A 223,922-nucleotide genomic window follows, 5' to 3' on the forward strand; every position below is an offset into this window, starting at 1 on the left:
TCGCCGGCATCATCCTGACCGTCGGCTTCGCCATCTTCCCGTTCCTGCTGCCGTCCTCGAGCCAGCCCACCTCCAGCCTGACCGTGTGGGATGCCTCGTCCAGCCACCTGACCCTGTGGATCATGCTGCTGGCCACGGCGGTGTTCCTGCCGATCATCCTCGCCTACACCACCTGGGTGTACCGCGTGCTGAAGGGCAAGACCACCTCCGAAGAGATGGGCAACAACCCCAACGCGTATTGATTGCTTGCACGTGTGCCGACCAACGGTCGGCACCTACCCGGAATGAAGGAGACTGATCATGTGGTATTTCGCCTGGATTCTCGGTGCCGGCCTCGCCTCGACGGTGGCCATCCTCAACGGCATGTGGTTCGAAGCCCGCGAGCAGAACCGCATCGAGAACGAAAATCGTCGCTGAGATGTAAAAAGACCTTGCCGCCTTGGCCTTCACACGGTATCTTAGGCGGCTCCTTCGGGGTGTAGCTCAGTCTGGTAGAGCGCTACGTTCGGGACGTAGAGGTCGCAGGTTCGAATCCTGTCTCCCCGACCACTTCGGTGGTCGCATTGAAGCCTGGTGATGTCGCCCAGGCTTTTTTGTTCCCTGAAGTGGCACCGCTTTTGCGGTGTGAAGAAAACAGCGTTCACCCCTTGCCGCCATCGGGATGAATCGCTAGAATAGGCGGCTCCCTTCGGGGTGTAGCTCAGTCTGGTAGAGCGCTACGTTCGGGACGTAGAGGTCGCAGGTTCGAATCCTGTCTCCCCGACCACTTCGGTGGTCACCAAGAAGCCTGGAAGACATCACTGTCCTCCGGGTTTTTTTGTACCAGGCGCCAGGCCTCCCGCATGACGGGACCTTGCCAGGCAGCGCACGTACAATGGCCGCGCTGCCGGCCCGCCAGCAGCCCCTCCCCCACCTGCCGCTTCGGCGTAGACCGATGCCGGCGCTGCATGCCATTGCCCCGGTGTGCGACACCTGCAAGGACCACCGATGAGTTCCTCCACTTCCGATTCGCCGTCGCTGCTGCACGGTCGTGTCCTCGCGTTTGCCGCGATCCTGCTGGCAGCGGTCAACCTGCGCACTGCGGTCACCTCGATCACCCCGCTGCTGGACGTACTCGGCCAGCAGTTCGGCTTCGGCACCACCATGACCGGCGTGCTGGGCATGCTGCCGACCGCCTCGTTCGCGGTGTTCGGCGTGGCCACGCCGACGCTGGCGCGGCGCCTGGGCCTGGAGCGCACCACGCTGCTGGCGATGGTGATGGCGATGGCCGGCCTGCTGCTGCGCTCCAGCGCCGGCAACGTCGGCACGCTGCTGCTCGGTTCGGTGCTGGCACTGGCCGGCATGGGCATCGGCAACGTGGTGGTGCCGCCGCTGGTGAAGCGCTACTTCGCCAACAAGGTCGGCACCATGAGCACGCTCTACATCAGCGTGCTGCAGCTGGGCACCATGCTGCCCGCATTGCTGGCGGTACCGGTGGCCAACACCGCTGGCTGGCGCGTGTCGCTGGGCATGTGGGCACTGCTGGCACTGGCCGCAGCATTGCCGTGGCTGGTTCTGGCCAGGCGCGCACCGAAGCCGCAGGCAGATGCCATCGACCCGACCGCACAGCCGCATGGGAAAGTCTGGCGCACCTCACTGGGCTGGAGCATGACGCTGATGTTCGGCATGACTTCGCTGATGACCTATTCGATGTTCACCTGGCTGCCACGCATCGTGGTCGAGGCCGGCGGCACACCGGCCTTTGGTGGCGTGATGGTGGCGGTGTTCTCGGCGCTCGGGCTGCTGCCGTCGCTGGTCATTCCATCCATGGCAGTTCGCATGCAGAACCCGTTTCCGCTGGTGCTGATCGGCTTCTTCTCGTTCGTGATCGCCTTCACCGGCCTGCTGCTGGCACCGATGAAGGCCCCTCTGCTGTGGGCGTGCCTGCTCGGCGTCGGTCCATCCACCTTCCCGCTGGCGCTGACCCTGATCAACCTGCGCACGCGCACCCCCACCGGCTCGGCGGCACTGTCCGGCTTCATGCAGGGCGTGGGTTACAGCTTCAGCTGCCTCGGGCCGTTCCTGGTCGGCTGGCTGCATACGGTCAGCAACGGCTGGACGATCCCGTTCAGCTTCCTGTTCGGCTGCGCCACCCTGATGCTGTGCGCTTCCTGGGTGGCCTGCAAGCCGCGCAAGCTGGAAGACCTCTGGTAAGCCGCATGGGGCCAGCAACCGGCCCCACCTACCGCTCGTCAGCCCGTTTGCGCATTTTGACGCCGGGCTGACAATTCCGGGCGGATAGTGCCCACGAATGCCCATCCTTGCCGCGTGCCGGCATCGGGCATGGGGGCGGCAGCGCCGCCCAGGCCACCACTCGGTGCGCGGGGGACTCTCGTTTCAGACAAGACATTGCAGGTCGCTGTCCTGGTTCCGCCCATCCCTGCTGGATGGGAGTTCGCGAGGGGAGTGACGCAGGCCACGGCCACCCCAAAATCTGGCATGTGATGTGCGTCACATTTTTCAGGTTGTCTGGTTCGGAAGCCAAGGGGGTCCCCAATGGTTGTCCACCGCCGGCTGGCGCTCTGCGTCGGCCTTGCCTGTACCGCCCTGGCCTGGGCCAGCAGTGCTGCCCCGCCCGACCGCGAGGCGGCCCTGGCCGAGATCGGCCGCTACCGCGACCAGGCCCGCTGGCTGGATGCCCTCGGCGCCATCGAGCGCGCCAGCCAACAGCAGCCCAACGACGATCTGCTGTTCAAGCTGCGCGTACTGACCCTGGGCGACATCGGCAATGCGTGGCGCGCCTGGGAGCTGTATCAGCAGCGCCCGCAGCTGTTCGACGCTGCACAGAAGCAGCGCATCGAAGGCGACTACCTGGCCAAACTGGTGGTCTGGAGCCTGGCCTACAGCAGCAGCGAAGACAGCCGGCTGGAAGAGGCCGAATCAACCCTGGCGCGCATGCAGCGCTACCTGGGCGCCGAAGGCACTCCACCCGCGCAGGCGCCGCTTCGCGTCCGCATGGACCGGCTGATCCTGCTCAACCGGCTGGGCCGCCATGCGCAGGTGCGCGAGGAAGCCCGCGCACTGCAGGCCGAAGGCCATGCCCTGCCCGACTATGTGCTGCCTGCGGTCGGCGATTCGCTGATGGGCACCCTGCATCCGGAAGAAGCCATCCCGGTGCTGCAGGCGGCCGTCGCTGGCGATCCGGCGCGCGACGCCTCGCATTCGGAACTGGCCTACGCCTACCTGGAAAGCGAGCAGCAGGAAAAGGCGATCGACCTGCTGCAGGCATGGCGCGACAAGGAACCAGCGTGGCGCTGGAGCAATGGCAAATCCCCATACGCGAACTGGTCGCGCTACGAAGCTGACCTCAACCTGGCGATGGTACGCGCCTACAGCGGTGACCTGCCCACCGCGCAGCGCGACCTGGAATCAATGGTGGAGATCGCACCGGGCAACGGTGGACTGCAGAGCGCGCTGGGCAGCGTCTACATGATGCGCGGATGGCCACGCATGGCACTGCAGCGCCAGCAGATGGCACATGCGCTGGACCCTCGCGACATCGAGCCGCGGCTGGGCATGGAGGAGGCCTACGTCGCCCTGCAGCGCGATGACCTGGCAAGGCCACTGCACGACGATCTTGTCGCACGCTACCCGACCCAACCCGCCGTCGAACGCATGGACCAGGCCTGGCGGGCGCATCGCGGTTGGCAGCTGAAGGCATGGACCGACATTGGTCGCAGCTCCGGCGGTGGCGGCACCTCGCCGCTGGGCAACAACGACCGTCACTACGGGGTCGAAGTGCAGACACCGGTACTCGACGACCGCTGGCGGTTGTTCGCCTTGGCCGACAGGCGCTCGGTCGACTTCCAGGACCAGCGCATTGACCCGCTGTGGCTGGGCGCGGGCGTACGCTACCGCTTCGGCCAGCTGGATGCGGAAGCGGCGGTACTGCGCGCCAACGACCACATTGGCGATACCGGCCTGCGCATCGGCGTGGGTTGGCAGTTCAACGATTACTGGCATGCCGGGCTGGTGGCCGCACGCAATGACCCGGAAGCCTCGATGCAGGCGCGCGTGGCGGGCATCACCGCTGACAGCGTGAGCGCGCAGGTCGACTACCGGCGCAGCGAGCTGACCCACTGGATGTTCGGCGCCAGCCGCTTCCGCTACGACGACGGCAACCACCGCGAGCTGTTCAGCACCAGCATCGAACAGCGCCTGCTGACCCGCCCGCGCTGGTTGATCGACGGCCTGGCCAGTGCCTACACCAGCCGGGGCAGCCGCGACGACGCGCCCTACTTCAACCCGAAGCGCGACCGCATGGTCGAGATCGGGCTGCGCATCGACCAGCAGCTGTGGCGGCACTACGAGCGCCACTTCCGGCACCGCCTGACGGTCTCGCTGGGTGACTACTGGCAGGACGGCTTCGGCAGCGCTCTGGTCCCTTCGGTGTCCTACATGCACGAATGGCAGCTGGGCCAGGGCCGCGTGTTCGAGTACGGCGTGCGCTGGTCGCGGCCGGTCTACGACGGCCACCGCGAGCGTCATATCGGCTTCGAAGCCGCACTGCGCTGGGGAGAGTGACATGGCCCGCATCCTGCGACTGATCGTGCTCCTGCTGCTGGCCGCCACGCCGCCGGCGTTCGCGCAGCAGGCCCTGCATCTCGATGCCACTGACAACGGCCTGCTGATCCTCAGCTACCACGACATCCGCGACCGGGTCGCGGCCAAGGGCGATGCCGATACCTATGCGGTGAGCACGCAGAACTTCGCCGCACACCTGGACTGGCTCGGCGCGCATGGTTATCACCCGGTCTCGCTGTCGCAGGTGATCGACGCCTCCCAGGGACGCGCCACGCTGCCACCGAAACCCGTACTGCTGACCTTCGATGATGGCCTGCGCAGCGTCTACGACAAGGCGTTCCCGCTGCTGCAGGCGTACCGCTACCCGGCGCTGGTGGCAGTGATCACCGATTACGTGGACATGGCACCCGGGCGCACGATCGACTATGGCTACCGGCCGTTCGGCCACGATGACTTCGTTACCTGGGCGCAGCTGAAGCAGATGCACGACAGCGGCCTGATCGAAGTGGCCAGCCATACCGACGACCTGCACCACGGAGTGCTTGCCAATCCGCAGGGCAATTCGACGCCAGCGGTGGTCACCCGCATCTACCGGCCGGCCACGCGCAGCTACGAGAGCGAGGCGCAGTACGAGCAGCGCCTGCGCGCCGATCTCGGCCGCAGCGTGCAGCGCATCCAGCAGCATCTGGGCGTGCGCCCGCGCGCCATTGTCTGGCCGTACGCGGCCTACAACCAGTTGAGCAACGACATCGCCGAACAGCTGGGCATGCCGGTGTCCTTCGATCTGGAAGGCCGCAGCACGCCAGTGGCCAGCGACCTGCATGGGCTGGCGCGCTTCCTGGTCAGCGACAACCCGACCGTGGAGGGCCTCGCCTACGAGCTGCGGCGCGACGTTGCGCTCGACGGCATCCGCGCGTTGCAGGTCGACCTGGATGATGTGTACGACCCGGACCCGGCGCAGCAGGGGCGCAACCTCGATGCGCTGATCGAGCGGGTCAAGCGCATCTCGCCCACCCACGTCTACCTGCAGGCGTTCGCCGATCCGGACGGCAACAACACCGCCGATGCACTGTACTTCCCCAACCGGCACATGCCGATGCGCGCGGACCTGTTCAGCCGGGTCGCCTGGCAGCTGAAGTCGCGCACGGGGGTGAAGGTTTACGCATGGCTGCCGGTGCTCGGCTTCGAGCTGCCCGACCCCGTGCAGCGCAAGGCACTGGCGATCCACAACGGTGATGCCGACGGCATGTACCGGCTGGACTTCACCAATCCGAAGGCACGCCAGATCATGCTCGACATCTACGAGGATCTGGCCGTCAATTCGTATTTCGAAGGCCTGCTCTTCCATGATGATGGCTACCTGCGCGACACCGAGCTGCCCACCTTGTCGGCCGGTACGGACGGCAGCGCACGCACACAGGCGCTGATCGACTTCACCCTGGCCCTGCGCGACAGTGCGCAGCGTTGGCGGCCGAAGCTGGCCACGGTGCGCAACCTGTACGCGGAGCCGGTGCTGCGTCCGCAGAGCGAGGCCTGGTTCGCGCAGCGCCTGGACCTGTTCAACAAGGCCTACGACCAGACCGCACTGATGGCGATGCCGTGGATGGAAGGCAGCAGGCATCCGGAACGCTGGCTCGACCAGCTGCTGGCCGCGGTGCGCGCGCACGATCCCCAGTTGCAGCACACCCTGTTCGAACTGCAGACCGTCGATTGGCGCAGCGGGCAACCGATTCCCGCCGAGCGGCTGCGCGCGCAGATCCGCCAGCTGCAGGCGCAGGGCGTGCACCACTTCGCCTGGTACCCGGATGACTTCATCGCCGGCCAGCCTTCCACCCATGATGCCCGCGCGGCGATGTCCGCCGGCAACTTCCCGTACCCGGAGAAGTGACATGGACATGCATCCGCTGCTGCAGGTCCTGTTCCAGTTCGCCTTCTACTACCCGATGGTGATGGCGTTCTTCTGGATGTCGGGCGGCCTGTATTACTACTTCCGGCGCGAACGCCATTCGCGCCCACGCAACGACCCGCCGCTGATGGTCGATCCACCGTTCGCGAGCCTGTTGATTCCCTGCCACAACGAGTCCGCGAACCTCGACGACACGCTCGGCGCGGCGCTGGCACAGCGCTATCCGGCCGACTACGAGGTGATCGCCATCGACGATGGCAGCAGTGATGACACCGGCGCCCGGCTCGACGTGCTGGCGGCGAAGCATCAGCGGCTGCGCGTGCTGCACCTTGACCGCAACCTCGGCAAGGCCAACGCGCTGCGCATGGGTGCGCTGGCGGCCCGCTCGGAGTACCTGGTGTGCATCGATGGCGACGCGATGCTGGAGGAGCACGCGCTGCACTGGATGATCTGGCACCTGGTGAGCGGCAACCGGGTCGGCGCGGTGACCGGCAATCCGCGCATCCGCAACCGCTCCACCCTGCTCGGACGCCTGCAGGTGGCCGAGTTCTCGTCGATCATCGGCATGATCAAGCGCGCGCAGCGCGTGTACGGGCGCATCTTCACCATCTCCGGAGTGATCGCAGGCTTTCGCCGCACCGCCCTGCACCAGGTCGGCTGGTGGTCGGACGACATGGTGACCGAAGACATCGACATCAGCTGGCGCCTGCAGCGGGCGCACTGGGACATTCGCTACGAACCCAACGCACTGTGCTTCATCCTGATGCCGGAAACGCTGAAGGGGCTGTGGAGGCAGCGGCTGCGCTGGGCCCAGGGTGGCGTGGAGGTGATGCTGCGCCACGCCCGCTCGCTGCTGCACTGGAAGGAGCGGCGCATGTGGGGCGTACTGCTGGAGTACGTGCTGAGCGTGATCTGGGCTTACACCATGTTGTTCATCGTTGTGCTGTGGGCGCTGGGCAAGTTCATCGAACTGCCGCCGCAGCTGCATATCGCCAGCCTGCTGCCGCAATGGCATGGCGTGATCCTGGCCCTGGTCTGCCTGATGCAGTTCGCCAGCAGCCTGATCATCGACCGTCGTTACGAAACACAGATTGGACGCAACTACTTCTGGGTCATCTGGTACCCGATGGCGTACTGGCTGATCAGTCTTTCCACCACCCTGGTGGCGTTGCCGAAGACCCTGCTGCGCCGTCGCAGCAAGCGCGCCACCTGGACCAGTCCCGATCGGGGGATCCGATGAACGCACAACGCCCGTCCAACCGCTTCGACTCGCGGATGATCCGCAAGCCGCATCGCCAACCACGCTTCCAGCGCACCGCCTGGGGCTTCGTCACCCTCGCGTTCTGGGGGTTCTACTTCTACCTGTGGGCACCGTTGGTGACCCTGCTCTCGTGGCTGATCGGCGGCCAGCTGGCCTGGCAGCAGCTGTACGAACGGCAAAGCCACTTCGACCCCTATGTGCTGGTGGCACTGCCGCTGATGCTGCTGTGTGCCAGCGTGCTGCTGATCGGCTGGGCCGAGTACAACCGCGCGCGCTTCCGCGGCCACGACCGGCGCCTGCCGCGGCCGCTGGCCAGCCTCAACGAAGTGGCCGCCGACCTGGGGGCCAGCACCGGCCTTGCCGAGCGCCTGCTGGGCTGCAAGGCCGCCACGCTGCACATGGACGATCACGCGCGGCCGATCGGTATCCGCCGCGAGGTGGTGTGACGCCCCGGTAGTCGCCGACCCGGGTCGGCGCTTGCTTTGGTAGCTGCCGATCCTGGTCGGCGCTTGGGCCTGGTGGGCGCCGACCTTGGTCGGCACCGGGGTCTACCGCGAAGTGCATCCGCGCATCGCGTGGATCTACGTGCGCGTCTGCCCTTCGCCGCGCACGACAAATCGTTCGACGGTGAGTGCTTCCAGGCCCATTGGACCGTACGCATGCAGGCGCGTGGTGGAAATGCCGATCTCGCTGCCCAGGCCCAGCTGGCCACCGTCGGAGAAGCGCGACGAGGCATTGACCATCACTACCGCCGAGCGCAGCGCAGTGACGAAGCGCTCGGCATGGCCGGCGTCTTCGGTGGCGATCACTTCGGTATGGTCGGAGGTATAGGCACGGATGTGCGCGATGGCCGCCTCGAGGTCATCAACCACGCGCACGGCCAGCACCAGGTCGAGGAACTCGGCAGCGTAGTCGTCTTCGCTGGCGGCGGTGCTGCCTGGCAGCAGCGGCTGCGCGTTCGTGTCGGCGCGCAGCTCCACGCCACGCTCACCGAGCGCCTGCGCCACGCGCGGCAGGAAGGCTTCGGCCACATCACGATGCACCAGCAGGGTTTCCAGCGAGTTGCAGGCCGACGGACGGCTGCATTTGCCGTCCACCAGAAGGTCGATGGCTTTGCCGAGGTCGGCGCTGGCATCCACGAACAGGTGGCAGACACCCTTGTAGTGCTTGATCACCGGCACCCGCGCATGCTCGGCAACGAAGCGGATCAGGCCTTCGCCGCCGCGCGGAATCGCCAGATCGATCAGTTCATGCAGCTGCAGCAGTTCCAGCATTGCTTCGCGGCGCAGGTCGGTCAGCACGGTCACTGCCGCCGCCGGTACGCCATTGGCCTGCAGGGCGCCGGCCAGCGCCTGGGCGATGGCGGTGTTGGAGTGGATCGCTTCGGAACCACCGCGCAGGATCACACCATTGCCGGCCTTCAGGCACAGCGCGGCCGCTTCGGCGGTCACGTTCGGGCGCGCCTCGTAGATCATCGCGATCACGCCCAGCGGCACGCGCACCTTCTGCACGCGGATGCCGTTTGGACGCACATCGTCGCGGGTGATCTGGCCGACGGGATCGGGCAGCGCGGCGACCTCTCGCACGGCTTCGGCCATCGCGAACAGGCGTGCCGGGTCCAGCGCCAGGCGGTCGAGCATGGCACTGCCAATGCCTTTCTCGCGCGCAGCGGCAAGGTCGCGCGCATTACCGGCCAGGATCAGCCCGGCATTCACTTCCAGTGCCTGGGCCATCGCCAGCAGCAGCGTGCGGCGCGTCGCACTGTCGAGGCCGGCAACGGTCTGGGCCGCGTCACGGCAGGCACGCGCCTGCGCTTCGATTTCGCTCATCGGCGAGTCCTTCAATCCGGTCATGGCAGCACCAGGTCGTCGCGATGGACGACGCTACCGCCGTAGTTGTAGCCCAGCACGGCCTCGATGTCGCGCGAATGGCGGCCGGCGATCCGGCGCACATCATCGGCCGCGTACTGGCTGACTCCGCGCGCCACGCAGACGCGGCCCTGTGGCGCGTTCCAGCACACCTGCACCATGTCGCCACGGCGGAACATGCCCTCCGCGCCGGTGATGCCGCCGGGCAGCAGCGAGGCGCCCTTCTCGCGCATCGCCTGCGCCGCGCCGGCATCGATCACGATAGCACCCTCGACCAGCGGCGCGTGCCGCAGCCAGTGCTTGCGGGCCGCCTCACGGCTGCGCGCGGCGTGGATACGGGTACCGAACAGGCGGTCCTGGGCCAGCGCGCGTACCACGTCACCGCTGCGGCCATTGAACAGATAGGTTTCGATGCCGAGACGCCCCGCCTTCGCTGCCGCTTCCAGCTTGGTCCGCATGCCGCCGGTACCGGCGCGCGAGCCGGCGCCGCCGGCCATCGCCAGCACCTCGTCACTCAGTTCCGGGACGTCGTGCAATGGCCGCGCATCGGCCACGGTGCGCGGGTCGGCGCTGTACAGTCCGTCGATGTCGGTGGCAATGAACAGCGCATCGGCATCAACCAGCGCGGCCACGGTGGCGGCCAGGTTGTCGTTGTCGCCGAGCTTGAGTTCGTCCACCGACACGGTGTCGTTCTCGTTGACCACCGGCAACGCGCCCAGCCGCAGCAGTTCGTTGAGCGTGGCGCGTGCGTTGAGGTAGCGGCGGCGGTTGCGCAGGTCGTCATGGGTCAGCAGCACCTGCGCCACCGGGCGCTCGAAGAAGCGCTGCCAGAGCCCGATCAGCTGGGCCTGGCCAAGCGCGGCCAGCGCCTGCCGTGCCGCCATCGCCGCGCCGGGCTCATCGGCCCGCGGCAGGATCGCCCGCCCGGCCGCAACCGCACCGGACGACACGATCACCACCTCACGTCCGGCCAGTACATTGGCAGAAACGAACTGTGCCAGGCCCAGCGCGTGGCGGGGCGACAGGCCGCCGCCATCGGCGGCGAGCAGGCTGCTGCCCACTTTCAGCACCGCACGCCGCCACGGCGGCAGCGCCTGTTCCGGGAACGGCGAAGCGACGTGGCTGGCATGCAGAGTCATCAGTCAGGGCCTCAGCGGGTGTTCCATTCGTGCACGGTCAGGTCGGAGGCATGCATCGTCACCAGCGGATCGGTGGCGACGATGGCCTGCGCCTGCGCCAGGCTGTCCACGTTGCACAGCACATAGGCGCCACCACTGCCGTCGGCGAAACCACCAGTCAGCTGCAGCTTGCCCTGCGCCTGCAACGCATCGAGGAAATCGCGGTGCGGCTGCACCGCTGCATCGTTGAAGTCCGGCCGGCGCATCGCCATCACCAGGTAGACAGTGCCCGCCATCAGGACAGCGCCTGCCAGCGCGCGCGCAGTTCGTCCAGGCGCAGGTCGGCGGCCGAACCCGGCGACACGCGCGCGGCGAGGCTGCCTTCCGGGGTACGCCCCTGCCCTGCACTGTCGGCACCGGCAGCTGCGGCCTTGTAGGCCTCGCGGAACGGCACGCCAGCCACCGCCGCTTCCACCGCAACGTCGGTGGCATACATGCCCGAATCAATCGCCGCGCGCAGCTTGTCGTCACGCCATTCCAGATTGGCCAGCAGCGCCGGCAGCAGTTCCAGCGCGGCCAGGCCACGGCCGAAGCCGTGGAAGATGGCCCCCTTGGACGACTGCAGGTCGCGATGGTAGCCGGACGGCAGCGACAGCAGCTGCTCGATCTCGGTGCGCGCAGCGGCGACGCTGGCGTGGGTGGCACGCATCAGCTCGATCACGTCCGGATTGCGCTTGTTGGGCATGATCGAACTGCCGGTGGTGTACTGCGCCGGCAGCGCGACGAAGCCGAACTCGGCGCTGGTGAACAGTGACAGGTCCCAGGCAATGCGGCGCAGGTCCAGCGTGGCGCCACCGAGCGCTTCCAGTGCAGCCAGCTCGAACTTGCCACGCGACAGCTGCGCATAGATCGGCGAGATCTGCATGCGCGCGAAGCCGAGCGCCGCCGTGGTGTGCTCGCGGTCCAGCGGCAGGTTCACGCCGTAGCCGGCAGCGGTACCCAACGGATTGGCGTCGACCAGCGCATGGGTATCGCGGGCGCGGATGGCGTTGTCGATGAAGGCCTCGGCCCAGCCCGCCCACCACATGCCGGCCGAGGACACTACGGCGCGCTGGATGTGGGTGTAGCCGGGAATCGGCAGGTCCTTCTCGGCCTGTGCGCGGTCCAGCGCAACCTTGGCCGCTTCGGCGCTGAGCTGTGCCACGCGCTGCAGCTTCTCCTTCAGCCAGAGGCGGGTGGCGACCAGGATCTGGTCGTTGCGGCTGCGGCCGGTGTGGATCTTGCGGCCGGCATCGCCGAGGCGTTCGGTCAGGCGCGCTTCGATCGCCGAGTGACCATCCTCGTACTGGGTATCGAGCACGAAGCGGCCTTCGCGGAAGTCCTGCGCCAGGATCTCCAGTTCGCGCAGCAGTTCTGCCAGTTCATCGGCGCTGAGGATGCCGATGTGCTGCAGGCCCTGCGCATGCGCGGCGCTGGCAGCGATGTCATGCAGGAAGAACTCGCGGTCGAGGATCACGTCGTCGCCGGCGAGGAAGGTCTGGATCTGGGCGTCGACGGCGACGCCGGGCTTCTGCCAAAGAAGGTCTGCCATGGGGGCTCCGGAATGCGTATTCAGTGCGGGATCGACGTCAGTTCGTCGATGCCAAGCGCGAGGTTGAGGTTCTGCATGGCCTGGGTGGCCGCGCCCTTCAGCAGGTTGTCCAGGGTCGCCACCACGACGACCCGCTTGCCGCCCGGCGCGAGCGTGAAGCCACCGACCTGGGCACCGTGTCGGCCGGCGATACGGCTGACCCACGGCGCTTCATCCACCACGTCGATCAGGGGTTCGCCGGCATAGGCCTGCTGGAAGCGCTCGACGATCTGTTCGCGGGTCTGCACGCGGTTCAGCCACAGGTTGGCGGTAAGCGTGATGCCCCGGAAATGCGGCGCGACATGTGGCATGAATTCAACAGCCACACCCAGCTGCACCGACACCTCCCGCTCATGCACGTGGTTGGTCAGCGCGTAGGGCATCAGGTTGTCGGCCAGCAGTTCGACGTTGTTCTTGTCCGACGGCGTGGTACCGGCGCCGGAGTAGCCGGAGACACCGAAGCACTGCGGCGGACCGGCCAGCAGGTCCAGCAGCGGATGCACCGCCAGCTGCATCGCCGTGGCATAGCAGCCCGGGTTGCTGATGTGCTTCTGGCCGTTGTAGCGGCCGCGGGTCAGCTCCGGCAGGCCGTAATACCAGCTGTTGTCGAAGCGGTAGTCGGCCGAGAGGTCGACGATGACGGTGTCCGCCTTCGCCGCCTCCAGCGCGGCCACGAACGGCGCGGCCAAGCCGTTGGGCAGGGCCAGGATCACCGCATCCACGCCCTTGGCCGCCACTGCGTCGGCGTCCAGGTTTTCGTACTGCAGCTCGCCCTGGAATTCCGGGTGGTGGTCGGACAGGCGCTGCCCGGCGCGCTCGCGCGAGGAGACGAAAGCCAGTTCCAGCCGCGGATGGGCGGCCACCAGCTTGATCAGCTCGGCGCCGGTATGGCCGCGGGCACCGACGATGCCCAGGGTAAAGGTCGAATCGTTCATGCGTGACTGTCCAGGCGGTACTGCAGGTGGCGCTTCACGCCCTGCCATTCCGCATCGATGATGGAGAAGATGACGGTATCGCGCGGCGTGCCATCGGCATGCCGCTTGTGGTTGCGCAGCACGCCATCCTGCTTGGCGCCCAAGCGCGCGATGGCGGTGCGCGAGGTGACGTTGAACCAGCTGGTTTCCAGTACCACGCTGATGCAGCCCATGGCCTCGAAGGCGTGCTGCAGCAGCAACAGCTTGGCTTCGGTGTTGGCGCCGGTGCGCTGCACGCGCGGCGTGTACCAGGTGTAGCCGAGGCTGAGCCTGGGCACGCTGGCATCCATGTCGTAGAAGCGCGTGCTGCCGATGATGTCACCCGCCGCATCACGGATCACGAACGGCAGCACCTTGCCTTCGCTCTGCGCCTGCACCGCGGCCCGCACATAGGCCTCGGCCTGTTCCGGCGATGGCACCTGGGTGTACCAGAGCTGGTCCAGGCCGCTGCCTTCAAGCGCATCGCGCAGGCCGGGCACGTGCTCCATCTGCAGCGGCTGCAGGGTTACGTGCTGGCCGCGCAGGGTAGGAACCGTGTTCCAGGCATCGAGGTTGCTCATTGCTCAGCCCTGCAGGCTCGGGGTGCGCTGCGCGCAATGATCGACATAGGTCTTGATCCGGTCGATGCCATCGGCACCGAACCAGAATACCTTCCACTGATCCTGCTTGTAGCAGCCATCGGACTCGGCGTAGTAGAAGTGATTGATCGGGTTGCCATGGCGCGAGCGCCAGAACAGCTGCGGCGTTTCTTCCAGCATCACGTTCCAGACCGCACGGCCGAGGCCTTCGCCCTGTGCGTCGTCGAGCACGGCGAACTTGTCCAGGTACACGCCTTCGGCCTCGTCGGTGAGGATGACCGCGGTGCGGTAGTTCTCGCTGACGTAGGCGCGCAGCAGCCTGGTCTTCTGGAAATAGTCCGGCACCAGGGTGCGGCCGAAGCTGGATTCGATCAGGCCCTTCAGGCGCGGCAGGTCCAGTTCGTCCCAAGCGGTGGCGCGCAGCACTTTTTCGCCCTTGCGCACCAGCGTGCCCGAGCCCTTGTGGGTGAACAGTTCCTTGGCCAGGTCGGCCGGGCGGGTGATCGACACCGACGATTCCAGCGGCAGGCGATCGAGCAGATCCTTGATCTGTTCGATCTTCACCTTCATGCCGCCGTGGATCCACGGCTGCGCGATCAGGTGGTCGTACTCGGTGGACAGGTTGATCGAATCGATCACGTTGCCCGCCTCGTCCAGCAGGCCGCCGGTGCCGGTCAGGAAGATGATCTTGTACGGCTGCAGTTCCTGCACCAGCTCGTTGGCGGCGAAGTCGGCGTTGACGTTGAGGATCTGGCCACCGACGGTTTCACCCAGGCTGGTGATGACCGGGATCGAGCCCGCACGCAGGCTGGCCTCGATCGGCGCCAGGTTGACCTTCTTCACCTCGCCGACCAGGCCGTAGGTATCCACGTCCAGGTACTCGGCCTCGAACACGCCACCGGTGATGGAGGTGGCGCGCGCGCCGTTCTGCTGCAGCGCCTCGACCAGGCGCAGGTTGGACTGCTGGAACACCCGGCGCACGATCGCCAGTGCTTCCGGCGAAGTCACGCGCAGGCCGTTCACGGTCTGCTTGTCGATGCCGGCCGCCGACAGCTCGGCATCCAGCTGCGGGCCGGCGCCGTGCAGCACGATCGGGGTCAGCCCGACTTCCTGCAGGAACGACAGCGAAGAGGTCAGCGCGTCGAGATCGTCGCGCAGCACCGCGCCGCCGACCTTGACCACGGCGAAGCGCTTGGCATCCAGCTGCGAAAAGCGCTTGAGGTACTGGCTGATCTCCTTCGCGCTGGCCATGCTGGAAAGCAGGCGCACGATGGTCTGGCGGGTCTGGCGGTGGGGCTGGAGGGCAGGAGACATTTCGGTTTCGTCGGAAAGGGAAGAATCAGGCGCCGGCGGCGATGATGCGGTGCACGGCGTCGGTGTAGCGCTGCAGCTGGTCCAGCGTCACGAACTCATCGGCGGTGTGGGCCTGGGCAATATCGCCCGGGCCAAACACCAGGGTGGTGTAACCGGCGGCGGAGAACAGCGAGGCCTCGGTCCAGAAGTCCACGGCGTTGCCGATCGGCAGCTCGAGCGCGTCGGCCACATCGCGCGCCAGCAGGCGGCGGTTCTCGGCTTCGGCGATGTCGCCGGCCGGCAGGCTGGGGCCACGGAAGGTCTCGGTGAATACCGCCGCTTCCGGCTCGGCGAACCCGGCGAAGGTGGCCAGCAACGCGTCGATGTTCATCGACGGCAGCGGCCGGAAACCGAAGCGCACTTCGGCAGCGGGCGCGATCATGTTGGCCTTGATCCCGCCTTCGACGCGGCCGATGTTGAAGCGCAGGCCCGTCAGCCCACCGAAGCGTGCCGAAGCCAGCGATTCCACATGGTCCAGCGCGCGGTTGCCCCAGCGCATCGCCTGGTGCAGCGCACTGGCAGCCGCATCCTGCTTGCCCGAGGCGTGCCCTGCACGACCGGCGAACTGCATCAGCACCGAGCTGATGCCGCGATGCGCCAGCACCGCTTCGCTCATGGTCGGCTCGGCCACCAGCACCGCTTCATACGGCAGGCCACGGGCCAGGAACGCGGCGATGCAGCGCGGATCGTTGGCTTCTTCATCGCTGGAGAACAGGAAGGCCGCGTCACCGTCGCTGGCATTGGCTGCGGCCACCAGTGCGGCGGCCGCGCCCTTGATGTCACACACGCCCAGACCGACCACGCGGTCGTCCAGGCGGCGCATCACGTGCGGGTCGGCGCTCCAGTGCGGCGAATCGGGCACGGTATCAAGATGTACGTTGAACAGGTACTTCGGCGTCCCGCGCACGGCGTACAGGCTGACCGCACCGGCGCCGTGGTCGATCACCTCGACGTTGAAGCCGGGCAGGTTCGCGCGCAGGTAATCGAAGATGCCACCGGTGGTGATCGCGCGCGGCGGGTTGCGGGTGTCGAAGGACACCAGGACCTGCAGGTGATCGAGCGTCTGTTCAAGCATGAAACAAAGATCCTGTGGAATTCCGCCGGGCATGGCCCGGCGCTACCGTGATGCATCTGGTGGAGAGCCCCCTTCTTGTTGAAGGGGGCGCGCCAACGGCGCAGGGTTGAGGTGGAATGCGCGGGAGACGCGCGCGCAATTCAATCGCTCAGCGATTGACTTGCGCGTAAAGCGTCGAGCTCATACCGAACAGCTTGATGAAGCCTTCAGCCTCCTCCACGCCCCAGTCGGCCGACTGCGCGTAGGTGGCACCCTTGGTGTTGAGCAGGTGCGGCGACTTCACGGCCACCGCATCGACGCGGCCACCACGGGTTTCCAGCACCACTTCACCGTTGACCTTGGCCTGCGAGGACTTCAGGAAGGCTTCGATGTCGGTCTTCAGCGGGTCGTGGTAGAAGCCTTCGTACACCAGCTCCACCCACTTGCGTGCCACGTCCGGCTTGAAGCGGTTCTGCTGCTTGGTCAGCACCGCATCTTCCAGCGCGCGGTGTGCGGCCAGCAGCGAGACCAGGCCCGGGGCCTCGAACACGATGCGGCCCTTCAGGCCGATCACCGTGTCGCCGGTGTACACGCCGCGACCGACGCCGTACGGGGCGAACAGCTTGTTGAGCTGGGCCAGGATCTGGTCGCCCGGCAGCGCCTTGCCGTTCAGTTCAACCGCTTCGCCTTCAATGAACTTCAGGGTGACGGTCAGCGCTTGTTCCGGCCATTCGCTGCGCGGCGAGCACCAGCCACGCGCACCTTCGCCCGGGGCTTCCCAACGGTCGATCTCGCCACCGGACATGGTCACGCCCAGCAGGTTCTCGTTGATGGTGTAGGCCTGCTGCTTGGCGCGCACGCCGAAGCCGCGCTCTTCCAGGTATTTCTGCTCGTAGGCACGGGTCTGGGTGTGTTCCTTCTGGATCTCGCGGATCGGCGCGATGATCTGGTAGTCACCCAGCGCCTTCACGGCCAGGTCGAAGCGGACCTGGTCATTGCCCATGCCGGTGCAGCCGTGGGCGATGATGTTGGTGCCCAGTTCGGCGGCACGCTTCAGCGCGGCATCCACGATCAGGTAGCGGTCCGACACCAGCAGCGGGTACTGGCCCTGGTAGCCTTCGCCGGCCCACACGAACGGCTTGACGAAGCCTTCCCAGATCGCCGGGCCACCGTTCACAGTGACATGGCTGGTCACGCCCAGCTCGGCGGCACGCTTCTCGATGAAATCGCGCTCTTCATCATCCACGCCGCCGGTGTCGGCGAACACGGTGTGCACGTTGTAGCCACGCTCCTGCAGGTAGGGCACGCAGAAGCTGGTATCCAGGCCGCCGGAGAAGGCGAGAACGACGTCTTTATTGCTCATGGGGAGGGTATGTCCTGGTAGCGCCGGGCCGTGCCCGGCGGAAATGATTGAATCGGAAAAAATCAGCGCCCGGCAACCGCGGCCATGATCGCCTTCTGCACGTGCAGGCGGTTCTCGGCTTCGTTGATGGCGATGCACTGCGGCGAATCCATCACCGCATCGGTGGCCTTCACGTTGCGACGCAGCGGCAGGCAGTGGCTGAACACACCGTTGTTGGTCAGCGCCATCTTGCGTTCGTCGACGATGAAGTGCTTGAACTGGTCGCGGATCGGCTTTTCCGGTTCCCAGTTGCCAAAGAACGGCAGCGCTCCCCAGCTCTTGGCGTAAACCACGTCGGCGCCGGCGTAGGCGCTGTCGACATCATGGCTGATCTTCAGCGAACCACCGCTTTCGGCCACGTTCTGCTCGGCCCAGCCCATGTAGCGCTCGTCGAGGATGTAGTCGGCGGTCGGGCAAAGCAGTGTCACGTCCATGCCCATGCGGGTGGCGATGGTCAGCGCCGAGTTGGCCACGGCGGTGTTGAGCGGCTTGGGGTGGTAGGTCCAGGTCAGCACGTACTTCTTGCCACGCAGGTCCTGGGTGCCGAAGTGCTCCTGCAGCGCCATGATGTGCGCCAGCTCCTGGCACGGGTGGGTGATGGTCTCCATGTTGATGACCGGCACCGGCGAATACCTGGCGAAGCTGTTGAGGACGATGTCCTGGCGGTCGTACGCCCAGTCCTGGAACTTCGGGAACGCACGCACGGCGATGATGTCGCAGTAACGGCCCAGCACCTTGGCCACTTCCGCGATGTGTTCCTCGGTATCGCCGTCCATCACCGTGCCGAGGTTGAACTCGATCGGCCACGCATCCTTGCCCGGCTGCAGCACCACCGCATGGGCGCCGAGCTGGAACGCGCCCAGTTCGAAGCTGGTGCGGGTGCGCATGGACGGGTTGAAGAACACCAGCGCGATCGACTTGCCCTTGAGCTGGTCGCCGAGCTTGTTGCGCTTGAACAGCGCGGCCTGGGTCAGCAATGCGTCGAGATCGCTGCGGCTCCAGTCCTGGGTGTTCAGGAAGTGCTTGGGGGACATCTTCTTTCCTTGCGTGGCGGCGCCGGGTTCGACGCGGTGGAAGGGAAAACAGGAAGCAAAGGTGAAACGAAAAGGTTGCAGTTGCAGCTTTCAGAACGCGGAAACGAAAAAACCCAGCCGGCGGGCTGGGTTTTTTTCGGACGAACAGCAAAAAGCTCCGGTTACCCAGCGAGAATGTGGGGTTCCGGTCGACGCGCACGCGAGGTCATGCCCGACGCCTGTCGGGCTGCGCTGCTGTCGTGCTGGAAGTCGGTGAGCTTCATGGCCGAATATCTTTGCATGCGGCCGTGACCGGCGCAAGGGGCCGGGGTCGCAGAATCAGGGATTGCCGGCGGCGCCCTGCTCAGGACCGACCCAGGGGGTGATCGACACCCGGATCTTGAGCCGGTTGCCCGGGTCTTCCGGCAGCCGCGACCGATACTTGGTGCCCTTGTAGACGTAGTCCACGTCGTAGGCGATGGGCCGGCGGAATTCACGCCCCACCGGCACGATGCGGCAGTCACGGGTCAGCATCGGGCCATTGTTGGCAGGCGCCGGGGCCGGCGTTTCGGGGCCGGCCTCTTCGGAGGGCTCCTCGTCGCTGCGCTTGAATATCGAGCGCACCGAGTCCCAGAAACGGCTGATCCGGCCCTTGTCCTCGACCGGCTCCTCGCCGGTCACGTTGACCGGGGCCAGGGTGCGGGTCGACACCGGCTCGCAATGCTCCTCGGTACGGGTCGCGCGCAGGGTCTGGAATACCGGCTCGACGTTCAGTACCTGGGCGTAGTCGAACTTCACGTTCTCCACGATCACCACCCGGTTGCGGGGCTCGGCCTCCTGCGCCAGCACCACGGCGGGCAGCGCCGACAGGCAGGCCAGGGTCAGCAATGCGGTGGATTTCAGTGGCGACGGGAGCAAGGACACGGCGATAGTGTAGGCAGTGGCGAGCGCAAGGGGCTGAACATTACCCGTCCACGCCGCTCCTGCCCACCCCACCCTGGCTCCCTCCGGCGTCCACCGGTGGCAACCAGCGCCCCCAAAGGGAGCGACACGTTCTAAAATCACAGACTTGTCCCCCAGCCACAGCCCCATGACCCTGCGCCTGCACAACAACCTGACTCGCCAGCTCGAACCGTTCACCCCGCTCGACCCGGCCTGTCCGACCCTGTATGTGTGCGGCCCCACGGTCTACAACTACGTGCACATCGGCAACGCCCGTGGCCCGGTGGTGTTCGGGGTGCTGGCCGACCTGCTGCGGCGGCGTTTCGGCGCACTGCGCTACGCCCGCAACATCACCGACGTGGACGACAAGATCAACACCGCCGCGCGCGAGCAGGGGGTGCCGATCAGCACCATCACCGACAGGTTCGCCGCCGCCTACCGTGAAGACATGGCCGCGCTGGGCGTGGTGCCGCCTGACATCGAACCGGAAGTGACCGCGCACATGCCGCAGATCATCACCATGATCGAGCAGTTGATCGCCAGTGGTCATGCCTATGCCGCCGAAGGCCACGTGCTGTTTGCGGTGGCCAGCTTCGATGGCTACGGCAAGCTCTCCCGCCGCGACCCGGAAGAAATGCTGGCTGGCGCCCGCGTCGATGTCGCCCCCTACAAGCGTGATCCGGGCGATTTCGTGCTGTGGAAGCCATCCAGCGACGACCTGCCCGGCTGGGAATCGCCCTGGGGCCGTGGCCGCCCGGGCTGGCACATCGAATGCTCGGCGATGGCCGCCGCCCACCTGGGCGAGACCATCGACATCCATGCCGGCGGCGTCGACCTGCAGTTCCCGCACCATGAAAACGAGATCGCGCAGAGCGAATGCGCGCATGGCGGCAGGATCTTCGCCCGCTACTGGCTGCACAACGGCATGCTCAACTTCGGCGGCGCCAAGATGAGCAAGTCACTGGGCAACATCGAGCGCGTGCATGACCTGGTTCGCCAGCATCCGCCGGAGGCACTGCGCCTGGCCCTGCTGTCGGCCCACTACCGTCAACCACTGGACTGGTCCGATGCGCTGATCGAACAGTCGGTGCGTACGCTGGACCGCCTGTACGGCACCCTGCGCGAACTGGCCTCGGTCGAGGCCAGCGCGGTGATTCCGGCCACGGTCGAAGCGACCCTCGACGACGACCTCAACACCCCGCAGGCGCTGGCCGAAGTGGCCCGCATCGCGGCCGAGGCGCGTCGTGCCACGGACCCGGCCGAACAGTCGCGCCTGAAGGCCGAGCTGCTCGGTGCCGGCCTGGCGCTGGGCCTTCTGCAGGCCGATCCGGCGCAGTGGTTTGGTACCGCTGCGGGCGCTGACGGCGACGATGCCCGTATCCAGGGCCTGATCGACGAGCGCGCTGCGGCCAAGAAGGCGCGCGACTTCGCCCGTTCCGATGCCATCCGCGACCAGTTGGCCGCCGAAGGCATCGTGCTGGAAGACACCCCGCAGGGCGTGCGCTGGTCGCGCAAGCGCGGCTGACCTGCTGCCCTGCCCCGTGGCCGGCCCGCCGGCCACGCCCCCACTGTAGAGACTGTTGTGACCGACTCCCCGTTCCCGCTTGAACCCACCGCCGCCGAGGCCCAGACCGCCATCGCCGAGGAATTCGGCTTCTTCGGCGACTGGTCCGAGCGCTACCAGTACCTGATCGACCTCGGCCGCAAGCTGCCGGCCTTCCCGGAAGAATGGAAGACCGAAGAGCATCGCCTGCTCGGCTGCCAGTCGATGGTCTGGATCGTGCCGGAAGGCAATGCGCAGTCGCTGCGCTTCCATGCCATCAGTGATTCGGCCATCGTCTCCGGCCTGATCTTCCTGGCGCTGCGCGTGTACTCCGGGCGCTCGGCGCGGGAGATCCTGGACACCGAACCGAGCTATATCCAGGACATCGGCCTGGCCCGCCACCTGTCTCCGACCCGCAGCAATGGTGTGGCTGCGATGCTGGCCTTCATCCGCGAGACCGCGCAGACCCAGCTGCAGCGCGATCCGTCGTGAACGAGCCTGCCACAGCCGAGGACACCGCGCTGGGCCTGCTGTCCCGGCCCGGCTTCGCCAAGCTGCTGGCCTACCGCATCTTCGCGATGCTGTCCTACCAGGTGGTGGCAGTCACCGTCGGCTGGCACATCTACGAAGTCACCCGCAATCCGTTCTCGCTGGGCCTGATCGGCCTGGCCGAGGTGCTGCCGTTCTTTTGCGTGGCGCCATTCGCCGGCTACCTGGTCGACCATCTGCCGCGGCGTCGGTTGGGCATGGCGGCCTGTTCCGGGCTGATCGCCACCGCGCTGGTACTGACCAGCGTGGCCAAGGGCTGGCTGCCGTTTGAAGACGTGTGGCCCATCTATGCAGCCATCGCCCTGACCGGCATGGTCCGCGCCTTCCTGTCACCTATCTACAACGCACTGTTCGCCCGCGTGCTGGCCCGCGATCAGTTCGCGCGCGGCGCAGGCCTCGGCGCGGTGGTGTTCCAGGCCGGCATGGTCGCCGGCCCGGCGCTGGGCGGCGTGCTGGTCGGCTTCGGCGGCAAGGGCCTCTCCTACGCGGTGGCTACGGCCTTTGCGCTGGTGGCGATGGCCTGCCTGGCTACATTGAAGGTGGAAGAACCGGTGCACACCGGTCCGGCCGCGCCGATCTTCAAGAGCATCGCCGAAGGCGCGCGCTTCGTGGTCGGCAACCGGATCATGGTCGGGGCGATGGCGCTGGACATGTTCTCGGTGCTGCTGGGCGGCGTGGTGGCGATGCTGCCGGCCTTCCTGCACGAGATCCTGCACCACGGTCCGGAAGGCCTGGGCATCCTGCGCGCGATGCCGGCGCTCGGCTCGGTGTGCGTGGGCCTGTGGCTGGCCCGCCACCCGCTGCACCGCAATGCCGGCCGCGTGTTGCTGTTCGCGGTGGCCGGTTTCGGCCTGTGCGTGATCGGCTTCGGCCTGTCGCAGCACTTCTGGCTGTCAGCGCTGATCCTGCTGTTCTACGGGGCCTTCGATGGCATCTCGGTGGTGATCCGATCGACCATCCTGCAGTTGGCCACGCCGGAAGAGATGCGCGGCCGGGTGTCGTCGATCAACGGCATCTTCATCAGTTCGTCCAACGAGCTGGGCGCGTTCTATGCAGGCACGATGGCGAAGCTGCTCGGCCTGGTGCCGGCCGTGGTGCTGGGTGGGTTTGCGGTGCTGAGCGTGGCCGGGATCACCGCGTGGAAGAACCCGACGCTGCGGAAACTGAATTTGCGTGATCTGCAGTAGCGTCGGCTCGTCGTTTCCGCGACAGCCGCTTTACGTGCGCCGACGCATTGGTAGCGCCGGGCCATGCCCGGCAGCCCTTTTCCGCGACCGCGGCGGGGTGTCACTTTCTTTTCGCGAAAAGAAAGTAACCAAAGAAACGCTCCGCCATCCGCGAGCCGGCGCTGCGCGCCGGTGCCCTGTGCTCCTCGGTGAATCAGGGGACGGCGCGGAGAGCCAGCCGACTAGCAGTCGGCTCTACAGGATAGAGCGGCCTCTTCGCCCTTGATTCCCCTGCGGTGCTCGGCTCGCTACAAGGCGGACTCAACAGCCGCGAGCGCACGCATGACCGCTCTTGTCGGCCTGAGCCGAGCGTGGGCTCGGCTCTACATCGGCCGCGCACGCAGGAAACCGTCGAGAGCCTGCGGGTGGGTCCGGGCAGGACCGTCCGCGGCATGGATGCCGCGGCCGAGCTTACAGGGATGTACTTGCAGCGTGTCCTGCCCGGACCCACCCGCAGGCTCCCTCTGATACGCGGAAGGCGCCGTTCTACTCAGCCAACCACCCCAACAAAAAACCCGGCCGAGGCCGGGTTTTTCGCATGACCACACAACGAGCAGGAATCAGTCGCCCTGCTGCTTCTGCAGGTGCTCCCAACGCTCCTGGGCGTCGATGGTGCGTTCAGCCGTGAGGCGCGCTTCGAGGCGCTCCAGGCCGATTTCTTCACCGGTGTCGACGCAGTAACCGTAGTCGCCCGCTTCCAGGCGCTTCAGGGTGCTGTCGATCTTGCCGATCAGCTTGCGGTAGCGGTCGCGGGTACGCAGTTCCAGCGAGTTCTCGGTCTCGCGGGTCGCGCGCTCGGCTTCATCGCCGATGTCACGCACTTCCTCACGAAGATTCTCGATGGTCTGCTTGGACTCTTCCACCAGGTCCGCGCGCCAGTTCTGCAGACGCTGACGGAAGTACTCCTGCTGCAGCGGGCTCATGTATTCCTCTTCCGAGGACGGCTTGTAGCCAGCCGGCAGGATCGGGCGGCCGGTGGCCTCGTCGGTCTTGTATTCGACCACCTTGTACTTGCTGCGCGGGGCCGGTGCTGCCGAGCGGGCGGCGACGGCCACGGCAACCTTGCCGACAGGGCGCGACACGGTCTTCGGGGCGGAATCGGATTTCACGGCGGTTTTGGCAGGCGATTTCGAAACGGGCACGGGATTCTTGGATTGCGGGGCCTTCGAAGCGGCAGGAGCGGCGGCCGGGGCCGGCTTGGAGGCCGGTTGGGCTGCTGCCACTGCCACGGTCTTGGCCGGGACAGGCTTGGCCGGAGCCGGCTTGGCAGCAGGCTTCGGTGCGGACTTCACTACTGGGGCCGGGGCCGGCTTTACGGCCGGTGCGGCAACATTCTTGGCACCCTTCTTTACAGCGGCAGGCGTGGCGACCGGCTTGGCCGCAGCGACCTTCTTTGCTACGGGCTTGGCGACCGGCTTGGCTGCAGCCTTCTTCACCACCGCCTTCGGCGCCGGCTTGGCGGCGGCCTTCTTGGCCACCGGCTTGGCGGCAGCTTTCTTCACCGGCGCAGCCTTGCTGACGGTCTTCTTCACCGGCGCCTTCTTGCTGGCAGCGGCTGGCTTGGCCTTGGCGGGCGCAGCGGCCTTCTTCGCCACCGGCTTGGTTGCCTTGACCGGCGTTTTCTTTGCGGTGGCCTTCCTGGCCGCCGGTTGCGAGGACGCTGCCTTGGTCGCCGGCTTGCTGGCCGGCTTCTTGGCAACGGGCTTTGCCGCCAACTTCTTCACAACAGGCTTGGCGGTTTTCTTGGCGGCCGTTGCGGCCTTCTTTGCAGTTTTTTTAGCAGCCACGAAACGCTCTTCCTTGGATTCCCCGGGGCCCGGGAAAGCGGGCCTTTATAGCCTACCCGACCCGCAGCAGCAACCTCGGCACCCTGCCCCATTCAGTCCTGGAGCCAAGGCGCCCAATGGGCAGTCCGACGAACACGGACCGCCTTGCGCGGTACGGAACCTGGCCAGCACCCGAAGGTGCTGGTACCGGTCGCAGGCCATCGGCGACATGCGACCAACGGCCCATCCTGCACAAATGCGGCCTTCATGCCAACTGGCATAAGATGACTGGGTGATCTCGCGCCTGCTCATTGCCCTGCTGCGCTTCTACAAGCGCTTCATCAGCCCCCTGCTGGGGCCACGCTGCCGTTTCGTGCCGAGCTGTTCTGAATACGCGATGGAAGCCATCTCGCGGCACGGCCCGCTGCGCGGCAGCTGGCTGGCTGCGCGCCGGCTGGGCCGCTGCCACCCGTTCCACCCCGGCGGCTTCGACCCGGTGCCCGAATCCAACCACGCCCCCTCTTGCCGTTGCACAGGAAAACACTGACATGTCCTCCACGCTCATCACCAACGCCCGGATGGTCAACGAAGGCCGCACCTTCGACGGCGACCTGCGCATCGAGAACGGCCGCATCGCGCAGATCGGCAATGGGCTGGCGCCGCGCGACGGCGAGCAGGTGGTGGACGCGGCCGGGCGCTGGCTGCTTCCCGGCATGATCGATGACCAGGTGCACTTCCGCGAACCGGGCCTGACCCACAAGGGCGACATCGCCAGCGAATCGGCGGCGGCCGTGGCCGGTGGCCTGACCAGCTTCATGGACATGCCCAACACCAACCCGCCGACGCTGGATTCAACCATCCTGGAAGCCAAGTACGAGCTCGCGCGCGGCCGCGCCTGGGCCAACTACGGCTTCTACCATGGCGCCAGCAATGACAACCTCGAAGCGATCCGTGCGCTGGACCCGAAGAAGGCCCCGGGCGTGAAGGTGTTCATGGGCGCCTCTACCGGCAACATGCTGGTGGACAACCCGGAAACGCTGGATGCGATCTTCCGCGAATGCCCGACCCCGATCATCACGCACTGCGAAGACACGCCGATGATCGATGCCAACCTGAAGGCCTTCCAGGAAAAGTACGGCGACGCGCTGACCCCGGACATGCATCCGGATATCCGTTCGCGCGAGGCCTGCATCAAGTCGACCCGCCTGGCGATGTCGCTGGCGCGCAAGCACGGCACCCGCCTGCATGTGCTGCACATCTCCACCGCCGACGAGCTGGCGCTGTTCGAGAAGGGCCCGCTGATCCGCGCCGATGGCAGCCGCAAGCAGATCACCGCCGAAACCTGCGTGCACTTCCTGCACTTCGCGCGCCCGGACTACGCGACCAAGGGCAACCTGATCAAGTGCAACCCGGCGATCAAGGAAGTGTCCGACCGCGAGGCAATCACCGCTGCACTGGCCGATGACGTGCTGGACGTGCTGGCCACCGACCACGCGCCGCACACCTGGGAGGAGAAGCAGAAGCCCTACGCGCAGGCGCCGTCGGGCCTGCCGCTGGTGCAGTACGCGCTGGTGGCCGCGCTGGAGCGGGTGCACGAAGGCAAGCTGACCCGCGAGCAGGTGGTGCAGAAATTCGCACATGCGCCGGCGCAGCTGTTCGACGTGGAAGAACGCGGCTTCCTGCGCGAAGGCTACTTTGCCGACCTGGTGCTGGTGGAGGACGTGCCGTTCACCGTCAAGCGCGAGGACGTGCTGTCCAAGTGCGGCTGGTCGCCGTTTGAAGGCACCACTTTCCGCTCGCGCATCGCCTCCACCTGGGTCAACGGCCAGCTGGTGTGGGACGGCAGCAAGCTGGTGGGCGAACCCGCCGGCCAGCGCATGACCTACGACCGCTGATGCGTTCGGCACTTCTGTTCGGAGCGCTGCTGCTGGCCGCGCCCCTGTTCACCGCACCGTCGGCGCAGGCACAGGACGGCATCGGCAGCCTGATCGACAGCCGCGTGGTGTTCCCGGCCAGTGCGTCACAGGGCGCGCTGGTGATCGGCAAGGTGCCCGCTGGCAGCCGCGTGCAGTACGCCGGCCGCCAGCTGCGGGTGAGCGGCTATGGCAGCGTCGTGTTCGGCATCGGCCGCGACGAGAAGGGTCCGCTGCACGTGCAGGTGCAACGCCCCGATGGTGGCAGCGAGACCGCAACCATCGCGGTGACGCCGCGCGACTGGCCCACCGAGCGGGTCAACGGGGTGCCACCGAAGACGGTGAATCCGCCGGCGGCGATTGCCGAGCGGATCAAGCGCGAACAGGCGCAGGTAACCGCTGCACGTTCGCGCGACGACGACCGTACCGACTTCACCCAGACCTTCATCTGGCCGGTCCAGGGCCGCATCAGCGGCCGCTTCGGCAATGCGAGGGTGTACAACGGCCAGCCCGGTGCCGGTCATTCCGGCATGGACATCGCGGTGCCGACCGGCACGCCGGTAAAGGCACCGGCCGCCGGCATCGTCACCTTCGCCGGCCCCGACCTGTACCTGACCGGTGGCACGCTGCTGCTCGACCACGGTTTCGGGGTCAGCTCCAACTTCCTGCACCTGTCGCGCATCGACGTAAAAGTCGGCGACCGTGTGGAGCAGGGCCAGGTGATCGCTGCCGTCGGCGCCACCGGCCGTGCCACCGGCCCGCACCTGCACTGGGGCATGAACTGGTTCGAGACCCGTATCGACCCGCTGCTGGTGCTGGAGCGCAAATAACGCCCATCGCCCGGTGCAGCGGTGAGCCACTGTTGTAGAGCCGAGCCCACGCTCGGCTGCTGTCGCGCAGAGATGGGCCGAGCATGGGCTCGGCTCTGCAGACAGCATTCAATCAACCGCGCGAGGTAGCGCCGGGCCATGCCCGGCGGAGCGCGGGATCAACCGCGCGCGGCCCACCACACGCGCAGCAGGGTGCGCACCGGAGTGGCTTCGATTGGTTTGCCTGCGGCCTGCGCGGCCACACGGGCACGTGCCAGGCTGGACCACACGCGGCGCGGGCGCGGGCCGGGCACGCGGGTGCCCCACCCCTTCAACAGATGCTGCGCCCAGCGCTGCGCAGCGGTGCTGGCATCACCGTCCAGCAGGCTGCGCGGCACACCGGCCACGCCGGCATCCTGCAAGCGCTGGGCCAGGGTCTGCAGCTGCACCGCGCGACCGGCACCGGTGCGCGGCTTGTCCGCGAACAAGGTTGCCTCCACTGCGGCTACGGCCTCGGCGTAGTTGGCCAGCGCGCGCTCGGCGCCGGCTGCATCGGGCGCGACGGTGCGTGCTTCAACCAGATCCGGCAGCGCTTCGGCCAACTGCGCCCACGGCGCACGCACCGGCTCCAGCAGCCGGCCCAGCGGATGGCGCGAACGATGCCCGGCCCAACTGCGCAGCTCCTCGCCCCACCACGCCAGCTTGGCGTCGGCCGGCAACGGGTCGCCGCTGGTGTTGAGCATGTCGTCGAACTCCTGCAGCAGCGCAAACCACGCCACGGCCAGCTCGCGTTGCGATTCGGCCACGAACGGGGCGGCCACCGACCATTCCGGCCAACGGCTGCGCCACTTGTCGAGGAAACTGTCCAGCGCGGTACTGCTCACTACACCATTCCTTACGGCTGGGCCGGGGCTGCCGGCCGGGTCGGCCAGAGACTGGCCAGTTGCAGAAGTTCAGCGTTCTCGACCAGCACGTCGGCCTGCCAGGCCAGCGGATCGTCGCTGTGCAGGCGGTAGCCCCACAGCGCCGCCACCGACGGCATGGCCGCGGCCCGCGCGGCGATGATGTCGCGCTCGTCGTCACCCACGTACACGCAGTCTTCGGCAGCAACGCCAATGGCCTGCGCAGCGTGCAGCAGTGGAAGCGGGTGCGGCTTGCGCTCGGCCAGGCTGTCACCGCCGACCAGCACCGCGCAGCGCTGCTGCCAACCATGCTGCGGCAGGATCAGGCGCGCCAGGTACTCCGGCTTGTTGGTGACGATGCCCCATACCGTACCGGCCTCATCCAGCGCGGCGAGCATGCCGGCCACGCCGTCGAACAGCACTGCGTGCTGGCCGATCAGCGCTTCGTAGCGCTGCAGGAATTCCGGGATCAGCGCGTCACGTGCGGCGACGTCCAGTTCCGGGAAGGCAGCCGAGACCATCGCCCGCGAGCCCTTCGACACCACCGGGCGCAGTGCGGCCGGATCGATGGGTGCACGACCACGTTCGGCCAGCATCGCGTTGCAGGTAGCGACGAAGTCCGGCGCGCTGTCCAGCAAGGTGCCATCCAGATCGAACAGCACCGCGCGCGGGAAGCGTGCAGCGGTCATGCCGGCTTGACCGCGTAGGCCAGGTAGTTGATGTCGGTGCGGCTGCTCAGGCGGGCATGGTTGCGCCACGGCTCGTAAGCCATGCCACTGACATCCACCAGCTGCACATCAGCCTCGCGCAGCCAGCGCGCCAGCTCGGCCGGCTTGATGAATTCCTGGTAGTGGTGGGTGCCCCTGGGCAGCAGGCGCGCCACGTACTCGGCGCCGACAATCGCCACCGCGAAGGCGGCCGCGGTGCGGTTGATGGTCGACAGGAACAGGTGGCCGCCCGGCTTCAGCAGGCGCTTGCAGGCGTCGATGATCGCGCCCGGGTCTGGCACGTGCTCGAGCATTTCCATGCAGGTGACCACATCGAAACTGCCCGGTTGCTCGGCGGCCAGATCCTCGGCGGCCTGCACGCGGTAGTCGACCTTGGCGCCGCTTTCCAGCGCATGCAGGCGCGCGACCTTCACCAGTTCCGGGGCCAGGTCGATGGCGGTGACGTCGGCGCCGGCCTGCGCCAGTGCTTCGCTCAGCAGCCCGCCACCGCAGCCGATGTCGAGCACGCGCGCGCCACGCAACGGCACGCGGTCGGCGACGTACTTCAGGCGCACCGGGTTCAGCGCATGCAGCGGCTTCTGCGGGCCGTCAGCATCCCACCAGCGGTTGGCCAGCGCGGCGAACTTGTCCAGCTCGGCCTGATCGAAATTGGAGGAAGCGTGGGGGGCAGTCATGAGGGGTCCTTGCGGCGCCAGGGATCAGGCGCGGATATGACGGATACGCTCGCGCCACTGGCGCGCGTTGGCGATGATGCCCGGCAGGTCCATGCCGACCAGCTCGCGCTGCACCAGCTTCGGCTTGCCGGCGATCCAGACGTCGCTGACCTGCTGGCGGCCGGTGGCATACACCAGCTGCGACAGCACGTTGTGCAGCGGCTGGGTTTCCAGCGCCGACAGGTCGACACAGACCAGGTCGGCCTGCTTGCCGACTTCGATCGAACCGATGCGGTCAGCGAAGCCCAGCGCGCGTGCGCCACCCAGCGTGGACGCGCGCAGCGTGGTTGCCGCATCCAGTGCAGTGGCGTCGTCGGCCACGGCCTTGGCCAGGATCGCCGCGGTGCGGTTCTCGCTGAACATGTCCAGGTCGTTGTTGCTGGCGCAGCCGTCGGTGCCGATCGCCAGGTTCACACCGGCGCGCTGCAGGGCGCAGGCCGGGCAGAAGCCGGAGGCCAGCTTCAGGTTCGATTCGGGGCAATGCACGACGCTGACGCCGCGTTCGGCGCACAGGTGGATTTCCGCATCGGTCAGCTGGGTCATGTGCACCGCGATCAGGCGGTCGTTGACCAGGCCAAGGCGATCCAGCCGCGCCAGCGGGCGCTGGCCGTGCAGCTTGATCGAATCGTTGATCTCCTGCGCGGTCTCGTGGGTGTGCAGGTGCACCTGCATGTCGAGCTGGTCGGACAGCATACGCACCCGCTCGAAGTTGGCATCGTTGACCGTGTAAGGCGCATGCGGCGCGAACGCGGTGGCGATCAGCGGATCGGTGCGCCACTGGTCGTGCAGTTCACCGGCCTTGGCGAAGTACTCGTCGTCGGTCTTGGCCCAGGCGGTGGGGAAATCGATGATGACCGCGCCCACCAGCGCGCGGAAACCGTGTTTCTTGTAGACCGCGGCCTGCACGTCGCCGAAGAAGTAGTTCTCGTTGGCGCAGGTGGTGCCGCCGCGCAGCATCTCGGCGATGGCCAGGGTGGTGCCGTCGGCAACGAATTCGGGGCCGATCACCGCCGCTTCCACCGGCCAGATGTGCTGCTGCAGCCAGGTCATCAGCGGCAGGTCGTCGGCGACGCCGCGCAGCAGGGTCATCGGGTTGTGCGTGTGGGCGTTGACCAGGCCCGGCATCAGCGCGGCCTCGGGGCGACTGACTACCTGGGCGGCACGGAAGCGCGCGCGCGCCTCGGCACGCGGCAGGATGGCCACGATCTCGCTGCCACGCACGGCGACGGCATGGTCTTCCAGCACCACCGCATGCGGCTCGATCGGAACGACGTAACCGGCTTCGATGAGCAGGTCGCAGGCTTCGGGGAGGTGCGGGCTATCGCTCATGCGGGCTCACTGGCTATTGGAGAAGGGCCTGGCGGGAGGCGGTAGCGCCGGGCCATGCCCGGCGGCTGTCCGCTGCGGCGCCATGGGCGCCAGCAACGGGTTCCGGGTTATGCCCGGAAAGCCGAGCATGGCTCGGCTCTACAGGTAATCCGGCTGCGCCGGATTACTTGACGCGTGCGGAGTACTCGCCCGAACGGGTGTCGACGCGGATCACTTCGTCCTGGTTGACAAACAGCGGCACGCGGACCACGGCGCCGGTTTCCAGGGTGGCCGGCTTGCCGCCGCCGCCCGAGGTGTCGCCACGGACGCCCGGATCGGTCTCGGTGATCTTCAGCTCGACGAAGTTCGGCGGCTGCACGAAGATCGGCTCACCGTTCCACAGGGTGACCACGCAGGACTCTTCGCCCTTCAGCCACTTCTCGGCGCCGCCCATGCCGGCCTTGGTGGCCTGGACCTGCTCGAAGGATTCCGGATCCATGAAGTGCCAGTACTCGCCATCGCTGTACATGAAGTTCATGTCGGTATCGACGACGTCGGCTGCATCCAGCGAGTCAGTCGACTTCATGGTCACTTCCTGGGTACGGCCGTCCTTGATCAGGCGGTACTTCACGCGGGTGAAGGCCTGGCCCTTGCCCGGCTTGACGTATTCGGTGTCGATGATGACGGCCGGTTGGTTGTTGACCAGGATCTTCATCCCGTTCTTGACGTCGTTCATGCCGTAGCTGGCCATGCGTAAACTCCTGAGTGGCAGAAACGCCGCGGGTGCGGCGAGCCGTTAGAATGGAAAGCCCACCGGATGCCGGTGGGCGACTGTTTTTCTGCCCCCATGATAACCGCAGGCCCCCTCTCCATGCAGCTTTCCGCCTTCCCCCGGCCCCAGTCGCCAGGCGCGCCCGCGCGCTGGCAGCAGCTCTGGCGCCAGGCACTGCGCGACCCACAGGCCCTGCTGGCCCGGCTGCAGCTGGACCCGGCCGCGCTGGGCGTCTCGGAAGCGGCAATGGCCCAGTTCGCGCTGCGCGTACCGGAGGGGTTCGTGGCCCGCATGCGCAAGGGTGATCCGGCCGATCCGCTGCTGCGCCAGGTGCTGCCGATCGACGAGGAAATGCGTCCCGCGCCCGGGTTCAGCTTCGATGCGGTGGGCGATGGCGCGGCCAAGAAGGCCACCGGCGTCATCCAGAAGTACCGTGGCCGCGCCCTGCTGGTCGCCACCGGCAGCTGCGCGATCAACTGCCGCTACTGCTTCCGCCGCCACTTCGACTATGGCGCGGAGAACGCCGCCAAGGGTGGCTGGCAGGAGGCCGTAGCCGCCATCGCCGCCGACCCGGACATCGACGAGGTGATCCTGTCCGGCGGTGACCCACTGTCGCTGGCCACGCACAAGCTGGTCGAACTGACCGATGCCCTGCGCGCCATCCCGCATATCCACCGCCTGCGCATCCACACCCGGCTGCCGATCGTGCTGCCCGAGCGCGTGGACGATGAGCTGGTCTCCTGGCTGGGCAGTCTGCCCTGGCCGCTGGCGATCGTGGTCCACGCCAACCATGCCAATGAATTCGACGCCAGCGTGGACGCGGCGATGGCCCGCCTGCGCGCTACCGGCGCCCAACTGCTGAACCAGGCGGTGTTGCTGCGCGGGGTCAATGACAGCGTGCAGGCCCTGCAGGACCTGAGCGAGCGCAGCTTCGACGCCGGCGTGCTTCCCTACTACCTGCATCAGTTGGACCGGGTCGAGGGCGTGGCCCACTTCGAAGTGGATGACGCCCAGGCCAAGGCGCTGATTGCCGGCCTGACCGCGCGCCTGTCCGGTTATCTGATCCCGAAACTGGTGCGCGAACTGCCCGGCGACCCGAGCAAGCGTCCGCTGTAGCCCCAAAAAAGGGGACGGAGGGGATTAAGTCGCAAATGCATAAGCGACTTAATCCCCTCCGTCCCTTTTTTTTGTGTCGGTCAGAGGCCCGATTCGATCATCCGCACCACTTCGGTGGCGGTCACCGGATGACTCAGCCAGTAGCCCTGGCCAAGATCGCAGCCGCGCTGCACCAGCAGGTCGAACTGCGCCTGCTGCTCGATGCCCTCGGCCACCACGGTGATGCCCAGTGCGTGGGCCATGGCGATGATCGCCGTGGTCAGCGCCAGATCGTCGGGATCGCGCTGCATGTCGGCCACGAAGCTCTTGTCGATCTTCACCCCGTCCACCGGTACCTGGCGAAGATGGCTGAGACCGGAGAAGCCGGTGCCGAAATCGTCCAGCCAGACCTTCACGCCGGTGCGGTGCAGCTTGTCCAGCAGCTGTGCGGCCACCATCTCGTCGCCGATCACGGCGGTTTCGGTCAGCTCCAGATGCAGGCGCGAGGCCGGTAGCCCGGACTCATGCAGGCACTGCGCCACCAGTGCCGGCAGTTCGCCGCCGCGCAACTGCCGTGGCGACACGTTGACCGACACGAACAGGTCGTCCCCGGCCGTCCCGCGCGGCCATTGCGCGGCCTCCATGCAGGCCGCACGCAGCACCTTCGGGCCGATGACTTCGATAAGGCCACTCTGCTCGGCCACCTCGATGAACACCGAAGGCGGGATCGTGCCCAGGGTCGGGTGCTGCCAGCGCAGCAGCACTTCAACGCCGACCATGCGGCGGTCGCGCATGCGGAAGATCGGCTGGTAGGCCAGGCGCAGTTCGCCGCGCTCCCAGGCGCCGCGCAGCTCCTGTTCCATATGCACGCGACGCTCGACTGCATGGTCCATCGCCCGGCTGTAATAGCGATAGCAGTTCTTGCCCGCCATCTTTGCCTGGTACATGGCAATGTCGCCGTTCTTCAGCAGGGTGGTGGCATCGGCCGCATCGTCAGGGAACAGGGTCACGCCGATCGAGGTACCCAGGAACAGTTCCCGGCCCTGCACCACCAGCGGCTTGCCCAGCTCCCGCACCAGCACTTCAGCCAGCAGCCGCGCATTTGCGGCCACATCACCATCGCCCACCAGGATCACGAACTCATCTCCGCCGAAGCGCGCCAACAGGGCTTCATCGCCCCCGGCTTCGGTGACCGCGCGATCGATACGCTGTGCAAACTGCAGCAGTGCTTCATCGCCAGCTTCGTGGCCAAGGGTGTCATTGACTCGCTTGAAGTCGTCGATATCGGCGAACAACAGGCCCAACCGGTGATTGGCGGCACGGGCAGCCATCAACCGATGATCAAGCGCCTCGCGGAATGCCAGCCGGTTGGTCAGCCCGGTCAACGCGTCGGTATAGGCCATGCGCCGCACTTCGCGGTCATGGCGGGCGATCGCATCACGCATGCGGGCAAAACCGCGCACCAGTTCACCCACCTCGTCGTCGCGGGTGTTCTCGGCCAGCGGCGTCTGGTAGTCGCCCGCCTCGATGCGACGGGCAGCGACGGCAAGATCACGGATCGGCGCAACCAGAGTACGCTGCACGTACAGGATCACGACCACGCCGATCACCACCAGTAGGCCCAGCATCAACAGCAGCCAGCCCAGGTGACGGCTGCCGACCTGCTGAAGGCGTTCGCCCAAGGTGGCGTTGGCTGCCTGCTCGCGCTGCTGCACCTCATCCAGCGCCATGCCGACGCGGACGCCGCCAATGCGCTGGTTGCCGACCATGATCGGCATGGTGTTGTCGAGCACCTTCGGCGACTCCTGCACGACCAGCGCCTGCGCAGCCGCGGCCTTGGGTGCAAGAGGATCAGCCATCGGCTGGCCGAAACCGGATACTTCGACCGAGCCGTCGTGAACCAGCCGGCCGCGTTCGTCGAACACCAGCACGTAGCGCACCACGGGCTGGCGCGCAGTACTGCGCACCAGTACGCCAACCTGGTCCAGGTCACGGTAGTACAACGGGTTGGCCAGCGCATCGGACAACTCGCGCGCCATCGCCTCGCCGCGGCTGCGCACGCTGCGGTCGAACAATTCATGGATGACGCCACCGCTGAGGTTGCGCACCTCGCCCTGCATCGCCGCTTGCCGCCCCAACAACACTGCCAGGATCGCGATCACCACGACCATTGCCCCGCCCATCGCGAGCAGGAACCGGGCCTGCATCCCCGAGCCAAGCCACTTCATTCCACTTCCATCCGCACGCGCGTCAATCCTTGTTTCAATTCATCCAGCCGCTGCTGCGCATGCGCATCGACACGGTGGAACCCGGAAGTGCCAAAAAACCGATGCAGCGCTCCCCGTGCCCTCGGGTCGCCGGCCGCCTGCAGCAGCACTTCCTGCAGGCGATCGCGCACGCGTGGATCAAGGTCGGCGCGGACCATCTCCACCGCACGCGGGTAGGGTTCGGTGCGCAGCAGCTCGCGGAAGTCGCGCCGGAACGCTGCTGGCATCCGCCGTTCGTCATTCCAGTCCACGCTGCTCACTGCTCCCACGTCAACCACCCCCTTGTGCACGAACGTCGCGATGTTCAGCTCGCTGCGTGCAAATACGTAGCCCACGCTATCTGGGCCCGGCATGTCCCATGCACCGGCCAGGATCTGCGGCGACAGGCCTTCCTGCAGCAACGTCATCACCGGCACCAGGTAGGCACTGGTGGACGCCGTGTTCTGCAGGGCCAGGCGATGGCCCCGCAGATCCTGCATGCGCTGGATCGGGCTGTCGCGGCGCACGAAGAAAACCGTCTGGTACTCCCGCACACCGTTGCGCTCGGTCAGCAGCAGCGGACGGGCGCCACTGCGCTGGCCCAGCGCCACCGCCGTACCCGAGGTTTCCGTGACCCAGTCGACACGACCGCGCCGCAGATAGCTGGCCATCTGCTGTGGATCGCGTGCCATCAGGATCCTTCCCTCCTTGATGCCAACGTCGTGCATGCGCGCCACCACGTAATCCAGCAAGGGCTGAAGCTGCTCGTAGTGGGCCTTGGGATCATCGCTGATCCGGCCCAGCACCAGCACGTGGTCCGGTGCTGCACGCACCGTCCCGGCCAGCAGGACCATGGCCAGGCTCAGCAGTCCCCCCTGCATTGCCTTTCGCAGACCCGACACAGGCTTCATCCCCCCCTGGGTATCCAGACAGACTACCCGAAAAAATGAGAACGTCGTCAGCTGTTCTTGTTGCCTGCTTGTGCCAGTCGCGCCATGCGCTGGGTGTCGGCGAGGATGCCGCGCAACAGGCGCACTTCCTGCTCGCTTGGCTCGCTACGCAGGAACAGGCGGCGCAGCTTGCGCATCGCCGATTCCGGCGCGCGGCCCTTGTGGAAATCGATCTCGTCCAGCGTGTCGCCGAGCTGGGCGAAGAAGCTCTCCATCTGCTCATGGCTGGCGGCCTGTTCGCGGAAGCCGGGCTCGGCATTGGGGGCCGGCTGCGCGCCCAGCAGCTGCATGCGCGTTTCATAGGCCAGCACCTGTACGGCGGCCGCCAGGTTGAGCGAGCTGAACTCAGGATCGGACGGGATGTGCACCGCCGCATGGCAGAGCTGCAGTTCCTCGTTGGTCAGGCCGGTGCGCTCACGACCGAACACCAGCGCCACCTCGGCGCCCTCGCCCGCCTTGGCCACCGCGCGGGCGGCGGCATCGGCCGGCAGGTACTCCTCCAGCTGCACGCGGCGGGCACGCGCGGTGCAGCCCAGCACCAGGCGGCAATCGGCCACGGCCTCGGCCAGGGTGGCGACCACCGGGGCGTCCCCCAGCACATCTTCGGCCCCGGCCGAGCGGCGGAAGGCCTCCTCGTCCAGAGGCTTTTCGGGAGCGACCAGCACCAGGCGGGCCAGGCCCATGGTCTTCAGGGCACGGGCGGCGGCCCCCATGTTGCCGGGATGCTGGGTACCGACCAGGACGAATCGGAGGCGGGTGGCGGCGGGAAACTGGGACATGAACAGGGAAAAGGTCGAGCTGGACGATGACCAATGGTAAACTGTGCGGCCGGCCACTGCGCCGGACCCGCTCTTTTCCCCCGCCAGTCCATCTCTTCTGCCTTTCCGGGAGCCCACGCCATGCAGAAACCCGCCGTCACCGTCATGGTCAAGGCCGCCCGCCTCGCCGGCAACGTCCTGTTGCGCAACATCAACAAGCTCGAGGCACTGAACGTGGTGCAGAAGGGCCGGATGGACTACGCCAGCGAAGTGGATGCGGACGCGGAAAAGGTCATCGTCAAGGAACTCAAGCGCGCTTACCCGGACTACGGCATCTTCGGTGAAGAAGGTGGCGTGCAGGGCGAGCGTCGCCAGATGTGGGTCATCGACCCGCTGGACGGCACCAGCAACTACCTGCGTGGCGTGCCGCACTACTGCGTGTCGATCGCGCTGGTCGAGAACGGCGAGCCGACCGACGCGGTCATCTTCGACCCGCTGCGCAATGAACTGTTCACCGCCAGCCGTGGTGCCGGCGCCGTGCTGAACGACCGCCGCATCCGCGTGGCCGACCGCAAGGATCTGGAAGGCACGATGATCCACACCGGTTTCGCCCCGCGCGAGCGCAGCCGCGCCAGCGCCCAGCTGAAGGCGGTCGACGCCCTGCTGGTGCACGGCGAGGACATCCGCCGCACCGGTTCGGCCGCATTGGACCTGGCCTACGTGGCCTGCGGCCGCGCCGACGCCTACTTCGAAGCCGGTGTGAAGGCGTGGGACATCGCCGCCGGCCTGCTGCTGGTCCGCGAGGCGGGCGGCAAGGTCTGTGACTTCAAGGGCGCGACCCTGGGCCGCATGGACAACCGTGGCCCGGAGACCCACCAGATCGTAGCCGGCAACCTGAAGGTGGCCGAGTCGCTGCAGAAGGTGCTGGTGAACACCGGCTACGCCGCCGAGTTCGACGCGAAGTTCTGAGGTTTCGCGTAAAGCGGTTCATGGGGACGGCATCTGCGAAGGTGCCGTTTTCGTTTGTGCGCACGGAGAGTCGTTTCCGCGACCGCGGAGGGGTGTCACTTTCTTTGCTCGTGCAAAGAAAGTAACCAAAGAAACACGCCGCCGGGGCGCGAGCCGACGTGCTGCGCACGCCGGTACCCTGCGCTCCTCGGACCGTCGAGGGACGGTGCGGGAACTCGCTGCGCTCAGACACCCGCACCTCTTCGCCCTCGCCGGACCTGCGGTGCTCGGCTCGCTCAAGGCGGACCCAACGTCAAATGCCACAGCTGCACCCAGTAGATCCGCGCCACGTGTGGATGCTGTCGATCTTGATCTTGATCTTCCAGTCCGCCTTGAGCGAGCCGAGCATCGCAGGGGAATCAGGGGCGAAGAGGCGCCGGTGTCTGAGCGCAGCGAGTTCGGCGCCGTCCCCTGATTCACCGAGAAGCGCAGGGTACCGGCGCGTAGCGACGGCTCGCGGCTGGCGGAGCGTTTCTTTGGTTACTTTCTTTGCGCGCAAAGAAAGTGACACCCCTCCGCGGTCGCGGAAATGATCCTAGGCATCGCCTGGCGCCACCAATGCGTGCGCGCGCAAAACAAAAACGCCCGGCGCGGGGCCAGGCGTTCCTGCACTAACAAGGAGCAGAGAGTTACGCCACCGTCGACGCCCGCAGCGCGGCGATGCGCTCTTCCAGCGGCGGGTGGCTCATGAACAGCTTCTTCGCCGTCGAACCGGAAATGCCGAAGGCGGCAATCTGGGTCGGCAGCGTGCTCTGGCCGTGGTTCAACTGCAGGCGCTCCAGCGCGGCGATCATCTTCTGGCGGCCCGCCAGCGAGGCACCGCCTGCATCGGCGCGGAACTCGCGGTGGCGCGAGAACCACATGGCGATCATGGTCGCGAACAGGCCGAACACCATCTCCAGCACGAACACGATGATGTAGTAGGCGAAGCCGCGGCCGCCGCCTTCGCGGTTGCCCGACAGCGCGCTGTCGATGATGCCGCCGACCACGCGGGCCAGCACGATCACGAAGGTGTTCAACACGCCCTGCAGCAGTGCCATGGTGATCATGTCACCGTTGGCGACGTGGGCGATCTCGTGGCCCAGCACCGCTTCGGCCTCGTCTTCACTCATGTTGTGCAGCAGGCCGGTGGACACCGCCACCAGCGCGTTGTTGCGGTTGGCACCGGTGGCGAAGGCATTGATCTCCGGGCCGTCATAGACCGCCACCTCGGGCATGCCGATGCCGGCCGCCTTGGCCTGCCGCTCGACGGTGGCCAGCAGCCAGCGCTCGGTCTGGTTGCGCGGCTCGGTGATCACCACCGCACCGGTGGAGCGCTTGGCCATCCACTTGGACAGCAGCAGCGAGATGAAGGAGCCACCGAAACCGAAGATGCCGGCCATGATCAGCAGACCGCTCATCTTGCTCGGGTCGGTTCCCGCCAGCGACATCACGATGCTGGCGAGGATCAGGACCGCGAAGTTGGTCGCCAGGAACAGGGCAATGCGGGTAAACATGGGAAAATCCGGCTCGGAAGGGGTCGATACCGGTCAATTTGCGGCGTGGTCAGCTTGAATTCAAGCGCCAACCTGACCGACGATTCAGCCAGCATGACCTCCCCCATTCCCTGCGGCCGTTTCGCGCCCTCGCCGACCGGCCTGCTCCATCCCGGATCCCTGCTCGCCGCCTTCGGCAGTTGGCTGCTGGCCCGCCACCATGGCGGCCTGTGGCGGCTGCGCATCGAAGACGTCGATCCGCCGCGCACCGTGCCCGGTGCCGCCACATCACAGCTGCAGGCGCTGGCCGCGTTCGGCCTCGCCCACGACGGCCCGATCCTCTGGCAGAGCACCCGCGGCGAGGCCTACCAGGCCGCGCTGGATGTGTTGCTGGCCAGCGATCTGGCCTTCATCTGCCACTGCAGCCGCAGCGAGTTGGCCGCCAACGGCGGCATCCATCACCGCTGCGTTGCGCGGCAACCGCGACCGGACCCTGCCGTCCGCTTCCGCGTGCCGCCGGGCAGCATCGTGCACTTCGACGATGGCCTGCGCGGCCCGCAGCAGCAGGACGTGCATGCCGAGGTTGGCGACTTCGTGCTGCGCCGTGCAGATGGCTGCTGGGCCTACCAGTTGGCCGTGGTGGTCGATGACGCCGAACAGGGCGTGACCGAAGTGGTGCGCGGCGCCGACCTGCTCGATTCCACCGCGCGGCAGATCCTGCTGCAGCAGGCGCTGGGCCTGGCCGTGCCACGCTACTGGCACCTGCCGCTGCTGCTCGATGCCCCGGGGCACAAACTGTCCAAGTCGCTGGCGTCGCTGCCGGTGGACAGCACGCGGCCGGTGCCGGCATTGCGCGCGCTCTGGCAGCTGCTGGGCCAGGCGCCTGCCGCACTGGACGGCGCCGATGAGCGGGATGCGCTGCTGGAGGCTGCGCAACGGGCGTTCGACCCGGCGCGGCTGCCGCGGACCGACGTCCTGTTGCCGGCCGGCGCACTTTCCGCGCCGATGTTGCAGAATCCCCCTTCACCCACCTGATACCCGGACAGCACTCCATGACATCTCGCGTCGCACTGGTCACCGGCGGAACCGGCGGCATCGGTACCGCCATCTGCCAACGCCTGGCCGACCAGGGTCACCGGGTCGCCACCAACTACCGCGACGAGGCCAAGGCCCGCGTCTGGCAGCAGGCGATGACCGAGCGCGGCTACAACGTGTCGATCTTCCCGGGCGATGTCTCCGATCCAGGCAGCGCCGAAGCGCTGGTGCGCGCCGTCGAGGCCGAGCTGGGCCCGGTCGAGATCCTGGTCAACAACGCCGGCATCACCCGTGACACCACCTTCCACCGCATGCGCGCGGACCAGTGGCACGATGTGATCAACACCAATCTCAACTCGGTGTTCAACGTCACCCGGCCGGTCATCGAAGGCATGCGCCGCCGCGGCTGGGGCCGGGTCATCCAGATCAGCTCGATCAACGGCCTGAAGGGCCAGTACGGCCAGGCCAACTATGCTGCGGCCAAGGCCGGCATGCACGGCTTCACCATCTCGCTGGCCCGCGAGAACGCCGGCTTCGGCATCACGGTCAACACCATTTCGCCCGGCTACGTCGCCACCGACATGGTGATGGCAGTTCCGGAGGACGTGCGCGCCAAGATCATCGCCGACATTCCCACCGGGCGCCTCGGCAAGCCGGAAGAAATCGCCTATGGCGTGTCTTTCCTGGTGGCCGAGGAAGCCTCGTGGATCACCGGCAGCAACCTGGACATCAACGGCGGCCACCACATGGGCTGGTGAGCCGCGCAGGGGGCGCCGCGGCATGCACCGGCGGCCCCTGCCGATGGTCATGCTGCGCAGCACGCAAACCCTTGTTGCGCAACATGATCGCCCCTGAAAGCCAAGCCTGGCGGGGGCTGGGGCGGTTGCAACCGCTGCTGCACTGCGCCATGCTGCGCGTCTACTGTGACGAGTACCGCTTCATGGCTGCGACCCGCATCATCAAGAAGTATCCGAACCGCCGTCTCTACGACACCGAGATCTCCAGCTACATCACCATCGAGGACGTGCGCCAGCTGATCCTGGACGGTGAAGACTTCGAAGTCCGCGACGCCAAGAGCGGCGACGACCTCACGCGATCGGTCCTGCTGCAGATCATCGCCGACCAGGAACAGGACGGCGAACCGATGCTGTCCACGCAGCTGCTGAGCCAGCTGATCCGCTTCTACGGCGATTCCCTGCAGGGCTTCATGGGCAACTACCTGGAGCGCAGCATGCAGGTCTTCCTCGACCAGCAGCAACAGTTCCGCCAGCAGATGGGCAACCTGCTGGGCCAGACCCCGTGGGCGATGATGAACCAGCTGACCGAGCGCAACCTGGAGCTGTGGCAGGAATTCCAGCGCAGCATGGGCAGCGGCTTCGGTGGCCCGCGCCCGGGCGGCACCGGCACGGGCACGGGCACCGGCAACAAGCCGAACGAACCGGGCACCGGCACCGGCACCGGCAGCAAGACCCGCCGCTGAGCCGCTTCACAGGCTGACACGAAAACGGCGCGCCCCTGGCGCGCCGTTTCTGTCTGGATCGCGCCAACGATACGTCAGCGTTTCGCCTTGCACGCCGAGCACACGCGCTCGACCTTGTACCCTTTCGCCTTCAGTTTCTCGACCACGCCATCACTGCCCAGCAGGTGCAGCGTGCCGACCACCACCAGCGTACCGCCCTGCCCGGCCTGCAGGTACGGCTGCAGCTTCGGCACCCAGGCATCGTTGCGCCCGGTGTTGATGCGCTGGTACAGCTGCGGGTACTGCTGGCGCATCTCTGCCGCCATCTTGGTCCACAGCAGGCGATCATCACCGCGGCGCCACGCATCATGCAGCAGCCGCGCCTGCTCATCGGCCTTGCCGGCCTGGTCCAGTGCTTCGGCCAGCATCTGCCGCTGTTCCTGCAGCGTCATTCCGTCAAGCATGCCGATCTGGGTATCAATGTCCTCCAGTCCCGCCGTCTTGCGGCCGGTCTTCTGCGCGCGCTCCATGAAGTGGCGGTCCAGGCCCAGCGCCGGGTCCAGGCCGAGCTTCTGCATCTGCCCGATCGAAATGCTCAGGCCGACGAACCAAGGCTTCATGCCCTGCATCTGCGCCAGCGGCAACTGGTTCTCGGCAGCAAAGGCCTGCAGCTTCTGCCAAGTGGCCGCATCCAGATCACGCTTCAGCTCGCTGCCATCGGTGCGGATCGCCGCCTGCACCATGCGGCTGGCCAGCTGGGGCGACTGCATGTCTTCCGGCGACAGTTCGAACACTACCCGCTGTGAGGCCTCGAACGCCTGTTCGACATCGGGCGACAGCGGGTAGTCCTGCGGCTTCAGCAGGTGGAAGGAACCGAGCAGGTAGAGGCGTGAGTCGCCTGGGCCAGTCACTTTCCACAGCAACGGCACCGGCGGCCTGGCCGCCGCTGCGCCAGCGGTGTCGGCTTGCAGGGTACGTGCTGCAACCAGCGGTGCCAGCGCACAGGCCGCCAACAGAACGGCGGCACGCAACAGTGATCTGATCGGCATCTCAGCCTTCTCCTTCAGGCAGGTGGTAGACCTTCTCGCCCGCTTCCACGCGCAGGTCCAGCCGGTTTTCAGGCGGCGCCAACGGGCAGGTTGCATAGGCGGTGAACGCACACGGTGGGTTGTAGGCATGGTTGAAATCGATGCGCACCGTACCATCGGCGCCTGGCGCATCGGTGTCCAGGTAACGCCCAGCCGGATAGCTGCCGCGACCGCTGGTGCGGTCGGCGAAGATCAGGAACAGCGGCTGCCCGGGTGCACCTATCGCCTCCAGCCGCCAGTTGCGGCCATCACGCTGGAACTCGACCGCGCCCGCGTTCGGCATCTCGGTGGTCAAGCCAGTGATATCGACGATCGGCAGGGTCTTGCCTGGCGGGTGCGCGATGAAGCGCGCCTGCACCTGCCAGTCAGAACCGCCCGGCCAGTACTCCAGGCCGGCGAACCCACGGCGTGCAGGCGCATCGGCGTGCTTGACCCGCAGCGCATCGCGCGGACCGCGACGGATGATGCTGAGCTGGCCTTTGCCACCATCGAAGGCCAGCAGCGTCGGCTGCGGATCCTTGTCGGTGTCGATGCGGATGCGGCCGCGGACCGGTTTGCCCCCATGGCTGACGTCCGTACCGGCTTCGGGAGTGAACCACCATTGGCTGCCTTCGCGGCGCAGCAGGCCCAGCTTGTCCGGCCCCACCGCCAGGCGGATGCCATTGGTCGCGCCACTGCCGACAAAGTGCGATCTGTTCTGCAGCCAGTGCAGGCCGACCAGCGCTGTCCAACCGTCCGGGCGGGTCAGGTCCTGATAGCGTGCCACCCGCCACTGCTGCTGCCCGGCGGCATAGGACGGATCCTCCGCGGCCGAAGCCGGTGCCGGCGGCGGCGCGGGGCTGCAGGCGGCCAACACCATGGCGACCAGCAGGCTGCCCATTCCCCGATAACGCATCGATGCTCCCCTCAACGTCCGCGCAGGAACCAGCGGTCGATCTCCGCCAGCGAAAAACGGGCCCAGGTCGGCCGGCCGTGGTTGCATTGGCCGGACCGCTCGGTGATCTCCATGTCGCGCAGCAGCGCGTTCATTTCCGGCACGGTCAGGCGACGGTTGGCACGCACCGCGCCGTGGCAGGCCATGGTCGACAGCAGCTCGTCGCGCGCGCTGGCCACGCGGCGGCTCTGGCCGTGCTCGCGCAGGTCGGTCAGCACGTCGCGCAGCAGGCCTTCCGGTTCGGCATGCGCCAGCAGTGCCGGTATGCTGCGCACGTGCAGTGAACCGGGGCCGGCACGGGTCACTTCGAAGCCGAGTGCGGCCAGCGTGTCGGCTTCGCTTTCGGCGGTATCGGCCTCGCGCTCGCCCACCGCCAGCGTGATCGGCACCAGCAACGGCTGCGACTGCAGGCCGATGCCATCGTGCGCGTTCTTCAGGCGCTCGTAGCCGATGCGTTCGTGTGCGGCATGCATGTCGACCACGATCAGGCCTTCGGCGTTCTCGGCCAGGATGTAGATGCCGTGCAGCTGCGCGATCGCATAGCCCAGCGGCGGCACTCCGGCATCGGCACTGGTGACCGGCAGTCCGTTCTCGGTCGGCATCGGCGGCAGCGCCGCCCCGGGCTCGGCACCGGCCGGCGTGGCATACAGCGCGGCGTAGGCCGCCGGAGCATCAGCAACCTGCAGCCCAAGGGGCTGCTGCGGGCGCCAGCCGGAAAAGCCACCGCCTGCGCCCGAGCCGGCACCGGGCGCAGGCCCACGCACCAGCCCGAAACCCGATGCGCCCGCGCTCGATGCCATCGATGCAGCAGCGGCGTCCACCGGATGCACCGGACCCGCACCGATCTCCTGCGCCGACATGCCCGCGCGGGTATCAGCCAACGCGTCCTTCAGCGTGCGGTAGACGAAGTCATGCACCAGCCGCGAATCACGAAAGCGCACCTCGTGCTTGGCCGGGTGCACGTTGACATCAACACGGGTCGGGTCCAGTTCGAGGAACAGCACATAGGCCGGCTGCCGACCGTGGTACAGCACATCGCCGTACGCCATCTTCACCGCGTGGGCGACGCTGCGATCGCGCACCGAACGGCCGTTGACGTACAGGTACTGCTGGTCGGCGCTGGCACGCGAGTAATGCGGCTGCGCGATCCAGCCATGCAGGCGCAGGCCGGCGCCACTGTGATCCACGCGCACGGCCTGGTTGGCGAAATCCTCGCCCAGCGTTTCTGCCAATCGCGTATCGGAATACAGATCGCCCGGCTTGTAACGGCGCGAGGCCTTGCCGTTGTGGGACACGCGCAGTTCGACGTCCGGCCGCGCCAGGGCCAGCGAGCGCAGCCATTCTTCGATATGGCCCAGCTCGGTGCGCTCGGCGCGCAGGAACTTGCGCCGCGCCGGTACGTTGTAAAACAGCTCGCGCACTTCCACCGTGGTACCCGGCGCATGCGCGCGCGGCGTCACCTCACCGATCTTCCCGCCTTCGATCTGCAGCGCGGAACCATGCTCGTCATGTGCGCGACGCGAGGCCAGGGTGAAGCGACTGACCGAGGCGATCGACGGCAGCGCTTCGCCACGGAAACCGAGCGTGGCCACCGATTCAAGATCGTCCAGATCGGCGATCTTGCTGGTCGCGTGGCGCGATACCGCCAGCGGCAGCTGCTCCGGCGCGATGCCACTGCCGTTGTCGCGGATGCGGATCAGGCGTACACCGCCCTCTTCAAGATCGATATCTACGCGGCTGGCACCGGCGTCGATCGCGTTCTCGACCAGCTCCTTGACCACCGAAGCGGGACGCTCGACCACTTCGCCAGCGGCGATCTGGTTGATCAGGATCTCCGGCAAGGGCCGGATCGGGCGCGGACCGGGCGCGCTCATGGGAGATGATGGGCAGCAGACTTCATGGGTCGATGATAGCGGAGCGCCCGTGGGTAGAGTCGACTGTCAGTCGACTGCTCTCCGCCCGGGCGCCGAAAAGCCCCGCGCTGCGCACGTAGTCAACCAACAGTCGACTCTACCGCGCTCTACAGGAAGCGGATTACTTGCTGCCGCCGGCCATGGTGGCTGCGGCGTCGATCTCGGCCTGGGCACGGGCCGCGTACAGCGTGCCCGGCGGTGGCTGGCGGCTGAAGAAGGTGTGCACGCCATCGAGCACGGCACCGGCGATCTTGCGCTGGTAGGCCGGGTCGGTCAGGCGACGCTCTTCATCCGGGTTGGAGATGAACGCGGTTTCCACCAGCATCGCCGGCATGTCCGACGTACGCAGCACCGCGAAGTTGGCGCGCTCGATGTTCGGCTTGTGGTTGTTGCCGATCCGCTTAAGGCCGCCCAGCACGTGGCCGGCGGCGTCTTCGGACGCCTTCATGTAGCCGCTCTGCGCCAGGTCCAGCAGCACATTGGCAAGCGTGCCCTCGGTCTGCTGCAGGCGAACGCCACCGACCAGATCGGCCGCGTTTTCCTTGTCTGCCAGCCAACGGGCGCGCTGCGAAGAGGCGCCCTTGGTCGACAGCACGTACACCGACGAACCGGTGGCCGAACGGTTCTCGGCCGCGTCGGCATGGATGGAAATGAAGATGTCGGCCTTGTTCGCACGCGCCTTCTGCGCGCGCATCGGCAGCGGAATGAACACGTCGCTGTCGCGCGTAAGGTAGGCCTTCAGGCCTGGCGTCGCATTGACCTGACGGGCCAGTTCCCGCGCCACCGCCAGGGTGACATCCTTCTCACGCTTGCCGGTCGGGCCGATCGCGCCCGGATCCTGGCCTCCGTGACCGGGATCGATGGCCACCACCAGATGGCGCATGCCGGCCTGCATGCGGATGCGGGAGGCATCACTGGGCATGGCCGGGCGCGGCGGTTCCACCGGCGTCGGTGCCGGCGCAGGCACCGTGGCCGGCGGCGTGGTCACCACCGCTGCGGTGCGCTGCCCAGCGAGGATCGCGGCCGGCGAGGAAGAAGGCGAACTGCTGGCCACGGTACCCGCCGCCGCGACCTGGGCCGGCGCGGTGGATGGCGCCGGGGTAGGCGTGGCCGGCGCGGCGGCGGTGGCACTGGCCTGCTGCCGCACCTGGGCAGTCAGCAGCGCCGTGGCACGCGCGGCATCGGTACGCGCCTGCGCGCTCTCCGCCGGCGTCGGCGTCGGTGCGGGCGTGTTGGCCGGCGCCTGCGGCGGCACCGCCGGCGTCGCTGCCGGACGGCTGGCGGCCACGGCCGGGCCATCGCCCGGCCATTCGATCACCAGCTTGGATTCATTGCCCTCGCGCTGCATCTGTGGGCGGAACGGCGCCACCGATTCAGCAAGGTCGAAAACGACACGAAAGGTACCCGGCACCGGCTGTCCGGTGCGCACCGCGGTGACCACGCCCTGCGCCGCTGGCATTTTCAGGTTGCGTACGGCGCTGGAGTCCGGGAAATCGACCACCAGGCGGTTCGGTCCGGCCAGCGACATCGTCTTGTAACCGCCACTGCCCACCAGCGAGATCTCGGCACGGGTGCCGGTGGCACCGGTATTCAGCAGGACCTGGCGAATTTCACCGGCCCACGCGCTGACGCTCGCCAGACCCAGTCCGACGGCGGCACAGATGGCGATGAGACGGTTCCCCGGGCGCATGGCTCAGGATTCAATCACCGCACTGAACGGAATGCAACACCTTTTTCCTTAATAATCCGTAACCTGCCGGTGTTTGTTCTCGTCAGCCGACAGATATGGCCTGCAAGTCGCCTCCTTGGGGAAGCCGTTTCAGCCATTCATGCCCCGCGTCGCTGGCGCCAGTGAGACGAACGCGACGCCCTTGTCCCTCGATCTCCAGCGCCACCACCAGGTCGGTTGGCGGCAGCGCACCGGCACCGCGTTCCGGCCATTCAACCAGCCATAGTACCGCGCTGCCCTCGTCCAGCCCGAGGAAATCGAGTTCGCCGGCCTGCCCGATCCGGTACAGATCCAGATGCCAGGCCTCGCCACCGCCGGCCAGCGGATAGCGCTCGACCAGGGTGTAGGTCGGGCTGCGGATGGCGCCCTGGACACCCAGCGCGCGCAGCAGTGCGCGGGCCGTGGTGGATTTGCCGGCCCCCAGGTCGCCGCGCAATTCGACCAGCGCCTGCGGCGGCCGCGTGGCCGCCAGCCATTGCCCGAGCAGTTCAGTGACATCGCTGTCGGCAAGGAAGAAATCGATCATCGGGAAAGTTCCGGGTTGGCCAGTCGCCGCAACGGCGACAGCAGATCAGTAGGAAGCAGGCCGCGCGCGCCATCGGCGGCCGCGGCGTCGCCCGCGAGCCCATGCAGCAGCGCACCGGCCGCGGCGGCGTCGAAGGCGGCCAGGCCCTGCGCGCGCAGGCTGGCGATGATGCCGGTGAGCAGATCGCCCATGCCTCCTACGGCCATGCCGGGATTGCCTGCAGCGATCAGCCGTGGCGCCTGCCCGGGCGCCGTCACGATGCTGCCCGCGCCCTTCAACACCACCACGGCGTGGAAGCGTTCGGCCAACGCCTGCGCACAACGGTAGCGATCGGCCTGGATGTCAGCGGTACTGCAGCCGAGCAGGCGCGCGGCCTCGCCCGGATGTGGCGTAAGGATGGCGTCCGGCAGCGCGCGCGGATCCTGCGCCAGCAGATTCAGTGCATCGGCATCGACCACCAGCGGTTTGGCGCTGGCCAGCGCCCGCGCAAACAGCGCGCGCGCCCATTCGTCCTGGCCCAGGCCCGGCCCGATCGCCACCACCCTGGCCTTGTCCAGCAGCGCCGGCAGCACATCGCCGTCTTCCAGTGCATGGGTCATCGCCTCGGGCAGCCGAGCCAGCAGTGGACCGACGTGGTCGCGGCGGGTGCCCAGGCTCAACAGCCCCGCCCCTGCGCGCAAGGCGGCCTCGGCTGCCATGGCGATGGCACCGCCGCTGCCGTGGTTGCCGCCGACGCACAGCACGTGGCCGGATTCGCCCTTGTGACTGTTGGCGCGGCGCGGCGGCAGCAGTGCCGGCAAGCGCGCCTGGGTCCAGTGCTCCACGGCGGGTGACACGCCCTGCCATGCGGCCGCGGGCAGCTGCAGCGGCGCCAGCGCCTTCTGGCCACAGTGATCCAGCGCATCGCCGGTATACAGCCCGCGATGCGGCACGATGAACTGCAGGGTCAAAGCAGCCTTCACCGCCTCGCCCGGTACGGCGCCCCGATCGGCATCGACGCCACTGGGGACGTCCAGCGCCAGAACCGGTGCCGCCTGCGCGTTGAGGGCGACGATCAGCGCCTGCGCCACACCTTCCGGCGCACGGTCGAAGCCCAGACCGAACAGGGCATCGACCCAGATATCGGCCTCGGGCAGCGCGCCGTCGAAATCGGTGATGGTGCCGCCGTCGGACGTGAATTCCGATGCGGCACGCTGCGCCAGCGACGTCGCCGGTGGCTTGCCCGGCAAGGCGATCACCGTCACCGTACGCCCGGCCTGTCGTGCATGGCGGGCCAGCACCAGGCCATCGCCGCCGTTGTTTCCTGCGCCAACCACCACGCCGATCCGCTGCGCTTGTGGCCAATGCTGCAGCAGGCACTGCCAGGCGGCGTGGCCGGCCTGCGCCATCAGGCTCCAGCCGCCCTCGGCAGCCAGTGCCGAGGCCTGCGCATCAAGCGCGCGCGCGGCAGCGGAATCGAACAGAGCGGCAAGGTTGGCCATGCGGGGATTTTATACTGGTGCATATGTCTCCCGCCCCCTCCCCTGTCGATCCGGTCCAGGCCGTACAGCGCATCCGCGAACTGGCGCGTGCGCATGGCTTCCAGCGCTGCGGCATCGCCGGCATCGAGCTGGGCGAGGACGAGGCGCACCTGGCCGACTGGCTGGGCCAGGGCCTGTACGGCACGATGGACTGGATGGCGCGCCACGGCACCCTGCGCGCGCGCCCGGCCGAGCTGCTGCCCGGCACGGTGCGGGTGATCTCGGTAGGCATGGACTACAGCCACAAGGACGACACCGAAGCCTGGGCAACCCTGGCCGACCCGGGCCGCGCCTACGTGGCCCGTTACGCCTTGGGCCGCGACTACCACAAGCTGATGCGCAACCGCCTGCAGAAGCTGGCCACGCAGATCAACGATGAAGTGGCACCGCTGGGCTACCGGGTATTCGTCGATTCGGCGCCGGTGCTGGAGCGCGCACTGGCGCGCAACGCGGGGCTGGGCTGGATCGGCAAGCACACCTGCCTGATCGACCGCAACGGCGGTTCCTGGTTCTTCATCGGCGAGATCTACATCGATATCCCGCTGCCGATCGATGCGCCGGCTACGGCACACTGCGGCACCTGCACGCGCTGCATCGATGTCTGCCCTACCCGCGCGATCACCGGCCCGCAGCGGCTGGACGCGCGGCGCTGTATTTCCTACCTGACCATCGAGCACGACGGTGCCATCCCCGAAGACATGCGGCCGTTGATCGGCAACCGCATCTACGGCTGTGACGACTGCCAGCTGGTCTGCCCCTGGAACAAGTTCGCCAAGCGTACCGACGAAGCCGATTTCCGCGCGCGCAACAACCTCGATACCGCGCGCCTGGACCAGCTGTTCGCCTGGGACGAAGCCGAGTTCCTGCGCCGCACCGAAGGCAGCCCGATCCGGCGCAGCGGCCATGAGCGCTGGCTGCGCAACATCGCCGTGGCGCTGGGCAATGCGCCGTCCTCGGCCGAAGCGCTGGCTGCCCTGCAGACCCGCATCGACGATCCCTCGCCGCTGGTGCGTGAACACGTGCAGTGGGCACTGGGCCAGCACACGGTGCGCTGACGTGCGATCCTGAGCCCCCGTTCCGCCCGCAGCACGCCGTTCCCATGCAGCCACGCAACAACGACATCCTCACCCCCAGCCAGCTCAACACCCTGGCCCGCGACCTGCTGGAAGGCAGCTTCCCGGCGATCTGGGTCGAGGCCGAACTGGGCAGCGTGGCGCGTCCCGCCTCCGGGCATCTGTATTTCACCCTGAAGGACGCACGTGCGCAGCTGCGCGCGGCGATGTTCCGGATGAAGGCGCAATACCTGAAGTTCGTGCCGCGCGAAGGCATGCGCGTGCTGGTGCGCGGCAAGGTGACCCTGTACGACGCCCGTGGCGAGTACCAGATGGTGCTGGACCACATGGAGGAAGCCGGCGAAGGCGCACTGCGCCGCGCCTTCGAGGAGCTGAAGGCACGGCTGGAGGCCGAAGGCCTGTTCGACCCGGCACGCAAGCGGCCGCTGCCGGCGCACGTGCAGCGCCTTGCGGTGATCACCTCCCCCACCGGCGCCGCTGTGCGCGACGTGCTGAGCGTGCTCGGCCGCCGCTTCCCGCTGCTGGAAGTGGACCTGCTGCCGACCCTGGTGCAGGGCAGCAGCGCCGCTGCACAGATCACCCGCCTGCTGCAGGCCGCCGATGCCAGTGGCCGCTACGACGTGATCCTGCTGACCCGTGGCGGCGGTTCACTGGAAGACCTGTGGGCCTTCAACGATGAAGCACTGGCCCGTGCGATCGCCGCCAGCCGCACCCCGGTAGTGTCGGCGGTGGGCCATGAAACCGACTTCAGCCTGAGCGACTTCGCCGCCGACCTGCGTGCGCCGACGCCATCGGTGGCAGCCGAGCTGCTGGTACCGGACCAGCGCGAACTGGCCCTGCGCCTGCGGCGCACCGCGGCACGCATGGCGCAGCTGCAGCGGCACACGATGCAGCAGGCGATGCAACGTGCTGACCGTGCCCTGCTGCGCCTGAACGCGCAGAGCCCGCAGGCGCGACTGGACCTGTTGCGCCGCCGCCAGCTCGATCTGGGCCGGCGCCTGCATGCCGCGTTCAACCAGCAGCAGGAGCGCCGTGCTGCGCGCCTTCGCCATGCAGCGGCGGTCCTGCGCGGGCACCACCCACAGCGCCAGCTCGACACGATGCAACGCCGCCTGGCCGCCCTGCGCGGACGACCGCAGGCAGCGATGCAGCGTCTGCTGGAACGCGATGCGCTGCGCCTGCGCGGGCTGGCGCGTTCGCTGGAAGCGGTCAGCCCGCTGGCGACTGTAGCGCGCGGCTACAGCATCCTGACCCGCAGTGACGATGGCACGCTGGTGCGCCAGGTCGATCAGGTACAGCCCGGCGACGCATTGCAGGCGCGCGTGGGCGACGGCGTGATCGACGTGCAGGTCAAGTAAAGGGGTTCGGCAGGGCTGCGCCCTGCACCTGCAGAGGCAAATGCAACAGCCGAAGCAACAGCGAAAGCGGCTCTGGATTGCTGATAGCTTGGCGGGGTGGTGTGGCTGTGCAGGACACGCCGTAAACCCATCCCTGGGGGCTCGATGGCGCCATCCATGGCGCCAACGGTCCTCACAGCCACACCGCCCCACCCTAGACAGTGTCCCGATGACGGTCGGTAGATCCACGCCATGCGTGGATGAATCTCTTTCAGATATCGAATCAATTCGGGGTCAGATCCGTTTTCCTGCGGAAAACGGATCTGACCCCAAGCGCCATTCCGGCAGATCGCGGACATCTGTCGAAGGCGGGGTGGGTCCGGTTGCGGGGGCGTGAGCCGCATGGATGCGGCGACCGAGCTTACATGGACGTACTTGCAGCGGCCCCCGCAACCGGACCCACCCCGCCATCCCAAGGAATGCACGCTGTTGCTGTTGCTGTTGCTGTTGCTTCGGCAGGTGCAGGGCTGCAAGCCCTGCCGAACAACCCCCTACTTTGCCTGCTCGCAGAACTTCTGCCGGTACTCGAGTGCCTTCGGCATCAACGCCTGCAGGTTCTGGATACGGGTACCCGGGTTCGGGTGAGTCGACGCGAACTCCGGCGGTGACTGGCCACCACTGGCCTGGCCCATGCGCTGCCACAGCGGCACCGCCTCGCGCGGGTCGAAGCACGCCGCTGCGGCCAGCATCAGTCCCACTTCGTCGGCCTGGGTCTCGTGGCTGCGCGCATACGGCAACAGATACCCGTAGCCCATCGCCGACATCATCATCTGTTGCTGCTGCGCATCCATGCCGCTGGCGGCGCCGGCCATCTGCCCGATCTGGGTCAGCTTCTGCTGCGCCATCCGCTGCGCACCGTGGCGCAGCAGCGCATGGGCAATCTCGTGGCCCATCACCACCGCCATCGCGTCGCGCGTGCGCGCCACCGGCACCAGGCCGGTATAGACCGCCATCTTGCCACCAGGCAGGCAGAATGCGTTGGCCTGTTCAGATGGGATCACGTTGACTTCCCACTGGAAATCACGCGCGAAATGCGCCGGCTGAACGCCGTGCTCCTGCGCCAGTGCAGTCTCCACCACATCAACCTTGGCAATCAGGCGCTGGGCGATGTCGCGCACATCGCGGGCGATCGGCGCGTTGGAGTCCATCGGCGGCTCCTCCGAGAGGATCTGCTGGTAGGCCTGCAGGCCCAAGGCGGTCTCCTGGCGGGCGTCCAGGCTGCTGTCAATCATCACCTTCTCGCCGGTGTAGGGGTCCACCGTGCGATTGGAAAACCAGTAGAAGAGCGCATAGGCGGCGGCCAGCAGCAGCACCCACCAGCGGATGTTGCCAAACAGGCCGCGACGCTGCGGGCCTTGGGGCGAGCGGGAAAAGGGATCATTGCGCATCAGGGGTCGTCCAGCAGGCCCCGCCGGCCGGCGGGCACGGCGCAATCTTAGTGCGCGGGCGCCAGCAGCGGGTGAAGCCCGGTGCCGCTCAGATGCCCCGCACCAGGCGGAAACCGATGCGCGCGCTGGTGGTGTCCGAATCCTGCGACTGCCGCCACGCCGCACGGGTCTGCTCCGGCGCGTTGGCCCAGTTGCCCCCGCGGATCACCCGTGCGCGGCAGCCCGGGTTGAACCAGGCCGCGCCATCGGAGGGCGCGCGCCGGTAGCTGGCATGCCAGCAATCGGCCACCCACTCGCTGAGATTGCCCGCCATGTCGTGCAGGCCGAAGGCATTGGCCTGGAAACTGGCCACCGGCGCGGGCCCCCACCAGCCATCGCCATAGCCGATGAAGGCGTTGTGCCAGTGCCGTCCCGATGGCGAGACATCCTTGCTGCCAGTGAAGTTGCCAGCACCGGGCGGCGGCGTGCCGGCGGCGCCCCACGGATAGCGGCCACTGCTGCCGGCGCGCAGCGCGTATTCGAACTCGGCCTCGCTGGGCAACCGGTAGCTGCGCCCGGTCTGCTCGGACAACCACGCCGCATAGTTTTCGGCATCGCGGATACTGACATGCATCACCGGCGAATTGGCCATCGCGAGGCCACCGTCGTAGTCCGAACGCCAGTCCACGCCGCTGCGGCGGATGAAGTTGCCGCTGCGTTCGTCATAGACCACCGAATGGCCGCGACGGGTCGCACGCGGGCGCGCATTGGTCGCCTTCACGTAGCGCTGGAAATCGCTGACCGTCACCTCGGTGATCGCCATCGCGAAGCCTCGATCAAAGCGTACATAATGCGATGGCCGCTCGGCATCGCTGGCGCCCGGCTCGGCATCACCGGCCCCCATCTGGAAGCCGCCGTGCGGGACCACCACCATCTGCGGCCCGCGCCCGCCATCGCGCATGGCATCGCTGAATACCTGCCCCGGGCGGAAGCTGCCGTAGTGCGTGGCCAGGTCAATGCGCTCACGCAGCTGGGCCACCACCGGGTCTCCCGGCAGGGCGATGCGCAGGGCCTCGGCCAGCTTCTCGCGTGCCGGCTTCAGGCCCTGCGGCGTGGACAGGTCGCGCAGGCCGTCATCGCGCAGCTGCAGCAACACCGCCGCACGGATCTGCTCGATGCGCTCGAACGCGTCGGCAATGGTCGGCGATGAGTCGCGCACCTTGCTGGCTTCGGCCAACCAAGTGCCCGCGCTGGCGAAATCGCGCGCGCGTGCAGCATCTTCTGCGCGGCGGATCAGCCCGCTTTCGGCTGCGGCCAGTCCCTGCCGCGCACGGCTGTTGTTCCCATCCAGTGCCAGTGCCTCGCGGAAGTTGCCAATAGCCCCGTCCCCGTCTTCGCCGATCCGGCCCGAGCGCAGGTCCTCTTCACCGGCGCGGTTGTAAGCCACCACCCGCTGGGCAAGCTCCACCCGACCCTGCAGTGCGCGTACCTTCTCGTCCTTGGGCGCCAGGGTCAGCAGCACCAGCGCCTGGCGGCTGGCCTCCGCCAGCGCCTCGCGCTGCTTCAGCGGCCGCACCAGCAACGCACCCGCCTGCTGCTGCAGGCGCTGGCGGGCACGCTGCAGGCCCTGGCGGGCCTGGCGGTCATCCGGGTCCTCTTCCTGTACTGCCAGCCACAGCGGAATGGCGGCATCGGCATCCTCATACAGCCGGCCCTCAGTGAAGGCCTGCCCGGCCGCGCGGCGCAACTGGGCCAGGCTGCGGCCCTGGCGGTCCACCCGCGGCGGCGTCCACTGCTGTACATCCTCGGCGGCATCCTCACCGGCGATGGTCACGCTGCCCTGCCCGGCCTGCGGGCGCTCGTCGCTGTCTGCGTTCGCGGACGGGCGCGCCTCCTCCCCGGCACTCCGGTCCACTGCCGTGGGGGGCGACGGCGTGCAGCCTGCCAGGGCCATGGCCAAGGCGGTGCACAGCGCGGACGACAGCGGAAAACGCAAGCAGGATCTCCTTCGGCAGGGACGCGCACCGACGTTAGGCTATTCTCCCCTGCCTGAGCAAACCCGAGTAGTAGGCCCTGACCCGTGGCAACCTGGATCACCACCCCCGCCGAGCTGGATGCGTACTTCCAGCAGCGTCCGGCCCGCATCGGCCTGGACACCGAATTCATCCGTGAACGCACCTTCTGGCCGCAGTTGGCTCTGGTGCAGATGGCGGTCGGGCAGGACATCCTGCTGATCGATCCGCTGATTCCCGGCATGACCGAGGCGCTGGCGCCCTGGCTGGCCGATGAATCGATCACCAAGGTGATGCACAGCGCCAGCGAAGACCTGGTCGCCTTCAAGTGGGCGTGCGGCGTGCTGCCGCGGCCATTGTTCGATACCCAGATCGGTGCTGCGCTGGCTGGCATCGGCGGCGGCATGGGTTACCAGAAGCTGGTGGCGGAAATCACCGGCGTGGCGCTGGCCAAGGGCGAAACCCGCTCGGACTGGATGCGCCGTCCGCTCTCGGAGTCGCAACTGCAATACGCCGCCGACGACGTCGAGCATCTGTTCGCGCTGCATGACGCCATTGATGCCAAGTTGCAGGCACTGGGCCGCCAGCAGTGGCTGCACGACGACGGCGAGCGCCTGCTGGCCAGCGTCGCCAATGACGAGGACCGCTGGCCGCATCTGGCGATGCGCTCAGCGCAGTTTCTCGATGCTCCCGCGCAGCGCCGCCTGCTGCGCCTGCTGCGCTGGCGTGATGTGCAGGCACGCAGCAGCGACCGCCCGCGCAGCTGGATCCTGGACAACGAACTGGCCGCCACGCTGGCACGCACGCCACCGGCCGATGCCGCCGCGCTGGCCACGCTGTTTGAACAGTTCCCGAAGGCACCGCGCAAGCTCGCAGGCGCGGTGTGGCAGGCGCTGGACACGCCGCTGGCCGATGAGGCCGAGGCACCGCTGGCGTTGCCCGCCAACGACACCAACAAACAGGCACTGAAGAGGCTGCAGGACGCCGTTGCCGAGCGCAGCCGCGAGCTGGGCCTGCCGGATGGCGTGCTGGCCTCGCGCAAGCATCTGGAAAGCTACCTGGAGCGCCGCCAATGGCCGGCCGCTCTGGCGGGCTGGCGCCAGCAGGAACTGGAATCGCAGCTTCAGGCGCTGCTGCCCGCACGTTGATGGCACAAGGCGCCGGACCACGCCGGCGTCGTGCACCTCAAGCCTGCAGGGGCCGTGCTAGGGTTTGGCGGTACTGACAAGGAGACGTCGATGCAGACCCTCAAGATCGCGACCGCCTGCGCACTGCTGCTAACCACGTTGGGCCTGGCATGCTCTGGGCAGGCCGCACCGCTTTCCTATGCACAGGAAAAGGAGAACACAGCCAAGCTGGTGGACATCATTGACGGTGCCACCCGCGACGGTCTGGTTGCTGTGCTGGTGCCGGCCCCGTATGTCGTGCACAACGGCGGGCCAGGTGTCGGCTCCCCGGTCCCCGGCTTTCATCTGGGCAACCGCTCGACCGACCTACCCGGGTTCTCGACGCGGGTGTCCTTCCAGCACAAGGATATTCCCTCCCAGGGCTATGTGCAGCTGTTCAACACCAACGAACTGGAAACCGGCCCGCAGCGGACGGTGTTGATGGACGTGTTCGAGGTGCATCTGATTCCGCCGGGCACCTATCTGCTGAACGGTGCGGAGAACTACCGCCTGAACACCCGCGTGGCCAAGCTGAAGCCGCTGGGGACCACGGACGAAGTATCGAAGGACATCGGCGTCACCCGCCTGGCCGACGTCGATTACCGTTTCTATTCCTGGAAGAAGGTCTGGGTACCACCCGGCGTCCTGACCGATCAGCACTCCCAGCAGGTCTGCATCTCGGTGCATGTGGCCTCCGGCAACTGCGTGGCATGGGGCACCCAGAACTACGAAACCTCGCGCCCGACCGAAGGCTACTGGGATGACAGGATCGTCCCTGAAGACATCCCTGCCGTACGCATCCAGGCGGTCATCGCCAAGGCCCACGCGCCACTGGCCTTCACTGCCCGCGAAGGGCAGATCCTGCTCAGCCCCTTCATTGTTGCCGCCGACGGCGATATCGATTTCAACGCCAACGACTGCGCACCGGTCGACAAGCTGATGGGATGCGCCCTGCGCCGCTTCACGGTGCACTACCAACCCGCGCCGCTGGACGCTGCACGCAAGCACATCGCAATCACCTCGCGCGGCCTCAACGGCAAGCAGCGCAAGGTACTGGAGCGGATGGAGGCGATGCAGCTGCAGGTGCTGGGCCCCAGTGCGCCGTCCGATGCAGCGCTGGGCAAGGGCGTCAGCGCCACGCCTTGAGCACGGATGATGCCTGGCCAGCAACGAAAAACGGCGCTCGATGAGCGCCGTTTCCGGTACACGACGGGGTGAGGCTTACCAGTTCATGTTCAGCGAGACACCCACGGTGCGCGGTTCGTTGTAGACCGCCGCCATGTAGTTCTCGATCACACCCTTGAGGTTCTTCTCGTTGGTGATGTTGCGCGCGAACAGCGCAACTTCGTAGGCACCGTAGTTGCCCGAGTAGCCGATCTTCAGGCCACCTTCGAAGTCACCCTTGGAGTTGAACTCCTTGCTGTCGTACAGCACGAAGCTGGTGTAACCCTGCTTGTTCCAGTCGGTGGACACGAACATGGTGCCAGCGTCGCTGACCGGGAAGTCGTAGCGGGCAGCCAGGTTCACGTTGTACTTCGGTGCGTTCGGCAGCGGGTTGCCGTCGATCTGCGCGAAGGTGTTGGCGCCGACCTTGATGGTCGGGTCATTCACCGTGCACACCACCTGGCCGTTGAGGCCGCAGACCTGTGCGTAGACGCGCTTGTCCTTGATCTCGCTGTGCAGCAGGCTCAGGCCGGCGCTCAAGGTCAGGTTCGGGATCGGGCGCAGCTCCATGTCGGCTTCGAAGCCGTAGGCCTTGGCCTTGTCGGCGTTGAACAGCACGCCGTTGCCGTCCGAATCGTTGCCGTTGAGCTGGATGTCGTTGACGGTGTAGGTGAACGCGGTGGCGTTCAGGCGCAGGCGGTTGTCCCACAGGCTGCTCTTCACGCCCGCTTCCCAGGACAGGATCGTCTCGGAATCGGCGGTGGTGAAGTCGGCATTGAACACTGCCGAACGACCCTGGATGGTCGGGCCACGGAAGCCACGCGCGACCTTGGCGTAGACGCTCACGTCCGGCGTGATCTGATACATCGCGCTCAGATCCCAGCTCGGGGTGGTGTCGGACATCTTGACGTCGGTGCGGCCCTTGTAGGTGACCACGCCGGCAGCGGTGTCGGCGGTCTTCAGCAGGCGGGTGTGCTTCTCGTCCCTGGTCTGGCGCAGGCCGGCGGTGACGGTGAACTTGTCGGTGAAGGCGTAGCTCAGCTGGCCGAAACCGGCCCACGAGGTGTTCTTGTTGCGCAGGCGCACCCAGTTGTTCGGGTTGCGTGCCGCGCCCTGCAGGAACCAGGCGCGCTGGTAGAAGTCGGTGGTGTCGCTGCCGTTGAAGTAGAACGCACCGGCCTGCCACTGCAGCGCGCTGTCGTCATGGCTGGCCAGGCGGAATTCCTGGGTCCACTGGTCCAGGTCGCGGATGCGGCCCATCGACTGGCCGTAGCCGTTCGGCACGCCGTTGACCGGGAAGTTCACCGCAGCACCGCCGTCGGTGTCGCCACGGCTGTAACCGGAGGTGGTCTCGTAGGCGGTGATCGAGGTGAAGTCGATCGCGCCGAAGTCGTAGCGTGCCTTCACCGAGCCGCCGTAGGTCTTGTAGGCCTGCGGGTTGTTGTCGGCCTCGTCGTAGGCGACTTTGTCGCGCGGCACGTCGGTCTTGTTCGAGCCCTTGGTCAGCGCACCGCGCAGGAACAGGGTCGAGGTGCCTTCATAGTCGCGGGCGTGGGCCGAGGCCAGGATCGAGAACTGGTCGCTCGGGGTCAGCAGCAGCTGGGCGCGCACGTTACGGTCGTCGAAGCCGCCCATGGCGTTCTTCTTCGGGCTGACCGTGCCATCGGCGCTCGGGCCCTTGTAGGTGTTGTCGACGTAGTCATCGCGGTGCTGGTACAGCGCCGACACGCGGAACGAGGCGATGTCGTTGATCGGGCCGCCGAAGCCGCCGTCGATCGACACGCTGTTGTAGGTGGCGTAGCTGGCGCTGACGCGGCCGGTGTAGTCCTGGGTCGGCTTCAGGGTGTCGAACTTGACGATGCCGGCGGTGGTGTTGCGGCCGAACAGCGAGCCCTGCGGGCCGCGCAGCACTTCCACCTGGTCCACGTCATAGACCGGGTTGGACTTCAGCACCACGTGCTCCAGCACCACGTCGTCCTGGATGATCGACACCGGCTGCGAGGCTCCCAGGTAGAAGTCGATGTTGCCCAGGCCGCGGATGTAGAAGCGCGGGAAGATGCGGCCGGTGGTGGTTTCCGCATACAGGCTCGGCACGCGGCCGGACAGTGCCAGCAGGGTGTCGTCGCCGCCGGCGGTGAAGTCGCGCATGCGCTCCCCCTGCACCACACCCACCGAGACCGGCACTTCCTGCAGGTTCTGCTCACGGTGTTCGGCGGTCACGGTGATCGTGTCCAGGCCGGTTGGGGTCGGCGCGCTGTCCTGCGCGGCGGCACCGAAGCTGCCCGCCAGGGCCAGGCCAGCACAGGCCAGGGCCAGCGGGTGACGGCGGAAGGAAACAAAGGAAGACGACAGACCCGACAGGCGGCGGGAATCGGAATGGGAGGGCATGGAATGCTCTGAGGAGGCGTCCGTGCGGCCTGCGCGAGCCGGGCGGCAAAAGGGAGGAGAACTGCGCAAGCGGCCATTATCCCCCAAATTGTTACGATTTCGTTGCGTGGTGCCCAAGCCCGTCGAAACAAGCGGTTTCGGCACAGTCACCCGCTGTGCCTCGCGTCTCGACATGAAATTCCTTTGATCGGCTTGGCAAGCGGCAAGCGCTTGGCTAGACTGAAGCCCTGCCGTGGGGCCATAGCTCAGCTGGGAGAGCGCGTCGTTCGCAATGACGAGGTCAGGAGTTCGATCCTCCTTGGCTCCACCACTATTCAGAAGAACCCGTAGATCTTCGTGATCTGCGGGTTTTTCTTTTTAGCGCCCGCAACTCAGGCCGGCTCCTGGTCGCCGTCCTTGCGCTGCGGGCCGCGTGAGTGCGCATCGCGCACCTGTTGGTCGCGCTGCCCGGGCCGCTGCTTGGCCACATCGTCCTGCTTCCTGTCCTGGCGGCTTTCCTGGACGCCCTGCTTCGGGTCCTGATCCCTGCTTTGCTCGTTCATCGAAAACTCCCTCGCCGGCAGCAGGCCAGCGCTGCCACCACGCTAGAGGTTGCCGGGTGAGCCGCAGGTCAGTCCCGCGCCAACATCCTGTGCAGGAAGCGGCTTGCCGCCACCGCCCCGCCCAGCCAGAATCCGGGGCACCACGCTCGCCGGTGTGCCATGCCCTCCTCTGCCCAGCACGCAGCCCACGCGTTGCCGATGCTCCTCAATGCGGCCGACGGCAGCATCCAGCTCGGCAACCTGCCCGCATTGATCGGCCCCACCTTGTTACTGGACGAAGCGCGTGCCGCCTTTGCCCCGCTGGTCCGAGGGGAGCGCGATGTCGGCACCGGCTATCGCTGGCTCAGCCTGCACCAGCTCAGCCTGGGCGGTGCGCCCGCTGGCATCAGCCTGTGCTTCCACGGGCAACAGCTCGACGTGGTGACAATGGGCGTCGATCTACCCGGTGCAACGTTGGAAGACGGCTGGCCGACCCAGGCCGCGATCGATGCCGAAGTCGCCTTCATGCGCCGCACGCTGGGTGCGGCGCTGGGTCGCAAGCTGGCCGGCGGCCACGCCCAGTTCGGCTGGGGCGAAGCCTGGGCCCGTTTCGATCCGAAAGGCTTCATGGCCAGCAGCGGTATCCGCTACGCGCCACGCTCCTGACCCCGCTCAGGTACGTGTGATCGACACCCCACCTTCCACACGCATCGCGGTACCGGTAACGAAACTGCTTTCATCGCTGGCCAGGAACAGCGCCGCATTGGCGATCTCCTCCGGCTCGGCCAAGCGCTTGAGTGCGTGCAGCGAGCGCACGAAGTCACGTGCATCGCCGGTGGGCGCCGCCTGCCGGCCCATCTCGGTATCGGTACCACCGGGCAGCAGCACATTGCTGCGTACGCCGCGCGCACCGTATTCGGCGGCGATCACCTGGCTCAGGCCGATCAGCCCGGCCTTGCTTGACGCATAGGCCGCCATGCCCGGGAATCCCACGGTGTGACCGACGAAAGTGCCAACGAACACCAGCGAGCCGCCGCCGCGCGCCAGCAGTGCCGGCAACTGCGCACGTGCGGCATGGAACGCGGCATCCAGATTGGTGGCCATCACTTCACGCCAAGCGTCCACCGGGAACTCCGCTGCCGGCACGCCCGGCCCGAGCATGCCGGCATTGTTGAGCGCGATGTCCAGGCCGCCGAAGGACTGCTGGGCCAGATCGACCAGCGCTTGTGCCGTGCCCGGGTCAGCCACGTCAGCGGCATGCGCCACGGCTTCGCCACCGGCGGCGCGAATCTGCTCGACCAGCGCCTGCAGCGGCTCCGGCCGCCGTGCGTTGAGCACCAGCTTCGCCCCTTCGGCGGCGAAGCGCAGCGCGCTGGCGCGGCCAATGCCAGCGCTGGCACCGGTGATGAGAGCGATCTTGTTGTTCAGGCGCATGGTCGTGGTGCCGGTTGTGAAGTGGCCGCCACGATGCCGCGCCTTCGGCCTGCCAACACTCCGTTTCCGGGCCTGGCCCGTCGGTGCAGGAAACGGAGTTTCCGCAGAACCGGCGCGTGCCAGAATCCGGCCATGGACAGTACCGCCACCACCGCCCTCGATGCCCGCGTCGAACGGGTCTGCCGCCACCTGCAGACCAGCCTCGACGAACCCTCACTGCAGGAACTGGCCGACATCGCCGGCTGCAGTCCGACCCGGCTGCACCGCCTGTTCAAGCAGGCCACAGGGTTGACCCCCAAGCAGTACGCTGCCGCGCTGCGCGCCGACCGCCTGCGCACCGGGCTTGAACAGCAGGAACGCATCACCGATGCCTTCCATGATGCCGGCTTCGGTTCCAGTGGGCGCTTCTACGAGAACGCACCGAAGTTGCTGGGCATGACGCCCAAGCAATGGCGCGCAGGTGGTCGCGGCGAAGTCATCCACTTCGCGCTTGCCGAAAGTTCACTGGGCAGCGTGCTGGTGGCCAGCAGTGCCACCGGCGTGGTCGCGATACTGCTCGGCGACGATCCGGAGACGCTGCTGCAGTCATTGCAGCAACGCTTCCGCCAGGCCGAACTGATTGGCGCCGACCAGGGCTATGAGCAACTGGTGGCGCAGGTCGTGGGCCTGGTCGAGGATCCTTCGCGGGGCGCCACGCTGCCGCTGGATATCCGCGGCACCGCATTCCAGCAACGGGTGTGGCAGGCGCTGCAACAGATCCCGCGTGGACAAACCGCCTCCTATGCGGATGTCGCTGCGCGTATCGGTGCGCCACGCTCGAGTCGTGCGGTGGCACGTGCATGCGCAAGCAACCCGCTGGCGGTGGCAGTCCCCTGCCACCGCGTGGTGCGCCGCGACGGCGACCTGTCCGGCTATGCCTGGGGCGTGGCACGCAAGCGCGAACTGCTGCGCAGGGAAAAGGCCTCGACTGCCTGAAGTGGGTGCCGACCTTGGTCGGCACACCGCCAAGCCCTCAATCCAGCTTCACCACCAGCTTGCCGAAGTTGCGTCCCTGCAGCAGCCCGAAGAACGCCTCCGGCGCATTCTCCAGCCCTTCCACCACATCCTCGCGGTACTGGATGCGGCCTTCGCGCAGCCACTGCCGCATCTCACGTTCGAAGTCCGGCCACAGATGGTTGAAGTCGTGCACGATGAAGCCACGCACGGTCAGGCGCTGGCGCAGGATCTGGCTGAACAGTGCCGGCAACCGGTCCGGGCCGGGCTGCTCGACGCCCCGCTCGTTGTAGGTGGCGATGGTGCCGCACACCGGAATGCGGGCGAAGTTGTTGAGCAGCGGCAGCACTGCATCCTGCACATGGCCACCGACATTCTCGAAGTACACGTCGATGCCGGCAGGTACCGCCGCGCGCAGCTGCTCGGCAAAATCAGCCGCGCGATGATCCAGCGCCTCGTCCACGCCCAGCGTCTGCAGATAGGCACGCTTGGCCTCGCCACCAGCGATAGCCACTACGCGCGCGCCCTGCAGCTTGGCCAGCTGCGCTACGGTCGCGCCGACCGGCCCCGTTGCGGCAGCCACCACCAACGTCTCGCCCGGCTTCAGACGGGCGATTTCATGCAGGCTGGAATAGGCGGTGAAGCCGGGCATGCCATATACCCCCAGCGCCGTACTCAGCGGCAGTCCGGCCGGGTCCAGGCGGCGCCCCAGTGCCGTGGCCGGCAGCACCGCGTGGGTCTGCCAGCCACCCGGCGCCAGCACCAGCTCACCTGCAGCTACACCCTCGGCGTTGGACTGCAGCACCTCGGCCACGGTCTGCCCTTCCATCACCGCGCCCACCGCCACCGGCGCGGCATAGGACGGTCCCTCATCCATGCGTCCACGCATGTACGGGTCAAGCGACAGATAGCGATTGCGCAGCAGCACCTCGCCGTCGCCCAAGGGCGGCAGCGCGGCATGCTCCAAGCGGAAATTGGCTGCAGTAGGCGCCCCCAGCGGACGCGACGCCAGCACGATGCGGGTGGTGGTCAATGAGTCGGACATGACGACGATCTCTGCTGTTGCCAGCGTCAGGAAGAGAACGCCGACACTACGCCGCAGCGTGCCCCAATGGCGGTCACGAAAACAGCGTTCCATGTCAGGTGTCGGTGCCGTCCACGCGCTGGCCCCGCCACACCGCTTTTGTCGATCACCGTGGCCCGCTGAATTCCGCCGCAGGCGGTGATCACCGCGCCGCCGCGCCCGGATGAATCGGCATCCAGCGCGCCCCCGCCCCGCGACGGCGGATCAAGTACTTGCGCCTGCGCAGACGGCAATGTGAAGGTTTTTTGCCAAAATGCTTGCCGTGGGCGACTGACCTCCGTAATATGCGCGTCCTTGGCAGCGACCTCGCTGCAATGAACTACGTGGCCGAGTAGCTCAGTTGGTAGAGCAGGGGATTGAAAATCCCCGTGTCGGCGGTTCGATTCCGTCCTCGGCCACCACGTTCGACAGCCTGCAGAAATGCAGGTCTTTTTTTCCGGGAATCGCGATTGATTGCGGTTGCCACACAATTTGGCCGAGTAGCTCAGTTGGTAGAGCAGGGGATTGAAAATCCCCGTGTCGGCGGTTCGATTCCGTCTTCGGCCACCATCTTTCGAGACCTGCAGAGATGCAGGTCTTTTTTCTGTCCGTGCTTCGCGCACTGCACAAGTTGCGGATGCGGCGCCTGCGCACACGCCCGGTTGACGAAACATTTACACCGGCATGCGCGGCGGCACCTACGCTCCAGACTCCTGCCTGGAGCCTAACGATGCCTCTGCGCCCTGCCCTGCTCGCCTGCCTGCTGCTGGCCGCCTTCCCGGTGATCGCCACTGAACCTGTGCGCGCGGTCGAGCGCCTGGACATCGATCGCTATGCCGGCCAGTGGCGCGAGATTGCGCATCTTCCGGTTTCGTTCCAGAAGCAATGCGTGGGCGATATCACCGCCAACTACGGGCTGCGCCGCGATGGCCGCATCAGCGTCACCAATGCCTGCCGCAACGGCGACGGAGAACGCGTGGTTGCTGAAGGCGTGGCGCGCCCGGTTGCCGGCCATCCCGGCCAGTTGCAGGTGCGATTCGTTCCGGACTGGCTGAGCTGGGTGCCACTGGTCTGGGCCGACTACTGGGTCCTGGCACTGGACCCGGACTATCAGTGGGCGTTGGTCGGTGAACCGGACCGAAAGTACCTGTGGATCCTCTCGCGCCTGCCGGAAATGGATCGCGCCCAGTTCGAACAGCTGAAAGCCAAGGCCGAGACGATGGGCTACGACCTCGGCCCGCTGCGCCTGATGGCCCCGATTCGCGATACACCCGCCGACTGAACCTCCCCGCATCCGGCGCACCACGCGCGCGCCATCCGGCGCCGCGCACGCCCGGCCGCCATCTTCACGCGCTACCCTCTGCGACGGGTCGCCACAGGCGATCCAAACGACCATACGCCGTAGTATGCTTATCCAACGCACCCCTTCAGAGGAACTGCGCCCATGCTCCACCGTTTCCGTATCGCCTTGATCGTCCTGTGCACCCTCGCCCTTGTTGCCTGCAACAACGGCATCGTCAAGCGTGTTTCGGAACCGGCGGCCAGCCTCCAGCAGCTGACCGTGCGCGCCGACGGCAACTGGACCGTGGCCCTGCGCCTGCAGAACTACAGCTCCATGCCCATGACCTTCGATGACGTCGCGCTGGCGCTGACCGTCGGCGACAGCGACGCCGGCACCCTGCAGGCCAAGCCGGGCATCTCCATTGGCGGCACCTCAGCCGATGTCATCAATGTTGACCTCGTGCCCAGCTCGGCCGCACGCCTGGTGGTGGCCGACGCGCTGGCCAGCAACCGCACCCTGGCTTACGGCCTGAAGGGAACGGTGGCGGCCACGCCGCAGGAAAAGAAGCAGCGCAGCTTCGATATCAGCAGCCGCAGCACCCTCAACCAGGCGCCCGGCCTGCCGGGCGTGCTGCGCTGATTTCCACCTTCCGTCGCGGCGCCTGGCGCCACTCTCCCCTGCCCTGATCAAACCGAGACGTACCGATGAGCAGCTACACCGCCCCGCTTTCCGACCTCCGTTTCGCCCTGCACGACGTGCTCAAGGTCGAACCCCTGTTCGCCCGCCTGGGCTTCACCGACGCCACCGCCGACGTGGTCGATGCCGTGCTGGAGGAAGCCGGCCGCTTCAGCGCCACCGTGCTGGCCCCGCTCAACAGCGTCGGCGACGAGATCGGCTGCGTGCTCGACCAGGCCACCGGTGAAGTGACCACCCCGCCCGGCTTCAAGCAGGCCTACGACCAGTTCGTCGATGGCGGCTGGACCGGCCTGACCGCCTCGCCGGAGCTGGGTGGGCAGGGCCTGCCGCACACCCTGGGCGTGCCGCTCAACGAAATGATCAACGCCGCCAACCTGGCGTGGGGCAACTTCCCGCTGCTCTCGCACGGCGCCATCGAAGCGCTGAAGCAGCACGGCGAAGCCTGGCAGCACGAGGCCTTCCTCAAGCCGCTGATCGAAGGTCGCTGGACCGGCACCATGTGCCTGACCGAACCGCACTGCGGCACCGACTTGGGCCTGCTGAAGACCAAGGCCGAGCCGAATGCCGATGGCAGCTACGCGATCACCGGCACCAAGATCTTCATCACCGCCGGCGAGCACGACCTGACCGGCAACATCGTGCACCTGGTGCTGGCCAAGCTGCCCGACGCCCCTCCGGGCGCCAAGGGCATCTCGCTGTTCGTCACCCCCAAGTTCAAGGTCGACCGCGAAGGTAACGTCGGCGAGCGCAACGCACTGCGCTGCGGCTCGATCGAGCACAAGATGGGCATCAAGGGGTCGGTCACCTGCGTGATGAACTTCGATGGCGCACAGGGCTACCTGGTCGGCCAGCCGCACAAGGGCCTGCAGGCGATGTTCACCATGATGAACACCGCGCGCCTGGGCGTTGGCCTGCAGGGCATCGGCCTGTCCGAGCGCGCCTACCAGAACGCACTGAAGTACAGCCGTGAGCGCCTGCAGTCGCGCGCCCTGAGTGGCGCCAGGTTCCCGGACAAGCCGGCCGACCCGATCCTGGTCCACCCGGATGTGCGACGCATGCTGCTGACGGTGAAGTCGCTGGTCGAAGGCAGCCGCCTGCTGGCGCTGCACGCTGCCACCCTGATCGACATTGCCCACCATGCCGGCGATGCCGCCGAGCGCGAGCGCGCCGACACCCTGGTGAGCTTCCTCACGCCCATCTCGAAGGCCTGCCAGACCGAATGGGGCATCGAGAACACCTACAACGCCCTGCAGTGCTTCGGTGGCCACGGCTACATCCGCGAACACGGCATGGAACAGCTGGCCCGCGATGCGCGCATCACCACGCTGTATGAAGGCACCACCGGCATCCAGGCGCTGGACCTGATCGGCCGCAAGACCGCCTCCAGCCAGGGCGCCGGCCTGAAGCTGATGCTGGCCGAGATCGAAGCCTTCGCCAAGGAACACGAGGGCAACGAAGCGCTGGCCGAGTTCATTGGCCCGCTGCGCGCCAAGGCCGCCGAATGGGGCAAGCTGACGATGGACGTGCTGCAGCGCGCGGCCGGCAATCCGGACGAACTGGGCGCAGCCAGCTACGACTACCTGTTCTATTCGGGTTACGTGGTGCTGGCCTACTGGTGGGCCCGCAGCGTGGCCGCCGCCGATGCCAGCGCGCACGGTGCCGCTTTCGCCCAGGGCAAGCGCGAAACCGCGCGCTTCTACTTCGCCCGCGTGCTGCCGCGCACCCTCAGCCACGCCGCCGCCATCCAGGCCGGCGCCGCCCCGCTGATGGCAATGGACGACGAGCGCTTCGGCGCCTGAGCCGGGCTGCCGCCCGGCACCCGCGGTAGCGCCGGCCGCTGGCCGGCAACCGCAATAGGAACAGCTGGATCCCGGTGGATGGCGGGGCGGTGTGGGCTGGCAGGACACGCCGTAAACCCCGCTCTGCGGTCCGGCCCAGCCGCTGGCGGCTGGGCGTTCGGGCGCTTGCGAAGCAGTGCTTCGCAAGCAAAGCGCCCTCACCCCTGGGGGCTCGATGGCGCCTTGCTCGTGTGCGCTGTCCTGCGCACACGGCAAGACCGGGGTTGGGGCGTCCTGCCCAACCCGCCCGAGGCATGCCTCGGGCCCATGGCGCCAACGGTCCTGCCAACCCACACCGCCCCGCCTCTGACAGTTCCCCGCGATCTGAAATCCACGCCACGCGTGGATGAAAGCCACCGAAATCCCTCTGGGGAAAAGCCCCCCCTTGTTAAGGGGGGCGCGCCGATGGCGCAGGGGATAGGAGGAATGCGTGGGCATCCCAACCCGCCATCGGCGGCCTGGAATGCGGAATGCGCGGACCTGAATCTTGCGATTTGGGTTTCGCCCACAGGGCGATACCCAAATCGCAATGATTCAGGTATAAGCTGTTCTCCCGATGGAGACAGACACTACACGCTTGGGTCTGATCGAAGCCGGAGCTCCGCTTTCTGCTCCGGGCGCCGAAGCATCGCCCAACGCCACGACGCTGCATCGCCCCGGTTCGGTCCGGCTGCTCTCGCTTGATGCCCACGGACGCGTACTGGACTGGATCACCTGGCAGGACGCAGCCTGCCTCTACGCCCGCGAAGCGGTTGCCTGGACGCTGGGCGATCCCTGCCTGCACATCCACGGCGGTACCAACCGCTTCAGCGGCCTGCAGAGCGGCATGGACCTGCACCCGATCATTGCCGCCCGCGGCCACGCCCGCTCCCGCGCGATCGATCCGACACCGAACCTGACCAACCCGGCCCTGTTCGCCCGCGACGCCCATCTGTGCATGTACTGCGGCCAGCAGTTCAACCGCCCCACGCTCACCCGCGACCACGTCGTGCCGCTGTCCAAGGGCGGCCTGGACTGCTGGGAAAACGTGGTCACCGCCTGCTTCCACTGCAATTCGCGCAAGAGCGACCGCACCCCGCAGCAGGCCGGCATGCCCCTGCTGGCAGTCCCCTACCGGCCCAGCTGGATCGAGCACCTGATCCTGTCCAACCGCAACATCCTGGCCGACCAGATGGCCTTCCTGAAGGCGCAATTGCCCAAGCGGTCGAAACTGAGCACCTGAACGCCCGAAAATGCAACCCTCACCGTCTTGTCACGGGCGGCGGCGTTTGCTTGCCCCACCCCCGTTTGAGGGCGAAAATGGGCGTTCAGAAAAAGTGCGAACATGATGATCGACTCTGCCCGCTATCCCCGCCTCGCGCGCATCCAGACTCCGGATGACCTTCGCACGTTCGACGAATCCGAATTGAGGGCGGTCGCCGACGAACTGCGCGCCTACCTCATCGAATCGGTGGGCAAGAGCGGCGGCCACTTCGCCGCCGGCCTGGGCGTGATCGAACTCACCGTGGCCCTGCACTACCTCTACCAGACTCCGGTCGATCAGCTGGTCTGGGACGTGGGTCACCAGACCTACCCGCACAAGATCCTGACTGGCCGCCGCGACGAGATCCATACCGTCAAGCAGAAGGACGGCGTCGCGCCGTTCCCGAAGCGCGAGGAAAGCGAGTACGACACCTTCGGCGTCGGCCACTCCTCGACCTCGATCTCGGCGGCACTGGGCATGGCCATCGCCCGCCAGTCCGAAGGCGACGACCGCAAGATCGTGGCCGTGATCGGTGACGGCGCGATGACCGCCGGCATGGCGTTCGAAGCGCTGATGCATGCCGGCGGCATGGAGCCGGAACCGAACCTGCTGGTGATCCTCAACGACAACAACATGTCGATCTCCGAGGCGGTCGGCGGCCTGACCAAGATGCTCGGCCGTGCTACCGGCAGCCGCACGCTCAATGCGCTGCGCGAAGGCGGCAAGAAGATCCTCGGTGACAAGAAGAACAACCCGGCGCGCTTCGTGAAGCGCTGGGAAGAACACTGGAAGGGCATGTTCGTGCCGTCCACGATGTTCGAGGAAATGGGTTTCCACTACACCGGCCCGATCGACGGCCACGACATGCCCGCCCTGCTGTCCACGCTGAAGACGCTGCGCGCCTCCAAGGGCCCGAAGCTGCTGCACGTGATGACGACAAAGGGCAAGGGCTACGAGCCGGCTGAAGGCGATCAGATCGGCTACCACGCGGTGGGTCCGTTCGATCCGGACAAGGGCCTGGTGGCCAAGGCCGGTGCCAAGAAGCCGACCTACACCGATGTGTTCAGCGACTGGCTGTGCGATGCCGCCGCCGCCGAACCGCGCCTGTACGGCATCACCCCCGCGATGCGCGAAGGCTCCGGCCTGGTGCGTTTCAGCAAGGAATACCCGCAGCGCTACTTCGACGTGGCCATTGCCGAACAGCACGCGGTCACCCTCGCCGCCGGCATGGCGACCCAGGGGGGCAAGCCGGTGGTGGCGATCTACTCGACCTTCCTGCAGCGCGCGTACGACCAGTTGGTGCATGACGTGGCCATCCAGGACCTGGATGTACTGTTCGCGATCGACCGCGCCGGCGTGGTCGGCCCGGACGGCGCGACCCATGCCGGCAACCTCGACCTGAGCTTCCTGCGTTGCGTGCCGAACATGGTGGTGATGGCCCCCTCCAACGAAGCAGAATGCCGGCAGATGCTCAGCACCGGCCTGCAGCACCCCGGCCCGGCAGCCGTGCGTTATCCGCGTGGCACCGGCACCGGCGTGGCTGCCGGCACCGACCTGTCCACCCTGCCGATCGGCAAGGGCGAGCTGCGCCTGCAGGGCAGCCGCATCGCCCTGCTGGCCTTCGGCAGCACGGTGGCCGCCGCCGAGCAGGTCGGCCGCGAACTGGGCCTGAGCGTGGTCAACATGCGTTTCATCAAGCCGCTGGACCGCGAGCTGTTGCTGGCTGTGGCCGCCCAGCACGAGGGCCTGGTGACGATCGAAGACAACGTGGTGGCCGGTGGCGCCGGCTCCGGCGTCGGTGAGCTGCTCAATGCCGAAAGCGTGCTGCGCCCGATCCTGCACCTGGGCCTGCCCGACAGCTACCAGCACCACGCCAGCCGTGAAGACCTGCTGGCCGAAGCCGGTATCGATGCCGCGGGCATCCGCGCGGCGGTACTCAAGCGCTGGCCGCAGCTGGCCGCCGGCACACCGCCGCTCAGCGCGGCCGGCTGAGGCCGATTGCCAATCCGTGGATCCACGCATGGCGTGGATCTACTGCGGAACAGAGGCGCAGACCCACGCCAGATGCAAAGTAGATCGACGCCATGCGTGGATAGCGGGGTCCCAGAACCGGATCTGGCCGGAAGCCCCAACCCTCAGCCGTAGCTGACCGCTTCCACGAAGGCGCCGCTGGCTTCCACCCGCACCGCAGCGCGCTGCCCGGTGTCGACGAAGTGGAGACGTGCAAGGGTCTCGGCGAAATCATAGGCTCTGGCACCGTCGCGGAACTCGATCGGTTCGGGCCGGTCCGGGTGCAGCACGCGCCATTGGCGTTGCTCGCATTGCAGGCGGATCAACATGCAGCTCACTCCTTGAGGCAGCGTATCGACGGTGGCGGGATGGGCGTGCCGGTTACGGCAGACGTCATCGCGACGGATCAGGGGCACGCAGGGGTGCCCTGATTCGCAGAAGATACGACGTTCAAAATGTGAGCTGTATCAGATTATTCTGATTTTCGAGGGGCGCGCTCAATTCACCTGGAACTGCGCCCGGCAGCCGTCGCTGACCCAGATGCCACGGCGGTCCCAGCCCCAGGTCTGGCCTTCGATGCAGGCACTGCGTGAATCCTGGCGGACCAGGCGCACGCCACGGCGGATGCGGGCATCGCAGTATTCCTGGCGGTGACCGTTGGAATGGCAGGTGATCACCTCGCCCCCGCCCCCGCCCCAGCCATTGCCACCATTGCCCCAGCCGTTGCCATGGCCACCACCCCAGCCACCGCCGCGGCGGTAGTCGCCGACGAACTCGGCACGGCAGCCCTGGGTGACCCAGACGCCGTAGCGCGATTGCCCCCAGGTCTCGCCTTCCACGCACGGCGAGCCGGACAACTGGCGGATCATCCGGGCACGGCCTTCCAGGCGGCATTCATTGCTGCGGTTCTTGATCGATTCGCAGCGTACGATGCCGCCGCCGTCGCGACCGCCATAGCGATCGTCGTCATAACCGTAGCCATAGCTCTGCGCCTGCGCGCCGCCTGCGGCGGCCAACATCGGCAGCAGCGTGCAGGCCAGGGCGCGCCAGGTGAGTGCCTTGCCCATCGGAATCTCCACATGAATACGATGGCGCAAGCATCCGGGATTCGCGGCCCGGCGGACAGGGGGTGCCCCCAAGGCGGTTCTTTCCCCATTCAAAGAGCTCAACCGTGGCTGACTGCACCTCGGCCGGGTGGTGTCAACGTCCGAAGTGGAGTGCGTCCACGGAATTGCCAAGCGCCTCGACCCGTACCGTGCTGCACTGGCCGGTGCGGCGGTGGTGCTCCTGGGCCCGCGCTGCGGCGACATCGAAGGCCTCGGCGCCCCGTGCATAACGTGTTGCGTCATGCGCCTGCGGGTCCAGTACGGACCAGTGCCGGGCATTGCATTGAACGGTAATGACCATTGGAGACTCCTGCGGAATGGGTCAAGCCGGCGACGGAGGGCCCTGAGCACCGGTACCCCATCAGGCTAGCGATCGCCTCCGGGATGGCCCATCAGATTTGTACGAAAATGCCGCGCCGCGCTGTCAGGGCGCCCCGCCATCACATCCCTGAGGCCGTTTAGTGAGTCCCCTTTCGTGACCCTTGTCACGGAGTTGGCGGAGCTTCACACTACCGTCACCAACAGGGGCCCCTTCCACATGCGCACCTTCTTCTCGCAGCAGCGTTGGACGCTGCTGAAGTTCTACTTCGTGGCCAGCTACCTCGTGCTGATCGAGGAACTGATCCGCGCCGCCCTGCACTGAGCGCTTGCTGCAGGGCTATTTGCGGCAGACACTGTCGCTTTAGGCACGGAGCCCGCCCGATGAAAGCGCTTCTTCTGATTCCAGCCCTGCTGGTGCTGTCCGCCTGTGCCAACCAGCATCAGGCCGCTGCGCGTGCCGATACGGCGGCCACTTCGCCTGCCACGCCGAAGGTCGGTGGCGACCGCGATGCCCACGGTTGCATCGGTTCGGCCGGCTACCAGTGGTGCGAGCACAGCCAGCGTTGCGAACGTCCGTGGGAACTGGCGCAGGCACAGGGCCTGGCCAACACCGCCGAAGCCATCGATGCCTACTGCGCGAAGCCGGCCAGCCCGGCGCGCAAGTGAGTCGCGCCGCCCATGGCTGAGCTGAGTCCGCTACCCACCCTGGCCCCAGGCCGCTACCGCCACTTCAAGGGCGGCGAGTACGAAGTGCTCGACATCGTCCGCAGCAGTGAGACCCTGCAACCGATGGTGCTGTACCGCGCGCTGTATGGCGAAGGTGGCCTGTGGGTACGCCCGTACGCCATGTTCGTCGAGCAGGTGCCGGGCGAGCACGGACCGCAACCGCGTTTCGCCCGCATCGACGCATGATGGCTCCGCTGCCGGCCTTGGCCGGCAGCGCGCGGCAACGCGGTGGGCCTGCGCTACAGTCGTACCGTCCAGTCGGTTTCTTCCCGCCACGCCGGTATCCGCTCCTGTTCGCGCCGCAAGGCAGCCGACCGCGTGCGCCAATCACTGCTGCGGGCCACCATCGAAGTAGCCTGCCGTAATGGCTTGGCTGCTGGTGGATGAAGCCACCGGCGCGCTGATCGGCGATTTCGAAGCGCGGGCAACCCGATGGAACCAACGCTGCCTGCGCTTGACGTCCTCGAAGCGTGCGATGCTGGCCGAATCCTGGCGACGCCAGCGGTACGCGGCGCGCTGCACGCTGCCAATGGCTGCTGGGCCACGGCCTACCCGCTGGACGCGCAGGAACGTGCCAGCGCATTGACCATGGCCGAACAGGCGCTGAAACTGAGCGCAATGAGCTGGAGCGGTCAATGAATTCCTATCTCTACCTTGCCGCTGCCATCGTGCTGGAAGTGATTGCCACATCACTGCTGAAGGCGTCCGACGGCATGAGCCGGCTGGCGCCGACACTGGGCGCACTGGTCGGCTATGGACTGTGCTTCTACCTGTTGTCGATGACCATGAAGTCGATCCCGACCGGCATCGCCTACGCGATCTGGTCCGGCGTCGGCATCGTGCTGATCTCGCTGATCGGGCTGGTGGTGTTCAAGCAGCGCCTGGATGCACCCGCGCTGATCGGCATCGGCCTGATCTGCACCGGTGTACTCGTGATCAACCTGTTTTCGCGCAGCAGCGCGCACTGAGCACGCTGCTGCGCGATCAACGCTAGCTGACCTTCTTGGCCACGGTCATGCCGAGCAGGAACAGCACCACGGCGATGATGATGCCGGCCCAGAACAGGAACTTGGCGATGCCGACCGAGGCACCGGCGATGCCACCGAAGCCGAGCACGCCTGCGATCACACCGATGATGGCGAAGATGATGGCCCACTTGATCATGTCAAACCTTTCCCTGCGGGGACTGCGTACTGGATGATCAGGCTAGGCCGTCACCGATGCGGCAGTCGTGAACAGGCCGCGTGCGCGGCGTGAATCAGCGCGGACGAAAGCGCAGCAGCGCGACGGCAAACGCCAGGAACACGCTACCGACCAACCGCTCGAACCAGCGTCGCGCAAAGGGTTCGGCCAGCCAGCGGCGCAGGCCATGGCCACCGGCTGCATACATCACGTACCAGAACAGTTCGCAAGCGGCGAAGGTGGCCACCAGCACGCTGTACTGAAACGCCTGGCCACGTGACGGGTCAACGAACTGCGGCAGGAACGCCGCCGCGAACAGCAGCAGCTTGGGATTGCTCAGGCCCACCAGAAGGCCACCACGGAACACGGTCCAGGCACCAAGCGTCGGCATCATCGGCAGTGCGGCATCCACCGTCACCGTAGGCGCGGGACGGCAGCTGTCGCGCCATGCCTTCAGGCCCAGCCAGGCCAGGTAGGCCACGCCCAGATAGCGCAGCACTTCGAACAGCATCGGCGAGGAATGAAGCAATGCGCTCAGGCCAGCAGCGGACGCGGCCAGCACCAGCAGCATCGCCAGCAGGCAGCCGGCCATCGCCGGTACACTGCCGCGGAAGCCGAGTCCGACGCTGCGGCCGAGGATATGCAGCATGTTCGGCCCCGGCGTGCCACACAGAACGAACACCGTGGCGAGGAACCACCACCAGGTATGCAGGGCCATGGCGCACATCCACTTCAGAAGACCGTACGAGCATAGAGTGCGTCTGCAACGCGCGGCACATACAGCACAGCGTGGATGTGGTGGTTACAGAGGCAGGCTCAGGCCGCGTGCTCGTCGCGCCGTACCAGTACCTGGTCGATCAGGCCCCATTCGCATGCCTGCTCGGCACTCATGAAACGATCGCGGTCCAGGGTCTGCTCGACCTCCTCGACACTGCGTCCGCAATGCTGCGCATACAGCCGGGTGATGCGCTGCTTGGTGCGCTGCATTTCCTCGGCGTGGATGAAGATGTCCGAAGCCTGGCCCTGTACCCCGCCCAGCGGCTGGTGCACGTGCAGGCTGGCATTGGCCAACGCCGCGCGGTGACCCGGCTCGCCGGCCATCAGCAGGAACGACCCCATCGACCGCGCGGTGCCCATGCACAGCGTATGCACCGGAGCAGAGATGTATTGCATCGTGTCGTACATCGCCAAGCCGCTGGAAATGACTCCGCCTGGCGAGTTGATGTACAGATGGATCGGCTTCTCCGGGTTTTCCGATTCCAGGAACAGCAGTTGCGCGCAGACCAGCGCCGATACGGTGTCATCGACTTCGCCGTTGAGAAAGATGATGCGCTCGCGCAGCAGCCGCGAGTAGATGTCATAGGAACGCTCGCCGCGCTCGCTGCGTTCCACCACCATCGGTACCAGCTGCATCCTGTCCCGCATGTGCCTGCTCCCTATAGCGTTCGATCCAAGCGCTGGTTCAAGCCGCGCGCATCACCGTGCGATGCTCATCGTTGGAAGCCGGCCGGATCAGAGAACGCCGGTCAGTGAGCCGATGCACGATGGTCAGCACCGTCCCTCCACCCTCATCCGCGCGCAGCCGGAAACACACCAGACTGTGCAGATGTGGGGGCTGCGCATCGCGCAAGCGGAAGCCCAGCTCCCGTCCCTCCTCGCAGAGGCAGGGCTGCGGGTCGGCAAGATCGGCTGCGGGCAACCAGCGCTCACGCAGCGCCGGGTCCAACAGTGCGCGCCAGACCCGTTCCGGTGGCGCTGGCAGCCACTGCTCCATCACCAACGCAGGAGCCGCTTCGTTCAGAACGTCGTCCATCAATCCATCTCCTTCAGCAGATCCCGCAAGGCATCCATACGCGCGGGCCAGTAGGCCCGGTATCGCTGCAGCCAGTTGCCGATGTGGGCCAGTCCGCGCGGATCGACCTCGTAGTAGACGAAGCGGCCTTGGCGCTGTTCGCTCACCAGCCCGGCATCGCGCAGCACCGCCAGGTGCTGGGACATCGCAGACTGGCTGATCGCCATGCCCTCGCGCAGCGCGCTGGCATGCTGCCCGCCCTCGGCCAGCTTTTCGAAGATGTGGCGGCGGGTGGGGTCGGCCAGCGCTTTGAAGAGGGCGTTCTCGATCATGACCAATACATTAGCAATCACTAATGTGTAGTGCAACTCCCGCATCGGCTGTGCTGCAATGACGGCTCCCCGGCATGGAGCTGTGCATGAAGACCCTTGGCCTGATCGGCGGCATGAGCTGGGAAAGCTCGGCGCAGTATTACCGGCTCATCAACGAGGACGTGCGGCAGCGCCTCGGTGGCGCACATTCGGCGCAGCTGCTGCTGTGGTCGGTGGACTTCGCCCCGATCAAGCAGCTGCAGCACGACGGCGACTGGGATGCACTGGGCGACCACATGGTTGAGGCCGCACGGCGCCTGCAGGCCGGTGGTGCCGAACTGCTGCTGGTCTGCACCAACACCATGCACCAACTGGCCGACCGCATCGAGGCGGCCTGCCCACTGCCACTGCTGCATATCGCCGACCCCACCGCCCAGGCCATCGTGCAGGCAGGGGCGCGAAAGGTGGGCCTGCTCGGCACCGCCTTCACCATGGAGCAGGACTTCTACCGCGGCCGGCTGCAGGATCGCTTCGGATTGGAGGTCCTGGTTCCCGAAGCCGATGATCGTCGCAGCGTGCACGACATCATCTACCAGGAACTGATCGCCGGCGTGGTCAGCGAACACTCACGACAGGTCTACGCCGGCGTGATCGAGAGACTGGTCGCGCGCGGCGCCGAGGCCATCATCCTCGGCTGTACCGAGATCATGCTGCTGGTACGGCCGGAGGACAGCACAGTGCCGCTGTTCGATACCACTGCACTGCATGCGCGGGCCGCCGTGGACGCGGCGCTGGCGTGAATCAATGCGCGCCGGAACGCGGAATCAGTCCGCGCCCTGCACTTCCAGCGCGGTGATCAGCCATTCGACCACCGCCTGGGAATCGCACAGGAAGAAGATGGCATCGCCGGAGCGCGCTTCGGTAAGCAGGCGATAGACCGTGATCGCCACCGCCGACTGGTTGGCGATGAACACTTCCGGGCTGCGCGGCCCTTCGCTGTGGCCGGCAACCGCGTGCAGCGCCTTGCGTGCGGCCACGGTCGCAACCGGGTCCGCGCTGCGGGTCAGTTCCGGCCCGCGCAGGCCCCAGGCAGTGAACACGTGCTTGCCCTTGAACGTGGTGTCCAGGACCCGCACCTCGGCGCCGCCTGCGTCGGCCGAGCGATGAATGACGGTACTGCTGATCAACGCAACCCCCTGTGGTCGTCGTGGTCCGCGCATCCTCCCGCACAGGCCGCCCGCACACCAGTGACGGCAGCCACAGGCTGCGCCGACAGGCGTGGAAGACATGTAAGAAGGTGTAAACCGATGCGATCGGATGTGCAGCGATGATACGGGATGTAAGCCTCTGCATGGGCCCGTGCGCACTACTAAATCCTTACTGAGCCACTTCCGGAACGATGCGTTCCGACGGCCCCGTGCTGGGTCATTCTTGCCGCCCGAATCCCCCGCTCGAGGCTCCCCATGACCCTTCGCCCGCTGCTGCCGATCACCGGTGCCGTCCTTGCCCTGCTGCTGGCCGCCACCGCCGTGGCCGCCCAGGACCACGACACTGATCACATTCCAGCGCTGCGCTGCGAATCCCAGTTCAACAAGACCGAGCAATGCCCCATTGAGGGCCCGATGCGCCTGGCCAGGCAACTGTCGGTCACCCGCTGCGTGGAGAACCAGAACTGGGGCCAGAGCCGCCGCACGTTATGGGTGACCGACGGCTGCCGCGCCGAGTTCGTCGCCGACGGATACGGGCGCTGGCCGGGACGTGGCCGTGGCCGTGATCGCGACAACGAGGGTGAACGCCTGGTCTGCGAGTCCTACGAGAACAAGGACAAGGAGTGCCGCATCCGCGTCCGCCACGAGGTGCGGCTGGTCAAGCAGAAATCGGTGACGACCTGCATCGAGGACCGCAACTGGGGATGGGACCGTCGCGGCGTGTGGGTCAGCGACGGCTGCCGTGCCGAGTTCCGGGTGTATTGACTGCCTGCCACGCGCTGGCTGTGGCGCATGCGCGGACACGGCCGACGTGATCGATAGACTGGGCGCAACCAGCCCAGGAGCTTCGATGGTGCCGCCCGATCCTTCCTCGACGACGCTGCATATCCGCGAGGCAATGCCCGCCGACGTTCCCGCGTTGATCGCGCTCGACAGCGTTGCGGCCCACGATCCGCGGCGCGCACGGCAGATCAGCGACTGGCAGGCCAGCGGTGGCATGCACGTGGCCGAACGGTCCGGCCAGCTGGCCGGTTACCTGGTCATCCATCGTCACTTCTTCGGCGAAGCCTTCGCCGAGATGCTCATGGTGGCGCGCGAACAACGCAGACAGGACGCCGGCGCCGCCCTGCTGCGCCATGCCATCGCGCTGCAGGGGCAAGGCAAGCTGTTTACTTCGACGAATGCATCTAACACCAGCATGCAATGCCTGCTCGCCGCCTCGGGTTTCATCGAAAGTGGCATCGTGCATGGATTGGACGAAGGCGATCCGGAACTGATCTACTGCTTTGCCGGCAGCTGATCGAGATACACGGCCACCTTGGCGTCCAGCAGGTCCATCAACAGCGGATCCATGCAGCGATAGTCGTCGGGGATGTCCAGGCAATGCAGGCGCTTGTGTTCCAGCAGTCGCGCGTACGTGGCCTGCAGGCGATGCTGGTGCTTGGCCTCCATCGCGAAGATGACATCGGCCCAGCGGATATCCGCCGGGCCGATGGGGCGTCGTGCGTGCGGGCTGGTACCGGCCGACAGCGCGTTGAAGCCGGGCCGCCGTCGCCACATGGCTTCGGCGGTCGGGCTGCGCAGCTGGTTGCGGCTGCAGACGAACAGCAGGTTGATCATTCCTGTTCCTGCAGTTGGCGGGCGCTGAGGACCGGATAGGTGAAGCCCAGCTGGCGTGCGCGCGCGAGCTTGGCATCGCGCGTATACAGCAGCTTCCAGTTCTTCTCGGGCTTGTAGCTGTAGGCGGTCGTGGCGCGGTCGCCACCATGGTTGCGGGCCTGGCTGCGACGCCAGGCACGGTTTCTTGCAGATTCCATGATGTGTTCTCGTGAGTACCGGGTTCAGCAGCCGCGGTAGTACGAGTGGCGCGCAGCATACACCGCACGCACAAAAAAAACCCACGCATCGCTGCGCGGGCTTCTTGATTCATCACAGTGGTCGGGACGGCCGGATTCGAACCGACGACCCTCTGTCCCCAGGCATCATCACTGGTTGCCCCATCCCGTTGATCTATAAGGGTTTCAGGCCTGCACCGGGCCTCCCAGAAGTGCCGATTGAGGCCCAATTCAATCAATTACTTCCGCGCTGATAGGGTTGCAGCCACCGGGACTAAACATGGCTCCGCATCTGCTGCGGCCCTGCCCTCATCTACGCCCTACGGGCGTCGCTCGGACGGAGCTTGGTCACCGGCGGCGGCTTGGCGGGCTCCAATGACCGCACCCTCCTGCCTCGGACTATTCCGGCGGAGAAAAACCGTGTGCTTGACCCAAAACGAAAAACTTGTACGCGTTCGGGAATCGAACAGCGCCTGGATGTGAGCTGGCCGCCAACTCTAGTGCGTACGAAAGAGATGAGACATTCTTGCCGGGGACCGGCGGATGCCGCAGCGCCATGCCCTTGTCGTCAGTAAAATGAGTGAACTCGTGGACCATCGTGCCAACCTTTGAGGGTTCACCAATGTGATTGGCGGGCAGCATAGATAGGGACCAAAATACAGGGCATGCGTGAATTACGTATGGAGCACCTGACTGCACATAAGCAATGGTGTCTGCCGGCACTTCGTCAGCATTGCACCGGCAGGAGAGGGACACCGGCGGCTTCGGGGGTCACTCCGTCTCCCGAAATTCTCCAGATGATCGCCATCAAAGTGCTATCAACCAGCGCATCATCTTCGTTGACATCTTCACCGGCAACGACGTTGACGTCCGGGCCATGCTCCCCGAAATAGCGCGTATAGTGAACTGAGGGGCTGAACCTCAGCCACAACTCAGTTTCAGATGTTGTATCGACCTCAGTCATCTGCTGGAGCTGGCTCAGCGCATTTCCTGCACCAATCGTTACCCCAGCCAATACACTCTGAAAAATTGCACTTTTTTGGCCGAAGGCGGGGTGCCGGCCGGATCGACACATGCCACAGGTTCAAGAAACTCCCCCGCCCGGGCTTGCTTCATTGTTCTTCCAGTAACGGGTACAACAACCGTGCGGGGTGCGGGATACGCACTTTGCCACTTGCCTGATTGCCGCTTTATGGGCCCAGCTTCCGCATTCCTGCCGTCGGCGGTGCGATAGGAAATCGGGGCTCGCAAGCCAATGGTGTAACCCAGCCCTGGCGACAGACTATAGCCACTTGCAAGATTTATATCTAGGCTGAAACTGCCGCCAGGAGGTATGGACAAAGAACTCGGAGTTTCGGAGAGCGTATCCCTCATTATCCCGAAGAACTGGACTTCGCGCCCATCCTGCTGTTTCACTATGAAGGGATCATCCAACAACATTTTGCGAGCATTGAGCGTCGGCAGAGAAGACTCAGCGACTACCGCAACCTGGTCACCGACATTCGAGAGCTTCAACGCGATTGAAGTTTCTCCCAGGTCGCCCTTCAGCGGAACTATTTCGACTTGTAGCCGAGCGTCGGCCATCGCAACATTGCTGCTACAAAGCGCGATGAACAGCATTGCCACTTTAATGGGTGATTTCATTCCGCCACCCGCCTTCTTCCGTGATTCAAGATGCGTTATTAACATACAGATCAGCATTTTCCAACCCGAACCTCAGCCATCGATCTGTAGGACTTCCCCGAACCGCAGATTAAATTTTCGAACCGCCATAAGAATCACGTTTTTGCAGGCACTGACCTCCAGGATCTTTTGCTACCGCGCCTACGCCACTGTGCCGAGCTCGGCCATCATCGCAAAGGCCATCGCCGGCGAGACCGTTGGACTTCAGTGAAGCGTCGAAGAACTACGCCTTTCGCCTGGCAATCGAGCGCATCAGCGGAGAGCCGCGAGTTCCAGGACGTCCGCGAGTCAATCAGCTTGGATCGGCATGCATCAGGTGTCACTCCAGGAGATCCGCAGGCTTGGCGGTGCTCTTCCACACAACCGTCGAGGTTGGTCGGAAGAACAAGTGCAGCACCTTCTCACACACAGCTCGCCGGCGATGACCGAGGTGTATCTGGAAGGCCACGAAAGGCCGTGGACCGAGATCAACACGGGCATCCTCGCCATTCGATAGGGTGACGATAGGGTGCACAACGAAGAAGGGCCTGCACCGTATGGCGCAAGCCCTTGTTCTATCGCTGCTTTTGGTCGGGACGGCCGGATTCGAACCGACGACCCTCTGCCCCCCAGGCATCGTTACTGTTCGGCCCATCTCGTTGATTGGCAAGGAATCTTCATAACAATGAAGCTCCCCAAAAGTGTCGATTGCGACTCTAGCAATCAATCACTTACGAGCCGATAGGGTGCATATGGCGGCTCTACCCGACGCCATCCGAAAGGCGGCGATGCGATCCCCCCTTCAGCCAATTCCCCTTCCCTGTCCCGCCAATCGAGGATCTTCTCCGGGTGCTCCCCGCCGCGCCCCGTATCTAGCGCCCCACGGCCAGCATCCCCTTCCTCGGCGAGCGTACATGCAGCGGATCGCGACGAGCCTAGGCAGGTGTCACGAACTACTGCCCGTCGGCGTCCTTGCTTCGGGTGGGGCGATTCCGGCCCCACAGATACCCGAAAAGGACCCATTAAAATGAATCGAGCGAACTGGTTCGTAGTCTCTCCCGAGGGCGCCAAAGCCGTGGGGCAACTGCATCACTTTGTGACCGCGGGCACCTCTCTGCCGCCGAAACTGGTGCATCTGGTGTTTTTGCGTGTGTCGCAGCTAAACGGCTGCGCCCACTGCATCGACATTCATACCCGTGATCTGCTTAAGGAAGGCATGCCGTTCGACACAATCGCTCTCCTACCTGTTTGGCACGAGGCCGCCTATCTATTCTCGGAACAAGAGCGCGCCGCACTGGCATGGGCAGAGGAAGTGACGCTCGTGAGCGAAACCCATGCATCTGATGAGGCGTACGAAAAAGTAGCCGCAGTATTCGGCGAGAAAGACCTGGTCGACCTCACGCTCACCATTGCGGCCATGAACGCGATCAACCGGATGGGCGTGAGCTTCAGATTGAAGCCCCGCGCCAAGCCCGCTGCGGAGAAGTAGCGTACGGCACGCCGGAGATCGTCCTGGCTTTGTCCGGGCCGAGGCGCTCGTAGGAACCATCGGTGGCCTACTCACCGCAAGGAACGGGCGGAGCAAGCCCCGCCCACATAGTGCCTTAACCCTGGACTTCCGCCCGGAAGGCAATCTCAATCAGCTGCTCGGGGAAGGCCAACGCCGAGACCCCGATCAGGTTGCTGGCCACCTGCGGCACCGGCTGGCCATACACGGCCGGCCGGACTTTGCTACTGGCCGCGAAAGCGGCCGGAACGTCGATGACGAACAGCGTTTCCTCGACCACGTCCGCGATCGACCCCCCCAGCTCTGCCAGCAGCACCTGCGCGTTCTCGTAGGTGCGCCTCATCTGGGCTTCCATGGTATCGAAGTTGGCGGGCTTGCCGTCGGCCCCCAGCTCCGCCGGCGCAACCAGCTCGCCCTGCGGCGTGTGCGAGAGCTGGCCGGACACGAAGATCGTGTTGTTGACGCGGACGGCCTGTACGTACCCGTAGGCCGATTCCCACGGCACTCCGAAGCTGGCGGTCTTTCGATTGGTAGCGTTCATCATTGCTCTCTCTGGTGAAAGGGCAAGTGTGGCAAGCAGTTTGAGTCGACCGCCTCCCCTGAACGGGGGATCAGATTCGAGCGCGGGACAGCTGCTCTCTACCTGCCTTGACCCACGCCTTCATCGGATCCCTCGCTCTGGGCTTGGTCTCCTTCGGCGGTCGGCGCGGTTCCAGCGCTTCCTTGATCCGCGCCAGTTCCAACCGCCCGGCCTCGGCTAGGCGCCGGGCCTGTTGCTGCTGCTCACGAGTCGGCGGCAGGCCAGGCAGTGGCGGCTCCGGTTGGATCGGGGTGCTGTCGGTCAGCCGGGCGACTGCCTGGCGCAGGGGCAGATCGGGATAGAGCCTGGCCGCACACCAGCGCTCGGCGTACCGCTTCGCCTGCCGGACGTTCGCCGCGCGCACTTCCTTCACCTGCCACATTTTCTGGCCTTCCATCCATAGCCGGACCCCGGGACCGCCATCGGGCGTGACGCTGGCCGTCTCACGGCCGTTGTACCAGAGCGCCCAGCGCTCACCGGTCTGGACCCAGCCAGATGGAATTGGGGCGGAGCGGAAACCGTGGGAGGAATGCATGGCCGGAAGGATACGGCTGGCGGTCGCAGATCCTGCGAACACGGCGGCGACCTGCCTGAATTGTTCGGGGATGGTGCCGGCGCGGCGCTGCTCACGCGCCCCCGGGTTGAGCAACTTGCCGACACAGCTTCCTGCGTAGAGAATTTTGTCCAGCACGAAGTTCTTAACAATTCATGCTGTATGGTTGACGCATCTGGCTCCTCTCTGGCGCGAAATCCTTCGCCCCCGTGTCTAGCCCCTCACAGGCACGACACATGACACCACCGACTGCTTTCCGGATCCTTCGGATCCGCCCTTTGTTGCGCCTAAATGGGACGATCGAGCGAGTCGAGACTCTTCAGGCTAAGTGCGGCGGATGCGGGGACGAATCGCGTATGTCCCGCGGCTGTGGTCTCTCCGATATCCAAGGTGGCGTGCAGCTAACTTGCCCGGCCTGCAATACGACGGGAACCTTGACCGTCGACCAAGCATGGGTCCTCTGGGGTGAGCAGATGAGAAGGGATAGGATCTTGGCGCTCGCTGGGTTGACGCCTGATGATCTAGGTCCCACCTGATCTTGGCCTCGGCCTACACGCCCCGGGCACGGTCGGCAGGGCTACCCTCCGGCCATGTGCGGCCGATTCGTCCAGCTCCCCGTGATCGACTTCGGCCAGCCGGGGCTGGCTGACCTTGCGCCCGGCCTGGCCGAGATCCAGCCCAGCTACAACCTCGCGCCGACACAGCGGGCCTCGGTAATCCTGGACCGGGGCGAAGGCCGGCAGGTCACCCGCCTTGCGTGGGGCCTGCTGCCGTTCTGGGCCAAGGCCAAGGGCCTGCAGGGCTCAACCATCAATGCCCGCATCGAGACGGTGGCCACCAAGCCCGCTTTCCGGTCGGCGTTCAAGAAGCGTCGCTGCGTGATCCCCATGGCCGGGTACTACGAGTGGTCGGTCAGCCACGAGGACGGGAAGAAAGACCCGTGGTTCATCCACGCGACCGGGCCGCTGCTGGCCGCCGGCCTGTGGGAGGACACCAGCCCTCTGCTGCCCGACGGCAATCTGGGCACCTTCACCATCATCACCGGCGACAGCAGCGGCGTCTCGGCCGACATCCACGACCGCATGCCGGTGTGGCTGCAGGCCGGCCAGATCGATGAGTGGATGGCAGCCGGCCCGGACGACGCGATGGCGATGCTGCTGGCCAGCGAGACGCCGGCAATGGAGGCCTACCGCGTCAGCCGCGCGGTGAATACGCCACGGAACAACCGCGAGGATCTGCTGCAGGCGGTTGCCTGACGCGTAGACGCCGGTCTCATTGTGCCTGGCCCGGCCGTGGCACAATCCGACCCGATGCCATGGAGGGGAGTCCATGCGATATAACCCTGCGCTGGACGGCCTGCGAGCCGTCGCTGTAATCCTGGTGCTGGCCTTCCATGCGCGGTTGTTCGGTGGATTCGGCGGCTTCTTCGGCGTGGACGTCTTCTTCGTCCTGTCCGGCTACCTGATCACGCGCATCCTCGCCGAGCAGCACGCCGCGACCGGTTCGTTGCGGGTCGGCGCCTTCTACCTACGTCGCCTCCGCCGGCTCTACCCCGCCCTTCTGCTGCTACTGGCCGTGTATCTGGTCGCCGCGCCATGGGCCTTCCCGAGTCGCGACAACCACCTGCGGGACGCTGTCGTTGCCGGCCTCTATCTCTCGGACTACGGTTTCGCCTTCTGGCGAGTGCCGTGGTACCTACAGCACACCTGGAGCCTGTCAGTCGAGGAACACTTTTACCTTGTGTGGCCGATCGTGCTGCTGGCGGTGTTCCGCCTGCCGAGGCGTTGGTGGGCGGCCACTGTACTGCTCCTGGCGGTAGCCGCCACGCTCTGGCGTTGGCACGTAGTGCTCAACGACGACGCATGGTTCCAGCCTTACTACCGATTCGACACACGCCTCTCGGGGATCCTGCTGGGCGCTGCTGCTGGGTTGGCCAGGCCGACCCTACCGAGGTGGACACCGTATCTCGGGGCGACCTTGCTGATTGCTGCTGTGTCCCAGGCCGTCGTCAAGAACCCGGCTGCGCTGATGGGCTGGATGGCGATGGCTGAGGTTGGCGCCCTGTTCCTGGTACTGGGTGCGCAGAATGTGCCGGGGCTCTCATGGTTCCCGCTGGTCTGGATTGGCCGCCTGTCCTATGGGATCTACCTGTGGCACTACCCGATCATGTATTGGCTACGCGGGCAGGACATTGCCGGCTGGCGCAGCCTGCTGATCGGTACCGCCGGCGCAGTCCTTTGCGCGGCGGTGTCCTACTACACGGTTGAACGCCTAGCCCGGTCAGGCCGGGCTCACAGTGTAGAAGCTCCCCGGGCTGGCCAGGTTGGCGCACTCGGCCGCGATCCAGGCATCCGATAGCGCGCTGGCGCGCAGGTAGACGAATCCCATCCTGCCGGCAAACGGCTCGGCAATGCTCTGATCTTCCGCACCCATATAGAGCGAGGCCTTACCGGCGGGGGCGGTGGTGATCGGCGCCGCATGCGCCTCCCGCACACCGTTCACGAACAGCGAGCGCGAGGTGGTCCCAATGTATCGGGTGTGCACCCTCAGCTTTGTCCCCGCGGCTGGGCTGCTGATGGATTCAAGCCATGCGTTGGGGGTATCCCAAACCCCGAGCTTGCCTGTCGTCCCCCGGTAGCCGAGGGTCACTCGACTCGTGTTCGCCGTGGTCTCCGCGGTGAAGGACAGCAGAGCCTGATTGGTCACGTCGAAGGCCTTGCCGATGATCGTCGCGCCCATTGTGAAGGTGGCTTGATTGGTCAACCCAGTCGCCCGCATCCAGCCAGCGCCGTCTGGGCTGCTGATCGCCTCAAAGCCGCCACCAGCCTCAACCGACAACGGGCGGATGGTGTGCACCGTGGTGCTGGTCCCCTCGTCCCGTAGCACCAGCAGCTCGTCGTCGGTGGCTCCCAGGCCCTCGTAGTTTCCGGCCCGCGTCGTTGCGCCATCCGGAATGTCGGTCCAAACACGAAGAGCGCTCCCCAAGTTCTCGGGGATCCGGAAGGTGTAATCCGCCGTGTCACCGTTGACGAACCACTTTCCACGCCACCGCTGCATGCCCTGGACGCGCATCGCGCCAGGCGAGCCCGAGCTGGAGCCCGCATAGGCCAAAGTCTGTAGGTTGTAACCGTTGATACGGTGCTGGGATGAGTCGCTATATCGGGTGGTCCACAGGGTGTTCCGCTCCGCGTCGACAGCCACTGTTGAGACCTCATCGCCCTGCGCCGACACGTCTACCGAGTCGATCAGCGTCAGATCGCTGGTCCTGAAACGTGCAATTCGCTGGTTGGAGAACACAGACACGCTGGTGTAGTTCTCAGCCGGCACGTACAGGACGCCGTCATACACGTCCGGATCGCCGCAGTGGTTGGTGCCGTTTCCAATGTCCCCGATGGGGTTGCTGTTGCTGGCCACCAAGTTCCAGCTGGCGTCGTACTTGTGGATGGCATTGGTGTCCACAACGTAATAGTGGCTCCCATCCCAGCAGAGACCCTGATGCTCGGTAAGGCCGGTCTTCTCAGCGATCTTTTCGAACAGCTTCACGCGCGCCTGCCGCAATGCGTCCACGCCCACGCCAGTTGCGTCTGATTCCAGGATATGGAACAGGTACACGCGGTGATAGTCCGCCCATACGGCATTTGAACCGTTGGGGGCGCCTGCAGCCACGGCTCCCAAGGCCGGATCGCCGTAGACCAAGTAAAGCTCCGTCGGCAGCGTGGCGCTCAGATCTGCCCGAATGAACAGAGAGCCCGCACGCGCACCAGGGTCGACGCGCACCAGGTGGAACGGAACGTCCAGGCCGGCCGCGGTTTTGATCCGAATGTCACGGCCGTCGCGGTGGGCCAGGCCGTTCCACACTTCGCTCGGCAAGAGGGACAGGTCGACGTAGAGCGGGAAGCCGGCCATAGCTTCGACCTGCGCGGGGATAGTGATCTTCACCCGCTCGGTGGGCGTTTCGTGGCCCGAGGTCACCTCCTGATAGCTCCGACCGGCTCCGCTGTTGTACAGCCAAGCCGCCTCCACGTCAGTCAAGGGGCGGTCGAACACGGCCACATCCTGCAGATAGCCCTGGAACGGCTGGTCCAGCGACTGGACATTGCCGACAGTCAGCCGCTTGGTTGGATCGCCGCCGCCCTGTGGTGGATTGGCGAATGCAGGGCTCGCTACCCTGACGCCGTTGATGTGGCAGATCACCTGGCCGCTCGACGCACTGCGGCTGACGATCATCAACACGGGTTCCGCGGCGGCGATCTCTCCGGAGCAGATCACCGCCTCGTCGATGCCGTCGCCGTACTCCCAGAAGGCTTCAGCCTGGCCCCCGGGCGCTACGTTCACGTTCACGCGGTAGTTGATGGGCATCGAGCCAGCACCGTCGATCGCCGGGGCATCGCCGATGATCGTCCGCCGGTCCGATGCTGTGCCGGCCGCGAGGCGAACCCACGCAGCCACAGCATAGTCGTCGGTCTGCGTGATCCAACCAGGGAAGTAGGAGGAAGATGCGGCCGCATTCCCGGTGAACGCAATCGAAGCTGATCCACCTGCGCGGATCGTGGCGCCCCGGAACACCGCATTGCCCTTGTTCAACAGGGTCAGCGCTGCATTGCCCGTCTGATCGGCCAATGCCGACACCGAGCTTTCCTCGTCCATGTTCCACCAGTGCCGGACAGCGGCGGAGATCCCACTTGCGGGGTTGCCAACTTGGATACACCCGGACCACTGAACCGACCGGCCGGCCGAATCGCTCACCAGCAGAGTAATGCAAAGGCTAGTTTCGTAATTGATGCCGGCCGCAGCCACGGAATGATCCCACTCGAACGAGTCAACAAAGAGAATCTTGTTCTCGCGAAAGCGAATACCGTTACCGGCAATGTTCACGGTTTCAGCATTGCTTGGGGCGTGCCCAGTCACGTTCGAATCGTAGACCCGATTCTTGCTGGCCGACATTACCCGATTACCCTCTACCCTATGGACTACGTCTCCGCTTAGGTCTCGGTACTCCAACAGCACCGACGCCCCAGCATTGCCCTCAGAGGACGCACCCTGACGAACCTTGCATTTCGCATTGGTCACCTGCCCGGGATACACCGAGTAGCGCGCCCGGTTGGAGATGATCGATTCGCCGTTGGTGTTGTTGAAGCCTGCCGCCCAGGAGCCTTCGGGGGGGTTCTCGGTGGCGATAACCCACCCGGCACCACTGTCCCAGCCAACCGGGCCTGACTCGAAGCCGGGGTTGTCGATGGGCGCAGCGCCGGGCTGGTAGGCCGGCCATGCCAGCACGACCTGCCTCGTGGCCTGGTCGACGTACAACCGGTGGCCTTCCGGCAGCTTGGCTCCGTCGATTTGCCGAACAAAGCAGTCGCCGACCCCGTTGAGGATCTGCAGGCGGCCCTCGTAGGCCTGCGAAGGCGTCGCCGACGGGAAGCTACCCAGCACCATCAGCGGCAGCAGAGCCTTGAACTGGTCGAGGTCCGGGCGGTCATAGATGCGTGCGGTCATATCAGCCAGCCCTCTGCCCAACCAGGTACACTCGCAGCCCCTTCGCCGCGGCCGTGCCGACCTGGTCAACATCGATGGTGATTTCGTCGCCCTTGGCCAAGATGTTGCCTCCCGCTTCCAGCACAGGAGGAGTGGCCGCTGTCAGCGTGCTGCGCTCGTTGTTATCGAATGTCAGCTTCGTCGACAGGATACTGGTCCCATTGCGGTTGACGTCGACGGTCAGCACCACGCCAGTGGCCTGGGCTGTTTCCAGCGTAGCGTAGAGGCCACCGTTCGCGATGGGGTCCAACAGCAAGCCGTAGGGCAGGAAGAATGCGTCCTTGCGCGAACCGGCCGCGATGTTAGTACCGATCAGCACCGACCTGTCGACCAGGCTGAAGCACTGCAGGTCCGGCGTTGTAGCCACTCGCAGCATGTCCCCAGCAACGACCCAGGTATCGGCATCGGGCGCGAGGCAGGTTGCAGAGATGATCGACCGCTGCACGCGCGTCTTTGCCTGGAAGTTAGCTGGGACATTCAGTTGGCCTGCCCCTCCGGCAATCGCCAGGGTGACCTGCCCCGTACCCAGCTGCATGACGGAGAAGAACTCGCCGCCTTTCCAGTCCGAGGTGCTTCCGGTGTTCTCCCGGATCGTGATGGTGATCGGCGTCGCCGAATTGGCCACGATCAAAGTGTTATGCATGCTGCCATCGACCGTGGTGTTGCCTGTCACGCTGATGATCTGGGGTGCAACCGTGTAGATCGGCGGTTCACCGATCCAAGGGCGCGCGTAGCCGCGCAGCACGGTGAAGCCGCGCACGCCATCTGCGAGCGGTGTGGCGAAGCGAATTGCAGGAGCTGACCCATCGACCGGTGGGAGAATCTGATAGTCCCCCGGCTTGGCGACTAGATAGTCGCCAGCCCCGACAGTCGCCTCAACCGCAGTGTCGTAGAACAGCGGGTCGAGTACGTCCGACCCAGGGAGCGGGAAATCGGTCACTTCTCCATCCCCCACGAATGCCCAGAACTTTGGGGAGACCCCGACCGAGCCACCGCCGTTCTGTATCTCTTCGATCAGCTCCATCATCGTACGCAGGTTCACTGCGTCCCCTGCGACCTTCGCGTCGGCTACGTTGGTGATGCGATTGCCCTTGGCGTCCCAGACGAACTCACCCGTGTCTGGGTCCTGCACCAGCTGCATGCCGTTGTCGAGCAGCTGTTGAAGCTGCATCACTCGGTAGTCGAAGGCGTCCTCGTGGATCTCCGGCAGGAACGCGCCCTGGTTGGTGATGTCGGCCGGCTGGTCCATCGGGACAGTGCGCAGGATCAGGATGTCCAGATTCAACGCTGGTGCGGTACTGAAGGTGATCGTGGTCGCGTTGGCGCGCAGACCGGCAACCGTGTACTGAGAAGGCGGCACCAAGGCGTACACCGGATGGGTACCGGTGAAAACCTGAATGTGATTTGCGAGGAATGCCCGCGGACCGTTGAAGGCGGTCGCGACGCCGTTCCCCACGTAGGTCTTGCGTCGGTCGTTGGCGGAAATGGTCATGGGTGCATCGGCTCCAGAAAGAAGAAGCCCCGCATCTGCGGGGCTGGGCGTGGTCGATTACTGCTCGTCCTTGGGTCGGCGGTACATGAGGTATGCGGCCGCCTCCGCGGGGTTGTCCGGGGTGTACTGGCCGGTGCCGACGTCGTAGAGGTATTCGCCGGTGGTCAGCATCTGATTGCTGGGGATGCCGGTCAGCGGGCCGGCCGCACGCACGCCGGTCTTGATCAGCTTCTCTGCGTCGGGCTCGTCATCGTCGGCGATCCAGTCCCGGCCCTCCTTCCACGCGGCCTGGCCGAACTTCGCCAGCGCCACACCAGCGTCCACGATCGGGTTGGGTCGCCCCATGCTGGGCTTGCCTTCAATCGCAGCATCGATGCCGCCGGCGACATCGCGCAGCAGGGGGATCGTCTGGAATGGGAACAGCAGAGTCTTGCGTGCAAGCCAAGCGCTCCAGTCGTCCCAGCCCTTTTCGTCGTCGTCGCCGCCATCCGGGCCACGCATCATCAGCAGCTCGAACACCGCGTTGGACAGCACGCCGGCCGACAGCCAGGTGCCCAGCGCCCGGGCCGGGGACTGCACACGCCCAAGGTACAGGCCGCGCAGGCCCGATTCCTGCAGGCGGTTGTTCATGATGATCATCGGGCCGATGAACATGCGTACCCACTTGTAGCGCGGGTCACGCTCGGCAGCACTGAGGTCCTTCGGTGCACCGGCCTGCTGGGTGGTGCGGATCGACTTGTCGGCCAGGCGCACGGCCTCGTCGACGCTGGCGCCCTGAGCCTGGGCCTGCTGATAGCGGCCCAGCCAGATGGCACGCTCGGCCAGCGGCACAGTCCAGCGGTGGACCTCCATCGCCATCTTCATGGCCGCCGCGCGGATTCCGCGCTTTCCCGACAGTTTGCCCAGCACGACCTGGTAGGACGAATCCAGCGAGTTGGCGCGCTCTTCCATAAAGGGCGACAGGGAGTGGATCATCTCCGTCATCTTGCCCGGGCTGCGGTAGTAGGCCGCATAGCCGGTGGCCAAGTATTTCGGGTCGACGCGCGCCGCCGCCTGGATCGGCGCCACCACGGTGTTGGCGAACACCAGCGGCAGGCGGAAGCCGAGGGCGGCCACGGCGGTGTTGGTCAGCACGGCGTCGCCGATCTTCTCGGCCATGCTGGATCCCGGCTCCGAAACCGACGCGCCGCGCACCGAGTTCTTCACGCTGCCGTAGAGCGAGTGGTACGCGCCTTCCGACAGCCGCTGCTGGATCAGGTTCTTCAGTTCCTGGTCCTCCAGCACCCGCAGAGCCTGCTTCACGTAGCCGCGGTGGGACACGTCGGTGATCACGTCGTTGAGGTGGCGGGACAGCACGCGGTGGTAGTCCAGCAGCATCGGTGCTGCGTACTCGGTGCGCTCTTTCGTGTGGCCCTTGCTGGTCATGGCGCGGCTGAAAGTGCCCCCCATGATCCGTTCCTCGGCCGCGCGCGCCTGCTTAACGCCGCCGGCACCCGCCCGGGGGTCGTACACCGCCGGGTAGTAGCCGCCGCGCAGGCTGACCATCGATCCATCGGCGGCGGTGAAGATCAGCGGCATCGGCTCGACCTGCTCGGGTGCAACGCCTGACAGCCGGCGCTGCTGCTCCACGATGTCCGGCCACAGGCTGTTCACCGCATCCCAGATGCCCTGCACCATCTGTGCGTCCGCCGGCGTGAGGTGGCTCAGCATCTCCGCGATGTTCTGCGGGGTGAACTGGATCACTTCGGCGTTATTGCCAATGAAGCCGCCGCGCATCAGCTTGTCGCGGTTGCCGGCGTTGCCCATGTTCAGCGCCACCGCCACGATCGTGTTCTTCGACAGCGACCGGCCCAAGCTCGGCACGTACACCAGGCGGTTTAGGTCCGCCCGCTGCGCCGGCGTCAGCGCCATCATCGTCTGCTCCAGCATGCCGCCGACGCGGTTGCGCAGCTCAATCCGCTGCTGCTGCGCTGCCTCGGCCTGGTTCCACAGGAAGTCGTGCCACGGGCCGGTCTCGCCACCGTCCAGCCACTCGACCACGGTCTCCGGGCGCAGTACCCAGTCCATCAGGCCGGTGTAGGTCGCGCCCACCTTCTGCATCGCGGTCAGGTCCGCATCGGATAGCGGTAGCGGCTTTCCTTCAGCGATCGCACCACGAATGGCGCCGGCCAGCTCGGCCTGTGCGCTCTCCCAGTCACGCTGGTCCTTGTTGCTTAGCAGCTTGTTCTTCAGTTTGGCCAGACGCGCGATGTTGGTCACCGCGTCGTGCAGCTCGCGAAACTCGGTAATCGGCAGGTCGGCGTAGTTCGTTACGCTTTCCGCCTCGACCCGGGCCAGCAGCGCGTCGCTTACGGCGGTCAGATCGTCCTCCGCCTGTCGAGCTTCCACCCACTGCCGCAGGCTTTGGCGGCGCGCAACGGCCCGGCCGGACACGTCGCGGAACTCGTAGGAATCGGCGATGGTGTCCATCGCTTCCAGGTAGTCGGCGCCGGCCTTGCCCAGCCGCTCGCGGGCCTGCGGCGTCATCTGCCGGCGGATGTAGCCGACCTTCGACTCGACCTCCTGCTGCACCGCACGGGCCTCAGCGAACAGCACAGCGTTCAGGGCCTGCTGCCGCTTCGCCTGCAGCGCGTCGGCATACTTGCCCGCGGCCGCCGCCTGCGCCGCCGCGCGCGCAGCCTTACGCTCAGCGACCAGGTACTCATTGGGCCGGATCTGGCGCGCAGTCTTCTCGGCCAGCACGGCCTGCGCCACGGCCTTCAACTCGCGTCGGTTCGGCCGCGGCTCCTTGGCCAGGTCGGCCAGCACGCCCAGCTCGCGCTCCAGCAGCTGGATCTTGCGACTGCCATGCACGGCGTCCAACGCTCGCTGCGGCAGCGTGCCGTCGGTCATGGGCTCGCCGTGCCGGGCCTGCATGCGCGCATCTGCCTCCGCGCTCACACCTGCCAGGGTCTGCCGTACCGTCCACAGTCCCTGCACCAGCTCGTCGGCGGAGCTGAAGCCCAGCAGGGTGGCCGCCTCTTCGGGATGGGTGCCGCCCTTGCGGGCGTAGACCCGGCCCATCTTGTCGAGCAGGCCGTCGCCGTAGGTCGCCGCCAGCACGGCGCGGTCAAGCTTCAGGCCCTGCAGCTGCTCGTGCACCGGCTCGCCCCCCGCCTCCTTCCGCCCTGTCAGCACGCGGTAGGCGCGCACGATCGGCGTGGCCTCGACCTCCGCCTCGACCTCGCCGCGGATGGTGGCCAGCTCGTCCTTCCACCAGCGCTCGCGCGCCCGTGCATCCGCCTCCTGCAGCTGCGCCATCAGGTCGGCCTCAGCTTGCTCACGCGCCGCCGCGACCTGCTGCTGGTAGTCAGCGAACTGGCGCTCGGTCATGCCCAGCGCCTGCGCTTCGGCCAGGTCTCGCGCGATCGGCTCGAACCCCACCCGGGCCTGTGCCGCTTCGATCTCTTCCTGGCTGGCCAGCATGCGGTCGAACACGCCGCGCACTTCGTCGGTCAGCTCCACATCGAGATTCCGCAGGCTGCGGTAAACCCCGAGAATCCACTGCTTGAACTGGCTGAACACCGATTGCAGCTCTGGCGTCGGCGCCCTGCCCTCGCCTAGGTAGGCCTCAAAGCCGCGGGCGAACTGTTCGTGCTGATCGACGCCGATCTGGTCAGCAGCCTCGACGCCGAACCACTTCAGCAGGGCATCCAGATCGGAGCGGATCTGCGGCGAGGCGTCCTCCGCCGTGGCTAGGTCGCGGTAGACCTCCAGGAAGAAGTGCCCGGATTCGTGCAGGAACGTGGATAGGTCGGCGCCCTTAAACAGGCTGATCTGCATGGCACGATCGGGCCCGATCTGAATCTGACCACGCGGTGCGGCGCCGCCTTGGAACAGGATGTCGCCGGCCAGCACCTCGCGCGCAGCGGCGTCCGGCAGCGCCACGCTCCAGGTCTGCCGCTGCCCTTCGATCGGGTCGTCTTGCACGATCTCGCCGCCGGTGCGTTCTGCTTCCGTGCGCGCTTGGTCCAAGGTCAGGAAGTCGCGGGCCTGGCCCTGCTCGTCGGCCAGAAACCACTGGCCCGCGCGCTGAACATAGGCGCTGCCCTCGCGCTCGATGGTCTGCTGCCCACGGCCATCGGTGGCCACCTGCGGCCGGCCGAACAGGCTGCGCAGGGCATCCATCCCACGCTGCATCAGGGTGCGCGGCTGGGACTCTGCGCCCTCTGCCGGCGCCTCGGCCGCATCGATGCCGGCCGCATAGCGCTCGTACAGCGCCACCGGATCCTGCCCGGTGACCTCGCCCAGTCGGCCGAACATGGCTCCCCACAGCTGCGCCTGGCTCTCGGCCTGCGCCGCGGTATACCGCTCGGTGCCAACCAGCTGCGCCATGACCGACTGTTGCACTTGCGCGCGGGCATTCGCTGCCGTGGCATCCGGCGCCGGCGCGTCCAGCGGCACTCCCAGCTCGCGAGCCATGGCGTCGATGTCGAGCGTTTCCAGCTCCGCCGGCGACAACCCGTCTGCGGTCGTGCGAGCGTTGCGCAGGATCTCGTCGCGGTTCGGCAGCCGCGGGACAGCAGCCATCCACTCGGCCATTGGGATCACGACCTGACCGGTCGCCAGCTGCTCGGCCAGTGCCGACTCACCGCCAACCATGTCCTGCAGCACCTGCGGTGCGGACTGGAACAGCGTCTGCGCCTGCTCCGCATCCAAGTACACCCGCGCGTCTTCGCCCGCGACCTGTGCGGTCAGCGCCTTCATGTCCTCTGGCGAGCGTTCGCCCAGCTTCAGCTCGCCGGCAAGCTCGGTGGCAGCGCGCAGCCGGTCGTTGCTCTGGCCCGACTGCATCACCTGGTCCAGGCGCTCGTTGATCCACCGCACCTGCCCGGACGCGCGCGCAGCACGGTAGTTGGCATGCACCTCGACCGCACCGGTGGGAACCTCGGCCAGGCCCTCCATGATGATGTCGCCCCACTTCAGGCGTTCCTCGGTCAGCAGCTGCGCCGTGGCCTCGCCGGCCGCTCCGCCACCCAGCTGGACGCCGGCCTCGGCGCCGGTGCGCAGGATCGCCGAGGACGCGCTGCGTCGGGCGTTGTTGATGAAGTGGCCCGCCACGCCGGCAGTCAGCGCGTCGAACACGCCGATCGCCACGCCGCGCTTGGCCGCCTTGTCGCGCGCGGCGGCCATCTTGTGCGGATCGCGCAGGAACTGGCCGACCGCATAGGCGTCGGTCGGGTCGACCTTCGCGTCCTGCATGGCGTCGGCGATACTGGCGCCGAACTCGGTCAGGCCCGAGCCGGTACCGGCCGAGGCCGCGGTCACCACGCGGCTACCGCCGCCCGTGGCCGCCGTCAGCGCCAGGCCCGGGGCGCCCATGCCGATCGACTGCCCCAGGGTGACCGCAATCGCGCCCAGCGTGTCGGTGCCGCCGCCGGCCAGCTCGCGCACGGCACCGCCGAAGCTGCCGGCCTTGTTCGCACGGTCGAACGCCTGGAACCCACGGTCGGTGCTCGCGCTGGTCACATCCGCGGCCTGCGCGCGGCGCTCCTGGTCTGCACGTAGTGCCGCTTCCTCCGCCGAGCGATCCGTGGTCATGCGGCCGGTCGCTGGATCCATCACAGCCGGGCCATCAGGCAGCAGGGACAGTGCATTGGCCTTGCCGCGCTGCCAGCCGCTGACGATGCCGCCGATGACCTGCTCCAGGATGTTCGGCTCTGCAGTCGCGCGGGCCTCGCCGGTCACCAGCGAGTTGGCATAGGTGGCCAGCTTCGGGGCCTCATCGCTGGCCAGCGCCATGCGGCGCGGATCGCTGAGGAAATCGCCTACGTGGGGCGACGCGCGGCCGGCGTCGTCGATCTCCTGCCGGCGCGCGTCCTGCTCGTAGTCGGCGAGGTTCGCCGCCACGACGCCGAAGGGCTGGCCAAGCTGGTCCGACAGCTGGTTCGCGCGCGCGGCTTCTTCTGGCTTCTGGCGGGTGCCGGTGTAGGCACTGCGCAGGGTCACCTGCCGGTTGCTCTCGATCTCATCCGACAGTTCGTCGAAGCCTTCCAGCACGTTGTCGATCACTTCTTGGCTCCTTGGCTCTTGCGGGCGAGGTACTGCGTAACCCAGGCATCGGTCGGCGGTCGGCCGTACTTGTCGGTGTATGCGCCCCGCACCGCGTCGCGGTCTGCCTGGCTGACCTGCAGGTCAAACTGTGCGGCGCTGCTGTAGAGACCCACCTTCACCTTCGGGTTGTTCTTGAACTTGCCGTCCTTCTCTTGGATCGCGCCGAGACGGCCGGCCTGCAGGTTCTGGGCGAACTGCTTGGCCGTCGCCGACAGCAGCACGTCCGCCTGCTCAGGCGTCGGCTTCTTTCCGGTGGACTGCACGAACGCCGTCTGGGCGTTCTGGTAGGCGATGCGGAACTCACCTCGCAGGGCGTCGCGCGGAGCGTTCTTGCCCTGCGACCCGCTACCCGATACATCCGTGTCCTTGCCGAACCCAAGCATCTGGAACCCGCGTTCCAGGCGCTCGTTGTCGGTCATCCAGTCGGCGCGCTTCGACGGGTCGTTCGCCTTCGTCTGGTCTTCAGCCAATGACTTCAGGGTCTTGCCGCTGAGCTTGTCGGCGTACTGGCCGAGCGGAAGCTTGGCGAACTCGGTGGGCTGCAGCGCTTGCATGCGCTGGATGGTCTCCAGTGTCGCGGGATCGTCCTGGACCACAGCGCCCTCGGCGACGAGCTTCCGGTAACGGTTGATCGACTCGGACAGGCTGGAATCCTTACCAACCAGCGCCAGCTCGGCCGGAGCCAGAACCTGTGACAACGGCACGCTCGCGCCGGCGGCAGCCACCTTGTCGTAGATGGACATGGCCGCGGCCTTCTTCGCCTGCTCGAGCTTGTCCTTGCGCTGCGCGTAGATGTCGCGCAGGTAGCCCTCGGCAGCAGAGCGCTGGTCCGGCGGCATCGTGCGCGGGATCGCAGCAATGGCATCGGCCAGCGTCGAGGGTGCGGCAGTTGCAGCGACAGCGACCGGCGCTCCAGATGTTGCGCCCTGCCCCATGGATGACGCCCACCGCGCAGAGCGCCCCATGACCTGCCGCACGTACAGGGCGGTCTTCGGGTTCTGCGCCGAGCGGCCGCGGTTCACCACGGCATCGGCCCCACCCTCTCCAGCGAAATGAGCGGCAATGGCGAACGCCCGGCCGCCCTTGGCCAGCCGTTCCTTGTACTCACGAGCTGCGCGCCGGGCAGACGCTGCAGCGTCCTTGCGGTCGATGCCGCCAGCGCTGGTGGCGCGGTACTGGAACAGGCCGGTGGCCTGGTCGCCGTCGTCCAGCACTTCAGGGTTGACGGCGTCAGCGCGGAATCCCGATTCCTGTTCGGCCAGCGCATACAGATCCGCGCGACCTGCTGCGTCCAGCCCCTCGGCCTTCGCGGCATCATCGATCGCCTTGGCGATTGCTGCAGAGGGTGTGCCCCTTGCCACTGGCGCCGGCAACGGTTCGACCGCACCTCGGCCATCGGCCAGAGACTGGGCCAGTTCATAGGCCGCGCGGTCCTTCACCACCGGGTATAGCGTGCGCTCGACCTGCGCACGGTCCTCTGGCGTCATCTGGTCCGCATAGCGGTGGTAGTAGTCCTCTGCCGCAAACGGGTCGCGGGTAGCCATCGCCGCAGCCGTCTGCTTGCGCACGGACGATACGATGCCGCGCTCACTGGCCTTGATCGCTTCCGCGCCCATGCCCTGCGTCTGATAGGCGGCGCTGGCGATGCCCACGGCTTCCTGCAGCCGCACGTCGGCCAGCCCGAAGTCGCCGGACATGCCGGCACTGACGGCGTCCTGTCCAATGTTGTCGATCGTCGCCTTGCGCTCGTTGGCCTCATAGGCGCTGTACTCGCGGTCGGCGTAACTGTTGAGACGGCCCTGGACGGAGTCGCGGAACGAGAACGACACCTGATCAAATCGCTGCTGCTGTTCCGGCGACAGCCGGCTGCGGATTGCCGACACTCGCTGGTCGAGGTCGCCCAGCAGCGCGTCGTGCGCCTGCAGCGCGTTCTTACCCTGGTACTTGGCGATGCCGTCGGCGTTGGCTGGGTTGAAGGTGGCGCCCTCCCAGTCCGAAAGCTCGCGGCGTGCCTCCATGACCGCAGTCAGGTCGGCGCGCTGCTTCTGCTGCTGGAACAGGTCGGCCGCCGCCTGGCCAACGGCACCTGCGGTACGGCTGAGCGGCGACAGGTCGACCTGGGCGGTGTTGCGAACCTGCGGACCCAGCTGGGCCTCGACCTGCGGGCCGCTGGTGCGGGGGATCAGGGTCGCCATGTCACAGCCCCCAGCCGCGCGAGATGCGCGCGTTGTTGCGCACGGTGATGCTGTTGGCCTGAGACGACAGGTTCCCACCGCCGCCAGCCACGCCCGCCCGGCTCATGCCACCAATGCCCATACTCGCGGCGCTGGCGAGCGATCCCAGGATCGTGCCGGTCGCCTGAGCGTTGCCGCTCCAGCGGGCCAGCTCGCCCTGGGTGCGCTGGTTCTGGGCCTGTGCGTTGAAGCCCCAGGCCTGCCGCGCAGCGTTCATGCGGATGGTCTGCTGATCGACCTCACCGAACATTGCGGTCTCGCCGAGGATCTCCGCCGGCGTGCCAAGCGTCGGGTCGATGTTGTTGGCAGCGATCGCGGCGCGCTGCTGGCCGAGCGCAATGCGCGTGCGCCAGGACTGCTGCTCCATCTCGCGGGTGGCCAGGGCGTTGCTGGCGTCGGCGTCCTGCTGCGCCAGCATCGCGTTGTTCTCGGCGATCTGCGCGTTGGCCTTGCCCTGCTTCTGCTGCTGATCAGCCTGGTATGCACCAGTTACAACGGTGGCCGCCAGAAGGGCGATTGCGGGATTGCACACGTTATGCGCTCCAGTAGAACGGAAGGAAAGGGGCGCTGTCCGGTCCGACCGGCACCGGCGCGAGGAAGTGGAAGCCCAGCCAATGCAGCCAGCGCTGCGCGGCCTCGTTGCGCTGGTCGACGACGTTGAACAGCATCGAAGGGAATGCCTGCTGCATCCGGTGCAGGGCCGGGCGAGACAGGCGCAGCAGTTCCTTCTGGACCGACAGCGGGTTGAGCCCCGTCGAGCCGACCATCCAGGGCGTACCAATGCCGCCGAGGATCGAGTAAGGGGTGGCGCCGAACATGCACACCGGCACGTCGCGCACCATCGCAGTCCATGCCTCAGCGCTGCCCGCCAGGCCACGCTGCAGGGCCTCCGCCGGCGTGGTGCGGGCGCATGCCCACAGCTCGACTACGTCTGCGGGCCGTGCCGCAGCCGCGATCATTTCAATGTGTCCAGCCTCGGCCGGTACCAGTTCTGCGGTGACCTTCATTCGGACGCCACCACCTGGGGCATCAGAGAAAGGATCTCCATCGGAAGCGGGTCGTCGCTCACGATGTGGAAATGACCGCTGTCCACGCCCCACCGGCAGGACATGTTCTTGCGCAGGACGCCCGTGTACGGGGCCGTGGGCTCGTCGTAGTCCTCAAAATCACGTTGCGCGATAGGGTCCAGCGTGTCCAGCGTGGTGCCGACGTAGACGCCGCGGGTGTTGCGTACCAGTAGCGCGACTTCGAAGGCGAGCTTCTTCATCGGGCGCAGCGGGTCGCCGCCATTGGCGTTGACCTCGAGCGTCTCGATGTGGGCGGTGTAAGGCAGGCCGATGTGCACCACGCCGCCCGGGCGCTGCAGCTGCACCTTGCCGTCGACCACCAGCAGGTCCTTCTGCACGTTGCCATCGACCAGGGCCACCACGGTCTTGCCCTCCAGGTGGCCCATGCCGGCGATCGTCGAGCGCTGATAAGTCCAGTCCTGCACAGCGACGCCGCGCAGCGCCAGCGGCACCGAGCCGATCGATTCCACCGTCGCTACCGTGGGCGACACATACGCCATTACCCGCACGCGGACGTGCTCGTCGCCAATTGCCAGCCGCAGGATGTTCCCCACGTCGCCTGCCCCGCTGAAGATCGCGGCGCCGGTGGTGGCGGTGATCACGGAACCCTCGTTCCACCCATCCGTGCTAGTCAGGGTCATGGGCGAGCCGTTCGGGCGCCGGCCGTCGTAGGTCAGGAGGCTATCGGCGTACTTCCAGTCGAGCGGATCGTCGTACCGGGTCGGGGCCATCTGCTCCACGTACTGGACCCATTCGCCGTTGATGAAGCGACGCACCAGCAGGTAGACCTCGGTTTCGATCTCGCCCGGCAGGCAGCACACGTCCAGCACCTGGCCATCGGTTTCGTGCGGATGCCAGCCGGTGACCTCCTGCTCGGGCATGTACGTGCAGCCGATCAGCACGCCATCGGTGCGCGGCATCCACAGGATCGGCCAAGGCGCGGTGCTGTACTCGATCCCGCGAAAGGTATAGCCCTGCACCAGGTGATCTGCCCAGATGCTGATCTCGTTGCCGCGGAAGCCGTCCTTCTCGAACTGATAGGCCAGATCGCGCACGCGCTGACCCTGTGCCTGCAGGAACACCGCCGACTCGCCCAACACGCGGGCCTGCAGGTCGCCGGTGCCATAGGCCGACTGCGGTTTGATCCCGATGGTGCTGGGCGTCACCACCGAGTCCTGGCCGCCGGTGACCTTCCACTCTCCGCCGGTCGTCAGAACCAGCAGGCTGTCCAGTGGAACCAGGTCGCGGATCGCATTCACTTGGCGCGCGTTGATCGTGAACGACACCGCGTCGCTGTCGACAATCGGCGAGCTGCGCCCGAAGTTGGGATAGTCGCCGATGTTGGACGCCCACACCGTCTGCGGGTCGCCGGGGCTGCCGGCGAACCAGAGGCGGTCGCCGAAGAACTCAACCTCACCGGGATAGCCGTAGCGGTAGGACCAGGCACCCACGGCCCACACGTCGGTGCCGCCATAGGCGCCCGCGGCGTACTGGGTCACCACGATATTGTCGGTGCCAGTCGGCGGCGCCTCGTAGAAGTTGATCAGGTCCGCGCCGGGATCGATCGTCCAGCCCTGTGCCATTACTGCACCTCCTGCGCGACGTTGCCGCCGCGGCCGATGCCACCACCGCTGGTGCCGCCGGTGCCACTGCCACCGGGGTAGTACGGATTCGACTGCACCGGCACGCCATCGATCTTGACCTGATAGTCCAGGTAGCTGCTGCTGGTGGCGCCAGGGATGGAAAACTGTTTCGTGGTGCCATCGCCGTTGAACGCCCACGGACCGGCCACCGGCGGCGGAACGTTGCCCACGATACTGTCGGGGATCCGCTCGATCACCGTGGCGGTGACCTCGAACGGGCTGGCGAACGCGGTGATCTTCATGATCCCGAACCCGCCGTGCACGTATTCCCATTCGACCCCGACGGCGTAGTCGTTGACGTTGTCGAACTTCACGTCCTGCGGGCCGTCGAACGCTCGGCCGCTGTCGTGCACAGGGCGCACGCTGCCGCAGACGTAGTACGGCGTTCCTTCCAGGCCGGTCACAACCGGGACGCTCACGCAGCGGTAGACCTTCTGGTCGCTCCGGCGGAGGGCACCCAGCGGCACGTTCTTCTCCGCCGCCACCCATGGCTTCACCGAGCGCAGTTCCTTTTCCTCGGCATACAGCAGCGAGCCGACCATCTCTGCGGTGAAGGTCGGGACGTTGGTCGTCACCGTCACCACGCCCTGGGTGCCGGACACCGCCAGCAGCGCGGCCTCGTCGTTGTTGAACGGGCGGAATGGACCACGCCGGTACTCGAAGTCCCGCAGTTCGAACTGGTCAACAGCGAGGCGGCGCAGCTCCTTCGGCGGGATCCACGGGTGCACCAGAAACAGCACGTCAGCCGACTGCGTGTGACGCACCTTGTAGATGTCCTCGCCGGTGTATGGCGTGGCCACCTCGACGATCTCCCCTGCCCCGTTGCGCAGCAGCGCGCCGCCTACCCAGAACCGCATGTAGCCGTCGCCCAGCTCGATCGCGTACTTGACCGTTGTCGAGTAGATGAACGGGATGAAGCGGGTGGCACGGTCGTTGTGCTTGGCGCCGCCGCGGAACAGGTAGCCCGGCCGTTTCTCTCCCCCGCCGGTGGGCTTGGTGATGACGTTCAGACACCGCTTCAGGCTGATGGCGTACCGCACCATATCGACGCGCCCCTGGAGCCCGGGCGACAACTCACCACCGGACATGCTCGGTTGCAGCAGACGTGCCATGGTCAGGCCCTCGCCATCTGGGCCATGGACGGCTGGCGCTCGTCCTCGTCGGCCTCGTTGAAGTCATGCGCCGCGGCCTGGCTGAGCGCGAGCTGGTACAGCTGCTTCAGGCCGGATTTGTTGGACAACCCGTTGGCACCGATGATCGTCGGCGCTCCTTCCTCGGCCAGCTTGCAGGCCAGCGCATCGACGAAGTGCGCTGGGTAGCGCTCCGGGTCTTCCACGCGCGCGACGTAGATCAGATAGGCCTCGGCCCGATCGCACAGCAGCGACGTGCCGTCCGTGCCCATCGCCTGCTCGAACTGGATGCCGTGGCACTGGCGGAACTGCGGCTCGCACCAGCGCGACAGGCGGCGGCCGGCGCGCATGCCTTGATCGTCGGTGATGGCCAGCACGGTGATGCAATCCGCCGGACGAGCGTAGCGGATCTCCCAACCCGGCATCGGTGCCTCAGCGGCGACGGCCAGGCGCTGGGCCTTCATCGCCCACGGCCACAGCCGGTCGGCCAGCACCAGGTCGCGCATCGGCTCCCACAGGCGCGAGAACACGCGCGCCTCTTTGGAGCGCTCGGTCAGCGAGGTGATCGTGATGTCCTGGGCCAGCTTGCCCAGGGCCAGGTTGCAGATTTGGACCTGGGACGTCATGGGTCAGCCCTCACCGTTCGGGTACAGCACTTCGCTGGGCTTCGGGCCCTTCGCGGCTGCCAGCCCCATGTCGGTGATCTGCAGCTCCAAACGGCGATGCACCTTGCCATCGCGCGTTTCCTCTCCGAGCGAAACCACGGTCGCGATCGCCTCAATGGCGACCTGTGCACCAGAGGCCGGCAGCTGCTTGATGCCCTGTGCTGCGATCTGGTCTTCGTCCAGGTTGATGCGCAGCCCCCACGGGTAATCAGGCTCGCTGCAACCTGACGGCGCCGTGGCGCAGCAGTCACAGCCGTGGTCGTGGCTGCCATCTTTTTTCATGGATACGAGCTTCATGTGCCGCTCCGGTAGTGGGGGCGCCCGAAGGCGCCCCCTGTGGTTGCCGTCAGGCGTTCGCCGACTTCTCGGCCACGGCCGCGTCGATCGCCTCGATCACGCCCTTGCGGGGCTTCTCGGCGGCAGCTTCCTGCTCGCGGTATGCGACCAACTGCTCGACTTCCAGACCGGCCAGGTCCGCCTTGATCAGGTCAGCGTTGCGGGCCAGGAACGGGTCCGCCGGCGGCGCCGACTTCTCGGCCACGGCCGCGTCGATCCGCTCCATCCAGGAGCCCAGCTGTTCCTTGCTGGCGATCTCGAACTCGTCGTTGACCTCGCGCTGCTCCCCGAAGAAGCCGCGCCGGGTCGCGCGCACGCGCAGGCCGGTCACAGGTTGTTCTCCTGGTGGCCGGCGACGATTCCCGCGGTGACCTTGCCCGTGGTCGGCGCGGTACCCACCAGGGTGTAGTTCAGGCGGACATAGCGCAGGTTGGTACCACGCGGCACGTAGTACAGGCCGCCGAACACAGAGCCAGCGGCCAGATCAGCCAGCAGCTTGGTCTGCGAGCCGACGACGACCGGTGCGGCGAAGTTCTCGGTGGCCGAGACCTGCAGCTCGACCTGCAGGCTGGTGGCGTTGTTGAAAGCCTCGACTACCTGCACACGCAGCGGGATCGGGGTGCCCGGGCCGATGTCGCGCTTGATCGGGGCGCCCTCGCCCTGCACGGTGCCGGTGGGGCCCAGGTCGATGACGTTGGTGGACACTGCGCTCGCCAGCACCGACTGTGCGTTCGAGAACAGGTTCTGCTGATCGAAGATCATGGTGGTTTGCTCCTTGGAGTGCGGTAGGGAGCGGGGCCGGAGCCCGCGCGCCCGATTCAGTGGCGGCGGATCAGACGACCCGGGCTTCGGTGTTCAGCAGCGCATCCGACTCGCGCAGCGGGATGCCGCGATAGGTCAGCACTTCCTCGCCCTCGATCTCCTTGCGGGTGAGGCGCACGAAGTTGTCGGTGGTGCCGCCATTGGTGGCCAGCGCGTCCAGCGCTTCCAGCATGTCGGTGTTGAGGTAAATGGCCGCACGGCCACCCATCACGCGGCGCTGCTTCAGCTTGTAATAGGCCTTGCGCATGAAGTCGTAGAGCTTCACGTTGCCGGCCTTCACGTCGGACACATCGATGTTGGCGATGCGGGACACGTAGCGGTAGTCGCGAACCGACAGGCCAATGTCCCACTGGAACTTTTCGCGGACCACGTCGAGGATCGACCCATCCGCGTTGGTCTTGGTCTGCTTGCCCTTGTCCTCACGATCGATGCCGGCCTTGCTGCCCTTCGGGTACAGGCCATGGACGGTGTTCTCACCCCAGACGATGAACCAGATCGAGGTGTTGTCCGAGCCGGTGCCGCCTGCGTCGACGATCTGGGCGCCCGAACCGCTGGTGGCGATCTTGTTGAAGCGGGGAGCAAAGCCAGTGAACTTCGCCGGCGAGGTAGCCTGGTCACCGTAGAACATCGAGGTGGCCACGCCCTGGTTCAGGCCTTCGAGGAATGCCTGGGCTTCGGACAGGCGCAGGCCGGCCGAGTCGCCGGTCATGCGCACCAGCTTCTCGTCGATCTCGCTCCAGGCTTCGATCATGCCGGTGGCATCGCGCACCTGGGCGGTGGTCGACTTGGTGGGCTGAACGCCCTGGTACAGCATGCGCCAGGTGCCTTCGGGAATGCCGGTGCGCACGGTCGTCAGGTGGGTGGTACCGTCATTGCACTCCTTGACGATCATGTCCTGCAGGATCGGGTTGTCCTGCGCCAGCAGCTCGATCACCGCAGCGATCTGCTTGTCGGCGTCGGTGCGCTTGAACACGTCCGCCAAGGTCAGGTAGGTGTTGCCGATGGTCGACATTGTTTGTCTCTCCAGATACGAAAAAACCGCCTTGCGGCGGCGGGTTGATGGGGTATTGCGTAGCGGCTATCAGCCGCCGTAGAGGATCGACTTCGGGTCGCTGGAAGCGCCCGGACCAGACGTCGTGGTCCCGCCCAGGCCATCCACCTTGCTGTCGCGAAGGAACCCGCCGAAGAAGGCGAACGCCTTGATCATGGTCGGATGGTTGCCCCAGCCCAGCTCGTTGAACGCCTTGGTCAGCTCGGGGTCGTTGATGGCCTTTACCGCGGTGGTGGCCAGGCCGACGGTTTCGTCGTACTTGGCGCCCAACTGCTGCTTGGCATCCACGCCCCACTGCTCGACCTGCTGCAAGCGCTGGGCTTCCATTGCCTGCTGCATCGCCGCCGCATCCTGCCCGGCCATCTGGGTGTACAGGTCAACGGCCTCCTGGGCCTGCTCCTGCGTCCAGCCTTTGGCCTTGAAGAACTGCGTGGCTGCGCCCAGTCGATCGCCTTCCAGGGTGAACCCTTCCGGCAGGTTGAACTGCCCGTACTGCTCCGGTGCCGCGCTGGTCTTACCGTCCTCGGGCTTGCCGGCTTCACCGCCGCCTTCACCCTCGTTCGGCTTTCCATCGTTGCCCGCAGCGTTGCCACCGCTGCCGCCGCCATCGGTCCCCGCCGGCGCACTGCTGCCGGGAACCTGCGGAGTTTCGGTCGTGGTGGTGGTATCGCCGGCGCCAGGATTGGGGTTGCTGGCAGTGTTGGCGTTGTCAGTCGACATCGTTGATTTCCTCGGGTTGCTGCAGCTGCGATTGCAGCCGCTTCATTGCACTGTTGGCCTCGGCGCGCATCTGTGCTTCGCGCTCCGGGCAGCTGTCACGGACGACGCGCAGCCACCACTGGCCGGCCTCCTGACGTCCGATTTTTCGGGACTGCGCCATCGCGTTGGTGTTGAACGCGCTGTCATCCACATCCATGGCCTGAATGAACAGCCACACCAGCCGGCGCCCGGCTGGATCGGCCAGCACTGCCCGCGCGTCCTCGCGCAGCTGGCTGTCCTGCAGGTCCGCGATGCGCTCGGCCACACGGCGCTGCTCTTCCTCCCGTGGGTCCATGCCGGGGCGCTTCATGCGGCACCCTGCATGGCGTCAATCAGCGCCTGGGCCGCCGAGCCTTCCTCGGGCACGGTGTCGCTGGCCGTCTTCAGCGCCTGCGCGGCGTCCTTCATGGGCTGGGCAGACGCTGCCAGCTGCTGCTGGCGCTGCTGCTGCGCGCGGTCTGCGCGGATCCTGGCCACTGCATCGTCGCTGCGGATGATCGAGGCCGGGCCGCCCACGGCGGCGGTGTACTCGTCGACCACCTGGTCGCTGTCCAGCTTGTCCATCACGGACGGGTCACCGGTGGCCTGCGCCACGTTGGCCACGAAGGTCATGGTGCGTTCGATCGACCCGACCGCTGCCGCCTTGGCGGCCTGCGCCAGGATGCTGGTGTATTCGATCTTCAGCGGCACATTGGCCAGCACCTGCGGCGGATCGGGTATGCGGCCCGCGCGCTCCAGCAGGCGGAACACCCGCACCACCACCGGGTCCAGCACCTCGTCGGTGATCGACTCCAGCGTCGGCGCCAGCACTGCCGCCTTCTCTTCCTTGCGGGTGACGATCTCGGTGGCGGTGCGGTCCGTCTTGTCGCCGAGCGCCTCCAGCATCAGGAACAGCTGGTAGAAGAACGCCCGCTGGATCCGCTGCTCGACGACCGAGATTTCCTCGCGGATCTGCGCCAGGCCACGCGAGTCGGGCATGTAGACCGGCGATACCGTGGCGTTCGCCGCGTCCTGCGGCAGGTATACCTGGCCACCTTTACGCAGCCGAGCCCCGCCAGTTCGGCGCAGGCTCTCCGGCATAGCGAGCGTCGGATCGGACATCTGCTCCATCAGGCGCAGCTTCTCGCCTTCCAGATACTGCAGCTGCTTGATGTCGCCCAGGCAGTTGATCGCCGGGCAGGACGAGTAGATGTCCTCCGCGACGGGGTTCCAGCGGGCCACGACGAACGGGGCCTCGTAGTGGCCGCCGATGTCGATCACGCCGTTCTGGCCGTTGGCCGCTCCATCAATCCAAACCACCTCGCGGTAGGGACGGAAGCGCGGAGCCTGCAGCCCCAGCGGGCCGATGCCGGGCCGCTCATCCGGGTTTGGCTCGATCAGGGACTCCACCCAGAACCTCTGGTCACCGTTCTTCGGCAGTGCGTCGCGCACCACCGACGGCAGCGCGTCTGCGCCGTAGCGTTCCTCCAGCTGCCGCGCCGTCTTCGGGTAACGGCGCCACAGCGAGTCGACCCGCCCCTGGTCGTCCAGCCCCACGGCGTAGTTGCCGGCGGTCAGCGCGTAGAAGCGGACCACCTCGCGCGAGTCTTCCAGCACCAGCAGCGGAGCAACGCCGAAGATTCCGTCCTCTGCGTATACCACCGGCATGGCCTTGTAGAAGTTGCTGCTGGCCAAGGTGTCGCGGATCCGCTGGGCGACATCGTCCAGCCACACGCGCACGCCGAACAGCTCGGCAATGGCCGGGTCAGGCGTGGTCACCTTGAACCAGGGCTGCGCCTTGGGCGTCATGTGCGACATCATGCCGGCCGCCATCACACCCAGCGCATCGGTGGCAGTGCTGTTGATCACCTTGGCCCAGTTGCGCTTACGCGGCTTGTCGTCCTGGTCACCGTAGAAGCGGCCGCGGGTCGGGTCGATGTACTCCGACGTTTGGCGCCACAGCGGCGTCCAGTCGTTCTGCGCCTCCTTCAAGGCGGTCTTGCGGCGCCGGCAATGCGCCTGCAGCTTCGCGATGTCCATCAGCCTCCCCCCAGCACGGTATTGCGCGGAGCCGTTCCACCCAGCGCAGTTGTGGTCTGCCCCAGCGATCGATACGCCACCGAGGATGCGCCGCTGCTGGCGTAGGTGCGGCGTTCGTCTTCGGCTTCCTTGCGAGCGCGGCGCACACGGCCGGTCGGATCACCCACGGCGGTTTTGGTGATGCCGAGCGGGTCGGCGTACTTGCCGGTTTTGTCGCCGAACAGGAGGCCACCCGGATCGATCACCTGGCGCGAGGTGCACATGGCGTCAGGCACCCAGCGCCGTCTTGACCGACGCGGTCGGCATCGCCGAGCTGGTGTCACCGGCCAGGATGGTCGACCGGCTGCCGAAGCGCAGGCGCTGCCGCTGGCGCTCGCGGTCACGCTCGTTCACGGCGGCATCGTCGATCGACTCTGGCGCCACTTCAGGCGCTGCGGCCACCGGCTTCACCTTGGGGGCGGAGTTGCACATGGGTTACCTCGTTACAGCGGGTTGTAGGGTTCGCCGGCCTGCTGGTCGGCTTGGTCATATGGCTGGATGGGCGATCCATCGGGGAAGCGCGGCCGGGGCATCACGGGGTATGCGAACGACAGCACCAGGGCGTCGGCCCGGTTGGGGCTCGGCAGGCCGCGGCGCTTCATGTCCTTCTTCGATTCCATCTGCAGCTTGCCGTCGAGGCGCGGCACGGTTTCGGGTGCCTGCAGCTCGTCGCGCAGCTGCGGGTCTTCAGGGATGGCGCCGCCTTCCTTCAGCCAGTCGCGGCAGGCTTTCCACATCTCGGCGCGCTTGTTGAGGCAGCCTTGGTCGCCCGACTCTCCCGAGAACCACACCAGGCGCCAGTCGCGGCCCATGGTTCGGCCTGCGGACACGATGCCGGTGCCGAACCCGCCATCGACGAACACAGCGTCGGCCTGATGCTCGTCCTCCAGCTGGGCGAGGATCGCCGCCACCGCCATGTCGTTGTCGTTCTTGGCCAGCGTGCGCAGCTGCCGATAGGCCAGGCCCTGACGCAGGCCGATCACCAGCTCGTCGTCGCCTTCCCACGCCGGGTCCAGCGTGAGGATCTTCGGCGCCCAGCTGTACTGCTCCGGCCGCAGGTGTCGCCCGTAGGCTGCCGCCACATCCGCCTCGGCGATGAACTGGCGGGCTGACATCGAGGGGAACAGGCCGCGGATACGGACCTTCACCACGTCGCTGTCCTCGCCGTAGTCGCGCACCATGCGCTCGGCCTCGACCAGGTTCACACCCTCAACGGTGCGGCTGTCGATCTGCTCGGTGTCCCAACTGGCCTTGAACCGGCGGAAGCACTCGCGGAACCGGCCGGTGTTGCGGGTGGTGTTGCCGAACGCAGCCCAGATGATCTCGGTGCCCTGGTCGGTCAGCGCACCCTCGGCCACTTCCCACACCTTGTCGGCGATGGCCGAAGCCTCGTCGAACACCAGCAGGATGCGCCGGCCCTCGTTGTGCAGGCCCGCGAATGCCTCGGTGTTGTTCTGCGACCACGGCACCGCGTCGATGCGCCAGGTCTTGTCGTGGCCCGGGGCGTTGCTGATCAGCGCGGTGGCGGTCAGCGTTGCCCAGTCCTTGGTGAGGCTGATTCCGTGCCACTTCGACAGCTCGGCCCAGGTCTTGGTGCGCAGCTGGTTATCGGTGTTGGCCGTGACCACGCCGCGGGTGTCTTCGAACGTGTCGAAGGCCCACTTGATGAGCATCGCCACCAGCGCGGACTTGCCGATGCCGTGGCCAGAGCCGACAGCCTGGCGGATCACCTCGCCAGCATCAGCAGCCCCGGCCTGCAGCTTCCTGCCAACCTTCTCCAGCTGCCGGCGCTGCCAGGCTCGCAGCTTCTTGCCATCCAGCGGGCCGCCTTTGACGCCCCAAGGGAAGTTGAACAGAACATAGCCCAGCGGGTCGTGCTGGAACGAGCCGATCGCCTCGACCAGCTGCTGCTCAGGACTCCCGGCCAGCTGCGCGCTCACGGGCGGCCCTCAGTTGGTCGGCCAGGTTGTCCTGCACGCCGTGGTCCAGGGCAACACGCTCGCCGTACTTCTTGGGCTGCAGCTTGCCGGCGTACCACTTCCGGGCATCGATCATCAGCTTGGAGCGCTCGACCATGTCGCCTGTCTGCCGCTCCAGCACCTTGCCCTTGCCGTCCTTCTTCAGCCGCTCGCCCAGCACCGCGTTGTCGGCGATGTCGAGGATCTCTTCGGCCAGCGTGTCCGCCTGCAGCTCGCGTGCACGCGCGTACTGGTTGCGAAATGCCTCGTTCTCGGCCAGCCAACGAATGACCGTGGAACGACTCGGCATCTTTGCCGTGGAACAGATCGTGCGCAGGCTTTTGCCATCAACCAGCAGGTCGCAGATCGCGTCGGCCAGCTGCTGGCTGTACTTGCTCGGCCGTGCCATTACTGCTCCCTGTCCGCCCGGATCACGGCTTGGCAGGCGCGGACGTGGTCGTCGGCGTCGCGGCCGATTTGAACAAGAGCGCCCGCGACCTCTGCTCGTAGTTGGGCTGCCTGGTCACGTTCGATGGTGCCGGCGACGGCTTGGGACAGGCGAGCGGTATTGCACGTGGCGAGGTCGTCGCGCAGCTGGAGGCTGCCATCACGCACGCCAGCAACAACAGCAGCAGGGACGGCCGCGGCCGCAGTGCGGTCTTCTTCATGCTTCGCTCCAATGGCGGCCAGTGTCTCGGCCTGGGCGTGCTCGGTGGCACGGGTCTGGTTGACCTGGGTGGCGACTGCCTCGGCGCTGGCGGCGCGCTGGTCGGCTTCCCTGGTCTCTGCCAGGTCGCCGCGCCAGACCCACCCCGCACCGAACATGGCTGCGGACCACAGGGTGAAGGCGGCGACTGCGATGGCGATGCGGTTCATTGCGTAGGCTCCGGGGGAATCACCGCGCCAACTCGGCGCATTGCGTCTTCCAGGGACATGACGCGCAGGCGCAGGCGGTGCGATTCCTCCTGCGCTGCCATGCGCAGCCGGATCTCGTCGGCCAGCTGATTGCTGGTGGCCACCTGGGATGCCTCCAACGACTTGACCCGCTCCACCAGACCATTGAGCAGGTCGACGTTGGCGTCGGTCTCGGTGCGCTCCTTGCGCCGGGACAGAATCGAGCCCCAGGTCTCGCGGACCACCCACAGCGCCACCGCGCCGCCAGCCAGCCACCAGGGTGCGGTGTCCTCCGCCATCAGCCTGCCGCCTGCATGGCCGCGGCGTAGCACTTCGGCCAGCGGTCGATGTGAGGCTTCCCAGGTCGCCAGGCGTCCAAGTACTGCTTCCACCCCATCGACACGTTCCCTAGCTCGGGCAAGCGCTGCGGTAGCGTGAACAGCAGCAACCTGGCGAAGCCCGCAGCCAGGATGTCGTCCAGTTCAAGCTGCAAATACACCGAAGCCTGATTGGCGCTGACACCCTGGGCTTTGCACAGTGCGGCAGCAGCCACGCGGGTCGACGGGTGGTTCAGCACCCCGCGAACGCCACCGCCTTCTTCGAACTGCCACAGGCCACGGGCTGGGCCCTTCACCTGCCGGCGGTGGGCCAGGCCTGACTCCTGCCCGGCAATGGCCAGCATCAGCACGCGAGCCTCGGGCGAGTCGTAGCGAGCGGCACCCAACAGGGCGAGCGCCGGCACGACCACGTGCTGCAGGCACTGCGCTGGGGTCATTGGCAGCAGCAGCTGTGACATGGGTGGATCTCCGGCGATAGGTGCCCGTCACCGCAGCCCGGCAGGCTCGGCGAATTGGTCCGGTGAGGGTGGACGGGCGTGGATGGTTGCGGGGGCCGGATTCGAACCGGCGAATCTCCGGGTTATGAGCCCGGCAGCCTGGACCTCTGGCCTACGCCCGCAGAAAGCGCAGTCCCGGAAACGCAGAAGCCCCGACGCAGGGCCGGGGCTTCAGGGACAATTCTTGACAGTTGCAGAATTAGGGCATTTGCTTGTGCAACTTGTCAAGCGGCAGAATCAGGCTCCACCAAAACCGAGTAACGGACTGCGCAATGGCAAATGGAATAATTCTTAAGGACGGCCGCCTGATCAACGTCGACTTCATCGCTTTGGTAACCAGCCCAAATGTTGCAGGGAACATCGCGTCTTTCACGATTGACCTCAGCGGCGTAAAGACAATCGAGGTTCGCGGCACCAAGGACGATGTTCTGAGGCAGTACTTTGAGATTCGCCGAGTGATGGGCATCTCTGATCAGAATACCCAGGGTTAAGCGGCTACAGACAGGCCTGATAGCCAGTCGACTCCGCGTTGCAACTCCCGGCGGTACTGCCAAACTGATAGCGTGCCGCCGTACTTCTCCGCCACCATGCGCGCCTTCACCGCCTGGCTGGCCGAAACCGTGTACTCGGTATGCAGCACCAATGCGCGAAGCGGGTGCTGCCGCATCATTGATGCGAGCGCACGCTCCACCCACATCAATGCCTCTGGGATACCTACATCGACGGCGATCTCGGGATTGTCGTGCGGCTTGTCGGCGTCGTTCGTCGACCGCACCGGGTCCACAGCCCATGCCGGCAGCATGCCCATGCCCTCCACGCCGCTGCGATCAGCCATGAACCTCCGGCGGCTGGAACCGTCTCGCCCCACCAGATCGCGCAGGGCCCTTTCCCGCGTGCCGGGCGCCATGTCGCGGGCCTTCTCCAGCACGTGCGTGCTGCGGTCAGCGTAGGTCAGCGCGAATCGGTTGGCCTGCGCATGGCCCCAAGCTCGCAGCTGCTGCACCAGGTAGTCATCAGTCGCCATCGCGCATCCCCTTCAGCACGTTCTCGTCGAATCGGAACACCGGCAGCAGGCCGTCGGTGTTGCAGCCGCCCTGCCGGTCTGGCCGGCGCTGGCAGTGCGCCGGGCTGCTGCCGCGCTCGCGCATGGTGCAGACGGCGCACACGCCATGCCGGCGCAGGTAGGCGTTGTATCGCTTCCGCGTGCGGGCCTCGGCAGTGGTCATGCGCCGCCCCTGATCAGGCTGTCGCCGTACAGGCCGATCAGCAGTGCATCGGCTCGACCGTTGTCCTTCTTACGTTGCAGCTGCGTCGCCGCGGCCGGGAATCGCTGGATAGCCAGCACGCGGCCGGCGTCCTTGCTCTTCCCCGACAGGTCGAATCGGCGCTTCCATACCGACGGCTGCACCAGCACTAGGTGCAGGCCCAACAGGCGCACGGTCGCCTTCAGTTGCCCGAAGCCCTCGGCCAGGTTGTGCCTGGCCACTGATCCCTCGATGGCCTTGCCCTCGTCGTTGCGCATCGGACGGGCGTGGATGCGTTCCAGAGCTACGGCGATCACCGCACCAGGATGGGCGTCCCGCTGTTGGCGAAGGAATGCGGCAACGGCGCGCGCGTCGACCTCCCCGTCCATCACCGGCATATCGACCATTGGGCCGGGCTCGCCGTCCAGCAGCGTCACAATGGCGCCTGTCAGGCCGGGGTCGATGCCGAACGTCAGGCGGCTTGCCATGGGCGCTTCTCCTTCATGTGCTTCTCGATCAGGGTGTTCTGGAGGTCCAGCAGGTATTCGTCGCTACCGACCTCCTGGCGGAACTTGCGGGGTTGGCGGGCGTACGACGGGCCGAACAATTCCTCGCAGCGGGCGGCGGACATGCCGCCGAACGGCTCGCCGCGGTGGGACCACGGATTCAGACCGATGGTGAAATCGTGGCCACGTCGCTTGGCGCCGTGCTTGCCGCCGACCGTCAGGTGGTGCACTTCGGCCGGTATAGGCCTGTCGCCCAGGTCGATGCCCAGGCCATGGGCTACGATGCAGCCTATTTCGCTGATCGCATCCATCCGCTGCTGCTGGGCCACGGTCGGCTTGCTGGTTGAGCGGCCGCGCTTCATGCTTGCCCCCAACAGACAGGGGAATTTGCATGGACTGCGTATACAACTGCATGGCTGAGACTGGGTCGGTCAACTGGTCGGCTTGGATCCAGACGGCAATAGCCGCCGCTTCTGTATTGGTCGCGGCATGGGTGCCCACCAGAATCTTCAGACACGATCAGCAGAAAGCAGTCATCCGTGAAAGAGCGCGAGCGCGATGTGCCTTCGCGCTCGCGATGGAACCATTCAACACTCAGCTTTTGGAGCTCTTTGAAATAGGCGTGAACCTCACTGGCAACAACCGCGACGACGAGCTTCTTCAGAGAGCCCTGACTGCAACCGAGATTTCCAAGGAAATGCGAGACGCGCTCGCGGTTGGGCACGAATTCCCTTCGCTTTCCGACAGCCTTGTGACCTTTGCCCTTCGCCTCAGTTCCGCCCGGTCGAGCGCCGTTTCCACCTCCAACTCTGCTTTTGCGCAGTGGCATGAAGGCAACGACCCATTCGGACTGGCGAAGACGATAGAAGCAGCAGTCGAAGCGGGCTTGGCCCTTGGCAAGGCCGTCGATGAGGTACTCGGCAGCTGACATTCCCATCACGCCACCCTCCTGTTCTGCCCAGCCATGTTCCAGAACTCGGCGCGCACGTCGTCGAGCATCACGTGGGCGTAGTGGTTGCCGATGTACTCGGTCAGTCCGTCGAACAGCTCCTGGAACCGGGCCTGTTCCATCTCATCGAATGACAGGCTCTCGGCGCGCTTGACCGGGATAGTGCGGATCTCCGGCAGCACACCGGCCAGCACTTTGCGGGCGCCTGCACCCAGCAGCGCCTCGGAGGCGTCCAGCACCGCGGCGATGACTGGCGTGGCGTCCATCTCCACGGTCTCGCAGCACACGCCGGCGTCCAGCTGCAGGCGCTTCACCGCGTCGTGCGCGTCCAGCTGCTCCCAGCCTTCCACGTTGTCGACCATCAGGTGCCCGATCTTGTGGATCAGGCGGTGCTGCCATTCCTCACGCGGCTGCTTCAGCTCGCCGCGGATCTCCCGGCCCACTCGGAACTTGCGATCGCGCAGCAAGCGCTGGTCGACGGCATTGGCCGGCACCAGGGCGCCCACCAGCTCGCCGGTGTTCGGGTCGATCAGCTTGGCCACCACCAGGTAGATCGGCCGGCGCGCACGCTTGGCGCGGATCTTCTTCGCTGCAGCGGTCTGGGTCATGCGACTTCCCCCAGCTCGTCGGCAGCGCTGCGGTTGACGTAGGACGTCGATCCGCCGTGCCACGTCACCGGAACCACGCCGATGTTCCCGTGCCGGTTCTTCACCACGTTGATTTCTGCCGCAGTACGCTCGGCCTGCGGGTTGGACAGGTCGCGCCACAGCATCATGATCTGGTCGGCTTCCTTCTCGATTTCTGAGCTGTCGGCCAGATGCTTCATCTGCGGCCGCTCGCCGTCGGCCTCGCGGTTCACCTGCGCCAGTGCCACCACCGGTATGCGCAGGTCGCGGGCCAGGTTCTTCAGGCTGCGGGTGATGCTGCCCACCTGCTGGTGCTTCGGTGCGCGCGACATCGATGCGATCTCGATGCGCTGCAGGTAATCGACGTACAGCGCGCGGATGCCCAGCTGGTGCTTCCACCGGCGGGCCTCGCGCACCACCTCGGTGATGTCTGGCGATGGCCGATCGTGGATGCGCACCGGAAGCGCGCCGTACTGCTCGGCGGCGTGCAGCAGCGAGCCGACGTCGTCGTGACGGAACTTGCCAGCACGCAGGCGGCCGACGTTTACGCCGGAGCCAGCCGCCAACCAGCGCAGGCCAACCTGGTCGGCGGGTTGCTCGCCAGAGATCAGGCCCACCGCCCCACCCTTCGCGCCGGCGGCAGTGGCGCCGAGCAGGAAGCCGGTCTTTCCCATCGCCGGACGGGCGCCAACGATGATCAGGTCGCTGTCGTGGAAGCCGCCCAACGCCTCGTCCAGGTCGAAGATCCCGCTGGAGACGCCGATCAGCTTCCCGCCATTGCGCTGCGCTTCCATGGCCTGAGCCACGGCCGCATCGAGTGCCGACTGCGACGTGTGCTCGTAGCTGCGGTCGGCGGTGTGAAGGGTCATCAGCCGCTGGATCGCGGCGTCCACCGCGTCCTCCTGCCGAGCCTGCGCGCCTTCCTGCAGCTCCCGCGCGATCGCCAAGGCCTCACGGTCCCGCCACGCGGACAGCAGGATCGACGCTTGATAGGCGGGCTGGCTGCTGGGGTAAAGATCGCGGTCGACGCCGATCAGCATCGCCAGTTCGCTCAGTCGCGGGCTGCCCATGCGGTCGGCCACGTCCGAGATCGTCACCGCGTCCACCGGCTTCCCGCCTGCGTCCATGCTGCGGATCAGCTCCCACAGCTGGCCGTGCGCCTCGTTGCCGAAGTGAGCTGGCTGCAGCGGCATGTCGGCGATGCTGGACGGCCGGCACATCGCCGTGTGCAGCACCTGGCGCTCGACCTGATGGATCGCCGCGCGGTGGTTGGCTTCGAGGGTCGTCATGCGCTGAGCCTCGGCAGTGCGCCCTTCTGCGGCGCTGGCGCTGTACCCGGCCGGGTCGGCGCCTGGTTCTGCGCGCGGCTCAGCCAGGAATTCACGAACCGCATGGCACCGCTGCGGGTTTTCCGATTCTTCGGATTGGAGATCGTCCAGGCCTTAATCGCCCGCAGGGTCTGCATCACGTCAATGGCCGGGTACAGCTCGGCGAACTCCCGAACTTGGGCCTCGGTGATTTCGAAGTCCCTGCCGTCGTTCAGCAGGAAGCTGACGGCCACTGGTGAAGCTGGCTCCGGTGGAAGCAGGTCAGCAGCCGGAGCCGGCTCGGCCGGCGCGGCGCAAGTGGTTTGGTTTGGGTTCTCTCTGGGTTGGGTTGGGTTGGGTTCTGTTTGGGTAACCGTTGGGGGAACCGTTTCGGAAACGGTTTCTGCAACCGTTTGGAGAACGGTTCGGTAGTCGTTACCCAAGTGCTTGACGTACTTCAGGATTGCGCCAGCCACACGGGCCTTTGCCTCCCCTTTCGGAAGCGCCTCGAACTCCGCCATACGCGCCGCCGCCACGTTCCCGTTGGCGACCTTGTTCCAGCGCAGGAATCCGGGCAGAAAAACAACCCCTTCGAAACGGTATGCGAAACCGTTTCGAGACAGTTCGGCAAACCCTTCCGAAACCCTTTCCAGAGACCACCCAAGGTCGGCCATCACGTAGCCGTCGGGGCAGCGGTAGCAGCCCAGCCCATTCGAGTGGGGGCCGGTCATCAGGTAGGCGGCCAGCAGCTTGCCGGCATCGGTCCACTCCTGGGCATCCTGGCTCTGCCAGAACGCGCACTGGATCTGCCCATACTCACGCATGGCCTGCCCCCTTCAGCAGCTGCAGGCAGCCAGCGATGAACCACAGCGAGCGAACGGCCAGCATCGCCTTCTCGGTAGCGTTCATGGCCACTTCGCTCCCAGGCTCTTGGCCAGCGGCTCCATCAGCGCGGCCAGCTTCGAGAACTGAGCCAGCGCCTCAGCGTGCTGCGCTTCGGGGGAGATCAGGTAGCGCTCGATCAGGTAGTGGATCGGCGTGACATCCTTGGTCTCGGCGATGTATCGCTCCAGGTCGTCGATCGACAGGCCACGCGGCTTGCCACCGCTGTCGCAGCCGGCCAGCTTCTCGCTCAGCTTCGAAGGGGCCATGTCGAGCCGACCGGCAATCGCCGTCACACCCGCGCCGGCGTACACCTGGGCCGCGATGTGCTCACGCAACGACCTGTTGCGCGCGATGCCGTCATCGTAGGTAATTGTTAGGCTTTTCATGCAGTTATCCCGTAGGTGGGAATGCTGGGGTCAACGTGTTCCCCTGCGTTCCCCTGACTGGTTCTGAAAATGGCCGCATCCCCAAATCGGAGTGCAGCCCTGTGGCGAAAACGAATCAGCTGGCCGGAGCCAACGTCCTGACGCTCATGCGGATGGGTGGGAAGTGGTTCGTGTTGAAGCGGGTCGGCGAGCGGGTCGACGTGAGGCCGGTTGGCAAGGTGGTGCGGCCGCAGCGGCGCCGGAAGGTGCCCGGGGTAGTGATCCCCTTCCCTGTCGCGGCGCAGTAAGTGGTCATGTCAGGCAGCCGCCTCGCTCTGCGGTGCTTCATTGGCAGCAGTGGCCGGGGGAGCGCCGAAGACGTCCGGCCGCAGCTCGCCGCGCTGGACGCGCCCGCGCGTGGCCCTATGGATCTCGTTCGCCAGCTTGGCGCTGGGCTGCTTGTTCCCGAGCGCGATCTGATACAACGTGCCCGCGCTGCAGCCTGCCTTTTTGGCCACCGATTCCAGAACCGGGCACTTAAGCGTCCCGGTTCCACCCTTGGATACCGCGTAGTTGGTCAGGTTCATGCTCGGCACATTACCGTTTTGGTTATGGACGGTCAACACCGTTTCGGTCATTTCGCCACAGGGCTGTACTTGTGACCATTACCCCTATGGACGCCAGCACAGCCAGAACCGAAAACATGCGCCGCTTGGTCGCCGAGGCCGGTGGTCCGGCGGACTGGGCGAGGAAATACGGCGGCAGCCGCTGGCAGCAGCCACAGGTCAGCCAGTGGATTTCGGAGACTTCGCCAAAGGGCATCGGCGGGCGGCTTGCCCGCGACCTGGAACTGGCAATGGGCATGAGCCGCGGCGAGCTCGACAGCCCGCCTTCCCGGCAGTCTCAGCCAGTGGGAATCGACATCGGTACCCTTCGCTCAGCTCACCGGCTGCTGCAGCTGGTGGCTGAGATCAGGGGGGAACCACCTGTCCCAGAAATCAACGTCACTGCCTTGGCCGTTGCATATGAGACGGTCCGCGCAGAGGCCGCGTCTCTGGACGACAGCAACGTCCTCGACTTCATGCGGGCCTTTGTGGCCCGGTTGGACAAGGCAAAGGGAGATGGCGATGGCACTGAGCGAAGAGCGGTTGAAGGAACTGGCTAGCCGTATGGCAAAGGCGATGGGTACCGAAACACCCACGCCACGGCCGCATCTGCGCCTTGTGACGCTTTCCACGCCCGCCAGACAACTGGACGACCTGACCAGGGAATCCCATTGCCGCATGATTCGCCACCTGCGGCGCCGCTGGGGCTACTCGATGCAGCTGATCATCGACCAAGCTACGTTTGGCTTGGCCGGAATCGAGCAACTCGACGACGAGCAGCTGATCCAGCTTCATCGCGATCTCGAGCGCGCCCAGGACTGCATCCACGATGGTGTTACGTTCGAAGATGCAGGACTTCTTCGTTCCCACTTCTGACCCGGAACCGCCCATGAAGCTGGTGCTGATCACCCTTTCCACTGCACTAGTCCTGTCGCTCGGCTTGAACGCGTACGCCCTCTATCGCATTGGCGAAGTGGAGGCCAGCGTGCCGACCAAGGTGGAGGATCTGGATGATTGGTACCCCAGCCACATGGAGCAGTTGGAAATGGCGAAGGAGAAGATCGACGCACTCGAGGAACAAGTGGACGATCTCGAAACCAAGGTCCGCAACCTGCCGAACTACTGACCCACGGCGTTCCCGCCCTATCAAAGCCCCGCTCTGGCGGGGCTTTTTCGTTCCCGGGGCCCGCCCCGGAAATTAATTACCGTTTTGGTATTGACGTGACGTAACCGTTTCGGTAATGCTATCCCCGTCGGCCCACCCGGGCCATATGACGGGGTTCACCATGGCAGTCCGCACCGCAAACGACTTGGCCCGCGCTGCCCAGCGCAGCCATGACGGCCGCGCACCGGCCGAACCGAACGACGAGGCCTTCCAGTTCGCCTGCGACCACGTGGCGGCGGAGCTGGAACGCGAGGGCGACGTCGCCCCGCTGGTCGAGAAGCTGAGCCAGGCTCGGCACGTGATGACCCACATCCTGACGCAGGAGGTTCCGGTCCACCTGTTGCCCCACTTCCGCGAGCTGGCCGACCTGGTCCGCGACATGTCCTGCCGCGTGGACGCCTCGATGAGGGATTTCGATGCCGGGCACCTGGAGGACGCCGCATGAGCGCCCCTGTCGATGTGCAGCGCCTGCGGAATGACCTCGCCTGGTGCCTGCTGATGGAGCGCGGTGCCAGTCGCCGGGCTCGGCACTTCGAGCGCCGGGCGAACAATCCGCGCAATCCGAACCGCGCAGCTTCTGCACGCGTCGCCGCTGGCTACCAAGGGGACGCGGCGAAAGACCGTCGCCGCATCGCCGAGCTGCGTGCCGAGCTGGCGAGCGTCAAAGGCGGTGCCGCATGACCGCCGCCGAACGCGAGCATCGCCACCACGTGGTGGCCACTGTCGTCGCCAATACCCTGGCGTTCTGCCTGGGCGTGCTGGCCACCGTACTGCTGCAGGCGGTGCTGTCGTGACCGCCGGTCTGCTGGACGCGCTGGAACACGCAATCGCGATGGCTACCGAGCGCGCTGAGATGCGCGAGTTCGAAGTTCTGCGCGATGCCCATGACTTGGCAACCGAGCTTCTTGCTGCGGCCCACGCCTCGCTGATTGCCCGCGACTTGGCCGACCAGCTTGCCGCCGACGACCGCCTGCGCGCCGCCCTGGCCGCGTGCGAATCGGAGGACGCATGCGCCTCCTGATCTTCTTCGGCTGCAGCAACTGGCGCCACTTCGCCGCCTGCCTCGCCTGCTACGCCATCACCGCCGCGCTCGCGGCCGCCATGTGCTGGCCGCTGGCCTGGTCCTGACTTCCCGCCGGCGCGGCCGGCTCCTACGAGAGGCACCACCGATGTTCCAACTCGATCAACACGATGCGGTGTTCTCGCATCTGAACCTGCGGAAGGAAAAGCACGGCGACGAAGACGCGGCCGCTGCTGACCTGAAGTTCTCGCTGAACGCTCCGAACACGATCCTCAACACCATCGACCCGGCCATCCTGCCGGCGTTCTGGAAGAAGGCCGACAAGGGCCAGCAGCAGAACCTGCCGATGGAAGGCAGCACGGACCTGGTGGCGCTGAATCTGCCGCTGCTGGGCGAGCAGGACATCACCGGGAAGTTCGAAGGCTACGAGCTGTCGATCGGCTCCCTGATGGACCACATCGAACCGGTGTTCTTCGCCGACGCCAAGGTGAAAAAGATCACCTGGAAGCCGCTCGAAGGCGGCAGCGTGGCTATGGGGTTCACCGTCTCGGTGCTGCTGGACGAGGACGAAGACGCCGAGCTGATCTCTGCTTGGCGCCGCGGTCAGGTGCGCCTGACCCTCACGCCGCCGAGCGCCGCCCCGCAGCAGGCCGACCTGGCCGCGTAACGAATTCCCCCGCCCTCGCGGGCCCCGCGCCGGCCGGGATTCCACGACGCCGGCATCCATTCCTCAGAACCCACGCCAACGGGAGTTCTAACCATGGCACTGCGCATCATCCGCTCCACCGACCCGATCACGGTCACCCGTCTTAACGTCTGCATCTACGCCGCACCCGGCCTGGGCAAGACGTCCATTTCGTTCACCGCCGACAAGCCGCTGCTGCTGGACTTCGACCGCGGCGCGCACCGTTCGGCCAACCGTAAGGACACCGTGCAGGTGGAGCGCTGGGAAGACGTGGCGCACATCACCGCCGACGATCTGACCGACTTCAACACGGTGGTGGTCGACACCGCCGGCCGCGCGCTCGACACGCTGACGCCGGACATCATCCGCCGCAATCCGAAGATGGGCCGGGGCGGCTCGCTGACGCTGCAGGGCTTCGGCCAGTTGAAGGCAGAGTTCGTGGCATGGCTGAAGCACCTCAACAGCCTGGGCAAGGACGTGGTGCTGATCGCCCACATGGACGAGCAGCGCAACGGCGACGAGATCATTGAGCGTCTGGACGTCCAGGGGGGCAGCAAGGGCGAGATCTACAAGGCGGCGGATGCCATGGGCCGGCTGTCGATCCGCGACGGCAAGCGCATGCTCAACTTCAGCCCGACCGATGCGTCGTTCGGCAAGAACCCGGGCCAGCTGGAGCCGCTGGAAGTGCCGCACCCGGAGCGTGACCCGCAGTTCCTGGCTCGCGTGATCCAGCAGATCAAGGACCGGCTCAACGCTATGACCGAGGAGCAGCGCGAGGCTCAGGCCGTGCTGGAGAAGTGGCGCGACCGCACGACCGCTGCCGAGGACGTCGCCGCGATCAACTCGTTGTTGCCCGAGGCGAAGGGCGGATCGCAGGCCATGAAGGTGCTGCTGAACGACCGTGCCGCCGCGCTCGGCCTGACCTTCGACAGCAAGGCCGGCCAGTACGCCGCGCCGAAGGCAGCCTGACCGTGCTGGCCCGCGTGTCCAACATCGAGGCGTTCCGGAAGTGGCGTGACGCCGACGACCAGCCGGTGGCAGACCTGGTGCGCTACATCACCGTAGATCAGCCCACCAAGGCGATGCTGGCCGGTACCGCGTTCCACGATGCTCTGGAACACGCGGGGCCGGGCGACTACGACGTGCTGCAGGCGATGGACCACACGTTCCACCTGCCGGACTGCGAGCTGGTACTGCCGACGATCCGCGAGGTTCGCGCCTATGGCGAGTATGGCGGCCTGACCGTGACCGGCAAGGTGGATTGCCTCGACGGCAAGCGCGTGGACGACCACAAGACCACCAGCCGGTTCGATGCCGAGCGGTATCTGGCCGGCTACCAGTGGCGGTACTACTTGGACCTGTTCGGCGCCGACGTCTTCCGCTGGAACGTGTTCGAACTGAAGGAGGTGGGCGAACTGGAGTACCGCGTCTCGGCACCGCAGCTGCTGGAGGTCACCCGCTACCCCGGCCTCCACGACGACTGCATGCAGCTGGCGCTCGACTACCTGGCATTCGCCGAGGAACACCTCCCTGCCAACTATCGCGATGAGGTGGCCGCATGAAGGGCCTGAACTACGTCTACCCGCACCGGGGAACGATCCGTGGTGGCAAGGCCAAGGCGGCGCTCTTCGCCCGAGTGGTCGAGGGCAAGAGCTACACCATGCGCCAGATCGCCGAGCAGCTGGGCGTTTCGCTCACCACCGCCGACAGCCGGGTGAAGCGCGGCCCCTACCCGCTCACCTGGGAGAACCTGATGAAGGCTCGCCTGCCATGAAGGCCTGCACGAAGTGCGCGGCCCGGCTGCCGCTGCGGTTCTTCCCCCTTGATCAACGGCAAGCACACCGCCGCGTGCGCGCCCTGCCGGAACACCGAGCGCCGCCTGCATGACCCGCTGCGCCCCCTGCGCCGCGATCCGCTCCAGGTGCGCCTGAACAACCTCACCAACCTGTGGCACGGGCCAGTGCGCCGCGTGCCGCTTCGGAGCCACGCATGACCACGGAACGTCTGACGGCCGCGATGGCCGAGAACATCACCCGCTCGAAGGATCCGGCCTTCGCTGTCGACACCATCCTGAAAGGGATAAGGGCCGCTGCAGTGAACGGGAAGCGCGAGTACATCACCCGCGAGTACGGCTTCGGCGACGGCTCCTGCTACACCGCCGAAGACAACTACCCGGCGCTGTGCAAGGCGATCCTCAAAGAACTGCGCGACCTTGGGTACAAGGCCGATATTGGCTCCAGCTGTGGCCAGTTCGTGGACGTGTGGCTGTTCGTGCGCTGGGGTGACCAGCCATGACCCACCACCGCTACGACCGCCGGCTGCCGAAGCGCACCGAGGGCTTCGCCTGGGGCCGGTCCATCGACAAGGTGCTGGGCGGCCACGTCCTCACCTACCGCCTGTTCCGCCGTGACCTGGCCGGAAAGCTGCACATCGAGACGCGGACGTTCCAGCTCAACGACCACCGCCGGCACATCGCGCTGCAGCTGCTGATCGCACGCCGCCAGCTGCGCGAACGCGTCGACGCCATCGGCTATGCCCTGATCGAGGTCGAGGCAGCACCGGCGACCCTGGTCACCGTGCGCCCCGGTGGGCGTGTGCAGCTGCCGCGGGTGGCAGCCCATGGCTGACCAGCTGCACACCACAGGTTCTACGAGCGCGCCTTCAGCGCTTGGAAGCGAGGCCCGCCACGTGTCGCTCAACCGCAGCCATTCCGAGCTGCATAGCGTCGCCCTTGCTCCTGATCACGCCCTCGGATCGCAACTCAACAGCGATGCCGTCGACTTCGGCTGTGTACGAGAAAACGTCGCCTGCGCTGCTCGTGATGGTCAGCACGAAATGGTAGCCATCGTGGAAACCGCGCAGGGTTCGATGAAAGCCACGAGTAGTCATGGGCGGGGCGCGGTAGGGGACGTCGTGCACTGTACAGCTGAATGCGGCAAGTCGTCAGCATCGAGTGTGGCGGCTGACCAGCTGCTCACCGCTGCAATGGTCCACGTGTTCGCCCTGGCCGGGTTTGCGGCCGGCATCGCCACCCTGTGGGCGATCAGCCGCGCATGCCGCGCCGCGCGCAATGGGCTGCGCTGGTGCTGGCGGAGGTGCGCTCATGGCTGAGGCAATCGACCACCGCGAGGTCGGCCGGCAGTTGGCCAGCATGTCCGGGGTAGACCTCGACTCGGCTCGGCCGGCGACCGTGCGCACCTGGGAGGCACGGGGCCTGGCCCTGCAGGCGCTGGCGCACGGCGACATGGCCGAGGCGCAGAAAGTCATGAATCACGCGAAGGGAGGCACCCCATGAAGGCTATCGATCTGTTCGCCGGCGGTGGCGGATTTACTGAAGGCGCCGAGCAGGCTGGCTGCGAAGTGGTGTGGGCCGCGAACCACTGGCCCGCAGCCGTCGAGACGCATGCGGCGAACCACCCGCGCGCCCAGCACGTCTGCCAGGATCTGCAGCAGGCCGACTGGACGCAGCTCCCCGACTTCGATCTGCTGCTGGCTTCGCCTGCATGCCAGGGCCACACACCGGCCCGCGGCAAGGAACGCCCGCACCATGACGCCACGCGCTCGACCGCATGGGCCGTTGTGTCGGCGCTGGAATGCAAGTCGCCCGAGGCCGCCCTGGTCGAGAACGTTCCGGCCTTCCTGAAGTGGAAGCTTTTCCCGGCATGGTGCGCCGCGGTCACTGCGCTGGGCTACGCAGTCAGCCCGCACCTGTTGGATGCCGCCGACTTCGGCGTCCCGCAGCACCGCGTCCGCATTTTCATCGTGCTCACCAAGAGCAAGCATCCGCTGGAGCTGACGCTGCCGAAGATGCCGCATGTTCCTGCGAGCAGCTTCATCGACTTCGACGCCGGCACTTGGACGCCCGTTGAACGGCCTGGCCGCGCCGCGGCAACCATCGCCCGGGTGCGCGCAGGCCGCGCGGCATTCGGCGATCGCTTCGTGGCGCCCTACTTCGGCACCGGCTCCGGCCTGACTGGTCGATCGCTGGACCGCCCTATCGGCACGATCACCACCCGTGACCGCTGGAGCATCATCGACGGCGACCGCATGCGCATGGTGTCGGTCGAGGAATCCAAGATCGCCATGGGCTTCCCGAAGCACTACCTGCTGCCCACGAACAAGAAGGACGGCATGCAGATGATGGGCAACGCGGTGTGCCCGCCAAAGGCCTGTGAAGTCATTCAGGCACTGAGGGCCGCCGCATGAACACCGCCACCGAGCAGCTGCGCGCTGCGCTGGCCACGAACTGAAGGAGACCAGCATGCAACTGATGACCCCCGAGCGGTGGCTGGACCGCTACTTCGAGGAAGGCAGCCGCCCGTCCATGCAGGTACTGCAGCGGCTGATGCGCGAGGGCAAGCTGCCCGGCCGCAAGGTCGGCGGCGCCTGGTACATCGACGAACACGAGTGGCTGGCCGGCGGCGACGACCTGATCGCGCGCGTCCTGGCCGGTGCGGCGTAACCTGCCATGATGGGACGTGTCCGCAAGCCCGGCCGCCGTGACTGGCCGCAGAACCTGTATGCCCACCGGGACGGTTTCAAGTACCGGCACCCGATCACGCGCAAAGAGCATTCGATGGGCAAGGACAAGGCCAAGGCCTTCGCCGCGGCCAAGAAGCTCAACGCCATGCTGATGCCCAGCAACGACTTGGTATCGAAGGTGCTGACGCCCGGCGAGACGGTTGCCGATGCGATCGTTGTGTTCCGCCGCGATGACGTGCCCGGCAGGAAGTGGGCGCCGAAGACGGCCGAGGTCTACGAAAGCGTGATCCGCCGCATCGAGGCCGGGCTGGGCTCGAAGCCGGTAGCCGAGGTGACGGTGAAGGTGTGCGCCACCTTCATCCGCGAGGTGACCGAATCCGACCGTGCGCGGCAGCAGTTCCGGCTGGTGCTGGGCTGGATCCTGGCCTGCGCCGTGGAGGAAGGCTGGATCGATACCAACCCCGCGCTGGCGACTCGCCGGTTCCAGCACGAGCGGAAGCGCGTGCGCCTGACCTTGGACGTGTACCGGGCCATATGGGACCAGGCCGCGCCGTGGCTGCGCAACGCGATGGACCTGTCGTTGGTGACGCTGCTGCGCCGCGAGGACGTGGTGACGGTGAAGTTCGCCGACGTGCGCGACGGCCACCTGTGGGTGGTGCCTTCGAAAACCGAGGGCTCGACGAACGTTCGGCTACAGATCGCCGTGGCCGGGCCCCTGGTCGACCTGCTGGCCCGGTGCCGCGATGACGTGGTTTCGCCGTTCGTCATCCACCGGCTGCCGGAGAAAGCCAGGCCCAGCGACAAGCGCGCAAAGGACCGAGCGCACCACACGCAGGTTTTGCCCGAGCAGCTGTCGCGTGCGTTCGCAAAGGCGCGCGATGCTGCCGGCGTTGGCGGCGAAGCGCCGCCAACTTTCCATGAGATCCGCAGCCTGGGTGGCGCGCTGCTGCGCGATGCGGGCTGGACCACGGAACAGATTCAAGCGCTGATGGGGCACGGCAACGCGTCGATGACCGAGCATTACCTGGGTGGCCACGAAGCGCCGTGGCAGTCGGTTACCACGGGTATCGCGCTGCCGCGATAGTGGTGGAATAGTGGACACGTAGTGACCACAACGAAAAAGGGCCTGCACCGTATGGCGCAAGCCCTTGTTCTATCGCTGCTTTTGGTCGGGACGGCCGGATTCGAACCGACGACCCTCTGCCCCCCAGGCAGATGCGCTACCAGGCTGCGCTACGCCCCGACTGATGCTGCGATGTGCCCGCCAGTGCGGCGGGCCGTGAAGTATAGCGGATTACGATGGAAATGGGATCAGCGGCGCAACAACTGCAGCACTTCTTCCAGTTCCATGCGCACCTGCTTGATGATCTGGTTGCTCAGCGCCGATTCCTCGCGGGCATCGGGGCCGTCCAGACGCAGGCGTGCACCACCGATGGTGTAGCCCTGTTCGTACAGCAGGCTGCGGATCTGCCGGACCATCAGCACGTCGTGGCGCTGGTAGTAGCGGCGGTTGCCTCGGCGCTTGGCCGGCTCAAGGCTGGGAAACTCGGTTTCCCAGTAGCGCAGGACGTGCGGCTTGACGTCGCACAGCTCGCTGACTTCACCGATGGTGAAGTAGCGCTTGGCCGGAATCGGCGGTAGTTCGCGGTTACTGCCCGGATCCAGCATAAGCTTCCACCCTCTCCTTGAGCTTCTGGCCCGGACGGAAGGTGACCACCGTACGGGCGGAAATCGGAATTTCCTCGCCGGTCTTGGGGTTGCGACCCGGGCGCTGGTTCTTGCGCCGCAGATCGAAATTACCGAAGCCCGACAGCTTCACCTGACGTCCCTGTTCCAATGCTTCACGCAGCACATCGAAAAACGCGTCGACGAATTCCTTGGCTTCCCGCTTGTTCAGACCGACTTCGTCGAACAGCTTTTCCGCCATCTCCGCCTTGGTCAATGCCATTGCCTGCTACCCCCGAGTGCTGCCCGCTCAGCCGCGGATCCGGGCGTGGTGTTCACGCTCGATGGCAGTGACCGCCTCGGCCACCACCGCTTCCACGTCGCGGTCCGTCAGAGTGCGCGACTTGTCCTGCAAAATCAAGCCCATAGCGAGACTCTTGAATCCCGGCTCGACGCCCTGGCCGACATAGCGGTCGAACAGGTTCAGGTCGCGCAGCAACGGGCCGGCGGCCTGGCGGACGGTCGCCGCCAGATCGGCCCAGGCCACCTGTTCAGGCACCAGGAATGCCAGGTCGCGGCGCACCGCCGGGAAGCGCGACAGTTCGCCGGCACGCGGCAGGCGGCGGGCGGTCAGCGGTTCCAGGTCCAGTTCGAAGGCGTAGACGTCGGCTTCGATGTCCATCGCCCTGGCCAGGCGCGGGTGAACCTGGCCGATCCAGCCGATCGCCACGCCATCGCGCAACACCTCGGCCGAACGCGCCGGGTGGCCGTAGGCGCGGATGGACGGACGGAACTCCAGCTGCGCGCCACTGGCGGCCGCCAGCGATTCGAGGTCACCCTTCAGGTCATGGAAATCGACCTTGCGGGTCGGCAGGCCCCACTGCACCGCCTGCGCATCACCGCAGACCGCAGCGGCCACGCGCGGGGTTTCCAGCGGTGCCGGCTGGCTTTCGCCAAGCGACGCATCTCCGGCCTGCTGGGCGAACACCCGACCCAGTTCGAACAGGCGCACGCGGCCGAGCTGGCGAGCGGCATTGCGGCCCAGGGTGGCAACCAGGCCCGGCAGCAGCGACGGGCGCATCACCGCCAGTTCGGCCGACAGCGGGTTGGCCAGCGGCACCAGGGCGTCGCGCAGCTGCCACTGGGCCAGCAGTGCGTCGTCGACGAAGGCGAAATTGACGGTTTCCTGCAGGTCGCGAGCGATCAGCTGGCGGCGCACGCTCAGCGCGTCCAGCTGGGTCTCGCTCGGCATCGCCACGCGCGAGGCACCGCCCGGCAGCGTGGTCGGGATCTGCTCGTAACCGTGGATGCGGGCCAGTTCTTCGATCAGGTCCTCTTCGATGGCGATATCGAAGCGGCGGCTCGGCGCGGTGACCTGCCAGCCGTCGGCGGTGGCGGCCACGTCCATGCCCAGCGCACGCAGGATGCGCTCGACTTCGGCATCGTCAATGGTGATGCCAAGCACGCGGGTGATGCGCGTGCGGCGCAGCACGATCGTGGCCGGCTGCGGCAGATCGGCCTCGCGCACAGCTTCGGTGACCGGCGCCGGGGTACCGCCGGCCAGGTCCAGCACCAGGCGGGTGGCGTACTCGATCGCGGTACGCGGCAGTGCCGGATCGACACCGCGCTCGAAGCGGTGGCCGGCATCGGTGTGCAGGCCCAGCTTGCGGCCACGGCCCATGATCGCGGCCGGCGCGAAGTGCGCGGCCTCCAGGAACACGGCGGTGGTCGCGTCGGTGACACGGGTGTCGAAGCCGCCCATCAGGCCGGCCAGGCCGACCGCACGATCGGCATCGGTGACCAGCAGGAAGCTGTCGTCCAGCGCGGCATCGCGGCCGTCCAGCAGCTTCAGCGTCTCGCCCGCGCGCGAACGGCGCACGGCAATGCTGCCCTGCAGGGTGGCCAGGTCGTAGGCATGCATTGGCTGGCCCAGTTCCAGCATCACGTACTGGGTGATGTCGACCAGCAGCGAGACCGGGCGCACGCCACTGCGGCGCAGGCGCTCGGCCATCCACAGTGGGGTCTTGGCGGCAGCGTTGACGCCCTCGATCACACGGCCCAGATAACGCGGCGCTTCGGCGCCAGCGTCGAGCTGGATGGCCAGCTCACGGCTGCCGGCAGCCGGAATGGCGTCGGCGGCGAAATCCAGCACTTCACTGCGGGTAGCGGCGGCGACGTCGTAGGCGATGCCGCGCAGGCTGAAGCAATCGGCGCGGTTCGGGGTCAGCTTGATTTCGATACTGGCGTCCGGCAGGCCCAGGTACTCGACCAGGGCCTGGCCGACCGGGGCGTCATCGGGCAGTTCCAGCAGTCCGGAGGCATCGTTGTCCAGGCCCAGCTCCTTGGCCGAGCACAGCATGCCGTTGGACTCGACGCCACGCAGCTTGGCCGGCTTGATCTTCAGCTCGCCGATCTGCGCACCGACCATCGCCAGTGGCGCGACCAGGCCCGCGCGGGCGTTCGGCGCACCGCAGACGATCTGCAGCAGCTCGCCCTGCCCGGCATCGACCTTGCACACCTGCAGGCGATCGGCTTCCGGGTGGCGCGCGGCCTCGACGATGCGTGCCACGACCACGTGGTCGAGGCCTTCGCCCAGCGCGGATACTTCTTCCACTTCCAGGCCGATGGCGGTCAGCACCGCGCTCAGCTCATCGCGCGAGGCGGAGGTCGGGACGTGGCTGCGCAGCCAGTTTTCGGAGAATTTCATGGTGTCACCCTGGTGGGAGGCGTGCCTCCCGTTGCGGTTTTTGTGGTCGCCCAGCGCATGCGCAAGGAGGCGTCCATCCAGAAAGGCAGCCGAGCATGGCCCGGCTCTACATGGTTGCGGCTTACGCGAACTGCTTCAGGAACCGCACATCGTTCTCGAAGAACGCGCGCAGGTCGTTGACGCCGTAGCGCAGCATCGCGAAACGCTCCACGCCCATGCCGAAGGCAAAGCCGGTGTAACGCTCCGGATCGATGCCGACATTGCGCAGCACGTTCGGATGCACCATGCCGCAGCCGAGCACTTCCAGCCAGCGGGTGCTGCCATCGGGCTGCTGCCAGGCGATGTCCACTTCCGCACCCGGTTCGACGAACGGGAAGTAGCTGGGACGGAAGCGCATCTCGAAATCGCGTTCGAAGAACGCGCGCACGAATTCCGCCAGCGTGCCCTTCAGGTCGGCGAAGGTCGAGTGCTCGTCCACCAGCAGGCCTTCGACCTGATGGAACATCGGCGAATGGGTCTGGTCGCTGTCGCTGCGGTACACCTTGCCGGCAGCGATCATGCGCAGCGGCGGCGCGTGGTCGCCCATGTAGCGCACCTGCACACCGGAGGTATGCGTGCGCAGCAGGCGGCCGTCGCCGAAGTAGAAGGTGTCGTGCATGGCGCGCGCCGGGTGGTGCGGCGGGAAATTCAGCGCCTCGAAATTGTGCCAGTCATCCTCGATCTCCGGCCCTTCCGACAGCTCGTAGCCCAGCCGGCCGAAAATACCGGTGATGCGTTCCAGGGTACGGGTGATCGGATGCAGGCCAGCACGGTCGCCATTGCGGCCCGGCAGGGTGATGTCGATGGCTTCGGCAGCCAGCCGCGCGTCCAGTGCGGCGTCTTCCAGCAGCGCCTTGCGCTCGGCCAGCGCACGGGTCAGTGTGTCGCGGGCCTGGTTGATCGCTTCACCGGCGGCCTTGCGCTCCTCGGCCGGCAGGGTACCGAGCTGCTTGAGCTGCGAGGTGATGCTGCCGCTCTTGCCAAGCAGGGCCACGCGCAGCTGTTCCAGCACGTCAGGGCTCTGTGCGGCGGCCACATCGGCCAGCGCCTGGGTGGTGAGGGATTGGATGTCGCTCATGGGGGGCCGGAACTCCAGTCGATCTGCCATCGCGATGCGCGAAGGGCCGACCCCTGTCGCCACCGCCGTCCCCGCGCTGCCGCTGTGGCCGCACCGGGACCCAAAAAAGAATGGGGAAGGACTTGCGCCCTTCCCCATGCATTGCCTTGACCTGACACCGTTCCGAGTGAACGGTTACGGCATCGGGAAGGACTTATGCCGCCAGCGCGCCCTTGGCCTTTTCGGCCAGCGCGGCAAAACCGGCTGCGTCGTGCACGGCGATGTCAGCCAGGACCTTGCGATCCAGGGTGATGCCGGCCTTCAGCAGGCCGTTCATGAAGCGGCTGTAGCTCAGGCCGTTGATGCGGGCAGCCGCATTGATGCGGGTGATCCACAGCGAACGGAAGTTGCGCTTCTTCTGCTTACGGCCGATGTAGGCGTACTGCTGTGCCTTGATGACCGCCTGCTTGGCAACGCGGAAGACCTTGCGACGGGCGTTGTAGTAGCCCTTGGCGAGATCCAGAATCTTCTTGTGGCGGCGACGCGCCTGTACGCCACGCTTAACTCGTGCCATTTTTCAGTTCCTCAGAGGTAAGGGAGCATGCGGTCCAGACGGCCTGCGTCTTCTGCACGGACATGGCCCGTCTGACGCAGATTACGCTTACGCTTGGTCGCTTTCTTCGTGAGGATGTGGCTACGGTTGGCGTGGCCGCACTTGTACTTGCCCGAGGCGGTCTTGCGGAAACGCTTGGCCGCTGCCCGGTTGGTCTTGATCTTGGGCATTGCAATGTCCTTGATGGGATTTGACCCTGGTTTCTGACTGATCTGGCGGCGGCCTGGGCCGCTCTTTCCGTCCTGCCATGATCGGCGTACGACCCGTCCTGGGTGGGTCGAGCCGGGCATGATACAGGCAAAACGGCCCTGCCACCAGCCCCTGCCCGCCTTTCATCCGCAACCCGCCGGCCCGCCACAAAAGCAAAGGGACGCCAGCGGCGCCCCCTTACCCTGAACCATTCAGCCAGGCGCCCCGAAAGGCAGCCCGTCAGGCCTCAGGTCTTCTTCTTCGGCGCGATCATCATGACCATCTGACGCCCTTCCAGGCGCGGACGGGATTCAATGACGATGTCCTCGCCCAGATCGGCCTCGATCCGGTTGGCCATTTCGCGGCCCAGCTCCTGGTGGCTCATTTCACGGCCACGGAAGCGGATGTTGACCTTGATCTTGTCACCATCTTCGAGGAACCCGCGCATCTTGCGCAGCTTGATCTGGTAGTCGCCCTCGTCCGTGACCGGACGGAACTTCACTTCCTTGATCTCGACCTGCTTGGTCTTCTTCTTGGCCTCGCTGGCCTTCTTCTGCGCTTCGAACTTGAACTTGCCGAAGTCCATGATCTTGCAGACCGGCGGATCGGCCTGCGGCTGGATTTCGACCAGGTCCAGACCTTCATCTTCGGCCATGGACAGCGCTTCGTCGCGCGACAACACGCCGATCATTTCTCCGTCACTGCCGATCACGCGGACGCGCGGCACACGGATTTCCTGATTCTTGCGGTTCTGTTTGTTGTCAGGGGTGCTGATATTACGTTCTCCCAAGGGTATCGAACCGGCCCGGGTGCCTGTGCCCCCGGACCGGACCTTTGCTTACGCGCCCTCGGCGTGGAGCCGCTCGATGAAGGCCTGCAGGCTCATGCTGCCCAGGTCTTCGCCAGAACGCGTACGCACCGCCACAGCCCCATTTTCCTTCTCGCGGTCACCGATGACCAGCAGGTAGGGCACGCGCTGCAACGTATGCTCGCGGATTTTATAGCCGATCTTCTCGTTACGCAAATCCGAGCTGACGCGGAAGCCTTGCTCCGCAAGGGTTTTGGTCACGCCCGAGACATAGTCGGCCTGGGCGTCGGTGATGTTGGCCACCACCACCTGGGTCGGCGCCAGCCAAGCCGGGAACTGGCCGGCATGGTGCTCGATCAGGATGCCCAGGAAACGCTCCATCGAGCCGACGATGGCCCGGTGCAGCATCACCGGGTGCTTCTTCTGGCTGTTCTCGTCCACGTACTCGGCGCCCAGGCGGCCGGGCATCATGAAGTCGACCTGCATCGTGCCCAGCTGCCAGGTACGGCCGATGGCATCCTTCAGGTGGTACTCGATCTTCGGGCCGTAGAAGGCGCCCTCGCCCGGCAGCTCCTGCCATTCCACGCCACAGGCGGTCAGTGCCGAGCGCAGCGCGCCTTCGGCCTTGTCCCAGGTGGCGTCGTCACCCAGGCGCGATTCCGGGCGCAGCGCGATCTTGATCTGGATCTCGTCGAAGCCGAAGTGCTGGTAGACCGCCAGCGCCTGCTGGTGGAAGGCAGTCACTTCCGACTCGATCTGGTTTTCCGTGCAGAACACGTGGCCGTCGTCCTGGGTGAAGCCACGCACGCGCAGGATGCCGTGCAGCGCGCCGGACGGCTCGTTGCGGTGGCACGACCCGAACTCGCCGTAGCGGATCGGCAGGTCGCGGTAGCTGTGCAGGCCCTGGTTGAACACCTGGATGTGGCCCGGGCAGTTCATCGGCTTGACCGCGTAAGTGCGTTTCTCCGATTCGGTGAAGAACATGTTGTCCTGGTAGTTGTCCCAGTGGCCGGACTTCTTCCACAGGCTCACGTCCAGAATCTGCGGGCAACGCACTTCGCCATAGCCGCTGTTGCGGTAGACCTTGCGCATGTACTGCTCCACCACCTGCCACAGCGCCCAGCCCTTCGGGTGCCAGAACACCAGGCCCGGGGCTTCTTCCTGCAGGTGGAACAGGTCCTGCTGCTTGCCGATGCGGCGGTGGTCGCGCATTTCGGCTTCTTCGATGCGCTTGATGTACGCCTCCAGCTGCTTCTTGTCGGCCCAGGCGGTGCCGTAGATGCGCTGCAGCTGCTCGTTCTGCGCGTCACCGCGCCAGTAGGCGCCGGAGATGCGGGTCAGCTTGAAGGCCTTCAGGAAGCGCGTGTTCGGCACGTGCGGGCCGCGGCACATGTCCACGTATTCCTGGTGGTAGTACATGCCCATCGCCTGGATGTCGTCGGCCATGTCCTCGATCAGGCGCAGCTTGTAGTCCTCGCCACGGGCCTTGAAGATCTCGACCACTTCGGCGCGCGGCGTCATCTTCTTGATGACGTCGTAGTCCTGGGCGATCAGTTCACCCATGCGCTTCTCGATCGCGGCCATGTCGTCCGGGGTGAACGGGCGCTCGGAATAGATGTCGTAGTAGAAGCCTTCGGCGATCACCGGACCGATCACCATCTTCACATCCGGGTACAGCTGCTTGACGGCGTGGCCGACCAGGTGGGCGCAGGAGTGGCGGATGATCTCCACGCCCTCCTCGTCCTTGGCGGTGATGATGCGCAGGCTGGCGTCGTGGTCGATGACGTCGCTGGCATCGACCAGCACGCCATCCACGGCACCGGCGATGGTGGCCTTGGCCAGGCCGGCGCCGATCGACTGGGCAACCTCCATGACGCTCACAGGGTTTTCGAATTCGCGGCGGCTGCCGTCGGGAAGGGTAATGTTGATCATCGCAGTGGCTTCGTGCGGGGCCCGCCGGGCGGGCTGGAAAGCGTTCCCGGGCCGTTGCCCGGGCAATAAAAAAGCGCCGCGAGGGCGCCTGGAACGCAGGGCCTTCGGGGGCAGGTCAACAGTGGGCGGTGGTAGTGCTCATGTCGCACGCTCGGCCGGCGCTGGGCGCGGGCCACCTTGTTCCAGTCAGGGGTTCTGCGATGATCTTAAACCAGCGCACCGGAAAGCCCAAGGGCCACCGTACGGCCCGCTGAATGAGCCGCGCTGGCGGCGTGAAAACGCAATGATTACCATGTGCGCGCAGCCCGCCCCGTGCCAGCCTGCCCGCTTTCCCCCAGGACCTCGTGATGCGCCACCCGCTTCGACCGGCTGCCGCCGGCCCCGCCCGTGCCCCGCGTTCGCCGACCCGCCGCCGCGCAGGCTGCCCGCGATGATCACCGTCGGCCTCTCCACGCTGGGTTTCTGCAGCCTGGGCATGCTGGCGGCGATGTTCTCGGCACTGGCCTTCTATGCGGCCTCGCCCCACTGCCGCTGGCCGCGCCTGCGCCGCGCCGGCCGCCTGGGCCGCCAGATCGGCCTGGTCGCCGCTGCCGCCGCGCTGTGGCTGTGGATGGCCGAGCTCGGCTTTGCCGCCGGCCTGGTGGCGATGTTGTGCACCTGGATGCTCGCGGCGATGCTGCTGCCGGCGCTGGCCGCCTGGCACCGACCGGGCACGGAGTTGCCCTGATGTGGGCGCGCGCCTTCGCCGGCATCATCGTCGGCTTCCTGCTTGCAGCCGCCGTTACCGGCCTGCTGGCCTGGCTTCCGCCGGGCCCTTGGCAGCGAGCGCTGGTACCTACCCTGATCGCCTTCATCCCGCTGTGGATGCTGGCCGCCCTGTGGGCGTTCAGCTTCCGCAGCGCGCTGCGCGCCTGGCTGGTGCTGGGCGGCAGCGCCGCCACCGGCTTCGTCGTGCTCGGGCTGCTGCGCCTGACCGGCGCGGTGCAATGAGATCCACGCCATGAAGTTCAGTTCGCAGACCCTGCGCACGTTCACCACCCTGCACACCTGGGTCGGCCTGGCGGCCGGCTTCGGCCTGTTCGTGGCTTTCTACGCAGGCTCGCTGACCCTGTTCCACCATGACCTGCCGCAGTGGCAGACACCGGGCGCCGCCACGGCACTCCCGGCCAGCCTGGATGACGCCCAGTACCTGCTGGAGGACGTGCTGGCGGCGCATCCGGAAGCGCGCCGCCACGTCGGCATGACCTTCCCCGGCACCGAACACCCGCAGCCTCTGGCCTACTGGCAGGCCGATGACGGCAGCTGGCGCTATGCCTGGCCCGGCCAGATCGCCGGCAGCCCCACACCACCGCAGACCGGACTGGCCGAACTGGTCAACGAGCTCCATTACAGCCTCGGCCTGCCCGTGGCCGGGATCTACGTGATGGGCATTGTCAGCCTGCTGTACGGGATGGCACTGCTCAGCGGCCTGGTGATCCATCTGCCGAAGCTGCTCGGCGACCTGTTCGCGCTGCGTCCGGGGCGCAACCTGAAGCAGCTGTGGCAGGACGCGCACAACGTGGTCGGTGTGCTCAGCCTGCCCTTCCACCTGATGTTCGCGGTCACCGGCGCCCTGCTCTGCCTGGTGTTCGTGCAGATGGCCCTGCTCAACCCGCTGATCTACGACGGCAAAGCGCTGCAGGCAGTACCGACTGCGATGGACACCGCGCCGGTGCGAAATGCCAGTGGCATCCCGGCACCGCCGGGCAGCCTGCGCGTGCTGCATGCGCGCGCACTTGAAGTGGCCCGCGCACAGGGCGTGGCCAACTTCGAACCGGCCTATCTGAAGCTGGCCAATGGCGGCGATGCCAACGCGACGATCGAGATCACCGGCGAGGCCAGTGGCACCCTCGGCCCGCTTGGTGCCGTGGCATTGGACGTCGCCACCGGCAATCTGCTCGCGTCGCAGCTGCCGGGCCAGCGCGACGCCAACCACGCCACGCTCAGCGCCGCCTACGCGTTGCACTTCGGCGAATTCGGCAATGGCGTGGTGGTCTGGCTGTACTTCCTGCTCGGACTCGGCGGTGCGTTCCTGTTCTACTCCGGCAACCTGCTGTGGATCGAGTCGCGGCGCAAGCGTCGCCAGCCGCAACAGCCACGTGCCGGTGTGAACATGGCGCGGGCCACGGTCGGCGTGTGCATCGGCCTGTGCGTGGCGATCTCGATCGCGTTCGGCACCGCACTGGTGCTGGAGCGGCTGGCACCGTCGGCGGTCGACCACGGCATCCGCTGGGCCTGCTTCGGCAGTTGGGCGGCCTGCGCGCTATGGGCCGCGCTGCGCCGCCCGGCGCAGGCGGCACGCGAACTGCTGTGGGCGGCGGCGGTCAGTACCGCGCTGGTGCCGGTGCTGCACGGCGCACTCAATGGTGACTGGCTGTGGCGCGCCGCCGCAGGGGGGCACTGGCCGCTGTTCTGGGTCGATGCCATCGCGCTGGCGATGGCCTTCGGCTTCGCGCGTCTGGCCGTGGCCAGCCAACGCCGCGCCCGCAACGGCGATCCCAACAGCGTCTGGGCCGATTGAGCCTTCGCCGGGCATGGCCCGGTGCTACTGGAAGTCGGCTTGGCATGGGCAACGACGTACACCGCAGTGTGTGTATCAGATCGGTGACGTTGCGGCATGGGCCCAGCACGACGCGCCACCCGACACTCAATCGCCGATGCGCGCCTTCTGCCAGGGGCCCAGCATGGCATTGAGCAGGCTGGCCTGTTCGTCATCGCCGGTCAGTTCCCACATGAACACCCCGGCCAGGCCCTGCTCACGGGCGAACTGCGCACGCAGCCCGATCGAGCGCGGGTCTTCATAGCTGATGAAGATCTTCTGCGCGGCGTTGTACAGCCACGGGCTCTGCGCCTGCGGCTGCCAGTGTTTCGTCCAACCCGGCTGGTCGAGATAGCGCGCCTTGATCACCCGCCAGTCGCCCGCATCGGCCGGTGCGCTGTAGGGCTGGTACAGCCCATCCGGGGCGTCGCCGGTGACCTTGAAGCCGCGCCCGTAGAACGGTACGCCCAGCACAAGCTTCCCGGCCGGCACGCCGTGCTCGCGGTAGAACTGCACCGCGCCGGCCACGTTGTTCCAGCGCCGCAGCTCCGGCGCCAGCGGATCGGCCGGCACTTCATGCAGAGGCGCATTGAAGGTCGACACCGAGGAGAAGCCGGTGCCCATGTCGTAGCTCATCAGGTTGATGAAATCGAACACCTTGGCCAGCGCCGGCAGGTCGTAGCTCGCCGCCGGATCGTAGGGGCCATCGGTCTGCAGGCGACCGGCGGCCAGCGCGGCGGTCAGCAGCATCGGCTGTCCCATCTTGCGACCGCGCGCATCGAGTGCCACGCGGAACGCCTGCGCGAGCCGGGTCAGGTTGGCGCGGTCCTGCGGGCGGTGCGCCAGCTCCTTCGGGCCACCACTGACCGGGAACTCCCAGTCGATATCCACGCCATCAAAGCTGCCGGCGTGACGATCAAAGAACAGCGCCATGCACGAATCGACCAACCGCTTGCGGCTGGCCTCGCTCAGCGAAGCATCGGAGAACCCACCCGCACCCCAGCCACCGATCGAAATCAGCGTGCGCAGGTGCGGATGCGCCTTCTTGAGTTCGGCCAGTGCGGCGAAATTCTTCGGCGCTTCCGCACCGATCGTGCAGCGCCCGTCCTCGATGGTGGAGAACGCATAGAACAGATGTGTCAGGCGCTCGGCTGGAATGCTCGAGACCGGATAGCGTTCGGCCGAGCCGCCCGGGTAGTAGGCGCCGAAGATCGGCGGCTGCGCGGGCGCCGCGTGCGCGGCGATGGGCAAGACACCGGCAATCAGCACGGCAAGGACGGCCACGGTCTGGCGGAACATGGAGATCTCCCGGTTCGAAGGCGCCGCCACGTTAGCAAACCGATGGGGCTGCGGTACGGGTATCGCGGCATGTCGTCCCATGGACAGGCGCGATCCGTACAACCGAGACAGAACGATGGCCGCGTGGCGGCGATCATGCACTGCAGCAGGACATGCAGCGACCTGGATGAGCTTCTTTTCGCAACATCGAGGCAAAGAAAAAGCGGGCCGAAGCCCGCTTTTTCATTTGCGAAAGCGTGAGGACCAACGGTCCTCACCCACCGCACGATCAGCAGTACCGATTATTCGGCGCTGGCGCCTTCGCCTTCTTCGACTGCCTTCATCGACAGGCGGATACGGCCCTGCTTGTCGACTTCCAGCACCTTGACCTTGACCACATCGCCTTCCTTCAGCTTGTCGCCGACCTTCTCGACGCGCTCGCTGGAGATCTGCGAGACGTGGACCAGGCCATCCTTGCCCGGCAGGATGGTGACGAACGCACCGAAGTCCATGATCTTGGCGACCTTGCCTTCGTAGATGCGGCCCGGCTCGACGTCCGAGGTGATCTGCTCGATGCGGGCCTTGGCAGCCTGAGCAGCGATGGCGTTGACCGACGCGATGACGATGGTGCCGTCGTCCTGGATGTCGATCTGGGTGCCGGTTTCCTTGGTGATGGCCTGGATGGTCGAGCCGCCCTTGCCGATCACTTCGCGGATCTTGTCCGGGTGGATCTTGATGGTCAGCAGGCGCGGCGCGTAGTCCGACAGCTCTTCACGCGGAGCGGTCAGGCCGTGGGCCATCTCGCCCAGGATGTGCAGGCGGCCAGCCTTGGCCTGCTGCAGGGCCTGCTTCATGATTTCTTCGGTGATGCCTTCGATCTTGATGTCCATCTGCAGGGCGGAGATGCCCTCAGCGGTACCGGCCACCTTGAAGTCCATGTCGCCCAGGTGATCTTCGTCACCCAGGATGTCGGACAGAACCACGAAACGATCGCCTTCCTTGACCAGACCCATGGCGATACCGGCCACCGGGGCCTTCACCGGCACGCCGGCGTCCATCAGGGCCAGCGACGAGCCGCAGACCGAGGCCATCGACGAGGAACCGTTCGACTCGGTGATTTCCGAAACGACGCGGATGGTGTACGGGAAGGCTTCCAGCGACGGCATGACAGCCAGCACGCCGCGCTTGGCCAGACGACCGTGGCCGATTTCGCGGCGCTTCGGGCCCATCATGCGGCCGCACTCGCCCACCGAGAACGGAGGGAAGTTGTAGTGGAACAGGAAGTTTTCCTTGTACTCACCGGCAACGGCGTCGATGACCTGGCCATCACGGGCGGTGCCCAGGGTGATGGTCACGATGGCCTGGGTTTCGCCGCGGGTGAACAGCGAGGAACCGTGGGTACGCGGCAGCACGCCGGTCTTCACGGTGATCGGGCGGACGGTGTCCAGCGCACGGCCGTCGATGCGGACCTTGGTGTCCAGCACCGAGTCACGCATGGTGCGGTATTCCAGCTCGCCGAATTCCTTCGACAGCTCGGCCGGGTTCCAGCCTTCGGCGGCCACGCGGCCCGCCAGGGCTTCGAATACGTCCTTCTTGATCGCCGAGATGGCGTCGCGGCGCTGCAGCTTGTCACGCACCTGGAAGGCTTCGCCCAGGCGCGGGCCGATGGCTTCCTTCAGGGCGGAGATCAGCGCGTCGTTCTTGGCCGGGGCTTCCCAGGTCGACGGCTTGGTGCCGGCTTCGACGGTCAGCTCGTTGATCGCGTTGATGACCTTCTGCATTTCGCGGTGACCGAAGGTCACGGCGCCCAGCATCACTTCTTCGGACAGCAGCGCGGCTTCGGATTCGACCATCAGCACGGCGTTGGAGGTACCGGCGACGACCAGTTCCAGCTGCGAGTCAGCCAGTTCGCTGACGGTCGGGTTCAGGATGTACTCGCCGTTCTTGTAACCGACCTTGGCAGCGCCGATCGGACCCATGAACGGGGTACCGGCCAGGGCCAGGGCAGCCGAGGCACCGATCAGGGCCGGGATGTCACCGTCCACGTCCGGGTTCAGCGACATCACGGTGGCGATGATCTGCACTTCGTTCTTGTAGTCTTCCGGGAACAGCGGGCGGATCGGACGGTCGATCAGGCGCGAGATCAGCGTTTCCTTCTCGGTCGCACGGCCTTCACGCTTGAAGAAACCACCCGGGATACGGCCGCCGGCGTAGAACTTTTCCTGATAATCGACGGTCAGCGGGAAGAAGTCCTGGCCTTCGCGCGCGCTCTTGGCGGCGACGGCGGTGACCAGCAGTACGGTGTCGTCCATCTTGACGATGACGGCACCGCTGGCCTGGCGGGCGACTTCGCCGGTCTCAAGCGTGACGGTGTGCTTGCCGTACTGGAAGGTTTTGGTGATTTTTGCCACGGAGGGTGTCCTTGGGGATGCTGTCTGCGAATTTGGACCGTCGGCGACCCTTGCCGCCAGCGGGTGACCGGATCGTTCCGGCCTGAATCGGGGATTGCGGTACTACAAAACAAAACCGCGGCGCATCGCTGCGCCGCGGGGAATTCGTTGCTTAGCGACGCAGGCCAAGCTTCTCGATCAGGGCCTTGTAACGCTCGACGTCCTTCTTCTTCAGGTAGTCGAGCAGGCTGCGACGGCGGTTGACCATCTGCAGCAGGCCGCGGCGGCTGTGGTGGTCCTTCTTGTGGGTCTTGAAGTGGCCGGTCAGCAGTTCGATGCGGGCGGTCAGCAGGGCCACCTGGACTTCCGGGGAGCCGGTGTCAGCGGCGCTGCGCTTGTTGTCTTCAATGACCTTCTGGGTGTCGATCGACATTTCTTTTTTCTCTGTGATGCGTGGCCGGCAGGAACGCGCTTCGCGCACCGCCAGGCTCGCCGTGGACTACGAGGATGAAACCTGCACGAGGCAGGCTGCCGGAAAACGGCCGCGAAATTGTAACGGCCAGGGGCTTCCGGGACAAGGACCGGGGCTGAACCGCCCTGGCCCCGGTCAGAGGTTGAAACGACGCTGCGGAGCCAGCAGGCCACTGCCATCGACCTGGCCCAGCCCCTGGACAGCATCGCCCGGACCGAACACCGCCACCAGGCCGTGGGGCCAGGACGGGTCGCGCTGGCGCTGGCCGACGCAGAAGCGATGGGTCTGGTCGGCATCGAGATCGACCCGCGGGTATTCAGCCAGGCCGGCCGCCAGCGGCAGCAGCAGCGCATCCATGGCCGCCTCGTCGCCGGCCTCGGCCATCGCCCGCAGCTGGTCCAGGGTGACCATCGCCGGTTCGCGGAACGGCTCCACCCAGAGCCGGCGCAGCGCACTGATGTGTGCGCCACATCCCAGCGCCTCGCCCAGGTCGCGGGCCAGGCTGCGGATGTAGGTGCCCGAACCGCAGGTCACGCGCAGCCGCAAGCGCTCAGGCTGCTGCTCCAGCACGTCGATGGCGTGCACCTGCACCTCGCGTTCCGGCGCCTCGATGACGTCACCACGGCGGGCCTTCACATACAGCGGCTCACCACCCTGCTTCAGTGCCGAATAGACCGGGGCACGCTGGCGGATGTTGCCGGTCAGCGGCGCCAACGCGGCCTGCAGGGCCTCGGCACCGATCGCCGGTACCGGGCGCTGCAGCAGCACCTGGCCCTCGGAATCGTCGGTATCGGTCGTCTGGCCGAGCACGATCTCGGCATCGTAGGCCTTGGCCGACCCCAGCAGCAGCCCAGCGATCTTGGTCGCCTCGCCGAAGCACAGCGGCAGCAGACCGGTGGCCAGCGGGTCGAGGCTGCCGGTGTGGCCGCCCTTCTCGGCACGGAACAGGCGACGGGCCACCTGCAGGGCGGCGTTGGAGCTCATGCCGGTCGACTTGTCGAGCAGCAGGATGCCATCCAGGCGGCGGAACTGAATTCGGGTCATGACAGATACGGGTAGCGCCGGGCCATGCCCGGCGAGCGCGAAGCGCGGCCAGCGTCCGGCCTCGCACGGTCAGAATGAAAAGACGCCGGGCATGGGCCCGGCGCTGGCTTATTCTTCGTCGCTCTCGCGACGCTTCTCCGCGGCCAGCGTATCGGGCAGGTCGCGCAGGAGGTTGTCGATATGCTCGCCACGATCGACCGAGTCGTCGTAGTGGAAATGCAGCTCCGGCACATGGCGCAGCTTCATCGCCCGGGCCAGGTCCATGCGCAGGCGGTAGCCCAGTTCCTTCAGGCCGGCCACCGCTTCCGCCGAACGCTCCGGCATCAGCGCGGTGACGAAGACCTTGGCATGAGCCATGTCGCGGGTGATTTCCACGTCGGACACGCTCACCGAGGGCAACCCGTGCTCGCGCACGGCGTTGTGCACCAAGGTGCCGAGTTCGCGGCGCAGCTGGGCAGAGACACGGTCGGTTCGATGGAAAGTCTTGGGCACGAGGAGCTCTTGGTTCAGTTGTCGCCCGACCAACGGTCGGGCGCTACCTTAGATTCGATTGTCGCCCGGCCAACGGTCGGGCGCCATCTTTGATTCGATTGTCGCCCGGCCAACGGTCGGGCGCTACATCTACCATGGTACCCGACCGTTGGTCGGGTTCTACATCACGGTAGGGCCCGACCGTTGGTCGGGCCGCCTTGCAGCATTACAGGGTGCGCGGCACTTCGATACGCTCGAAGCACTCGATCTGGTCACCCGGCTTGACGTCGTTGTAGGCCTTCACCGCGATACCGCATTCGGTACCGTTGCGGACTTCCTCGACGTTCTCCTTGAAGCGACGCAGCGATTCCAGCTCGCCCTCGAAGATCACCACGCTGTCGCGCAGCACGCGGATCGGCTTGTTGCGCTTGACCACGCCCTCGATGACCATCGAGCCGGCAACAGCGCCCAGCTTGGAGCTGCGGAAGACGTCGCGGACCTCGGCGATACCGATGATCTCTTCGCGGATCTCCACGCCCAGCAGGCCGGAGGCCACCTGCTTCACCTGATCGATCACGTCATAGATGATCGAGAAGTACCGCAGGTCCACGCCGTTGGATTCGATGATGCGACGGGCCGAAGCATCCGCACGCACGTTGAAGCCGATGACGGTGGCCTTCGAAGCGGCCGCCGAGTTGGCGTCCGACTCGGTGATGCCGCCCACGCCGGAGTGGATCACGTTGATGCGGATGTCGTCGTTGGACAGCGCGACCAGTGCCTGGCTCAGGGCCTGCACCGAACCCTGCACGTCGGCCTTGATGACCAGGTTGAGGACCTGCTGGCCCTCGCCCTTGCCCAGGGTCGCCATGATGTCTTCCATGCGGCTGCCCGCGGTGGCGACCAGGCGCGATTCACGGCGCTTGGTCTCACGCTGCTGGGCAACGTCCTTGGCCAGGCGCTCGTCCTCGACGACCACGAAGTCGTCACCGGCTTCCGGCACGCCGGACAGGCCCAGGACCTGCACCGGGATGGACGGGCCGGCGAACTCCGGCTGCTTGCCGGTTTCGTCGAACAGCGCACGCACGCGGCCGTACTGGATGCCGCACACCAGGTAGTCGCCCTTCTTCAGGCGACCCTGCTGCACCAGCACGGTGGCGACCGGGCCACGGCCCTTGTCCAGCGACGATTCGATCACCACGCCCGAGGCCCGGCCTTCGTCGACCGCCTTCAGTTCCAGCAGTTCGGCCTGGATCGAGATGGCGTCCAGCAGGTCGTCGATGCCCAGGCCGGTCTTGGCCGAGATCTCCACCATCTGGGTGTCACCACCGAAGTCCTCGGCCACGACCTGCTCGGACAGCAGTTCGTTCTTGACCCGCATCGGGTCGGCGTCGGACTTGTCGATCTTGTTGATCGCCACGATCAGCGGCACACCCGCCGAACGGGCGTGCTGGATCGCTTCCTTGGTCTGCGGCATGACGCCGTCATCGGCAGCAACGACCAGCACCACGATGTCGGTCAGCTTGGCGCCGCGCGCACGCATCGAGGTGAACGCCGCGTGGCCCGGGGTATCCAGGAAGCTGATCACGCCCTTGGGCGTATCCACGTGGTAGGCACCGATGTGCTGGGTGATGCCGCCGGCTTCGCCGGTGGCAACCTTGGTGCGGCGGATGTAATCCAGCAGCGAGGTCTTGCCGTGGTCGACGTGGCCCATGATGGTGACCACCGGCGGACGCTGGGTGGCTTCGCCCTGGTTTTCACCGGCCGAGGCCAGCAGCGCGTCTTCGGCGTCGTTGTCGTTGGCACGGATCGCCTTGTGGCCGAGTTCTTCGGTCACCAGCGCGGCGGTGTCATGGTCGATGGACTGGGTGATGGTGGCCATCACGCCCATCTTGAACAGCGCCTTCACCACCTCGCCACCCTTCAGCGCAAGCTTCTGCGCCAGGTCGGCCACGGTAATGGTGTCGCCGATCGCCACTTCACGCACCACCGGTGCGGTCGGACGTTCGAACGCGTGCGGGCCGGCGTTGTTGCCACCACGCGACATGTCGCGACGGCCACCGGCCTGGTTGCGGCCGCCCGGACGACCACGGGTGTTGCTGTTGTTGCTGTTGCCACGACGCGCACGATCGGCCGCAGACAGGTGCATCTGGCCGGCGAAACGATCACCCGGGCCACGCTCGTTGCGCGGCGCGCTGCGGTTGTTGCGGTCGTCGTTGCGCGGCGGCGGCGCAATGCGCGGCGCAGCCGGGGCTGTCGCCGGGGCGCGCGGCGGGCGCGGCGCGGTTTCGTCGATCGGAGCACGCTTGGGCTTGCTGGCAGCCAGCGTCTCGGCCGCCTTGGCGGCAGCCGCAGCTTCCTCGGCGGCCTTCTTCTCGGCCTCGGCGCGTTCCTTGGCGGCGGCCTCTTCCTCGCGGGCACGGACGATGGCTTCGTCGCGCAGACGATCCTTTTCGGCCAGCGCCTGCTGTTCGGCGAGGTTGCGCGCACGCGACTCTTCCAGCTTGCGCAGGATGTCGGCGCGCTCTTCGTCCGGCGTCATGGCGCGAGCACCATCCTTGACGTAGGTACGCTTCTGGCGCACCTCGACATTCACGGTCGTCTTGCTGCGACCGGAACTGACCGTCACTTCCTGCTGTTTCCGGCGGTTGAGCGTGATCTTCTTTGCAGACTGATCCGTCTCTTCCGGGGCCTGCTCGGGCTTGCCGTGCGAACGACGAAGGAAGCCCAGGAGCTTCACCTTCTCGGTACTGGTCACGACCTGGTCGGGACCGCTGAACTTCATGCCGGCACCGGCCAGCTGTTCCAGCAGTTTTTCGACCGGCGTGTTGACCAGTTCGGCAAGCTTGCGGATGGTGGTTTGCTGCGACATTCGGATCCTATGATCTTGTGGGCGCCCCCCCGCATCTGGAGGTGGCGCGGATTCTACGCCCTGAGCGGCTCAGGGCCCTGTTCATTGCCGGCTCATTCGCCGCGTTCCAGTCGGGCGATCTCCTCGGCACGCGCGGCCAGGATCAGCGCCGCAGCGCGCTCCTGGTCCAGCCCTTCAATGCCGAAGTCCATGACCTCGTCGGCGGCCAGGTCGGACAGGTCCTCGCTGGTACGCACGCCGTGGCCGGCCAGCGCATACGCGGTGGCTTCGTCCATGCCCTTCAGGGACAGCAGGTCCTGCGCCGGCTGGCCGTCTTCAAGGCCTTCCTCGACTGCCAGGGCCTCATTGAGCAGCGCATCGCGGGCACGAGCGCGCAGCTCTTCGACGATGTCTTCGTCGAAACCTTCCACGGCCAGCAGTTCGCCGACCGGGACATATGCGATTTCCTCGACGGTGCCGAAGCCTTCGCTGACCAGGATGCCGGCGATCTCTTCGTCCACTTCCAGCTTGTCCATGAACAGCTGGCGTGCGGCGGCCTGCTCGGCCTCCGACTTGGCGGTGACCTGGTCCTGGGTCATCACGTTGAGCTGCCAGCCGGTCAGGCGGCTGGCCAGGCGCACGTTCTGGCCGCCCTTGCCGATCGCCTGGGCGAGACGGTCTTCGGCAACGGCCAGGTCCATCGAGTGCTTGTCTTCATCGACGATGATCGACTGGACTTCGGCCGGCGCCATCGCATTGATGACGAAGTTGGCCGGATTGTCGTTCCACAGCACGATGTCCACGCGCTCGCCGTTGAGCTCGTTGGACACGGCCTGCACGCGCGAACCGCGCATGCCGATGCAGGCACCGATCGGATCGGTGCGCTGGTCGTGGGCCAGCACGGCGATCTTGGCGCGATCGCCCGGATCGCGCGCACAGGCCTTGATTTCCACCAGGCCCTGGCCGACCTCCGGCACTTCCAGCTTGAACAGCTCGATCATGAATTCCGGGGCGGCGCGGCTGATGAACAGCTGCGGACCACGCGGTTCCGAACGGACCTCGGCCAGGTAGCCGCGCACGCGGTCACCGGCGCGCAGCACGTCGCGCGGGATGCCCTTGTCCTTCGGAATGAAGCCTTCGGCGTTGCCGCCGAGGTCGACATAGATGTTGCCACGCTCGGCGCGCTTGACCACGCCGGTGATCAACTCACCGACACGATCCTTCCACGCGTCCACGACCTGCTGGCGCTCGGCTTCGCGCACGCGCTGGACGATGACCTGCTTGGCGGCCTGGGCAGCAATGCGGCCGAAGTCCGGGTTCTCGATCTGTTCTTCGATGTAGTCGCCGACCTCGACGCCTTCGGCTTCGTCGACGGCATCCATCAGGCGGATCTGGCGGTCGGGCGACTCCATGACCACATCATCGGCCACCACTTCCCAGCGGCGGAAGGTTTCGTAGCTGCCATCCTTGTGGTCGATGACCACGCGGGTCAGCACTTCCTCGTCGGGATAGCGCTTCTTCGCTGCCGAGGCCAGAGCGGCCTCGATGGCATCGAAGATCACTTCACGCGGCACGCCCTTCTCGTTGGCGACTGCGTCGACTACCAGCAACAGTTCCTTGCTCATTGGCTCACTCCGCGCGCGGCTTCTTTGCCGCCGGCTCGTTGGAAGAAGAATTCGTGTTCGGCTTCGGACGCTTCGGTGCCGGACCGGTCGGCTTGCTCGGGGCCAGCCCCAGCGCCACCCAGTCGGGCATGATCCGTGCCTTGTCGATGTTGTCGGCCGACACCACCACTTCGGCCTTGTCGACGATGAAGGTGATGGTGCCCGCAGCCTCGTCGGTCGCCTCGATACGCCCCTGCAGGCGACGACGGTTGTCCTGCGGCAGCTTCAGCGTGACCTTGGCCGATTCACCCTGGTGGCGAGCGAACTGCTCCAGGTTGAACAACGGGCGATCCACGCCCGGCGAGGACACTTCCAGCGTGTAATTGCCGCTGATCGGGTCTTCGACGTCCAGCTGCGCCGACACTTCGCGGCTGACCCGCTCACAGTCGTCGACATTGATGATGCGCTCGGGCTGTTCAGCCAGTGGCACGTCGATGTAAAGGCGCAGGGTCGCACCGCCGGGGGCCGGCAGATACTCAACGCCCAGCAGCTCCAGGCCCAGCGACACAACGGTCGGGGCGAGCAGATTCGCGATGTCGGTTGCCTTGTCGCTCACAGCCTGCCTTGATCTCTTGGTTGGGTGCCGGCCTTGGCCAGCGTGAAAACATGACGCCCCGGAAACGACAAAGGGCCCGCTGGGCCCCTTTTCCGGAAAGACTCCGGTGACTGGATTCCGGTTGCAACCTGCATTGCCTGCCGGTCGCGGCCCTCCTTCCGGATCCGGACTCCCGCTGGGAGGCCGCCTTCAGGGGTACTGCTAGGCCGCTGATGATAGCGGCTGCACCGCGCTGGTGCAAGGTGCGGGCCTGGGGGCAGCCCCTTTTCCGCACCGGCAGTTCGGGCATGGCTCGACTCTACAGAAACGGGCCACAGCCCAAAGAAAAACGCCTTCGAAGGAGGACTTCGAAGGCGATCTCTTTACTTGGTAGCGGGGGCAGGATTTGAACCTGCGACCTTCGGGTTATGAGCCCGACGAGCTGCCAGACTGCTCCACCCCGCATCAGGAGCGGAATTATGAGCGATTGCTTCGAAACATGCAAGCTTTCCCTCATCCATCAAATCGGTTGGCGCCGATCCGACGTTGGTAGCGGGGGCAGGATTTGAACCTGCGACCTTCGGGTTATGAGCCCGACGAGCTGCCAGACTGCTCCACCCCGCACCGGAAGTGTTTGAACTGTTGCCGCGCTCTTTCGAGGACGGCTACCGCAACGATGTTCTGGCTGAACCGCTGCAGTGACAACTCAGGCTGCGCATATTACACGAATCGCGCAGCTTTGTGTCAATTTTTATGCAAGATGCGCAAATGCCTGCTGGCACCAGACCATGATCGGGTTCCAGGCAAGGCCCAGCGCCAGCAGTGCCAGCGCGTTCACGCCCAGCACCAGGCCCAGCACGCGGTCGTTGCTGCGCGGCATGGCCTCGCCCACCGGCTCATCGAAGTACATGACCTTGATGACGCGCAGGTAGTAGAAGCAGCCCACCACGGCGCACAGCACGCCAAGGATGGCCAGCCACAGCAGGCCGCCGTTGACGGCCGCGCCCAGCACCGCCAGCTTGGTCCAGAACCCCAGGAACGGCGGGATGCCGGCCAGCGACGCCATGATGCACAGCACCAGGCCGGCCATCCACGGATTGCGGGCGTTGAGCCCCTTGAAGTCCTCGATGTTCTCGGCTTCGAAACCGGCGCGCGACAGGGCGATGATCGCACCGAAGGCAGCGGTCGACATGATGGCGTAGGCCAGTGCGTAGAACAGCGCGGCGGCATAGCCCTGCGCGCCGCCACCGGCGATGCCCATCAGCAGGAAGCCGATGTGCGAGACGGTGGAGAACGCCAGCATTCGCTTGAGGTTGCTCTGCGCGATGGCCATCAGGTTGCCGATGACCAGCGAGACTGCGGCCAGGCCGGCAATGAGCAGCTGCAGCTCGGTCGACAGCGGCCCCACGCCCATTTCCAGCAGGCGGTAGGCCATGCCGAAGGCCGCCAGCTTCGGCGCCGAGCTGATGAACAGCGCGATCGGTGCCGGGGCACCCTGGTAGACGTCCGGCAGCCACATGTGGAACGGCGCGGCGCCCAGCTTGAAGGCGACGCCGGCGATCATGAACACCGCACCGGTGATCAGCAGCACGCGCTCTTCCGAGTGCGGGATGGCATCGCGGATGACGTCCAGGTGCAGGCTGCCGGTGGCGCCGTAGATCAGCGACATGCCGTACAGCAGCAGGCCCGAGGCCAGCGAGCCCAGCACGATGTACTTCATCGCCGCTTCCGAGGCCAGGCCGTTTTCACGGTTGCTGGCGACCAGGGCGTAGGAGCACAGCGCCAGCAGCTCCAGGCCCAGGTAGACCATCAGCAGGCTGCCGGCCGAGACCAGGATCATCATGCCGGCGGTACCGAACAGGATCAGCACCGGGATCTCGCCCTGGAACAGGTTGCGGTCACGCAGGTAGCGCCAGCCGTAGATCAGGGTCAGGCCGCTGAGCAGCACGATCCCGGTCTTCATCACGTCCGCGGCGGTATCGCGCACGAACATGCCATGGAAGACCTCCCCCTGCCCGCCCACGCCGGTGGCCAGCATGAACAGCACCACGGCCAGCGCAGCGAGCGCGAACAGGTGGGTGACGATCTTGTTCCGGTTGCTGACGAACAGGTCGAGGATCATCAGGGCGAAGGCGCTGCCGATCAGCACCAGCTCGGGAGCGAGCGGTGGCAGGTCAGCGGCGGTCAATGGCAGCAGCGGCGAGGTGGTCATCATCAAATCCTGGAATTACAGCAGCTTGCTGGATGCGATCTGCATCGCCAGCTTCGCGATCGAGGGCTCCATCAGGTCGGTCAGCGGCTTGGGGTAGATTCCCAGGGCCAGCACGCCGATGGCGAACACGCCCAGCACCAGCCATTCGCGGCCGTTGATGTCCTTCAGTTCGGCCACATGGCTGTTGGCCACTTCGCCGAAGAAGATGCGCTTGTACAGCCACAGGGTGTAGGCGGCGCCGATGATCAGGGTGGTGGCCGCGCCCAGGGCGATCCACGGATTACGCTGGAAGGCCGAGAGGATGACCATGAACTCGCCGACGAAACCGCTGGTACCCGGCAGGCCAGCATTGGCCATGAAGAACAGCATGGCGAAGGTGGCGAACCACGGCATCACGTTGACCACGCCGCCGTAATCGGCGATGCGGCGGCTGTGCATGCGGTCGTACAGCACGCCGACGCAGGAGAACATGGCGCCGGACACGAAGCCGTGCGAGATCATCTGCACCATGGCGCCCTGCAGGCCCAGGCGGGCGGCATCGGCGTTGCCGGCTTCACGCACCAGCCACAGGGCGATGAAGGTGCCGAGGGTGACAAAGCCCATGTGCGCGATCGACGAGTAGGCGATCAGCTTCTTCATGTCGTCCTGCACCAGGGCGACCAGGCCGACATAGATCACTGCGATCAGCGACAACGCGATCACCAGCCAGGCCCATTCCTGCGACGCGTCCGGAACGATCGGCAGGTTGAAGCGCAGGAAGCCGTAGCCACCGATCTTCAGGGCGATCGCGGCCAGGATCACCGAACCGGCGGTCGGCGCTTCCACGTGGGCGTCCGGCAGCCAGGTGTGGACCGGGAACATCGGCACCTTGACCGCGAAGGCGATCAGGAAGGCGAAGAAGATCCAGGTCTGTTCCTTGGCCGACAGCGGCAGTGCGTACAGGTCGGCCAGCTGGAAGCTTCCGCCCTTCATGTACAGGTAGATCAGCGCCACCAGCATCAGCACCGAGCCGAGGAAGGTGTACAGGAAGAACTTCAGCGCGGCGTAGATGCGGCGCGGGCCGCCCCAGACACCGATGATCAGGAACATCGGAATCAGCATCGCTTCGAAGAACACGTAGAACAGCATCGCGTCCGTCGCAGCAAAGATGCCCACGGTGACGCCTTCCAGGATAAGGAAGGCCGCCACGTACTGGTTCACGCGCTTGTCGATGGCGCTCCAGGCGCCGATCAGGGCAAGCACGCTGACCAGGGTGGTCAGCAGGATCAGCGCCACGGCAATGCCGTCCACGCCCAGGTTGTAGCCGATCTTGTACGCCGGGATCCAGGCGTGGGTCTCGACGAACTGCAGACCGTCGACTCCCGCGTTGTAGCCGCTCAGCAGCGAGAGGCTCGCCACGAACGTCAGCACCGCTACGCCCAGCGACGCCCAGCGGGCGGTCTGCGCATCACGGATCGCAAGAATCAGGGCACCACCGATGATCGGCAGCCAGATGAGGACACTGAGTAGAGGCCAGTTCGACACGTCTTCTTATTCCGTACAGGTCATCAACGCAGGTAATGCATCAGCACGCCCAGCAGGGCAATCAGGCCGATGATCATCGCGAAGGCGTAGTGATAGAGGAAACCGGATTGGGTACGACGCAGCACGCCGGCTGCGACGTCCACAACACGTGCCGAGAGATTGACCACGCCGTCGACGATGTTGCTGTCGATCCAGCGCGAGACCTTGCCCAGCTTGACGCTGCCACCGGCAAAGCCATCGATCCACAGCTTGTCGAAGCCGTACTTGTTTTCCAGCACCGAAACCAGCGGAGCGAAGGTCTTGCGGGCCTTGCCCGACAGGTCCGGCTTCCACAGGTAGAACAGTGCGGCCAGCAGGAAGCCCGCAACGGTCAGCACGAACGCCGGCGCCATCATGCCGTGCAGCGCGAACGCGACCGGGCCATGGAACTCCTCGCCCAGGAAGCCGATGGTGTTCTTGGCCGGATCGTAGAAGTCCACGATGCCGGTGAAGAACGTATGCGCCTGTCCCTTGATGGCGTCGTGCGCGTGGTGGCCGGCCCAGTCGGTGCCATACAGCATCGGACCGATGCTGAAGAAGCCGATGGCGATCGAAGGGATGGCCAGCAGGATCAGCGGCAGGGTCACCACCCACGGGGTTTCGTGCGGCTCATGAGGACCGTGGCCATGGCCGTGGTCGTCGTGATGCGCATCGCCGTGGTGGGCGTCGGCGGCATGGTGCTCGTCATGGCCATGGCCATGCGCGTGGTCATCATGCGTGTCGCGGAATCGTTCCTTGCCATGGAAGGTCAGGAACAGCAGGCGGAAGCTGTAGAAGCTGGTGACGATCACGCCGCCCAGTACGGCCCAGTAGCCGTAGGTGGCCACCCAGTTGTTGGACAGGTGCGCGTGCAGCTCGGCCGCCTCGATGATGGTGTCCTTCGAGTAGAAGCCGGAGAAGAACGGCGTACCCACCAGCGCCAGGGTACCGATCCACATGGTGATGAAGGTGATCGGCATGTACTTGCGCAGGCCGCCCATCTTGCGCATGTCCTGCTCGTGGTGCATCGCGATGATGACCGAGCCGGCGCCCAGGAACAGCAGGGCCTTGAAGAAGGCGTGGGTCATCAGGTGGAACACGGCGGCCGAATAGGCCGACACGCCCAGTGCAACCGTCATGTAGCCCAGCTGGGACAGCGTGGAATACGCGACGACGCGCTTGATGTCGTTCTGCACGATGCCGATCAGGCCGGTGAAGAACGCGGTGGTGGCACCGATGAACAGCACGAAGTTCAGCGCGGTCTGCGACAGCTCGAACAGCGGTGACATGCGGGTGACCATGAAGATACCGGCTGTCACCATCGTCGCGGCGTGGATCAGTGCCGAGATCGGGGTCGGGCCTTCCATCGAGTCCGGCAGCCACACATGCAGCGGGACCTGGGCCGACTTGCCCATGGCACCAATGAACAGGCAGATGCAGATGACGGTGGCGATCGACCAGATCACCGGCTCGTTCAGCAGCTGCATGCCCAGGATGGTGCCGTCCCAGATCTGCAGCTGGGCGCGCGGGTCAGCCAGCATGCCGGCCTGCGAGAACACCTGCGAGTAGTCCAGGGTGCCGAACACCCACAGCACGCCGGCGATGCCCAGCAGGAAGCCGAAGTCACCGACGCGGTTGACCAGGAACGCCTTCATGTTGGCGAAGATCGCGGTCGGGCGCTTGAACCAGAAGCCGATCAGCAGGTACGACACCAGGCCCACCGCTTCCCAGCCGAAGAACAGCTGCAGGAAATTGTTGCTCATCACCAGGGTGAGCATCGAGAAGGTGAACAGCGAGATGTAGCTGAAGAACCGCTGGTAGCCCGGGTCGTCCTGCATGTAGCCGATCGTGTAGATGTGGACCAGCAGCGACACGAAGGTCACCACTACCATCATCATCGCGGTCAGCTTGTCGACCATGAAGCCGACGTGCGCCGAATACTGGCCGACTTCAAAGAACGTGTAGATGTTCTGGTTGAACGGCTGCGCGCCACCCCACATCAACTGGTAGAACGTGTACATCGACAGGCCGCAGGCCACCGCGACGCCGAGGATGGTGATGGTCTGCGCGCCGAAGCGCTTGACCTGGCGACCGAACAGGCCGGCGATGATGCTGCCGAACAGCGGTGCGAGCACCACTGCGATCAACAGACTCTTGGAGAGAGTGATTTCCATCTGTGGATCAGCCCTTCAACGAATCGACTTCGCCGACATTGATCGTGCGGCGGGTACGGAACAGGGTCACCAGGATCGCCAGGCCGATGGCGGCTTCCGCGGCGGCGACGGTCAGGATGAAGAACACGAACAGCTGGCCGGACGGATCGCCCAGCTGGCGCGAGAAGCCGACGAAGTTGATGTTCACCGACAGCAGCATCAGTTCGATCGACATCAGCAGGACGATGACGTTCTTCCGGTTGAGGAAGATGCCGGCCAGGCTGATGGCGAACAGCACCGCGCCAAGCGCAAGGATGTGGCCAAGGGTAATCACGGCTGGGTCTCCTCGCCGGTGGCCGGCTTGCTGTTGCTGTGCACGACCGGGGCCTCGGCACCCATCTTGACCATGCGCAGACGCTGGCCGGCCTTGACCATGGTCTGCTCACCCGGGTTCTGGCTCTTGACGCCGGTGCGGCGACGCAGGGTCAGCATCACGGCAGCAACCACGGCCACGGTCAGGATGACGGCGGCGAACTCGAACGGAAGCAGGTACTCGGTGAACAACGTGCGCGCCAGCCAGGTGATGTTGGACGTGTCGGCGGCGACCGCAGCGGCGTTGTCGGCCGGGAACGGCGTGGCCGAACGCGCCTTGACGCCGATCAGGATCAGCATCTGCACCAGCATCGCGACGGCGACGATGAGGCCGACCGGCAGGTAGCGCACCCAGCCCTCACGCAGCTTGGTGGGGTCGATGTCCAGCATCATCACCACGAACAGGAACAGCACCATCACCGCGCCGACGTAGACCAGCACCAGCGCCACACCGAGGAACTCGGCGCCCACCAGCAGCCACACGCAGGCAATGGAGAAGAAGGTCAGCACCAGGCAGAGCACGGCGTGAACCGGGTTGCGCACGCTGATCACCGCACCGGCCGAAACCGTTGCCGCGATGGCGAACACCCAGAAAGCGATATTTACCCAATCCATCTCTCGACCTCAGCGGTAAGCGGCATCGGCGGCACGACGCTCGGCGATCTCGTTTTCGAGACGGTCGCCCAGGGCCAGCAGCTGCGGCTTGGTAACGATGTTTTCGCCACGATTCTCGAAGTGGTACTCGAGGATGTGGGTTTCGACGATCGAGTCCACCGGGCAGCTTTCCTCGCAGAAGCCGCAGAAGATGCACTTGAACAGGTCGATGTCGTAGCGCGTGGTGCGGCGGGTTCCGTCCTCGCGCTTGGCCGAGTCGATGGTGATGGCCAGCGCCGGGCACACCGCTTCGCACAGCTTGCAGGCAATGCAGCGCTCTTCGCCGTTGGGGTAACGGCGCAGCGCGTGCAGGCCACGGAAGCGCGGCGACTGCGGGAACTTCTCCATCGGGTACATCATCGTGTACTTCGGCTTGAAGCTGTACTTCAGCGTCAGCCAGAGGCCCGCCAGCAGTTCGAGCAGCAGCAGGCTCTTGAAGTAATGGGTAATCCTGTTCATCACTTTAGACGCCCTTTTGAATCACGCCGAAGAACACCATGACGGCGGTAACCGCGATCCACAGAATGGCCAGCGGGATGAAGACCTTCCAGCCCAGGCGCATGATCTGGTCGTAGCGGAAGCGCGGGAAGCTGGCACGGAACCAGATGTAGGCACTGGCGAAGAAGAACACCTTGACGAACAGCCACGGCGCGCCGCCCTTCCAGACCCAGTCGACCAGCGGCGAGACATCGCCGAAGTTGACCCAGCCCTGGACCGGGCTCAGCCAGCCGCCGAGGAAGAAGATCGAGATCAGGAAGCTGATCAGGATCATGTTCGCGTATTCGGCCAGGAAGAACAGGGCGAACGCGCCGCCGGAGTACTCGACCATGTGGCCGGCGACGATTTCCGATTCGCCTTCCACCACGTCGAACGGCGCGCGGTTGGTTTCAGCCACGCCCGACACCCAGTAGATGACGAACAGCGGGAACAAAGGCAGCAGGAACCAGTCGAAGAAGCCGGAACTGCCGGCCTGCGCCATCACGATGTTGCTCAGGTTCAGGCTGCCCGAGGCGATCATCACGCCGACCAGGGCAAAGCCCATGGCGATTTCGTAGCTGATCATCTGTGCCGAGGCGCGCATCGCACCCAGGAACGCGTACTTCGAGTTGGACGCCCAGCCGGCCAGGATGATGCCGTAGATGCCCAGCGAGGTCATCGCCAGCAGGTACAGCAGGCCGGCGTTGGCGTTGGACAGCACGATCTGCGAATCGAAGGGGACCACCGACCAGGCCGCGAAGGCCGGGGCCAGGGTGATCAGCGGGGCCAGCAGGTAGATCGCCTTGTTGGCGCTGCTCGGCTGGACCACTTCCTTGAACAGCAGCTTGAAGACGTCGGCGAAGGCCTGGAAGATGCCCATGCCCACATACATCGGGCCGTGGCGGACGTGCATCCAGCCGATCAGCTTGCGTTCCCAGACCACGTAGAAGGCCACCGAGATGATCACCGGAACGGCGATCACCAGGATCTTCAGGATGATCCAGATCAGCGCGCCGATGTCACCGAGGCCCAGCAGCCACTGGTGCAGCGGGTCGACCGCGTTCAACAGCAATTCGTTCATGCAGCCACCACCGATACGCGAGCGGCACCCAGCGGCGCGGTCGCGCCGTGGCCCGATTCAATCCAGACCGAACCCGCTGCGACGCGGGCGTCGACCACCACCGGCAGGGTGGCCTTGCCGGCATCGGTGCCGACCTTGGCCATCTGCCCTTCCTGCAGCTGCAGGCGAGCGGCATCTTCAGCGTTCAGCACGATGCGCGGGGCGTTGTTGAGCGGATGCGACTGCAGCGCCGGCGCGCGACGGACCACCGCATCGGTGCGGTAGATCGCGGCGGTCGAAGCCACTTCCAGTCCCTCACCGGCAACCGCCGGCTGTGCCGAAGCGGCAATACTGACCGACACGGGGGCCAGGCTGGCACGCAGTCCGGCCAGGTCGGTGAAGTCGAAACCGGCCAGCGCCATGTCGCCGCCCAGGGCGCGCAGCACGCGCCAGCCTTCACGGGCCTCGCCCGGCAGCTTGCCGCCGGCACGGGCCGACTGCTCGCGACCATCGAGGTTGGTCAGGGTGGCATCGATTTCCGGCAGCGCACCGATCGGCAGGATCACGTCTGCAACGTCGCGGGTCGAGGCGCAGGCGAAGTGGCTGAACGCCACCACCTGGGCACCCACCAGCGCCTTGCGCGCGGCCGGTGCATCGGCGAAGTCCAGGCCCGGCTCCAGCCCGTACACCACGTAGGCCTGGCGCGGCTGCGCCAGCATCGCGGCGACGTCCTTGCCGGCCGGCAGCACGCCGGCGCGGGTCAGGCCCACGGCGTTGGCGCCCTGCGGGATGCGGCACAGCTTGGCACCGGTCGCTGCGGCGAAGTCACGCGCCGCGGCGCGGATCGCGGCAGCCTGCGGGTGATTCTCGGCGATGCCACCGACGATCAGCACGGTGTTGTTGCCGCCCTGCACTGCCGAACGCAGCTCGCTGCTGGCCAGCGCATCGACGAACTTGGACGGTGCGACGATCTGCTTGCCGGCAATGCTGAAGGCAAAGTCGAAGTCCACCGGATTGATGACGTGGATCTTCGCGCCCTTGGTGGTCTGCGCCTTGCGCAGGCGGGCGTGCAGCAGCGGCAGTTCGTGGCGGATGTTGCTGCCCAGGACGACGATGCGGTCGGCGCCTTCGATCTCGGCCAGCGGCAGGCCGAACACTTCGGCGGTTGCGGCGTCGGAGAAATCGCGGTTGTTGATGCGGTGGTCGATGTTGCCCGAGCCCAGGCCCTTGGCCAGGCGGGCCAGCAGCGCACCCTCCTCGTTCGAGGTCGACGGATGCACCAGCACGCCCAGGTTGTCGCCCTGGTTCGCCTTGAGGATCTCGGCGGCTGCGGCCAGGCCTTCGGCCCAGCTCACTTCCTTCCACTCGCCATTGACCTTGCGCAGCGGCTTGACCGCGCGGTCTTCGCTGTACAGGCCCTGGTGCGAGTAGCGGTCGCGGTCGGACAGCCAGCACTCGTTCACCGCTTCGTTGTCGCGCGGCACGGTGCGCAGCACTTCGCCGCGACGCACGTGCAGGAACAGGTTCGAACCCATCGCGTCGTGGTAGCCCAGCGACTCGCGCGCGGTCAGCTCCCACGGGCGGGCGCGGAACTGGAACACCTTGTTGGTCAGCGCGCCGACCGGGCAGACGTCGACGACGTTGCCCGACAGCTCGGTGGTCAGCGGCTTGCCGTCGAAGGTGCCGATCTGCAGGTTCTCACCGCGGTACATGCCACCCAGTTCGTAGGTACCGGCAACGTCGGCGGTGAAGCGGACGCAGCGGGTGCACTGGATGCAACGGGTCATCTCGGTGGCCACCAGCGGCCCCATGTCCTCGTCCGGCACCACGCGCTTGCGCTCGTTGAAACGGCTGACCGAACGGCCATAGCCCAGCGATACGTCCTGCAGTTCGCACTCGCCGCCCTGATCGCAGATCGGGCAGTCCAGCGGATGGTTGATGAGCAGGAACTCCATCACCGAGCGCTGGAACTTCAGTGCCTTCTCACTGCGGGTGGCGACCTTCATGCCGTCCATCACCGGGGTAGCGCAGGCCGGCGCCGGCTTCGGCGACTTCTCCACGTCCACCAGGCACATGCGGCAGTTGGCGGCGATCGGCAGCTTCTCGTGGTAGCAGAAGCGCGGAATCGGAATGCCGGCCTTGTCGGCTGCCTGGATGATCATCGAACCCTTGGGCACGACCAGCGACTTGCCATCGATCTCGATGGTCACGTGGTCTGGTGGCACGTTCGGGTTTACGGGTTGCGCGCTCATGCGGCGGCTGCCTCCACCTTCTTGCCGTCAACCATCGAATGACCGTTGACGATGTAGTACTCGAATTCGTCCCAGAACTGGCGCAGGAAGCCCTGGATGGGCCATGCAGCCGCTTCACCGAACGCACAGATGGTGTGGCCTTCGATCTGGCCGGCCACCGCCTTCAGCTGGTGCAGGTCTTCCATCGTGGCCCTGCCGGCGACGATGCGCTCCAGCACGCGGTGCATCCAGCCGGTACCTTCACGGCACGGCGTGCACTGGCCGCACGATTCCTTGTGGAAGAACTGGCTGATGCGGCAGGCGAACTTGACGCAGCAGACGCTGTCGTCGAGCACCACGATGGCCCCCGAACCCAGGCCGGAGCCCAGCGCACGGATGGTGTCGTAGTCCATCGGCAGGCCCTTCAGCTCGGCCGCGGTCAGCACCGGCATCGACACGCCGCCCGGAATCGCGCCCTTGAGCTTGCGGCCCGGACGCAGGCCACCGGCCATTTCCAGCAGGTCGTCGAAGGTGGTGCCCAGCGGTACTTCAAAGTTGCCGCCGTTCTGCACGCAGCCGGACACCGAGAAGCACTTCGGGCCGCCGTTGGCGGTCAGGCTCAGGCCCTTGAACCACTCCGGGCCGTTGCGGATGATCGCCGGCACCGAACCGTAGGTTTCGGTGTTGTTGATCGTCGACGGCTTGCCGTAGAGGCCGAAGTTTGCCGGGAACGGCGGCTTGTAGCGCGGCTGGCCCTTCTTGCCTTCCAGCGATTCCATCAGCGCGGTTTCTTCACCGCAGATGTAGGCGCCGGCGCCCAGCGCACCGTAGATGTCGATGTCCACGCCGCTGCCGAGGATGTTCTTGCCCAGCCAGCCGTTCGCATAGGCGTCGGCCAGGGCCTGCTCGAAGTGCTCGAACGGCTCGTGGTGGAACTCACCGCGCAGGTAGTTGTAGCCCACGGTCGAACCGGTGGCGTAGCAGGCGATCGCCATGCCCTCCACCACCGAGTGCGGGTTGTAGCGCAGGATGTCGCGGTCCTTGCAGGTGCCCGGCTCGGATTCGTCCGAGTTGCAGAGGATGTACTTCTGCATGTTGCCCTTGGGCATGAAGGACCACTTCAGGCCGGTCGGGAAGCCTGCGCCACCGCGGCCGCGCAGGCCCGAGGCCTTGACCATCTCGATGACCTGCTCCGGCGGGATCTTCTCTTCGAGGATCTTGCGCAGGGCGGCGTAACCACCGGTCTTCAGGTAGCTTTCGTACGACCACGGGGTGTCGTAATGCAGGGTGGTGTAGACCACCTGGTGCGGCAGCGGCGCGGGGCCGACCGGACCCTTGGATTCGTGGTGATGTGCCATGCCCTTACTCCAGCCCGTCCAGCAGCTCGTCGACCTTTTCCAGGGTCAGACGCTCATGGTAGTGACCGTTGATGACCATCATCGGTGCGCCGCCGCAGCCTGCCAGGCACTCTTCCTCGCGCTTGAGGTAGACGCGGCCATCCGGGGTCGATTCACCGTGCTTGATGCCCAGCTTCTTCTCGCAGTGGCGCACGATGTCTTCGGCGCCATTGAGCCAGCAGCTGATGTTGGTGCAGATGGCCACGTTGTTGCGGCCCACCTTCTCGGTCTCGAACATCGAGTAGAAGCTGGCGACCTCGTAGGCCCAGACCGGCGGCAGGTCCAGGTACTTGGCCACGGCGGCGATCAGCTCGTCGGTCAGCCAGCCCTGGTTCTGCTCCTGGGCCGCATGCAGGCCCTGCAGCACGGCAGAGCGCTTGCGATCCGGCGGGAACTTGGACAGCCAGTGATCGATGTGAGCGCGGGTCTTGTCGCTCAGCACCACCATCGGGTCGACGTCGCGCGCCGCCTCGAAATTACCTGTCGCCTTCATCGGCCGACCTCAGCGAAATGCATAACGTGAAATTCCAGAAACTGCGGCGCCGGCTTGCGCCGGCTGCCTGCAGCGGGCGTTGGCGTAGCGGACGGCATTACCGGTCAACCTCGCCGAACACCAGGTCGTAGGTACCGATCATCGCCACCACGTCGGCCAGCATGTGGCCGCGCACGACCGAATCGATCGAGGACAGGTGGGCGAAGCCCGGCGCGCGCAGGTGCACGCGGAACGGCTTGTTGGCGCCATCGGAGACCAGGTAGCAGCCAAACTCGCCCTTCGGGGCCTCCACCGCCGAGTAGGTCTCGCCGGCCGGTACGCAGTAGCCTTCGCTGAACAGCTTGAAGTGGTGGATCAGCGCTTCCATGTCGTCCTTCATGTCCTCGCGCCTGGGCGGAGCGACCTTGAAGTTCTTCACCATCACCGGGCCCGGGTTGGCCTTCAGCCACGCCACGCACTGCTTGATGATGCGGTTGGATTCGCGCATTTCGGCAACGCGGACCAGGTAGCGGTCGTAGCAGTCACCTTCCTTGCCCAGCGGGATGTCGAAATCGACGGCATCGTACTTGGCGTACGGACGCTTCTTGCGCAGGTCCCAGGCAATGCCCGAGCCGCGCAGCATCACGCCGGTCATGCCCCACTGATGGGCCAGCTCGGGAGTGACCACGCCGATGCCGACGGTACGCTGCTTCCAGATACGGTTGTCGGTCAGCAGGGTTTCGTATTCGTCGATGCGCTTGGGGAACTCGACGGTGAAGTTCTCCAGGAAGTCCAGCAGCGAGCCTTCGCGCGAAGCATTGAGCTGCTTCAGCGCCTTGCCCTTGTGCCAGCGCGATTCCTTGTACTTCGGCATGTGGTCCGGCAGGTCGCGGTAGACACCGCCCGGACGGTAGTACGCCGCGTGCATGCGCGCGCCGGAAACCGCTTCGTAGCAGTCCATCAGCTCTTCGCGTTCGCGGAAGGCGTACAGCATCACCGCCATCGCGCCCAGGTCGAGCGCGTTGGAGCCCAGCCACATCAGGTGGTTGAGGATGCGGGTGATTTCATCGTACATGGTGCGGATGTACTGGGCACGCTCCGGCGCCTCGATGCCCATCAGGGTCTCGATCGCGCGCACGTAGGCGTGCTCGTTGCACATCATCGACACGTAATCCAGGCGATCCATGTAGCCGATCGACTGGTTGAACGGCTTGGACTCGGCCAGCTTTTCGGTACCACGGTGCAGCAGACCCACGTGCGGGTCGGCGCGCATGATGGTTTCACCGTCCATTTCCAGGATCAGGCGCAGCACACCGTGAGCGGCCGGATGCTGCGGGCCGAAGTTCATGGTGTAGTTGCGGATTTCCTGCCGGCTTTCGGCGGCGTTGCTGGCGAACGCTTCGCCAGCCTGGTGTACGTGGCTCACTTCACTGCCTCCTGCGCGCGCTCACCTTCTGCGGTCTGCAGACGGGCGTCGTCGCGGATCACGCGCGGCACGCCGACACGCGGCTCCACCGAGGTGACCGGTTCGTAGATCACGCGCTTCTTTTCTTCGTCGTAGCGGACTTCGACATTGCCGATCAGCGGGAAATCCTTGCGGAACGGATGGCCGACGAAACCGTAGTCGGTCAGGATCCGGCGCAGGTCCGGGTGGCCTTCGAAGATCACGCCGTACAGATCGAACGCTTCGCGCTCGAACCAGTTCAGGCCCGGCCAGATGCCGGTCAGCGAGGACACCACCGGCAGCGCTTCGTCAGGGGCGAAGCAGCGCAGGTGCATCATCAGGTTGTGCTGGTACGAACGCAGCTGGGCGACCACGGCGAAGCGCTGGGTCGGCATGTGCTGCGGGCGGGCACCGTCGGCACCGTTTTCCTCGGTGGGGAACTCGCCCCACGCGAAGCGGCCCTGGGCCTTGCCTTCGACGCCACGGCTGAAGCCCTGCGAGGACACATCGGCGGTGTCCCACTCGTCGGAGCCGTAGCCAAGGTAGTCGACGCCGCACAGATCCACGGCCTGCTCGAAACCAAACTCGTCACGCAGCGCCAGGGCGGTGGCGTGCCACTCGGCGGCAGGCACTTCCAGCGTCACTTCGCCGCGGGGTTCGACCACGATGACCTTCGCACCAGCGAAACGTGCGGACAGTCGGTCGATGAAGGATGCTTGCTCTGCCATGGGGGCTTGGCGCGCTCTTGTCAGGTGAAGGGGTCAGCGGGCGATGGTCTGTGTACGCCAGATCTTCTTCTGCAGCTGCAGGATCCCGTACACCAGCGCCTCGGCGGTCGGCGGGCAGCCCGGGACGTAGACGTCCACCGGCACCACGCGATCACAGCCGCGCACCACAGAATAGGAGTAGTGGTAGTAGCCGCCACCGTTGGCGCAGCTACCCATCGAGATGACCCACTTCGGGTCCGGCATCTGGTCGTAGACCTTGCGCAGCGCCGGGGCCATCTTGTTGACCAGGGTGCCGGCCACGATCATCACGTCGGACTGACGCGGCGACGGGCGGAACACCACGCCGTAGCGGTCGAGGTCCAGGCGCGCGGCACCGGCGTGCATCATCTCGACGGCGCAGCAGGCCAGGCCGAAGGTCATCGGCCACATCGAGCCGGTGCGCGCCCAGTTCAGCAGTGCATCGACGCTGGTAGTGACGAAGCCCTTCTCCAGCAGCGGGTTGTCGCCTTCCGGCCGCAGGATGTCATCAACCCGGCCTTCCGGCGTGGGGTTGTTCATGAGGCCATCGAGAGTCTGAATCACTCCCATTCCAGCGCTCCCTTCTTCCAGACGTAAATGAAACCGAGGAACAGCATGCCGACGAACAGGCCCATGGTGATGAGCGAGCGGGCGCCCAGTTCCATGAAGACCTGGGTCCACGGCACGATGAAGATGATTTCCAGGTCGAAGACGATGAACTGGATCGCGATCAGGTAGTAGCGCACATCGAACTTCATGCGCGCGTCTTCGAAGGCCTCGAAGCCGCACTCGTACGGCGAGAGCTTTTCCAGATCGGGGCGGCGGGGACCGAGGAATCGACCAACCAGCATCAGCGTAACGCCGATACCGGTGGCAACGATCAGAAACAGCAGAGACGGCAAATATTCGGCCAGCACAGCGATTCTCTCTTGCCTCTGCCGCCGCGCCTGCAGGCGCTTTGGCATGGGGGAGTGGACGGGAATCTGCCTGGCGCCTTGCGCGCCAGACGAACCCGCTTTACTTACAAATGGTGCCCAAGAGGGGACTCGAACCCCTACGACTTGCGTCGCTACCACCTCAAGGTAGTGCGTCTACCAATTCCGCCACCTGGGCAAACGATCACATCAGACTATCTTCCCGATGCGCCGCGTATTGTAACCGGCTTCAGTGTTTCTGGGAGCCTTCCGAAGGCTTTTCTTCACCAGAAACCGAAGATTCCGCCTGAGCCGGCACATTCGCCGCCGGAACCGGGGCGGCCGGGACCGCATCGGCCTTCGGAACGGCCGGCAGTTCGCCCGCCGGAGCCGCCGGCGCGCTGGCCGCCGGGGCGGACATCAGGCCCAGATCCTGGTCGGCCGCCGGGCGGCTGCCGTGACCGGCATACCAGGCCATGAAGAGACTGATGCCGAAGAACACCACGGCCAGCCACTTGGTCGACTTGGACAGGAAGTTCGAGGCGCCGCGCGCACCGAACACCGTGCCCGAGGCACCAGCACCAAAGCCCGAACCTGCCGCCGCACCCGAGCCACGCTGCATCAGGATCAGCGCGATCATGGCCACAGCGACCAGCACGTAGACGACATTGAGGATCAACATCAGCATTGGAAACCGCCCTCGGACAATACTTCTAGGATTAGTTCGCGGCCGCCGCCCGTGCGATGGCCAGGAAGTCCGCGGCCACCAGGGAGGCGCCGCCGACCAGCCCACCATCGACATCCGGCTGCGCGAACAGTTCCCCGGCATTGTCGGGCTTCACGCTACCGCCGTAAACAATGGGCAGTGAATCAGCGATTCTAGCATCGATGCGCGCGACTTCGCCACGGATGAACGCGTGCACCTGCTGTGCCTGTTCCTTGCTGGCGGTACGGCCGGTACCGATGGCCCAGACCGGCTCGTAGGCGACCACAGCATTGGCGAAACCTGCCGCGCCGACCAGCTCCAGCACCGGCGCCAGCTGGCTGGCGATGACCGCTTCGGTCTGCCCGGCCTCGCGCTGTTCCAGGGTCTCGCCCACGCACAGCACCGGCACCAGGCCGGCGTGCTGGGCGGCGGCGAACTTGCGCGCGACCAGCTCGCTGCTCTCATGGTGGTACTGGCGGCGCTCGGAATGGCCGACCAAGCCGTAGCGGGCCCCAACCTCGACCAGCATGGCCGCGCAGACCTCGCCGGTGTAGGCGCCCTTCTCGTTGCTGCTCACGTCCTGCGCGCCGAAGGCCAGGCCGGTCTCGCCGAAGTCCTCGACCAGCTCCCCCAGGTAGGGCAGCGGCGGCAGGATCACCACGTCCACCCCCTCCAGCGGAAGCCCGGCGGCCACCTGCCCCAGCAGTTCATTGGCGAATTGACGGCTGCCATGCAGCTTCCAGTTTCCGGCGACGATCTTGCGGCGCATGAGCGGGTGGCTCCTGTGTGAAGTCAGCCGAGCATGATACCCGCTGCGGCAAAAATCCGTTTCCTTGTAAGCGGTTACATGGATTTTCAGCCAACGGCGCAGCCCCTCGTGGCGGAGGGGGGGGGCGGGGTTTGGTTGGTCGCGGAGAGCCCGGCTAGATCTGGGGCTTGGCCGGGCGGGTGGGACTGCGCAGGGGGCGCTGCAAGTACGTCCATGTAAGCTCGATCGCCGCATCCATGCTGCTCACGCCCCTGCGCAGCCCCACCCGCCCGGCCTTTGACACATTCCGGCGGTTCCGCCCGCCACGGAAAGAAAAAAAGAAGAGCAAGAGCAAAGGCAAAAGCTGCATCCCGGGTTGATGCTGGCTGGACCAACCCCCTACCCCACTTCGAACAGAGATATCTCATCCACGCATGGCGTGGATCTACCGCGTCGACCAAGGTCGACACCCACCGGGAATCGCGATTTACCCACCGTCACCGGGAAGCTGTCGGGAACGGGGCGGTGTGGGTTGGCAGGACCGTTGGCGCCATGGGCCCGAGGCATGCCTCGGGCGGGTTGGGCAGGACGCCCAACCCCGGTCTTGCCGTGTGCGCAGGACAGCGCACACGAGCAAGGCGCCATCGAGCCCCCAGGGGTGAGGTCGCTTTGCTTGCGAAGCACTGCTTCGCAAGCGCCCGAACGCACAGCCGCCAGCGGCTGGGCCGGTCTGGGGGTTCACGGCGTGTCCTGCCAACCCACGCCGCCCCGCCCAACACGCAGAAACCCAGAGCCGCTTTGGCTTTGGGTTTGCCGGCCAGCGGCCGGCACTACCGCGGGTGCAGGGTGCAACCCTGCAAAGAAAAAGGCCGCCTTTCGGCGGCCTCACTTCTCTTTACTTCAGCTTGATCTCGCGCAGGCGCTCCTCGAGGAAGCCGTGGGCGGTGATCGGCTCCGGGTACCGGCTCGGGTTCTCCGGGGTGATGCACGAGGGCAGCACGTCGATCAGGAAGTCCGGGTTCGGGTGCAGGAAGAACGGCACCGAGTAGCGCGGCTGGCGCGCCAGCTCGCCCGGGGGATTGACCACGCGGTGGATGGTCGACGGATACACGTGGTTGGTCAGGCGCTGCAGCATGTCGCCGATGTTGACCACAATGGTGTCCGCGTCTGACGTGAACGGCACCCACTCGCCATCATGCGACTGCACTTCCAGGCCTGCGGCACTGGCACCGACCAGCAGGGTGATGAAGTTGATGTCGCCATGGGCACCAGCACGCACGTTAGGGATGTCGTCGGTGGTGATCGGCGGGTAATGGATCGGGCGCAGGATCGAGTTGCCGAAGTTGGTCTTGTCGGCGAAGAAGTCTGCAGGCAGGCCGATATGCAGGGCCAGCGCCGACAGGACGCGCGACCCCAGGTTGTCCAGTGCCTGGTACAGGCCGTAGCCGCGCTCACGGAAGCCCTCGACCTCGGTCGGCCACAGGTTCGGCGCCATCACATCGCGGTACTTGGAGTCGTCGGCGATCTCGCGGCCGATGTGCCAGAACTCCTTCAGGTCGAAGTGCTTGGAGCCCTTGGCGGTCTCCACCCCAAACGGGGTGTAGCCGCGGGCGCCGCCGCTGCCGGCCACGTGGTACTTGCGCTTGACCTCTTCGGGCAGGGCGAAGAAGGCCTTGAAGGCATCGTAGGCCGCATCGATGTCGGCCTGCGGAATGCCGTGGTTGCGGATGCCCGCGAATCCCCATTGGCGGTAGGCCGCGCCCAGCTCGGCCACGAAGGCCTCGCGGTCGCTGTCGAAACGGGTGATGTCGAGGGTGGGGATCTGGCTCACAGCGGTTCCTGGCTTGTCATTGGGTCTGGGGGGCCAGCGCATTCATGGCCCACCTGAACATTGTGACAGATCGCCCGGGGGACGCCACCCGATACGAAGAAACAAACAGATACAATGCGCGACCCGCGCGCGGCCCCACGATTCCGTCACCCCGGGGATCCCGCCGCCTGCATCACCCGCCGCCCCAGTCCCTCATGCGCCCTGCTGCTCCCTCTGCCGACACCGCCCTGCCCTCCGGCCCCGCACGCCACTGGCGCCGCCTGGCCTGGTGGTCGCTGTTCGTGGCCGGCAACGCGCTGCTGGCCATGGCGATCACGCTCGGCAACGTACCGCTGGCCGACAACCCGGGGGGCAGCGTGGGCCTGGCCTATCTGGCCGTTGCCCTGCCCGGTCACCTGCTGGCATTCGGCGCCCTCGCCGGCCTGCTGCCGCTGCTGATGGGCCTTTGGCCGCGCAGCGCACGCCCCCTGAGCCTCAGCGCCGTGCTGCTGCAGGGCCTGTGGCTGTGCCTGTTGCTGGTTGATGCAAAGGTTTTCACTCTGTATCGGTTTCACCTCAATGCCATGGTGGTGAACATGGTGTTCGGCGGTGCGCTGCAGGACCAGGTCGCGTTGTCGTGGAAGACCTGGCTGCAGGCCGGACTGCTGGTGGCCGCCATCTTCACGGCTGAAGGACTGTTGGCCTGGGCATGCTGGAAGCTGCTGCCCGCCCGGCCGCGCCGCCGCCGGGTCCTGCAGGGGTGGGCCATCGTTGCGCTGCTGATGGCCGGCGGCCAAGCCGCCACGGCCTATTACGATGCCCGCGGCGACCGTGCCGTCATCGCGCAGTGGAACTACCTGCCCTGGGCACAGCCGATCACCGCCAAGAGCTTCATGCGCAGGCTCGGGGTCATAAGCGAACAGCAGGCGGGCCTGCCCGACCCGCGCCATGCGCAGCTGCTGTATCCGCTCCAGCCCCTGCGTTGCCAGAACCCACACCGCCCCAATGTGCTGATGGTGGTGCTGGAATCGCTGCGCCAGGACGTGCTGACGCCGCAGCTGATGCCCAACACGTCGGCGCTGGCGCAGGACGCGCGCGTGTTCGATCGCCATTTCAGCACCGGCAATGCCACCCGCTACGGCCTGTTCGGCCTGCTCTACGGCCTGCCCGGCGGCTACTGGCAGAGCATGCTGGACGAACAGCGCGGCTCGCAGCTGTTCCAGGTGCTGGGCCAGCAGGGCTACGACCTGCACCTGTACGGCAGCGCGCCGTTGTACAGCCCGGAATTCGATCGCACGGCATTTGCCGATGTGCGCGACCAGCTGCACCAGGGCCCTTCCGCCATGACCCCCGACAAGCGCGACGCAGCCATCGTCGCCGCGCTGCGGAATGACATCCGCAGCAGCCAGGCGGCGCAGCACCCATGGTTCGGCTTCGTGTTCCTCGACTCCACCCACGCCGGCTACCACCTGCCCGCCAGCTACCCACCGGTAGCCACGCCGATGGCCAAGGAGATCGACTTCCTGTCCTTCGGCCCGGACCACGACCCGACGCCGGAACTCAACCGCTACCGCACTGCCGTGCACTATGCCGACAGCCTGATCGGTTCGCTGCTGGACGACCTGCGCGCGCAGGGCCTGGCCGAGGACACCATCGTGCTGGTCACCGGTGACCATGCCGAAGAGTTCAACGACCTCAAGCTGAACTACTGGGGCCACAACGGCAACTTCTCCGATTACCAGCTGCAGGTCCCGTTCGTGCTGCATTGGCCAGGCAGGGCCGCTGGCCGCGACGTCCGCACCAGCTCGCACGAAGACTGGGTACCGACGCTGATGCGCCATGCGCTGGGCTGCGAGAACGCATTGACGGACTTCAGTACCGGCCAGGACCTGCTGGCCACGCCCGCCGCCAGCGAACGTGCACTGGTGGTGGAGAGCTGGTCGCAACGCGCTGTACGCCATGGCGATGCCATCTACGTATTCGACAAGTTCGGCAACGCCACCGCGCTCGACCGGCACTACCGCCCGCTGCCGCAGCAGGCTCCGGACGCCGCAGCCATCCGCTCTGCATGGGAAGCGCTGACGCGCTTCCGCAACCGCTGATCTTCAAGGACCGATCCTGCATGAACCGTCCTCTGCGCATCCTGCATACCGAAGCCGCCAAGGGAATGGGCGGGCAGGAGATCTACATCTTCCGGCACATGCAGGTGATGCGCGCGCGTGGCCATGAGGTGTCATTGCTGTGCCAGCCCGATGCACGCCTGGCCACACTGGCACGCGAGGACGGATTCACCGTGCATCCGCTGCGCATGGGCGGCCTGGCACGCCTGCTGCGCGGCATGTGGTCGGTATCGCGGCTGGTGCGCCGCGAACGCTTCGACGTGGTCAATACCACCAGCCGCCGCGATGCGCTGATCGCCGCCGCCGGTGCACGCCTGGGCGGCACGCCGCTGGTGGTGCGCTCGCGCCATCTGATGAGCCCGGTCAACTCGTTGCTGACCTATACCGGGCTTCCACACCGGGTGCTGACCGTCAGCAGCTTCGTCAAGCAACTGCTGGTCGACCGCGGCATTCCAGCCGAGCGCATTGGTGTCGTGCCGCCGATCGCGGTGCCTCCGCGCTGGAGTGATATCCGCAAGGCCGATCCTTGGCAGTGCCTGCAGGACGTACGTGCGGAGGTGCGTGCCGAGCTTGGCTTCGGCGAGCAGGACATCGTGGTCGGCTGCGTGGCCGTGCTGCGTGAGCCCAAAGGCCATGCCGACCTGCTGCAGGCGATGGTGCCGCTGTGCAAAGCCAACCCGGACCTGCACCTGGTGATTGTCGGTGATGGCCAGGCCGTGACGGAACGACTGCAGGCGATGTGCGCCGAGCACGGGCTGCAGCGCCAGGTCCACCTGCTCGGCTACCGCGATGGAGCCTGCAGGCTGATGGCCGGCTTCGACATCTTCGCACTGGCTTCGCACAAGGAAGCGGCCGGCACCGTATTCCTGGAAGCGGCCTACGTGGGCGTACCGATCGTCGCCACGCGGGTGGGCGGCGTGCCGGAGATGGTGATCGATGGCAGCAATGCGATCCTCACCCGTTTGGGTGACAATGCCGCCCTGACAGGTGCATTGCGCCTGCTGGTGGACGACCCGGAACGGCGACGGCAGATGGGGCGCGCTGGCTGGGAGTGGATGCACGGCGCACATCGCTTCACGCCGGACGGCCACGGTGAAGCGACCGAACACTACTACCACCAGTGGCTGAAGGAGCTGGGACATGGCTGATGCACGAACCGTTCCGGTGCTGATGCACCACCACGTCAGCCCTTCGCCGGGCATGATCACCGTGTCGCCGGAGAACTTCGAAAGCCAGATTGCGTGGCTGGCAGCCAATGGCTGGACCTCACTGACGCTGGAGCAGTACGCCGGCTTCCTGGCCGGCAAGCCGGTGCCGCGCAAGTCGATCGTCATCACCTTCGACGATGGCTATCTCGACAACTGGGTGTATGCGCACCCGATCCTGCAGAAGTACGGCATGCACGCGGTGGTGTTCGTGGTCACCGGCTGGATGGGCGAAGGCCCGGAACGTCCGCACGCCGGCATTGCCGGCGCGGCACTGCCGTCGACGCCGGACCATCGTGGCTGCGAAGCGGCGATCTACGAGCAGGACCGCAGCGACGATGTGATGATGCGCTGGAGCGAAGCACGCGCAGCCATTGCCGCCGGCACCTTCGAAGTGCATTGCCATACCCACACCCACACCCGCTGGCTGCGCCGCGACGATCTGGACCGTGCGCAGCGCCGTGCGGGCCTCAGCCGGGATCTGGCGATCTCGCGCGACGTCCTGCAGGACAAGCTCGGCGAGGTGTCCGATACGCTGTGCTGGCCCTACGGCGATTTCGACCAGGACCACATCGAGGTGGCACGCGAGCAGGGCTTCCGCTACCTGCACACCACCCACCCGTTCGGCCGCAACGTGGTCGGCGGTGATCCGGAGCGGATCTACCGCTTCGCGATCCGCAACCGCCCGGCCAGCTGGCTGCGCAAGCGCATCGCGCAGAGCTACAACCCGCTGATCGCGCCACTGTTCAATGGCTTCAAAGCGCGCCAGAAGAAGATGGTGCCGGGGCCATAAGCACCACGCCCCTGCCGGTTGAATGAAAAACGCCCCGGCTTTGCGGGGCGTTTTTCGTTGGTGCGAATGTGCACGCGCTTCAGGCAGCGGCTTCACGCACCGCTGCGGACAGGCGGTCCAGCGTGTCCTGCATCAGCGTGGCGTCATCGGCCTCGACCGTGACCCGCACCACCGGCTCGGTACCGGACGGGCGCAGGAACGCGCGGCCACGGCCGGCGACAGCCTGCTGCGCCACAGCCAGCGCGGACTGCACGCTTTCAGACTGCACCGCAGTCTTGGCCGGGACATTGCCCAGACGCACGTTCACGGTCTTCTGCGGTACCCGCACAAGGCCCTTCAGCGCCTGGCGCAGGGTCTGCCCACTGTTGCGCAGCGCGACCAGCACCTGCAGGGCGCTGACGATGCCGTCCCCCGTGGTGGCGCGGTCCAGGCACAGCAGGTGGCCGGAGGCTTCACCGCCGAGCACACCACCGCCTTCGATCAGCGCCTGGTGCACGTAGCGATCGCCGACATTGCTGCGAACGAATGGAATCTGCAGGTCGGCGAGGGCCTTCTCGATGCCATAGTTGCTCATCAGCGTGCCGACCACCGGGCCGCGCAGGCGGCCTTCGGCCTTCCAGGCACGGGCCAGGATGTACAGCAGGTCATCGCCATCGACCGGGTTGCCCTGGTCGTCGGCCATCAGCACGCGGTCGCCATCACCATCGAAGGCGATACCGAGATCGGCGCCGGTCTCGCGGACCTTGGCCGCAAGGTTGTCGATATGGGTGGAGCCCACGCCGGCGTTGATGTTGATGCCATTGGGCTCGGCGCCGATGCCGATCACCTCGGCACCCAGTTCGCGGAACAGCAGCGGCGCGATCTGGTAGGTGGCACCATGCGCGCAATCCAGCACCAGGCGCAGGCCACGCAGATCGAATGTGCGCGGCACGCTGGCCTTGCAGAATTCGATGTAGCGGCCGACCGCTTCGCGTGCACGGAATGCCTTGCCCAGCTTTTCCGATTCGGCGGTGGTGAACGGAACGTCCAGCGCCGCCTCCAGGGCCAGCTCGGTCGCATCGTCGAGCTTCTCGCCCTGGGCCGAGAAGAACTTGATGCCGTTGTCGTAATGCGGGTTGTGCGAGGCGCTGATGACGATGCCGGCGTCCACGCCCAGCGTGCGGGTCAGGAACGCCACCGCCGGGGTCGGCATCGGACCCAGCAGCTGCACGTCGGCACCGGCGGCGACCAGGCCGGCCTCCAGCGCCGCCTCGAACATGTAGCCGGAAATGCGGGTGTCCTTGCCGATCACCACGATCGGCCGGCGTCCGTCCTGGCCACGCTGGGCGAGCAGGACACGGCCCAGCGCATTGCCCAGGCGCAGCACGAAGTCGGCCGAGATCACGCCCTGCCCGACCCGGCCACGGATGCCGTCCGTGCCGAAGTACTTGCGGGCACCCATCAGGCTACCTGCGGCGCGGGCTGCCGACCCAGCATGGCGAGCAGATCGGACAGGCGGTCGCGCAGTTCGCGGCGATCGCAGATCTGGTCGATGGCACCGTGCTCCAGCAGGAACTCCGAACGCTGGAAACCTTCCGGCAGCTTCTCGCGCACGGTCTGCTCGATCACGCGCGGGCCGGCGAAGCCGATCAGTGCCTGCGGTTCGGCGATGTTGATGTCGCCCAGCATCGCGAACGACGCCGAAACGCCGCCGGTGGTCGGATGGGTCAGCACCGAGATGTACGGCAGCCCGGCTTCACGCAGCTTGCCCAGCGCAGCGGAGGTCTTGGCCATCTGCATCAGCGAGAACAGGCCTTCCTGCATGCGCGCGCCGCCACTCTGCGAGAAGCACACGTAAGGCGCACCGATCTCGACCGCGGTTTCTGCAGCCAGCGCGAAACGCTCGCCCACCACCGAGCCCATCGAGCCCCCCATGAAGGCGAAGTCGAACGACGAGGCGACCAGCGCACGGCCCTTGAGCAGGCCGCGCATGGCGATCAGCGCGTCGTATTCGCCGGTGTTCTTCTGCGCGATCTTGATGCGCTCGCTGTACTTCTTCTGATCCTTGAACTTGAGCAGGTCGGTCGGTCCCAGGCGCGCACCGATCTCGGTGGTGCTGTCGGCGTCGAACAGGGCCGCCAGGCGCGCACGCGCGCGGATCGCCATGTGGTGGCCGCACTTCGGGCAGACCTCCAGGTTCTCTTCCAGTTCCGGACGGTACAACGCGCTGCCGCAGTTGCTGCACTTTTCCCACAGGCCCTCGGGGACACTGCGCTTCTTGCTGGGGGTGTTGTCGGTGCGGATGCCGGACGGCATCAACTTGCTGAGCCAACTCATGCGGGAGGACACTTCCGTTCAGGGCGGCCCATGGGCCGCAAAGGCGGACAGTCTAGCTCCGCTTTCCCCGGCCGTGCACCCCCTTGCCAGCTACGGGGCAGCCGGAAAAACCATGCTGGGACGTACGTTTAGGTGCTGCGCGGTGCCGGCCGCTGGCCGGCGGCCCTGCACGCGGGTGGGTACGGACGATGCCGGCCAGCGGCCAGCATTACCGCTACGCGTCCAGCGCCTGCCGCAGCGGGGCGAGGAACGCCCGCGCACGCTGGGCCGCGTCTTCAGCCGAGCCCGCTTCGGCCAGCGCCGCCACCAGCGCACTTCCGACCACCACGCCATCCGCCTGGCGGGCCATGGCTGCGGCACTGCCGGCGTCCTTGATGCCGAAGCCCGCCACCACCGGCACCGAGGCGCGCGCGCGCAACGCCTGCAGGCGGGCGCTGGCGGCGTCGCTGTCCAGGCGCTCGGAGGCGCCGGTCACGCCGGCAAAGCTGACGTAATAAAGGTAACCACGGGCCAGGGCCAGCAGCTTGTCGGCACGCGCCTGGCTGGTGGTCGGCGACGCCAGCAGGACCAGCGCCAGGCCCGCTGCATCGAAGGCCTGCTGCGCTTCAACGGCTTCTTCCGGCGGAAGGTCGACCAGCAGCACCCCGTCCACGCCAGCCTGCACGGCCGCCCCGGCGAAGGCAGCGTAGCCGTGGATCTCCACCGGGTTCAGGTAGCCCATCAGCACCACCGGGGTGTGCGCATCACGCTCCCGGAACTGCGCCACCGCCTGCAGCACATAGCGGCTGCCGGCTCCCCGCGCCAGCGCGCGTTCGGAACTACGCTGGATGGTCGGGCCATCGGCCATCGGATCGGAGAACGGCACGCCCAGTTCAATCACGTCGGCACCAGCATCGACCAGCGCGTGCATGACCGGCACGGTGGCTTCCAGCGAGGGATCACCTGCGGTGATGAAGGGAATCAGCGCCTTGCGCTGCTGTTCGCGCAGGCGCTGGAAGCAGGCATCGAGTCGGGATACGGACATGTCAGGTACATCCTTCGATCAGGTCAACGGCGCCGCTGGCGCCCCAGTACATTCGGGAGATGGTGCCGTCGACGATCTCCACACGGATCGCCAGGTCGGAACCGGGGTCCTGCCAGAGCAGGCTCTCGCCGGCCTCCGCATCATCACCATAGGGTTGCGTGGAAACGCCCTTGGGCAACTGCTGGAAGGCCTGCGCGCGTGGCATGCCCAGATGAAGGCCGAACGGCCCCGGCTGCAGCACCACCTGGCCGGAATCGTCGATGGGGGCCAGGTCGAAGCGCACCACGTCGCCGTCCTGCACCATCATCGCCACGCCCTCGGGCAGCGTGCCGCGCTCGTAGTACTCGCAACGCCCAGCGGTCGACTCGCCCAGCCCGGCCGAGTGCCACTGCGCCTCGCCCTGCAGTTCGCTGAAGGGCTGGCCGATCAGCACCTCACCGGCATGGTCCAGGGCCACCGACACCACCGCCCGGGCCGCCTGGTCCTCGCCGCCATCGCCTGCCGTGAACATCGCCGGGCCCTCGATCGGGCGATGTGCGGCCTCATCGTCGTTGCTGGCCGGTTCGCGTGCCGGGGCGATCGCCGCGGGGGCGGCCGGGGCCGGGGCAAGCACCGGTGGATCGGGCGGCGTGCAGCCGCCCATGCCGATCACCAGCACCAGCGCCCCGCCGTGGCGCAGCACGTGATTCACAGCACAAGCCCTTCGCGCGCGGCGATGGTGTGCACGTCCTTGTCGCCGCGGCCGGACAGGTTGCACAGCACGATCTGGTCACGCGGACGCTCACGCGCCAGCTTGATTGCCTGTGCCAGCGCATGGCTGGATTCCAGCGCGGGCAGGATGCCCTCGGTATGCGCCAGCAGATGGAAGGCCTGCAGCGCTTCCTCGTCGGTGATGCCGAGGTAGCGCGCGCGGCCGGTATCGGCCAGGAACGCGTGCTCCGGGCCGACGCCCGGATAGTCCAGGCCGGCCGACACCGAATGGGTCTCGATGATCTGGCCGTCATCGTCGCACAGCACGTACGTGCGGTTGCCGTGCAGCACGCCGGGGCGGCCTGCCGCGATGGAGGCGGCATGGCGACCGGTACTGATGCCATCACCGGCGGCTTCGGCGCCGACGATCTCGACCTGGCGATCGTTGAGGAAGGCGTGGAACAGGCCGATGGCGTTGCTGCCGCCGCCGACGCAGGCGGTGATCGCATCGGGCAGGCGGCCGTACTCGGCCAGCATCTGCTCACGCGCTTCGCGGCCGACGATGGCATTGAAGTCGCGCACCATGCGCGGGTACGGGTCCGGTCCAGCCACGGTGCCGATGATGTAGAAGGTGTCCTGCACGTTGGTCACCCAGTCGCGCATCGCTTCGTTGAGCGCGTCCTTCAGGGTGGCCGAGCCGGAGGTGACCGGCACCACCGTCGCACCGAGCAGCTTCATGCGGTAGACGTTGATCTTCTGCCGCTCGATGTCGGTGGCGCCCATGTAGACCACGCATTCCAGGCCCAGACGCGCCGCAACGGTGGCACTGGCCACGCCATGCTGGCCGGCACCGGTCTCAGCGATGATGCGCTTCTTGCCCATGCGTGCGGCCAGCAGTGCCTGGCCGATGGTGTTGTTGATCTTGTGCGCACCGGTGTGGTTCAGGTCCTCGCGCTTGAGCAGGATCTGCGCGCCGCCGACGTGATCGCTCAGGCGCTGGGCGTGATAGATCGGGCTCGGCCGGCCCACGTAGTGCGCCAGGTCGCGGTCATAGGCCGCCTGGAACGCGGGGTCCTGGCGGGCCTGGTCATAGGCCTGGGCCAGTTCCTGCAGCGGGCCGACCAGGGTTTCGGCGACGAAGCTGCCGCCGTAGCGGCCGAAGTGGCCCTGGGCATCCGGGAAGGCGTGGTAGTCGGCAATGGGGGAGGCAGACATGGATACGACCGGTGGTTCAGACAGGTGGATACTCTAGCGCACGGGTCATGACCGGAAAATGGATATTATCTGGCACATATCGTCAGGAAATCTCACGTGAGCCGCTCCCTGCTGCCTCCCCTCAATGCGCTGCGCGCGTTCGAAGCCACTGCCCGCCTTGGCGGCGTCGGGCGCGCCGCACAGGACCTGCACGTCACCCACGGCGCGGTCAGCCGGCAACTGAAGCTGCTGGAGGATCATCTGGGCCTGGCGCTGTTCCAGCGTGCCGGTCGCGGCCTGCGCCTGACCGCTGCGGGCACGCGCCTGCAGGCAGCGTGCAGCGAGGCCTTCGCCGGGATCGAAGGCTGCGTGCGCGAGCTGCGGCGGCCCGCGACCTCCCCAGCACTGGTACTGGGCTGCAGCGGCAGCGTTCTGGCGCGCTGGATGATTCCGCGCCTGCCCGTGCTGCAGGCCGCCCTGCCCGGCGTGCGCCTGCAGTGGTCGGCGCTGGACGGCAGTTTCACCGAAGCGCAGGCGGCGCTGGACGCCGTGCTGTTGCTGGCGCAGGGACCGTGGCCACGGGGCTGGCAGGTCCGCGAGCTGGCACCGGAACGGGTCGGTGTGGTGGTGGCCCCGTCACATCCGGCGGCGCAGCGCCTGCGGCAGGCACCGCCCTCGGCACTGCTGCAGGAAACCGTGCTGCACACCACGTCACGTCCACAGGCTTGGCCCGCCTGGGCGCAGGCACACCGCCTAGACCCGTCAAAGCTGCAGCTGGGCACCGCTTTCGAACATCTCTATTACCTGCTGGAAGCAGCCGTGGCCGGGCTGGGCCCGGCAATCGCGCCCGAGCCGCTGGTGGCCGAAGATCTGGCAGCAGGCCGGCTGGTCGCACCGTGGGGGTTTGCGGCCACCGGCGGCTTCTGGGTGCTGGCGCGGCCGGATGGCCCGGCCGATGCACGGGTAGACGCCCTGGCCGACTGGGCAGCAGCGCAACTGCGATGAGACGAGGCCCCGGGCGGCATCCACCTCCCGGAGCCGGCAATGCAGGCCTCAGCGACCGCCCATCGCGACCCGCTGCTGCTCCTCATGCACCTGCTGCTGGTGCGACGGATCTGCCAGCAGCTTGGCACTGGTCTGCTCCAGCGGCGGCAGCGCCTGGGCCAGATCGACAGCGGTGCGGAAGCCCGGCGTCGTGCCCATCACGAACGGCTTGCCATCCTGCACCGTGATGCTCTGCAGCTTGTGGGCCGCGTCGATACCGTCCTGCTTTGCATGCAGGGTGATATTGGCCGCAGCCTCTTCGGAAAACACGCTGGGAAGCTTGCTGCGGACCGCGTTGTGCAGTGCGTGGTCCGGATGCGATGCATCGTTGAGCGACGGCCCTTTGGGCACAGCCGCTGCGGGTTCATGACCCTGCACACGCCCCGCCGCCAGGGCGGCAGCGGTGTGGCGACCGACGATGCCGTCGGCGGACAGTCCCTGGTTGAGGGTCTGCTGCAAGGCTCACCGTCGACGATGACATCCCGGCGCCCCTCAGGTGACGCGGATCACTCCAGGACGGTGCAATCGGCGCGCCGCACTTCCTCGACGAAGGTGCGCATCTTGTAACCGTCCTTGATGCCCGGCTCCAGTTCGATACCGCTGGAGACGTCCACGCCCCACGGCAGCGTCGCCAGCACGGCGTCGTAGACGTTTTCCGGGTTCAGGCCACCGGCCAGCAGGAACGGCCGATGCAATCCGGTCGGGACGCGGCCCCAGTCGAACGCCACGCCGGTGCCGCCACCGCCACCCGGCGCGTGGCTGTCGAACAGGAAGCCGGCAGCGCTGGGATAACGCAGTTGCAGGGTGCGGGCATTGACCTCTTCGCGCCCCCCCATGGCGATCGCCTTCAGGTACGGCATGTTGAAGCTGCGGCAGAAGCTCTCGTCCTCCTCGCCATGGAACTGCAGCAGCGTCGGTCGTACCGTGCGCAGCACCTCGCGCACTTCTTCCTTGCTGTTGTTGCGGAACAGCGCAACCACGTCGACCATAGGCGCGATTGCCTGGCGCATCGCGCGCGCCTCGGCAGGCGCGACCCGGCGGCTGCTCTCGCGGGCAAAGATGAAACCCACCGCGTCCACGCCCAGCTCACCGGCCAGGCGGACATCGCCGGCGCGGGTCATTCCACAGAACTTGATGCGTGTACGGTAGTAGGAACGGCTCATAGCGTGACCTCGGCGGGCAGATGCCAGTTGTCGGGGTACAGGGGCCCAAGGAACACCAGGCCCTGCGGCGGTGCGGTGGGACCAGCTACGGTGCGGTCGCGCCCAGCCAGCAGTTCGGCGATCCATTCCACCGGTTTTTCGCCGCTGCCCACCAGGATCAACGATCCGACGATATTGCGGACCATGTGATGAAGAAATGCATTGCCACGCACTGCGACTTCGATCACTTCGCCCTGGCGGCTGACCTGCAATGACTGCAGCTCACGCCGGGCATGCAGCGCCTGGCACTGCACCGAACGGAACGCGCTGAAATCGTTCTCGCCGAGCAGGGCCTGGCCGGCGGCGTGCATCAGGGTCTCGTCCAGCGCGCGGCGCTCCCAGCTCAGGGTCTGCCGGTCCAGCGCGGGCCGCACCTCGCGGTTGAGCAGCCGATAGCGGTAGCGGCGCGCACGTGCCGAGAAGCGCGCATGAAAATCATCGGCCACCGGCACGCACCAGCGCACCGCGATCGAACGCGGCAGGCGGGTGGTGGTGCCGAGCATCCAGGCGCGCGGGTCACGCACCACGTCAGTGTCGAAATGCACGACCTGGCACTGGCCGTGCACACCGGCATCGGTGCGGCCGGCGCAGACCACCTGCAGCGGCGCATCCGCCACCGATGACAGGGCCTGCTCGAGGCTGGCCTGCACGCTGGGACCACCCTCGCCCAGGTTCTGCCAGCCCCTGAAATCGCTGCCGTCGTACTCGACGCCAAGCGCATAACGCATGTGCTACCTCGATGTTGCGGGTGGGGCGGCGCTCAGGCCGGATCGCGTTCGGACCAGACCGCCAGTTCGTTGCCACCGGGCTCGACGAACTGGAAGCGGCTGCCACCGGGGAAGGAAAACACCGGGCGTACGATCTGGCCGCCGGCGTCGCGCACGGCGGCCTCGACCGGAGCCAGATCGTCGGCATACAGCACCAGCAGCGGTGCACCGCTGTCGTCGGCCCGCTGCGGCTGGCCACGGAAGAAGCCGCCCTGCAGGCGGCCATCGTCGAAAGCCGTGTAGTCGCTGCCGTAGTCGACGAATGACCAGCCGAACGCCGTTTCGAAAAAGGCACGGCTGGCGGCCGGGTCGCTGGAGGCGAATTCAACGTAGTCGATACGGCGCTCGCGGCTCATGGCAGGGTCCTTGTCGGCGGGTTCGGTCACGGCAGGCGGGCAAGCAGTTCGCGGGCCTGCGCCTGGCTGTGCAGGTCACCGCCCTCGGCCACTTCCAGCAACAAGGTGCGCGCCGTCTGCGCGTCACCCAGATCGAGGTAGGCAATGGCCAGTTCCAGGCGCTCCTGGCCGGCACGTGGCGACCAGCCCGCGTCATCGGCAGGCGCGGGTGCGCTCGACGCGGTGTCGTCGGAATGAGCAGCCTCGGTGCTGCCACGGTCGATGCCGTCGATGGCTTCGGGACCTGCGGCATGCGCCGGAGACGGGTTCTCATGCGCGTCGGCCGGCAGATCGAACACCCCGCGGAACTGCGGCTGCCGTTCGGCATGCAGTGCGTAGTCTGGCACCACCACTTCGGCCGGCACCTGCGGTACAACGCTATCGTCCTGCACCGGCTCGGCCGGGACCACCTCGTCGCCGGTGGTTGCGGGATCGTCCCAGCGCGGCAGATCGGTCACCGCTTCAGGCAATGCCACCGCGTCCTGGTCGCGCAGCGTGTCGGCCTCCTGGTCGGCCCGCACCGCGTGCTCAGCGGTGGGTTCGGCGACCACCACGTCGTGCACTTCGGTTCCGGTCGCCCACGCAGGCATCGCCGGTTCCTGGCGGCCGTTGCCGGCATCAGGCGACGACCACGAGGACTGCTCGGCCAGCGCATCCAGCGCGGCACCTGCCGGCACCGCTGCGGCCAGGCCGGCGGCATCGTCTTCCTCACGCAGCGGCGGCAACGGCGACGGCTTGCGACGACGCAGCAGCCAGGCCGCCCCCGCCACCAGCAGCAGTACCGGCAGCCCCAGCCAGTACCACGGTGTCGCCGCATCACGAGCACCCGGCGCCTGCGCCAGGCGCTGCTGCGCAGCGGCCAGGTCGTTGTCCTTCATCGCGATCAGCGACTGCTGCTGTTCCCTGAGTTTCTCCAGGTCGGCCACGCGCTGCTTCAGCTCGCCGATCTCGGCATCACGGGTGGCGATGTCCTCACGCGCCTGACGCAGTTGTTCGTTGCCCAGCATGTCGCCCTCGCTGCCGGCAGCTGTGCCGGTGGTTGTGCCCGCGTGCGCGGCGTCTGACGCCAGCGCCGGAGCGATCTCAAGCCGTGGCCCGTTGGCCGCAGCCGGGGAAGAAGCGTTCGTGGCTGCCGCCCTGGCAACCGGTGCGAGCATGCCCGCCGGTTGCGGCACGGTACGCGCCTGACGCCATTGCGCGGCGTGCTCGCGCACCAGCGTCGCCGCTTCGGCGGCGTCGACCGCCGCAAGCGCATCGCTGCCCGGCATGCGCAGCACCGCGCCCTGCTTGAGCAGGTTGACGTTGCCACGGATGAAGGCTTCGGGATTGGCACGCAGCAGGGCGATCATCGCGCGGTCGCGACTGACCTGGTTGCCACGCGCCACCACCCTGGCGATCTGCGACAGGGTCTGACCGCGTTGTACGGTGACGCTGCCATCGGCCGCCGGTGCAGCGACCGGCGCGGAGGCCGCACGCGGGCGTGCTGCTGCAGCCGCCACCGTAGATGGCGGCGCAGCGGGCGCCTCTGCGGCTGGCACCGTTGCCAAAGCCGGTGCAGGTTCGCGCACGATCGTATTGGAGAGCGTGCCTGCCGGCGCGACGATTTCCGGCTCGGCCACGGCCAGCGCACTGGGCGGCGCATCGACCAGCGCCGAGTACTCGCGCACCAGGCGGCCCTGGCCCCAGTCGGCTTCGATCAGGAAGCTCAGCGACGGCGTCTCCACCGGTGCCTGCGAGGTCACCCGCACCACCGCTCTGCCCTGCGTGTCGCGGGTCAGCTCGAACTGCAGTTCGCTGACCAGTCCGGTCGGCCGCTGCAGGCCGACACGCTCGAAAGTGACCGGCGAGGCCAAGGCCACCCGCAGGTTTTCCAGCTCGGACGGATCGGCCGAAACGACCGGGATTTCTGCCAGCAGGGGCTGGCCCGGCCTGGACAGGACGCGGATGTCGCCCAACCCCAGGGCGAGCGCCGAACTGCTGGCCAAGGCGAGCAGCGCTGCGGACAGATAGGTGAGCGGGCGCTTTGCGCCCCTGGCCCGTTTATTCATGGGCGACACTATAAAGCGTGCGGACCAAGGTCCGCACCCACCGGAAAGACCCTTGAGGCAATGCCGGCCAGCGGCCGGCACTACCCGGTGAGGCGACCGCGCCGATCAACGCTGCTCGGCGGCAACCAGCTCGGCCAGCTGTACGGCATTCAGGGCTGCGCCCTTGCGCACGTTGTCCGACACGATCCACAGGTTCAGGCCACGCGGGTGCGAGAGGTCCTCGCGGATGCGGCCGACGTACACCGCGTCGGTGCCTGAGGCGTGGGTGACCGGGGTCGGGTAACCACCGGCCTCGTGGCGATCCACCACTTCGATGCCCGGCGACTGCTCCAGCAGCGCGCGCGCTTCGGCGACCGTGACCTTGTCTCGGGTCTCGATCGCCACCGACTCGGAGTGGCCGTAGAACACCGGCACGCGCACCGCGGTCGGGTTCACCAGGATGCTGTCATCGCCGAGGATCTTGCGGGTCTCCCAGATCAGCTTCATTTCTTCCTTGGTGAAGCCGTTGTCCTGGAAGTCATCGATGTGCGGGATCAGGTTGAAGGCGATCTGCACCGGGAAACGCTGCGGATCGATCTCCTGGAAGCTGAGCAGCTGGCCGGTCTGCTTGCCCAGTTCCTCCATCGCCGAGCGGCCGCCGCCGGACACCGACTGGTAGGTGGAGACGTTGATGCGCTCGATGCCGTACTTGCGGTGCAGCGGTGCCAGCGCCACCAGCATCTGCATGGTCGAGCAGTTCGGGTTGGCGATGATGCCGCGCGGACGGTTGGCGACCTGTTCCGGGTTGACCTCGGACACCACCAGCGGCACGTCATCGTCGTAACGGAAGGCCGAGGAGTTGTCGATCACCACCGCGCCTGCTGCGGCGAACTTCGGTGCGTACTCCTTGGACACGCTGCCACCGGCCGAGAACAGGGCGATCTCGACGCCGGTGGGATCGAAGGTGGCCAGGTCCTGGACCTTGACCTTCTGGCCGTTGAACTCGATCTCGCCGCCGGCCGAACGCTCGGAGGCGAGAACGCTCAGGGTGCCGACCGGGAAATCACGCTCGGCCAGGATCGACAACATGGTCTCGCCGACGGCGCCGGTGGCACCGACGACGGCGACGTGGAAACTGCGCTGTGCATTGCTCATGGGGGAACTCTCACGAAAACGGGAATGGGGAAAAACACGCACGACAGCTGGGTTCGGGGAACCTCCTCAAGCGGGGCGCGCGGAGGTTCCCTATCGTTTCCCGGTTTTTTTGCCCAGCGTCACGCGCGCGGCCATCGCCGCATCAGCGTTGATCGCGCTCGGCATGCGCGACGGGCCGCCGTCCAGGCCGAGCCCAGCAACCAGGTTATCCACGGCCAGCTGTACCATCGCCGTGCGCGTGGCCAGCGAGGCGCTGCCGATATGCGGAGTGAGCACGACGTTGCGCAGCGCCAGCAGTTCCGGGCGCACCGTTGGCTCGCCCTCGTACACATCCAGGCCCGCCGCAGCCAGGCGACCGTTGGCCAGCGCGTCGGCCAGCGCGATCTCATCGACCAGGCCACCGCGGGCGATATTCACCAGCGTCGCCGACGGCTTCATCTTCGCCAGTGCGGCGGCATCGATCAGATGATGCGAGGCCGGCGTGTACGGCAGCACCAGCAGCAGGTGGTCGGACTGTGCCAGCAGCGTATCCAGATCCACATAGGTCGCGCCCAATTCCGCCTCGGTCGCCGCCGGCAGCTGCGAACGGTTGTGGTACAGCACCTTCATGCCGAAACCGTGCGCGCCGCGACGGGCGATGCCCTGGCCGATGCGGCCCATGCCAAGGATGCCCAACGTGCTGCCGTGGATATCGGCACCGAGCATGGTCTGGAACGACCACTGCTGCCACTGCCCTTCGCGCAGCCAGCGCTCGGACTCGGTAATGCGGCGCGCGGTGGCCATCAGCAGGGCGAAACCGAGATCGGCGGTGGTTTCGGTCAGGACGTCCGGCGTGTTGCTGGCCAGGATGCCGGCCGCGCTGAGCGCGTCCACATCCAGGTTGTTGAAGCCCACCCCGACATTGGCGATCACCTGCAGCTGCGGGGCGCCGGCCACCTGGGTCGCGCCGATGCGCTCGTTGAGCGTGATGATCGCGCCGTCGGCGCTGGCCAGTTGTTCGGCGATCTGGTCCGGCGCCCAGGCGGTGACGGTGTCGGTGCTGCGCAGCTGCACGCGATCGCGCAGCGGCGCGATGGCCGCGTCGATCAGCGGCTGGCTCACCCACACGATCGGCCGCGTGTCAGCCATCGATCTGCCCGGGAATGCGCGGGGTGACCGTGCCGACATCGCCGCACTGCGCGCGGTGGCGCAGCGCCTGGTCCATCAGCACCATCGCTACCATCGCCTCGGCGATCGGGGTGGCGCGGATGCCGACGCAGGGGTCGTGGCGGCCGGTGGTGACCACCTCGACCACGTTGCCGGACGTATCCAGCGACGGGCCCGGCAGGCGCAGGCTGGAGGTCGGCTTCAACGCGATCGAGGCGACCACCGGCTGGCCGGTGGAAATGCCACCGAGGATGCCACCCGCGTGATTGCTGGCGAAGCCCTGCGGGGTCAGCAGGTCGCGGTGTTCGGTGCCCTTCTGCGCGGCGCTGGCGAAACCGTCGCCGATCTCCACGCCCTTCACCGCGTTGATGCTCATCAGCGCGGCAGCCAGTTCACCGTCGAGTTTGCCGTAGATCGGCTCACCCCAGCCCGGCGGCACGTTGTCGGCGACCACGTCCACGCGCGCACCGACCGAATCTCCGGACTTGCGCAGCGCGTCCATGTACGCCTCCAGTTCGGGCACCTGTGCAGCGTGCGGCCAGAAGAACGGGTTGTCTTCCACCGCCGACCAGTCGAAACCGGCCGGGGTGATGTCGCCCAGCTGCGACAGGTAGCCGCGCACGGTCACGCCGAAGCGCTCGGCCAGCCACTTCTTGGCGACCACCCCGGCGGCTACGCGCATGGTGGTTTCGCGCGCCGAGGAACGGCCGCCACCGCGCGGGTCACGGATGCCGTACTTGTGCCAGTAGCTGTAGTCGGCATGGCCCGGCCGGAACTGCTGGCCGATGTTGGCGTAGTCCTTGCTGCGCTGGTCGGTGTTGCGGATCAGCAGCGCGATCGGGGTGCCGGTGGTCAGGCCCTCGTACACGCCAGAGAGGATCTCGACCTCGTCGGCCTCGCGCCGCGCGGAAGTGTGCCGGCTCTTGCCGGTGGCACGGCGCTGCAGGTCGTGGGCGAATTCGGCCGCGTCCAGCGCCAGCCCCGGAGGGCAGCCATCGATCACGCAGCCGATGGCCGGCCCGTGCGACTCGCCGAACGTGGTGACGGTGAACAGCTTGCCGAACGAATTGGAGCTCACGGGCGCTGCGCCGCCAGTTCGGTGATGCGTGCGCTGTGGGCGATCAGCTCGCGGCATTCGACCGCGAAGATACCCATCTGGCCGACCTTGAACTCGATCCAGGAAAAATCGACTTCCGGCAGCAGCTTGATCAGGTGCTGCTCGGATTCGCCCACTTCGCAGATCAGCAGGCCGTCCTCGCTCAGGTGCAGCGGCGCGTCACGCAGGATCTTCAGCACCAGGTCCAGGCCGTCGTCGCCGGCACGCAGGCCCATCTCCGGCTCGTAGGAGTATTCCTGCGGCAGGGCGTCGGTCTCGTCGTTGGTGACGTACGGGGGGTTGGTGACGATCAGGTCGTAGTGGCGGCCGGTCAGGCCGTTGAACAGGTCCGACTTGATCAGGGTGACGTTGTGCGCCTGCAGGCGTTCCTTGTTTTCCTCGGCCAGCGACAGTGCTTCGTCACTGAGGTCGACGCCATCCACTTCCCAGTTCGGGTAGTAGTGGCCCATGGCGATGGCGATGCAGCCCGAACCGGTGCACAGGTCCAGCGCACGGCTGACATCGCGGCCGGCCAGCCACGGCTCGAAGCCGCATTCGATCAGTTCGGCGATCGGCGAACGCGGCACCAGCGCGCGCTTGTCGCTCTTGAAGCTCAGGCCGGCGAACCAGGCCTCACCGGTCAGGTAGGCGGCCGGGATGCGTTCATCGATGCGACGCTGGAACAGTTCCAGCACGCGCAGCTTTTCGGCCTGCAGCAGGCGCGCCTGGCCATAGGCCGGGCCCAGATCGTGCGGCAGGTGCAGGCTGTGCAGCACCAGCTGGGTGGCCTCGTCCAGCGCATTGTCGTAGCTGTGACCGAAGGTCAGCCCGGCTTCGTTGAAACGGCTGGTGCCGTAGCGGATCAGATCGATGATCGTGTGGAGTTCGGCGGCCGTTTCAGCGGTCATGGCGGTACTGCGGGCAAAGTGGGCCCCGATTATAGGGGCTGGCGCCCGCGGCAGCATCCGTTGCGGCGGAAACGATCCGGCCTCACCCGGTATGATGGAGCCCACTTCGCGCGGGGGCACCCATGTTCAATCGCAATGCCGGCATCATCCTGCTGATCGCCCTGGCGGCGGGCCTGGGCCTGCTGGCCGCCCAGCAGGTGTTTGCGCCGAAGCCGCCGGCCAATGCCCCGGCCACCGAAGCGATCACGCTGTACCCGCAGCCGCGCGAACTGCCCGACTTCAACCTGGCCCAGTCCGACGGCACCCGCCTGATACCGGGCGAGCTGAAGGGCCACTGGACGCTGGTGTTCCTGGGCTTCACCTTCTGCCCGGACGTCTGCCCGACCACCCTGGCCGAGCTGGCTGGCGCGCAGAACCAGTGGGAGGCCCTGCCCGACAGCCTGCGCCCGCGCGTGCTGTTCATCTCGGTCGACCCGGATCGTGACAGCGCCACCCGGCTCGGCGAATACGCGCACGGCTTCCACAAGGACACCCTGGCCGCCACCGCCGATATCCCGTCGCTGGAGCGCTTCGCCACCTCGCTCGGTTTCGTGTTCCAGAAGGTGCCGGGCAAGCACTTCGACGAGAACCCCGAGGATTACACCGTCGAGCATTCGGCCAGCCTGGCCGTGCTCGACCCGCAGGGCCGCCTTGCCGGCCTGGTACGCCCCCCGTTCAACGCGCCGGCGATCGCCCGCGACCTGCAGAAGCTGACCGAGAAAACCGCCCCATGAGCCTCACCACCGCCCTGACGTACGCCCTGCCCCACCGCCTGCTGTCTTCGATGGCGCGTTCGCTGGCGTACTCGGACGATCCGCGCGTGTCGCGCTGGCTGATCGACACGGTCACCCGCAAGTTCAACGTGAACCTGGACGAAGCGGCCAACCCGGACCCGCGCAGCTATGCGACCTTCAACCAGTTCTTCACCCGCGCGCTGAAGCCGGGCGCGCGCGTGGCCGACGCCGATCCGCGCAGCCTGGTGATGCCGGCCGACGGCCGCATCAGCCAGCTCGGCAGGATCGAGGCCGGCCGCATCTTCCAGGCCAAGGGCCAATCGTTCACCGCCGCCGAACTGCTGGGCAGTGACGAGGACGCCAAACCGTACAACGACGGCCTGTACGCGACCGTGTACCTGTCGCCGCGCGACTACCACCGCGTGCACATGCCGTGGACCGGCACCCTGCGCGAGACCGTGCACGTGCCGGGCCGCCTGTTCAGCGTCGGCCCGGCCGCAGTGAACGGCGTGCCGCGCCTGTTCGCCCGCAACGAGCGCCTGGTCTGCCACTTCGACACCAGCTTCGGCCCGATGGTCAGCGTGATGGTGGGTGCGTTGCTGGTATCGGGCGTCGAAACCGTGTGGAGCGGCGAGGAAATTCCGCATTATGGCGACCGCATCACGCGCAAGGACTACCGCGGCCAGGGCATCAGGCTGGAGCGCTTCGCCGAGATGGCGCGCTTCAACTACGGTTCGACCGTGATCGTGCTGCTGCCGCCGGGCGTGGCTGAGTTCGCCCCGCAGCTGGCCGCTGAAAGCCCGGTGCAGCTGGGCCAGGCGCTGGCGAAGCTGCGCTGAGGTACATGTAGAGCCGAGCCCATGCTCGGCTACTGGCTGCAACCGGCCATGCATTTCTGTGGGCAAAGGAAGCCGAGCATGGGCTCGGCTCTACAGCCAGAAGCGCGTTACTGCAGGACCGGGGCCGGACCGACGTCCATGCCGTCGTAGTCTTCCACGCCATTCTCTGCGGCCAGCGCTGCGAATTCCTGGTTGCGGCGGTCCAGCGAGGCTTCGTCGTGGATCTCCACGCGCTCTACATGCAGCACGTGGAACGGCGCGTCGCCCTCTTCCGGCTCCTGCTCGAACAATTCCACGAAGGTATAGCCCTCCGCCTGCAGGTGCTCTGCCAGCGCCTGCAGCGGCTCAGCGGTGGAGTGCACGAAGAAGTACCCCCACAGCAACGGGCCCTTGATGTCCCAGTCGGTGTTTTCGCGGAGGTTGGCGAACAGGTTGCGGGTGTCTTCGAGGTCCATTGCAGATTCCAGCGGTCGTGGGAATTACTTGTCGCAGCCCTGCAGCTTCAGCGTCTGGCCCTGGCGCAGGCTGTAGGCCGGGGCCTTCAGGCCGTTGGCGCGGGCCAGGGTCGGCACATCGCACTGGAACTTCGCGGCAATGGCGCCCAGGGTTTCACCCCGGCCCACCTTGTGGCTGCGCGGCGGCTTTGGCCGTGCGGCCGGGCGCGGCGCGGCCACCGGAGCGACCGGGGTGGTCGGCACGCTGGTGGAGGCTGCGGCGTCGGCCACCGGCACCACGCCGCCCACGGCCACGCTGCCGGTGTAGCCGGCGGCGGCCGGGCGCTTGATCGCCGCGTTCAGGTCGGCGGTGATCAGGGTACGGGCCAGGTCGGCACGCGGGCCGCTGACGCAGTTGCGCTGGTACAGGCCGGCGATGCGGGTGGTAGCGTTGATCAGCGTGCCGGCCGGAATCCAGCCGTCGGCTTCATAGCGCGGGTTGAGGTTGCGCAGCGCGCGCATGTAGCCATCGCGGGTGCCGTGGCTGCCCAGGCAGATGGTCAGTTCGTAGATGGTGGTGGACTTGGCCAGGCGCAGCGTGGCCGGCTGCGCGCTGATCTTCGGGAATTCCACGCCGTACTGCTGCGGGTGCAGGAAGATCCAGGCCGCCGCGATCACCATCGGCACATAGTCCTTGGTCTCGCCGGGGAACTGGTTGTAGACACTGTCGGTCCAGAAGCTCTGGCCCGCACTCTGCTTGAACACGCGCGCGGCACGGCCTTCACCACCGTTGTAGGCGGCCACCGACATTTCCACGTTGTTGTTCAGTTCGCGCAGGCGCTCGTTGAGATAGCTGGCGCTGGCCTCGGCGGCGCTGCGCGCGTCAAAGCGGGTGTCGAAGCCGGTGCCATCCGGGCCAAGGCCGAAGCGGCGGCCGGTAGCCGGCATGAACTGCATCAGGCCGGCGGCGCCGGCGCGCGAGGAGGCATGCACGCGGCCGTTGGACTCCTTGGCCATGATGCCGAACAGCAGCGCCTCGGGCAGGCCGCGCTTTTCCCACTCCGGCCACATCACCGCACGCAGGTTCTGGTAGTTCTCGTAGCTGGTCAGCAGCGCCGGGCGCATGTCGGTCAGCCAGCGGCGGATGCCCGCCTGCACGGCCGGGTTGTATTCGACCATGCTGTCGAAGGCGTGCCGCTTGTCGTTGAGCAGCGCAGCGGCGCGGGCCGCCTCCGGCACGTCGGCGGTAAGCGGGCCGATATGGTCGGGGTCGGCTTCCAGCCGGTCACCGCCCTCGTCGGCCACCTCATCGCTGCCCGCCGCATCGGCGTCGTGCTTGAGCAGGCGCTTGTAGCTGGCCAGCAGCGTGCCCATCTGGCAGCCCTTCTGCTTCACGCAGTCGTTGAGAACGTCTTCCATGTCCTCCAGCGCGGCGTCGGCCTCGTTGCTGCCCTTGGGGTCGGCATTGGCGACCAGCAGCAGCGCATCGCTGTAGCGCTTCTCGGCGACGGTCATGCGCTGCTGCAGCGCATCCACCTTCGCCTTGTCCCGGGCCGAGACCCGCTGCGCATGGGCGTCGGGCGCCAGGGAAACCAGGCCGGCCAGGGCCAGCAGCGGCCAACCGCGGGAAATCAGGACAGAAACGGGCATTGATGGCACTGTGTGCGAAACAGGCAGGCAGAGTAGCGGCGCCGCCAAGGTCGGGGCAAGCCGACCTTCGGACTGCCACTGCCGGCGGTTAACATTGGGCTATTCACCACAAGGGCTGGACCATGGATCCGATTCTGCTCGGCAAAGGCATCACCGACGATGTGGCCGTCACCCTGCTGCCGAAACTCGGCAACCGCCACGGCCTGGTGGCCGGCGCCACCGGCACCGGCAAGACCGTGACCCTGATGACCCTGGCCGAAGGCTTTTCGCGACTGGGCGTACCCGTATTCCTCGCCGACGTGAAGGGCGACGTGTCCGGCCTGGCCGTGCCGGGCACCGGCGCGGAGAACCTGCTCAAGCGCGCCGCCGAGATCGGCGTGGCCGACTACGCACCGGCCGCCAGCCCGACCATTTTCTGGGACCTGTACGGCAAGCTCGGGCATCCGGTGCGCACCACGGTCAGCGAGATGGGCCCGACCCTGCTGGCGCGCATCCTCGAGTTGAACGACACCCAGTCCGGCGTGCTCGACATCGTGTTCAAGCTGGCCGACGATCGTGGCCTGCTGCTGCTGGACATGGACGACCTGCGCGCCCTGCTTGGCCTGGTGGCCGAGGAGCGCAAGGACATTTCCACCGAATACGGCCTGGTCAGCGCGCAGTCGATCGCCGCGATCCAGCGGTCGGTGCTGCGCCTGGCGCAGGATGGCGGCGAGAACTTCTTCGGTGAGCCGGCCCTGGAACTGGCCGACATCATGCGGGTCAATCACGACGGCCGCGGCATGATCGGCATCCTCGCCGCCGACCAGCTTGTGCTCAAGCCCAAGCTCTATTCCACCTTCCTGCTGTGGCTGCTGTCGGAGCTGTTCGAACAACTGCCGGAGGTGGGCGACCTGGACAAGCCGAAGCTGGTCTTCATCTTCGACGAGGCCCACCTGCTGTTCGACGACGCACCGCCGTCGCTGGTGCAGCGCATTGAGCAGGTGGTGCGCCTGATCCGCTCCAAGGGCGTGGGCGTGTACTTCTGCTCGCAGTTCCCCGACGACGTGCCGGGCAACATCCTCGGCCAGCTCGGCAACCGCGTGCAGCACGCGCTGCGGGCGTTCACCCCGCGCGACCAGAAAGCGGTGAAGACCGCGGCCGAGACGTTCGTGCCGAACCCGAAGCTGGACGTGGCCAAGGTACTGAGCCAGCTCGGCACCGGTGAGGCCTTGGTTTCCACGCTGCAGGACAAGGGCGTGCCGATGCCGGTGCAGCAGACGATGATCGCGCCGCCACGCTGCCGGATGGGGCCGATCACCGAAGCCGAGCGCGCCCAGGTGCGTGCCGGCAGCCCGGTCGGCAGTCGCTACGACACCGCGATCAACCGCGAATCGGCTGCCGAACTGCTGGCCCAGCGCGCACAGAAGAGCGTCGAGCAGGCGCAGGCGCCAGCCGCGCGCAGCCGCGAACAGGACGATGCGCAGGAAGGCGGTTTCGGCCAGGCGATCAAGGATGCGATTTTCGGCACCAAGCGCCGCCAGGGCATGATCGAGACCATGGCCAAGCAGACCACGCGCACGGTCGGCACCAAGCTGGGCAACCAGATCGTGCGCGGCCTGCTGGGCGGCATCTTCGGCGGCAAGCGCTGATCTGATCCGCCGCTGCTGGGGTCAGAGCCCTTCCCGCGGGAGCGGAGTCTGACCCCACCCTCCGTTCGTCCTCCGGAAAAGAAGTCGTATTGCATGTCGCGCTGGCGTCCCCCTGCAGAAAAGAGCACCGCCCTGATCACCGCCTCCGGCCACGCTCGGCTGAAGGCCGAACTGGATGACCTGTGGCGGGTACGGCGGCCCGAAGTGGTGAAAGCACTGGCCGCAGCCGCCGCAGAAGGCGACCGTTCGGAAAATGCCGAGTACACCTACCGCAAGAAGCAGCTGGGCGAGATCGACCGCCGCGTGCGCTACCTGACCAAGCGGCTGGAATCACTGCGCGTGGTCGACACTACGCCAACCGATCCGCTGGCGGTGTTCTTCGGCGCGTGGGTGGAGCTGGAGAACGTGGACAGTGGCGACACCAGCCGCTACCGCATTGTCGGCCCGGACGAGACTGACGCAGGCCTGGGCTGGATCAGCATCGACTCGCCGCTGGCGCGTGCGCTGCTGAAGAAGCGGCTGGATGACGAGTTTTCGGTGGAGCTGCCCGGCGGGCGGTTCACCTTTGCGGTGATCGGCGTGGAATACGAGACGGTGTAGAGTCGCCTGTCAGTCGACTACCGCGCGAAGCGCGGCACAAACCTCCACAGCGGGACGGCAAACGCACCGCGATCTTCATCGCGGTTGATGACTCGCCAAAGCCATCTGTCAGGCGCTCACGGCCTCGGAACGAAGAGCAGTCGACTGACAGTCGACTCTACATGGCCCCGTGCAATGGCGGCGGGTACGCGCGGCCGGCACGCAGCGGGCGGAAGTAGTCGGCATTGCGATAGAAGGCGGCATCCTGTCCCTCGTGCCACCCCGGGATTCCAGCCAACGGCAGCGGACGCAGCTGCAAGGGATCGGTCACCGCCCTGCCCTCGGCGATGGCCACGGCCACCGCGTCAACGCAGGCCGCATCGGCATCGCTGTACACCACCACGCACTTGCCCACCAGCAATCGCCCTGGCAGCAGTGCCTGTTCCATCAGCGCATGCCCGAATACCGCGGTGATGGCGATGTCATCGCTCTGCCAGTTCACCGGGTCAAACAACGCGGGCCAGTCGTGTGCATCCCAGGCAGCCCGCAGTGAGTCATCGCGCACGCGCACGATCACACCGGTTTCGTCGAACTGGGTCAACGCGGCCTGCGCGCGGTTGCGCTGGCCAGGCGGCATGGCCTCGATATGCCCGCACTGCTGCACATTGAGCGCACGCTTCAGCTGTGGGCATGAGGCCCAGACCAGCGCATTGAACAGGTCGTGCCAGTTGTCTGCGCGGGTGGCGATGCGCCCCTGCGCGATGCGGACTTCGTAGTGCAGGCCATCGGCCAGCAGCGCGGCGTCCTGTTCAACCAGGCGCTTCCCGGGCAATGCCAGGCGCGCATCAAGTGCAGCGATGGACGGCCAGCGAGGGCCGAGCAGCAGATCCCGGAAATCCTGCAATCCGGCAAACAACGGATGCGCGAACACCTGCGGATCGACCGCCGCACGCGGCGGCGGCACGAAGCGCCGGACACCGCTGCCGTCACCGGCGGCGGCCGTTGCGATCACAGTACCTTGAGGTCGAACGCCGGGCGGGCATTGGCCGGCAGCGCATCGCCGTACAGGTCGTGCTCGTCGCTCTCGGTGATTTCCACGTCGACGAACTCGCCCACCCGCAGCGGCACCTGATCGGCGTTCTGGATATGCACCAGGCCGTCGATCTCCGGCGCATCGGCCCTGGAGCGGGCCACGGCGATATCGCCTTCGATGGCATCGACCAGGCACTGCTGCACGGTCCCGATCTTGGCTTCCAGGCGCGCGGCGGAAATCTGCGCCTGCTTCTCCATGAAACGGGCCAGGCGTTCCTGCTTTACTTCTTCCGGCACAGCGTCGGGCAGGTCATTGGCGGTGGCGCCCTCTACCGGCGAATAGGCGAACGCGCCCACGCGATCCAGCTGCGCTTCGTCAAGGAACGACAGCAGTTCCTCGAACTCGGCTTCGGTTTCCCCCGGGAAGCCGACGATGAAGGTCGAACGCACAGTGATGTCCGGCGCGATACGGCGCCAGTTCTGCACGCGCTCCAGGGTCTTTTCGACTGCGCCGGGGCGCTTCATCAGGCGCAGGATGCGCGGGCTGGCATGCTGGAACGGGATGTCCAGGTACGGCAGGATGCGGTTCTCGGCCATCAGCGGCACCACTTCGTCCACGTGCGGATACGGGTAGACGTAGTGCATGCGCACCCACGCATCCAGCTCCGACAGGCCTTCGCACAGCGCCTTCAAACGGGTCTGGTAGGCCTTGTCGCGCCACATCTTTTCGGCGTACTTCACGTCCACGCCGTAGGCCGAGGTGTCCTGCGAAACCACCAGCAGCTCGCGCACGCCGCCACGCACCAGGCGCTCGGCTTCACGCAGCACCTCGTCGACCGGGCGCGAAACCAGCTTGCCGCGCATCGACGGAATGATGCAGAAGCTGCATTTGTGGTTGCAGCCCTCGGAAATCTTCAGGTACGCGTAGTGCCGCGGGGTCAGCTTGATACCGTAGTCGGGCACCAGGTCCACGAACGGATCGTGCTTGGGCGGCAGTGCTTCATGCACCGCTTCCATCACGCTCTGGTAGTCCTGCGGGCCGGACACCGCCAGCACGTTCGGGTAGGCCTCGCGGATCTGCTCCGGGCGCTTGCCCAGGCAGCCGGTGACGATGACCTTGCCGTTCTGGTTCATCGCCTCGCCGATCGCGTCCAGCGACTCGGTCACCGCCGAATCGATGAAGCCACAGGTGTTGACCACCACCACGTCGGCCGAATCGTAGGACGGGACGATGTCGTAGCCTTCCGAGCGGAGCTGGGTGAGGATGCGCTCGGAATCGACAAGGGCCTTCGGGCAGCCAAGGCTGACGAAGCCGACTTTGGGGTTCAGCTGGGACATGGAATCGCGGGACTCTGGGGGCCTGGGCCCCTGCCGGCATGGCAGGGGGTCCTGGGGGCCGGGGCCTGAAAGGGCGCCAGTATACCGGGGTTGGCGGCGGCGCTCTGAACGGCCAGCCGCCCCAGTGAGGATACCGGGCTGGCCTGATGGCTCGCCGCTGTCGTCCCGCGCCCTGAGACGCGCCCCGAGGAAGGGGCCGTCGTTCGGCCCCTTGTACCTCAGGAGCTGGACAATCGCTTGGCCATCGCCACAGCAAGCTCCAGCCTGCCTGTCGGAGCCTCGCGCCCGCCCGCGTCCAAGGCAGATGGGATGCCCACTACCGGGATCTCCCATGCGCAGATCTGATCGCATACGAGTTGCTTGTGCTGACAGATCGGGTGATCAGCACCGTTGTTTGCTACACACTCGGCCCAGCCCCTGGAGCACGCGGTGCACCTCGGATAAGGGTCCGCAGCCTTGGCAGGCCCCATCACCGCAAGCAATGAAATGCCCATTACTGCCATCACGATCATGCTCTTCATCAATCACTCCGTTAATTTGACGAAAAAACGCACGTGCGGCGCCAACTACGATCAAGCGCAGTGGTGCCCCGCCATCTAACCACCCTAGGCCATGGTTTCCAACCCTGCCCGCAGATGGCTGGAGACGCCAGGCAGCTGGAGATCACCGATCCGGCCCAACTGCCGACATGACGTGCACTGACGCGCACCGGATAATCGGGTTTCAGTTTCCAAAGCGAGTCAGCCGCGATGAACGAATGGATCACCCTGGATACGCACCACGGCGCGGTACGGGCCTGGCAGGCACTCCCCGAGGGCACCGCGCGAGGCGGGCTGGTGGTGGTGCAGGAGATTTTTGGCGCCAACCCGCACATCCGCGGCGTGGCCGAGCGCTTCGCCGCCGAGGGCTATGCGGTGCTGGCTCCTTCGTTCTTCGACCTGGTCGATGGACCCGATGCCGACCCGGATGCCCTGCCCTACGACGCCGACGGCGTGAAGCAGGGCCTGGAAAGGGTCAGCGCGCTGGGCATGGAGAAGGCGCTGGAAGTGGTCCGCGCGGCGGCCACCCGGCTGGCCCCCTACGGCAAGGTCGGCACCGTCGGCTACTGCTGGGGCGGCACGGTGGCGATGCTGTCGGCGCTGCGGCTCGGGCTGCCGTCGGTCAGCTACTACGGCGCACGCAACGTCCAGTTCCTCGATGAGACACCCAAGGCGCCGGTGATCTTCCACTTCGGCACCCAGGACAGGAGCATCCCGCCGGAGGCCGTCCAGGCCCACCGCGACAAGCTGCCGCAGATGGCCACTTTCGTCTATCCGGCCGACCACGCCTTCAACCGCGAGGTCGGACATGCGTATGATCCAGACAGCGCCGCCCTGGCGCTGCAACGCACCCTGGACTTCTTCTCGGAGCATCTTGGATGAGCGAATTCGAACTCGATTCACGCCTGGCCACCGATAGCGTGCTGGTGGCGGAAGGACCGTTGTCGCAAGTGCGGCTGATGAACGACGAACGATTCCCCTGGCTGGTGCTGGTACCACGCCTGGCCGGGGTGACCGAGTGGATCGAGCTGGACGGCGAGCAGCAGGACAAGCTGCGCACCGAGCTCAACCGCGCCTGCAAGGCCCTGAAGGGCCACGACGGCGTGGAGAAGATCAATATCGGCGCGCTGGGCAACATCGTGCGCCAGCTGCACTTCCATGTGATCGGCCGCCATGACGGCGATCCGGCCTGGCCCGGCCCGGTCTGGGGTAGCGGCCCGGCGCACCGCTACGAGCCTGCGGCGCTGGACCAGCATGTCGCCTACTGGAAGGAACGGCTAGGATATCCAGCCCGTTCCTGAGCCTTGCCCGACCCGATGCGATTCAACCTCGTTGCCGCCATCCTGCTGATCCTGATCGGCCTGTTCATGCTCGCCAGCAACCTCGGCTGGACGCACCTGAACCTGTCCAAGCTGCTGCTGACCTGGTGGCCGGTGGCACTGGTGGGCGTGGGCATTGCGATGCTGTTCGGTCGCGGCAAATGACGTAGCGCCGGGTCGTGCCCGGCGAACGCACCGCGTGGACCATGCGAAAACGCCGGGCACGGCCCGGCGCTTTCGTCATGCAATGACGCGGGCGATCAGGTCCGCGGCAGGGTCACGCCGGTCTGGCCCTGGTACTTGCCGCCACGATCGCGGTACGACGTCTCGCAGATGTCATCGGCCGCGGCCTGGAAGAACAGCATCTGCGCCACGCCTTCGTTGGCATAGATGCGGGCCGGCAGCGGCGTGGTGTTGCTGAATTCCAGGGTGACGTGGCCTTCCCACTCCGGTTCCAACGGGGTCACGTTGACGATGATGCCGCAGCGCGCGTAGGTGCTCTTGCCCAGGCACACCACCAGGGTGTCGCGCGGGATGCGGAAGTACTCCACGGTACGCGCCAGGGCGAAGCTGTTCGGCGGGATGATGCACTCATCGGCCGTGATGTCGACGAAGCTGCCCGAATCGAAATGCTTGGGATCGACAATCGTCGAGTTGATGTTGGTGAACACCTTGAACTCGCGCGAGCAACGGACGTCGTACCCGTAGCTGGAGGTGCCGTAGCTGACGATGCGCTCGCCATTGGCCTGCTTGACCTGCCCGGCCTCGAACGGCTCGATCATGCCGTGCTGCTCGGACATGCGGCGGATCCAACGGTCACTCTTGATGCTCATGCTTTGTCCTGGGTACGAGGGGGCGCGTGGATTCTAGCAGGGGGCCGGGCGTCGCCGGCGGCCCTGCCCTGGCACCTACAGCAGCGAAGAGAGAATCGGAATGGAGGCACGCGGGCGCTTGCCCACTTCCTCGATCAGGCGCTGGGCGGCATGGCGGTAGGCCTGGGCTGGCACCGAATCGGGCTGCGCCACGGTGATCGGAGTGCCAGCATCCCCCTGCTCGCGGATGCCGATCTGCAGCGGCAGCGAACCCAGCAACGGCACACCATACTGCGCGGCCATGCGCTCGCCGCCGCCCTCGCCGAACAGGTGCTCGACATGCCCGCAGCTGCTGCAGGTATGTACCGCCATATTCTCGACGATGCCCAGCACCGGCACCTCCACCTTCTCGAACATCTTCAGCGCCTTCTTCGCATCCAGCGTGGCGATGTCCTGCGGCGTGGTAACGATCACCGCACCGGCCAGCGGAATCTTCTGGGTCAGGGTCAGCTGGATGTCACCGGTGCCCGGCGGCAGGTCGATCAGCAGGAAATCCAGGTCATCCCACAGCGTGTCATTGAACAGCTGGGTCATCGCCGAGGTGGCCATCGGCCCACGCCAGATCATCGGCGTATCCTCTTCGATCAGGTAGCCGATCGACATGGTGTCCACGCCGAACGCGCGCAGCGGCTCGATGCTCTTGTTGTCAGGGCTTTCCGGACGACCGGACAGGCCCAGCATGGCCGGTACGCTCGGCCCATAGATGTCCGCGTCAAGCACGCCCACGCGTGCGCCAAGCTGCTGCAGCGCCACGGCCAGATTGACTGCGGTGGTCGACTTGCCGACGCCGCCCTTGCCCGAACCAACCGCGATCACGTTGCGGATGCGGGCATGCGGCGTGAGTCCCTTCTGGACCTGGCTTGCATGGGGACGGCGGGGAGAACTGTTCACAACGAGCACCGGCGGGTCAGGGGGAATAACCCAACATCATACAAGCTGGACACAAGCTGACTGAAATTCAGGATTGCTACAGATTCGTGCACAGGTTGTTAAGTTCATGTTACGTTCGCTAAGCACTGGTTTTGGGCTGCGTCGCTGTTTCATTGCACGCACGATGGCGCATGCGCAGTGCCGTATTTGTATTTGCTCTTTGAACGGAACTACATGAAAGACCTTCGCAATTCCGCACGTCGCAACACCCTCGCCGTCGCCTTGATTTCCGCCCTGGTCGCCGCCTCGCCGGCAATGGCCCAGGACAAGGCCACCAACCTGGACAAGATCACCGTCACCGGTTCGCTGATCCCGCAGACCCAGGTTGAGACCCAGACCCCGGTCATGACCATCAGCGCTGAAGCCATCCAGTCGCGCGGCTTCAACAGCGTCGCCGAAGTGCTGCAGCAGTCTTCGCTGACCACCGGCGGCATCCAGGGTGGCCAGACCTCCGCCTCGTTCACCCAGGGCGCTGAAGCCGCTGGCATGTTCGGCCTGAATCCGGGGTACACCAAGTACCTGATCAACGGCCGCCCGATGATGTCCTACCCGGCGCTGTACAACGGCGGCGACGCGTTCAACAACATCAGCGGCATTCCGATCGACATCGTCGAGCGCATCGAAGTCCTGCCGGGCGGCCAGTCCTCCCTGTACGGTTCGGACGCGATCGCCGGCGTGGTCAACATCATCCTGAAGGACCACATGGAAGGCGGCAGCCTGTCCGTGCGTGGCGGCACCTCCACCGAAGGCGGTGGCAGCAGCTTCCGCATCAGTGGCGCGCACGGCTTCTCGGCGCTGGACGACCGCTTCAATGCGCTGGTCAACGTGCAGATCGAAAGCAGCAACCCGATCTGGGGCTACCAGCGTGACCTGACCAAGCAGAACAACACCCACGGCTATACCGCACAGCTGCCGTCGAACGACTTCGCCGTCATCGACGCCAAGACCAATGCGCTGTACATGATGGACCCGGGCAACTGCGCCAATGTCGCCGGCCAGTTTGGCGGCACCACCGTGCTGGCCAACCGCCCGACCGGCCAGTCCTGCGGCTCGGTGTTCGGCGCCGGTTACAAGACCCTGAAGAACGGCAAGGACAGCGGCCAGTTCTATTCGTCGATGACCTTCGACGTGAACGACAACTTCCAGCTGTTCGCCGACGTGCTGTACAGCAAGGAAAAGACCGAGTACACCTCGGGCTCGAACTACCTGTGGTGGGGCACCAAGAGCACCATGGGCGGCTTCTACGACCAGGCGTCAGGCAAGCTGGTCAACCTGCAGCGCGCCTTTGCTCCGGAAGACATCGGCGGCGAAGGCTACAAGAGCATCCTGAACAACGACAAGAGCCGTGCCTACCAGGTCACCCTGGGCGGCAAGGGCGCAGTGGGCAACTGGGACTACAGCCTGAGCTTCACCCGCGGCGAATATCGCCTGGATGAAAGCAAGTTCCAGCGCTTCGGCAATGCCATCAACAGCTACTTCGCCGACAAGGTGCTCGGCCCGCAGCTGGGCACCAAGGATGGCTTCGGCATCTACAGCACCAACTGGGGCGCGTTCTACTCGCCGATCTCGCCGGAAGATTTCGCTGGCTTCACCGGTTACACCACCAACCACAGCCGCACCTGGCAGAACCTGGCTCGCGCGCAGGTCACCAACGGTTCGCTGTTCTCGCTGCCGGGTGGCGATGCGGGCCTGGCCGTGGTCGTCGAAGGCGGCAGCGAAGGCTGGGACTACAGCCCCGACCAGCGCCTGCTGGACGGCGACGTGTGGGGCTCGTCGGCTGTTGCCGGCAACGGCCATCGCAGCAACTATGCGGTGACCAGCGAACTGCGCATGCCGCTGCTGGAGTCGCTGACGGTGACCGCTTCCGGTCGCTATGACGCCTTCAAGATCGCCGACAACACCGTCGACAAGGCCACCTACAGCGTGGGCGTGGAGTTCCGTCCGATCGAAAGCCTGCTGTTCCGCGGCAAGTACGGCACCGCCTTCCGCGCGCCGACCCTGCCCGACGCCTTCCAGGGTCGCAGCGGCTACTATGCTGCCAACTCGACCGACTACTACCGTTGCGGCGAGCTGGGCTACACCCCGGGCAACACCGACGCCTGCCGCTACGCCGACAGCGTCTCGGTCTATTCCGAGCGTGCCGGCAACCCGGACCTGGAGCCGATCACCGCCGACGTCTGGAACGCGGGTATCGTCTGGGCACCGATGGCAAACCTGTCGATCTCGGCCGACTACTACAACTGGAAGATCGAGAACGAAGTCGATACGGCCAGCACCGACCAGCTGCTGCTGGCCGAGTACTACTGCCGCAACGGCCTGCCGAATGGCTCCTCGGCCACCTGCCAGAACGTGGCCGACTGGGTCGTGCGCGATTCGGCCGGCAACCTGAGCTCGCTGTACACCCCGAAGATGAACGTGGCCCGGCAGAACCTGCAGGCCGTGACCGTCGGCTTCAAGTACCTGCAGGACATCGGCCGCTTCGGTTCGCTGCAGTTCTCGGGCAACTACACCAACATGCTGAAGCGTGAAGTGCAGGCGCAGCCGGGTGAGGACTTCCAGGACCTGCTGGGCAACCCGAAGTCGATGTGGAACTACGACAGCTACGCCAAGGTCCGTTCCGACGCGTCGGTGGCCTGGTCGCTGGACAAGTGGACCACCACGCTGTACGCGAACTACATCGGCCACACCCCGAACTACCTGGCAGGCCTGAACGGCTACGAGTACACCCACGCCGCATCGGGCTACAAGGCAGGCAAGTGGGGTTCGTACACCACCTACAACCTGAGCGTGAACTACCGTGCGCAGGATGACCTGACCCTGTCGCTGATGGTCAACAACGTGTTCAACAAGATGCCCGAACAGCAGGCCCACAGCTACCAGGGCACCTCCGGCACGCCGTTCAACAACTACCTGTACAACGTCTACGGTCGCACCGTGTACGTGCAGGCCAAGTACGACTTCGGCAAGTAATCCCGTCGTTTTCCGGGTTTGATTCCGGACCAGGCCCCGCTTCGGCGGGGCCTTTTTTTTGGATCGATATTCAGCGCGGAACAGCGACTTCCGCCGCCAGCCAGCATTTATTTACTCATCATTCATTCAGCCAGATTCGGCAAAGTCCACTGATTAATGCAACCAATTGTTTTGTAAAAGAAAAATATTATTCAAGGCCAGCCCCAGCTCAACACATTACAAAGTCGCGCAAATCAGGTTAAGCGTGTGTTACGTTCGAAAAACGCCGCCATTCTGGTTTTGAAGGCTGCTGAACCATCCATGAGTTCCCAGGAAAGGGAAAACGCGTTTCTCACGACCACACGGAGTACCGCATGTCTCGTAATGGCTTCCCGCGTCACCCGCTCACCCGCGCCGTCCTCAGCGGCCTGATCCTGGCCGGCAGCAGCGCGATCGCGCTCGCCCAGGAAAACACGCCCACCGATCTCGGACGCGTAACCGTCACCGGCTCACTGATCCCGCAGACACAGATCGAGAACCACACGCCGGTCCTGACTGTTACCGCCGAGGACATCCAGACCCGCGGCTTCACCAGCGTGGCCGAAGTACTGCAGCAGAATTCGCTGACCACTGGCGGGCTGCAGGGCGGCCAGACCTCAGCTTCGTTCACCCAGGGCGCCGAAGCCTCAGGCATGTTCGGCCTCAGCCCGAGCTACACCAAGTACCTGATCAACGGGCGGCCGATGCTGTCCTACCCCGCTCTCTACAACGGCAGCGACACCTTCAACAATCTCAGCGGCATCCCGATCGACATCGTCGAGCGCATCGAGATTCTGCCGGGCGGCCAATCGTCGCTGTACGGCTCGGACGCGATCGCCGGCGTGGTCAACATCATCCTCAAGGACCACATGGACGGCGGCGTACTGAACGTGCGTGGCGGCGCCTACACCGAGGGTGGCGGCAACGATTTCCGAGTCAGTGGCGCGCATGGCTTCAACGCCTTCGATGACCGTTTCCATGCGCTGGTCAACGTGCAGTACGAGAAGAGCAGTCCGATCTGGGGTTACCAGCGCGACCTGACCAAGCAGAACAACACCCGTGGCTACACGCCACAGGTTCCGACCAACGACTTCCTGGTCTACCTGCCGGACCAGCAGAACGCCTACGTGATGATGGATCCAAGCCGCTGTGCCAACGTGGCCAGCCAGTTCGGCGGCACCACCGTACTGGGCACGCGCGCGGTCGGTGAATCTTGCGGCTCGCCCTTCAGCGCTGGCTACAAGACGCTGAAGAACGGCAAGGAAAGCAGCCAGATCTATTCGTCGATGTCCTTTGATGTCAACGACAACTTCCAGCTGTTCGCCGATGCGCTGTACAGCCTGGAGGAGGTCCAGTACAACGCCGGTTCGGGCTACGCGTTCTGGGGCAGTGATGTCGGCTTCGGTGCGTTCGTCGACCAGGCCAGCGGCGAATACATGAACCTGCAGCGCGCGTTCGCGCCGGAGGACATCGGTCCCGCCGGCTACCGTGACACCATGAGCACTGATCGCAACAAGGCCTACCAGGTCACGTTGGGAGGGCGTGGCAACTTCGGCAACTGGGATTACAGCGCCAGCTTCAGCCGAGGTGAGTACAAGCTGACCGAGCGCAGCTTTGCGCGCTGGGCGAACGAGATCGACAGCTACTTCGAAGACCGCGTGCTGGGCCCGGTACTGGGCATCACCGACGACGGCTACAACATCTACAGCCCCAATTGGAGCGCGTTCTATTCGCCGCTGCCGGCCGGTGATTTCCAGACCTTCACCGGCTTCACCTACAACAAGAGCCGCACCTGGCAGAACCTGGGCCGCGCGCAGATCACCAACGGTTCGCTGTTCAAGCTGCCTGGTGGTGATGCCGGACTGGCCGTGGTGGCCGAAGCCGGCAGCGAAGGCTGGTCGTACACCCCTGACCAGCGCCTGCTGGACGGTAGCGTGTGGGGCACAACCTCGGTGGCCGGTGCCGGCCATCGCAGCAACTACGCGGTGACCAGCGAGCTGCGCATGCCGCTGCTGGAGTCGCTGACCGTGACCGCCTCCGGACGTTACGACGCGTTCAGGATCGCCGAAAAGACCGTCGACAAATCGACCTACAGCATCGGTATCGAGTTCCGCCCGATCGAAAGCCTGCTGTTCCGTGGCAAGTACGGCACCGCCTTCCGCGCGCCCAGCCTGTCCGACGCGTTCCAGGGGCGCAGTGGGTACTACGCCAATGGTTCGATCGACTACTTCCGCTGTGGACAGCTCGGCTTCAACCCCAGCGACACGGTGGGTTGTCCCTATGCCAATGAATCGGTGTTCGGCGAGCAGTCAGGCAACCCGGAGCTGGAAGCGATCACCGCCGACGTCTGGAATGCCGGCATCGTGTGGGCGCCGATCAACAACCTGTCGGTGTCGGTGGACTACTACAACTGGAAGATCAAGAACGAGGTCAATACGCTCAGCTCCGACCAGTTGCTGCTGGCCGAGTACTACTGCCGTAATGGCCAGACCAACAACACCTCGGCCAGTTGCCAGAACGTAAACGACTGGATCACCCGCGATGGCGCCGGCAAGCTGGAACAGATCTACACGCCCAAGATGAACATCGCCAGCCAGAACCTGCAGGCGGTAACGGCCAGCTTCAAGTACGTGCAGGACATCGGCCGCTTCGGCGCGCTGCAGTTCTCCAGCAACTACACCAACATGATCAAGCGCGAGCTGCAGCCGCAACCGGGCGATGAGTATCTGGACCTGCTGCGCGACCCGTACGCGATGTGGAACTACGACCAGTACGCCAAGGTGCGTGCCGACGGTGCGGTGGGCTGGGCGAAGGACAAGTGGACTACCACGTTGTACTTCAACTACATCGGCAAGACGCCAAACCGCATGGCGTACCTGGGCAAGGGCTACGACTACGTGCATCCGTCCGGCTACCAGGCCGGCAAGTGGGGCTCATACACCACCTACAACCTGAGCGTGAACTATCAGGCGATGGATAACCTGACGCTGTCGATGATGGTCAACAACGTGTTCAACAAGATGCCCGACGGTCAGGCACACAGTTACGCCGGCAACGTCGGCGCTCCCTATAACAGCAGCATCTACAACCCTTACGGCCGCGCCGTCTACGTGCAGGCCAGGTACGAGTTCGGCGGGAAGTAAGCAGCACACCTCTGTTGGACCAACGGCCCCGCTTCGGCGGGGCCTTTTTTTAACAAATGTTGCACGAATCCACATCCACACCATTTGTTAATATTTCATTAGCATGCCGGTCGTTACGTAAGCTATTGATTTATATATTGAATGTAAAAGTGAACAACACCGTTCCGCAGCGCAACATTTTGAAACATTCCCAAACAAGCAGCCTTAGCTTTTGATTTAAAAGAACTTTTTCAGAGAAAGCCAGCCTGTTGTTGTGACTGGACTATTTTGTCTACGTGAACGCCGTGTTACGGTCCAGCTGAATGGATTGCAACTGAACAAATCATGAAAGCTGTCAGGGAGGACGTCAGCCAGCCGACAACGCTCATACGGGGATCCATCATGTCTTGCCATCGCTCCACGCCGCTGCGCCACCCACTGACCCTCGCCCTGCTTGGCACCCTGCTCGCCTCCGGTACCGCGCTGGCGCAAAGCGGCAACGCACCGACCCAGCTTGACCGCGTCACCGTCACCGGCTCGCTGATTCCACAGACCGAAATCGAGAACCACACGCCGGTCCTGACCGTCACCGCCGAGGACATCCAGACCCGCGGCTTCACCAGTGTGGCCGACGTACTGCAGCAGTCCTCACTGTCCACGGGCGGCCTCCAGGGCGGCCAGACCTCGGCCTCGTTCACCCAGGGCGCCGAAGCGGCCGGCATGTTCGGCCTCAGCCCGGGCTACACCAAGTACCTCATCAATGGCCGCCCGATGCTTTCGTATCCAGCGCTGTACAACGGCGGCGATACGTTCAACAACATCAGCGGCATTCCCATCGACATCGTGGAGCGCATCGAGATCCTGCCGGGTGGCCAGTCCTCCCTGTATGGCTCGGATGCGATTGCCGGCGTGGTCAACATCATCCTCAAGGAACGCATGGACGGCGGCGTTCTCAACGTCCGTGGCGGCGCCTACAGCGAAGGCGGTGGCAACAGTTTCCGCCTGAGCGGCGCACACGGGTTCAATGGCGTCGATGACCGCTTCCACGCGCTGGTCAACGTGCAGTACGAAAAGACCAGCCCGATCTGGGGTTACCAGCGCGACCTGACCAAGGTCAACAATCCAGACGGCTACAGCCCGCAGTACGTTTCCAACGATTTCCTGGTGCTGCTGCCGGCCGCCAACAACCGCTACGCCATGATGGACCCGAACCTCTGCGCCAACGTGGCGGGCCAGTTCGACGGTACCACCGTGCTGGGCACCCGCCCGACCGGCCAGGCATGCGGCTCGGTGTACGGCACCGGCTACAAGACCATCAAGAACGGCAAGGAAAGCGCACAGATCTATAGCTCTGCCACCTTTGACCTCAATGACAACCTGCAGCTGTTTGGCGATGCGCTGTACAGCCTGGAAGAGGTCAAGTATGCGACCGGCTCCAACTACACCTGGTGGGGCACCTCGTCCGGCTGGGGTCGCTTCTACGACCAGGCCAGCGGCCAGTACATGAACCTGCAGCGCGTGTTCGCCCCGGAAGACATCGGCGGCGCCGGCTACCGCGACATCATGAACACCGACCGCAACAAGGCCTACCAGGTGACACTGGGCGGCCGCGGCACGGCCGGCAACTGGGACTACAGCGTCAGCTTCACCCGTGGCGAGTACAAGCTGACCGAGCGCAACTTCGTGCGCTGGAACGATCCGATCAACGACTACTTCGAGCAGCGTGTGCTGGGCCCGGTGCTGGGTACTACCAGCACGGGCTACAACATCTACAGCCCGAACTGGGAAGCGTTCTATGCGCCACTGCCGGCAGGTGATTTCCAGACGTTCACCGGCTACAGCTACAGCCAGAGCCGTACCTGGCAGAATTTGGCCCGGGCCCAGGTCACCAACGGGTCGCTGTTCAAGCTGCCCGGTGGCGACGCCGGCCTGGCGGTGGTGGTCGAGGGTGGCAGCGAAGGTTGGGACTACACTCCCGATCCGGGCCTGATGGATGGCAGCGTCTGGGGCACCACGGCGGTCTCCGGCGCTGGCCACCGCAGCAATTACGCCGTGACAGGCGAACTGCGCCTGCCGCTGCATGACATGCTGACCGTGACCGGATCCGGCCGCTACGACGCCTTCAAGATCGGCAGCAACACCGTCGACAAGTCCACCTACAGCATCGGCATCGAGTTCCGCCCGATCGAGAGCCTGCTGTTCCGTGGCAAGTACGGGACGGCCTTCCGCGCGCCGACCCTGTCCGATGCCTTCCAGGGCCGCAGTGGCTACTATGCCAACGGCTCCACCGACTACTACCGTTGCGGCCAGTTGGGGTATGCCCCGAGCAACACCGCTGGCTGCCCGTATGACAGCGTATCGGTGTTCGGTACGCGTTCGGGCAACCCGGACCTGGAGCCTATCACCGCCGACGTGTGGAACGCGGGCGTGGTGTGGGCTCCGATCAATAACCTCTCGCTGTCGGTTGACTACTACAACTGGAAAATCAAGAACGAGGTCGACACCCTCAGTTCGGACCAGTTGCTGCTGGCCGAGTACTACTGCCGTAACGACCAGGCCAACAACACCTCTGCAAGCTGCCAGAACGTCAACGACTGGATCACCCGTGATGCATCCGGCGTGCTGGACGAGATCTACACCCCGAAGATGAATGTTGCGCGCCAGAACCTGGAAGCTTTGACCGCCAGCTTCAAGTACGTGCACGACATGGGTCGCTTCGGTTCGTTGCAGTTCTCGGGCAACTACACCGACATGCTCAAGCGCGAGCTGCAGCCGCAGCCGGGCGATGAGTTCCTGGACCTGCTGCGTGACCCCTACGCGATGTGGGTGTACGACTCTTACGCAAAGGTGCGCGCGGACGGCTCGATCGGCTGGGCCAAGGACAAGTGGACCACTACCCTGTATGCCAACTACATCGGCAAGACGCCGAACTACATGGCATACCTGGGCAATGGCTACGACTATGTGCACAGCTCCGGCTACAAGGCGGGCAAGTGGGGCTCCTACACCACCTACAACCTGAGCGTGAACTATCGCGCGCTGGACAACCTGACCCTGTCGCTGATGGTCAACAACGTCTTCAACAGGATGCCGGACAACCAGCGCTTCAGCTTCGCCGGCACCAGTGGCCAGCCGTACAACAATTACCTGTACAACGCCTACGGGCGAGCCATCTACGTGCAGGCCAAGTACGAGTTCGGTGGCCGCTGATCCGCTGACGCCACTTGTGCTGCAGAAGGCCCCGCTCCAGCGGGGCCTTCTGCTTTGGAACGCAACCAGGGCCGGCCAGAGTTGTAGATTTCACGCCAAGTTGACGAACCGGGCGCCCTCGTTCATCTTCAGGTCATCTTCCAGTCAAACTGCCAAGGATGCCCTGTACATGAAAGCCACACGCCTCTTCGCCCATGTGGGCGCTGCTGCTACGCTGCTGGGCCTGGCCGTGGGCCAGGCGCTGGCTACACCGCTGCCGGTCGACGACTTCGCCAAGATTCCCGCCATCCAATCGGTCACCATGAGCCCCGATGGCAAACAGCTGGTTGCGATCATCGCTGCCCCGGGAAGCAACAACGGTGACACCGCGCTCGCCAACTGGAACCTGGACAATCTCGGCGCAGGCCCGGTGGCCATCACGCCCTCCGGCGACCGCATGAAGTTCATCGCCGCCAGCGCATTGAAGGCCGGCCGCAGCCTTGTCATCGGCCGCCAGGAACTTACCGCGCAGCTGGCCGGTTGTGGAGAAGGCAACTCGGTGGGAAACACCAAGACTTTCCTATCGAAGGCTTACCTGACCGACACTTCCCAGACCAAGTTCGACGAAGCATTCGCCGACAATTCACGCAAGCTTGGCATCAGCGAACAGACACAACGCTGCCTGGAACTGGCGGGAACTGCATCACTGGTTCACTCGCTCCCAATGGACCCTGACAAGGTCATCATTTCACAGATCAATCAGTCAACGTTCTCGGCAGGCTACTACCTGTTCAATCTCAAGACCGGACAGACCGAGCTGCTCTTCCGTGGCGACGCGCGCTCGACGCCCGGGTTGTTCCATCCCCGCAGCGGCGAACTCCTGACAAGGACCCAGATCGAACCGGCCGGGTCGAGCGAGTACGAACAGCAGATCCTGATCAAGGACAAGGCAAGCGGAAAGTTCGAGAAGCACGATGCGCTGACAACCAAGCTCAGCGAACGCTACACGATGGACGTGGCCGGCATCGATGACCAGACCGGCAAGCTCTACATCCTCACCGACAGATTTTCCGAGCAGGTGCAGGCCCGCCTGTACGACCCAGCAACCCGGACCTTCGACAAGGAGCCGCTGGCCGCCCACCCGCAGTATCCGATCAGCGGCCTCATCCTCGGCAGCAAACCCAGCAACTTCAATCAGGTTCTGGGCTTCTATGTGGATGGGCCGCGGCGCGAAGCGATCTATGTCGACCCGCAGATGAAGGCCCTCTTCGACGGCCTCAAACAGGCCTATCCGGGGAAGTACGTCGCCATCACCGGCTACAACGACGATCTCTCCCGCGTGCTCTTTACCACCAACAGTGCCGACACGCCGACGACCTATCACATACTCAGCGACCGCAAACAGGTGACCACCCTGGGCAGTGAGCGACCCTGGATCGATGGCAGGCAGATCGGCCAGCAACGCTGGGTCACCTATACCGCCCGCGACGGACGAAAGATTCCCGCCATCCTTGATCTGCCCGCGGGCTGGAAGGAAGGGGGAGAACCACTTCCAGCGCTCGTGCACCCGCACGGTGGCCCATGGGCTCGTGACTATGCCGGCTGGGATGCATCTGGCTGGGTGCCTTACTTCACCTCGCGTGGCTACGCTGTCATCCGCCCCCAGTATCGAGGCTCAACCGGCTTTGGACGCGACCACTGGCTCGCGGGTGACAGGCAGTGGGGGCTGACCATGCAGGACGACAATGACGATGCGGCTGCGTGGCTGGTGCAGCAGGGCATCGCCGCAAAGGACCGCCTGGCCATCTTCGGGTACTCCTATGGCGGCTTCGCAGCCGCTGCAGCCACGGTCCGCAGCCCCTCGCCTTTCCAGTGTGCCATTGCCGGAGCGCCCGTCACCGATCTCGGCAGAGTCGGCATGTCATGGAGCGAGAACCGCCTGCAGCGCATCCTGCAGGGGCAGACCGTCAAGGGAATGGACCCGATACAGAACACGGCCAAGGCGACCATCCCGGTACTGCTTTACGTCGGAGATCGTGACGTACGCACTCCGGCGTTCCACGCCCGATCGTTCTACAACGCAGTTCAAGGCAAGGTTCCGGCGAAGTTCGAGTTGATCGCCGACATGCCGCACAGCATGCCGTGGTACCCGAGCCACTACCGGGCCACGCTGCCGCTGATGGCCGACTTCCTGGCCAAGGACTGCGGCCCAGGCGGCCTGTAGGCCGCCCAGGGAGGCACCCTGCCGTCGTCCACGCAGCTGGGGAGCTCTGCAGCTCCCCACCGGTACATGAATACGCCATTAGCAAAAGCGCGTTACATACGGGGAATGTTCATGTTGCATTTACTTTACGCCGTACATACACTCCGTTAACCGAAGCATAACAAGTGGGGATCCGACACAATGCGCAAGACCAACCGCCTTATTACGCCCAGCCGCCTGCCGCTCGCCCTGGCAGTGATTGCCTGCCTGCAGGCAGCCCCGGTGCTGGCCCAGGAATCCACCCGCGAGGAAGCAGCGGCGTCAAGTGCTTCGACGTCTGACAAGAAGGCCACTGATCTTGACAAGGTTACGGTCACCGGCTCCCTGATCCGTCGCGCGGACTATGAAACCACCTCGCCGGTGTTCACCATCGACACCGAGCGCAATGCCGCCCAGGGCCAGACCAGCGTCAGTGAATTCCTGCAGAAGTCGGCGATCGGCGCCGCCGAAACGCAGATCACCAATCAGTTCGGCGGCTTCACCACCAATGGTGGTACCGGCGTACAGACGTTCTCGCTACGCGGCCTGGGTGCCAATCGCACGCTTATCCTGCTTGATGGCCAGCGTCCGGGCCCGGCCGGTACCCGCGGCGCGGTCGGCGCGTTCGACCTGAACGTGCTGCCCACCGCCGTCCTGCAGCGTGCCGAGATCGTGAAGGACGGTTCGTCCTCCATCTATGGCTCCGATGCCGTCGCCGGCGTGGTCAATCTGATCACCAAGAAGAACTTCGACCGTCCCGAGCTGACCGTCAGCGGTCGCGTTCCGACCGAAGGCGGCGGTGAAGTATTCTCGGCGTCGCTGGCCAACGGCTGGAACTTCGACAATGGCAGCATCGTCGCCGCCGTGGAATGGTACCGCCAGAACGAACTGACCCGCGGTGACCGCGATTTCTTCAAGTGCGCCGAAGATATCGTCTGGGACGACAAGGGCAACCGCATCGACCGCGTCGACCGCTCCATCCTGGCCGGCACCAACCTGGCCAACTGCCAGAACATGCTGCACAACGTCATCGACGTCGGTTCCGTCCGTTACGTGCCGAGCACCGATGGCAGCACGGTTGGCCCGTTCCCGGGCTATCGTCCGCGCGCCAACCAGACCTATGCCAACGGCAACCCCGTGGCGACGTATCAGGAGCCGTACAACTTCCAGGCTTACGGCCAAGCCCAGATCATCAACCGCCAAGAGCGCAAGACGGTCTACTTTGCCACTGACTTCGGCTTTGATTCGTTCAACTGGAAGACCCAGTTCCTCTACAACAACCGCACCACGGACAACTTCTCGTGGCGCCAGTTCTTCCCGACAGTGCTGATCCCCGGCACCACCACCCGCGCTCAGCCGGTGCTGCCGTTCAAGTCTGCTTCCGAGACCGAAGTTGATTACTACTACTTCGCCAACAAGTTCGATGGCGGCTTCGGCAGCAGCACCTGGGGCTGGGAAGTCAATGCCAACTACAGCCACTCCAGTGGCAAGTACAGCAACCTTGGCATCCGCAACTCGATCAGCGGCGACATCGGCCGTCCGGGTACCGGCACTGCAGCTGCGAACTACTTCGACCCGGGCTATCTGAATGGCTCGAAGGTCGACGAGCTGGTCTCGATCCTCGGCGTCTGGGCCAAGGGCAAGACCACCTACGATCAGACCACGGTCAACGCCGTGTTCAGCGGTGAGCTGTTCGATCTTCCGGCCGGTGCCGTGGCTTCCGCAGTCGGTGTGGAGTACCGCAACTACAAGATCGACGACCAGCCGGGTGCCGATTTTGCCGACATCTGGGGTTCGACCACCGCCGGTCGCACCAAGGGCGACGAGAAGGTGAAGGAAGCGTTCGTCGAACTGGATGTGCCGGTCTTCAAGGGAGTTCCGGGCATCGAGTCGCTGTCGCTGAACGGCTCGGCCCGCGTCTTCAAGTACGACACGGTGTCCGGTTCGGACAAGGTGTGGAAGTTCGGTGTCAACTGGCAGATCATCCCGTCGCTGCGCCTGCGCGGCACCATCGGTACCTCCTACCGTGCACCGGGCCTGTATGAGCTGTACCTTGGCAATCAGACCGGCTTCCAGGCGCAGACCGCGATCGATCCCTGCATCCGCTGGGCTGAAGGCAACAACAGCAACGCTGCTGCCAACTGCGCCGCTGCCGGTATCCCGGGCGACTACACCGCCGCAGGCAACAGCAGCGCCACCGTCTTCACTCGTGGCGGCGCTGGCGGCGACCTGAAGCCGGAGACCTCGCGTGCACGCAGCATCGGCCTGGTGTTCACCCCGGAATTTGCTGACCTGAGCGTTGCGATCGACTACTTCGACTACGAAGTCAGCGACCAGATCACCGCGCTGAGTGCAGCGTCCATCCTGGAAGGCTGCTACGAGTCGACCACCTATCCGAACCGCTACTGCGACCTGATGCGTCGTAATCCGAATTCGGGTACCAACGCGAACATGATCACCGAGGTGTATGCGCAGTACCTGAACATCAACCGCCAGCGCACCCGCGGCTGGGATCTGACCCTGAACTGGGAACACGAGTTCAGCTTCGGCAAGTTCTCGCTGGACTCGCAGGTCACCTACACGGTTGAAGACACCGCCGAGCTGTTCGACAGCGCAGCGGCCAGCGGCCTGTCCTCGTCGGACCAGCTGGGTGATTTCGGTCGCCCGGACCTGGTCGGCAACCTGGGCCTGAGCCTGGAGCGTGGCGACTGGACCTACAACTGGATGACCCAGTACATCGCGTCGACCAAGGACCCGGACCTGCTGGAGACGTTCACCTATCAGGGCCGTCCGAATTCCTACCGCGACATCACCGCTGGCAGCCGCTGGTATCACACCGCCTCGGTGAGCTACGAGCAGGCCGATTGGCAGATTCTGGTGGGCGTCTCCAACGTGTTCGATGCCAAGCCGCCGCTGATCTCCAGCAGCGTCTACTCTTCGCGCTACGGCAACACCCACCCGTTCGCCACCCAGTACGACTACTACGGTCGCACCCCGTTCGTGCGCCTGAAGTACAAGTTCTGATCCACCGCTGACCGCAACACCCGACAGACCCGGCTTTTGCCGGGTCTGTCTTTTCCGGGCCACCAAGCGGCCCCCTTGCACCCGGCCATGACCTTCGACACCCTTGCAGGTCTGGCCGGCGGCGTATCGTTCGGCCCACGGCCGTCCCACGGCCTTTCCCTGACTCACTCGGCCTGGAGGCCATCAAAGTGACCCGTACTCCCAAGATCGTGCTGCTGACCCTGGCCGTTTCGGCCGCGCTGGTCGGCTGCGGCAAGACTGAAACCCCGGCCAAGGACGCCACCGCCTCCACGCCGGCCGCGGCCGAAGCCACCAACTACACGCTGGACGAAAGCAAGCTGCCGGCCTACAACGCTTTCCAGCCCAGCGATCTGGATACCACCAAGGACGCCTGCGGCGCCTTCGGCGACTATGTGAACAGCAAGTGGCTGGCCGCCAATGAAATTCCGGGCGACCGCACCAGCTGGGGTGCGTTCACCATCCTCGACGAGCGCTCGGTGGCCGTGCAGCACCAGCTGGCCGAACAGGTGGCGCAGGTCAAGAATCCGAACCACATCGAGAAAATCGTCGGCGACCTGTGGGCCACCGGCATGGACGAGGCCAAGATCAATGCCCAGGGCATCGAGCCGCTGAAGGCCGACCTGGCCGCCATCGACGGCCTGCAGGACAAGGCGGCCATCGCCGATTACCTGCGCACCAGCGCGGCCAGGGGCGACAACGTCCTGTTCGGCTTCGGTGCCGAAGCCGACTTCAAGAACTCGGCCGTGAACATGGCCTACGCCAGCCAGGGCGGCCTGGGCCTGCCGGACAGCACCTATTACACCGACGCCAAGAATGCCGACAAGCTGAAGGCCTACCAGGCGCACGTCGCCAAGGTGCTGGAGCTGTCCGGTGTCGCCGCTGCCGACGCCGCCAAGCAGGCCGAGGACGTGGTCAAGTTCGAGACCCGCCTGGCCAAGGCCTCCAAGTCGCGCGTGGAGCTGTCGCGCAACGTCGAGCTGTACTACAACCCGGTCACCCTGGCCGATGCCGACAAGCTGACCCCGAACTTCAGCTGGACCGAGTTCTTCAAATCGCAGGGCGTGGCCGCGCCGGAGAAGTTCTCGCTGGCCATGCCGGCCTTCCATGAGGAAGTAAGCAAGGCGCTGGGCGATACCGACCCGTCGGTGTGGCGCGCCTACCTGCGCTTCCACACCGTGGACAGCGCCTCGCCGTACCTGGCTGATGCCTTCGTGCAGGAAAACTACGAGTTCTACGGCAAGACCCTCAACGGCCAGAAGGAACAGAAGCCGCGCTGGAAGCGCGTGCTGGGCACCATCGAAAACGATGCGGGTGAAGCCTTCGGCCAGCTGTACGTGAAGGTTGCCTTCTCGCCGGAAGCCAAGGCGAAGATGGAAGAACTGGTGAAGAACCTGGCCGCCGCGCTGAAGGAGCGCATCCAGGGCTTGAGCTGGATGAGCGAGGAGACCAAGGCCAAGGCCATCGCCAAGTGGGAAACCTTCACCCCGAAGATCGGCTACCCGGACAAGTGGCGTGACTGGTCGGGCCTGCAGACCCAGCGCGACAGCTTCCTGGGCAACGTGCGCGCGGCCAACGAGTTCAACTACAAGTTCAACCTGTCCAAGATCGGCAAGCCGGTGGACAAGACCGAGTGGGGCATGACCCCGCAGACGGTCAATGCCTACTACAACCCGCTGCAGAACGAGATCGTGTTCCCGGCCGCCATCCTGCAGCCGCCGTTCTTCGACCCGAAGGCCGACGACGCATTGAACTACGGCGGCATCGGCGCGGTGATCGGCCACGAAATGACCCATGGTTACGACGACCAGGGCGCGCGCTTCGGGCCGACCGGCAACATGGAAGACTGGTGGACCGCCGCTGACAAGAAGAACTTCGAAGGCCTGACCGGCAAGCTGGTCAAGCAGTTCGACCAGTACAAGGTCGACGGCCAGGCGGTGAACGGCCACCTGACCCTGGGTGAGAACATCGCCGACCTGGGCGGCCTTGCTACCGCCTACGATGCCCTGCAGAAGGCCAGCGCCGGCAAGGAAGACCCGAAGGTGGACGGCTTCACCCGCGACCAGCGCTTCTTCTTCAACTGGGCCACCGTGTGGCGCACCAAGTACACCCCGGAGAACGCCAAGGTCCGCCTGGCGACCGACCCGCACGCCCCGGCACAGTTCCGCGCCATGGGTGCACCGTCGAACCTGCCGACCTTCGCGGCCGCGTTCCAGTGCAAGGCCGGTTCGCCGATGGCCCGCACCGGCGAGCAGCAGGTGGTGATCTGGTAAGTCCTGGCTGACGCTGTTGCAGACCTGCAAAGGCCCGGGAATTCCCGGGCCTTTGTTTTTCCGGGGTGTCTTTCATCCACGCATGGCGTGGATCTACTGATCCCGGCGCTCCCCGGTAGCTGCCGACCTTGGTCGGCGAATGCACCGCGACGCGTGCATCCCGCGCCCATGCCTGGCTTGCTATAGTGCGCGCGCCCTCAATCCATCACGGATTCGTTCCACATGCCCAACTTCCGTCCGCTTGCCATCGCCCTGGGCATCTGCCTGGCGACCCTGGTCCCGACTCACGATGCGTTCGCCGCCAAGAAGAAGGCCGCACGCGCTCCGGCCGTCAGCGCCCAGTGCAGCGACTTCTACGACGCCACCAATGCAGGCTGGCTGAAGGCCAACCCGGTGCCGCAGACCGGCGCCGTCACCGCGCTGGGACAGCTGGTTGACCGCAGCCGCCAGCAGCAGCGTGAACTGCTCGACGCCGCGATGAAGTCGCCGCAGGGCAATGTGCAGAAGCTGCTGGGCGACTTCTGGGCCAGTGGCCTGGACGAAGCCGCCGTGGAAGCAGACGGCTCCAATCCGATTGCGCCGCTGCTGACCCGCATCAACGCCATCAAGAAGGCCAAGGATGTGCCGGCCTCGATCGCCGCGCTGCACCAGGTCGGCATCCCGGTGGCCTTCAACTTCGGCCCGGACGTCGACCTGAAGGCGCTGGATCGTCACATCGGCTACTTCATGCAGGGCGGCATGGGCCTGCCGGATCCGGCGTTCTATACCCGCACCGACGCCGACACCGTGGCGCTGATGGGCCGCTACCGCAACTACGTCAAGCAGATCCTGGCGCTGACCGGTACCCCGGCCGCCAAGCTGGATGCCGAGTCGCAGGCGGTGATCGCGCTGGAAACCGAACTGGCACGCAATGCGCAGTCGCTGGCCGGCATCAACAACCCGTTCAACAACTACGCGCCCATCTCCACCAAGGAGCTCAACAGCCGCTACCGCAACCTGCAGCTGGATGCCTTCCTGAAGGCACAGGGCGTGGACGATGACCTGGTCTCGCTGGCCGACCCGGGCCTGTTCAAGCAGCTCGATGGCATGGTCACCAAGCTCAAGCCGGAGCAGTGGAAGGCGTACCTGCGCTGGCGCGTGGGCGACTCGATGGCGCCGTACCTGTCCAAGGCCTACCGCGACGCCGAGTTCGAATTCCGTGGCCGTGTGCTGCGTGGCCAGACCCTGCCGCCGCAGCGCTGGGAATCCGTGCTGGATGCAATCAATGTGGCCGCCGGCCCGATGGTCGGTCGCGAGTACGCCGCCCGCTACCTGTCGGCCGAAGATCGTCGCCAGGCCGCATGGATCGTCGACAAGGTGCGCGAAGTACAGATCGAGGCGGTAAAGAACAGCAGCTGGATGAGTGCCGAAGCCAAGACCGAAGCGCAGGCCAAGCTGGCTGCGCTGAAGATCGAGATCGGCACTCCACTGCGCGACCTGGACTACAGCGTGCAGCCGATGGGCCGCGGCTCGTTCGGTGGCAATATGCTGATCGCGTCGACCTGGCGCCATCGCGAGGAAATGAAGCGCATCGGCAAGGGCAACGCCGACCGTCGCTGGGACGTGCTGCCGCAGCAGCCGTCGCTGGCCTATGACCTGGCGCAGAACCGCCTGATCGTCACCGCCGCGATCCTGCAGGGCCCGGTGTTCAACGCCAAGGCCGACGCCGCCGACAAGTTCGGCAGCTTCGGTGGTCTGGTCGGCCATGAACTGACCCGTGCGATCGATGCCAAGGGCGCGCTGGTCGATGCCAAGGGTGAGCTGCGCAGCTGGTGGACTCCGGCCGACAAGACCGCCTGGACCCTGCTCGGCAATCGCGTGGCAGCGCAGTACAGCGCCTACGACTTCCCGGGCGTGAAGGGTGCCAAGGTCAACGGCACGCTCACCCAGGAAGAGAACCTGGCCGACATCGCCGGCCTGGAACTGGCCTGGGCCGCATACACCGCGCAGGAGCCGAAGGCCAAGCCGGCACAGCAGCAGGGCTTCTTCCGCGCCTGGTCGACGTTGTGGGCGCAGCAGCTGTCGCCGAACGAGGCCGCGCGCCGCCTGACCGCCGACATCCGCGCGCCGGGCCTGTGGCGCAGCAACGGCACGCTGGCGAACCTGCCGGCGTTCGGTGCTACCTTCAGTTGCAAGGCCGGGCAGCCGATGCAGCGCAGCGAAGCCGACCAGATCAAGGTCTGGCGCTGAGGTCTGATGGTTTGTTATTGATGAAAGGGCGCCTCCGGCGCCCTTTCTTTTGCGGAAACGGAGGGAAAAAGGCCCTGACGGATCAGGGCCAAACCAACCCTTGCGGCGAGAGAGAACCGCTGTTCGCGCAGGTCAGAAGTCGTATGAGGCGCTCAGGCGCACTGTCCGCGGTGGTGTGAAGTAGCTGCCCATACCGTAGATGTTGGAGACCGTGTCGGGTCCGGTCTGGTACTTGGCAGTGGACTGCAGCTGGCGCCGCTGGTTGAGCACGTTGAAGATGTTCAGTCCCAGGCCAAGCCGGTTGTCAGCAAACCCGGGGCGATACATCACGCCCATGTCCAGCTGCGCCGTCCACGGCTGCCGGCCCGCGTCGCCGGGACGCGAAGGCTTGCCATTGCAGTAGTGGTAGGCCGAGCCGTAGCCATTGAGTGGATCGGTCTGATCACTGCCGTAGTAGCCCAGACAGCTTTTCGGCATGCCCGACATCACCCGAACCGTGGCAGAGGCTGTCCATTCGTCATCGATCTGGTAGGCACCGAACGCCTTGAACTGGTGCCGGCGATCATTGGCGAGGTAGCCGCCGGCGTACTCCATCAACGCCGCCGCATCCCAGTCTTGGGTCTTGGACACATCGCTCTGGCCGATATCCGATCTCACCTGCCCTTCGGTGTTGCCGAAGCTACGCGACCAGGTGTAGTCCAGGCGGCCGGACCAGCCGTCGGACATCGGACGTTCGATGAACAGATCCAGTGCCACGTACTGGCGCTTCGCCTTCTTGCCGTCGTAGCCCCAGTCTGTCGAACTCATGCTGACCGGCGTGTAGCCGGAGCCATCACGGTGCCGTAGCTGGAAAGTGTTGGTGGCACCCGGATTGAAGATCACGCAACCGGGCAGATCGAAAGTGTCGGCATCCAGACCCATGCCTGCAAGTCTGTCGACGAAGCGGTCTGAATCGCAGGTATCGTCAATGGCCGACTGCAGCTTGCGGTAGGTGACCTTGGCACCGCTGTTCCAACGGCTGCCCAGGGTTTTCTCGAAGCCCAGGATCAGCTCGTCCTGGTACTGCGACTTCAGGTCGGTCGGCGCGACGGCCAGCGGATCGGGCGCCTGCCCGTACTCGCCGTTGGCCGACACCGGACCCGGCCCCAGTGGTGTGAGGCCGGTCGGGTTGCCGTTGGCGTCGATGCCGGTATAGGCGAAGTATTCGCGCGTGTAGGTCGATGCGGAGGCGCCGCGGATAGCCACGCTGTTGGGCAGCGCCAGGTAGTAGCGGCCCAGGTTGGCAAACAGCTTCAACGAAGCATCGCCGAATACATCCCAGCTGGCGCCCAGGCGTGGCGCCCACTGGTCGCCGCTCTCCACGTAGGCGCGGCCGTCGCTGTTGAAGTTGGTGAAGCGGTCGTTGCGAAGGCCAAGCGTCAGCAGCCAATCGGGTGTCAGCTGCCAGCGGTCTTCCAGGTAGTAGGCCCGCTGCTTCACCGACATGCTGGTGGTAGTGGAGAAAATGTACTTCTGCACGAAATAGCCCTCGCCCCCCGGCGGGGCGATGCCGAAGCCCGGGCTGGGCGATGCGCCCGGATTGCCACGCGAATAGATCCAGGCATGACCGGGGCCTGTCATGGACTGCCCTTCGTTGTTGGCCCGGTAGGTCATGTTGTCAACGCCGGCAGTCAACTCGTGGTTGCCGATGCGGTATTGCAGGTCCATGCGCAGCCCGTGGGTCGTGCTGCCCGCATCAGGTGCCTTGCTGTAGAGATCGGGCTGATCGTTGCGGATCGGCGTGCCACCGTTCAACGAGGGATCCTGGTTGCCGGCACCACTGATATAGGGGTTGCCCGAGTCCAGCGGATTGAATTCAAGGTTGCTGGTACGCGCGCGCCCCCACACGGCACTGAAAGTCAATGCATCGTTGAGGTAACCGGTGTACTTGAAGATATCGACGTCGGTACTGGACTTGACCAGGTTGGGGAACGTACCGGTGCGATCCCCCTCGGACAGTGTCTTGTAGTCGAACTCCCGGTAGTAGCCAGCGGTACGATCTGTGTCCTGGAAGCGGGTGTACTCCAGCGTATTGCCGTCGTTGATGTTCCAATCGATCTTGCCGTAGAACTTCGGCGTGTCAACGCGGTAGTGGTTGCGCACCTGCTGCGCGGCGGCTTCGTTGGCGGTTGCAACGCCTTCGCGACGGTTCGATTCGGCAGCAAGGTGGATGAACAGCCTGTCTTCGATCAACGGGCCACTGGCATAGCCGCTGTAGGTCGTCGTGGTTGCCTTGTCACCGCGCCGGTAGCGGTACAACGTGCCCGGCTTGGACGGATTCTCGAAGGCATATCCTTCAGGAAGGGTCATGTCCGGGTAGTTCACCGATGCCGGAGACTCGGCCAGCCCGGCCGGCGACCAGGTGACCTGCGCACCGAACCGCCACGCGTTGGTGCCACGCTTGCCTACCTGATTGATGACACCACCGGTGGAACGGCCATACGCCGCGCCGTAGCCGCCGGTGAAAGTTTCCTGCTGGTCGATGGAGCCGTACGGCAGGCTGATGCCGCCCAGATAGTTGAGCGGGTTGGTGACGTTGAAGCCGTTGAGGTAGTACGCATTCTCGGTGACGCTGGCGCCGCCAAACGACAGCACCGAGCGCGAGCCATTGCTGAAGGAGCCACTACCAGCGACCACGCCCGGCGCCAGCAGCGCGATGGATTCAGCGCTTCGCCCCAGCGGCAACACATCCAGCTGCTCGGAGGTGATGACCGACTTAGAGACGGTGTGGGTCACATCGATCTTCGGCATGTGGGCGACCGTGACATTGACCGCATCAAGCGTGGTCGCCGGGCCTTGTGCGGCGAAGCTCACTTCGGTACCGCTGCCCACGCGCAGCTGCACATCATCGCGCTGTTCGATGATGCGCCCGTCGCGCTGCAGGCTGATGCTGTAGCGCCCCACCGGCAACGCACCGAAGCTGTAGCGCCCCTGGGCGTCGATGACTGCCCTGCGCTTGAGGCCACTGTCGCTCTGCGCAACGACGGTCGCGCCTTCGGAGCCGCTAGCATTGCCGTACAGCGTGCCGGTCGTGCTCTGCGCGGCAACGCTGCCAACGATGGAAAACAATATTGCCGAAAGTGCGCTGCGCTTTAGCACGCGATGTATGGATGCAACTGCCATGAATTCCTCTCCGTTGATGGAACTACCGGGGAGTTATAGGCACGGGTCTGCCGCGCAAGGCAGTGCTGCAACCGGCGATGAATCGGGTGGAATACGCCACGATGCAAGCCTCGACGCGGCCCATGGTTCAATCCATGCACTTGAAAAGCCTGGATATTCAGTGGACCAAGCAACGACAGGTACGGATGCACGACGCACGCCACGACAGACAACATACGTCACGCCAGAGTGCTGACGCACAACATGCAGCGTCCAAAGCGACAGCATGTCGTTCCGATTCCGACACACCCACTGCAGACATGCTCGCCTGCGTCACCCGTCACGCAGGCTGCAGCGTGCCCCGGTAAGGCACGATGCACCTGACCAGCGGCGCGCCGATTTTCTACATCGAACACGAACTGCCCGTCCACGTCGTACTCGAAGCTGATGTCGCCAGGCAGCAGTGCGCGTGGCAGCGCGATGCCCAGCAGCGGCCAGCATCGTGGCATCAACTGCAGGCGCCCCCACCCGCCACCAGCGCAAGGCCGACCGAGACCGCGCCGAAACGCTCGACCAGCGGCGCGTCACCACGACCACGGCCCTTGGTCTGCAGGGTCGGGCCGCTCGGCCTGCAGCGCCGGCGCCAGAGTACGCCAGGCCACCAACAGCTCCAGCTCCGGCAGGTCCGTCAGCAGGTGGATCAGCCGCCCACCAAGCACCCCAATCCATCCAGGATCAGGGGCTGCACGCTTCGTCCTTCGTGCTGCCGTTGACGGGAACTGCTTTCCCCTGCGCTGCAGCACGATGCCGCATTAACACCAGGCGTGCTATCGCTGCGCCTTCGTCCGCTGCGGAGCCCGACCATGGCACACAAGAACACGATCTGTATCTGGTACGACAACGGCGCGCTCGAGGCCGCCACCTTCTATGCCAACACCTTTCCCGACAGCGCGGTGACCGCTGTCCACCACGCCCCGGGCGACTACCCGGACGGCAAGGAGGGCAACATACTGACCGTTGAATTCACGGTCTGCGGTATTCCCTGCGTCGGCCTCAACGGCGGCACCGCGTTCAAGCACAGCGAAGCATTTTCTTTCCAGATCCAGACCGAGGACCAAGCCGAGACCGACCGCCTGTGGAACGCGATCGTCGGCAACGGTGGACAGGAGAGCCAGTGCGGTTGGTGCAAGGACCGATGGGGCGTTTCCTGGCAGATCAGCCCACGCATGCTGATCGAAGCGGTGACCAGCCAGGACAAGGCACTGGCCAAGCGCGCCTTCAACGCGATGATGCCGATGAAGAAGATCGACATCGCCACCATCGAAGCGGCAATCAAAAAAGGGGACGGAGGGGATTAAGTCGTTATTCCCCATTGTCTGTGACCCAATGCGAATTGCGACTTAATTCCCTCCGTCCCCTTTTCCCGAGGTGCTGATGTCCTGGGATGCGATCATCATCGGTGGTGGCCACAACGGCCTGGTCTGCGCGGCCTATCTGGCGAAGACCGGGAAGAAAGTGCTGGTCCTTGAACGGCGCGGTGTGCTCGGCGGCGCTGCGGTCACCGAGGAGTTCCATCCCGGCTTCCGCAACTCTGTGGCGTCGTACACGGTATCGCTGTTGCAACCGAAGGTGATCGACGACCTGCAACTGCATGCGCATGGGCTGCGCATTGTCGCGCGCCCGGTCAACAACTTCCTGCCATTGCCCGACGACCGCTACCTGTTGTCGGCACCTGGCCGCGCCCAGGCCGAAGTCGCGAAATTCTCCGAACGCGATGCGCAGGCGCTGCCAGCGTATGAAGCACGCCTGGGGATCTTCGCCGACGTACTGCGCGCATGGGCCCTGCGCGCGCCGCCGGACCTGGGTGTAGCAGGCGGTTGGCGTGCGCTGCCCGCGCTCTGGCAGATGGGCCGCCTCGGCCGCGAACTGGCAACGCTGGATGCTTCGCTACGCCAGGAACTGCTGGACCTGTTCACGCTGTCGGCGGCCGAGTACCTGGACCGCTGGTTCGAGAGCGAGCCGATCAAGGCCCTGTTCGGCTTTGATGGCATTGTCGGCAACTATGCAAGCCCGTATACACCGGGCAGCGCCTACGTACTGCTGCACCATGTGTTCGGCCAGTGCAATGGCGTGAAAGGTGCGTGGGGCCATGCGATCGGCGGGATGGGCGCAATCAGCCAGGCCATCGCCGCCGCTGCACGCGCGGCTGGCGCGGAACTGCACGTGGACGCCGGCGTGCGACGCGTACTGGTTGAACACGGCAGTGCCGTGGGAGTGGAACTGGCCAACGGTGAAATCCTGCGTGCACGCGCGGTGATCGCCAACGTCAACCCGAAGCTGTTGTACGAGCAGATGCTGGCCCCGGCACAGGTACCAGACGCGACCCGCGAACGCATGGCGAACTGGCGCTGCGGTTCCGGCACGTTCCGGATGAACGTGGCGCTGTCGCGGCTGCCGGACTTCCGCGCCCTGCCCGGGCCCGGCGATCACCTCAGCGCCGGCATCATCATGGCGCCCAGCCTGGAGTACATGGACCGCGCCTGGCTTGATGCGCGACGCGACGGCTGGTCGCGCGAACCGATTGTGGAGATGCTGATTCCCAGCACGCTGGACGCTTCGCTGGCGCCGCCCGGCCGGCATGTGGCCAGTCTGTTCTGCCAGCACGTGGCACCGGTGCTGTCCGATGGACGTCACTGGGATGATCACCGTGACACGGTGGCCGATCTGATGATCGCGACCGTCGACCGGTATGCACCGGGCTTCGCCGACAGCGTGCTTGGCCGACAGGTGCTGTCACCGCTGGACCTGGAACGCACCTTTGGCCTGGTCGGCGGTGACATCTTCCACGGCGCACTGAGCGCCAACCAGCTGTTCTCGGCACGGCCGATGGTCGGCCAGGCCGGCTATCGCGGCGCCCTGCCCGGGCTGTACCTGTGCGGTTCGGGCACACACCCCGGCGGTGGCGTCACCGGTGCGCCGGGGCA

The 223,922-nt window shown here is 66.1% G+C and carries 216 protein-coding genes, 11 tRNA genes and 1 pseudogene (1 of these 228 cut by a window edge); 85 read left to right on the forward strand and 143 right to left on the reverse strand.

What is annotated here, in order from left to right; genetic code table 11:
- The 9 genes from cydB to pgaD form a co-directional block, all read left to right on the forward strand.
- Positions 1-242, forward strand: the 3' end of a protein-coding gene (cydB, locus tag ACTXG9_RS04165) for a cytochrome d ubiquinol oxidase subunit II (RefSeq protein WP_058982786.1). 910 nt of this gene lie to the left of the window's left edge; 242 of the gene's 1,152 nt are visible here — the last part of the coding sequence; the start codon falls outside the window, past its left edge; its stop codon occupies positions 240-242.
- A gap of 58 nt (positions 243-300) precedes the next feature.
- Positions 301-417: a cytochrome bd-I oxidase subunit CydX gene (gene cydX / locus ACTXG9_RS04170; protein ID WP_021204639.1), complete on the forward strand. Its 117-nt coding sequence runs from the start codon at positions 301-303 to the stop codon at positions 415-417.
- A gap of 55 nt (positions 418-472) precedes the next feature.
- Positions 473-549: transfer RNA gene (locus ACTXG9_RS04175), tRNA-Pro, on the forward strand.
- A 140-nt stretch (positions 550-689) separates the two neighbouring features.
- Positions 690-766 (forward strand) — tRNA-Pro (locus tag ACTXG9_RS04180).
- Between the two features lie 221 nt (positions 767-987).
- Entirely contained in the window at positions 988-2,193 is a 1,206-nt protein-coding gene (locus ACTXG9_RS04185) for a CynX/NimT family MFS transporter (RefSeq protein ID WP_111102841.1), read from the forward strand.
- Positions 2,194-2,535: 342 nt separating this feature from the next.
- On the forward strand, positions 2,536-4,563 hold the full coding sequence (gene pgaA / locus ACTXG9_RS04190) for a poly-beta-1,6 N-acetyl-D-glucosamine export porin PgaA (protein WP_111102839.1): 2,028 nt from the start codon (positions 2,536-2,538) through the stop codon (positions 4,561-4,563).
- 1 nt (position 4,564) lies between these two features.
- The gene (pgaB, locus tag ACTXG9_RS04195) at positions 4,565-6,451 is read left to right on the forward strand and encodes a poly-beta-1,6-N-acetyl-D-glucosamine N-deacetylase PgaB (RefSeq protein ID WP_111102837.1); all 1,887 of its coding nucleotides are present in this window, start codon (positions 4,565-4,567) and stop codon (positions 6,449-6,451) included.
- Position 6,452: 1 nt separating this feature from the next.
- On the forward strand, positions 6,453-7,709 hold the full coding sequence (pgaC, locus tag ACTXG9_RS04200; RefSeq protein ID WP_111102835.1) for a poly-beta-1,6-N-acetyl-D-glucosamine synthase: 1,257 nt from the start codon (positions 6,453-6,455) through the stop codon (positions 7,707-7,709).
- Positions 7,706-8,176 carry a poly-beta-1,6-N-acetyl-D-glucosamine biosynthesis protein PgaD gene (gene pgaD / locus ACTXG9_RS04205; protein ID WP_111102834.1) on the forward strand — a complete coding sequence of 157 codons (471 nt, stop codon included), beginning with the start codon at positions 7,706-7,708 and terminating at the stop codon, positions 8,174-8,176. Before pgaC ends, pgaD begins: the two co-directional genes overlap by 4 nt.
- A 135-nt stretch (positions 8,177-8,311) precedes the next feature.
- On the opposite strand, the gene ACTXG9_RS04210 is transcribed toward pgaD, so the two are convergent.
- The 11 genes from ACTXG9_RS04210 to ACTXG9_RS04260 form a co-directional block, all read right to left on the reverse strand.
- Complete coding sequence (locus ACTXG9_RS04210; protein WP_111102832.1) at positions 8,312-9,583, reverse strand: glutamate-5-semialdehyde dehydrogenase; 1,272 nt, start codon at positions 9,581-9,583, stop codon at positions 8,312-8,314.
- A complete protein-coding gene (proB, locus tag ACTXG9_RS04215) occupies positions 9,580-10,737 on the reverse strand; it encodes a glutamate 5-kinase (protein ID WP_019660494.1) in 1,158 nt (385 codons plus the stop codon). Before proB ends, ACTXG9_RS04210 begins: the two co-directional genes overlap by 4 nt.
- A gap of 11 nt (positions 10,738-10,748) precedes the next feature.
- Positions 10,749-11,012 (reverse strand): YciI family protein, encoded by a 264-nt coding sequence (locus ACTXG9_RS04220; protein ID WP_019660495.1) that lies wholly within the window; start codon positions 11,010-11,012, stop codon positions 10,749-10,751.
- Positions 11,012-12,307 carry an argininosuccinate lyase gene (argH, locus tag ACTXG9_RS04225; RefSeq protein ID WP_111102830.1) on the reverse strand — a complete coding sequence of 432 codons (1,296 nt, stop codon included), beginning with the start codon at positions 12,305-12,307 and terminating at the stop codon, positions 11,012-11,014. Before argH ends, ACTXG9_RS04220 begins: the two co-directional genes overlap by 1 nt.
- A 20-nt stretch (positions 12,308-12,327) precedes the next feature.
- Positions 12,328-13,281 carry an N-acetyl-gamma-glutamyl-phosphate reductase gene (gene argC, locus ACTXG9_RS04230; RefSeq protein WP_111102828.1) on the reverse strand — a complete coding sequence of 318 codons (954 nt, stop codon included), beginning with the start codon at positions 13,279-13,281 and terminating at the stop codon, positions 12,328-12,330.
- The gene (locus ACTXG9_RS04235) at positions 13,278-13,880 is read right to left on the reverse strand and encodes a GNAT family N-acetyltransferase (protein ID WP_111102826.1); all 603 of its coding nucleotides are present in this window, start codon (positions 13,878-13,880) and stop codon (positions 13,278-13,280) included. Before ACTXG9_RS04235 ends, argC begins: the two co-directional genes overlap by 4 nt.
- Before the next feature lie 3 nt (positions 13,881-13,883).
- Entirely contained in the window at positions 13,884-15,212 is a 1,329-nt protein-coding gene (locus ACTXG9_RS04240) for an acetylglutamate kinase (RefSeq protein ID WP_111102824.1), read from the reverse strand.
- A 25-nt stretch (positions 15,213-15,237) separates the two neighbouring features.
- Positions 15,238-16,326: an acetylornithine deacetylase gene (locus ACTXG9_RS04245; RefSeq protein ID WP_111097865.1), complete on the reverse strand. Its 1,089-nt coding sequence runs from the start codon at positions 16,324-16,326 to the stop codon at positions 15,238-15,240.
- Positions 16,327-16,474: 148 nt separating this feature from the next.
- Positions 16,475-17,668: an argininosuccinate synthase gene (locus ACTXG9_RS04250; RefSeq protein WP_019660501.1), complete on the reverse strand. Its 1,194-nt coding sequence runs from the start codon at positions 17,666-17,668 to the stop codon at positions 16,475-16,477.
- A 62-nt stretch (positions 17,669-17,730) separates the two neighbouring features.
- Complete coding sequence (locus ACTXG9_RS04255; RefSeq protein ID WP_019660502.1) at positions 17,731-18,741, reverse strand: N-acetylornithine carbamoyltransferase; 1,011 nt, start codon at positions 18,739-18,741, stop codon at positions 17,731-17,733.
- 318 nt (positions 18,742-19,059) lie between these two features.
- Positions 19,060-19,623, reverse strand: coding sequence for a hypothetical protein (locus ACTXG9_RS04260; RefSeq protein ID WP_026347073.1), 564 nt, complete (start codon positions 19,621-19,623; stop codon positions 19,060-19,062).
- A gap of 187 nt (positions 19,624-19,810) precedes the next feature.
- On the opposite strand from ACTXG9_RS04260, the gene cysS reads away from it, so the two are divergent.
- The 3 genes from cysS to ACTXG9_RS04275 are packed head-to-tail and all read left to right on the forward strand — an operon-like array spanning position 19,811 to position 22,941.
- A complete protein-coding gene (cysS, locus tag ACTXG9_RS04265; protein WP_021204184.1) occupies positions 19,811-21,187 on the forward strand; it encodes a cysteine--tRNA ligase in 1,377 nt (458 codons plus the stop codon).
- Between the two features lie 57 nt (positions 21,188-21,244).
- Positions 21,245-21,697 (forward strand): SufE family protein, encoded by a 453-nt coding sequence (locus ACTXG9_RS04270; RefSeq protein WP_021204183.1) that lies wholly within the window; start codon positions 21,245-21,247, stop codon positions 21,695-21,697.
- On the forward strand, positions 21,694-22,941 hold the full coding sequence (locus tag ACTXG9_RS04275) for an MFS transporter (RefSeq protein WP_021204182.1): 1,248 nt from the start codon (positions 21,694-21,696) through the stop codon (positions 22,939-22,941). Before ACTXG9_RS04270 ends, ACTXG9_RS04275 begins: the two co-directional genes overlap by 4 nt.
- Positions 22,942-23,540: 599 nt before the next feature.
- Here the strand turns inward: ACTXG9_RS04275 and dksA are convergent.
- A complete protein-coding gene (dksA, locus tag ACTXG9_RS04280; RefSeq protein ID WP_111097866.1) occupies positions 23,541-24,767 on the reverse strand; it encodes an RNA polymerase-binding protein DksA in 1,227 nt (408 codons plus the stop codon).
- A 271-nt stretch (positions 24,768-25,038) separates the two neighbouring features.
- On the opposite strand from dksA, the gene yidD reads away from it, so the two are divergent.
- Genes yidD through ACTXG9_RS04295 form a run of 3 tightly spaced genes read left to right on the forward strand, consistent with a single transcriptional unit; the run spans position 25,039 to position 27,489 of the window.
- A complete protein-coding gene (gene yidD, locus ACTXG9_RS04285) occupies positions 25,039-25,293 on the forward strand; it encodes a membrane protein insertion efficiency factor YidD (RefSeq protein WP_010486626.1) in 255 nt (84 codons plus the stop codon).
- Between the two features lies 1 nt (position 25,294).
- Positions 25,295-26,641 (forward strand): dihydroorotase, encoded by a 1,347-nt coding sequence (locus ACTXG9_RS04290; RefSeq protein ID WP_111097867.1) that lies wholly within the window; start codon positions 25,295-25,297, stop codon positions 26,639-26,641.
- Positions 26,641-27,489: a M23 family metallopeptidase gene (locus ACTXG9_RS04295; protein WP_164144710.1), complete on the forward strand. Its 849-nt coding sequence runs from the start codon at positions 26,641-26,643 to the stop codon at positions 27,487-27,489. The genes ACTXG9_RS04290 and ACTXG9_RS04295 overlap by 1 nt, the downstream gene beginning before the upstream one ends.
- Positions 27,490-27,647: 158 nt before the next feature.
- Here ACTXG9_RS04295 and ACTXG9_RS04300 read toward each other — a convergent pair whose 3' ends face one another.
- The 5 genes from ACTXG9_RS04300 to efp all read right to left on the reverse strand — a co-directional run bounded on the left by ACTXG9_RS04300 (position 27,648) and on the right by efp (position 31,870).
- Positions 27,648-28,352, reverse strand: a complete 705-nt coding sequence (locus ACTXG9_RS04300; RefSeq protein WP_019660510.1) for a squalene/phytoene synthase family protein — start codon at positions 28,350-28,352, stop codon at positions 27,648-27,650.
- Positions 28,353-28,363: 11 nt separating this feature from the next.
- On the reverse strand, positions 28,364-29,059 hold the full coding sequence (locus ACTXG9_RS04305) for a phosphoglycolate phosphatase (protein ID WP_058979670.1): 696 nt from the start codon (positions 29,057-29,059) through the stop codon (positions 28,364-28,366).
- On the reverse strand, positions 29,056-29,772 hold the full coding sequence (gene ubiG / locus ACTXG9_RS04310; RefSeq protein WP_111097868.1) for a bifunctional 2-polyprenyl-6-hydroxyphenol methylase/3-demethylubiquinol 3-O-methyltransferase UbiG: 717 nt from the start codon (positions 29,770-29,772) through the stop codon (positions 29,056-29,058). Before ubiG ends, ACTXG9_RS04305 begins: the two co-directional genes overlap by 4 nt.
- Positions 29,773-29,796: 24 nt before the next feature.
- Positions 29,797-31,140 carry a TRZ/ATZ family hydrolase gene (locus ACTXG9_RS04315; protein WP_111102820.1) on the reverse strand — a complete coding sequence of 448 codons (1,344 nt, stop codon included), beginning with the start codon at positions 31,138-31,140 and terminating at the stop codon, positions 29,797-29,799.
- Positions 31,141-31,303: 163 nt separating this feature from the next.
- A complete protein-coding gene (gene efp / locus ACTXG9_RS04320) occupies positions 31,304-31,870 on the reverse strand; it encodes an elongation factor P (protein WP_005410381.1) in 567 nt (188 codons plus the stop codon).
- Between the two features lie 96 nt (positions 31,871-31,966).
- Between efp and epmB the strand changes: the two genes are divergently transcribed.
- Positions 31,967-33,007, forward strand: coding sequence for an EF-P beta-lysylation protein EpmB (epmB, locus tag ACTXG9_RS04325; protein WP_111097878.1), 1,041 nt, complete (start codon positions 31,967-31,969; stop codon positions 33,005-33,007).
- An 80-nt stretch (positions 33,008-33,087) separates the two neighbouring features.
- Here the strand turns inward: epmB and ACTXG9_RS04330 are convergent, their stop codons facing one another.
- The 3 genes from ACTXG9_RS04330 to ACTXG9_RS04340 all read right to left on the reverse strand — a co-directional run bounded on the left by ACTXG9_RS04330 (position 33,088) and on the right by ACTXG9_RS04340 (position 36,961).
- Positions 33,088-35,214: a putative bifunctional diguanylate cyclase/phosphodiesterase gene (locus tag ACTXG9_RS04330; RefSeq protein ID WP_111097869.1), complete on the reverse strand. Its 2,127-nt coding sequence runs from the start codon at positions 35,212-35,214 to the stop codon at positions 33,088-33,090.
- Entirely contained in the window at positions 35,211-36,113 is a 903-nt protein-coding gene (locus ACTXG9_RS04335; RefSeq protein WP_032953776.1) for a phosphate/phosphite/phosphonate ABC transporter substrate-binding protein, read from the reverse strand. Before ACTXG9_RS04335 ends, ACTXG9_RS04330 begins: the two co-directional genes overlap by 4 nt.
- Before the next feature lie 77 nt (positions 36,114-36,190).
- Entirely contained in the window at positions 36,191-36,961 is a 771-nt protein-coding gene (locus ACTXG9_RS04340; RefSeq protein ID WP_031270736.1) for an RNA methyltransferase, read from the reverse strand.
- Between the two features lie 120 nt (positions 36,962-37,081).
- Here ACTXG9_RS04340 and ACTXG9_RS04345 point away from each other — a divergent pair, with 120 nt between their 5' ends.
- On the forward strand, positions 37,082-37,909 hold the full coding sequence (locus ACTXG9_RS04345) for an inositol monophosphatase family protein (protein ID WP_005417749.1): 828 nt from the start codon (positions 37,082-37,084) through the stop codon (positions 37,907-37,909).
- A 668-nt stretch (positions 37,910-38,577) separates the two neighbouring features.
- Here the strand turns inward: ACTXG9_RS04345 and htpX are convergent.
- Positions 38,578-39,444 carry a protease HtpX gene (htpX, locus tag ACTXG9_RS04350; protein ID WP_251103395.1) on the reverse strand — a complete coding sequence of 289 codons (867 nt, stop codon included), beginning with the start codon at positions 39,442-39,444 and terminating at the stop codon, positions 38,578-38,580.
- A gap of 93 nt (positions 39,445-39,537) precedes the next feature.
- Between htpX and gluQRS the strand changes: the two genes are divergently transcribed.
- From gluQRS to phaR, 3 genes are all read left to right on the forward strand, one after another.
- Entirely contained in the window at positions 39,538-40,458 is a 921-nt protein-coding gene (gene gluQRS / locus ACTXG9_RS04355; RefSeq protein ID WP_111102816.1) for a tRNA glutamyl-Q(34) synthetase GluQRS, read from the forward strand.
- A gap of 17 nt (positions 40,459-40,475) precedes the next feature.
- The gene (gene phbB / locus ACTXG9_RS04360) at positions 40,476-41,216 is read left to right on the forward strand and encodes an acetoacetyl-CoA reductase (RefSeq protein WP_346483697.1); all 741 of its coding nucleotides are present in this window, start codon (positions 40,476-40,478) and stop codon (positions 41,214-41,216) included.
- 182 nt (positions 41,217-41,398) lie between these two features.
- Positions 41,399-41,938, forward strand: a complete 540-nt coding sequence (phaR, locus tag ACTXG9_RS04365) for a polyhydroxyalkanoate synthesis repressor PhaR (protein ID WP_346483715.1) — start codon at positions 41,399-41,401, stop codon at positions 41,936-41,938.
- A gap of 74 nt (positions 41,939-42,012) precedes the next feature.
- Here phaR and ACTXG9_RS04370 read toward each other — a convergent pair whose 3' ends face one another.
- The 6 genes from ACTXG9_RS04370 to ACTXG9_RS04395 all read right to left on the reverse strand — a co-directional run bounded on the left by ACTXG9_RS04370 (position 42,013) and on the right by ACTXG9_RS04395 (position 49,588).
- A complete protein-coding gene (locus ACTXG9_RS04370; RefSeq protein WP_021204168.1) occupies positions 42,013-42,966 on the reverse strand; it encodes a TraB/GumN family protein in 954 nt (317 codons plus the stop codon).
- 1 nt (position 42,967) lies between these two features.
- Complete coding sequence (locus tag ACTXG9_RS04375) at positions 42,968-43,900, reverse strand: DUF1684 domain-containing protein (protein ID WP_111102810.1); 933 nt, start codon at positions 43,898-43,900, stop codon at positions 42,968-42,970.
- 11 nt (positions 43,901-43,911) lie between these two features.
- Entirely contained in the window at positions 43,912-45,813 is a 1,902-nt protein-coding gene (gene mutL, locus ACTXG9_RS04380; protein ID WP_111102806.1) for a DNA mismatch repair endonuclease MutL, read from the reverse strand.
- Positions 45,814-45,973: 160 nt separating this feature from the next.
- Positions 45,974-47,542: an N-acetylmuramoyl-L-alanine amidase gene (locus ACTXG9_RS04385; protein WP_021204165.1), complete on the reverse strand. Its 1,569-nt coding sequence runs from the start codon at positions 47,540-47,542 to the stop codon at positions 45,974-45,976.
- 82 nt (positions 47,543-47,624) lie between these two features.
- Positions 47,625-48,107, reverse strand: a complete 483-nt coding sequence (tsaE, locus tag ACTXG9_RS04390) for a tRNA (adenosine(37)-N6)-threonylcarbamoyltransferase complex ATPase subunit type 1 TsaE (protein WP_111102803.1) — start codon at positions 48,105-48,107, stop codon at positions 47,625-47,627.
- Positions 48,104-49,588 carry an NAD(P)H-hydrate dehydratase gene (locus ACTXG9_RS04395; RefSeq protein WP_111102799.1) on the reverse strand — a complete coding sequence of 495 codons (1,485 nt, stop codon included), beginning with the start codon at positions 49,586-49,588 and terminating at the stop codon, positions 48,104-48,106. The genes tsaE and ACTXG9_RS04395 overlap by 4 nt, the downstream gene beginning before the upstream one ends.
- A 23-nt stretch (positions 49,589-49,611) precedes the next feature.
- Between ACTXG9_RS04395 and queG the strand changes: the two genes are divergently transcribed.
- Entirely contained in the window at positions 49,612-50,682 is a 1,071-nt protein-coding gene (gene queG, locus ACTXG9_RS04400) for a tRNA epoxyqueuosine(34) reductase QueG (protein WP_111097874.1), read from the forward strand.
- Positions 50,683-50,726: 44 nt separating this feature from the next.
- The gene (gene xseA, locus ACTXG9_RS04405) at positions 50,727-52,058 is read left to right on the forward strand and encodes an exodeoxyribonuclease VII large subunit (protein WP_111097875.1); all 1,332 of its coding nucleotides are present in this window, start codon (positions 50,727-50,729) and stop codon (positions 52,056-52,058) included.
- A gap of 530 nt (positions 52,059-52,588) precedes the next feature.
- On the opposite strand, the gene ACTXG9_RS04410 is transcribed toward xseA, so the two are convergent.
- Together ACTXG9_RS04410 and ACTXG9_RS04415 are read right to left on the reverse strand one after the other, a co-directional pair.
- Entirely contained in the window at positions 52,589-53,485 is an 897-nt protein-coding gene (locus ACTXG9_RS04410) for a M48 family metallopeptidase (RefSeq protein WP_111102436.1), read from the reverse strand.
- Positions 53,486-53,573: 88 nt separating this feature from the next.
- The gene (locus ACTXG9_RS04415) at positions 53,574-55,460 is read right to left on the reverse strand and encodes a formylglycine-generating enzyme family protein (RefSeq protein ID WP_111102437.1); all 1,887 of its coding nucleotides are present in this window, start codon (positions 55,458-55,460) and stop codon (positions 53,574-53,576) included.
- 84 nt (positions 55,461-55,544) lie between these two features.
- Here ACTXG9_RS04415 and rnd point away from each other — a divergent pair, with 84 nt between their 5' ends.
- Both rnd and ACTXG9_RS04425 read left to right on the forward strand, forming a co-directional pair.
- Positions 55,545-56,624, forward strand: coding sequence for a ribonuclease D (gene rnd / locus ACTXG9_RS04420; protein WP_206621273.1), 1,080 nt, complete (start codon positions 55,545-55,547; stop codon positions 56,622-56,624).
- 90 nt (positions 56,625-56,714) lie between these two features.
- On the forward strand, positions 56,715-57,788 hold the full coding sequence (locus ACTXG9_RS04425; RefSeq protein WP_021202165.1) for a hypothetical protein: 1,074 nt from the start codon (positions 56,715-56,717) through the stop codon (positions 57,786-57,788).
- Between the two features lie 75 nt (positions 57,789-57,863).
- On the opposite strand, the gene ACTXG9_RS04430 is transcribed toward ACTXG9_RS04425, so the two are convergent.
- Positions 57,864-60,194 (reverse strand): TonB-dependent receptor, encoded by a 2,331-nt coding sequence (locus tag ACTXG9_RS04430; RefSeq protein WP_197575170.1) that lies wholly within the window; start codon positions 60,192-60,194, stop codon positions 57,864-57,866.
- Between the two features lie 234 nt (positions 60,195-60,428).
- On the opposite strand from ACTXG9_RS04430, the gene ACTXG9_RS04435 reads away from it, so the two are divergent.
- Positions 60,429-60,504, forward strand: a tRNA-Ala gene (locus ACTXG9_RS04435).
- Between the two features lie 61 nt (positions 60,505-60,565).
- On the opposite strand, the gene ACTXG9_RS04440 is transcribed toward ACTXG9_RS04435, so the two are convergent.
- Entirely contained in the window at positions 60,566-60,736 is a 171-nt protein-coding gene (locus ACTXG9_RS04440) for a hypothetical protein (RefSeq protein WP_021202167.1), read from the reverse strand.
- Between the two features lie 159 nt (positions 60,737-60,895).
- Between ACTXG9_RS04440 and ACTXG9_RS04445 the strand changes: the two genes are divergently transcribed.
- The gene (locus tag ACTXG9_RS04445) at positions 60,896-61,381 is read left to right on the forward strand and encodes a hypothetical protein (RefSeq protein ID WP_111098300.1); all 486 of its coding nucleotides are present in this window, start codon (positions 60,896-60,898) and stop codon (positions 61,379-61,381) included.
- Positions 61,382-61,387: 6 nt separating this feature from the next.
- Here ACTXG9_RS04445 and ACTXG9_RS04450 read toward each other — a convergent pair whose 3' ends face one another.
- Complete coding sequence (locus tag ACTXG9_RS04450; RefSeq protein WP_111098301.1) at positions 61,388-62,149, reverse strand: SDR family oxidoreductase; 762 nt, start codon at positions 62,147-62,149, stop codon at positions 61,388-61,390.
- A gap of 132 nt (positions 62,150-62,281) precedes the next feature.
- Between ACTXG9_RS04450 and ACTXG9_RS04455 the strand changes: the two genes are divergently transcribed.
- Positions 62,282-63,124 (forward strand): bifunctional transcriptional activator/DNA repair enzyme AdaA, encoded by an 843-nt coding sequence (locus ACTXG9_RS04455; RefSeq protein ID WP_031269378.1) that lies wholly within the window; start codon positions 62,282-62,284, stop codon positions 63,122-63,124.
- A 37-nt stretch (positions 63,125-63,161) separates the two neighbouring features.
- Here ACTXG9_RS04455 and ACTXG9_RS04460 read toward each other — a convergent pair whose 3' ends face one another.
- Positions 63,162-64,187: an NADP-dependent oxidoreductase gene (locus ACTXG9_RS04460; RefSeq protein WP_111102440.1), complete on the reverse strand. Its 1,026-nt coding sequence runs from the start codon at positions 64,185-64,187 to the stop codon at positions 63,162-63,164.
- A 364-nt stretch (positions 64,188-64,551) separates the two neighbouring features.
- Between ACTXG9_RS04460 and ACTXG9_RS04465 the strand changes: the two genes are divergently transcribed.
- From ACTXG9_RS04465 to dxs, 7 genes are all read left to right on the forward strand, one after another.
- A tRNA-Phe gene (locus ACTXG9_RS04465) sits at positions 64,552-64,627 on the forward strand.
- A gap of 72 nt (positions 64,628-64,699) precedes the next feature.
- A tRNA-Phe gene (locus ACTXG9_RS04470) sits at positions 64,700-64,775 on the forward strand.
- A gap of 160 nt (positions 64,776-64,935) precedes the next feature.
- The gene (locus ACTXG9_RS04475) at positions 64,936-65,487 is read left to right on the forward strand and encodes a lipocalin family protein (protein ID WP_206621270.1); all 552 of its coding nucleotides are present in this window, start codon (positions 64,936-64,938) and stop codon (positions 65,485-65,487) included.
- 162 nt (positions 65,488-65,649) lie between these two features.
- The gene (locus ACTXG9_RS04480) at positions 65,650-66,126 is read left to right on the forward strand and encodes an NDR1/HIN1-like protein (RefSeq protein ID WP_010486516.1); all 477 of its coding nucleotides are present in this window, start codon (positions 65,650-65,652) and stop codon (positions 66,124-66,126) included.
- A 65-nt stretch (positions 66,127-66,191) separates the two neighbouring features.
- A complete protein-coding gene (locus ACTXG9_RS04485; protein WP_111098304.1) occupies positions 66,192-67,982 on the forward strand; it encodes an acyl-CoA dehydrogenase C-terminal domain-containing protein in 1,791 nt (596 codons plus the stop codon).
- A gap of 595 nt (positions 67,983-68,577) precedes the next feature.
- Positions 68,578-69,243 (forward strand): HNH endonuclease, encoded by a 666-nt coding sequence (locus tag ACTXG9_RS04490; RefSeq protein ID WP_019660544.1) that lies wholly within the window; start codon positions 68,578-68,580, stop codon positions 69,241-69,243.
- 105 nt (positions 69,244-69,348) lie between these two features.
- Entirely contained in the window at positions 69,349-71,256 is a 1,908-nt protein-coding gene (gene dxs / locus ACTXG9_RS04495) for a 1-deoxy-D-xylulose-5-phosphate synthase (protein WP_206621285.1), read from the forward strand.
- 143 nt (positions 71,257-71,399) lie between these two features.
- On the opposite strand, the gene ACTXG9_RS04500 is transcribed toward dxs, so the two are convergent.
- From ACTXG9_RS04500 to ACTXG9_RS04510, 3 genes are all read right to left on the reverse strand, one after another.
- Positions 71,400-71,603, reverse strand: coding sequence for a hypothetical protein (locus tag ACTXG9_RS04500; RefSeq protein ID WP_005417823.1), 204 nt, complete (start codon positions 71,601-71,603; stop codon positions 71,400-71,402).
- A gap of 168 nt (positions 71,604-71,771) precedes the next feature.
- Entirely contained in the window at positions 71,772-72,341 is a 570-nt protein-coding gene (locus ACTXG9_RS04505) for a DUF3011 domain-containing protein (protein ID WP_206621269.1), read from the reverse strand.
- A gap of 133 nt (positions 72,342-72,474) precedes the next feature.
- Positions 72,475-72,681 carry a hypothetical protein gene (locus tag ACTXG9_RS04510; protein ID WP_021202175.1) on the reverse strand — a complete coding sequence of 69 codons (207 nt, stop codon included), beginning with the start codon at positions 72,679-72,681 and terminating at the stop codon, positions 72,475-72,477.
- A gap of 401 nt (positions 72,682-73,082) precedes the next feature.
- On the opposite strand from ACTXG9_RS04510, the gene ACTXG9_RS04515 reads away from it, so the two are divergent.
- Positions 73,083-73,367 carry a hypothetical protein gene (locus ACTXG9_RS04515; protein WP_005410420.1) on the forward strand — a complete coding sequence of 95 codons (285 nt, stop codon included), beginning with the start codon at positions 73,083-73,085 and terminating at the stop codon, positions 73,365-73,367.
- A gap of 12 nt (positions 73,368-73,379) precedes the next feature.
- On the forward strand, positions 73,380-73,613 hold the full coding sequence (locus ACTXG9_RS04520; RefSeq protein ID WP_019660549.1) for a DUF1653 domain-containing protein: 234 nt from the start codon (positions 73,380-73,382) through the stop codon (positions 73,611-73,613).
- 141 nt (positions 73,614-73,754) lie between these two features.
- On the opposite strand, the gene ACTXG9_RS04525 is transcribed toward ACTXG9_RS04520, so the two are convergent.
- Complete coding sequence (locus ACTXG9_RS04525; protein ID WP_206621268.1) at positions 73,755-73,949, reverse strand: hypothetical protein; 195 nt, start codon at positions 73,947-73,949, stop codon at positions 73,755-73,757.
- Between the two features lie 113 nt (positions 73,950-74,062).
- On the opposite strand from ACTXG9_RS04525, the gene ACTXG9_RS04530 reads away from it, so the two are divergent.
- Complete coding sequence (locus ACTXG9_RS04530) at positions 74,063-74,395, forward strand: SMR family transporter (RefSeq protein WP_206621267.1); 333 nt, start codon at positions 74,063-74,065, stop codon at positions 74,393-74,395.
- Positions 74,396-74,417: 22 nt separating this feature from the next.
- On the opposite strand, the gene ACTXG9_RS04535 is transcribed toward ACTXG9_RS04530, so the two are convergent.
- The 5 genes from ACTXG9_RS04535 to ACTXG9_RS04555 all read right to left on the reverse strand — a co-directional run bounded on the left by ACTXG9_RS04535 (position 74,418) and on the right by ACTXG9_RS04555 (position 76,778).
- Positions 74,418-74,591: a DUF1328 domain-containing protein gene (locus ACTXG9_RS04535; protein ID WP_021202178.1), complete on the reverse strand. Its 174-nt coding sequence runs from the start codon at positions 74,589-74,591 to the stop codon at positions 74,418-74,420.
- Positions 74,592-74,685: 94 nt separating this feature from the next.
- Positions 74,686-75,327: a LysE family translocator gene (locus ACTXG9_RS04540; RefSeq protein ID WP_019660553.1), complete on the reverse strand. Its 642-nt coding sequence runs from the start codon at positions 75,325-75,327 to the stop codon at positions 74,686-74,688.
- 98 nt (positions 75,328-75,425) lie between these two features.
- Complete coding sequence (locus ACTXG9_RS04545) at positions 75,426-76,034, reverse strand: ATP-dependent Clp protease proteolytic subunit (protein ID WP_021202179.1); 609 nt, start codon at positions 76,032-76,034, stop codon at positions 75,426-75,428.
- Between the two features lie 37 nt (positions 76,035-76,071).
- The gene (locus tag ACTXG9_RS04550) at positions 76,072-76,422 is read right to left on the reverse strand and encodes an SRPBCC family protein (RefSeq protein ID WP_021202180.1); all 351 of its coding nucleotides are present in this window, start codon (positions 76,420-76,422) and stop codon (positions 76,072-76,074) included.
- Entirely contained in the window at positions 76,422-76,778 is a 357-nt protein-coding gene (locus tag ACTXG9_RS04555; RefSeq protein WP_425605097.1) for an ArsR/SmtB family transcription factor, read from the reverse strand. Before ACTXG9_RS04555 ends, ACTXG9_RS04550 begins: the two co-directional genes overlap by 1 nt.
- 41 nt (positions 76,779-76,819) lie before the next feature.
- Between ACTXG9_RS04555 and ACTXG9_RS04560 the strand changes: the two genes are divergently transcribed.
- Positions 76,820-77,512, forward strand: a complete 693-nt coding sequence (locus tag ACTXG9_RS04560) for an aspartate/glutamate racemase family protein (RefSeq protein WP_026347077.1) — start codon at positions 76,820-76,822, stop codon at positions 77,510-77,512.
- A gap of 24 nt (positions 77,513-77,536) precedes the next feature.
- Here the strand turns inward: ACTXG9_RS04560 and ACTXG9_RS04565 are convergent, their stop codons facing one another.
- Positions 77,537-77,932 (reverse strand): hypothetical protein, encoded by a 396-nt coding sequence (locus tag ACTXG9_RS04565; RefSeq protein ID WP_019660558.1) that lies wholly within the window; start codon positions 77,930-77,932, stop codon positions 77,537-77,539.
- Between the two features lie 243 nt (positions 77,933-78,175).
- On the opposite strand from ACTXG9_RS04565, the gene ACTXG9_RS04570 reads away from it, so the two are divergent.
- Positions 78,176-78,685, forward strand: a complete 510-nt coding sequence (locus tag ACTXG9_RS04570; protein WP_111102445.1) for a DUF3011 domain-containing protein — start codon at positions 78,176-78,178, stop codon at positions 78,683-78,685.
- 85 nt (positions 78,686-78,770) lie between these two features.
- Positions 78,771-79,220: a GNAT family N-acetyltransferase gene (locus ACTXG9_RS04575; protein WP_197575176.1), complete on the forward strand. Its 450-nt coding sequence runs from the start codon at positions 78,771-78,773 to the stop codon at positions 79,218-79,220.
- On the opposite strand, the gene ACTXG9_RS04580 is transcribed toward ACTXG9_RS04575, so the two are convergent.
- The 6 genes from ACTXG9_RS04580 to ACTXG9_RS04605 all read right to left on the reverse strand — a co-directional run bounded on the left by ACTXG9_RS04580 (position 79,199) and on the right by ACTXG9_RS04605 (position 81,399).
- A complete protein-coding gene (locus tag ACTXG9_RS04580; protein WP_021202184.1) occupies positions 79,199-79,540 on the reverse strand; it encodes a low molecular weight protein tyrosine phosphatase family protein in 342 nt (113 codons plus the stop codon). The genes ACTXG9_RS04575 and ACTXG9_RS04580 overlap by 22 nt on opposite strands.
- Entirely contained in the window at positions 79,537-79,737 is a 201-nt protein-coding gene (locus ACTXG9_RS04585; protein WP_021202185.1) for a hypothetical protein, read from the reverse strand. The genes ACTXG9_RS04580 and ACTXG9_RS04585 overlap by 4 nt, the downstream gene beginning before the upstream one ends.
- A gap of 118 nt (positions 79,738-79,855) precedes the next feature.
- A tRNA-OTHER gene (locus ACTXG9_RS04590) sits at positions 79,856-79,925 on the reverse strand.
- Positions 79,926-80,154: 229 nt separating this feature from the next.
- Positions 80,155-80,511 (reverse strand): M35 family metallo-endopeptidase, encoded by a 357-nt coding sequence (locus ACTXG9_RS04595; RefSeq protein WP_111097974.1) that lies wholly within the window; start codon positions 80,509-80,511, stop codon positions 80,155-80,157.
- Positions 80,483-80,719: a hypothetical protein gene (locus ACTXG9_RS04600; protein WP_031269379.1), complete on the reverse strand. Its 237-nt coding sequence runs from the start codon at positions 80,717-80,719 to the stop codon at positions 80,483-80,485. The genes ACTXG9_RS04595 and ACTXG9_RS04600 overlap by 29 nt, the downstream gene beginning before the upstream one ends.
- A gap of 38 nt (positions 80,720-80,757) precedes the next feature.
- A complete protein-coding gene (locus tag ACTXG9_RS04605; RefSeq protein WP_134729880.1) occupies positions 80,758-81,399 on the reverse strand; it encodes a hypothetical protein in 642 nt (213 codons plus the stop codon).
- A gap of 1,045 nt (positions 81,400-82,444) precedes the next feature.
- Here ACTXG9_RS04605 and ACTXG9_RS04610 point away from each other — a divergent pair.
- A complete protein-coding gene (locus tag ACTXG9_RS04610) occupies positions 82,445-82,906 on the forward strand; it encodes a carboxymuconolactone decarboxylase family protein (protein WP_019660562.1) in 462 nt (153 codons plus the stop codon).
- A 115-nt stretch (positions 82,907-83,021) separates the two neighbouring features.
- Here ACTXG9_RS04610 and ACTXG9_RS04615 read toward each other — a convergent pair whose 3' ends face one another.
- Together ACTXG9_RS04615 and ACTXG9_RS04620 are read right to left on the reverse strand one after the other, a co-directional pair.
- Positions 83,022-83,468: a RidA family protein gene (locus tag ACTXG9_RS04615; RefSeq protein WP_032954355.1), complete on the reverse strand. Its 447-nt coding sequence runs from the start codon at positions 83,466-83,468 to the stop codon at positions 83,022-83,024.
- A 67-nt stretch (positions 83,469-83,535) separates the two neighbouring features.
- On the reverse strand, positions 83,536-84,039 hold the full coding sequence (locus ACTXG9_RS04620; protein ID WP_456115566.1) for a hypothetical protein: 504 nt from the start codon (positions 84,037-84,039) through the stop codon (positions 83,536-83,538).
- 608 nt (positions 84,040-84,647) lie between these two features.
- Here ACTXG9_RS04620 and ACTXG9_RS04625 point away from each other — a divergent pair.
- Positions 84,648-85,313, forward strand: coding sequence for an SOS response-associated peptidase (locus ACTXG9_RS04625; protein WP_456115565.1), 666 nt, complete (start codon positions 84,648-84,650; stop codon positions 85,311-85,313).
- A gap of 73 nt (positions 85,314-85,386) precedes the next feature.
- On the forward strand, positions 85,387-86,415 hold the full coding sequence (locus tag ACTXG9_RS04630; protein ID WP_456115564.1) for an acyltransferase family protein: 1,029 nt from the start codon (positions 85,387-85,389) through the stop codon (positions 86,413-86,415).
- Here the strand turns inward: ACTXG9_RS04630 and ACTXG9_RS04635 are convergent.
- From ACTXG9_RS04635 to ACTXG9_RS04770, 28 genes are all read right to left on the reverse strand, one after another.
- Positions 86,338-89,553, reverse strand: coding sequence for a LamG-like jellyroll fold domain-containing protein (locus ACTXG9_RS04635; RefSeq protein ID WP_456115563.1), 3,216 nt, complete (start codon positions 89,551-89,553; stop codon positions 86,338-86,340). The two genes, ACTXG9_RS04630 and ACTXG9_RS04635, sit on opposite strands and share 78 nt — an antisense overlap.
- A 1-nt stretch (position 89,554) precedes the next feature.
- Positions 89,555-91,084, reverse strand: a complete 1,530-nt coding sequence (locus ACTXG9_RS04640; RefSeq protein WP_456115562.1) for a hypothetical protein — start codon at positions 91,082-91,084, stop codon at positions 89,555-89,557.
- 57 nt (positions 91,085-91,141) lie between these two features.
- Positions 91,142-97,135, reverse strand: coding sequence for a hypothetical protein (locus tag ACTXG9_RS04645; protein ID WP_456115561.1), 5,994 nt, complete (start codon positions 97,133-97,135; stop codon positions 91,142-91,144).
- Positions 97,132-99,372 carry a hypothetical protein gene (locus ACTXG9_RS04650; protein WP_456115560.1) on the reverse strand — a complete coding sequence of 747 codons (2,241 nt, stop codon included), beginning with the start codon at positions 99,370-99,372 and terminating at the stop codon, positions 97,132-97,134. The genes ACTXG9_RS04645 and ACTXG9_RS04650 overlap by 4 nt, the downstream gene beginning before the upstream one ends.
- Before the next feature lies 1 nt (position 99,373).
- Positions 99,374-99,943, reverse strand: coding sequence for a hypothetical protein (locus ACTXG9_RS04655; protein WP_305099207.1), 570 nt, complete (start codon positions 99,941-99,943; stop codon positions 99,374-99,376).
- Between the two features lies 1 nt (position 99,944).
- Positions 99,945-100,418: a hypothetical protein gene (locus tag ACTXG9_RS04660; RefSeq protein WP_456115559.1), complete on the reverse strand. Its 474-nt coding sequence runs from the start codon at positions 100,416-100,418 to the stop codon at positions 99,945-99,947.
- Positions 100,415-102,061 (reverse strand): hypothetical protein, encoded by a 1,647-nt coding sequence (locus ACTXG9_RS04665; RefSeq protein WP_456115558.1) that lies wholly within the window; start codon positions 102,059-102,061, stop codon positions 100,415-100,417. Before ACTXG9_RS04665 ends, ACTXG9_RS04660 begins: the two co-directional genes overlap by 4 nt.
- Positions 102,061-103,233, reverse strand: a complete 1,173-nt coding sequence (locus tag ACTXG9_RS04670; protein WP_456115557.1) for a hypothetical protein — start codon at positions 103,231-103,233, stop codon at positions 102,061-102,063. Before ACTXG9_RS04670 ends, ACTXG9_RS04665 begins: the two co-directional genes overlap by 1 nt.
- A gap of 2 nt (positions 103,234-103,235) precedes the next feature.
- Positions 103,236-103,877, reverse strand: a complete 642-nt coding sequence (locus ACTXG9_RS04675) for a hypothetical protein (RefSeq protein WP_456115556.1) — start codon at positions 103,875-103,877, stop codon at positions 103,236-103,238.
- Positions 103,878-103,880: 3 nt separating this feature from the next.
- Positions 103,881-104,213, reverse strand: coding sequence for a capsid staple protein (gp10, locus tag ACTXG9_RS04680; protein ID WP_164085984.1), 333 nt, complete (start codon positions 104,211-104,213; stop codon positions 103,881-103,883).
- A 49-nt stretch (positions 104,214-104,262) separates the two neighbouring features.
- A complete protein-coding gene (locus ACTXG9_RS04685; protein WP_456115555.1) occupies positions 104,263-104,583 on the reverse strand; it encodes a hypothetical protein in 321 nt (106 codons plus the stop codon).
- A complete protein-coding gene (locus ACTXG9_RS04690; protein ID WP_206621249.1) occupies positions 104,580-105,014 on the reverse strand; it encodes a Bbp16 family capsid cement protein in 435 nt (144 codons plus the stop codon). The genes ACTXG9_RS04685 and ACTXG9_RS04690 overlap by 4 nt, the downstream gene beginning before the upstream one ends.
- 70 nt (positions 105,015-105,084) lie before the next feature.
- Entirely contained in the window at positions 105,085-106,086 is a 1,002-nt protein-coding gene (locus ACTXG9_RS04695; RefSeq protein ID WP_054172936.1) for a major capsid protein, read from the reverse strand.
- A 69-nt stretch (positions 106,087-106,155) separates the two neighbouring features.
- The gene (locus ACTXG9_RS04700) at positions 106,156-106,845 is read right to left on the reverse strand and encodes a hypothetical protein (RefSeq protein WP_456115554.1); all 690 of its coding nucleotides are present in this window, start codon (positions 106,843-106,845) and stop codon (positions 106,156-106,158) included.
- On the reverse strand, positions 106,835-107,194 hold the full coding sequence (locus tag ACTXG9_RS04705; RefSeq protein ID WP_138464159.1) for a hypothetical protein: 360 nt from the start codon (positions 107,192-107,194) through the stop codon (positions 106,835-106,837). The genes ACTXG9_RS04700 and ACTXG9_RS04705 overlap by 11 nt, the downstream gene beginning before the upstream one ends.
- Positions 107,191-108,903, reverse strand: a complete 1,713-nt coding sequence (locus ACTXG9_RS04710; RefSeq protein ID WP_456115553.1) for a portal protein — start codon at positions 108,901-108,903, stop codon at positions 107,191-107,193. Before ACTXG9_RS04710 ends, ACTXG9_RS04705 begins: the two co-directional genes overlap by 4 nt.
- Positions 108,903-109,166, reverse strand: coding sequence for a hypothetical protein (locus tag ACTXG9_RS04715; protein WP_456115552.1), 264 nt, complete (start codon positions 109,164-109,166; stop codon positions 108,903-108,905). Before ACTXG9_RS04715 ends, ACTXG9_RS04710 begins: the two co-directional genes overlap by 1 nt.
- Positions 109,167-109,170: 4 nt before the next feature.
- Complete coding sequence (locus ACTXG9_RS04720; protein WP_049446572.1) at positions 109,171-109,374, reverse strand: hypothetical protein; 204 nt, start codon at positions 109,372-109,374, stop codon at positions 109,171-109,173.
- Positions 109,375-109,385: 11 nt separating this feature from the next.
- Positions 109,386-110,882: a hypothetical protein gene (locus ACTXG9_RS04725; RefSeq protein WP_456115551.1), complete on the reverse strand. Its 1,497-nt coding sequence runs from the start codon at positions 110,880-110,882 to the stop codon at positions 109,386-109,388.
- Positions 110,854-111,309: a terminase small subunit-like protein gene (locus tag ACTXG9_RS04730; RefSeq protein ID WP_456115550.1), complete on the reverse strand. Its 456-nt coding sequence runs from the start codon at positions 111,307-111,309 to the stop codon at positions 110,854-110,856. Before ACTXG9_RS04730 ends, ACTXG9_RS04725 begins: the two co-directional genes overlap by 29 nt.
- Entirely contained in the window at positions 111,309-111,776 is a 468-nt protein-coding gene (locus ACTXG9_RS04735; RefSeq protein ID WP_456115549.1) for a lysis system i-spanin subunit Rz, read from the reverse strand. Before ACTXG9_RS04735 ends, ACTXG9_RS04730 begins: the two co-directional genes overlap by 1 nt.
- Complete coding sequence (locus ACTXG9_RS04740; protein WP_322535215.1) at positions 111,773-112,093, reverse strand: hypothetical protein; 321 nt, start codon at positions 112,091-112,093, stop codon at positions 111,773-111,775. The genes ACTXG9_RS04735 and ACTXG9_RS04740 overlap by 4 nt, the downstream gene beginning before the upstream one ends.
- A complete protein-coding gene (locus ACTXG9_RS04745) occupies positions 112,093-112,590 on the reverse strand; it encodes a hypothetical protein (protein ID WP_456115548.1) in 498 nt (165 codons plus the stop codon). Before ACTXG9_RS04745 ends, ACTXG9_RS04740 begins: the two co-directional genes overlap by 1 nt.
- 83 nt (positions 112,591-112,673) lie before the next feature.
- Positions 112,674-112,752, reverse strand: a tRNA-Met gene (locus ACTXG9_RS04750).
- Positions 112,753-113,116: 364 nt separating this feature from the next.
- Positions 113,117-113,653, reverse strand: coding sequence for a hypothetical protein (locus ACTXG9_RS04755; RefSeq protein WP_456115547.1), 537 nt, complete (start codon positions 113,651-113,653; stop codon positions 113,117-113,119).
- Positions 113,643-113,855, reverse strand: coding sequence for a hypothetical protein (locus ACTXG9_RS04760; protein WP_456115546.1), 213 nt, complete (start codon positions 113,853-113,855; stop codon positions 113,643-113,645). Before ACTXG9_RS04760 ends, ACTXG9_RS04755 begins: the two co-directional genes overlap by 11 nt.
- Entirely contained in the window at positions 113,852-114,361 is a 510-nt protein-coding gene (locus tag ACTXG9_RS04765) for a hypothetical protein (RefSeq protein ID WP_456115545.1), read from the reverse strand. Before ACTXG9_RS04765 ends, ACTXG9_RS04760 begins: the two co-directional genes overlap by 4 nt.
- A complete protein-coding gene (locus ACTXG9_RS04770; RefSeq protein WP_456115544.1) occupies positions 114,346-114,708 on the reverse strand; it encodes a Ref family recombination enhancement nuclease in 363 nt (120 codons plus the stop codon). The genes ACTXG9_RS04765 and ACTXG9_RS04770 overlap by 16 nt, the downstream gene beginning before the upstream one ends.
- A 62-nt stretch (positions 114,709-114,770) precedes the next feature.
- On the opposite strand from ACTXG9_RS04770, the gene ACTXG9_RS04775 reads away from it, so the two are divergent.
- The gene (locus ACTXG9_RS04775) at positions 114,771-115,307 is read left to right on the forward strand and encodes a hypothetical protein (RefSeq protein ID WP_457654775.1); all 537 of its coding nucleotides are present in this window, start codon (positions 114,771-114,773) and stop codon (positions 115,305-115,307) included.
- 8 nt (positions 115,308-115,315) lie between these two features.
- Here the strand turns inward: ACTXG9_RS04775 and ACTXG9_RS04780 are convergent, their stop codons facing one another.
- The 5 genes from ACTXG9_RS04780 to ACTXG9_RS04800 all read right to left on the reverse strand — a co-directional run bounded on the left by ACTXG9_RS04780 (position 115,316) and on the right by ACTXG9_RS04800 (position 119,098).
- Positions 115,316-115,936 (reverse strand): hypothetical protein, encoded by a 621-nt coding sequence (locus ACTXG9_RS04780; protein WP_456115542.1) that lies wholly within the window; start codon positions 115,934-115,936, stop codon positions 115,316-115,318.
- Positions 115,933-117,243, reverse strand: coding sequence for a replicative DNA helicase (locus ACTXG9_RS04785; RefSeq protein WP_456115541.1), 1,311 nt, complete (start codon positions 117,241-117,243; stop codon positions 115,933-115,935). Before ACTXG9_RS04785 ends, ACTXG9_RS04780 begins: the two co-directional genes overlap by 4 nt.
- On the reverse strand, positions 117,240-118,085 hold the full coding sequence (locus ACTXG9_RS04790) for a hypothetical protein (protein ID WP_456115540.1): 846 nt from the start codon (positions 118,083-118,085) through the stop codon (positions 117,240-117,242). Before ACTXG9_RS04790 ends, ACTXG9_RS04785 begins: the two co-directional genes overlap by 4 nt.
- Positions 118,086-118,166: 81 nt before the next feature.
- Complete coding sequence (locus tag ACTXG9_RS04795; protein WP_054172918.1) at positions 118,167-118,532, reverse strand: hypothetical protein; 366 nt, start codon at positions 118,530-118,532, stop codon at positions 118,167-118,169.
- A 296-nt stretch (positions 118,533-118,828) separates the two neighbouring features.
- Positions 118,829-119,098, reverse strand: coding sequence for a YdaS family helix-turn-helix protein (locus ACTXG9_RS04800; RefSeq protein WP_456115539.1), 270 nt, complete (start codon positions 119,096-119,098; stop codon positions 118,829-118,831).
- Positions 119,099-119,214: 116 nt separating this feature from the next.
- Between ACTXG9_RS04800 and ACTXG9_RS04805 the strand changes: the two genes are divergently transcribed.
- The 18 genes from ACTXG9_RS04805 (at position 119,215) to ACTXG9_RS04890 (ending at position 127,553) form a co-directional block, all read left to right on the forward strand.
- Complete coding sequence (locus ACTXG9_RS04805) at positions 119,215-119,676, forward strand: hypothetical protein (protein WP_456115538.1); 462 nt, start codon at positions 119,215-119,217, stop codon at positions 119,674-119,676.
- A complete protein-coding gene (locus ACTXG9_RS04810; protein WP_456115537.1) occupies positions 119,639-119,992 on the forward strand; it encodes a hypothetical protein in 354 nt (117 codons plus the stop codon). The genes ACTXG9_RS04805 and ACTXG9_RS04810 overlap by 38 nt, the downstream gene beginning before the upstream one ends.
- A gap of 13 nt (positions 119,993-120,005) precedes the next feature.
- A complete protein-coding gene (locus tag ACTXG9_RS04815; RefSeq protein WP_456115536.1) occupies positions 120,006-120,242 on the forward strand; it encodes a hypothetical protein in 237 nt (78 codons plus the stop codon).
- A gap of 160 nt (positions 120,243-120,402) precedes the next feature.
- The gene (locus tag ACTXG9_RS04820) at positions 120,403-120,726 is read left to right on the forward strand and encodes a hypothetical protein (protein WP_456115535.1); all 324 of its coding nucleotides are present in this window, start codon (positions 120,403-120,405) and stop codon (positions 120,724-120,726) included.
- Positions 120,723-120,962, forward strand: a complete 240-nt coding sequence (locus ACTXG9_RS04825; protein WP_206621228.1) for a hypothetical protein — start codon at positions 120,723-120,725, stop codon at positions 120,960-120,962. The genes ACTXG9_RS04820 and ACTXG9_RS04825 overlap by 4 nt, the downstream gene beginning before the upstream one ends.
- A gap of 109 nt (positions 120,963-121,071) precedes the next feature.
- On the forward strand, positions 121,072-121,302 hold the full coding sequence (locus tag ACTXG9_RS04830; RefSeq protein ID WP_456115534.1) for a hypothetical protein: 231 nt from the start codon (positions 121,072-121,074) through the stop codon (positions 121,300-121,302).
- A gap of 148 nt (positions 121,303-121,450) precedes the next feature.
- On the forward strand, positions 121,451-121,969 hold the full coding sequence (locus ACTXG9_RS04835) for a hypothetical protein (RefSeq protein WP_252744903.1): 519 nt from the start codon (positions 121,451-121,453) through the stop codon (positions 121,967-121,969).
- A gap of 93 nt (positions 121,970-122,062) precedes the next feature.
- The gene (locus ACTXG9_RS04840) at positions 122,063-122,956 is read left to right on the forward strand and encodes an ATP-binding protein (RefSeq protein WP_456115533.1); all 894 of its coding nucleotides are present in this window, start codon (positions 122,063-122,065) and stop codon (positions 122,954-122,956) included.
- 2 nt (positions 122,957-122,958) lie between these two features.
- A complete protein-coding gene (locus tag ACTXG9_RS04845; RefSeq protein WP_456115532.1) occupies positions 122,959-123,549 on the forward strand; it encodes a hypothetical protein in 591 nt (196 codons plus the stop codon).
- Positions 123,546-123,761, forward strand: a complete 216-nt coding sequence (locus ACTXG9_RS04850; RefSeq protein ID WP_456115531.1) for a sigma-70 region 4 domain-containing protein — start codon at positions 123,546-123,548, stop codon at positions 123,759-123,761. Before ACTXG9_RS04845 ends, ACTXG9_RS04850 begins: the two co-directional genes overlap by 4 nt.
- Before the next feature lie 48 nt (positions 123,762-123,809).
- Entirely contained in the window at positions 123,810-123,980 is a 171-nt protein-coding gene (locus ACTXG9_RS04855; protein ID WP_456115530.1) for a hypothetical protein, read from the forward strand.
- Entirely contained in the window at positions 123,977-124,282 is a 306-nt protein-coding gene (locus tag ACTXG9_RS04860) for a hypothetical protein (protein ID WP_456115529.1), read from the forward strand. The genes ACTXG9_RS04855 and ACTXG9_RS04860 overlap by 4 nt, the downstream gene beginning before the upstream one ends.
- A complete protein-coding gene (locus ACTXG9_RS04865) occupies positions 124,279-124,614 on the forward strand; it encodes a hypothetical protein (RefSeq protein WP_456115528.1) in 336 nt (111 codons plus the stop codon). Before ACTXG9_RS04860 ends, ACTXG9_RS04865 begins: the two co-directional genes overlap by 4 nt.
- Positions 124,607-125,098 carry a hypothetical protein gene (locus ACTXG9_RS04870; protein WP_456115527.1) on the forward strand — a complete coding sequence of 164 codons (492 nt, stop codon included), beginning with the start codon at positions 124,607-124,609 and terminating at the stop codon, positions 125,096-125,098. The genes ACTXG9_RS04865 and ACTXG9_RS04870 overlap by 8 nt, the downstream gene beginning before the upstream one ends.
- On the forward strand, positions 125,091-125,282 hold the full coding sequence (locus tag ACTXG9_RS04875) for a hypothetical protein (RefSeq protein WP_456115526.1): 192 nt from the start codon (positions 125,091-125,093) through the stop codon (positions 125,280-125,282). The genes ACTXG9_RS04870 and ACTXG9_RS04875 overlap by 8 nt, the downstream gene beginning before the upstream one ends.
- A complete protein-coding gene (locus tag ACTXG9_RS04880; RefSeq protein WP_317614164.1) occupies positions 125,279-126,193 on the forward strand; it encodes a DNA cytosine methyltransferase in 915 nt (304 codons plus the stop codon). The genes ACTXG9_RS04875 and ACTXG9_RS04880 overlap by 4 nt, the downstream gene beginning before the upstream one ends.
- A 55-nt stretch (positions 126,194-126,248) precedes the next feature.
- Positions 126,249-126,449, forward strand: a complete 201-nt coding sequence (locus ACTXG9_RS04885; RefSeq protein ID WP_111172936.1) for a MerR family transcriptional regulator — start codon at positions 126,249-126,251, stop codon at positions 126,447-126,449.
- A 9-nt stretch (positions 126,450-126,458) separates the two neighbouring features.
- Positions 126,459-127,553, forward strand: coding sequence for a tyrosine-type recombinase/integrase (locus tag ACTXG9_RS04890; protein ID WP_457654777.1), 1,095 nt, complete (start codon positions 126,459-126,461; stop codon positions 127,551-127,553).
- A gap of 82 nt (positions 127,554-127,635) precedes the next feature.
- On the opposite strand, the gene ACTXG9_RS04895 is transcribed toward ACTXG9_RS04890, so the two are convergent.
- The 9 genes from ACTXG9_RS04895 to thrS all read right to left on the reverse strand — a co-directional run bounded on the left by ACTXG9_RS04895 (position 127,636) and on the right by thrS (position 135,479).
- A tRNA-Pro gene (locus ACTXG9_RS04895) sits at positions 127,636-127,712 on the reverse strand.
- A gap of 68 nt (positions 127,713-127,780) precedes the next feature.
- Positions 127,781-128,137, reverse strand: a complete 357-nt coding sequence (locus tag ACTXG9_RS04900) for a MerR family transcriptional regulator (protein ID WP_005410431.1) — start codon at positions 128,135-128,137, stop codon at positions 127,781-127,783.
- Complete coding sequence (locus ACTXG9_RS04905; protein WP_005410432.1) at positions 128,118-128,417, reverse strand: integration host factor subunit alpha; 300 nt, start codon at positions 128,415-128,417, stop codon at positions 128,118-128,120. The genes ACTXG9_RS04900 and ACTXG9_RS04905 overlap by 20 nt, the downstream gene beginning before the upstream one ends.
- A gap of 27 nt (positions 128,418-128,444) precedes the next feature.
- Positions 128,445-130,841: a phenylalanine--tRNA ligase subunit beta gene (gene pheT / locus ACTXG9_RS04910; protein WP_456115524.1), complete on the reverse strand. Its 2,397-nt coding sequence runs from the start codon at positions 130,839-130,841 to the stop codon at positions 128,445-128,447.
- A gap of 121 nt (positions 130,842-130,962) precedes the next feature.
- Positions 130,963-131,958: a phenylalanine--tRNA ligase subunit alpha gene (gene pheS, locus ACTXG9_RS04915; protein WP_021202188.1), complete on the reverse strand. Its 996-nt coding sequence runs from the start codon at positions 131,956-131,958 to the stop codon at positions 130,963-130,965.
- Positions 131,959-132,151: 193 nt separating this feature from the next.
- A complete protein-coding gene (gene rplT / locus ACTXG9_RS04920; RefSeq protein WP_005410435.1) occupies positions 132,152-132,511 on the reverse strand; it encodes a 50S ribosomal protein L20 in 360 nt (119 codons plus the stop codon).
- A gap of 11 nt (positions 132,512-132,522) precedes the next feature.
- Positions 132,523-132,720: a 50S ribosomal protein L35 gene (gene rpmI, locus ACTXG9_RS04925; RefSeq protein ID WP_005410436.1), complete on the reverse strand. Its 198-nt coding sequence runs from the start codon at positions 132,718-132,720 to the stop codon at positions 132,523-132,525.
- 266 nt (positions 132,721-132,986) lie between these two features.
- A complete protein-coding gene (gene infC, locus ACTXG9_RS04930) occupies positions 132,987-133,529 on the reverse strand; it encodes a translation initiation factor IF-3 (RefSeq protein ID WP_019660568.1) in 543 nt (180 codons plus the stop codon).
- Positions 133,530-133,577: 48 nt separating this feature from the next.
- On the reverse strand, positions 133,578-135,479 hold the full coding sequence (gene thrS / locus ACTXG9_RS04935; RefSeq protein ID WP_058979607.1) for a threonine--tRNA ligase: 1,902 nt from the start codon (positions 135,477-135,479) through the stop codon (positions 133,578-133,580).
- A gap of 430 nt (positions 135,480-135,909) precedes the next feature.
- Between thrS and ACTXG9_RS04940 the strand changes: the two genes are divergently transcribed.
- The 3 genes from ACTXG9_RS04940 to ACTXG9_RS04950 are packed head-to-tail and all read left to right on the forward strand — an operon-like array spanning position 135,910 to position 138,039.
- Positions 135,910-136,206, forward strand: a complete 297-nt coding sequence (locus ACTXG9_RS04940) for a hypothetical protein (protein WP_021202190.1) — start codon at positions 135,910-135,912, stop codon at positions 136,204-136,206.
- Complete coding sequence (locus ACTXG9_RS04945) at positions 136,206-136,469, forward strand: hypothetical protein (protein WP_111097927.1); 264 nt, start codon at positions 136,206-136,208, stop codon at positions 136,467-136,469. Before ACTXG9_RS04940 ends, ACTXG9_RS04945 begins: the two co-directional genes overlap by 1 nt.
- 10 nt (positions 136,470-136,479) lie before the next feature.
- Positions 136,480-138,039 (forward strand): PepSY-associated TM helix domain-containing protein, encoded by a 1,560-nt coding sequence (locus tag ACTXG9_RS04950; protein ID WP_111097926.1) that lies wholly within the window; start codon positions 136,480-136,482, stop codon positions 138,037-138,039.
- A gap of 126 nt (positions 138,040-138,165) precedes the next feature.
- Here ACTXG9_RS04950 and ACTXG9_RS04955 read toward each other — a convergent pair whose 3' ends face one another.
- From ACTXG9_RS04955 to ACTXG9_RS05090, 28 genes are all read right to left on the reverse strand, one after another.
- Positions 138,166-139,356, reverse strand: a complete 1,191-nt coding sequence (locus ACTXG9_RS04955) for a glycoside hydrolase family 18 protein (protein WP_111097925.1) — start codon at positions 139,354-139,356, stop codon at positions 138,166-138,168.
- Between the two features lie 281 nt (positions 139,357-139,637).
- Entirely contained in the window at positions 139,638-141,746 is a 2,109-nt protein-coding gene (pnp, locus tag ACTXG9_RS04960) for a polyribonucleotide nucleotidyltransferase (RefSeq protein ID WP_005417884.1), read from the reverse strand.
- Positions 141,747-141,897: 151 nt separating this feature from the next.
- Entirely contained in the window at positions 141,898-142,158 is a 261-nt protein-coding gene (rpsO, locus tag ACTXG9_RS04965) for a 30S ribosomal protein S15 (RefSeq protein ID WP_005417886.1), read from the reverse strand.
- 174 nt (positions 142,159-142,332) lie between these two features.
- A complete protein-coding gene (gene truB, locus ACTXG9_RS04970; protein WP_019660574.1) occupies positions 142,333-143,241 on the reverse strand; it encodes a tRNA pseudouridine(55) synthase TruB in 909 nt (302 codons plus the stop codon).
- A 108-nt stretch (positions 143,242-143,349) separates the two neighbouring features.
- Positions 143,350-143,733 carry a 30S ribosome-binding factor RbfA gene (rbfA, locus tag ACTXG9_RS04975; protein ID WP_019660575.1) on the reverse strand — a complete coding sequence of 128 codons (384 nt, stop codon included), beginning with the start codon at positions 143,731-143,733 and terminating at the stop codon, positions 143,350-143,352.
- A gap of 205 nt (positions 143,734-143,938) precedes the next feature.
- The gene (gene infB, locus ACTXG9_RS04980) at positions 143,939-146,581 is read right to left on the reverse strand and encodes a translation initiation factor IF-2 (RefSeq protein ID WP_111097923.1); all 2,643 of its coding nucleotides are present in this window, start codon (positions 146,579-146,581) and stop codon (positions 143,939-143,941) included.
- Positions 146,582-146,673: 92 nt separating this feature from the next.
- Positions 146,674-148,185, reverse strand: a complete 1,512-nt coding sequence (gene nusA, locus ACTXG9_RS04985) for a transcription termination factor NusA (RefSeq protein WP_019660577.1) — start codon at positions 148,183-148,185, stop codon at positions 146,674-146,676.
- 4 nt (positions 148,186-148,189) lie between these two features.
- Positions 148,190-148,780: a ribosome maturation factor RimP gene (gene rimP / locus ACTXG9_RS04990; protein ID WP_019660578.1), complete on the reverse strand. Its 591-nt coding sequence runs from the start codon at positions 148,778-148,780 to the stop codon at positions 148,190-148,192.
- A gap of 367 nt (positions 148,781-149,147) precedes the next feature.
- A tRNA-Met gene (locus tag ACTXG9_RS04995) sits at positions 149,148-149,224 on the reverse strand.
- Positions 149,225-149,306: 82 nt separating this feature from the next.
- A tRNA-Met gene (locus ACTXG9_RS05000) sits at positions 149,307-149,383 on the reverse strand.
- 127 nt (positions 149,384-149,510) lie between these two features.
- Positions 149,511-150,971 carry an NADH-quinone oxidoreductase subunit NuoN gene (gene nuoN, locus ACTXG9_RS05005; protein ID WP_019660579.1) on the reverse strand — a complete coding sequence of 487 codons (1,461 nt, stop codon included), beginning with the start codon at positions 150,969-150,971 and terminating at the stop codon, positions 149,511-149,513.
- 15 nt (positions 150,972-150,986) lie between these two features.
- Positions 150,987-152,495 carry an NADH-quinone oxidoreductase subunit M gene (locus ACTXG9_RS05010; protein WP_019660580.1) on the reverse strand — a complete coding sequence of 503 codons (1,509 nt, stop codon included), beginning with the start codon at positions 152,493-152,495 and terminating at the stop codon, positions 150,987-150,989.
- Between the two features lie 23 nt (positions 152,496-152,518).
- Complete coding sequence (nuoL, locus tag ACTXG9_RS05015) at positions 152,519-154,687, reverse strand: NADH-quinone oxidoreductase subunit L (protein ID WP_019660581.1); 2,169 nt, start codon at positions 154,685-154,687, stop codon at positions 152,519-152,521.
- A 7-nt stretch (positions 154,688-154,694) separates the two neighbouring features.
- Positions 154,695-155,000 (reverse strand): NADH-quinone oxidoreductase subunit NuoK, encoded by a 306-nt coding sequence (gene nuoK / locus ACTXG9_RS05020; RefSeq protein WP_005417921.1) that lies wholly within the window; start codon positions 154,998-155,000, stop codon positions 154,695-154,697.
- Positions 154,997-155,653, reverse strand: coding sequence for an NADH-quinone oxidoreductase subunit J (locus ACTXG9_RS05025; protein WP_019660582.1), 657 nt, complete (start codon positions 155,651-155,653; stop codon positions 154,997-154,999). Before ACTXG9_RS05025 ends, nuoK begins: the two co-directional genes overlap by 4 nt.
- A 9-nt stretch (positions 155,654-155,662) precedes the next feature.
- Entirely contained in the window at positions 155,663-156,151 is a 489-nt protein-coding gene (gene nuoI / locus ACTXG9_RS05030; protein ID WP_005410456.1) for an NADH-quinone oxidoreductase subunit NuoI, read from the reverse strand.
- Between the two features lie 4 nt (positions 156,152-156,155).
- Positions 156,156-157,250: an NADH-quinone oxidoreductase subunit NuoH gene (nuoH, locus tag ACTXG9_RS05035; RefSeq protein ID WP_058982298.1), complete on the reverse strand. Its 1,095-nt coding sequence runs from the start codon at positions 157,248-157,250 to the stop codon at positions 156,156-156,158.
- Positions 157,247-159,481 carry an NADH-quinone oxidoreductase subunit NuoG gene (nuoG, locus tag ACTXG9_RS05040; RefSeq protein ID WP_021202064.1) on the reverse strand — a complete coding sequence of 745 codons (2,235 nt, stop codon included), beginning with the start codon at positions 159,479-159,481 and terminating at the stop codon, positions 157,247-157,249. Before nuoG ends, nuoH begins: the two co-directional genes overlap by 4 nt.
- On the reverse strand, positions 159,478-160,818 hold the full coding sequence (gene nuoF, locus ACTXG9_RS05045; protein WP_456115523.1) for an NADH-quinone oxidoreductase subunit NuoF: 1,341 nt from the start codon (positions 160,816-160,818) through the stop codon (positions 159,478-159,480). The genes nuoG and nuoF overlap by 4 nt, the downstream gene beginning before the upstream one ends.
- A 4-nt stretch (positions 160,819-160,822) precedes the next feature.
- A complete protein-coding gene (gene nuoE, locus ACTXG9_RS05050) occupies positions 160,823-161,350 on the reverse strand; it encodes an NADH-quinone oxidoreductase subunit NuoE (protein ID WP_014647867.1) in 528 nt (175 codons plus the stop codon).
- A gap of 97 nt (positions 161,351-161,447) precedes the next feature.
- A complete protein-coding gene (locus tag ACTXG9_RS05055; RefSeq protein ID WP_005417935.1) occupies positions 161,448-162,755 on the reverse strand; it encodes an NADH-quinone oxidoreductase subunit D in 1,308 nt (435 codons plus the stop codon).
- Entirely contained in the window at positions 162,752-163,501 is a 750-nt protein-coding gene (locus tag ACTXG9_RS05060; RefSeq protein ID WP_005410462.1) for an NADH-quinone oxidoreductase subunit C, read from the reverse strand. Before ACTXG9_RS05060 ends, ACTXG9_RS05055 begins: the two co-directional genes overlap by 4 nt.
- Before the next feature lie 33 nt (positions 163,502-163,534).
- Positions 163,535-164,089, reverse strand: coding sequence for a NuoB/complex I 20 kDa subunit family protein (locus ACTXG9_RS05065; RefSeq protein ID WP_005410463.1), 555 nt, complete (start codon positions 164,087-164,089; stop codon positions 163,535-163,537).
- Positions 164,080-164,436 (reverse strand): NADH-quinone oxidoreductase subunit A, encoded by a 357-nt coding sequence (locus tag ACTXG9_RS05070; protein ID WP_010486426.1) that lies wholly within the window; start codon positions 164,434-164,436, stop codon positions 164,080-164,082. Before ACTXG9_RS05070 ends, ACTXG9_RS05065 begins: the two co-directional genes overlap by 10 nt.
- A 111-nt stretch (positions 164,437-164,547) precedes the next feature.
- Positions 164,548-164,632: transfer RNA gene (locus tag ACTXG9_RS05075), tRNA-Leu, on the reverse strand.
- A 51-nt stretch (positions 164,633-164,683) separates the two neighbouring features.
- Entirely contained in the window at positions 164,684-165,121 is a 438-nt protein-coding gene (secG, locus tag ACTXG9_RS05080) for a preprotein translocase subunit SecG (protein ID WP_019660586.1), read from the reverse strand.
- 31 nt (positions 165,122-165,152) lie between these two features.
- Positions 165,153-165,908, reverse strand: a complete 756-nt coding sequence (gene tpiA / locus ACTXG9_RS05085; RefSeq protein WP_021203422.1) for a triose-phosphate isomerase — start codon at positions 165,906-165,908, stop codon at positions 165,153-165,155.
- A gap of 874 nt (positions 165,909-166,782) precedes the next feature.
- On the reverse strand, positions 166,783-167,760 hold the full coding sequence (locus ACTXG9_RS05090) for an isopenicillin N synthase family dioxygenase (protein WP_050563262.1): 978 nt from the start codon (positions 167,758-167,760) through the stop codon (positions 166,783-166,785).
- Positions 167,761-167,912: 152 nt separating this feature from the next.
- Between ACTXG9_RS05090 and ACTXG9_RS05095 the strand changes: the two genes are divergently transcribed.
- The 3 genes from ACTXG9_RS05095 to ACTXG9_RS05105 are packed head-to-tail and all read left to right on the forward strand — an operon-like array spanning position 167,913 to position 171,815.
- Positions 167,913-169,799 carry a DUF3413 domain-containing protein gene (locus tag ACTXG9_RS05095; protein WP_111102197.1) on the forward strand — a complete coding sequence of 629 codons (1,887 nt, stop codon included), beginning with the start codon at positions 167,913-167,915 and terminating at the stop codon, positions 169,797-169,799.
- 20 nt (positions 169,800-169,819) lie between these two features.
- A complete protein-coding gene (locus tag ACTXG9_RS05100; protein ID WP_227854024.1) occupies positions 169,820-170,965 on the forward strand; it encodes a glycosyltransferase family 4 protein in 1,146 nt (381 codons plus the stop codon).
- Entirely contained in the window at positions 170,958-171,815 is an 858-nt protein-coding gene (locus tag ACTXG9_RS05105) for a polysaccharide deacetylase family protein (RefSeq protein WP_021203418.1), read from the forward strand. The genes ACTXG9_RS05100 and ACTXG9_RS05105 overlap by 8 nt, the downstream gene beginning before the upstream one ends.
- A gap of 79 nt (positions 171,816-171,894) precedes the next feature.
- Here ACTXG9_RS05105 and glmM read toward each other — a convergent pair whose 3' ends face one another.
- From glmM to trpB, 5 genes are all read right to left on the reverse strand, one after another.
- Positions 171,895-173,256 carry a phosphoglucosamine mutase gene (glmM, locus tag ACTXG9_RS05110; protein WP_111102200.1) on the reverse strand — a complete coding sequence of 454 codons (1,362 nt, stop codon included), beginning with the start codon at positions 173,254-173,256 and terminating at the stop codon, positions 171,895-171,897.
- Positions 173,256-174,131: an acetyl-CoA carboxylase, carboxyltransferase subunit beta gene (gene accD / locus ACTXG9_RS05115; protein WP_019660593.1), complete on the reverse strand. Its 876-nt coding sequence runs from the start codon at positions 174,129-174,131 to the stop codon at positions 173,256-173,258. Before accD ends, glmM begins: the two co-directional genes overlap by 1 nt.
- A 214-nt stretch (positions 174,132-174,345) precedes the next feature.
- The gene (gene trpA / locus ACTXG9_RS05120; RefSeq protein ID WP_019660594.1) at positions 174,346-175,155 is read right to left on the reverse strand and encodes a tryptophan synthase subunit alpha; all 810 of its coding nucleotides are present in this window, start codon (positions 175,153-175,155) and stop codon (positions 174,346-174,348) included.
- A gap of 1 nt (position 175,156) precedes the next feature.
- Complete coding sequence (locus tag ACTXG9_RS05125; protein ID WP_021203416.1) at positions 175,157-175,846, reverse strand: hypothetical protein; 690 nt, start codon at positions 175,844-175,846, stop codon at positions 175,157-175,159.
- Positions 175,843-177,060 carry a tryptophan synthase subunit beta gene (gene trpB / locus ACTXG9_RS05130; protein WP_014647880.1) on the reverse strand — a complete coding sequence of 406 codons (1,218 nt, stop codon included), beginning with the start codon at positions 177,058-177,060 and terminating at the stop codon, positions 175,843-175,845. Before trpB ends, ACTXG9_RS05125 begins: the two co-directional genes overlap by 4 nt.
- Positions 177,061-177,156: 96 nt before the next feature.
- Between trpB and ACTXG9_RS05135 the strand changes: the two genes are divergently transcribed.
- Complete coding sequence (locus ACTXG9_RS05135; RefSeq protein ID WP_111098600.1) at positions 177,157-178,044, forward strand: LysR family transcriptional regulator; 888 nt, start codon at positions 177,157-177,159, stop codon at positions 178,042-178,044.
- A gap of 48 nt (positions 178,045-178,092) precedes the next feature.
- On the opposite strand, the pseudogene ACTXG9_RS05140 reads toward ACTXG9_RS05135, so the two are convergent.
- From ACTXG9_RS05140 to prmB, 9 genes and pseudogenes are all read right to left on the reverse strand, one after another.
- Positions 178,093-178,521 (reverse strand): annotated as a pseudogene (locus ACTXG9_RS05140) (peptidoglycan-binding protein); the annotation flags it as partial.
- Between the two features lie 68 nt (positions 178,522-178,589).
- Positions 178,590-179,246 carry a phosphoribosylanthranilate isomerase gene (locus ACTXG9_RS05145; protein ID WP_019660598.1) on the reverse strand — a complete coding sequence of 219 codons (657 nt, stop codon included), beginning with the start codon at positions 179,244-179,246 and terminating at the stop codon, positions 178,590-178,592.
- Entirely contained in the window at positions 179,243-180,013 is a 771-nt protein-coding gene (truA, locus tag ACTXG9_RS05150; RefSeq protein WP_019660599.1) for a tRNA pseudouridine(38-40) synthase TruA, read from the reverse strand. The genes ACTXG9_RS05145 and truA overlap by 4 nt, the downstream gene beginning before the upstream one ends.
- A 32-nt stretch (positions 180,014-180,045) precedes the next feature.
- Complete coding sequence (locus ACTXG9_RS05155) at positions 180,046-180,408, reverse strand: VOC family protein (protein WP_021203413.1); 363 nt, start codon at positions 180,406-180,408, stop codon at positions 180,046-180,048.
- 26 nt (positions 180,409-180,434) lie between these two features.
- The gene (locus ACTXG9_RS05160; RefSeq protein ID WP_031270228.1) at positions 180,435-182,495 is read right to left on the reverse strand and encodes a FimV/HubP family polar landmark protein; all 2,061 of its coding nucleotides are present in this window, start codon (positions 182,493-182,495) and stop codon (positions 180,435-180,437) included.
- Positions 182,496-182,600: 105 nt separating this feature from the next.
- Entirely contained in the window at positions 182,601-183,629 is a 1,029-nt protein-coding gene (locus ACTXG9_RS05165; RefSeq protein ID WP_019660602.1) for an aspartate-semialdehyde dehydrogenase, read from the reverse strand.
- Positions 183,630-183,719: 90 nt separating this feature from the next.
- Positions 183,720-184,757, reverse strand: coding sequence for a 2-hydroxyacid dehydrogenase (locus tag ACTXG9_RS05170; protein ID WP_111098599.1), 1,038 nt, complete (start codon positions 184,755-184,757; stop codon positions 183,720-183,722).
- The gene (gene aroC / locus ACTXG9_RS05175; RefSeq protein ID WP_019660604.1) at positions 184,750-185,853 is read right to left on the reverse strand and encodes a chorismate synthase; all 1,104 of its coding nucleotides are present in this window, start codon (positions 185,851-185,853) and stop codon (positions 184,750-184,752) included. The genes ACTXG9_RS05170 and aroC overlap by 8 nt, the downstream gene beginning before the upstream one ends.
- Positions 185,850-186,779: a 50S ribosomal protein L3 N(5)-glutamine methyltransferase gene (prmB, locus tag ACTXG9_RS05180; protein ID WP_021203410.1), complete on the reverse strand. Its 930-nt coding sequence runs from the start codon at positions 186,777-186,779 to the stop codon at positions 185,850-185,852. The genes aroC and prmB overlap by 4 nt, the downstream gene beginning before the upstream one ends.
- Positions 186,780-186,901: 122 nt before the next feature.
- Here prmB and ACTXG9_RS05185 point away from each other — a divergent pair, with 122 nt between their 5' ends.
- Together ACTXG9_RS05185 and asd are read left to right on the forward strand one after the other, a co-directional pair.
- Positions 186,902-187,552, forward strand: coding sequence for an SCO family protein (locus ACTXG9_RS05185; RefSeq protein ID WP_021203409.1), 651 nt, complete (start codon positions 186,902-186,904; stop codon positions 187,550-187,552).
- Positions 187,549-188,391, forward strand: coding sequence for an archaetidylserine decarboxylase (gene asd, locus ACTXG9_RS05190; RefSeq protein WP_021203408.1), 843 nt, complete (start codon positions 187,549-187,551; stop codon positions 188,389-188,391). The genes ACTXG9_RS05185 and asd overlap by 4 nt, the downstream gene beginning before the upstream one ends.
- Before the next feature lie 107 nt (positions 188,392-188,498).
- Here asd and ACTXG9_RS05195 read toward each other — a convergent pair whose 3' ends face one another.
- Positions 188,499-188,846, reverse strand: a complete 348-nt coding sequence (locus ACTXG9_RS05195; protein WP_021203407.1) for a ribonuclease E inhibitor RraB — start codon at positions 188,844-188,846, stop codon at positions 188,499-188,501.
- 24 nt (positions 188,847-188,870) lie between these two features.
- Entirely contained in the window at positions 188,871-190,475 is a 1,605-nt protein-coding gene (locus ACTXG9_RS05200) for a transglycosylase SLT domain-containing protein (protein WP_021203406.1), read from the reverse strand.
- A 122-nt stretch (positions 190,476-190,597) separates the two neighbouring features.
- On the opposite strand from ACTXG9_RS05200, the gene ACTXG9_RS05205 reads away from it, so the two are divergent.
- Together ACTXG9_RS05205 and greB are read left to right on the forward strand one after the other, a co-directional pair.
- Positions 190,598-192,103 carry a helicase HerA-like domain-containing protein gene (locus ACTXG9_RS05205; protein WP_019660610.1) on the forward strand — a complete coding sequence of 502 codons (1,506 nt, stop codon included), beginning with the start codon at positions 190,598-190,600 and terminating at the stop codon, positions 192,101-192,103.
- A gap of 93 nt (positions 192,104-192,196) precedes the next feature.
- Positions 192,197-192,703: a transcription elongation factor GreB gene (gene greB / locus ACTXG9_RS05210; RefSeq protein ID WP_019660611.1), complete on the forward strand. Its 507-nt coding sequence runs from the start codon at positions 192,197-192,199 to the stop codon at positions 192,701-192,703.
- 157 nt (positions 192,704-192,860) lie between these two features.
- Here greB and ACTXG9_RS05215 read toward each other — a convergent pair whose 3' ends face one another.
- The 3 genes from ACTXG9_RS05215 to ACTXG9_RS05225 all read right to left on the reverse strand — a co-directional run bounded on the left by ACTXG9_RS05215 (position 192,861) and on the right by ACTXG9_RS05225 (position 195,573).
- Positions 192,861-193,691, reverse strand: a complete 831-nt coding sequence (locus ACTXG9_RS05215) for a DUF3025 domain-containing protein (protein WP_111102213.1) — start codon at positions 193,689-193,691, stop codon at positions 192,861-192,863.
- Entirely contained in the window at positions 193,691-195,052 is a 1,362-nt protein-coding gene (gene rimO, locus ACTXG9_RS05220; protein WP_021203404.1) for a 30S ribosomal protein S12 methylthiotransferase RimO, read from the reverse strand. Before rimO ends, ACTXG9_RS05215 begins: the two co-directional genes overlap by 1 nt.
- 218 nt (positions 195,053-195,270) lie before the next feature.
- Positions 195,271-195,573 carry a hypothetical protein gene (locus tag ACTXG9_RS05225; RefSeq protein WP_021203403.1) on the reverse strand — a complete coding sequence of 101 codons (303 nt, stop codon included), beginning with the start codon at positions 195,571-195,573 and terminating at the stop codon, positions 195,271-195,273.
- Positions 195,574-195,801: 228 nt separating this feature from the next.
- Between ACTXG9_RS05225 and ACTXG9_RS05230 the strand changes: the two genes are divergently transcribed.
- The 3 genes from ACTXG9_RS05230 to ACTXG9_RS05240 are packed head-to-tail and all read left to right on the forward strand — an operon-like array spanning position 195,802 to position 197,075.
- The gene (locus ACTXG9_RS05230; RefSeq protein WP_021203402.1) at positions 195,802-196,473 is read left to right on the forward strand and encodes a dienelactone hydrolase family protein; all 672 of its coding nucleotides are present in this window, start codon (positions 195,802-195,804) and stop codon (positions 196,471-196,473) included.
- Positions 196,470-196,892 (forward strand): HIT domain-containing protein, encoded by a 423-nt coding sequence (locus tag ACTXG9_RS05235; RefSeq protein WP_019660615.1) that lies wholly within the window; start codon positions 196,470-196,472, stop codon positions 196,890-196,892. The genes ACTXG9_RS05230 and ACTXG9_RS05235 overlap by 4 nt, the downstream gene beginning before the upstream one ends.
- A 15-nt stretch (positions 196,893-196,907) precedes the next feature.
- Positions 196,908-197,075: a LiaI-LiaF-like domain-containing protein gene (locus ACTXG9_RS05240; RefSeq protein WP_005410498.1), complete on the forward strand. Its 168-nt coding sequence runs from the start codon at positions 196,908-196,910 to the stop codon at positions 197,073-197,075.
- Between the two features lie 95 nt (positions 197,076-197,170).
- Here ACTXG9_RS05240 and dcd read toward each other — a convergent pair whose 3' ends face one another.
- Positions 197,171-197,743: a dCTP deaminase gene (gene dcd / locus ACTXG9_RS05245; protein ID WP_005410499.1), complete on the reverse strand. Its 573-nt coding sequence runs from the start codon at positions 197,741-197,743 to the stop codon at positions 197,171-197,173.
- 75 nt (positions 197,744-197,818) lie between these two features.
- On the reverse strand, positions 197,819-198,673 hold the full coding sequence (gene apbC, locus ACTXG9_RS05250) for an iron-sulfur cluster carrier protein ApbC (protein ID WP_031270225.1): 855 nt from the start codon (positions 198,671-198,673) through the stop codon (positions 197,819-197,821).
- A 213-nt stretch (positions 198,674-198,886) separates the two neighbouring features.
- On the opposite strand from apbC, the gene ACTXG9_RS05255 reads away from it, so the two are divergent.
- The 7 genes from ACTXG9_RS05255 to ACTXG9_RS05285 all read left to right on the forward strand — a co-directional run bounded on the left by ACTXG9_RS05255 (position 198,887) and on the right by ACTXG9_RS05285 (position 217,797).
- The gene (locus tag ACTXG9_RS05255; RefSeq protein WP_111102207.1) at positions 198,887-201,682 is read left to right on the forward strand and encodes a TonB-dependent receptor domain-containing protein; all 2,796 of its coding nucleotides are present in this window, start codon (positions 198,887-198,889) and stop codon (positions 201,680-201,682) included.
- Positions 201,683-202,035: 353 nt separating this feature from the next.
- Positions 202,036-204,843, forward strand: coding sequence for a TonB-dependent receptor domain-containing protein (locus ACTXG9_RS05260; RefSeq protein WP_111102208.1), 2,808 nt, complete (start codon positions 202,036-202,038; stop codon positions 204,841-204,843).
- 381 nt (positions 204,844-205,224) lie between these two features.
- Complete coding sequence (locus ACTXG9_RS05265; RefSeq protein ID WP_058981090.1) at positions 205,225-208,032, forward strand: TonB-dependent receptor domain-containing protein; 2,808 nt, start codon at positions 205,225-205,227, stop codon at positions 208,030-208,032.
- Between the two features lie 169 nt (positions 208,033-208,201).
- Complete coding sequence (locus tag ACTXG9_RS05270) at positions 208,202-210,235, forward strand: alpha/beta hydrolase family protein (RefSeq protein ID WP_134734790.1); 2,034 nt, start codon at positions 208,202-208,204, stop codon at positions 210,233-210,235.
- 180 nt (positions 210,236-210,415) lie between these two features.
- The gene (locus ACTXG9_RS05275) at positions 210,416-213,277 is read left to right on the forward strand and encodes a TonB-dependent receptor domain-containing protein (RefSeq protein WP_019660622.1); all 2,862 of its coding nucleotides are present in this window, start codon (positions 210,416-210,418) and stop codon (positions 213,275-213,277) included.
- Between the two features lie 188 nt (positions 213,278-213,465).
- Positions 213,466-215,568, forward strand: coding sequence for a M13 family metallopeptidase (locus ACTXG9_RS05280; protein WP_019660623.1), 2,103 nt, complete (start codon positions 213,466-213,468; stop codon positions 215,566-215,568).
- A 222-nt stretch (positions 215,569-215,790) separates the two neighbouring features.
- Positions 215,791-217,797 carry a M13 family metallopeptidase gene (locus tag ACTXG9_RS05285; RefSeq protein ID WP_111102211.1) on the forward strand — a complete coding sequence of 669 codons (2,007 nt, stop codon included), beginning with the start codon at positions 215,791-215,793 and terminating at the stop codon, positions 217,795-217,797.
- 132 nt (positions 217,798-217,929) lie between these two features.
- Here ACTXG9_RS05285 and ACTXG9_RS05290 read toward each other — a convergent pair whose 3' ends face one another.
- Positions 217,930-220,959, reverse strand: coding sequence for a TonB-dependent receptor (locus ACTXG9_RS05290; protein ID WP_111098591.1), 3,030 nt, complete (start codon positions 220,957-220,959; stop codon positions 217,930-217,932).
- An 842-nt stretch (positions 220,960-221,801) separates the two neighbouring features.
- Between ACTXG9_RS05290 and ACTXG9_RS05295 the strand changes: the two genes are divergently transcribed.
- Together ACTXG9_RS05295 and ACTXG9_RS05300 are read left to right on the forward strand one after the other, a co-directional pair.
- A complete protein-coding gene (locus tag ACTXG9_RS05295) occupies positions 221,802-222,296 on the forward strand; it encodes a VOC family protein (RefSeq protein ID WP_111098590.1) in 495 nt (164 codons plus the stop codon).
- A 76-nt stretch (positions 222,297-222,372) separates the two neighbouring features.
- The coding region (locus ACTXG9_RS05300) for a phytoene desaturase family protein (protein ID WP_457654776.1) at positions 222,373-223,922 on the forward strand (1,550 nt) is incomplete at its 3' end.

The organism is Stenotrophomonas maltophilia group sp. LNF247, from assembly GCF_054083135.1.

Bases quoted from the DNA above. Each gene is read 5' to 3' on its own strand.
- cydX (WP_021204639.1), top strand. From the start codon at position 301: ATGTGGTATTTCGCCTGGATTCTCGGTGCCGGCCTCGCCTCGACGGTG.
- ACTXG9_RS04185 (WP_111102841.1), top strand. From the start codon at position 988: ATGAGTTCCTCCACTTCCGATTCGCCGTCGCTGCTGCACGGTCGTGTC.
- pgaA (WP_111102839.1), top strand. From the start codon at position 2,536: ATGGTTGTCCACCGCCGGCTGGCGCTCTGCGTCGGCCTTGCCTGTACC.
- pgaB (WP_111102837.1), top strand. From the start codon at position 4,565: ATGGCCCGCATCCTGCGACTGATCGTGCTCCTGCTGCTGGCCGCCACG.
- pgaC (WP_111102835.1), top strand. From the start codon at position 6,453: ATGGACATGCATCCGCTGCTGCAGGTCCTGTTCCAGTTCGCCTTCTAC.
- pgaD (WP_111102834.1), top strand. From the start codon at position 7,706: ATGAACGCACAACGCCCGTCCAACCGCTTCGACTCGCGGATGATCCGC.
- ACTXG9_RS04210 (WP_111102832.1), bottom strand. From the start codon at position 9,583: ATGACCGGATTGAAGGACTCGCCGATGAGCGAAATCGAAGCGCAGGCG.
- proB (WP_019660494.1), bottom strand. From the start codon at position 10,737: ATGACTCTGCATGCCAGCCACGTCGCTTCGCCGTTCCCGGAACAGGCG.
- ACTXG9_RS04220 (WP_019660495.1), bottom strand. From the start codon at position 11,012: ATGGCGGGCACTGTCTACCTGGTGATGGCGATGCGCCGGCCGGACTTC.
- argH (WP_111102830.1), bottom strand. From the start codon at position 12,307: ATGGCAGACCTTCTTTGGCAGAAGCCCGGCGTCGCCGTCGACGCCCAG.
- argC (WP_111102828.1), bottom strand. From the start codon at position 13,281: ATGAACGATTCGACCTTTACCCTGGGCATCGTCGGTGCCCGCGGCCAT.
- ACTXG9_RS04235 (WP_111102826.1), bottom strand. From the start codon at position 13,880: ATGAGCAACCTCGATGCCTGGAACACGGTTCCTACCCTGCGCGGCCAG.
- ACTXG9_RS04240 (WP_111102824.1), bottom strand. From the start codon at position 15,212: ATGTCTCCTGCCCTCCAGCCCCACCGCCAGACCCGCCAGACCATCGTG.
- ACTXG9_RS04245 (WP_111097865.1), bottom strand. From the start codon at position 16,326: ATGCTTGAACAGACGCTCGATCACCTGCAGGTCCTGGTGTCCTTCGAC.
- ACTXG9_RS04250 (WP_019660501.1), bottom strand. From the start codon at position 17,668: ATGAGCAATAAAGACGTCGTTCTCGCCTTCTCCGGCGGCCTGGATACC.
- ACTXG9_RS04255 (WP_019660502.1), bottom strand. From the start codon at position 18,741: ATGTCCCCCAAGCACTTCCTGAACACCCAGGACTGGAGCCGCAGCGAT.
- cysS (WP_021204184.1), top strand. From the start codon at position 19,811: ATGACCCTGCGCCTGCACAACAACCTGACTCGCCAGCTCGAACCGTTC.
- ACTXG9_RS04290 (WP_111097867.1), top strand. From the start codon at position 25,295: ATGTCCTCCACGCTCATCACCAACGCCCGGATGGTCAACGAAGGCCGC.
- ACTXG9_RS04295 (WP_164144710.1), top strand. From the start codon at position 26,641: ATGCGTTCGGCACTTCTGTTCGGAGCGCTGCTGCTGGCCGCGCCCCTG.
- ACTXG9_RS04305 (WP_058979670.1), bottom strand. From the start codon at position 29,059: ATGACCGCTGCACGCTTCCCGCGCGCGGTGCTGTTCGATCTGGATGGC.
- ubiG (WP_111097868.1), bottom strand. From the start codon at position 29,772: ATGACTGCCCCCCACGCTTCCTCCAATTTCGATCAGGCCGAGCTGGAC.
- ACTXG9_RS04315 (WP_111102820.1), bottom strand. From the start codon at position 31,140: ATGAGCGATAGCCCGCACCTCCCCGAAGCCTGCGACCTGCTCATCGAA.
- efp (WP_005410381.1), bottom strand. From the start codon at position 31,870: ATGGCCAGCTACGGCATGAACGACGTCAAGAACGGGATGAAGATCCTG.
- epmB (WP_111097878.1), top strand. From the start codon at position 31,967: ATGATAACCGCAGGCCCCCTCTCCATGCAGCTTTCCGCCTTCCCCCGG.
- ACTXG9_RS04330 (WP_111097869.1), bottom strand. From the start codon at position 35,214: ATGAAGTGGCTTGGCTCGGGGATGCAGGCCCGGTTCCTGCTCGCGATG.
- ACTXG9_RS04335 (WP_032953776.1), bottom strand. From the start codon at position 36,113: ATGCAGGGGGGACTGCTGAGCCTGGCCATGGTCCTGCTGGCCGGGACG.
- ACTXG9_RS04340 (WP_031270736.1), bottom strand. From the start codon at position 36,961: ATGTCCCAGTTTCCCGCCGCCACCCGCCTCCGATTCGTCCTGGTCGGT.
- ACTXG9_RS04345 (WP_005417749.1), top strand. From the start codon at position 37,082: ATGCAGAAACCCGCCGTCACCGTCATGGTCAAGGCCGCCCGCCTCGCC.
- htpX (WP_251103395.1), bottom strand. From the start codon at position 39,444: ATGTTTACCCGCATTGCCCTGTTCCTGGCGACCAACTTCGCGGTCCTG.
- gluQRS (WP_111102816.1), top strand. From the start codon at position 39,538: ATGACCTCCCCCATTCCCTGCGGCCGTTTCGCGCCCTCGCCGACCGGC.
- phbB (WP_346483697.1), top strand. From the start codon at position 40,476: ATGACATCTCGCGTCGCACTGGTCACCGGCGGAACCGGCGGCATCGGT.
- phaR (WP_346483715.1), top strand. From the start codon at position 41,399: ATGGCTGCGACCCGCATCATCAAGAAGTATCCGAACCGCCGTCTCTAC.
- ACTXG9_RS04370 (WP_021204168.1), bottom strand. From the start codon at position 42,966: ATGCCGATCAGATCACTGTTGCGTGCCGCCGTTCTGTTGGCGGCCTGT.
- ACTXG9_RS04375 (WP_111102810.1), bottom strand. From the start codon at position 43,900: ATGCGTTATCGGGGAATGGGCAGCCTGCTGGTCGCCATGGTGTTGGCC.
- mutL (WP_111102806.1), bottom strand. From the start codon at position 45,813: ATGAGCGCGCCCGGTCCGCGCCCGATCCGGCCCTTGCCGGAGATCCTG.
- ACTXG9_RS04385 (WP_021204165.1), bottom strand. From the start codon at position 47,542: ATGCGCCCGGGGAACCGTCTCATCGCCATCTGTGCCGCCGTCGGACTG.
- tsaE (WP_111102803.1), bottom strand. From the start codon at position 48,107: ATGATCGATTTCTTCCTTGCCGACAGCGATGTCACTGAACTGCTCGGG.
- ACTXG9_RS04395 (WP_111102799.1), bottom strand. From the start codon at position 49,588: ATGGCCAACCTTGCCGCTCTGTTCGATTCCGCTGCCGCGCGCGCGCTT.
- queG (WP_111097874.1), top strand. From the start codon at position 49,612: ATGTCTCCCGCCCCCTCCCCTGTCGATCCGGTCCAGGCCGTACAGCGC.
- xseA (WP_111097875.1), top strand. From the start codon at position 50,727: ATGCAGCCACGCAACAACGACATCCTCACCCCCAGCCAGCTCAACACC.
- ACTXG9_RS04410 (WP_111102436.1), bottom strand. From the start codon at position 53,485: ATGCGCAATGATCCCTTTTCCCGCTCGCCCCAAGGCCCGCAGCGTCGC.
- ACTXG9_RS04425 (WP_021202165.1), top strand. From the start codon at position 56,715: ATGCAGACCCTCAAGATCGCGACCGCCTGCGCACTGCTGCTAACCACG.
- ACTXG9_RS04430 (WP_197575170.1), bottom strand. From the start codon at position 60,194: ATGCCCTCCCATTCCGATTCCCGCCGCCTGTCGGGTCTGTCGTCTTCC.
- ACTXG9_RS04440 (WP_021202167.1), bottom strand. From the start codon at position 60,736: ATGAACGAGCAAAGCAGGGATCAGGACCCGAAGCAGGGCGTCCAGGAA.
- ACTXG9_RS04445 (WP_111098300.1), top strand. From the start codon at position 60,896: ATGCCCTCCTCTGCCCAGCACGCAGCCCACGCGTTGCCGATGCTCCTC.
- ACTXG9_RS04450 (WP_111098301.1), bottom strand. From the start codon at position 62,149: ATGCGCCTGAACAACAAGATCGCTCTCATCACCGGTGCCAGCGCTGGC.
- ACTXG9_RS04455 (WP_031269378.1), top strand. From the start codon at position 62,282: ATGGACAGTACCGCCACCACCGCCCTCGATGCCCGCGTCGAACGGGTC.
- ACTXG9_RS04460 (WP_111102440.1), bottom strand. From the start codon at position 64,187: ATGTCCGACTCATTGACCACCACCCGCATCGTGCTGGCGTCGCGTCCG.
- ACTXG9_RS04475 (WP_206621270.1), top strand. From the start codon at position 64,936: ATGCCTCTGCGCCCTGCCCTGCTCGCCTGCCTGCTGCTGGCCGCCTTC.
- ACTXG9_RS04480 (WP_010486516.1), top strand. From the start codon at position 65,650: ATGCTCCACCGTTTCCGTATCGCCTTGATCGTCCTGTGCACCCTCGCC.
- ACTXG9_RS04485 (WP_111098304.1), top strand. From the start codon at position 66,192: ATGAGCAGCTACACCGCCCCGCTTTCCGACCTCCGTTTCGCCCTGCAC.
- ACTXG9_RS04490 (WP_019660544.1), top strand. From the start codon at position 68,578: ATGGAGACAGACACTACACGCTTGGGTCTGATCGAAGCCGGAGCTCCG.
- dxs (WP_206621285.1), top strand. From the start codon at position 69,349: ATGATCGACTCTGCCCGCTATCCCCGCCTCGCGCGCATCCAGACTCCG.
- ACTXG9_RS04500 (WP_005417823.1), bottom strand. From the start codon at position 71,603: ATGTTGATCCGCCTGCAATGCGAGCAACGCCAATGGCGCGTGCTGCAC.
- ACTXG9_RS04505 (WP_206621269.1), bottom strand. From the start codon at position 72,341: ATGGGCAAGGCACTCACCTGGCGCGCCCTGGCCTGCACGCTGCTGCCG.
- ACTXG9_RS04510 (WP_021202175.1), bottom strand. From the start codon at position 72,681: ATGGTCATTACCGTTCAATGCAATGCCCGGCACTGGTCCGTACTGGAC.
- ACTXG9_RS04515 (WP_005410420.1), top strand. From the start codon at position 73,083: ATGAAAGCGCTTCTTCTGATTCCAGCCCTGCTGGTGCTGTCCGCCTGT.
- ACTXG9_RS04520 (WP_019660549.1), top strand. From the start codon at position 73,380: ATGGCTGAGCTGAGTCCGCTACCCACCCTGGCCCCAGGCCGCTACCGC.
- ACTXG9_RS04530 (WP_206621267.1), top strand. From the start codon at position 74,063: ATGAATTCCTATCTCTACCTTGCCGCTGCCATCGTGCTGGAAGTGATT.
- ACTXG9_RS04535 (WP_021202178.1), bottom strand. From the start codon at position 74,591: ATGATCAAGTGGGCCATCATCTTCGCCATCATCGGTGTGATCGCAGGC.
- ACTXG9_RS04540 (WP_019660553.1), bottom strand. From the start codon at position 75,327: ATGGCCCTGCATACCTGGTGGTGGTTCCTCGCCACGGTGTTCGTTCTG.
- ACTXG9_RS04545 (WP_021202179.1), bottom strand. From the start codon at position 76,034: ATGCGGGACAGGATGCAGCTGGTACCGATGGTGGTGGAACGCAGCGAG.
- ACTXG9_RS04550 (WP_021202180.1), bottom strand. From the start codon at position 76,422: ATGGACGACGTTCTGAACGAAGCGGCTCCTGCGTTGGTGATGGAGCAG.
- ACTXG9_RS04555 (WP_425605097.1), bottom strand. From the start codon at position 76,778: ATGCGGGAGTTGCACTACACATTAGTGATTGCTAATGTATTGGTCATG.
- ACTXG9_RS04560 (WP_026347077.1), top strand. From the start codon at position 76,820: ATGAAGACCCTTGGCCTGATCGGCGGCATGAGCTGGGAAAGCTCGGCG.
- ACTXG9_RS04565 (WP_019660558.1), bottom strand. From the start codon at position 77,932: ATGCGCGGACCACGACGACCACAGGGGGTTGCGTTGATCAGCAGTACC.
- ACTXG9_RS04570 (WP_111102445.1), top strand. From the start codon at position 78,176: ATGACCCTTCGCCCGCTGCTGCCGATCACCGGTGCCGTCCTTGCCCTG.
- ACTXG9_RS04575 (WP_197575176.1), top strand. From the start codon at position 78,771: ATGGTGCCGCCCGATCCTTCCTCGACGACGCTGCATATCCGCGAGGCA.
- ACTXG9_RS04580 (WP_021202184.1), bottom strand. From the start codon at position 79,540: ATGATCAACCTGCTGTTCGTCTGCAGCCGCAACCAGCTGCGCAGCCCG.
- ACTXG9_RS04585 (WP_021202185.1), bottom strand. From the start codon at position 79,737: ATGGAATCTGCAAGAAACCGTGCCTGGCGTCGCAGCCAGGCCCGCAAC.
- ACTXG9_RS04600 (WP_031269379.1), bottom strand. From the start codon at position 80,719: ATGACTGAGGTCGATACAACATCTGAAACTGAGTTGTGGCTGAGGTTC.
- ACTXG9_RS04605 (WP_134729880.1), bottom strand. From the start codon at position 81,399: ATGAAATCACCCATTAAAGTGGCAATGCTGTTCATCGCGCTTTGTAGC.
- ACTXG9_RS04610 (WP_019660562.1), top strand. From the start codon at position 82,445: ATGAATCGAGCGAACTGGTTCGTAGTCTCTCCCGAGGGCGCCAAAGCC.
- ACTXG9_RS04615 (WP_032954355.1), bottom strand. From the start codon at position 83,468: ATGATGAACGCTACCAATCGAAAGACCGCCAGCTTCGGAGTGCCGTGG.
- ACTXG9_RS04620 (WP_456115566.1), bottom strand. From the start codon at position 84,039: ATGCATTCCTCCCACGGTTTCCGCTCCGCCCCAATTCCATCTGGCTGG.
- ACTXG9_RS04625 (WP_456115565.1), top strand. From the start codon at position 84,648: ATGTGCGGCCGATTCGTCCAGCTCCCCGTGATCGACTTCGGCCAGCCG.
- ACTXG9_RS04630 (WP_456115564.1), top strand. From the start codon at position 85,387: ATGCGATATAACCCTGCGCTGGACGGCCTGCGAGCCGTCGCTGTAATC.
- ACTXG9_RS04635 (WP_456115563.1), bottom strand. From the start codon at position 89,553: ATGACCGCACGCATCTATGACCGCCCGGACCTCGACCAGTTCAAGGCT.
- ACTXG9_RS04640 (WP_456115562.1), bottom strand. From the start codon at position 91,084: ATGACCATTTCCGCCAACGACCGACGCAAGACCTACGTGGGGAACGGC.
- ACTXG9_RS04650 (WP_456115560.1), bottom strand. From the start codon at position 99,372: ATGGCGACCCTGATCCCCCGCACCAGCGGCCCGCAGGTCGAGGCCCAG.
- ACTXG9_RS04660 (WP_456115559.1), bottom strand. From the start codon at position 100,418: ATGAAGGTCACCGCAGAACTGGTACCGGCCGAGGCTGGACACATTGAA.
- ACTXG9_RS04665 (WP_456115558.1), bottom strand. From the start codon at position 102,061: ATGGCACAGGGCTGGACGATCGATCCCGGCGCGGACCTGATCAACTTC.
- ACTXG9_RS04670 (WP_456115557.1), bottom strand. From the start codon at position 103,233: ATGGCACGTCTGCTGCAACCGAGCATGTCCGGTGGTGAGTTGTCGCCC.
- ACTXG9_RS04675 (WP_456115556.1), bottom strand. From the start codon at position 103,877: ATGACGTCCCAGGTCCAAATCTGCAACCTGGCCCTGGGCAAGCTGGCC.
- gp10 (WP_164085984.1), bottom strand. From the start codon at position 104,213: ATGAAGCTCGTATCCATGAAAAAAGATGGCAGCCACGACCACGGCTGT.
- ACTXG9_RS04690 (WP_206621249.1), bottom strand. From the start codon at position 105,014: ATGATCTTCGATCAGCAGAACCTGTTCTCGAACGCACAGTCGGTGCTG.
- ACTXG9_RS04695 (WP_054172936.1), bottom strand. From the start codon at position 106,086: ATGTCGACCATCGGCAACACCTACCTGACCTTGGCGGACGTGTTCAAG.
- ACTXG9_RS04700 (WP_456115554.1), bottom strand. From the start codon at position 106,845: ATGTCGACTGACAACGCCAACACTGCCAGCAACCCCAATCCTGGCGCC.
- ACTXG9_RS04705 (WP_138464159.1), bottom strand. From the start codon at position 107,194: ATGAAGCGCCCCGGCATGGACCCACGGGAGGAAGAGCAGCGCCGTGTG.
- ACTXG9_RS04710 (WP_456115553.1), bottom strand. From the start codon at position 108,903: ATGGACATCGCGAAGCTGCAGGCGCATTGCCGGCGCCGCAAGACCGCC.
- ACTXG9_RS04715 (WP_456115552.1), bottom strand. From the start codon at position 109,166: ATGTGCACCTCGCGCCAGGTGATCGATCCGGGTGGCCTCCTGTTCGGC.
- ACTXG9_RS04720 (WP_049446572.1), bottom strand. From the start codon at position 109,374: ATGTGCAACTCCGCCCCCAAGGTGAAGCCGGTGGCCGCAGCGCCTGAA.
- ACTXG9_RS04730 (WP_456115550.1), bottom strand. From the start codon at position 111,309: ATGGCACGGCCGAGCAAGTACAGCCAGCAGCTGGCCGACGCGATCTGC.
- ACTXG9_RS04735 (WP_456115549.1), bottom strand. From the start codon at position 111,776: ATGAACCGCATCGCCATCGCAGTCGCCGCCTTCACCCTGTGGTCCGCA.
- ACTXG9_RS04740 (WP_322535215.1), bottom strand. From the start codon at position 112,093: ATGGCGGAGGACACCGCACCCTGGTGGCTGGCTGGCGGCGCGGTGGCG.
- ACTXG9_RS04745 (WP_456115548.1), bottom strand. From the start codon at position 112,590: ATGTCACAGCTGCTGCTGCCAATGACCCCAGCGCAGTGCCTGCAGCAC.
- ACTXG9_RS04755 (WP_456115547.1), bottom strand. From the start codon at position 113,653: ATGGCGACTGATGACTACCTGGTGCAGCAGCTGCGAGCTTGGGGCCAT.
- ACTXG9_RS04760 (WP_456115546.1), bottom strand. From the start codon at position 113,855: ATGACCACTGCCGAGGCCCGCACGCGGAAGCGATACAACGCCTACCTG.
- ACTXG9_RS04765 (WP_456115545.1), bottom strand. From the start codon at position 114,361: ATGGCAAGCCGCCTGACGTTCGGCATCGACCCCGGCCTGACAGGCGCC.
- ACTXG9_RS04775 (WP_457654775.1), top strand. From the start codon at position 114,771: ATGGACTGCGTATACAACTGCATGGCTGAGACTGGGTCGGTCAACTGG.
- ACTXG9_RS04780 (WP_456115542.1), bottom strand. From the start codon at position 115,936: ATGACCCAGACCGCTGCAGCGAAGAAGATCCGCGCCAAGCGTGCGCGC.
- ACTXG9_RS04785 (WP_456115541.1), bottom strand. From the start codon at position 117,243: ATGACGACCCTCGAAGCCAACCACCGCGCGGCGATCCATCAGGTCGAG.
- ACTXG9_RS04790 (WP_456115540.1), bottom strand. From the start codon at position 118,085: ATGCGTGAGTATGGGCAGATCCAGTGCGCGTTCTGGCAGAGCCAGGAT.
- ACTXG9_RS04795 (WP_054172918.1), bottom strand. From the start codon at position 118,532: ATGAAAAGCCTAACAATTACCTACGATGACGGCATCGCGCGCAACAGG.
- ACTXG9_RS04800 (WP_456115539.1), bottom strand. From the start codon at position 119,098: ATGAACCTGACCAACTACGCGGTATCCAAGGGTGGAACCGGGACGCTT.
- ACTXG9_RS04805 (WP_456115538.1), top strand. From the start codon at position 119,215: ATGCGCCGCTTGGTCGCCGAGGCCGGTGGTCCGGCGGACTGGGCGAGG.
- ACTXG9_RS04810 (WP_456115537.1), top strand. From the start codon at position 119,639: ATGGCACTGAGCGAAGAGCGGTTGAAGGAACTGGCTAGCCGTATGGCA.
- ACTXG9_RS04815 (WP_456115536.1), top strand. From the start codon at position 120,006: ATGAAGCTGGTGCTGATCACCCTTTCCACTGCACTAGTCCTGTCGCTC.
- ACTXG9_RS04820 (WP_456115535.1), top strand. From the start codon at position 120,403: ATGGCAGTCCGCACCGCAAACGACTTGGCCCGCGCTGCCCAGCGCAGC.
- ACTXG9_RS04825 (WP_206621228.1), top strand. From the start codon at position 120,723: ATGAGCGCCCCTGTCGATGTGCAGCGCCTGCGGAATGACCTCGCCTGG.
- ACTXG9_RS04835 (WP_252744903.1), top strand. From the start codon at position 121,451: ATGTTCCAACTCGATCAACACGATGCGGTGTTCTCGCATCTGAACCTG.
- ACTXG9_RS04840 (WP_456115533.1), top strand. From the start codon at position 122,063: ATGGCACTGCGCATCATCCGCTCCACCGACCCGATCACGGTCACCCGT.
- ACTXG9_RS04850 (WP_456115531.1), top strand. From the start codon at position 123,546: ATGAAGGGCCTGAACTACGTCTACCCGCACCGGGGAACGATCCGTGGT.
- ACTXG9_RS04860 (WP_456115529.1), top strand. From the start codon at position 123,977: ATGACCACGGAACGTCTGACGGCCGCGATGGCCGAGAACATCACCCGC.
- ACTXG9_RS04865 (WP_456115528.1), top strand. From the start codon at position 124,279: ATGACCCACCACCGCTACGACCGCCGGCTGCCGAAGCGCACCGAGGGC.
- ACTXG9_RS04870 (WP_456115527.1), top strand. From the start codon at position 124,607: ATGGCTGACCAGCTGCACACCACAGGTTCTACGAGCGCGCCTTCAGCG.
- ACTXG9_RS04875 (WP_456115526.1), top strand. From the start codon at position 125,091: ATGGCTGAGGCAATCGACCACCGCGAGGTCGGCCGGCAGTTGGCCAGC.
- ACTXG9_RS04880 (WP_317614164.1), top strand. From the start codon at position 125,279: ATGAAGGCTATCGATCTGTTCGCCGGCGGTGGCGGATTTACTGAAGGC.
- ACTXG9_RS04885 (WP_111172936.1), top strand. From the start codon at position 126,249: ATGCAACTGATGACCCCCGAGCGGTGGCTGGACCGCTACTTCGAGGAA.
- ACTXG9_RS04890 (WP_457654777.1), top strand. From the start codon at position 126,459: ATGGGACGTGTCCGCAAGCCCGGCCGCCGTGACTGGCCGCAGAACCTG.
- ACTXG9_RS04900 (WP_005410431.1), bottom strand. From the start codon at position 128,137: ATGCTGGATCCGGGCAGTAACCGCGAACTACCGCCGATTCCGGCCAAG.
- ACTXG9_RS04905 (WP_005410432.1), bottom strand. From the start codon at position 128,417: ATGGCATTGACCAAGGCGGAGATGGCGGAAAAGCTGTTCGACGAAGTC.
- pheT (WP_456115524.1), bottom strand. From the start codon at position 130,841: ATGAAATTCTCCGAAAACTGGCTGCGCAGCCACGTCCCGACCTCCGCC.
- pheS (WP_021202188.1), bottom strand. From the start codon at position 131,958: ATGAGCGACATCCAATCCCTCACCACCCAGGCGCTGGCCGATGTGGCC.
- rplT (WP_005410435.1), bottom strand. From the start codon at position 132,511: ATGGCACGAGTTAAGCGTGGCGTACAGGCGCGTCGCCGCCACAAGAAG.
- rpmI (WP_005410436.1), bottom strand. From the start codon at position 132,720: ATGCCCAAGATCAAGACCAACCGGGCAGCGGCCAAGCGTTTCCGCAAG.
- thrS (WP_058979607.1), bottom strand. From the start codon at position 135,479: ATGATCAACATTACCCTTCCCGACGGCAGCCGCCGCGAATTCGAAAAC.
- ACTXG9_RS04940 (WP_021202190.1), top strand. From the start codon at position 135,910: ATGATCACCGTCGGCCTCTCCACGCTGGGTTTCTGCAGCCTGGGCATG.
- ACTXG9_RS04945 (WP_111097927.1), top strand. From the start codon at position 136,206: ATGTGGGCGCGCGCCTTCGCCGGCATCATCGTCGGCTTCCTGCTTGCA.
- ACTXG9_RS04950 (WP_111097926.1), top strand. From the start codon at position 136,480: ATGAAGTTCAGTTCGCAGACCCTGCGCACGTTCACCACCCTGCACACC.
- ACTXG9_RS04955 (WP_111097925.1), bottom strand. From the start codon at position 139,356: ATGTTCCGCCAGACCGTGGCCGTCCTTGCCGTGCTGATTGCCGGTGTC.
- rpsO (WP_005417886.1), bottom strand. From the start codon at position 142,158: ATGTCGATCGACACCCAGAAGGTCATTGAAGACAACAAGCGCAGCGCC.
- truB (WP_019660574.1), bottom strand. From the start codon at position 143,241: ATGACCCGAATTCAGTTCCGCCGCCTGGATGGCATCCTGCTGCTCGAC.
- infB (WP_111097923.1), bottom strand. From the start codon at position 146,581: ATGTCGCAGCAAACCACCATCCGCAAGCTTGCCGAACTGGTCAACACG.
- nusA (WP_019660577.1), bottom strand. From the start codon at position 148,185: ATGAGCAAGGAACTGTTGCTGGTAGTCGACGCAGTCGCCAACGAGAAG.
- nuoN (WP_019660579.1), bottom strand. From the start codon at position 150,971: ATGACCACCTCGCCGCTGCTGCCATTGACCGCCGCTGACCTGCCACCG.
- nuoL (WP_019660581.1), bottom strand. From the start codon at position 154,687: ATGGAAATCACTCTCTCCAAGAGTCTGTTGATCGCAGTGGTGCTCGCA.
- ACTXG9_RS05025 (WP_019660582.1), bottom strand. From the start codon at position 155,653: ATGGATTGGGTAAATATCGCTTTCTGGGTGTTCGCCATCGCGGCAACG.
- nuoI (WP_005410456.1), bottom strand. From the start codon at position 156,151: ATGAACAGGATTACCCATTACTTCAAGAGCCTGCTGCTGCTCGAACTG.
- nuoH (WP_058982298.1), bottom strand. From the start codon at position 157,250: ATGAACGAATTGCTGTTGAACGCGGTCGACCCGCTGCACCAGTGGCTG.
- nuoG (WP_021202064.1), bottom strand. From the start codon at position 159,481: ATGAGCGCGCAACCCGTAAACCCGAACGTGCCACCAGACCACGTGACC.
- nuoF (WP_456115523.1), bottom strand. From the start codon at position 160,818: ATGGCACATCACCACGAATCCAAGGGTCCGGTCGGCCCCGCGCCGCTG.
- nuoE (WP_014647867.1), bottom strand. From the start codon at position 161,350: ATGAAGGCGACAGGTAATTTCGAGGCGGCGCGCGACGTCGACCCGATG.
- ACTXG9_RS05060 (WP_005410462.1), bottom strand. From the start codon at position 163,501: ATGGCAGAGCAAGCATCCTTCATCGACCGACTGTCCGCACGTTTCGCT.
- ACTXG9_RS05065 (WP_005410463.1), bottom strand. From the start codon at position 164,089: ATGGGAGTGATTCAGACTCTCGATGGCCTCATGAACAACCCCACGCCG.
- secG (WP_019660586.1), bottom strand. From the start codon at position 165,121: ATGCTGATGTTGATCCTCAATGTCGTCTACGTGCTGGTCGCTGTGGCC.
- tpiA (WP_021203422.1), bottom strand. From the start codon at position 165,908: ATGCGCCGCAAGATCGTCGCCGGAAACTGGAAGCTGCATGGCAGCCGT.
- ACTXG9_RS05090 (WP_050563262.1), bottom strand. From the start codon at position 167,760: ATGCGCTGGCCCCCCAGACCCAATGACAAGCCAGGAACCGCTGTGAGC.
- ACTXG9_RS05095 (WP_111102197.1), top strand. From the start codon at position 167,913: ATGCGCCCTGCTGCTCCCTCTGCCGACACCGCCCTGCCCTCCGGCCCC.
- ACTXG9_RS05100 (WP_227854024.1), top strand. From the start codon at position 169,820: ATGAACCGTCCTCTGCGCATCCTGCATACCGAAGCCGCCAAGGGAATG.
- ACTXG9_RS05105 (WP_021203418.1), top strand. From the start codon at position 170,958: ATGGCTGATGCACGAACCGTTCCGGTGCTGATGCACCACCACGTCAGC.
- glmM (WP_111102200.1), bottom strand. From the start codon at position 173,256: ATGGGTGCCCGCAAGTACTTCGGCACGGACGGCATCCGTGGCCGGGTC.
- accD (WP_019660593.1), bottom strand. From the start codon at position 174,131: ATGAGTTGGCTCAGCAAGTTGATGCCGTCCGGCATCCGCACCGACAAC.
- trpA (WP_019660594.1), bottom strand. From the start codon at position 175,155: ATGTCCGTATCCCGACTCGATGCCTGCTTCCAGCGCCTGCGCGAACAG.
- trpB (WP_014647880.1), bottom strand. From the start codon at position 177,060: ATGTCTGCCTCCCCCATTGCCGACTACCACGCCTTCCCGGATGCCCAG.
- ACTXG9_RS05145 (WP_019660598.1), bottom strand. From the start codon at position 179,246: ATGAGCCGTTCCTACTACCGTACACGCATCAAGTTCTGTGGAATGACC.
- truA (WP_019660599.1), bottom strand. From the start codon at position 180,013: ATGCGTTATGCGCTTGGCGTCGAGTACGACGGCAGCGATTTCAGGGGC.
- ACTXG9_RS05155 (WP_021203413.1), bottom strand. From the start codon at position 180,408: ATGAGCCGCGAGCGCCGTATCGACTACGTTGAATTCGCCTCCAGCGAC.
- ACTXG9_RS05160 (WP_031270228.1), bottom strand. From the start codon at position 182,495: ATGAATAAACGGGCCAGGGGCGCAAAGCGCCCGCTCACCTATCTGTCC.
- ACTXG9_RS05165 (WP_019660602.1), bottom strand. From the start codon at position 183,629: ATGAGCAATGCACAGCGCAGTTTCCACGTCGCCGTCGTCGGTGCCACC.
- ACTXG9_RS05170 (WP_111098599.1), bottom strand. From the start codon at position 184,757: ATGGCTGACACGCGGCCGATCGTGTGGGTGAGCCAGCCGCTGATCGAC.
- prmB (WP_021203410.1), bottom strand. From the start codon at position 186,779: ATGACCGCTGAAACGGCCGCCGAACTCCACACGATCATCGATCTGATC.
- ACTXG9_RS05185 (WP_021203409.1), top strand. From the start codon at position 186,902: ATGTTCAATCGCAATGCCGGCATCATCCTGCTGATCGCCCTGGCGGCG.
- asd (WP_021203408.1), top strand. From the start codon at position 187,549: ATGAGCCTCACCACCGCCCTGACGTACGCCCTGCCCCACCGCCTGCTG.
- ACTXG9_RS05195 (WP_021203407.1), bottom strand. From the start codon at position 188,846: ATGGACCTCGAAGACACCCGCAACCTGTTCGCCAACCTCCGCGAAAAC.
- ACTXG9_RS05200 (WP_021203406.1), bottom strand. From the start codon at position 190,475: ATGCCCGTTTCTGTCCTGATTTCCCGCGGTTGGCCGCTGCTGGCCCTG.
- ACTXG9_RS05205 (WP_019660610.1), top strand. From the start codon at position 190,598: ATGGATCCGATTCTGCTCGGCAAAGGCATCACCGACGATGTGGCCGTC.
- greB (WP_019660611.1), top strand. From the start codon at position 192,197: ATGTCGCGCTGGCGTCCCCCTGCAGAAAAGAGCACCGCCCTGATCACC.
- rimO (WP_021203404.1), bottom strand. From the start codon at position 195,052: ATGTCCCAGCTGAACCCCAAAGTCGGCTTCGTCAGCCTTGGCTGCCCG.
- ACTXG9_RS05225 (WP_021203403.1), bottom strand. From the start codon at position 195,573: ATGAAGAGCATGATCGTGATGGCAGTAATGGGCATTTCATTGCTTGCG.
- ACTXG9_RS05230 (WP_021203402.1), top strand. From the start codon at position 195,802: ATGAACGAATGGATCACCCTGGATACGCACCACGGCGCGGTACGGGCC.
- ACTXG9_RS05235 (WP_019660615.1), top strand. From the start codon at position 196,470: ATGAGCGAATTCGAACTCGATTCACGCCTGGCCACCGATAGCGTGCTG.
- ACTXG9_RS05240 (WP_005410498.1), top strand. From the start codon at position 196,908: ATGCGATTCAACCTCGTTGCCGCCATCCTGCTGATCCTGATCGGCCTG.
- dcd (WP_005410499.1), bottom strand. From the start codon at position 197,743: ATGAGCATCAAGAGTGACCGTTGGATCCGCCGCATGTCCGAGCAGCAC.
- ACTXG9_RS05255 (WP_111102207.1), top strand. From the start codon at position 198,887: ATGAAAGACCTTCGCAATTCCGCACGTCGCAACACCCTCGCCGTCGCC.
- ACTXG9_RS05260 (WP_111102208.1), top strand. From the start codon at position 202,036: ATGTCTCGTAATGGCTTCCCGCGTCACCCGCTCACCCGCGCCGTCCTC.
- ACTXG9_RS05265 (WP_058981090.1), top strand. From the start codon at position 205,225: ATGTCTTGCCATCGCTCCACGCCGCTGCGCCACCCACTGACCCTCGCC.
- ACTXG9_RS05270 (WP_134734790.1), top strand. From the start codon at position 208,202: ATGAAAGCCACACGCCTCTTCGCCCATGTGGGCGCTGCTGCTACGCTG.
- ACTXG9_RS05275 (WP_019660622.1), top strand. From the start codon at position 210,416: ATGCGCAAGACCAACCGCCTTATTACGCCCAGCCGCCTGCCGCTCGCC.
- ACTXG9_RS05285 (WP_111102211.1), top strand. From the start codon at position 215,791: ATGCCCAACTTCCGTCCGCTTGCCATCGCCCTGGGCATCTGCCTGGCG.
- ACTXG9_RS05290 (WP_111098591.1), bottom strand. From the start codon at position 220,959: ATGGCAGTTGCATCCATACATCGCGTGCTAAAGCGCAGCGCACTTTCG.
- ACTXG9_RS05295 (WP_111098590.1), top strand. From the start codon at position 221,802: ATGGCACACAAGAACACGATCTGTATCTGGTACGACAACGGCGCGCTC.